This window comes from Pseudarthrobacter enclensis, assembly GCF_001457025.1.
Classification (GTDB): Bacteria; Actinomycetota; Actinomycetes; order Actinomycetales; family Micrococcaceae; genus Arthrobacter; species Arthrobacter enclensis.
This window is the reverse complement of sequence record NZ_KQ758599.1, coordinates 1-227388: the sequence shown is the minus strand read 5'-3', so window position 1 is coordinate 227388 and position 227388 is coordinate 1. Positions and strand designations below refer to the sequence as shown.

Sequence of the window (227388 nt, the reverse complement as noted above, 5' to 3'; positions counted from 1 at the left end):
TCTTGGACCCAGGCGCGGCTCGATCCAGTGCGAACCAGTCGGCTGCGATCGTCAGCCATGGAGCGCCACAAGTCAGCCAGGACTTTCGGATTGTTGGGGACGATGTCTCCCCCGTCCGCCTCGGTAATCAGGCGGGCAGCCTCCCCCAGCACCACAGCCGTTGCATGACGCCCTAAAGCCAGAACCTCGTAGGTCTTGGATGGGATGGTTGTCTCAAAGGACTTCCAGTCATCCCGGAGGGACACCAGGCACGTATCGGCCGAGGAATAACGGTCAAGTACATCCTGGCCGTGCAGGGAGGGGTGGAAAGTCACCGGAGCCTTCAGCTCGCGGGCGAGCTTCTGCAGCCCGGCTTTCCGGGAACCGGAGCCCACCATGTGCAGGTGCATCCGGTCACCTACCATCGCACTGGCCCGGATGGCGGTTTCTAGATTCTGGCTTTCACCGTGATTTCCGAGGTACAGAACCTCAAGGACATCGCGCTCCAATGGCGGAGTGGGCAGCACTGGCAGGGAGTCGACGTGAAGGCCGTTGGAGATCGTGGCAACGTTCTTCACACCGCGGGCCCTGAGAACATCAGCAAAACCGTCAGTGACCGTAACCACCAGATCGGCGCGGCGCTGCACGAAGTCCGCGAACACTTCGAAGAGACTTTTGACGCTTCCCTGCACCAGGCGCGCATCGCGTGCCAGGTCGGGCCAGGCGTCCCGCATCTCCAAAACGAGCGGCAAGCGGCGCAGACGTGACAGAACATAGCCGGAAGCCATCATGGGAAGACTGGGCACCGTGACCACGACAACATCGGACGGGCGGGTGAACAAGCCAATGGGCACTGTCCACATGGCGGAGAAACACTGGTCGATGAGCCGCCACAAGTGCCTGCGCCCGTGGGGCAGGAACGGCACCCGGTGTACCTTCTCGCCGTGGGGTCCGCTCTGGCGGCGGAGTACCCTTCCACCCGATGCGGAAAAGTCCTTGCGTCTGCCTGCAGGCGAGTGGGCTACAGGCGTCACTACATCAATGTCCCACTCGTGCCTGCTGAACTCCTTAACCAGGGCGCTCCAGCGACGTTGCGGCGGGCTGTTTTCCGGCCAGTAGGAGTGCGTCAACAGCGTGAGCCGTATTTTTTGGCGCGGCTCAGCTGGCCGATCATCGTTCCTCAATTGGGCCCGGCGTTTACTTGACGGACCTGGATGGTGTCCGGAGGTTCCTCGACCCAAGCAATCGGAAGTAGAGGAATCCGGCTCCAAGGAGCAAAGCGATGGTAAGCAACTGTACGACCAAAGGACTGCCGGCAGCTGCCGAAACCACTTGCTCTACCGGGCTGGAGGTACTCTCCTGCCGGGTACTGTTGGTGGGACTCGCTGATGGGGAGGAAGCAGAAGGCACAGCCGCGGCCGAAGATTCCGGTGCCGAGGTAGGCTCCGGGGAAGCTACATCAACAGTGGGCTCCGGCACTAATTCCTTGGGCGATTCGACTTCCTCCGGGACCGCAGGTGCAGCCGTAACAGCAGGAGCAGGCGGCGGAACATCGGTAACAACAGGACCAGGTGGAGGGATTACCGGTGCGGGCGCCACGTCACTGGGCGCTGCCGGCGGCACCACCACTTCACCGATTGGCGGCACCTCCGGAACGGGAACTGGAACGACGGGATCAACCGTCGGCAAGGGCAGCTCAGGAGTGGGCTCCTCGCTCGGCGGTGCAGTAACCGCAGGGTCCGGCGACGGAGTGGCCTCATCCGCAATCGCTGGGATAACGGGGCTTAGAGACATGGAAAGGACCAAGAAAGTGGTCGCCGCACCGCCGACGAGCCACCGTGCCGTCGGCTTTCTCATCCACCCGTATGCGCGCCCCATGGCCTACTGTTCCCCCGTATGACATGTCTTAGATCGTTAGATCGCTTGGCATGGGCGTCATAGAGCGGGCACCCGAGTCAAGTCAAAGTTCACGCCCTAGCATACTCGACGATTGCATTCTTCGATCTTCAACTAATGTCCCCAAGCTGATCGCGAGTTGCACATCACAAATTCGCATTTGGTCTTTGTCCACACTCTGGATTGAATTTGTTCGTATCCGTGGTTCGCTAAGCTGAGTCCACGCCCGCCTAGATCCTGGAGTCATTTCGCATGCGAATCCCCCGACCGGACTTTCCGCTACGTCAGCCGGAGAGCCGGCCAAGATCCAAGAGCATGCAAGACCAAGGCCGTAGCACCTCGGGACGTAACTTGGCTGTTTGTGGACTGCTCGGCCTACTGTTGCTCACCGGCTGCACGCCTCCTGCACCGAGTGCGTCGCCGACGCCAACGGCAACACCAAGCCGGTCTCTTCCCCCCGCTCCTGCCGTCGCTTTCTATGAGCAACCCGGTCCGCCAGCAGGCTCCCCGCTGCAAAAGGTGGAACCGATGGATGTCCAGGTCTCAGACCAGGAAACCGGAAGCTCCCTTCCCCAGGGGATGGCGGGCATCAGCCTTGAGGCTACTGACCTCGCCGATCCGGATCTCAGCCGCGACAACACTTCAATGGTGAAGCTCCTGAGTGAAGTCGACGGCCCCGTTCTTCGATTCGGCGGCAACGCCGTGGACCGCCGGTTCTTCTGGACATCAAGCGGCGAAAAGGCCCCAAGCTCGTATAAGGGCGACAAAGCACATCCTGTTCGTGCCGTCGGACCAGACGACTTAAACCGACTGAATGGTCTCCTGCAGGCAACCGATGCCAGGGTTGCTCTGACAGTTGACTTGGGACACTATGATCCCGTACGCGCGGCTGACATGGCTAAGCATGCACAGTCAATCCTGGGGGACCGACTGCTCAGCATTACGATCGGCAACGAGCCAAACGGCTACGGAACGAACGGGCTGCGCCCGGGCGGCTACACTCCGGAAGATTACGTGAAGGAGTTGCAGGCCTACGCCGAAGAAATTCATGCTGTTGCCCCCAACGTGGCAATTGCTGGCCCCGGGGCGTACAGCCAAGCCTGGTGGGGTCCGTTTATCGAAGCGGACATACCGCAGAAAAAGATCTTCACGTTCCACAACTATCCGCTTTACAGCTGCGACGGTAAGACGGATCCCACCGCTTCCCCTACCATTGCAAATCTGATGTCTCCGCTCATGCATCAGAGGGCAGAGGATTACCAAAAGGCCGCCCTCAACGCCGCCAAGGAAGCCGGACTCGAAACATGGCTTCCCGAAACTGGCATCGCTGCCTGCCCGGGCTCCAACGAGACATCCCGCACCCACGCTTCGGCTCTCTGGACGGCGGACTACGTACTCAACGCCGCCCGGCTTGGAATCACCCGCATCGGCTTCCACAGCTCACTGCTGACCTGTATGGGGGGCCCACCCATGTCGATGCTCTGCAGCGGCGGTGCCTACTTGCAGCCCAACGGCGAGTTCAAGGCCCGCGCCAACTTCTTTGGACTGGCAATCGTCTCAGACCTTGAGGGTGGCAAGTTCGTCGACACCCAGAGTTCGGGGGGTGGCTTGGCATTCAGTTACGGACTCAAGAACAGTGATGGCAGCACCAGCTTGGTTATCGTCAACCAGAACGATCCTGCAGTTGCTGCGCAGACGGACATTAAAATCACGTTGCCGGGTCAGCCCCTGACCGGGACGATGACTCAGCTCAGCGGCCCCAGCTTCGACGCCGAAGACAAAACTGTCATTGATGGAGGAGACTCCGGTCCGGTGCCAGTATCAGAACGTCTGACCGTTCCCGGATTTCAATACGGATCCTCTGAGCAATCAATAAAGCTCACGGCAGGTACCGTTACGGTTCTGAATTTCACATACTGACTAGCCATAGTCGGCCACGCCGACATCTGGTGACCGACCACGTACCAGACAAAACTGCTCCCCGCAGGTCCAACAAAGCTCTGAGCGGACCTGCGGGGAGCAGCTTGGTTTTTGACGAATCCTTAACAGTGCATCGGCGGCGGATGGATACGGACCAGCACCGTGTCCCCTGCAACGCCGGGAAACCTAGAGCTGCTCGTTCATCGTGCACCGGTGACGCGTGGGCGCAGGTCATCCAGCTTGAACGCGATCTTGTACATCTCCTGCGACTCGTCCACCGCCACAGAACGGCCCGCACAGGAACCACTCGTCCAGGGCGTCCATGTAGATGGCCAGCGCCAGCGGTTGAGCCTTAGCGTTCCTGCGCGACCCGCGCCTCGAGAACAAAAGCTGTTTCCCCGGCCAGCACGGAAATCTCCCCGAGCACCTGCTCAAGGCCCGGTATTTCGCACAAGCCCCCGTCCGGGCCAACCAGGAGAGATTGCTGCAGCTGCAGTGCCATGGCCGCAAGCCGTTCCGCGCCCACCATCTGGCAGGAAATCTTGAGGCTGAGGACCGCGTCCATTGAAACCTCGTAGTCGGCCCCTGCCAGTCCGCGGCGCAGCTTATCGATCCTGCGGGGAAGGTGATTGAGGAAATTGCGCAGGAACAGGAACCAGCCCTCGTCGTCATCGAGTTCAAGGCGCAGGCGGGACAGGACAGCCGGGTCCACGCCCACGGGGTCTGCATTCATCGGTTCGCTCCTTCCTACGTTGATGTTGATGAACGGGCAAAAATGTTCCAAATCTGGGCTGGCAACAGGACATTTCGCAGTATTCGTCGAGTTTTCCCGCAGTATTTGCTCAATTCCAGATCAACGGAAGCTCAAGCCTTCTACGCTCATTCGTGTGCCGCCCGGCGCGATGACCGGCAGCCACCGGCTGCAACGACGATTCTGGGGATCGATCGCCATGTTCAAAACTTTCAAAAAACTCCTCTCGGCAGTGGCAGCGGCCCTGGGCCTGGCCCTCGCACTGGCGGCGGTCCAACCCGCCGCCGCTCAGGCAGCCGCGGGTCAGATTTCGCTGAGCCCCGCCACCGGTCCCGCCGGGTCCTCCATCACGGTGACGGGCAGCGGCTTCAAAGCCTCCACCACGGGAACGGTGATCATCGGATCCACCACCTTCCCGCTGAAGACCACCGCCACGGGCACGTTCAGTACCCCCGCGACCATTCCGGCGGCAGCCACTGGCAAGGTCACGGTGACAGCCAAAACCTCCTCCGTGCAGGCCTCCGCCGTCTTCACCGTGGCGGTACCCACCACGACGACGCCGGCCCCGGCGCCTACCGTCAGCACCGCTCGACTCCGGTTCGGTGCAGCCACCAACGGGGGGCCCTTGGCCAGCGCCGAACTCGACGAAGTGGCGGCCCTGGCCGGTGAAGCACCGTCCAGCGTGCTGTTCTACAAGGACTTCCTCCAGCCCGCCCCCATCACCGAGATGAACGCCGTGCGCTCCCGCGGCGCCGTACCCCTGGTGACGTGGGAACCCTGGGCCTGGGGCGGCGGCGTCAGCCAGCCCGCCTACAGCCTGGACCGGATCGCTGCCGGCGACTTTGACGCATACATCGCCCAGTGGGGACAAGCCCTGGCCGCGTGGGGCTACCCCGTGCAGCTGCGGTTCGCCCACGAAATGAACGGCGACTGGTACCCGTGGGCGGAGAGCGTCAACGGCAACCAGCCCGGCGACTACGTCCAGGCCTGGCGGCACGTCCACGACGTCGTCGAAGCCCAGGGCGCCACCAACGTGTCCTGGGTCTGGAGCCCGAACGTCCCCTACTGGGGTTCTACCGACCTTGCCGGCCTCTACCCGGGCGCCGGTTACGTGGACATCGTGGCGCTGGACGGCTACAACTGGGGCACGTCCGCCTCCTGGAGCGGCTGGGTCTCGCCGCAGGACCTCTTCGCACCGGGCATCGCCCAGCTGCGGGAACTGGCCCCGGGCACGCCCATCCTGATTGCCGAGACGGCGTCCAGCGAAGCCGGCGGCGACAAAGCTGCCTGGAACACGCAACTGATCTCCTACCTCGCCGCGCAGCCGGACGTCATGGGGTTCGTGTGGTTCCACCTTCAGAAAGAAGCCGACTGGCGGATCAACAGCAGCGCCGCTTCGGCAACCGCGTTCAAGGACGCGCTGCTCGCCCGCCGCACCTCCTGACCGGTTGCCCGGTCCCACCGCCGCCGGCCCGGCCGGTCTTCCCGGCCGGGCCGGCGGCGTGTCCATCAGGGCCTGGCTTTGCTGTTCTTGCGCAGCAGCGACAGCACGGCAACACCGATGAGCATGATGCCCAGGGCGGTGAGCAGCGACGAGCCGACGTTCAAGCCGGTGTAGGCCAGGGCGGCTGCTCCGGTGGCGGGGACTGCGGTGGTCATTCCATACATGGTTACTGAATATCCTCTGCTGTGTATTGGGCTTCCCAACGGTCGATCCGCCGCCGGGTGATCTTGGTTTTCAGGACCGCGCACCAGGAGGCAAGGAACCAGCCCGAGCGCAGCCACATGAACAGTTCCTGGGGGAAGAAGGTGGCAGCCAGCACGATGTCCTTCCAGTCCCGGTGCGGGATCCGCAGCGCACGCTTGATGTCCAGCGACACGAAGAGCACGGGCACCAGCCACCAGAAGAGGATGAACTTGAAGACGCCCAGGGCAAACGAGAGCACCATGACGGCGATCCACAGTGCCTTCAGGAAAACGCCCAGCAGCCCCATAGCCTGCTGGCCCCAGTCGCGCAGCGTCAGCCTGTTGACGCCCAGGTCCAGCAGGTCCTCCACGGTGCCCACCTGCCACTTCATCCGCTGGCCCCAGAGCGCCTTGATGGTCTTCATGGAGTCGGTGTAGGCGCGCACGTCCGGGGAGACCTGGCAGATATAGCCCAGTTCCCGGATGCGGTAAGTCAGCTCGAAGTCCTCCACCTGCGAGGTGTAGACCCAGGGGCCTTCGCGGTCAGGGCGCGCGGCGATCTCCCGCAGGACCGCGTTGTTGATGGCGCACCCGGTGCCTGCCAGGACACTGGTCTGCTTCCGGCGGAGGGCGGTGTCCGTCCAGGTGGCAAATTCAGCCTTCTGCAGCCGGCTCAGGAAGCCGGGGTCCTGCATGGTGAATTTCGACGACGACCCGCCCAGCCGTGCCGAGCGTCGCCCGGCGAACTCCCGCTCCCACGCTTCGAGGGCGTTGGGCGGCAGCACAGTGTCGGCGTCCAGGCAGACCACGACGTCGGCGTCGTACGCATACTGCGCCCAGGCCCGGTTCAGTGCCTCGGACTTGCGGTGCTCCAGCCGCGGCAGCTCCATCACGGTGACCGGGTACTTCCGGGCCTCCTCAGCCGTTCCGTCCGTGCAGCCGTTGGGCACCACCACCACGAGGTCCGCCGGGCGGGACTGGTGCATGAGTCCGTCCAGGGTGGCGCCGATGGAGCCGGCCTCGTTGTACGCGGGCACCAGGACCACTACCCGCAGCACGCCCTGCCGGGAGGTACGCGCAGGCATGGTTCCCGCAGTCAGGGTTGCGGCTGGGTAGCTGGCAGATCCAGGGCTGCCGGACGGGCCGGCGGGGTGTGGGAGCAGGGTGGACTGCATGGAGGTCTCCTCGGGTGAATGTGAGGCCCCCCATTGGGCCGCGAAGAACATTCTTCAAACGGCCCCTCAACTTTCCCCCGGGCATTCACTCAAGGCTCAGTTAAGTTTTCCTCACGTTCTTGAGCTTTCAACCAACGCCCTGACCTGCGGAAACGTTGCCTGCACCACATTCTGCGGCCAGCACCACCCGTCGACCATCCCTTCACGCGGGCACAGAAATGGCCCCGCGGTTAATCCCGCGGGGCCGATCATTTTTCTGCTGTGGGGCTCCGGTCACCGTCCGGCGAATTTGGGCTCCCGCTTCTCCTGGAACGCGCGAAAGCCCTCGGCGTAGTCGTCTGTCTTGCAGAGGCGCGCCTGCTCCTCGTTCTCTTCCTGCATGGCCTGCCACAGGCCCAGGCGCTGGTCCCGGATGTGCGCCACCAGCTCCTTGGACGCCACGAACGCTCCCGTAGCCCCGGTGGCCACGCGCCCCACGATGACCCGGGTGGACTCCAGCAGCTCATCCGCCGGTATGGCCCGGCTGAACATGCCCTGCGCCACCGCCTCGGCCCCGGAGATCAGGTCCGCCGTGTAGATCAGGTCCAGGGTCCGGTGCATGCCCAGCCGCTCCGTGAAGTACCAGTGCCCGCCCGAATCCAGCGTGGCGCCCAGCTTGGCGAACGGAGAGCCGAACTTGGCGTTCTCCGCCACGTACACCACGTCCGTGGCCAGCAGCAGCCCCAGCCCCACGCCCAGGCAGGCACCCTGCGCGGCGGCAAACGTGGGCGCCGGGAACGCGGCCATCTGCTTCAGCAGCGGCTCCACCAGCCCGCCCAGGTACGCGGCGGTGTCGTCGCTCTCAGGGGTGACCCCGGCGATGTCGCGGCCCGCGCAGAAGGCCCGGCCCTCTCCCCGCAGCAGCAGCGCCCGAACCTCACCGCGTGAGGCGGCGGCAGCAGCGTCGTCGTACGCCTGTGCCAGATCCCGCAGCGCCTGCTCGTCCAGCGAGTTCAGCTTCTGTGGCGCGTCCAGCACTACCTCGGCGATGCCGTTGCTGATGGAAAGGGAAATCATGGGACTCCTTGTTGTGGAACGGGTTAGACGTCGAAGTCGACCGTGACTTCCTTGCTGGTGGGGTGGCTCTGGCATGTCAGGACGTAGCCCTTGTCCAGCTCATCCTGCTCCAGGGCGTAGTTCTCGTCCATGGTCACGGTGCCGGACACCACCTTGGCCCGGCAGGTGCCGCACACGCCCCCGGCGCACGCGAACGGCACGTCCGGCCGGACCCGCAGCGCCGCGTTCAGGATCGACTCGCGGGCGTGGGTGGGGCTGGCGACGTCGCCCTGCAGGCCGTCCAGCTTGAACGTGATCTTGTACGTCTCCTGGCTCTCGTCCACCACCACGGGACGGCCGGCGTGGCCCTCCGGGCGGTCCGGCTTGCCGGAGGTGAACAGCTCGAACCGGACGTTCTCCGGCTTCACGCCGCGCTCGGCCAGGGTGTCCCGGCACAGCTGCACCAGCTCGAACGGCCCGCACAGGAACCATTCGTCCACATCGTCCGCGTGGATGGCGGTGCCCAGCAGCTGCTGCAGCTTCTCCGCGTCGATCCTGCCGCTCAATAGCGGCGCGATCCGCTGCTCCCGGGAGAGGACGTGGTGGATGGCCAGCCGCTGCGGGTACTTGTCCTTCAGGTCCGCCAGCTCCTCCAGGAACATCACGTCCATGGCGGCCTTGTTGGCGTAGATCAGGTCGAACCGGGTGTCCGGGTTGGCGGCCAGCAGCGTGCGGGCGATCGCGATCACCGGCGTAATGCCGGAGCCGGCCGCGATGGCCACGAAGCTCCCGGCCTCCCCCGCCAATTCTTCGGGGTGGTTCATGGAGTTCATGACGTTCTGCTCCACGGCCTGTCCGTCGCGGCCGTGCTTGGACACGAACGCGCCCATGGGGCTCATGACGTCCAGGGTGTCCCCTGCCTTCAGCTCGGCATTGGCCCAGGTGGAGAACAGACCGCCCAGGTCCTTCTTGATGGCCACCCGGATCTCGCTGGACCCGTCCTCGAAGCTGCGCGGTTCGGCGCAGATGGAGTAGCTGCGGCGGATTTCCTTCGGCTCGCCGGACTCGTCCGGCAGCGTGGTGCGCAGGGCCACGTACTGGCCGGGCAGGTAGTCGAACTGGCCGGCGAGCTCCGCGGGCACGTGGAAACTGACCTCGATGGCGTCATCGGTCAGCCGGCGCACCTCCTTGACCTCAAGGGTGTGGAAGGACGGACGACGGCGGCCGGTGGCCTGCGCCTCCTCGGCGGCGGTCTGGCGGACAACAGTCATGGCGGTTCCTTAGAGGACTTTGAAGTAGTCGAACGGTTCCTTGCAGTCCTGGCACACATACAGCGCCTTGCAGGACGTGGAACCGAAGCGGGTGAGTTCCTTGGTGTGCAGGCTGGAGCACTGCGGGCACTTCACGGCCATCTGCAGCCGGATGGGACCGGCGTGCCGGGCGGCGTCGCTCCTGCCGGTGGGCGGGGCGATCCCGTACTCCTGCAGCTTGGCCTTGCCGGCCTCCGTCATCCAGTCCGTGGTCCAGGCCGGGGCGAGGACCAGGTCCACCGTGACGTCGGCGTAGCCTTCCTTGGCAAACGCCGTCAGGACGTCGTCCCGGATGGCGTCCATGGCCGGGCAGCCCGAGTACGTGGGGGTGATGGTGACCCGCACCCTGGGCACCGTGCCCGCGGGGGCCGTGCCGCCGTCGTCGTTCTTCTCAATCTGCACGTCCCGCAGAATGCCCAGGTCCTCGATGGTGAGCACCGGGATCTCGGGATCGCACACCGTGGCCGCAATGTCCCACGCCTTTTGCCGCGGGGTCGTGGTCCGGGTTTCGAAGTCCGAAATGTACACGGCAGTCACCAGCTTGCCCCGGGATGTTCGCGGGCCAGGACCTGCATTTCCGCCAGGAGGTAGCCCAGGTGCTCGGAGTGCTTGCCCCCGCGGCCGCCGCCCGGTGCTGCCGGGACGTCCGGGACCTCCAGCTCCGCTTCGGCCAGGACTTCGCCGGTGAGCCGGTCAAAGTCCTCCTTCAGGCTGGAGGGCGCGACGGCGGCACCCGCCTGGGCGAGCCTTTCGGTCAGTTCGTCGTCGCGGAACAGTTCGGCAACGTACGGCCACATGGTGCGCAGGCCATGGATCATCCTCTTGCGGGATTCCTCGGTGCCGCCGGCGAGGCGCAGGACCCACTGTGTGCTGTGGTCCCGGTGGTAGTCCACTTCCTTCACGGCCTTGGCGGCGATGGCTGCCAGGGTGGCGTCCGTGGATTCGGTGAGGCGGCGGTAGAGCTCGTATTGGTAGTAGCTCACCACGAACTGCCGGGCGATGGTGGCCGCGAAGTCGCCGTTGGGCTGCTCGAACAGCTGGACGCTGCGGAACTCGTGTTCGCGGCGGAAGTAGGCCAGGTCATCCTCGGACTGCGGCGTGCCGTCCTCCTTGGGCATCCCGGCGCCGGCGTAGGTGAGGAAGCTGCGGGCGTGGCCCAGCTGGTCCAGGGCGATGTTGCCCAGGGCGATGTCCTCCTCCAGCTCCGGGGCGCGGGAGATCCAGTGGCCCAGGCGCTGGGCGAGAATCAGGGCGTCGTCGCCCAGGCGCAGGGCGTACTCTGCCGCGTCCGCCGAGGGCTTGGCCAGGCCGGTCCTGACTTCGAGGGCGATGTCCTCCGGTCGGAGCGCGTTGCCCGGGGTGATCCGTGTTGCGGAAGCGTTCGAGTCGCCGCCGGCCACACCGGTGGAGATGTCGCCGTGGCCCGTGGTGGGAGGGGTGCTCACAGGTGCTTCACTCCTTCGCTCTTGGTGTAGTAGGTGGCGTGCCGGTAGTCCTTGCCCTGGGGGCTTTCGAAGAAGGAGCCCTTGGAGTCGGGGTCGCTGGCGGCGATGGCCTCGGCCGGGACAACCCAGATGGAGACGCCCTCGTTGCGGCGGGTGTAGAGGTCCCGGGCGTTGCGGAGGGCCATGGCGGCGTCCGGGGCGTGCAGGGATCCGGCGTGCACGTGGCTCAGGCCGCGGCTGGACCGGACGAAGACCTCCCAGAGGCCCCAGGCACTTCTGTCATGGTGCTCCTCCGGTGCGGGGCTGACTTTCGGGGCTTCGCGGTTGATCTCGACTGCGCCGCTGGCGGGGGTTTCCGGGTTGCCGTGTGGAGCCATGGCGACCGGGGTCCCCGGCCGAGCTTGCGAGGTTGGGGTGTCGACATGGAGGCTCATGCTGCGTATTCCTTCTGCTTGTTAAGCTGCTTGGCTGCGTAGGCGGCGGCTGCCTCGCGGACCCAGGCGCCGTCGTCGTGCGCTTCCCTGCGGCGCTCAAGGCGCTGGGCGTTGCAGGGACCGCGGCCGGCCAGGACTTCCTGGAACTCGTGCCAGTCCAGCGGACCGTGCTCCCACTTCTTGGTGTCCTCGTTGTAGCGGACCTGGTCATCGGGGAGGGTGAGGCCCAGGACCTTGACCTGCTCCACCATCATGCCTACGAAGCGGCTGCGGAGCTCGTCATTGCTGAACCGCTTGATGTTCCAGGCCATGGACTGCTTGGAGTTGGGGGAATCATCATCCGGCGGGCCGAACATCATCAGGGCCGGGGCGTACCAGCGGTTCACGGCGTCCTGCGCCATCTGCTTCTGCGCCTCGGTTCCGTTGGAGAGCTCGAGGAGGATCTCGAAGCCCTGGCGCTGGTGGAAGGACTCTTCCTTGCAGATGCGGACCATGGCGCGGCCGTACGGGCCGTAGGAGGCGCGGCACAGCGGGACCTGGTTGCAGATGGCTGCGCCGTCCACCAGCCAGCCGATGGCGCCCATGTCCGCCCAGCTCAGGGCCGGGTAGTTGAAGATGCTGGAGTAGCGTGCCTTGCCGGCGATGAGGTCGTCCATCATCTTGTCCCTTGTTTGTCCAAGGGTTTCAGCGGCGGAGTAGAGGTAGAGCCCGTGGCCAGCTTCATCCTGGACCTTGGCCATGAGGATGGACTTGCGCTTCAGGCTGGGGGCGCGGGTGATCCAGTTGGCTTCGGGCTGCATGCCGATGATCTCCGAGTGTGCGTGCTGGGAGATCTGGCGCAGCAGGGTCTTGCGGTAGGCGGCCGGCATCCAGTCCTTGGGTTCGATGCGGGAGTCCTCGGCGATGACCCGGTCGAAGTGGGCCTGGCCTGCCGCATCCGCTTCTGTTGTAGCCGCACTGGCGGGGGCCTGGCCTGTTGGCTCAGCGGGCACTGACTGCAGGTTCTGCGCTGCCATGGTTGCTCCTATGCAATGACCTTCCGGGACGGCGCGGAATTATTTACCGACCGTTCGTTCAGGATATGCGGGCGCGCGGGAAATCGTCAAGCGTGCCGCCGCCTTCCGCGCGCCAATCCCGTCCTCCCCCACCCCGCGCGGCGCGCGCCCACCCGGTCAGCCCCACTCCCCCCTCCTTGCAACGCGCCCCCACCCGCATCCTCGACGCGGATACCGGATTTCGACGCGCATATTCGCTGGCGCGGCTCAGATACCCGGGGCGTCACCGAATGTGGGCGTCGGAAGTGAGGATGCGCGTCGCCGGCGCTTCTCCACATAGCCCCGCAAGCGGCTTCTCCCGGCATTACGCAGCTGGCAGCCTCGAGCCATGCCGGATTTGCCACTCCTCCTCTTGGCCCGTGACCGCGACTTCCACGGGCTGACGCCGGACGAGCTTTCCCGCCGGGTCCGGTCGGGCATGCTAGCCCGCATCCGGCAGGGCGTGTACACGGACGGGCAGGCGTGGCGGAACTTGAAAGCGTGGGAGCAGTACCGTCTCCGCGTCCAAGCGGCGGCGGAAACGTTCCAGAAGCCCACCGTGTTCTGCCGCCACTCCTCGGCCAGCGTTTGGGGCATCCCGTCGATCGGCGCCAGCCATCCGGTCCAGGCCCTGACGTTCAAGAACGACGGCGGGAGGTCCCGCGCCGGCGTCAGCCGTCACTTCGCGGCGCTGGCAGGCCTGAACATCGTCAGCCGCGAGGGGCTCCTCGTCACGGACCGCATCCGCACGGTGTTGGACCTGGCGGCGTCCATTCCCTTCACGGACGCCGTGGCACCAATGGACCATGTGCTTCGGCCGGACCGGTCGCACCACCTTCCGGCCCTGACCACGGCGGAACTGGAAGCCGGGATCGGATCGAACTACTCGGCTGCGGCTGGCAGGAGGATTCAGGCAGTGATCGGCTTCGCTGATCCCGCATCCGGTTCAGCGGGGGAATCGCTGAGCCGGGCGCTGATCCACGTGGCTGGCTTCGAGGCGCCAGTCCTTCAACAGCCGGTCCATGACGCGGCCGGCAACCTGATTGGCTACGCGGACTTCTACTGGAAAGACGCCAAGGTGGTGGGAGAGTTCGACGGCGAGGAGAAGTACGTCAAACCCGAGTACCTCAAGGGCCGGAGCGCCTCACAGGCCGTAGTACTCGAGAAGAACCGCGAGAACCGGATCCGTGCCACCGGGCTGAACGTGGTGCGCTGGGACTGGGCCGACCTCATGGCGCCGGGCACGCTGGAAGGCAAGCTGGCGGCGGCTGGCGTGCGCCGCCGTCGTACGCGTTCCGGAGCCCTGGAACAGATGGTGCGGCCATGACCCGCAACCCTGTTTTCGACGCACCCCTGCAAAATCGACGCGCATCCTCGAAGGCGAACGCCATATGGCCGGTGCGGCAACGAAACTGCGCGTCGAAAACGAAGCTGCGCGGCGGGGGGTGGGCTATTTAGCTGGCGGGGTCGTACATGAACTCGCGCAGCTCCTGGGGGCACCGGCAGGCAGCGGCGATCTTCCGGGCCCACTCCTCGGCTTCAGCCCGGGTGGGCACCTCCAGCACGGTGAAGCCGCCGGTTATGTCCACGCCCGGATAGGTGTCCGTGCCCACCGCGCCGTCGGCCTGCACCAGCACGGGATCCACGTCCTCGGCAATCCCCCCGCCGAACACGTAGACGCCGGCAGCCTTGGCTTCCTCAATGACGGCGTGGGACTCCTCGACGACGACGGGGAACTCCTCGTCAGTGAGGTTCATGGCCTGGCCCCGGCCGGGGAAGGAAATCAGGTATTTGGTCATGCGGTTGATAGTGCCACGACGGGTCCAACCATGGGAGGGCTTGGGTGAAACTTCCCTCAGCAGCCATGGGCCGTGCGTTCCAGCCCACTTGCCGACAGGCGCTCGCCAGGTGGGCGCCGCCAGCACGGCCGTGTGCATGCTCCGGGAACTCCTCGCACGGAAGTAACCGGGCGGGAATGTACCATTGGGCCGCGCGGGGCCCGGCAAGCTTTCAGCCTTTCTCCGCACTGGCCGGCCGGACCCCCAGGAGGTAGTTGAGCCCCCACCCCAGGACAGTGGTGAGGATGATGGCGGCAGCCATCGCCAGGAGCGCCGTTGGCTCATGCAGGATGCCCAGGCTGACGATCAGCGTGGTGGCCCCGGCCGGAGGGTGCGGCATCTGCAGCCACGTGAGCACCAGCGTGGTCAGCGCCACGGACAGTGCACCCGCCACCAGATGTCCCGGGGTCAGGCCGCCGGCCGCCGCCGACGGCATGGACTGCAGCCCGAAGGCATACAGCAGCGCAGCTCCAGCCACGAGTCCCACGCCGTGCCCCACGAGCGCGTTCGCTGGCCGGGAGGCTGGCTGCTCCGGGGATTCGAAGAACAGCATCACGGTGGGGCCGAGGCTGGGGAAGAGCCACGGCTGGTGCAGCATCAGCCCCAGGGCGCCGCAGGCCGCGAGAACCACCAGCGACAGGACCCCGGCATACACGCCGGAACCCCACCGTCCACTGCGCAGATCAGCAATGCCAGGCATGGAGCACCACCCCAGGCCTAAGCGCCGCGGCCTAGGGTAACCAGCAGCTCGTTGCAGGCAGCCTCGCAGCGGCGGCACGCCTCGGCGCACACCCGGCAATGCTCGTGCATCCCGGCATGCTGCCCGCACTCATCGGCGCATGCCTTGCAGGCAGCGGCACATGCCTCGAGGATGGCCCTGGTGATGGTGGCGTCGTAGCCGGTGTGCCGGGAGATGACCTTCCCGGCAGCGGAGCAGATGTCCGCGCAGTCCAGGTTGGTGCGGATGCATTTGGTCAGCTCCGGCACCATGTCCTCGCTGAGGCACGCATCAGCGCAGGCGGTGCAGGTCTGGGCGCACTCAAAGCAGGCGGCAATGCATTCGGCCAGCTTCCCGCGGTCAACACCGCCCAAGTCTTTGGGGTAGGTGTCCAGCATCGAGGTTATATGGCTCATTGGTGTCTCTCCTGTCCATCCGTCGGCTGCGGGAGTCTGGTTCCGACCCCAAATAAACAGTAGCCTTACTATTTCGGGTGGACCACCCTTCTCAGCCCAAAACCGTGGCCCCGGGGCCACACAAGGAGTCACATCATGAAAGCTCTCGTATGGCACGGCGAAGGCGATATCCGGCTGGACACCGTGGACGATCCCGCCATCCTGGACCCCAACGACGCCATTGTCCGGATCACCCGCAGCGCCATCTGCGGCACGGACCTGCACTTCATCCGCGGCACCATGTCCGGGATGAAGGAGGGCACCATCCTGGGGCACGAGGCGGTGGGTGAGGTGACCGCCGTCGGCAAGGCTGTGCGCCGGTTCGCCCCCGGCGACCGCGTGATCGTCTCCTCCACCATGTCCTGCGGGGTCTGCTGGCAGTGCCGCGCCGGGCATACGGCGCAGTGCGACACCGCCAACCCGAACGGACCGCAGGCCGGGACCTGCTTCTTCGGAGGCCCCGAAACCACCGGGCCTGTCAACGGGCTGCAGGCCGAGTACGCCCGGATCCCGTGGGCGTCCAACACCCTGACGTCCATACCGGACAACGTCAGCGACGAACAGGCCATCCTGCTCTCCGACATTTTCCCCACCTCCTGGTTCGGCGCGCAGCTGGCCGGCATCCAGCGAGGCGACACCGTGGCCGTGTACGGGGCGGGCATCGTGGGGCAGCTGGCCATCGCGTCCGCCTTCCGGCAAGGCGCGTCCCGGGTGTTCGCCATCGACGGGATCGAAACCCGGCTGGTGCAGGCACTCGACCAGAACGCCGACGTGGTCAACTTCAACAGCGAGGACCCGGTGGAGGCCCTCATGGAGGCGACCGCGGGGATCGGCGTGGATGCGGTGATCGATGCCGTGGGCGTGGATGCCCAGCGGCCCTCCTCCGGCCCCGCGGCCGCGAAGGCCGAGGAACAGGCGGAGCAGTTCGAGCAGGAAGTATCCGAGGTGGCACCGGAAACCAACGTGCAGGGCGAAAACTGGGTGCCGGGCAACGCCCCGTCCCAGGTCTCGCAGTGGAGCGTGGAGACGGTGCGGAAGTACGGGCGGATCGGCATCATCGGAGTCTATGGCCCCACCATGACGTCCTACCCGATCGGCCAGGCCATGAACAAGAACCTGACCATCCGGATGGGCAACTGCGACCACCGCTCGGTCACGCCGCCGCTGGTGGACCTGGTGGCCTCCGGCGTATTCGACCCCACGCGCTTCATCACCCAGCACGAACCCATCAGCGACGTGGTGGACGCGTACCTGAACTTCGACCGGCGCGAGGAAGGCTGGCTGAAGACCGTGCTGACCACGGACTAAGACACGCCGGCACGTCTCGATCCGGCATCAATGCCGGCGGACATGCACGCCCGGAGGCGGCAGCGGCGGGCCGCCTCCGTAGACTGCAGGCTGCACGTACGACATACAGCACCAGACGACCGTTAGCAGCAGAAACCAACCAGCAGTCTGAGCGCCCTACGGCGCATGAGGGGAACCCGAGCATGTCCGCCACACCCGGCACCAGAAGTACCAGCAAACGCAACGGGGAGGCGCCGCCCGGCCCCGCAGCCAACCGCCTCGGCAAGCCCGCCGCGGATACCCACAAAGTGGCGCCCTGGGTCTTCTGGCCCGCAGCGGCGGTCATCGTGGTTTTCGTCTTCTTCGCCACCACCTTCCCGGGCACCGCCACGGAGCTGTTCGGCTCAGTCCAGACCAACGTCATCAAGTGGTTCGGCTGGTACTACGTGGCCGCCGTCGCGCTCTTTGTGGTGTTTGCCCTGTGGATCGGGCTGAGCCGGTACGGCGACATCAAGCTCGGCAAGGACGAGGACGAGCCGGAATTCACCATGATGTCCTGGTTCGCGCTGCTGTTCGCTGCCGGGATGGGGATCGGCCTGGTCTTCTTCGGCGTGGCCGAACCGCTGAGCCATTTCGCCTCGCCACGGCCCGGCGTCGAGGGCTCACCGGTGGAACTTGCCCAGGAGGCCCTGACACAGACCTACCTGCACTGGGGGCTGCACGCCTGGGCCATCTACGTGGTGGTGGGCGTTTCCATCGCGTACGCCGTGCACCGCAGGAACCGACCCATCTCCATCCGCTGGACCCTGGAGCCGCTGCTGGGACGCAAGCGCGTTGCCGGCGCCTGGGGCAACCTGATCGACGTCGTGGCCCTGGTGGGAACGCTCTTCGGCGTGGCCACCTCCCTGGGACTGGGCGTCCTGCAGATCTCGGCCGGCCTGGAACACGCCAACATTGCCCAGGCCACCACCATGACGCAGATCGGCCTGATCCTCTGCATCATCACCCTGACCATCCTGTCCGTAGTGTCCGGTGTGGGGAAGGGCATGAAATGGCTCTCCAACACCAACCTGGTCCTGGCCGGGGTGCTGATGCTGTTTGTCCTGTTCACCGGCCCCACCCTGTTCCTGCTGCGCGAATTCGTGCAGTCCATTGGCAACTACCTGCAGAACGTCATCGGCCTGACCTTCAACACCCTGGCCTTCTCCGGCGCCGACGGCGAAGCCTGGCAGGCCGCCTGGACCACGTTCTACTGGGGCTGGTGGATCTCGTGGGCGCCGTTCGTGGGCATCTTCATCGCGCGGATCTCCAAGGGCCGCACGGTCCGGCAGTTCGTGGCCGGCGTCCTGCTGGTCCCCACCGCCATGGGCTTCCTCTGGTTCGCCGTGCTGGGTGGCGCGGGCATCCACCAGCAGCTTTTCGGCGACGGCGGCCTGGTGGACGGGGACGGGACCGTGGACACGGAAGGTGCCCTGTTCACCCTGCTCAGCAGCCTCCCGGGGAGCACCATCCTCACCATCGGGGCACTGCTCCTGATCGCCATCTTCTTCATCACGTCCGCGGACTCCGGCGCCCTGGTCATGGGCATGATTGCCACCGGCGGGGACGTGGAACCGCGCAACTGGCTCCGCATTTTCTGGGCCCTGGCAGCGGCCGCCGTCGCGATTGCGCTGCTGCTGGCCAACGGGCTTGAGGCCATCCAGACGGCGGCCATCCTCACGGCCGTACCGTTCAGCGTGGTGATCATCCTGATGTGCGTGGCCACCGCCAAGGCCTTCCACGTGGAACACCGCGCCCTGGTACGGGCCCAGCGGAAACTCGCCCGGGACGAGATGGCGGCGCACGTTACGGAGCATGTCACCGAGCACGTGCAGGACACCATGGCCGACTCCTTCCAGGAGCATTACCAGGAGCACCTGGCCGGGCAGGTCAACGAGGCCGTGGAGGCGCAGCTCAGCGAACGGTTCACGGCGGACGCGGACGACGCCGGCACGGACAACGCGGGTCCGGGAACCACTGCAGGCCAAAAGGGTTTCTATCGCCGCCCCGGCGTCCGGCGCGGCACCCGGCCCGGCCGCTGACCGCGCAGGCCGGTCAGGCTGGCCGCTGACCGAGCAGGCCGGTCAGCGCATCCCGTGGCGGCCGGAGAAGAACTGGGCCACCAGCTTCTTCGGCGCCCGGGCCGCCCAGGCTTCCACCAGGATCTCGGCAAGCTCGTCGTGGCCCATCTCGCCCAGCCTGGACTCCTGCACCAGGACAGCGTTGTACCCGTCAAAGTGCGGGACGGTGAAGAACGGCACGGAGGGGTCTTCCACCAGCGCAGACTTGGCGGCATCGTCCGGGACCACGATCACCAGCAGGTCCCGGTAGGGCTCCCCCGTTTCCGGGTCCACGGCCGTCTTGTGCGGAGCACGGTACAGCACAAAGCCCCGCCCCTTGGGCCCGCGCGGCACCTTGTAGGTGGGGCGGTCACCCCAGGATGTCCCGAGCTCCACTTCGGGCAGGCCGCGGCAGATCGCGTCGACGTCGGCGGGCGTGGCCTTTCGCTCCATCGCCACAACGTAGCCCCGCCCGGCGAAAACGGGCAAGGCCTCACGGGCACACGGCGTCGGGTAGGCTCGGGGGACCAACGCCTGAGGGGGCAGACGCATGGAACCGGAACGCACTGACGCCAGCACGTCCACAACAACACTGAGCGCGCCGGAGGCCAAGGCCCGCACGCTGAAGGGGCCGGTGATCATTGTCCTGGCGATCGTCGTGTTCCTGGCGCTCGGGGTGCTGCTGAACCCGCTGCCCAAACCGGCGGAGCTGGCCATCCTGGACCGTCCCGCAACCGCTGCCGACAACCTCCCGGATGGTGTTTCCCAGCTCCAGGACGAGGGCTACACCGTCCGGCTCGCCGCGCACGACGACGGCATCCGCTACTTCATCAGCGGAAATCCGGACCGGGAGAACCTGTGCATCACCGTATTCCCGGACAACCACCCCACCCGGTGGAGCACCGGCTGCGGAGAAGGCGCCAGGAGCGACCAGGAGATTGTGCGGACCGGGTCCAACGGCATCGTCACCGCAGTCCTGGTCCCGGACGGCTACGACGCCGCCGAGCTCGAGCGGGGCGGGTTCAAAAGGGTCCACGGGAACATTTACGCCGTCAGCACGGAGCGCGTCCCCGGCTCACGCTGACGCACGACGGCGGCACGCGGCTTCCCCGGCCCGTCACCTCGGGAAGCCACCCGCCTGCCGGACGGCCCAGTACCTCGCCGAATCGACCGCCTCGAACCCGAGGACCCAGCTGACCGCGAACAGCCCCAGGGCCAGCACGGCGACCAGCCCGCCTGCGATGATCCGCACCGGACGTCGCGGCAGGGCGAACATCGACAGTCCGGCCGCCAAGGCGCAGAGCCCGGGAACGGCAAGCCCGGCGGCGAGGGTCCACTGGCGCTTAGGAATCTCGGCCTGCCAGTAGGCCGCCGAATAGTCGTCCGGGTCCCAGTCGAACCCGGAGACGAACACAAAGAACGTGGAGATCACCGACAGGAACAGCAGCGTCCCGCCGATGACCAGCAACGATGCGCCGTCCAGCCGTTTCCCCATGCCCACCATCCAACCACGGGCAACCACACGCCCCGAGCACTGCCGAACCCGGACTCATTTGAACCCGGACTCAGCCGGGCCGTGGCGGACCGCACCGGACCGCGGAACCGCCGTCGTACTCCACCCATGCTGGCGACACGCACCTGCGCTGGCGACACGCAAAATCGCCGGCGCTAAGGCTATTACGGGTGCGGGAACGAATTTACGCGTCGAAAACGAAGAAGCGGTGCGGGGAGTCAGCCCAAGGTGCGTCGCTGCCCGTGGGGCCTCCAGCTGCTGGACCCCGCACGAGCGGGACGCAGCTCCGCCATGGCCGGCGGCTGCGGAGGAGCGGGGGGTTCAATTCCCCCCCCATCCCCGCAGCGCGGCCATGGCGGATGGTGTTGCTAATGCGAGACGCGGTAGGTGTGGCGGACATCGGTGCTCGGCTTAATGGCCGCTGCTGTAACCACCAGCGCCACGCCGCCTGCAATCCACGATGTCAACGCCGCTCCCGTGGCGCCCGTGTAGGTCCCCAGCCAAGGCGAGAGGACCAGCCCTGCGGCCAGGACCGCCTGGACGTACTCCATGGCCGGAGTTCCCGGCATGGCCAGGTTGATCAGGCCGCTGACCACCAACAGCCCGCCGAACGCGAGCATCAGGGTCATGGACATGTTTTCCTGCCGGGTCCACAGGACCGCAACCGCAGTGAAGAGTCCGGCGGCCACTGTCACCCAGTCCTGCCACCGATACCACTTAGTCACCGATTTTCCTTTCTGTCCGGAACGGTCCGGCCCACTGCCATTCCGCCCCGCGGGCACCGTGGCCCGCATTAAAAGTCAACGCCTCCGCAGGCCGCTCTTCAAGGGCTGAAAGACCCACCGACCGCGCCGGCTGCCGGGCCTGGCGGCACCGGTCCGGCCGGATGAACCCTTACCAGCCGGACGACGTCTTAAGGGTGTGGTTTTGCGAATCCTCACGGCCGTTGCCCTGTTCATCGACGCTGGGGTGCACCTCCTCCTTGCCCCGGGCCACCAGGACGCGCCGCCCGGGGTGATCAGCCAGGGCACCCTGTTCCTGTTGGAGGCTGCTGCCGCGCTCATAGTGGGCGTGTGGGTGCTGGTCCGGGGCAGCCGGGCCTCCTACGCCGCCGCCCTGGTGGTTGCCTTCACCGCGTTCGCCGCCGTGATGCTCTACCGGTATGTTGATATTCCGGCGTTCGGACCATTCCCGGCCATGTACGACCCCGTGTGGTTCTTCTCCAAGTCACTGAGTGCCGTGGCCGAAGCGGCCGGAAGCCTCCTGGCCCTTGCCGGCCTGGTCCGCAACAGCCAGAGCCGCCGCGCCCCCGGCCGGGACACGTGAAAGGTGGACACCATCGCACCCAGGCGCCCCACCCCTGCAGACCGGGTCACCCTTTTCCGCGCGGCCCTGGCCGCCTGTTGCGCCGTGCCGGCAGTGGCCTCGCTGTTCACCGGCCGGCATCCCGGCCCGGTCCTGGTGCTCCTCGGCGCATTGGCCTTCCTCCTCGACGCGGTGGACGGTGCGGTGGCCCGGCGCACGGGAACGGCCTCGGAGGCGGGTGCCCGGTTCGACGCCGCCACGGACGCCGCGCTGGTGCTGGTCCTGTCCGTGGCCACCATGACGGTGGTGGGCCCGTGGACCCTGGCCATCGGCGCCCTGTACTACGTGGTGGCCGCCGCGGCCATCGCCCGCCCGCACCTGCGCCGGCCGCTGCCGCCCAGCATCTCCCGGAAGCTGATCGGTGCCCTGCAACCGGTGGCGCTGCTGATTGCCCTGCTGCCGGGCCTGCCCCAGGCAGCCGCGGCAGCAGCTCCGGCCGTGGCACTCCCGCTGCTGGTCTTCTCCTTCGGCCGCGACGTCGTCGTGCTCGAACGGCGGCACCGCAGTGCTGCCGGTGCAGGTCGACGCGGTTCATCGTTTTCGACCCGCACATTCGTTGTCACACCCAGTATCTCCGGGTCGCCGGCGAATTCCCGCGTCAGGAACGAATATGCGCCTCGCCCACGGGAAACCGATCATGACGGCGGGACGTAGCGTCGCACTGTCCGCCTTCGTCCCCGTGGCCAGTCAGCCCGCGTCGAGGAACTCCCGGATGGCGCCGGCCATCAGCGGCGCCTGCGTCCAGTGCAGGTAATGCCCGCCCTGCACCGTCAGCACCTGGTGCCGGGCCACGTTCCGCAGCAGGTTCTCCGCCGCCGCCACCTTCCCGGCTGTCCTGTCGTTGCCCTCGTCGGCCACGAAGGCCAGGACGGGCAGGTCCGCAGGGTAAGCCACCCCGCGCAGCACTTGGGCGTTGGTGGCAATCCGCGCCGTTTCGTCGGCCACGGCAGGGTTGCCGAAATTCCACAGGGACATCATCCGAATGCGCCGGAACTCGTCCTCGGTGAAGGCTGTGCTCTGCGGATCGACGACGGCGGGAACCACCGCTGCCACGGCCCGCACCAAGCCGGTGGCCGCCAGAATCCCGGTCCAGTTGATCCCGGGCTGCGGCTCGGCCACGGGTTCGTCCCCGGGCTTGGGGATGCTGGCGTCGATGCCCACCACGGCAGCAACTTCGGGCCGGTACCGGTTGGCGTAGTCCAGCAGGTAGAAGCCGGCAATGGAGTGCCCGGCCAGGACATAGGGCTGCGGTACCTGCAGCGTGGCCAGGACCTGGTGCAGTTCGGTACTGATGTTTTCGTTGGTGCGCGGACCGGCTGCCATGTCGCTGTAGCCGTAGCCGAACCCCTCCACCACGATGACGTCGAAGCCGCCCAGTTCCCGGGCCAGCGGGGCGAAGTCCAGGCCCGGCGCCGGCGTGCCGAGCCCGCTCAGCAGGACCACCGGTGTGCCCTGCCGGGTCCCGTAGCGCATCACGTTCAGGCTGCCGCCGTCCACGGCGATCCGTTCCCCGTACGGTGCGGTGGTTGCCTTTTCCCGGGCCTCGGCCAGCACGTTCACCGCCGCAGCCACGAGGACCAGGCCGAGGAAGGCGAGCAGGACGAACCGGGCGCGGCGGAGGCCGCGCCGGGGCTTAAGGCTTGCCCCGGCGTCGGCTTCTTCCTTCAGGCGGAACATGTATCCGTGTGGACGTGGGCTCCAGCGCGCCCTTCCGGCAGCCCGCCGGGTCAGGCGGGCTTGGCGAACGCGGCTGCGCTCATGATCTCGTAGCCCACGAAGGTTTCGTCACCCTCCACCCAGGCGTCGTGGCCGGGCGGGATGGCGTAGGCGTGGCCTGCGCTGACGGTGGTCCGGGAGCCGTCCTCCATTTGAACCGTCAGGGTACCTGCGGTGCAGATGCCGAGGTGGTTGACCTGGCAGGTGTCCGTGTGGACCACAGTTTTGACCGTCTCGGACCAGCGCCAGCCCGGCTCGAACGTCAGCCTGGCAAGGGTGGTGTCGCCGATGTTCACCACATCGACCACGGTGTTCGGCGGGCGGCGTTTCTCGTCGGGCTCGTCAAACGATTTCGTATCAAGCGCTGTGACAGTTACTCCGGCCATTTTTCGTGCTCCAGACTGGGTGGGTTTTCACTGGCCCCAGCGGTATCAGCGTGCTCCCGGGCGGTGCCGGTGTCAATCCCCCGGGGACCCCTTCCGGAGGCCCTCAAATTCGGACCCTACGGTGAGGTTGGCGGCGTCATCCACCACGTCCTCCAGGTGCCCGGTACGGTGCAGGACTTCCAGCTGCCGGACCGCCCCGGTCCCAATACGCAGGAGTTCGTCGGTCAGGTCCTCCACCCGCTGCAGGTCCCCCATATCCTCCAGCGCCTCACCGATGTGCTGCAGCAGGGCGTTGACGGCGGACAGCGCCGGGCCCGGGCGGGCGGTGACCGGGTCCAGCAGTTCCCCGCGCAGTCCCCACCGGCCGGCCTTCCAGGCAGCCAGTCGCAGCAGCGCGGTGGGCACCGGGGCGGGCGCCGTCCCGGACCGCCATTCGCGGGCGGCGGTTTCCACCAGCCCCCGCACCATGCCGGCCAGCAGCACGGTGTTCTCAGCGCGCAGGCAGACGTCCGCGATCCGGACCTCCACCGTGGGGTAGTGCCGTGAGAGCCGGGCGTCGAAGTAGATCATGCCTTCGTCGAGGGCGACGCCGGTGCTCACCATGTCATGCACCAGCCGGTGGTAGGCGTCCGGTGAGCCCAGGATGTCCAGCGGCCCGGCGGACGGCCACCGGTTCCACACCTGGGAGCGGTAGCTGGCATAGCCGGTATCCTCACCATGCCAGAACGGGGAGTTGGCGCTGAGGGCCACCAGCACCGGCAGCCAGTTCCGGATCCGGTCCATCACCGCCACCCCCTCCTCCGGGGACTCGACGGCGACGTGGACGTGAGTGCCGCAGGTGAGCTGTTCCCTGGCGGTCAGGCCGTACTCCTCCACCATGGCCGCGAACCGGCGCAGCCGTACCGGGTGCGGGTCGCTTGGCAAGGGCGACGTGCCCAGTGCCGCCACCCGGACCCCCACGTCCTCGGCCGCCTGCCCGGCGATGGCCCGCCCGGCAATGATGTCCGCCTGCAGGCCGGCAAGGGTGGAGTGCGGCGGGGTGACCACCTCGATCATTTCCTGCTGGAACTCGGCGGTCAGCACCGGCCCGGCACTGGCCTCCAGTGGCCGGACATACAGGTCCAGGAGCGCTCCGGCCATCGGCACGGCCTCGCCCTTGGCCGGGTCCACCAGGAGCAGTTCCTCCTCCACACCAAAGGTGCGGATTCCCTCCCGCCCGTTGCGTGGCTGCCCGCTGTCACCCTGGTAGATGTCCATCGCCGCCGTCCTTTGCCCGTTTCATCATTGCAAGTCCGTCCCAAAAGCATGCCAGTGTCACGGCCCCGTTGTGGAGGACCTCCAGGCTGACGCTTTCATCGCTGTCATGCCAGTGGTCCTCCACCAGTCCGGTGCCGAAGAACAGGATGGGGGCGTTGATGGTGCGGGCGAGGAGGTCGGCCGGGCCGCCGCCCGCATTGCCCATGCGCCCCACCGCACCGGCTGCGAACCCTTGCGCCATGGCATGTTCCAGGATGGCGACGGCGGGATGGTCCGGTGTGCGGTAGGCCTCCTGGGCGGTGGCCAGGTCCGGTTCGAGGCTGTACCCGAACGCTCCGCCGATGGTCGCCTCACACCATTGCTCCACCAGGTCAGCCACCGTTGCCACCTTCTGGCCGGGAACGGTGCGGAAGCTCAGGTCCGCGGACGCCACAGCCGGGACCGCGGCCCGCGGCACACCGAGGGGGTCGCCGGCGAGGAGGGCAGTGGCCTCGACGGCCGGGCGCAGCCACAGCCGTTCCAGCACCGTATAGCCTTCCTCCCCGGTGATGGCAGCGGACTCCGAGCGCCGCAGCCAGTCCTCGTCGCTGTAAGGGAGGTCCGCGAGGGCCTGCCGCAGGTCCGCCGGAAGCGGCTCGACCTCGTCGTAAAATCCCGGGACGGCGATCCTGCCCTCGGCGTCATGGAGCCCTGCCAGCAGCCGGCTCAGCTCGAACGCCGGGTTGGGCGCGTTCCCGGACACCGCCCCGCTGTGCACGTCCCGTTCCGGCCCGAAGACCTTGAGTTTAACGCTCAGCATGCCGCGCAGCCCCACGCACCGTGCCGGGGAATCCTGGCGCCACAGCAGGGTATCGCTGAAGAGTACGACGTCGGCAGCGAACCTGGGTGCCTGCTCCTCCAGCAGCTGGGCCAGATGCGGCGACCCGCCCTCCTCCTCGCCCTCCACCAGGAACTTCAGATTGACGGCCGGGGCGCCGGCAGCTGAACCGGCCAGGTGCGCACGCAGCCCCTCGAGGTGCGCCAGGACCTGGCCTTTGGCGTCGGAACTGCCCCGCCCGTACAGCCGGCCCTCCCTGACCACCGGTTCGAACGGGGCGGTCTGGTCCCATTCCCCCGGCTTGGCCGCCCGGACGTCGTGGTGGCTGTATACGAGGGCGGTGGGAGCGTTCGGAGCCCGGCACCACTCCGCATACACCGCATGCGATTCGCCGGTGGGCAAGACCTCCACCACCGGAAAGCCCGTTTCACGGAAGGCGGCGGCGAGCCAGTTGGCTGAGCGGAGCAGGTCCTGACGGTGCTCCGGCATGGCGAGAACCCCGGGCACGCGCACCCACTCAGCCAGCTGCCGCTCGATCAGGCCCCCGCGGGCGCGGACATGGGCACGCAGTTGCGCGACGGCGTCGTCAGTGTCCATGTCGGTTGCCCTTTGTGCCAGGAGCTTGTTCCGGGTTTGTTCCGGGTTTGTTCCGGATTTGCTCCGGGTTTGTTTTAGGAGCGCGGCTGGGCCGGGTTGGTGGGAACTCCCTGCGACGGCGGGTTGACCGGTGGTCCGGGTGTGCTGGCCGGTTGCGGTGCTGCCGGCGCCGAGGCTGTTTCCGGGGTGTCCGGGGACTTGGGTCCGCTGGGAACCGCCCCGCCCCGGAGGTCCTGCAGCCTCTTTTCCAGGATCTGCAGGACGGGCAGCCGGTTGCCGTGCGCTTTCTCGTAGGCGGCCAGCTGGGCCACGTCCGCTTCCTCCAGCCCGTTGATGCGGGTGGGCAGGGTCCCGATGGGCAAGTGGTCGTAGTCGGGAAGGGGAAGATCCTTATGGAGGGGTCCGTCAGCCATGATGGTGTGCTCCTTGAGAAATGGAGGTGCCTGAGCACCCTGGATTTACTAAGTACCCTTACCTCTTTCAGGGTAAACGGCAGGACCCGCCGGAGGCTACGGAACAAGCCCGGAAAAAATTGGCGCCGGGCAGCAATTAGGCAACGGAATTGGGTCTTTTTGATTGCCGCGGACGGGATTACGGTGGACGGACGGAGCCACCCGTCCGGGGTGGCCGGCCCAGGAGGACTTCTTATGACATCGCACGTCGCAGACTGCAGCGTAACGAACTGTTCCTTTAACGACCACACCAACTGCAACGCCGCCGCCATCACCGTGGGCGGCGCGGAAAACCACGCCCACTGCGCCACCTTCATCGAAGTGGGGGTGCACGGCGGCCTGCCCAAGGTCCTGGCCGACGTCGGGGCGTGCCAGCGCAGCGAATGCGTCCACAACGACCACCTGATGTGCAAGGCGCCCGAGGTCCATGTGGGCCCGGGCCGCGACAACGCGGACTGCCTCACTTACGCCCACGCCTAAAGGAGCACGGCCCCAAACCACCACGAAGCGCCCGGAGCATTACGCTCCGGGTGCTTCGCTGTACTTCCGGCCCCGCCGCAGGTAAATTCGAAACAGTGACGGGCATCACGGCCCGTCCTCCACGGCCCCTCTGCACAGGCCACCAGGAGTAGCTGCTGTAGTCCGACGGCAGCGCATGATGCAGGCGCGGAATGAGCCCCACCTTGGCAACTTCGCATTTTCAGATGTTCCTTCAGCAGGCCACCAGGTTTGACCCCACCGCGGAGTCGGTCATGACTCCCGACTGCCTTTACGGTCTCTACGTCAGCTGGTGCCGGATCAACGCTTACAAACCCAAGACGGACCAGGCCTTCCGGACCGGCATGCGCCGCTGCGGCGTGGACGTTGCCAACAGCCGGCTGCACATGACGGGATCAGCCGCCGCCGATTACATCCTCAGCAGCTACCCCGACGTCGCCTGACGTTGGCCGGAGCCGCCCGGCCGTGGCACCGTCTCCGGTGTCCGCACCGAGGCCGGAAGGCCGGCGTCGTTCACCGGGCACGAAGCCGTCCGACGGCGTCAGGCGTCAAAGTGGGTGCTGACCGGAGTGTCGCCCGCCACCGAGGCGACCACCTTGGCGGCGACGTCTCGCAGTTTGATGTTGCGGGTACTGGATGCGCTCTTCAGGATCTCCATGGCGGTTTCCTGGCTGCACCGGTTTTGGCTCATGATGGCGCCGGCGGCAAGGTCAATGACCGTCCGCGAGGCCATGGCGGTGGCGAGGTCGTCACGGGCGTCAGTGAGCTGGGCGATGCGCAGCGCCAGCCGGAGCGACGTGCTCGCGTCCCGGGCAAACCGTTCGGCGGCGGTGACGGCGCCGGCGTCAAAGGCTTCCTGACCATCCGAGTAGAGGTTTAAGGCGGCCCGGGAGTTACCGTCGAGGGGAATGGGTACGGCCAGGACGGACTTGAGTGTCCCCTCGTTGACGGCTGCCACATACTCGGGCCAGCGGTCCTCACGGCGGAGGTCCGGGACGTGGATTGTGGTGTCCTGGCGGAGGGCGGAGAGGCAGGGGCCGTCCTGGAAGGTGTACTGGAACTCATCCATGGCCCGTGCCCGGTTGTCGCTGCTGGCCACCGTGGCGGCCTTCTTGCGCCGCACCAGGGTGACCGAACAGGAGACCTGCTGCCCGGCCGACGAAAGTTCCTTGGCAGCTTCGACGGACAGGTCGTGCAGAAACTCCTCCACGTGGGAGCTGGTGAGGACCAGCTCGCCGAGGCGCTGGCCCACAGGTTCTTCAGTTGTATCTGTGTCTGTAGCCATGGCCGCTTCCTGGTTGCAGCCCGTCGCAGCCTCCCCACGGACCTGGCCGGGACCCGAAGCCGCCCGGGTCCGGACGGCTCTTTCAGCCTACTCCTTCCCTGCGCCTGCGTTTTGGCCGGGTAAGCGGGTACGTCTCCTGAGAAACCTGGAACCCCACAGGCAAAGGCAGGAACCGATGGCACTTCCACGCGCCGGCGTCCGCGATACAGCCGCTTTCATGCTGGACGTTTTCTTTCCGACGGCGGCGAAGGGCGCCACCATCCGGCGGCCCCGCATCGAGGCACTGGCTGAGCGGCTGGGCCTGGACCGGAGGGCGGTGCGCCGCATGCAGGAGTTGGACAGCAGGTACCCGGACGGTCCGCTGTTGCTGCGCCTGCCCTTAAGGAAGCAGGCCATCGTCCTGCGGCCCGGGCACCTGGACGCCGTGCTGCAGCAGTCCCCCGAGCCGTTTTCGCCCGCCAGCAGCGAAAAACGCGGCGCCCTGGCCCATTTCGAGCCCCGCAATGTCCTGGTATCGACCGGCCCCGAGCGGTCCGTGCGGCGCGCCCTGCAGGAGCAGGCACTGGACACGTCCAGCCCGGTCCACCGGTTTGCGGATTGGTTCCTGCCGGTCATCCACGAGGAAGCCGAGTCCATGCTGCGAAGCGCCGGGGCCCGTGGCGTCCTGGACTGGGAAGTATTCAACGAGTCCTGGCAACGGACCGTGCGGCGGGTGGTGTTCGGGGACGCGGCCCGGGAGGATACGGAACTGACAGAGCAGCTGGCCCGGCTGCGCAAGGACGCGAACTGGTCCGGCTTCAAGCCCCGGCGGAAGCACACCAGGGCCGCGTTCCTGCGACATGTCCAGGACCGGATTGACGCCGCGGAACCAGGCAGCCTGGCGTCCGTGATGCGGGGCCGCGCCGATGAGGCAGCCCCGGCGGATCAGGTTCCGCAGTGGCTGTTCGCCTTCGAACCTGCCGGTATGGCCGCCTTCCGCGCACTGGCGCTGCTGGCCACGCACCCCGGGCAGGCGCAACTGGCCCGCGAGGAAATGGCGCGTGATACCTCCGCCGGCCGGCAGCTGCCCTTCCTGCGTGCCACCGTCCTGGAATCGCTCCGCCTCTGGCCCACTACGCCCATGATCCTCCGGCAGACCACGCGCGAGGTGGAGTGGGACGCCGGAACCATGCCGGCCCGGTGCGGGGTCCTCATTTTCACACCCTATTTCCACCGGGACGGCAGGCGGCTCCCGGACGCCGACAGGTTCGAGCCGGCGCTGTGGCTCACCACGGACCGGCAGGAAGCCGGCCCACAGGTGGACGGGGACCACGGGGACTGGGGAGTGGTCCCGTTCAGTGCCGGGCCGGTGCGCTGCCCGGGCCGGCACCTGGTCCTGCTGCTCACCAGTGCCCTGCTGGCCAACCTGCTGAGGGACACGGATTTCACCGTCCATGACGGCCATCGACTCGACCCGCGGCGGCCGCTGCCCGGAACGCTGGACAACTTCTCGCTGCGGTTCACTGCCAAACCACGGACGGTCCCCGCCGGGGACGTCCCGCCGTCGTCTTAGTTGAACCCGTCCAGGGACACCTGGTCCGGCGCCGCCAGCAGACGCCGCCGGACCCGGCAGGCCTACTCCTTGTGCAGCTTGTCCTGGATCTTTCCGGCAACCTTTTCCATGGTGTTGGGCAGCTCGGTGGTGCCGTAGAACCGTGCATCGGGATGCGTGGGTGGGGGCATGGGAACTGTGGAATCCGGTGCGGCGACGTAGCTGAATTCACCCAGCCCGTCCGGGGTTGGGCCGCTGGCCCAGGAGCCCTCCGCAGCAGCCTGGCCGTCCGAGAAATTCCGGTATTGGTAGGCCACGTCCCTCATCTCTTTATCCAGCGGGAAGTTGCTGGGAACCGGGAAGTTCTCGCGGCCTTCCTCCTGCAGTTCCTTGGCCGCCGCCACCCATTGGTTCTGGTGCATGGTGTCGCGGGCCAGCAGGAAGGAAAGCATGTCCCTGATGCCGTGGTCATCGGTCATGTGGTAGAGCCGGGCCACCTGCAGCCTGCCCTGCATTTCGGCGTTGGCATTGGCCCAGAAGTCCGCCAGCAAATTTCCGCTGGCCGTGACATAGCTGCCCTGCCAGGGGTTGCCGTTGCTGTCCACGGGGCGGACGCCCGCACCGGCCACAATGGCGGACTGGACATCAGTGCCGCCCACGATGGCCGCCACTGTGGGGTCGGACTGGACTGCATCCTCGGTGATTCCCAGCGGCGCCTTCTCCAGCAGCTGGGCGATCATGGTGGCCAGCATTTCGACGTGGCCGAATTCCTCGGCCCCGATGCCGAACAGCATGTCCCGGTACTTGCCGGGCATGTGGGCGTTCCAGGCCTGGAAGGAGTACTGCATGGCGACGGTGATCTCGCCGTACTGGCCACCGAGCACCTCCTGCAGCTTGCGGGCGTAGACGGCGTCCGGCTTGTCCGGGGTGGCTTTGTACTGAAGTTCCTGCTTGTGAAAGAAAACCATGAGTATGACCTCTCGGGTTCACATTGGGATGGTGTGGAACCGGTCAGTTCCGGTGCTGCCGAATTTAATCAGCATGCTTACTATCTTGCGGGACCTCCCTCCGTTTTTCCAGTGTTCTGCCGTTCCGGTGCAGGAGGAACCCGGCTGCGGCCAGCGCTGCGCTCACCCCGAGGAAGCCCAGGTCCCAGGCCAGGGGGCCGCCCAGGTCGTCCCGCACGTGGTGGATACCCAGCAGCTGGTGGTTCACTAGCCCCTCCACGATGTTGAATATGCCCCAGCCAGCAAGGACCAGGCCGGCATGGAAGCGCCACCCGGCGGAAAGCCTGCGCTGCCTGCGGGCCCTTACGGCGAGAACTGCGGCAGCGACCACCAGCACCCACATGGCGCTGTGGAAGAGTCCGTCCGCCAGCGTGTTCAGCTCCAGGCCGGGCACCGTTGTGGTGTTCCCGGCCTCCGTATGGCTCAGCATGTGGTGCCATTGGAGCAACTGGTGGAGGACAATTCCGTCCACGAAGCCGCCTACCCCCAGGCCAAACACGAACGCCGGAGCTGCCGCCGGCCCGTGGTGGCCCTCACCTGCTTTCCGTGGCACTTCCGTACCCCCTTCGTTAGGTGCGCCGGCTGCTTAGCCCCTACCCGCCGTCGGACGCTTCAACCATCCGCGCCTACCCTGCCTGCGGGGCGTCAGCCCAGGAGACCGAGCAGCACTCCGCCGGCAGCTCCCACCAGCACCACGGCCAACGGCGGCGCCTTCCAGGCGGTCAGCAGCACGAAGCAGACCAGGCCCAGGCAGAACGGGCCGGGCCCGGTGATGGCCGTGGTGAACAACGGGTTGTAGAGGGCGGCAGCGAGAATGCCCACCACGGCCGCGTTGGCGCCGCGCATCAGGGCCTGCGCCCCCGGCCGGGAGCGCCACGAGTCCCAGAACGGCAGCACGCCGGTAAGCAGGAGGAAGCCGGGCAGGAAGATTCCGGCCAGCGCGACGGCGGCACCCGCCACGCCGCCCGGACCGAACGCGGACGCCGTGCCCAGGTAGGCCGCGAAGGTGAAGAGGGGGCCGGGGACCGCCTGCGTCGCACCGTACCCGGCCAGGAACTGCGGGTTGGTGACCCAGCCGGGCTCCACCACGCCGGACTGCAGCAGCGGCAGGACCACGTGGCCGCCGCCGAACACCAGCGCCCCGGCCCGGTAGAACGCCTCGAACAGGGTGAGTCCCGGCGAGCCGGCTGCGGGGGCCAGCAGCGGCAGGCCGAACAGGAGGAGGGCGAACAGGACCAGGCAGCCGATTCCCACGGCCCGGCTGACCGGGAAGCTCATCTGCCCCGGCAAGGCGGCTGTTGCTTGCCGGCAGAAGACCAGTCCCGCGAGCGCTCCGAGCAGGATGGCCGCAATCTGCCCCAGCGAGCCGGCCAGCAGGATGGCCAGCAGTGCTGCCGCAACGGCGATTCCGGCGCGGGAACGGTCCGGCGTCAATGTCCGGGCCATTCCCCACACCGCCTGCGCCACGATGGCCACTGCCACGATCTTCAGGCCGGTGAGGATGCCGGCGCCGATCACGCCCTGGAACACGGAGGCGCCCAGCGCGAAGGCCACCAGCAGGGCCGCGGACGGCAGCGTGAAAGCCGTGAAGGCGGCCAGGGCGCCGAGGGAGCCGGCGCGGTGCAGCCCCAGTCCGAATCCCACTTGGCTGGACGCGGGCCCGGGGAGGAACTGGCACAGCGCCACCAGGTCCGCGTACTCCCTGTCGTTGACCCAGGCACGCCGCCGGACCAGTTCGTCACGGAAGTAGCCCAGGTGCGCAACGGGGCCGCCGAACGAGGTGACCCCGAGCTTGAGGAACACCCGGAAGACTTCCCCGGCGGATCCGCGGGCCGTGTCCGGCGTCGGGCCTGTCATGGCGCCGTCCGGGCCGGTGCGGCGGCGGCGCAGGCAGGGGCCGGGCGGGTCTGCGGAGGGGTCATGGCCCCATTATGCAGTGCATTGACAGGGGCCAATGACCATTGCTCCACTGGTAGGGCGTACGCCCGCTGGCGGGTCACTCCTGCAGCGCCGACCCTTCGAGGAGAACCCATGAGCAACGAACAGCTGATCATCATCGGCTCCGGCCCCGCGGGCTACACGGCCGCCATCTATGCCGCCCGGGCCGGCCTGGCGCCGCTGGTCCTGGCCGGTTCCGTCACCGCCGGCGGAGCGCTGATGAACACCACCGAGGTGGAGAACTTCCCGGGCTTCCCGGAGGGCGTGCAGGGGCCGGAGCTGATGGACGGGCTGCAGCAGCAGGCGGAAAAGTTCGGCGCCAAGGTGGTGTTCGACGACGCCACGTCCGTGGACCTCAAGGGTTCCGCGAAGCGGGTGGTCACCGGAGCCGGCGAGACCCATTCCGCGCCGGCCGTCATCCTCGCCACGGGCTCGGCCTACAAGGAGCTGGGCCTGCCGGAGGAGAAGAAACTCAGCGGGCACGGCGTCTCCTGGTGCGCCACCTGCGACGGGTTTTTCTTCCGCGAGCAGGACATCATCGTGGTGGGCGGCGGCGACTCCGCCATGGAGGAAGCGACCTTCCTGACGCGGTTCGGGAAGTCCGTGACCGTCGTCGTCCGCAAGGGCGAACTGCGCGCCTCCCGCATCATGGCGCAGCGGGCCAAGGACAACCCCAAGATCCGGTTCGAATGGAACTCCGCCGTCACCGCCATCCACGGCGACACCAAGGTCACCGGCGTCACCCTGACGGACACCCGCTCGGGCGGGACCCGGGAGCTGGGGGCCACCGGCATCTTCGTGGCGATCGGCCACCTGCCGCGCACTGAGCTGGTGGCCGGCCAGGTGGACCTGGACGCGGAGGGCTACATCAAGGTGGACTCCCCCACGACGGTGACCAACCTCGCGGGCGTTTTCGCCTGCGGCGACGCCGTGGACCACCGCTACCGGCAGGCCATCACCGCCGCCGGCACGGGCTGCGCCGCGGCCCTTGACGCCGAACGCTATCTGGCGGCGCTGGACGACGCCGCCAGCATTGCCACCGCGCTGGTGGAAGAACCCACCCACGGCTGAACTATCGCGCCACCCGCTGTCATTTGGGGCTTGTCGGCGAAAAATATATAAGTAGACTTATTATATTCAGCCAGCGAGGAGAGGGAGAGGCAGCGCCCCTCCCCGGGGAACCCTCCGCACCCCGAGGAGGTTACCCATGTCCCGCAAGCCCAAGGCCCCCGTGTCCATCAGCGAGGAAGTGGCCCTCCTGGAGCTGCAGCTTCAGGCCCTGGAGATCATTGAAGACATCCTGCGTTCCAACGACCCTGCCGAAGCCGAGGCGCGGGAGTCCCTGCGGCAGCAGGTAGCCCGCAGTCCCGGCCAGCCGCAGCGGGCCTTACTGGTGCACATGCTCACCATCCGGCGCAGCAACCTCAGCTGACACAGAAAAAACACCCTGCCGAAACACTGCGGCAACCTCCTCCCGGCAAGCTGGTCCTGTACGGGGACACAACCAGCAGGAGGCATCGCATCATGGAGGCACAGGGAGTACACACGGACCAGCTCCACATTGGAGACACCATCGAGGCGTGGCACCGGGGGAGGCTGTTCCACCGCGGCCGCGTGACCGGCGTCGTGCCCCACCTTGACCTGTTCTGGATCCTGGACGCGCGGACCGGCACCCGCAAGCTGCTGGACCCGGAAGCGCTGGAGATCCGGCACATCGACGAGCCTGCAGAACCGCTCCTGGGGCTCTCCCCCGCGTAGCCGGCCCGGTCCTACCGGCGGTCCTGGTAGACGTCCGGGATGCCATCCTGGTCTGCATCCACCTTTTCCAGCTCCTCCGCCTGCCGGTACTGCCGGTTCCGGGTCCGGAGCACGGCGGTGGCCAGCAGCGCGGCGAGCAAGGACGCTGCGAGGATGCCCACCTTGGCATGGTCATCGTGCAGGCTCCCTTGGCCGAAGCTGAGCTCGGCCACCAGCAGTGACACGGTGAAGCCGATGCCGGCCAGCAGTGCCACGCCGAAAATATCGATCCATTTGAAGGAACTGTCCAGTGTCGCCCGGGTGGCCTTGGTCAGGATCCAGGTGGTGCCCAGGATGCCGATGGGCTTGCCCAGCACCAGGCCCGCGATGATGCCCAGCGCCACGGGATCGGCCAGCGCCGAGATGAGCCCGTCCCAGCCGCCCACGGCGACGCCGGCCGAGAAAAACGCGAAGATGGGCACGGCAATCCCCGCCGAGATGGGCCGGAACCGGTGTTCGAAGATTTCCGCGAGCCCCGGCCCGGCCTCCGGGCCGCCGCTGGCCTGGGAACGGATCACCGGCACGGCGAAGCCCAGCAGGACACCCGCCACCGTGGCGTGGATGCCGGAGGCATGCACCAGCGCCCAGGTGACGATGCCCAGCGGCAGCAGGATGAGCCAGGCACTGGCTGCGTGGCGGCCGAAGAACCGGCGGTATTTGTGCGCCAGGAATGCGTAGACAGCGAGGGGAACCAGCGCCAGCAGCAGCGGCCCGACCTGCAGATCGCTGGTGTAGAAAAACGCGATGATGCTGATGGCGATGAGATCATCCACCACCGCCAGCGTCAGCAGGAAGATCCGCAGCGCACTGGGCAGGTGGGATCCGATGATTGCCAGGACGGCCACGGCGAAGGCGATGTCCGTGGCGGTGGGAATGGCCCAGCCGCGGAGGGTTTCCGGGCTGGCAAAGTTCACGACGCCGTAAATCACCGCCGGGACAACCACGCCTCCCGCCGCGGCCGCCACCGGAACAATCGACTTTCGCAGGTCGCGCAGGTCCCCGGCGACGAACTCGCGTTTCAGTTCCAGTCCCACCAGGAAGAAGAAGATGGCCAGCAGGCCGTCGGCAGCCCAGGCGCCCAGGCTGAGTTCCAGGTGCCAGGGTTCGTAGCCGACCTTGAAGTCACGCAGGGCGAAGTAGCTGTCCGACGCCGGCGAGTTGGCCCAGATGAGGGCGATCACGGCGGCGGCCACCAGGAGGGCGCCGCCCACGGTTTCCTTGCGGAGGATCTCGCCGATGCGCAGGGCTTCGGCGTAGGAGCCGCGGCCCAAGATGGTCCGGCGGGGAGAAGATGGGGGTGGGGTGGTGCCGGACTGCGGCTGCTGCGGCTGCGGGGCGGAGGTCACTGAGGTGTCCTGCCTTTCGGGGTCGACGAATCTGTTGCCGACCAGACTTCCCGGCGCACCTTTGTCCATCCTACCGACCGCAGCTGCCGGGAACAGAATGCGGCCCCGCTCCCCCGGAACACGGGGCCGCCGGTTCAGCGCAGTTACCTGGCCAGGAAGTCGATGACGGCCCGGTTCCATTCGTCCGCGTGGCTCACGTTGCAGCCGTGCGGCCCGCCCCGGATGACGTGGACCTCGCTGTCAGCCAGGGCAGCGTGGGTCCGATCGCCGGAGCCTTCGTACGGGACGGTGGCATCGCCGTCGCCATGGATTACCAGGGCCGGGACGGTGACTTCCTCCAGGTCGCCGCGGAAGTCCGTTTCACCGAAGGCCGCCATGCACGCCAGCGCGGCTTTCCGGTCCGCCTGCCCGCACAGGGCCACGGCTTCCTTGCGCTGGACCTCACTGACCTTGAGGTCCCCGCCGACCGAAAAGAAGTCGCGGGTGAAGGCGTCGTAGAAGGCGGCCTCATCCTCGGCCAGGTCCCGCGCCATCCCGTCGGCCTGCTCGCGGGTCAGGGGCCCGTCCGGGTTGTCCACGGACTGCATCAGGTACGGCGGAACGGCGGAGGCGAACACAACGCTGCGGATGCGGCCGGCCCCGTAGATGCCGAGGTAGCGGGCCACTTCGCCGCCGCCCATGGAGAACCCCACCAGGGTGGCGTCGCTGAGTTCCAGCTGTTCCAGCACCTTCTGCAGGTCCTCGGCCAGGACATCGTAGTTGTAGCCGGCCGGGGGTTTGTCGCTGCGGCCGAAGCCGCGGCGGTCATAGGTGATGACGCGGTAGCCCGCCTCCTGCAGCGCCGGGACCTGGTTCCTGAAGGATTCGCCGGAGAGCGGCCAGCCATGGATCAGGACCACGGGCCTGCCGGTGCCGCCGGTATCGTCCACGTGCAGCTTGATGTTCCCGAACAGTCCGTGATGTGCAGTAACTGCGGTCATGGGCCCACCTTTCAGGGCGTTTGGCCGGGCTTCGGGTGAAGCCCGCACGTCCGGCATTCGTGGTCATGCCGTCCCTGGGATGGGTGCTAATTTTTCGGGAGTCGGGCGTCAGCCCGCCCTGCGGCCCGCGGTGGAGGCACGCACGGACGACGGCGTGGGCCGCTGTCCGGGGGCCGGCTTCACCTCGCGCGGGGCTGCTCCGGCCCCCGCTTTGCCCAGGCTTTCGGCCTGGATCGCCATGACGGCCCGGTCCAGGAACTGGCGTGCGTCCACCGAGTTGGCCAGCTGGACCAGCTCCGCCGCGACGGCCACGAGCTTGACGTTGCGGTGGCTGCTGGCGGTCACCAGCAGCTTGAACGCATCATCGGACCCCACCTTCAGCTGGGCCATGAGGATCCCGCGGGCTTGGTCGATGACGGTCCGCGTGGACGTGGCTCCGGCCACGGCGTCGCGGGCGGTCTGTTCGGTTTCGCGCTGCAGGGTTGAGGTGAGGTCCACCATGACGCCCTCAATGACGGACACCTTGCCGTCCGGGCCCAGGATCCCCTCGCCGGAGGACAGCACCCGTCTGGTCTTGCCCCGGGAATCGATGATCCGGTGGTACATGCAGAAGTAGCCGCCGGTCCGGGCCACCTGGGCCACGATCTCCTCGCACCGCGGCCGGTCCTCGGGGTGCTTGTGCGAGAAGAGCAGCTCCAGCGTGGGGACCACGTCGCCGCGGCGGTAGCCGTGCAGCTGGTACATCCCGTCGGACCAGGTGAGCTTCCATCCGTCCACTTCGGCCTTGTACGTCCCGGCGACGCAGTCATCGTCCCCCAGGGCGCTCGAGTACGTGTACGGACCGCGCAGGACAGTCACAGGGCCACCTCCATGTAGCATCCGGCCTGCAGCCGATGGATCCGTGGCTGCTGGTCTATATATAAGTATGGCCGGGGCGAGATTAAGTTGGTAGCCGGGCCGCTTCATCTTCGTACCCCCTTGACTCTCATACCCCCCAGGGGTATATTTTCCGTGTTGTCAGTGAAGTGGTATGTCCCGGCCGGCGCCTTTGGAGCACGGCCTTCACAGCCGTTCAACCCCAGCGCCCTGCTTGTCCGGAATCTTCCTGAGCCAAGAAAAGGAACTGACATGACCACCGGGAACCGCACCCCGCTCCCCCTCCTCTCCTCTGGCTGCTGCTGCGCTCCCGCCGGCAAACCGCCCGTGCCGCCCGCCGCCGTCGGCCCTTCCCCCGGCGCGCGCCCACTGGTGGTGCCCGTCCAGCCGACGCGCGCCCGCTTCCGGCGCTGACCAGGCGACGCCCGCCCACCTGTGGCGGCGTTCGCTCAACCCAAGCTCACCCATCAGGGCCCCGGGCCCGCCGTCCTCGAAGGAGGACCCCTTGCAGGACCACACCCAGCACCACCAGCACGGACACCATGACGACGCCGGCACCACGTCGCGCAGCGCCGTCACCGAAGCCCCTTCCGCGCACGCCAACGCACATCCCCACCCGACGGGCCATGACCATGGCGGTGACCACGCCGTCCACACGTCCGGCCAGCACGCCGGCCACAGCACCGCCATGTTCAGGAACCGGTTCTGGCTGACGCTGGCGCTGTCCGTCCCGGTGGTGTTTTTCAGCCCCATGATGGGGCACCTCCTCGGCTACATGCCGCCCGAATTTCCCGGCTCGGCCTGGATCCCGCCCGTCCTGGGGACCGTGATCTTCCTGTACGGCGGCCAGCCGTTCCTCCGGGGCGGCCTGCAGGAACTCAAGGACCGGCGGCCGGGCATGATGCTCCTGATCGCCATGGCCATCACGGTGGCATTCGCCGCCTCATGGGTCACCAGCCTGGGGCTCGGCGGCTTCGACCTGGATTTCTGGTGGGAACTGGCCCTGCTGGTGGCCATCATGCTGCTGGGCCACTGGATCGAGATGCGTGCCCTCGGTTCCGCGCAGGGAGCCCTCGATGCCCTGGCCGCGCTGCTTCCCGACGAAGCCGAACGCGTCACCGGCGCCGGCACCGAAACCGTGCCCGTCTCCGAACTCCGGCCCGGCGACCTGGTCCTGGTGCGGCCTGGCGCCCGGATGCCCGCCGACGGGACCGTGGCGGACGGCAGGGCGGAGTTCGACGAATCGATGATCACCGGCGAGTCCAGGACCGTGGCCCGAGGCCCCGGCGACGCCGTGGTGGCCGGGACGGTTGCCACGGATACCGGCGTCCGGGTCCGGGTGACGGCCGTGGGCGACGACACCGCCCTGGCGGGAATCCAGCGGCTCGTGGCGGAGGCGCAGGCGTCGTCGTCGCGTGCCCAGGCGCTGGCCGACCGGGCTGCGGCCTTCCTCTTCTACTTCGCAGCCGGCGCCGGCGTGCTCACGTTCATTGCCTGGACCCTGCTGGGCAGTGTTCCGGAGGCCGTCACCCGGACCGTCACGGTCCTGGTCATTGCCTGCCCCCACGCGCTGGGCCTGGCCATTCCGCTGGTGATCGCCATCTCCACCGAGCAGGCCGCCCGCGCCGGGGTGCTGATCAAGAACCGGATGGCCCTGGAACGGATGCGGACCGTGGACGTGGTGCTTTTCGACAAGACCGGAACCCTCACCAGGGGCGAGCCCGAACTCCGTGACCTCGCCGCCGTGGAGTCGGTGGACCCGGACGAGCTGCTGGCCCTGGCCGCCGCCGTCGAATCAGACAGCGAACACCCGGTGGCCCGCGCCATCGTCCGGGCCGCCCGGGAGCGCGGCCTTCCGGTCCCCGCAGCCTCCGGGTTCTCGTCCCTGGCGGGCCGCGGCGTCCGTGCCGGCGTGGACGGACGCACCCTGCACGTTGGCGGGCCGGCGCTCCTGCGCGAGCTTGGCGCCGTCGAACCTGCCGCCCTGGCCGCCACCACGCACGGCTGGCGGGAGCGCGGCGCGTCCGTCCTGCACGTGCTCGACGGCGGCCGCGTCCTGGGTGCCGTGAGCTTGGAGGATGCGGTGCGGCCCGAGTCGCGCCAGGCTGTCGAGGCGCTGCAGAACCGCGGCGTCAAGGTGGCCATGGTCACCGGCGACGCGTGGCAGGTGGCCCGGGCGGTGGCGGCGGACCTGAACATCGACGAGGTCTTCGCCGAGGTCCTGCCCGCGGACAAGGACAAGAAAGTGGCAGAGCTGCAGGGCCGCGGACTGAAGGTGGCCATGGTGGGCGACGGCGTCAACGACTCCCCCGCGCTGGCCCGGGCCGAGGTGGGCATTGCGATCGGCGCGGGGACGGACGTGGCCATGGAATCGGCCGGCGTGGTGCTGGCCGGCAACGATCCCCGCGCCGTGCTGTCCATGGTGGACCTCTCCCGGGCCAGCTACCGCAAGATGTGGCAGAACCTGGTGTGGGCCACCGGCTACAACATCCTCTCCGTGCCGTTGGCCGCCGGCGTCCTGGCGTTCGCCGGCGTGGTCCTCTCCCCCGCGGCCGGTGCCGTGCTGATGAGCGCTTCCACGATCGTGGTGGCCCTCAACGCGCAGCTGCTGCGGCGGCTCAAGCTCAACCCTGCGGAGGTGCGTTGATGCCGCGGACCCGCGGGTGGCACCCTGCCCTCCCGGCCACCTGGGCCGGTGTGTTCCGGCGTGCCGGGCTGGATGTTGCGGTGCTGGCCATCGTGGCCGGGATCCTCGGGATGCATGTCCTGACGGCCAGCCACTCGGGTCATGCCGGCCATGGCGGGCATGCCGTCGCCGGCGAACCTGTTGCACGGGCAACTTTGGGGTCAGCGCACTCCGGGCACGCGCACGCCGGGCACGCTGAGGCGGGGCACCCGGGCGGGCACGCCGCCGTCGTGCTTTCCACGGCCGAGATGTCCGGAATGTCCGGCATGTCCGGGGGCAGTGACACCTGCGCACCCTCCTGCCCCGACGCCCGGGAGGCCGGTCCGTCCTGCACCCCGTTGGCCGCGGCCGGCTCGCTGGCCGCGCTTCCGCCGGCGGCCATGCCGGGTGCCCGGCCTGAAACCCCATCCGTTTCCCGCGGGGACGGCGGCTACGCCTACATTGTTCCCAGCCCTTCACCCTGCGAGCTGTCCATCAGCCGGACGTAGGCCGGACTGCGCCGCGTGGCCGCCCACGCACATGGACAGTTCCCCCTACCTGAAGGACCAGCAATGACCACGAACATCAAGACCCTGACCGCCGCCGCCGTCCTGGCAGCCGCCCTTGGCCTGGCCGGGTGCGCAGCCGATTCCGGATCCTCCGGGATGCCTATGAACCACGGCAGCTCCGGCCCCATGTCCAGCGCCATGCCGGACGCCAGCTCGGACCACAACCAGCCGGACATCATGTTTTCCCAGATGATGATGCCGCACCATGCACAGGCCGTGGAGATGAGTGACATCATCCTCGCCAAGCCCGGTGTGCCCGCGCCCGTGGCGTCCCTGGCCACCCGCATCAAGGAGGCACAGGCCCCGGAAATCGAGCAGATGCGCGGCTGGCTGGAGGACTGGAAGGTGCCCACCATGATGGACGACCACTCCGGCCACGGCGGCGGAATGGGCGGCATGGTGGATGAGGACGGCATCTCCAGGCTCAAGGCAGCCGAGGGAACCGATGCCGCGCGGCTGTTCCTCGAGCAGATGATCGGCCACCACGAGGGCGCCATCGACATGGCCCAGCAGGAAATCGGTGCAGGAAAGTACCCGGCCACCGTCCAGCTGGCCCGGGACATCGTGAAGGCGCAGGAAGCGGAAATAACCGAAATGAAGCAGCTCTTGACCACCCTTTAGGGCACTCCCGCTGCGGGCCGCGCCCGCCGTCCGCTGGATGGTGGGCGCGCGCCGCGGTGAGCGCGGCGGAAGGTGGGCGGCCCCGCGGGGTGGGGCGGCCGCCGTCGGGCATGCGCGTGTTAAGTTGAGAGACACGGGCCACATGGTCCCGGTACCGGCTGGAAAGAGTAACTTCCCTTGGACATCCCCGCACCAGTAAGAATCCTCACCGTCTGCACCGGTAACATCTGCCGGTCCCCGGTGGCCGAGCGGCTGCTGCAAACAGGACTCAACCAGGTGGTTCCGGGCGGGTTCGAGGTGGCCAGCGCCGGCACCCGGGCCATGGTGGATGATCCCATGCAGCCCATTTCGGCGGACATCGTGCGGACCTTCGGCGGCACACCGGACGGGTTTGTAGCCCGGCAGCTCACCCCACGGATCCTCCGCGGCGTTGATCTGGTGCTCACCATGACCTCCGGCCACCGCGGCGAGGTCCTGCAGCAGGACGCCTCCATGCTGAAGCGGACCTTCACCATCCGCGAGTTCGCCCGGATGCTCGACGTCCTGGACGCCCGGGCCACGGAACATCCCGGCGCCGGGCCGGACGACGCCGACCCGCTGGCCGCGAACACCGCCTACTGGCGGAGCCTCCCCGCGCGGGCCGCCGGTGTACGGCACCTGGCCCTGCCGGCGGACCCGTCCGAGAACGACATCATCGACCCCTACCGCCGCTCCCCCGAGGTGTACCGGCAGATGGAGGACGAGCTGGCCCCCGCCATCATCTCCATCCTGCGGCACGCCCGCCTGAACGATCCGGTGAGCGGGAACGTTCCGCAGTAGCCGCCGCCGGCACGGACCCGGGACGCACCCCGGACTTCGGAAAGCGTTCGACGGCGGCGCCCGGCGTGGCAGGGCCGGCCGCCAAAACCTGACCTGCGCCGGCACCAGTACAGCCCCGGAATCCGGCAGGTGACAGTTTGGCCACGGCTGTAGCCAACCGGCGGCCCGGGGGCGGACACTGATCCCACCACAGTCACGGTGAGGTGAGGGGCACTATGAGCATGCCAGGCGGTACCGACCCATCAAGCTCCCACCCGCACGGCCGCTGGATGGTGGCGCACGGCCGCCGCCGCTGGATCGCCGCCCTGCTGGCGCTGGTCCTGCTGGCCGCCGCCGTCGTGGCCGTGGTGAGCCTCAACCGGGCGGGCAACCAGGCGCCACCCGCCGCCCAGCCAAGCGCCACGCCCAGCGAAACAGCAACACCGTCGGAAACCCCCTCCACCACCCCGCCGCCGGCACCGGCAGCCCCTCCCCCGCCGCCGCCCATCGCCGAACTGCCCCCAGGCGCCATGAACATCCTGGTGATCGGCAGCGACATCCGCGGCGGCACCCCGGCACGGGACGCCGCAGCCCACACCGCCGCCACCGGCGAAGCCCAGGACCATCGCGCGGACACCCTGATGGTGGTCCATGTCCCGGCGGACCGCAGCACGCTGTATTTCATCTCGATCAACCGCGACACGTGGGTGGACATCCCCGGTTACGGTGGCGCCAAGATCAATGCCGGCCTGGAGTACGGCGGCATCGACATGCAGACCGCGGCGGTCCAGCAGCTGCTGGGCATCACCATCAACCACACCCTGATGCTGGACTTTGGCGGGTTCAAGCTGCTGGTGGACGGGCTGGGCGGCATCGACGTGAACGTGCCCTTCCCGTTCCAGGCCTCCATTGAGACCCAGCACGTCTTCGCCGCCGGGATGAACCACCTGGACGGGCAGGCGGCGCTGGAGTTCGTCCGCGAGCGCTACGCCTTTTCCGACGGCGACTTCCAGCGGGTGCGCAACCAGCAGATCATGCTCCGCGCCGTCCTGGCCCGCCTCACTGCCGGCGGCGCCCTCAACGACGTCACGGCGGTACGGTCCCTGGTGGACTTTGCCTCCTGCTGCCTCACCGTGGACAAGGGCTTCGACCCCGTCCAGGCGGCCATCCTGGCGTACAGCCTGCGGAACCTGAACACCGGCGCGATCGGCACCATGACACTTCCGACCACGGGCTCCGGATTCGTTGCCGGGCAGTCCGTGCTCTTCCCGGATTACGGCGCCATCGCCGCCGTCGGGGCTGCACTGCGTGAGGGCCGGATCGGCGAGTTCGCCAAGCCGTAGTGGTTGCGGGTGCCCATCCCTGCGCAATGAACCCGGGGTTCACCGCGCAGGGACTGCCCCGGCGTAATGAGCTCCGGCATCGCTGCGTCGGCGCGCCCACGCTCCCGGGAACCGCCCCCGCTGTTCAGCCCCGGCTTACCCGCCGTTCACCCCGCCGCCAAAACCCGTGTGCCTGGCAGCGGAAAGCTGGCCGGCATGACTGATCTTTCCCGCCGCACCGTCGTCAAGGGGTCCGTGCTCGCAGCCGCCCTCGCCTCCGTCCCCGCCGCCGCGAACGCCGCAGCACCGGCCATCCGGCAGTCCCCCGGGACTGTGGCCCTGGTCCGCAACCGGCTTACCCTGCCCAGCGGGATCGCCACCGGGGACGTCACCTCGGACTCGGCGGTCCTGTGGTCCCGGGCCTCTGCGGCAGGCCGGATGCAGGCGGTCCTGCGGGCAGTGGACGACGCCGGGCAGGTCCTGCGCGGGCGCGGCGCCTTTGAGCGGGTCCTCCGCGGTCCCCGGGCCACCCAGGCGTCCGACTTCACCGCCAAGATCCATGCCGGCAACCTGCCCTCCAACACCAGGTTTGCGCTGGAAATCAGCTTCGAGGACGACGGCGGCGCGGCAGGTGAAACGGTCCGCGGCACCTTCCGCACGGCCCCGGACACCGGCGCGGTCAACGGCAAGGGCCGCACCGGCGGGACGGGCAACGGCGGCAACGTCCCGGCGTCGTACGCGCAAAGCTTCGTGTGGACCGGGGACACCGCCGGCCAGGGCTGGGGCATCAACGAGGAGATCGGCGGCATGCGCGGCTACCGGGCCATGCACCAGACCCGTCCCGACTTCTTCATCCACTCCGGCGACACCGTGTACGCGGACGGGCCCATCGCCGAGACCGTAGTGGAAAAGGACGGGCAGGTGTGGCGGAACCTGGTGACCGAGGAAGTGTCCAAGGTGGCCGAAACGCTCACCGAATTCCGCGGCCGGCACCGCTACAACTCCCTGGACGCCAACATGCGCGCCATGTTCGCCGACGTGCCGGTGATCGCCAACTGGGATGACCATGAGACCACCAACAACTGGTACCCGGGTGAGGTCCTGGACGATCCCCGCTACACCGTCCGGGACGTCAACACCCTCGCCGCCCGCGGCCGGCAGGCCTGGCAGGAGAACATGCCCATCGCGGACAGCAGCGCACTGTGGCGGCCCGGCACGTTCGACGACGCCGGCCAGTACCAGCCGGCCCGCATCTACCGGAAAATCTCCCGCGGCCCTCAGCTGGACATCTTCTGCCTCGACATGCGCACGTTCAAATCGCCGAACACGGACGGCAAGGAGGCCTATACCACCAACATCCTGGGCCAGGAGCAGGTGGACTGGCTGATCCGGGAGGTCTCGAAGTCCAAGGCCACGTGGAAGGTAATCGCGGCCGACCTGCCGCTGGGCATCGTCGTCCCGGACGGCGCGGTGAACCAGGAAAGCCTGGCCAACCGGGACAACGGCGCGCCCCTGGGCCGTGAGCTGGAGATCGCCGGGGTGCTCAGCGCGTTCAAGAGGAACCGCGTGAAGAACGTGGTGTGGCTGACCGCCGACGTCCACTACTGCGCCGCCCACCACTACTCCCCCGAGCGGGCAGCGTTCACCGACTTCGATCCGTTCTGGGAGTTCGTGGCCGGGCCCATCGCCGCCGGCTCCTTCGGCCCCAACGCGATGGACGGCACGTTCGGCCCCGAGGTGGTGTTCTCCAAGGCAGGCCGCTTCGCCGGGGAATCACCGCGCGACGGCGAAAACCAGTTCTTCGGGCACGTCCAGCTGGGCGAGGACAACAGCTTCACGGCCAGCCTCCGGAACGCGAACGGCGCCACCGTGTTCTCCAAGGTCCTCACCCCGGAGCGGTAGCCCGTCCGTTTAGCCTCCCCGCGCCCTGGGTACGCCGCTGGTAGTGTTCCTGGATTCTGGACGGAAACGGACGGGGTGATTGTGTGGACGGCCATGCAACGGACGACGACGGGCTGACCGAGGCGGTGCAGGAGTCCGGCGCGGTGGAGCTGCTGCTGATCCGTCACGGCGAGAGCGAAGGCAACGTCGCGGCCACGGAGGCGCACCTTGCCGGCGCGGAGGTGATCGACGTCCCGGCGCGGGACGCGGACGTCAACCTCTCCGGCGTCGGACGGGAGCAGGCCACGGCCTTGGGAAACGCCCTGGCCCGGATCGCCGAGGAGTTCCGGCCGGACGCCGTGGTGTCCTCGCCCTACGCCCGGGCGCTGCAGACCGCGCAGACCGCTGTGGATGCAGCCGGCTGGTCCGTGAAGGTCCAGGTGGACGAGCGGCTCCGCGACCGTGAACTGGGCATCCTCGACCGGCTGACACGGCTGGGCGTGGAGACGCGGTACCCGGAGGAAGCCGAGCGCCGGTCCTGGCTTGGCAAGCTCTACTACCGGCCGCCGGGCGGGGAATCGTGGGCGGACGTCGCCCTGCGGATTCGGTCTGTGCTGGATGAGCTGAACAACCTGGGCACCGGGCACCGCGTCATGCTGGTCTGCCACGATGCGGTGATCATGCTGTTCCGCTATGTGATCGAGGGGATGTCGGAGCAGGAGCTGCTGGACCTGGCTGCCGGCACCTCGATCCTGAACGCGTCCATCACCAAGTATGTGCGCCCCGCCAGCGAGGGTCCCTGGAAGCTGGAAAGCTTCAACGTGGCGGACCACCTGGCCGAGCAGGGCGTGGCCGTCACCGAGCACGGCGGGGATGCCAATGTCCGCCCCCGGTGACTCCGGCCCCACCCTGGTCACGCCGTCCCTGCTCCGGGATTGGCGCCTGCCGGCCCCGGGCGAGGACAAGTACTCACGCGGGGCGGTGCTGGTGGTGGGCGGCGCCCGGGCCACCCCGGGGGCTGCGGTCCTGGCCGGGACGGCGGCGCTGCGCGCAGGGGCGGGAAAACTGACCCTGGCCGTTGCCGCCTCGGTGGCGGGGCAGGTGGGAGTTGCGGTGCCGGAGTGCGGTGCCGTGGGGATGCCGGAGACTGACGGCGGGTCGGTCACCGCCGGGGGCGTTGACCGGATCGCCTCCTACCTGGACAAGGCGGACGCCGTCCTGGTGGGGCCCGGCCTTGACGACCAGGACCTTGCCGGAGAGCTGTTGCAGGCCCTGCTGGAACGGGAGGAATCCAAAGGTTCGGAAGGCTCCGGCGGAGGCGCCGCCGTCGTCCTCGATGCGTTCGCCCTGGGTGCGCTGGGACCCTTGGAGGACAGGCTGGGGCCCTGGCGCGGCCGGCTGATCCTGACGCCGAACCCCACGGAGGCCGGCATCCTGCTGGGCCGGGACCCGGAAGACCTGGAAGCGGACGTCCTGGACATCGCCAACCGCTACGGTGCGGTGGTGAGCTGCCAGGGACTGATTGCCGCGCCGGGCGGTGACGGGCAGGACGCGCAGCTGTGGAAGATCACCACCGGCTACGGCGGGCTGGGCACCTCGGGCAGCGGGGACGTCCTGGCCGGCACGATCGCCGGGTTGAGGGCGCGCGGCACCACTGCCGCGCAGGCCGCCTGCTGGGGAACGCACCTGCACGCGGCGGCGGCGGACCGGCTGGCGAGCCGGATGGGGCCGCTGGGGTTCCTGGCCCGCGAACTGTCCGATGAACTGCCGGCGCTGATGCTGGAACTGGGCACCTGAACCCTGCTGTCCCCGGATTAGGGGTGCTGTGCCGGGGCAAGCGGATGGCCCCCTGCATCAACGCGGAGGGCCATCGTCTCGGAGGGGATCACTCGCAACTGCCGATGCGCTACCGGCGCTGTGGCGTTCCGTAACGGCAATCGCCCAAAACTGGCAGATACAACGCGTTCGGATCCTCCCGGTACCTCTCGTTCTACACCGCAGGGTCCGCCACCACAAGGCATCCCCGCCGGTAACTTGGACGGCCCCCGGCCGGAGCCGGGAGCCGCCGTATCGGGGCGCGCGGCACAAGCTGCCGGTGCGCTGTTTGGCGCTGTGGCGTGCACAGAGTGGCGAATCGCCCAAGAAAGGCAGTCAACACTAAGGCCGGCGCCCCGATCCTGTGGGAATCTACGCTGCGATCTCCTGTTTTGCTCCCTTCGTCTCGATTTCGATCTTGCGCGGCTTGGCCTTCTCGGCGACCGGGATCCGGAGCGTCAGGACGCCGGCGTCGTAGCTGGCTTTGACGTTTTCCGTGTCCAGGGTGTCGCCGAGGATCAACTGGCGGCTGAACACACCGCGCGGCCGTTCGGAGGCGATCAGTTCCGTGTCCTTGCCGGCCGGGTCAGGACGTTCCGCCCGCACTGTGAGGACGTTCCGTTCCACATCCAGGTCCACCGATTCCGGCGTGACCCCGGGCAGGTCGAAGGCGACGACAAAGTCGTGATCCTCCCGCCAGGCGTCCATGGGCATCGCTGCCGGACGGGCCGTGGTGCCGAGGACCTGCTGGGCCAGCCTGTCCAGCTCGCGGAACGGATCGGTTCGCATCAACATGGCTTTCCTCCTCATAAGAGTGGTCCAACATTGTAGTTTTTGGTCTCAGCCGATCTGTGGTGGCTGATATAGATTTTTTAGCACTCAGGGCATAGGTCTGCAAGCCCTTCGGCAAGACTTTTTGACCACATTTTTTCGGCCCCCGGCAGGTCTTCCCGGCATGGGAAAGGGCCCTCAACACCGGAGTGCGGAGGGCCCTTGTTGGCGGATCTTGTCCGGGGTCAGTCCCGGGTGGGATCGGGCCGCAGCGGCGCCGGGCCGGGATCCGGCACGGGCAGCGGCCCCGGCGGTTCGGGGGTGGGGAACGGGCTGGGGGCAGGCGGGCCGGGATGGCCGGGCTGCGTCGGATCAGGCGAGGTGGGGTCGGGCCCGGGCTCGGGCGGGAACGGCGACGGTTCGTGCACTGGCGGGATGGTCATGGAACTTCCCTTCTCACGCTGGGCGGATGTGACTGGAACTGACCACGATACGCCTGCCGCCTCCCTCCCAACAGGCTTGCCCCTCGCTCCCACCCCTCCCCGGTTGCGCTATCACTTTTGGTCCCTAAACCCGAGTTTTAGGAGCCCAAAGTGATGGAGCATCACGACGGCGGGAGGTCGCCACCGTGCGCCGCGTCCAGTCCGTCCGCCCCGCCCCGGCGGCCCCGCCAGTCGTCCCAAGTGCCAGGCCGGGGCCTGCGGTCCGGGGCACCCCCCCCGCCAAGCACCGGCAACCCCGGATGCGCTATCACTTTTGGTCCCTAAACCCGGGTTTTAGGAGCCCAAAGTGATAGGGCAACCGGGGGGGGTTCTTCCCCATCAGCGAACGGCGGCCACAGTGAGGTGCCCGGTCTATATATTGAATCCATGACCTCCACTCCGCTGCAGGATTCCACCAGCACCCCCGCGTCCGCCGCCACTCCTCCCGTGGCCAAAAGGGTCCCCCTCGAACGGACGCACCACGGGGACACGTTCGTGGACAACTACGAATGGCTGCGGGACAAGGAGTCCGCCGAGGTGGTGGCACACCTGAAGGCGGAGAACGCCTACCAGGAAGCCGTCACCGCGCACCAGGAACCGCTGCGCGAGGCGATCTTCCAGGAGATCAAGGGCCGCACCCAGGAAACGGACCTCTCGGTTCCGCACCGCAAGGACGGCTGGTGGTACTTCAGCCGCTCCGTGGAAGGCAAGGAATACGGCATCCAGTGCCGCGTCCGCGCCGCGGATACCGGCGACAGGATCGCCGACTGGACGCCGCCCGCCGTCGAGCCCGGGGTGGATATCCCCGGCGAGGAAGTCCTGCTGGACGGCAACGTCGAAGCCGAAGGCAAGCCGTTCTTCTCCATCGGCGGTACCGCGGTGACGGTGGACGGCACCCTCTACGCCTACGCCGTGGACAACTCCGGCGACGAGCGCTTCACCCTGCGCATCAAGGACCTCCGCACCGGCGAACTGCTGCCGGACGTCCTGGAGAACATCTTCTATGGCGTCACCTTTTCCCCGGACGGCACCCGTATCTTCTACACGGTGGTGGACGAGTCCTGGCGCCCCTACCAGGTGAAGGCGCACGTCCTGGGCACGGACGTCAGCGAGGACACGGTGATCTACCAGGAGGACGACCCCGCCATGTGGCTGGGCTTCGAACTCTCGGCGGACCGGCGCCACCTGGTCCTGGGCATCGGCTGCTCCGAGTACAGCGAAACCAGGCTGCTCCGCTTCGACGACCCCGCCCAGCAGGTCACCACCGTCATCTCCAGGGACGAACGCGTCCTGTACGAGGCCGAGCCGTTCCTGCTCGACGGCGAAGAAAAGGTCCTGCTCACGCACAACCGCGGCGCCATCAACTCCATGGTCTCCCTGGCGGACCCGGCCGAGCTCGCCAAGCCGCTGGCAGACCAGGCATGGCAGACCGTCGTCGAGCATTCCGACGACGTCCGCGTCAACGGCGCCGGCGTCACCTCCACCCACCTCATCGTGTCCATCCGCAAGGACACCATCGAGCGCGTCCAGGTGTTGGGCCTGGCCGGACTGGGCACGCCGGTGCAGCAGGAACCGGTGGAGCCGGCGTTCGACGAGGAGCTGTACACCGCCGGGGTGGGCGGCTCGGACTACGAGGCGCCGGTGATCCGGCTGGGCTACACGTCCTACTTCACGCCGTCGCGCATCTACGACTTCGTCCTGCCCACTGCCGAACAGCCCGCCGGCGAACTGCTGCTGCGCAAGGAAAGCCCCGTCCTGGGCGGCTACGACGGCAGCGATTACATCGCCTCCAGGGAATGGGCGACGGCGGCGGACGGCACCCGCATTCCGCTCTCCGTCCTGCGGCACAAGAGCATCAAGCAGGATTCGACGGCGGCCGGCCTGGTGTACGGGTACGGCTCCTATGAGATGAGCATGGACCCGGGCTTCGGCATCGCCCGGCTGTCCCTGCTGGACCGCGGCGTGGTGTTCGTGATCGCGCACATCCGCGGCGGCGGCGAACTGGGCCGGCACTGGTACGAGGACGGCAAGAAGCTCACCAAGAAGAACACCTTCACGGACTTCATCGCCGCCACGGACTGGCTGGCCGGCTCGGGTTGGGTGGACCCGGCCCGGATTGCGGCCCTGGGCGGCTCGGCCGGCGGCCTGCTGATGGGCGCCATCGCCAACATGGCGCCGGAGAAGTACGCCGCCGTTGTGGCGCAGGTGCCGTTCGTGGACCCGCTCACCAGCATCCTGGACCCGGACCTGCCGCTGTCCGCCCTGGAGTGGGAGGAATGGGGCAACCCAATCACCGATCCAGAGGCCTACGCCTACATGAAGTCCTACTCCCCCTACGAGAACGTGCGGGAGGTGGCGTACCCCAGGATCGCCGCCGTCACGTCCTTCAACGACACCCGCGTCCTCTACGTGGAGCCCGCCAAGTGGGTGCAGGAACTGCGCAACAGGACCACGGGATCCGAGCCGATCCTCATGAAGATCGAGATGGACGGCGGCCACGGCGGCGCGTCCGGCCGGTACGTGCAATGGCGCGAACGGGCTTGGGATTACGCGTTCATCGCCGACTCCCTGGGCGCCACGGAGCTGCTCCCGGGGGCCGGGCTGAAGTAAAAGGCGCCGCCTCAGGCGCCCTCCGCGGGTATCCATAAATGATCACCATGCTTACGATTGTGGGGCACCTGTTTTCTGCCAGCGCATGCCGAAGGAGCAACGATGTCACTCAGCAAGGGAACAAAAGTGGAATGGAACACTTCCCAGGGCAAGACGCACGGCAAGATCGTGGAGAAGAAGACCAGCGATTTCGAGCTGGACGGCAACACCCACCGCGCCAGCGAGGACGAGCCGCAGTACGTGGTGGAGTCGGACAAGACCGGAGCCCGGGCAGCGCACAAGGCCTCGGCACTGACCGAAAAGAAGTAGCGCCGTGGCCGCTCAGCACGAGGTGGTCATCATCGGCGGCGGCAATGCGGGGGTGTCACTGGCGGCGCGCCTGGAACGGTACGGGGTCAAGGACATTGGGCTGATCGAGCCCAAGGAGCACCACCTTTACCAGCCCCTGTTCTCGCACATCGCCGGCGGCCGGGCGCAGGCAAAAGAGGCGGTCCGGACCCAGGAGTCGGTCACCCCGAAGGGCGTCTCCTGGATCCGGGACAGCGCCGTGGACGTGGACGGGAACAGCAACACGGTCACCCTGGCGTCCGGCGCCACCGTGGCCTACGGCCAGCTGGTGGTGTGCCCGGGACTGCAGTTCGACTGGGATGACGTGCCGGGCCTGGCCGCGGCGGTCCATTCACCGCACGGGGCAACGCACTACGAGTTCGACCTTGCCCCGAAGGCGTGGACCCTCCTTAGCGGCCTCACCGAAGGCACCGCGGTGTTCACCATGCCTGCCGGGCCCATCAAGTGCGGCGGCGCCAGCCAGAAACCGATGTACCTTGCCTGCGACTACTGGCGGCAGCAGGGGGTGCTGGACAAGATCAGGGTGGTGATGGTCCAGCCGTACCCCACGGTGTTCGGCGTCCCGGAAGTGGACCGGGAACTGGACCGCAAGATCGCCGAGTACGGCATCGAGCTGTGGACCGACAGCGAACTGGTGTCCGTGGACGCCGCCGGCCGGGAGGCCACGGTCCGGAACCTCAAGACCGGCAGCGAGGAAACCCTGCGGTACGACGTCCTCAACGCCGTCCCGCCGCAGTCAGCGCCGAACTGGCTGAAGGCCACGGACCTGCCGGCGGCGTCGGACAAGGGCGGGTTCGTGGAGGTGGACCGGCAGACGCTCCGCCACCTCCGCTACCCGAACATCTGGTCCCTGGGCGATGCCGCCGCCACCAGCAACTCCAAGGCCGGCGGCGCCCTGCGCAAGCAGACCAAGGTGCTGGCCAAGAACCTGGTGGCCGCCCGGAAGGGAAAGGCGCCCACCGAAAAGTACAACGGCTACTCGGTGTGCCCGTTCACCGTGTCCCGCGACACCGTGGTGTTCGCCGAGTTCGACGACCGGTACCGGCCCATGCCCACCATCCCCCGCGTCCCCACGTGGAACGAGAGCAGGCTGTCCTGGGTGGTGGACCGGGACATCTTCCCGCAGGTGTACTGGAACCTGATCCTCAAGGGCCGGGCATAGGGTTGCCGCCGGAGACCGGAACGTCCTCCGCGCGCCATTCCTCCGCCAGCACGGCGTAAATCAGTTCGGTGGCCCACTGGTCCTTGTAGAACCATTTTTCCACGTGCCTGGCCTCCAGGCGCATCCCCAGCCGGGTGCACAGGGCCGCGGAGGCCGTGTTGAGTTCATCCAGCCGCGCCTCGACGCGGTGCAGGCCGAGCTCCCCGAATCCGAGGTCCAGGACCGCTCCCGCTGCTTCGGCGGCGTACCCCTTGCCGCGCGCCTCCGGGGCCAGGGACCAGCCCACCTCTGCCTGCCCCTGCCCGGGAAGCCACTTGAGGACCACCTCGCCCAGCAGGCCCGGCCGGTCCCGGCCCTCAACGGCCAGGCACAGCCAGTCCCCCTCCTTCTGGAACACAAAGTTGGCGTACCGGCCCACGTACTCCATGGCCTTGGTGTACGTCTTGGGCGGGCCGGGCAGGAACCGTGCGGTTTCCGGCAGCGAGTGGTAGGCGTAGAACGCGTCGAGGTCGCCGGCTTCGAAGCGGCGCAGGACCAGCCGGTCGGTGAGGACGGGCAGCTCGATGTCCGGCATGGCCGTGGCTAGCGGGATTCGCTCACGACGCCGGCCGTTGCCTCGGCGATGGCCCGTTCCTCGTCCGTGGGCACCACCAGGACGGGGATGGCCGACTGGCTGGTGCTGATCACCCGCGGTTCCTTGGACCGCTCTTCGTTCAGGCCGGCGTCGACCTCGATGCCCAGCGCCCCCAGCCGGTCCGCCACCAGCGCACGGAACTGGTGGGAGTTCTCGCCGATGCCCGCGGTGAACACCAGCGCCTTGGCCCCGCCGACGGCCACGTGGTAGCCGCCGATGTACTTGGCCAGCCGGTAGGAGGCCACCGCGAGCGCCATGGCGGCCCTGGCGTTGCCGTCCTCCGCGGCTTCCACCACGGAGCGCATGTCATTGTTCCCGGCCAGGCTCTTGAGTCCGGATTCCCGGTTGAGCATGGAGTCGATGTCTTCCGGGGTCCAGCCGGCCCGGCCCAGGAACACCAGGATGGACGGGTCCAGGTCGCCGGACCGGGTGCCCATCACCAGTCCTTCGAGCGGGGTGAACCCCATGGAGGTGTCCACGGACCGTCCGCCCTGGATGGCCGTGACGGAGGCGCCGTTGCCCAGGTGGGCGATGACGCCGTCGAACTCCTCCAGCGGCAGGTCCAGCAGCGTGGCGGCGCGGCGCGCAACGTACTCGTGCGAGGTGCCGTGGAAGCCGTAGCGGCGGATGCCGTGGTTGGTGTACAGCTCGTCCGGGACGGCATAGCGCCAGGCGTGCTCGGGCAGGGTGCGGTGGAAGGCCGTATCGAACACCGCGACCTGCGGCATGTCCGGCCATTTCCTGGTGATGGCACGGATGCCCAGGACGTTGGCCGGGTTGTGCAGCGGCGCCAGCGGGTTGAGCCGTTCGATGGCGCGGGTGATCTCGTTGTCGATCAGCACCGGCTCGGCGAACCGTTCCCCGCCGTGCACCACGCGGTGTCCCACGGCTCCCAGTTCAAGGTCGCCCAGCTCCTCATGGATGGCCGACTCCACCTGCTCCAGCGCCTCCGCGTGGTCCCGGGGGCCGGTGACCTCGCCGTCGCCGTCACCGCCGTTCCCCTGGCCGATCTTCTCGATCAGCCCCTCCGTCAGGACCGACCCGGCGGCAACATCGCGCACCTGGTACTTGAGCGAGGACGAACCGGAGTTGATGACGAGCACGAGCATGCGGGGCCTCCTGAGCCTGGCGTCTGCAGTTCAAACCCCACTATAGGTGCCGCGGCATCCGGGAACCCTGCACCCAACTTGTATATGAGAATCATTCTCATTAGAGTCGTGGGCATGCAACTCACTTTGATCAGCTCCCTGGACGCCCTGTGCCGCCAGCAGGCCTGCGACGCCCTGGCCGAAGAGAACCCGGGCACGGTCATGGTCCTCCACGACCTGCTGGAAAACGGACTGGTCATCCGGAGGCTGGTCCGCGGCCGGGAAATCCTCGAACGGACGGAAACGCACCTTGAGCACGGCTGCCTCAGCTGCACGGTCCGACTGGATATTGTTCCCACCGTGGAACGGCTGATTGAACGCGGCGAGCGGACAGCCATCCTCGGCCTCCCGCCGGGAGTGTCCCTGGAAGCCGCCATCGGAGCCCTGCAGCGCGGGCTTCCCGGCGCCGAAGTCGCCAATGCCGTCCTGGCCTGCGCCCCGGATGCACTGGAGGACCACATCTGGGACCGCCACACGCTGTTCGAGTCCGGCTTCACCGCCGCCCCGGAGGACCACCGGACGCCGGGCGAGTTCCTGCTGGGTGAACTCTGCTTCAGCGACACCGTCCTGCTGGCCGAGCCCGACGTGGTCCCCGCCGACCCCGCGATGCGCCGCCGGGGCCTCCAGCTCATCCCGGAACTGGCACCGCACGCCCACATCGCGGCCGGACACGGCGACATCCGCCCGGGCAGCCATGACTGCCGGGAAGCGCTGGGACGCTCAAACCCCGGCGCGGTGCGCATCCCGGCGTCGTCCGCTACGCCACCCTTCACTACCGTGGTCCACCGGTCGGCACGGCCCCTCCACCCGCGCAGGTTCCAGGAAGCGCTGCCGTCCCTCGCCGAAGGGTGCACTTGGCTGCGCGGCAGGCTGTGGATCGCCTCCGCACCCAAGCGCCGGATCGCCATCCAGGGCATCGGCCCCCGCGTCTGGCTTGAAAACACGGGGCCCTGGCTGGCAGACCGGACCCCGGAGGCTGGTGCTCCACTGGAGGATGTGGACGGCCACCTGGACTGGCACCCCGTCCACGGAGACCGATGCACCGTCATCGCAGCAACCGGCGACGGGCTCGACGCCGCAGAGATCGCCGCCCTGCTGCGCCGCTGCGAACTGACGGACGCGGAGATGGAGGCAGGCTTCGGCAACCTCCCGGACCCGTTCCACCTCGAACCCGGCCCGGGCCTGAACCCGCCGGGCCAGCAGGAAGAAAACCCGTTGACCCCCACCCCAAGGAGCACACCATGAAAGTCAGAAATTCACTCCGGGCCCTGAAGAAGATCCCCGGCGCGCAGATCGTGCGGCGGGGCGGCAGAACCTTCGTGATCAACAAAAAGAACCCGCGGATGAAGGCCCGCCAAGGGTGAGGCTGCCCGGACAGCACCGGCTCCCATTGCCACCCGGGGCGGCAGGGGCCTAGAGTCGGCGGACAAGGCTGGACCACGTCGAGAGGACCTTCCCGTGACGAACGACCCCACTGCAGGCGAAGAGAACGACCCCACCAACACCGGCTCCAGCAGCACCGCCCCGCTTGGGCCCGGCGAAGGGACAGGCTCCGGCTCCGGCGCGAAGGACCCCACCGGCGTCGAAGGCGCCAACCCGGCGCTGGACGACACCGGTGGCCTGAAGGCGGCGGAGACCGGTGAGGCCCCCGAAGCTCCGGAGGACCGCGACGGCCTGGACCTGACACCGCAGGGGCTTTCCGATGAACCGGCCAAGGAAGAAGACCCGGAGAGCCCGGCCAAACCGGACAACAGCTAGCGGCACACAAAGAACGACGGCGGCACCCGGCTTGCGTGAAGAAGCCGGGTGCCGCCGTCGTACTTTTTGTCTAGCCAGGCTTCAGGCCTGGGCCTGGATGGCGGTGATGGCCACCGTGTTCACGATGTCCTCCACGGTGCAGCCGCGGGAGAGGTCGTTGACGGGCTTGCGGAGGCCCTGCAGGACCGGACCCACCGCCACGGCGCCGGAGCTCTGCTGCACGGCCTTGTAGGTGTTGTTGCCGGTGTTCAGGTCCGGGAAGATGAACACCGTCGCCTGGCCGGCCACGGACGAGCCCGGCATCTTGGACGCGGCAATCGAGGCGTCCACGGCGGCGTCGTACTGGATGGGGCCTTCGACGGCGAGGTCCGGGCGGCGCTCGCGGACCAGTTCGGTGGCCTGCCGTACCTCGTCCACGGCCTCCCCGGAGCCGGACCCGCCGGTGGAGTAGGACAGCATGGCCACCCGCGGCTCCACGCCGAACTGGGCAGCCGTCTCGGCCGAGGCCAGGGCGATGTCCGCCAGCTGCTCCACGTTGGGGTCCGGGTTGACGGCGCAGTCCCCGTAGACCAGCACCCGGTCCGGCATCAGCATCAGGAACACCGAGGAGACGATCTTCACGCCGTCACGGGTCTTCACGAACTCGAGCGCCGGGCGGATGGTGTGCGCTGTGGTGTGCGCTGCGCCGGACACCATGCCGTCCACCACGCCGAGCTGGACCATCATGGTGCCGAAGTAGCTCACGTCCTGCATGGTTTCCAGTGCCTTGCCCAGGTCAACGCCCTTGTGCGCCCGCAGTTCGGCGTACTTCTCGGCAAACTTTTGCCGCAGTTCCGAGGTGGCGGGGTCGATGATGGTGATCCCGGTGAGGTCGATGCCTCTGGATGCTGCCAGTTCCCGCACGTTCGATTCCGGGCCCAGGACGGTCAGGTCGCACACGTCGCGGCGGTGCAGGATCTCGGCGGCCCGGAGGATCCTTACGTCCGTGCCCTCCGGCAGGACCACGTGCCGGCGCTGCGCCCGCGCCCGTTCGATCAGGTCGTGCAGGAACCGCAGCGGGGTCATCCGCTCCGCCCGGGGCAGGTGCAGCCGCTCCACCAGTTCGGCTTCGTCCACGCGGCGGGACCACAGGCCCAGGGCGGAGGCCACCTTGCGGCGGTGCCCGGACCAGATCTCGCTGCGGACTTCGGACACCCGGCGGGCGGTGGTGTAGGTGTCCGCCGAGGCGGCGAACACCGGGAACGGGGCCTGCGCCAGGAGCGGATAGATGTTGGCGTCCGGCGCCAGCCCGCCGGTAAGGATGAGGGCCGAGGCCACCGGGAACTCCGGCGAGAAGGAGGACGCCAGGCAGGCCACCATCACGTCGGCCCGGTCCCCCGGGACGATCACCAGCGCCCCCTCGTCCAGGACGTTGAGGAAGTTGCCCACGTTCATGGCTGCCACCTTGATGTCCTTGACGTCGCGCTCCATGTCCGCCTGGCCGGCGATCTGCCGGATGCCCAGCGCGGCCGCCACTTCGCCGGTGGTGGGCCTGGCGATCTCCTCCAGCTCGGGCAGGACGTAGACGGGCCGGTTCGAGGCGCCGGGCTTGATGGCGGCGGCGATGTCCTCGACGTCTTCCGGGTCCGCCCGGTTGACCATGATGGCCAGCAGCGAGCACTTCTCGGCGGCGAGTTCCTTACGGGCCACCTCGACGGCGGCGGCAGCCTCGCTGACCGTCCGGCCCTTAGCACCCACCACGGCCACGACGGGCGCGGCGAGGTTGTTGGCCAGGCGGGCGTTCAGGTCGAATTCGACGGCGGCATCCTGGCCGGTCAGGTCCGTTCCCTCCACGATCACCACGTCGCAGTGCCGGGCGATGTCGGCGAAGATCTCGACGCAGCGCGAATCGATCTCCTCGCGGTTGCCCTCCGCCAGCAGGGCCCGCACTTCCTCGTAGGTGAGGCCGCCGCGACAGCGCTCATCCTCCAGCGCGAACCGGGACTTCATCAGGGTGACCATGGGATCCTCGCTGGCCACGGGCCCCTGGACCACCGGTTTGAAGAACCCGATCCGGTCCGCGTGCCGGTGCAGGGTGTCCGCCACCCCCAAGGCGACAAGTGACTTGCCCGATCCGGGTGTGGTTGCGCTGACGTAGATGCCCTTGGCCATGGTCCGCCCTTTGCTGTGTTCGCTGGTGCCGGCCCTCCCATCCTTGCACCTCAGGCGCCCCAAAGAACAAAGGTGCGTGCCGCCGTCGTGCGTTCCAGCCCGGTTGCTTTCCCTCCCACCAAGCGGCGCGCCGCGGACGACGGCGTGTCCCCCCGCTTTGGCGCCCGGAGCAGCCAAGTAACCGGGCAGGAATGCACGCACGGGACAGGCCCCTGCTCTTGACACCGGACCCCCTCATGGGATTACCTAATGAACATTCGGTAAATAAAGCTGGAGGCAATGACGCATGGCTGAAGCAACACTTTCCGGGGCCACCCACCCCATCCTGGACAACGACTACGCCTCCGAGTGGATGGGCATCGAAGTCCTGGGTCTCAGCGACGGCCACGCCACCATCCGGATGACCCTCCGGCAGGAAATGCTCAACGGCTTCGGCATGGCCCACGGCGGAATGATCTTCGCCTTCGGCGACACCGCCTTCGCCCTCGCGTGCAACCCCATCAGCCCCGCACCCGGCGAGGAAAACACCATCACCGTGGCCTCCGGCGTCGACATCAACTTCCTCAAGCCGGCCTTCCGCGGCCAGGTCCTCACCGCCGTCGCCGACCGCCGCTCCAGCGCCGGACGCAGCGGCCTCTACGACATCCAGATCTTCGCCGCCGATGCCGCCCCCGGGACGGAACCCGGCACCGGCACCCCGGGCGAGCTCATCGCCGAGTTCCGCGGACGCAGCCGCACCATCCCCAAGAAGTAGGAAAACCATGACCCTGCATGCCCCCGAAACCCCCGCCGCCGAGGCCCTCTCCGCGCAGGCGGCCCCCGCAGCCGCCGGCACCGACGCCGTCCTGGACCGCGAGGAGACCATCTCCCGCGATGAGCTCGAGGCCCTCCAGCTCAAGCGCCTGCAGCACACGGTGGCCTACGCCTACGAGCGCGTGCCGCTGTACAAGCGCAAGTTCGACGACGCAGGCATCCACCCGAACGACCTGCGCGAACTCAGCGACCTGGGCAACTTCCCCTTCACCACCAAGGAGGACCTGCGCCAGGAGTACCCGTTCGGCATGTTCGCGGTGCCACAGAACGAGGTGGCCCGGATCCACGCCAGCTCGGGCACCACCGGCCGGCCCACCGTCGTCGGGTACACCAAGCAGGACCTGGCCGACTGGGCCAAGCTCGTGGCCCGCAGCTTCCGCGCCTCCGGCATCCGCCCCGGCATGAAGGTCCACAACGCCTACGGCTACGGCCTGTTCACCGGCGGCCTGGGCGCGCACGCCGGCGCCGAGGCCCTGGGCTGCACGGTCATCCCCATGTCCGGCGGCCAGACCGAACGCCAGATCCAGCTGATCCAGGACTTCAAGCCGGACGCCATCCTGGCCACCCCCACCTACCTGCTCACCATCGCCGACGCCATGGCCCACATGGGCATCGACCCCGCCTCCACGTCCCTCAAGTTCGCCGTGCTCGGCGCGGAGCCGTGGACGCAGGAGATGCGGCACGAGCTCGAGGTCATGATGAACATCAAGGCCTGCGACATTTACGGCCTGTCCGAGGTCATGGGCCCGGGCGTCGCCGGCGAGGCCGTGGAAACCCAGGACGGCAGCCACATCTGGGAGGACCACTTCCGCCCGGAGATCATCGACCCCTTCAACCCGGCCCCCGGCAAGGAAAACGTCCTGGGCGACGGCGAACACGGCGAACTGGTCTTCACTTCCCTCACCAAGGAAGCCCTGCCGATCATCCGCTACCGCACCAAGGACCTCACCCGGCTGCTGCCCGGCACCGCCCGCCCCGCGCACCGCCGGATGGGCCGCATCACCGGCCGCAGCGACGACATGATCATCCTGCGCGGCGTGAACCTCTTCCCGTCCCAGATCGAGGAGATCGCGCTCCGCATCCCCGAGCTCAGCCCGCACTTCCAGCTTGAGCTCACCCGCCCCGAAGGCCAGCGGATGGACCAGCTGACGGTCAAGATCGAGCGCCGGGACAACGTCACCATCGAGCAGAGTTCGACGGCGGGACGCGCCTTGAAGGAGCAGATCAAGATCCACGTGGGTTCGTCGTGCATGGTGGACGTGGTGGAGCCCGGCTCGCTTGAGCGCTCCAACGGCAAGCTGCGCCGGATTTACGACATGAGGCCGAAGGGATAGACGGCCACGTCGGCCCGGACCTGCGCTGCTGCCTGTCCGGGCCGACCGACCGTTCGTGAGAAACTAGCCACTATGCCCAGCACCACCCAGACCACCAGCACCAACGGCACGGCCGGCAATGGGACCGCCAAGCGCGGCCGCCCCGGCTACGACCAGCAGTCGGTGCTGCGCATCGCCGTCGACGTGTTCAACCGCCACGGCTACGACGCCACGTCGATGGGGATTCTCGCGGACAACCTGGGCATCTCCAAGTCCGCCATCTACCACCACGTCCCCTCCAAGGGGGACCTGCTCAAGCTTGCCCTGGACCACGCCCTGGGTGGCCTGGAGTCCATCCTGGAGCAGCCCGAGGCCACCGCCGGGGCAGCGGACGCCCGGCTGGAGTTCGTGCTCCGCCAGACGGTGGCCGTACTGGTGGAGCGGCTTCCCTTCGTCACTCTCCTGCTGCGGCTGCGCGGCAACACGGAGATCGAGCGGGACGCGCTGGAACGCCGGCGCACCTTCGACCACAAGGTTGCCGCACTGATTTCGGCCGCCCGGGACGAGGGGTCGCTGCGCCAGGACATTGACCCCCGCACCGTCACCCGGCTGCTGTTCGGCATGATCAACTCCATTGTCGAGTGGTACAAGCCGGGCGGTTCGCTCTCGCCCCAGCGCCTCGCCGACGACGTCATCACCATGGCCTTCGACGGGCTGCACGGGAACACGGCGTCCACAGCTTCCTGATCCGGAACCCCTGATACTAAGGGTGCTTGGTATTTTTCCCGCTTCGCGGCTACGGTGGTAGAAAACCGTCCGCAGGAGGTTGGACATGAGCCACGCCACCGGCCCGGGCTGCCGCACCAGGCACCGGACCTCCGCCGCCGCAGCGATGCTGGGCGCCGCCGTCGTGCTGTCCGCGTGCACCGGCTCCCCCACGTCCCCGGCAGCCAGCGAAACCTCCGGCCCGGCAGCGACTGCAACGGCATCCTCCGCGCCCTCCGGCCAGGCTCCCGCCGGTGACAGCGATGCGGACAGCCGCCTTCCCCGGCTCGTCGAGGACCTCGCCCCGTCCGTGGTGACCATCTTTACCGACGGCGGCCTGGGCAGCGGCGTGGTGTACTCCGCCGAAGGGCTCATCATTACGAATGAACACGTGGTCAAAGGCGCCACCACCGTGGAGGTGGGATTCGCTGACGGGCAGCGGGTGAAGGGCACCGTCAAGGCCACCGACGCCGTCACGGACCTGGCCCTGGTCCAGGCGGACCGGACGGGCCTGCCCAAGCCCACGTACCAGACCGCGCTGCCGAAAGTCGGCGAAGGGGCACTGGTCCTCGGCTCGCCGCTGGGCTTCGAGAACACAGCCACCGCCGGGATCATTTCCGGCCTGCACCGGTCCATCCCGGGATCGGCGTCCAACAGCCTTTCCCTGGTGGACCTGATCCAGACCGACGCCCCCATCAGCCCGGGCAACTCCGGCGGCGCCGTCATCAACATGCGCGGCGAGATCATTGGCATCAGCGAGGCCTACATTCCGCCGTCGGCCGGCGCCGTCTCCCTGGGTTTCGCGATCCCCGCCGCCACCGCGGTGGAAGTGGCCGAGGAACTGCTGGCCACCGGAACGGCCAAGCACGCCTACATGGGCCTCACGCCCGGCGAGCTGACGGCACAGATCGCTGGCCGGCTGGGCATCGAACCCGGCAGCGGCGTCCTGGTCCTGGCGGTCGACGACGACGGGCCGGCAGGCAAGGCGGGCATCCGCCCCGGGGATGTGCTGGAGTCCCTGGAAGGCGTCGCGCTGACCGCTCCGGAGAAACTCCTCGCGGAACTCCGCGGCCGCAACCCCGGCGATACCGTCGGCGTCAAGGCCAAGCGGGGAGACCAAAGCCTGGACCTCAAGGTGGACCTCACCGACCGGCCCGCAACCACAGCCACCCGATAGGAAGGTATGGAAATGAGCACGCACAAGGAAGAACCCGACGCAGGTTTCATCGTCCCGGATCCGTCGAAGCTCCGGGAGGACATTCCCGGCGACGCCGCCGATGAAGCGAACGCCATCCGGTTCAGCGAGGAACAGGCGCTGATCGAGGAGCAGGCCCACGGCGTCCGGCCGGACACGTACAGCGTCCCGTCCGGCGGTCCCACCCTGGACGAGGCACGCGGCAACATGGACCTTTCCGACCGCAGCGAGTCCGGTCACGGCACCGGACGGGAGGATGACAGCAGCGACGACGGCCTGCACGGCGGCGCCGAGTCGTAGGTCCTCCCACAGCACCGCGGCTCCCGCCGCGGGACGGCATCACCACAGGCCCCGCGATGGGCAGCACTGCCCATCGCGGGGCCTGCTGCTGCCGCCTACGCTTGAAGCATTCAAGGGGGCAACCGGGGGAATTACTCAGCTCACTTAGCACCCAATAAATCCATACGTTATAGTTACCGTGTTCGCATCACTTATCAGGGGGAATAATGATCAACTACCGCACCTCTCTGCGCCCATTTACCGCTCTGGGCATGGCCGCCGTCCTGGGACTGGGACTCTCGGCCTGTGCATCGGAAGCCCCGGCAGCCTCGGAATCCCAGGCCGCGCCGGAGGCCTCTGAATCCGCCTCCGTATCACCGAGCGCCTCCGCCCGCGCCACAGCGTCCGAATCCGCTCCCGCGGCCGGTGCCGCTGGTACCGCCAAGGACCTCACGGCACCCGGCACCAAGCTCGGGCTCGGTGAGAAGGCCGTGACGCACTCCAACACCGGGAAGGACCCTGCGGACGCCAAGTACGTCGAAGCCACCTACACCACCAGCGTCACCAAAATCACGGCGGGCGCCGAGGCCGATCTCGCCGCTTTGAAGGACGCTGCAAAGTTCGCCGGCCAGACCCCGTACTACGTTTTCACCGAGCACACCCTGGACAGCCTCAGCAAGCCGTCCGCGGGCATCAGCGAACCGCGCCTGAGCGCGCAGCTGAAGGACGGCACGGACGCCCAGAAGCTGATCATCATTGGCTCCCTGGACCAGTGCCCCACCAAGCGGTTCGAAACCACGGGCTCGGGCGACAACCTGAGCTACAAGGTGGGAAGCAGCATGACCTCATGCCAGGTCTTTTTGGCGCCGGCAGGCGATGAGATTGTCTCGGCCGATTACGCGGACTCGGGCTTCAGCTACGCCAGCTCCAGCGACAACCCGTACCGCAAGAACCCCATCGTCTGGTCCAAATAGGAATCCGCAGACCTGCAGGCAGGGGCCGCCCCGATCCGACCGAGGCGGCCCCTGCTGCTTTGTGCGTTGGCCCTGGCGACGCCTAGACCTGGTACTCCGGCTGGCCGTTCCTGCTTTCATGGACGCACAGGATGTTGTGCTCGGTGTCCATGAACCACGCACACTTCTCCGAGTCGGTGGTGCAAATATGGTTCTCGGTCCGCAGATGGGGCAGGTCGTAGTCCTGGAACTGCACGCCCAGCGCTTCCATCTCACGGACGGTCCGCTCGATGTCCGTCACCTCGAAGCTCAGGGCCGTGTGTTCGGAGTGCCTGCCGTCAGAGACCGGCATCAACTGCAGCATCGGGCCGCCGTCGGTACCGAGCAGTTCGCTTCCATCGTCTGTCTTGCCGCGGTGCGGGAGTCCGAGCTTCTCGGTGTAGAAGCTGCGGGCGCGGGCTGCGTCATCGACCGGCAGGATGGTTGTGGCTGTGTTCATTTTCAGGGCCATGGGGCCACCTCCTACGGGCAGAATTTTACGCTTCCACCCCGAAAAAAGCCCCGCCAACCCCTCGATGCCCTATCACTTGGGGTCCCTAAAGCCGGGTTTTAGGGACCCCAAGTGATAGGGCACCAGGAGGGGGTTGGGTTGGGGGCTACTTTTCGACGAGGGTGAGGACGTCGTAGGTGGCCACGATCTCGTCGTCCTGGTTGGTGAGGACGGCGTCCCAGGCCACCTCACCGTATTCGTCCGTTTCGCGCGGGGTGATCTTCTTGGCGGTGAGGGTCACCCGGATGGAGTCGCCGGCGGCCACGGGGGTGATGAAGCGCAGGTTCTCCAGGCCGTAGTTGGCCAGGACGGGACCCGGGGCGGGCTCCACGAACAGTCCCGCGCCCCAGCTCAGCAGCAGGTAGCCGTGCGCCACGATGCCGGGGAAGAAGGGGTTGGCTTCCGCCGCTTCCTGGTTGGTGTGGGCGTAGAAGGTGTCCCCGGTGGAGTTGGCGAAGGCCGTGATGTCCTCCAGGGTGACCTGCCGGAGCTCGGAACGGACGGCGTCGCCGATCCGCAGGGTGGACAGGTGCTTCCGGAACGGGTGGGTCCCCTCCGTCTCCACCGTGAAGTTCCGGTCGGACCCGGCATGCCAGACGCCGGTGACGGCGGTGAGCATGTTCGGTGATCCCTGGATAGCCGTGCGCTGCATGTGGTGCATGACGGAGCGAATGCCGCCCAGTTCCTCGCCGCCGCCGGCGCGGCCGGGGCCGCCGTGGACCAGGTGCGGCACGGGCGAGCCGTGGCCCGTGGAGGTGCGGGCGTCTTCCCGGTTCAGCACGAGGACGCGGCCGTGGTGGGCGGCGATGCCGGTGACCAGTTCGCGGGCCACGTCTGGATCGTTGGTGCAGACAGAGGCCACCAGCGAACCGCCGCCGCGGGCAGCCAGCCGCACCGCGTCCGCCAGGTCCTTGTAGCCGATGACGGAGGACACCGGGCCGAAGGCTTCCAGCGAGTGGATCGCTTCCGCTTCCGGGTTGTCCCAGTTCAGGACGACAGGGGCCATAAACGCGCCACCGTCCACTACCCCGGTGGTTCCGTCGGCGGAGGTGACCGACGGCGAATCGAGGGTTCCGAACGCAAGCTCACCGCCGGCGTCGAGCATGGACTGGACGGCGGCACGGACGTCCTCAAGCTGCTCCACGGAGGCCAGCGCTCCCATGGTGACGCCCTCGCCGCGGGGGTCGCCCAGCACTACCCGCTCGGTGATGCGCTTTCCGACGGCGGCGGACACCGCCGGCACCAGCTCCTGCGGCACGATGGCCCTGCGGATGGCGGTGCACTTCTGGCCTGCCTTGACGGTCATCTCGGTGACCACGGACTTGACGAAGGCCTCGAATTCCGGGGTGCCCTCAACGCCGTCGGGACCCAGGATAGCAGCGTTCAGCGAGTCGGTTTCCGAGGTAAACCGGACGCCGCCCTCCACCACGTTGGGGTGGGCCTTCAGGGACTTTGCGGTGGACGCTGAGCCGGTGAAGGCCACCAGGTCCCGGTAGTCCAGCACGTCCAGCAGGCCGCGGACGGAGCCGGAGACCAGCTGCAGCGAGCCCTTGGGCAGGATGTTGGACTCGACAATGGCCTTGACCACGGCCGCGGCGACATAGCCGGTGGGGGTGGCGGGCTTGACGATGGTGGGGACGCCGGAGATGAAGGCGGGCGCGAACTTTTCCAGCATGCCCCACACCGGGAAGTTAAAGGCGTTGATCTGCACGGCGACGCCCGGGATGCGCGTGTAGATGTGCTCGCCGGCGAAAGAGCCGTCCTTGGACAGCACTTCCATGGGGCCGTCCACCACTACCTGGGAGTTGGGCAGCTCGCGCCGGCCCTTGGAGCCGAAAGTGAAGAGGACGCCGATGCCGCCGTCGATGTCCACCATGGAGTCGATCTTGGTGGCGCCGGTCTGGAAGGAGAAGTTGTAGAAGTGTTCGCGGCGGGCGTTCAGGTACTGGGCCAGTTCCTTGAGCTTCAGGGCGCGCTGGTGGAAGGTCAGCTTGCCCAGCTCATCCTGGCCGGTGGTGCGCCCGTAGTCCACCACGGCTGCCAGGTCCAGGCCTTCGGTGCTGACCTTGGCCAGGATTTCGCCGGTACTGGCGTCGCGCACCGGAGTTGCGCCGGCGGCACCGGCCTCCGGCGTCCACCAGGAGTCCATGACGAAGCTGGGCACCGTCTCCACGGTGTCGAGCGTGGCGTGGGGCGCTGTGGCAGTGGTGGTCATCGTTGACGGGTCCTTCCAACACAAGGGGCAGACAAACGGTCCATCTTTACTGACCGTCCGTTCGGTAATATAAGTACCATACAGGAATGTCCCTGCTGCACACTAGGAGAGCACATGAGCGCCCCCACCCCGGACCACTCCCCCACACAGCACGAACTCTGGAAGATCACCCTGGGTGAACTGGACGAGAAGATGGGCGTGAAGATCGTGGAGGAGTCCGTGGAACGCGTGGTGGCCACCATGCCCGTGGAAGGCAACCGGCAGTCGTTCGGGCTGCTGCACGGCGGTGCCTCGCTTGCGGTGGGCGAAGCCGTGGGATCCTGGGCGGCGGTCATCCACGCCAGCACCATGGGCAAGACCGCGGTGGGCGTTGACGTCTCTGCCACGCACCACCGCTCCGCCCGGGAGGGCCAAGTGACCATCACCGCCACCCCCATCCACCTCGGCGGGACGCTGGCCACCCACGAGGTGCTGATCACCAACGAGGCAAACCAGCGGCTGTGCACGCTGCGCATCACCAACCTGCTTATGAAACCCAAAAACTGACCCCCGCAATTTCGCCGGGCCTGCATCCACGGACCACCCTCCGGGAGTAATAAGCGCGTAAGCACAAACAGCCCGCAACCGGGCATCCCCCAAGGAGTTTGACATGCGCACAATGGGTTACGCCGCCGGAGCACTTTCACTCGCCGCTTCGCTGGCTTTTGCCGGTCCCGCCCAGGCCGGCGGATGGCACCACGGACACGACGACGACGACGCGCAACTGTCCGTCCTGCACGGCGTTCCGGGGCTGACCGTGGACGTCTGGGTCAACGGCACCCTCACCCTGGATGACTTCAAACCCGGCACCCTGGCAGGACCCCTGGAACTGCCGGGCGGCGATTACCGGATCGCTATCACGGCCGCCGATGCCACCAGCGCCGACAACCCCGTGATCGGGCCCGTGGACGTGGAACTCGACGACGGCGGCAACTACACCGCAGTGGCCCACCTCACCGCAGACGGCACCCCCACCGCCTCGCTCTTCGAAAACGACACCAAGGCACCCCGCAATGACAAGAAGGGCAAGCTGACCGTCCGGCACGTGGCAGCAGCTCCCGCCGTCGACGTCCTTGCCGGCGGGCAACCCGTCATCGAGGACCTCAGCAACCCGGATGAGGCAACGCTGAAGCTCAAGGCGGGCACCATTTCGGCGGCAGTGGCCGCGGCCGGCACCACCACGCCCGTGCTCGGCCCCACGGACGTCACTGTGGAGGCCGGCAAGAACACCATCGTCTACGCGTGGGGCAGCCTGGCAGACGGGACCCTGGCCGTGGCCACCCAGGTGGTCGAGGGCAAGGACAGGTGGCACGGCCGGCACTGACCCCGCGCCGGCAGTGACATAACTGGAGTGCGGGGCCGCCTTTGCAGCCCCGCACTCCAGCGCCACCGGGTGCTACCGGGACTGCCGGCGCCGCCGGCCCCACACCGCCAGCAGGATCCCTGCCAGGAGTGCCGCCACAGCGGCGCCGGACGCGGCAAGAAGGCCCGCGGCGCCGGTGTTGGCCAGGTCGGCCGGGACGGCGCCCGCATCGGCAGGTACGACGGCGGCACCGCCATCCACCGGCGGCTGCGGCGCCGCGGGGGCAGGCACAGGCGGCACGGGAGCCGGCTGCTCCGGGTCGGGACCACCGGGCGCCGGTGGCTGGGGTGCCGGTGGTTCGGGAGCCTCCCGCGCGAAGTCGAATTCTACGGCGCCGGACCTGCTGAAGCCGTTAACGGTTTCGGCGGTGAACCGCAGCGGTCCGGGACCATCGGGGGCGGTGAAGCTGAAGCTTCCGGCGGCGTCGAGGGGAACGTCCACCGGGTCCTTGCCCTGCACCGTGATCCTGACGCTGGAACCTGCGGCCACGGCGGAAGCCGGCGCAGCTGCAACGGTGCCGGTGAGGGTTTGGCCGGGCTCGTAGGTGGCACCGGGGGCCGGCGACGTGATGGCGGGCTTGTTGAGGAACAGTTCCAGCTGGTAGCCGGGCAGGACCGCCAGGCTTTCTGACAGGGTGGCACCCACGGCGAAGTTCACGGTTGCGGGCGGCGCATCGCCGGCGGCGTGCGTCCCTACGGCGTAGTTGCCGCTGACGTAGGGGCCGCCCGAGTCGCCGCCGCTGGACTGCACGCCGTAGGACAGGAAGCCGCGGAAGGCGCGGAGGTCCGTCTCATCGGCGGCGAAGTCCGGGCCGGGAACCACGAAGATGCCCACCGCGTCCACGGTGCCGCAGGACCAGGCGGAGGTCCGGCCGGACCGGCAGACGGGCATGCCCTGGACGGGGTCCGCGGTGCCAATGATTTTGACGTCCGGCCCGGGCTGCGAGGGGTCGCCCCAGGTGCTGGCCGCCGGTACGGGGTCGAGGTCGTCCCGAAGGTCCTTGATCACCGAGATGTCGGTGCCCACGTTGCCGGGGTTGTTGGGGTCGAGCGGGTCCTCGATGATGCGGGAGTTGCCGGGTCCACCGAACTGGCTGAAGCCGAAGCTGCCCAGCCGGCCGGCCGGCACGAACTGGAATTCCAGGGTGGCGGTGGTGGCCTGTCCGTCCGAGGCGCAGTGGCCGGCGGACAGGACGGCCGGCAGACCCGCCGGGTCGAAGGCGGAAAAGCCCGTGGAGCAGATCCAGCCGGTATCGGCGATGTATCCCACGCCGCCGGGGACGTCGGCTTCGGACGCGAGGGGCGCTGCGCCGTCGAGCTCCACGTTGGCGTAGCGTGCCACGAACTCAGCCGGCGACACCTTGCCGGGGCGGGCCGCCGTCGTGGTGTCCGCAGGGCTGCCGTCAACCGGTGCCTCCGGCCCGGGCCCGCTGGGCTGAACGGTAGTGGACTCCGGTGCGTTGACGGCGCCGGTGCGGATGATGAACTTCCCGTCAGCGGCCATGACCGCCTGCAGCCCGTGCGGTCCGACATCGCGGACGTAGGCCTGGAACAGCTGCTCGGTGCCGACGGCCAGCTGCGGCGCTGTTCCGGATTCCGGGGCAGCGTGCCCGGATTCGGGGACGGCCTGCGGCGCCTCCACAGCGATGTCCGGGATGCTGGAAGCCAGCGCGGCCACCCCGGCAAGGAGTTCGGCGCCCGAGCCGGTGACCACGATGTGCCCGCCGTCGAGCCGGATCCCTGTGTAGCCGGGGACATCCCGCAGCCGGGCGGCTGCCGCAGCCGCTGAGGCTCCGCGTTCGCCGGCGGCGGCGAATTGCTCCCGGGTGAGGCCGAGGTCCCTCAGCGCTGCGTCGGCGAGCCCGGCGTCGGACGGTCCCGATGTTGACTGGACCGGGGCTGACTGGACCGGGGCTGGCTGGGCGGGGGCTGATTGGATCGGGGCTGGTGCCGTGGAACTCCCGTCATCGGCCGTCGCGGGCGACGCGAGGGTTGCGGACAGCAGGATTCCTGTTGCCGCACCCAGCACCAGGTGCGCGCGGCGGGCTGCGGTCATCGGGCCGCGCCCGGGGCGCACAGGGAGAGGACGGCATCGAGCTCGGCAGGGCTGAGTCCGTTCTTGAGCAGGTAGGCCCGGGTGTCCAGGTTCCGCACGAATTCCACCACTGCTTTCCCGCGCTGCTCCAGCAGCGGCGCCAGTTCGTCGTCGTCGAGGTAGCGTTCCCGGTCATGCGGGGGTCCGTGGGTCCGGTAGCGTTCGTTGATGCCCCGGGCGGCCCGCCGGTAGCCCTCCGCGATCAGGTGGTCGGGATCGCCGGCGAGGTCCTGGACCATGGCGGCCACCAGGCCGCTCCTGTCCCGGCCGGCGGCGCAGTGCAGCACCACATTCCCCCGGTCGGCGGCGTCAGCGAAGGCGCGGAAGACGGCCACCAGCCTGTGCGGGAACAGCCGGGCGTTGTCCGGGTAGTAGGCGGGGTCGTTGAGGTAGGGGCCGGTGAGGGCGGCGAACTGCGCGTGGTGGGATTCCTCCGTGGGTGCCGATACCACCTCCATGCCGTGCAGGGCCGCTGCGGAGACCACGGGGTCGGTACCGCGGCGCCGCGCCTCCGCGGCGTTGCGCAGATCAACGACAGTGCGGATGCCGGCGTCGTAGGCCTGCCGCCAGCCCTCTTCGGTCAGCCATTCCCGCCGGCCCATCCGGTAGACGCCGCCGGCAACGTGCCAGGCATTCACCGCACCGTCCCAGTCCATGGCCCCGCCAGCATTCTCCATCCGCACAGCTAACCACACGCCCGGGAGCGGTGCATGTCACCAACAGGTACCGGCCAGGGAAAAGGCGGGTACGGGGCACCGGTGACCGTCCGGGCAGACCGGCGTACTGTTGCACCTGCCTGTCCTCGGGCCCCGGGCCACGTTCAAGGGAGAATTGCGATGGAAACAACAGCATTACGACGGCGGCACCCGGCATTCGCGGCCGGCCTCGCCGCACTGGCCGTGGCGCTGGGGTCCACGGCTGCGCCGGCAGCAGCCGCGCCGCCTGTACCGGATGTGGACCTGGTGGCGTTCGGCGACTCCTACACAGCCGGAATAGGCGCCGGCGCGTACACCACAGCAGCCCCCTGCCTGCAGACCAATGGCGGCTACGTCAGCCTGCTCCTGAAGCTGCCGGTGGTGGGCGGCAACAGTGCCAATGCAGCATGCGCCGGCGCGGTCCTCACTGACAGGCCGTCCGACGCCGTTCCCAGCGTGATGGAGCAGGTCGCGGCGGCGTCCGCCGCCGGGAAGCTCTCCGTCCGCACGGAGCTGGTGACCGTGACCGCCGGCCCCAATGACATCGACTTCACCACACCGTTGAAGATTTGCGCCACGATGCCGCTCGACGCCTGCGCGCAGGCAGTGCAACGGGTCAGGGACGCGTTGCCCGCTGTGCAGGCCAACCTGGTGGAAGCCTTGACCGCGGTCCGCAGGGCGGCGCCGCGCGCCACCATCGTGGTGTTCGGGTATCCGCTCCTTTTCGATCCCGACGGCTGGCCGACGTTGCTCACCCCGGAGGCACAGCGGCTGGTCAACGCAGGCACGCTGACCCTCAACGGAACGATCGAAAGGGCTGCGGTATCCCCGCGGGTCAAGGCCAAAGCTGTCTACGTCGACGTCACGCGGGCCTTCACAGGCCATGCCCTCAACTCCGCCGCACCCTGGATCAACTTCAACCCGGCGGACCCGTTTGCCCTGCAGAACTTCCACCCCAACGCGGCCGGCCATGAGGCTTACGCCGGCGCCCTTGAAGGAGCTGTGAACCTCGATTCCCTGGCCCGGCGCAACTGATCCGGGCGGAAAAGTTCCTACCCGCGGCGGTCCAGCCGGTACTCCAGCCCGGCCCGGACCATGGACCATTCGTGCTCCAGGATGGAGAACACGACGGTGTCCCGCAGGACGCCGTCGCGGGTCCGGGAGTGGTTGCGGAGCACGCCGTCCTGCTTGGCACCCAGCCGGGCAATCGCTTCGCGGGACTGGTGGTTGAGCCAGTGGGTGCGGAACTCCACGGCGGGGCAGCCGAGTGTTTCGAACGCGTGCCGCAGCAGCAGGAACTTCGAATCCGGGTTGGTGCCGCTGCCCTGTGCCGATGCCGCGTTCCAGGTGGAGCCGATCTCCACACGCGGCGTACCGGCGTCGATATTCATGTACGTGGTCATCCCGATGATCCGCCCGGGCCCGCCGGTGTCCCGGTCGATCAGCCGGGTGGTGAACGGCAGCATCGACCCGTCCTCCTGGAGCCGCAGGCGCCGCCGGATTTCATCCGCCATCTCCCCGGGAGACGGGACGGAGGTGTACCAGAGCTTCCACAGTTCACCGTCCTGCGCCGCCTCCACGAGCCCATCGTGGTGGTCGGGGTGCAGCGGTTCGAGGATTACGTGCCGGCCGGTGAGGGTAAGGGGTTCGAGGAAAGTCACGTCACCAGCCTAGGTCCACGCAGGCCGGCCGGTTACGCTGGGGACAGGCCCCGGCAGTGCGAGCAAGGGAGTTATCGTGTCAGGAACCAACCCGGACCCGGAAGACGACAAGATCACGGGCCTGGAACCCGGCGGCGGAGTCCCGCCGGGCGAAACGCCGCCCGGTGAAGGCTCGGTGGCGGGCACACAGGAGCCCCGGCAGCCAGGATCCGGAAGGGGCCAGCAGGTCTTCTGGATCGCGGCAATCGGCGCCGGCGTGCTGCTGTTCCTGCTCTACTTCATCGGCTACATCGTGGGGTTCTTCGACTAGTCCCGCCGGCGGACAGCGGCGGGCCGAAGCGCCCGGCCTAGCTCCAGTCGAAGAAGCCCTTGCCGGTCTTGCGGCCCAGTTCGCCGCGGGCCACCTTGTCCCGCAGGATCTGCGGAGGAGCAAACCGGTCACCCAGGGTGGACTGCAGGTACTCGGCGATGCCCAGCCGGACGTCCAGGCCCACGATGTCCGTGGTCCGCAGCGGCCCGGTGGGGTGCTTGTAGCCCAGGACCATGGCGTTGTCGATGTCCTCGGCTGACGCCACCCCTTCCTCGACCATCCGCATGGCCTCCAGGGCGATGGCCACGCCAAGCCGTGAGGATGCGAAGCCGGGAGCGTCATTGACGACGACGGCGGTCTTGCCCAGTGCCGCCACCCACTTTTTCGCCTCTTCGGCGAGTCCGGGCTTGGTCTGCTCGCCCAGCACCACTTCGATGAGGGTGGACGCCGGTACGGGGTTGAAGAAGTGCAAGCCGAGGAAATTGCCGGGCCGCTGGAGCTCCTTGGCCAGGCCGTTCACGGACAGCGACGAGGTGTTGGAGGCGAGGAAGGCATCCGCTTCCAGCCTTTCCTCGATGCCGCGCAGGGAAGCCACTTTCAGGTCCCAGTCCTCCGGCACGGCTTCGACCACCAGGCCGCGGTCCTTGAAGGCGTCATAGTCCACGCCCACGGTGAGCCGGGATGCCATTTCGTCCAGGTTGGCGTCGGTGGCGCCCCGCTCGATGCTTTTCGCGGCGGCGGACTCCACCCGTTCACGCGCTGCTTCGGCGGACTGTTCGTCGCGTTCCACCACCAGCACGTCGGCCCCCTTGATCAGGAAGGCGTGGGCGATGCCGGCGCCCATCCGTCCACCGCCCAGGACGCCAACGCGGGCAGGCAGGCCGGCAGGAAGTTCGGAGTTGCTCATGGTGTTCTACTTTCCGTCAGCGGTGTCGGAGGAGGAGGCCTTGCGTTCCGCGTTGCGGTCCAGGAACGCCTGCATCCGGTCGAATTTGGCCTGGGACTCGAAGAGGATGCCCTGGGCCAGCTGGTCGATCAGCGGGTGTGCTTCGGCAGGGGCGTGGAACACCGATTTGGTGATCCGGACCGCCAACGGGTCCTGCCGGGCGATCCGGTCGGCGAGGCTGTGGGCGGCGCCCAGGAGGTCGCCGGCCGCGTGGATCCCGGTAATGAGGTTGACGGCGAGGGCTTCCTCGGCGTTCAGGATCTTCCCGGCCAGGAGGATCTGCTTGGCCACGGGCTCTCCCACCAGTTCCTTCAGCCGCCAGCTGGCACCGGCGGCGGCCAGGATGCCCAGGCCGGTCTCCGGGTTCCCGATCTTGACGTCGGGCGTCCCGATCCGGAAGTCGGCGGCGTAGGCCAGTTCGGCGCCCCCGCCCAGGCAGTAGCCGTCGACGGCCGCGATGACGGGCAGCGGCAGTTTGGCGATCCGGGCGAACACCGTGGAGTTGATGCCCTGCAGGGCATCGTCCCGGCGCCGCTCCCTCAGCTGTCCGATGTCGGCACCGGAGGCAAAGACGCCGTCCACGCCGGCGATGATGAGGATCCTGGGGTTCTGTTCCAGGGCAGCGCACACAATGTGCAGCTCGTCCACCATCTGCTGGTCGATGGCGTTGCGCACCTCGGGCCGGTTCAGCAGCACCACTACACGGTCGCCCTGCTCCTCCACGCTGAGCGCGGCGAACTTCTCTGCTGCCAGGTCCACGGGGGCCGCCATCAGATTTTCTCCAGCAGCATGGCCGTCCCCTGGCCAACCCCGACGCACATGGTGGCCAGGCCTACCTTGGCGTCTTCGCGCTCCATCCGGCCCAGGAGCGTGATGGCAATCCTGGAGCCGCTGGAACCCAGCGGATGCCCCAAAGCGATGGCGCCGCCGTCGTTGTTCACTATGTCCGGGTCGAGTCCGAGGCGCCGGACGCAGGCCAGCGACTGGGTGGCAAACGCTTCATTGAGTTCGACGGCGGAGAGGTCGCCAACGCTCAGGCCGGTCCTTTTCAGGATCTTCTGGGTGGCCGGGACAGGGCCGATGCCCATGATCTCCGGCTCGCATCCTGCCGATGCGCCGTCGAGGATCCGTGCCCGCGGGGTCAGTCCGAGCCGCTCGATGGCGGCCTCGGAAGCAACGATGATGGCGGAGGCGCCGTCGTTCAGCGAGGAGGAGTTCCCGGCGGTGACCACCTGCCCGCCGTGCGCCACGGGCCGCAGTCCGGCGAGCACCTCGGCGGTGGTGCCGGCGCGGGGACCCTCATCGGTGTCCACGACTGTTTCCGCTTTGCGGGTCTTGACGGTGACGGGGACGATCTCGTCCTTGAACCGTCCCGCTTCGATGGCGGCGAGCGCGCGTTCGTGCGAGCGGACCGCGAAGGCGTCGGCATCCTCGCGGGTGATGCCGTCCACCCTGGCCACTTCCTCGGCGGTCTCGGGCATCGAGTAGGTCATCTTCCCGTCCCGTGACAGGCCGCCGTGCTGGAAGTGCGGGTTGGTGAACCGCCAGCCGATGGAGGTGTCGAAGATCTGGCCCGGCTTGGCGAACGCGGCGGCCGGCTTTTCCTGGACCCAGGGTGCCCGGCTCATCGATTCGACGCCGCCGGCGATCACGATGTCAGCGGCGCCGGCCTTGATCATGTGGCTGGCCTGGATGATGGCGCTGAGGCCGGAGGCGCACAGCCTGTTGACGGTGATGCCGGGGATATGCAGGGGCAGGCCGGCCAGCAGGGTGGCCATCCTGGCCACGTTGCGGTTCTCCTCGCCGGCACCGTTGGCGTTGCCCAGAATGACCTCATCGATGCTGTCCGGGTCAAGGCCAGCCCGCTGTACGGCTTCCCGGACCACCAGGGCAGCCAGGTCGTCGGGGCGGACCGGGGAGAGTGCCCCACCGTACCTGCCCACCGGAGTCCGGACACCACCAACCAGGAAAGCCTGCGGTCCTGCGGTTGCAGCCATGGAAACACCCTTCACGCGATTAACAGCATTGTCATCGGCGGCCGGCAGGGCGGACCCCGCCACTTACCGACCGTTCGTTCTGTAAATAGTACACGGCGGTACCGCAGCGCGCAGCCCCGGATCAGAGGACGGTGACTCCCAGCTGGGCTGCAAGCAGCGGCGCCAGCAGGCCGAGCTGGTAGTCATCAATGACCAGGCCTGCGATGTTGCCCAGGCCGCTGATGCCGCGGAAGTCTGCCCCGCGGAGGTCGAAGTCCTTGAGTCGGGCACCCGTCACGTCCAGCGTTCCGATGGTGCAGCCCCTCAGCGACACCCGGGTGGCGGTGGCCGAGCCGAGGTCCAGTTCGTTGATGATGCAGTCCGTGATGAGCACGTCCGTCAGCTTGGCGCCCCGCAGGTTGAGGAAGTCCAGCTTGCCGCCCTCAATGCGGACTGACTGCCATCCGCTGTCGTGTAGTTCAGCCGAGCCCAGCCGCGGATTCCGCAGCTCCACATCGCGCCAGGTGCTGCGGGCAGCCCGGAACACCGGCGAATACAGTTCGCTGAGCACGGAATCACGGAACCCCGCCCCGCGAAGTTGGGTCTCATGGAAGGAGACCCCCAGGAATTCGCATTCGGAAAAGTCGGCGCCGGAGAGTTCCAGCCCGTCGGCGTCCACGCGCCGGTACCGGCCGCCGTCGTGACGGGCGGCGCGGCGGAAATCCATGGCGCGGTCCTCCAGTTCCGCGGGCCGTACCGGCGAAAGCCGCGGCGGGGTGGCGGCCGGCTTGCCCCGGCGGCTTCCGGACCCGGTCACCGGAGGGACTCCGCTTTTGCCGCGATCTCCGCCAGGTCCCGGGCGAGGGCCTTCCGGCTGGCGGCCATGCCCACGCGGCCCAGGAGGGCGGCCATCAGGCGGCCGGCAGCCGTAGGGCTGGACATCCGGGCACCGAAAGTCAGCGTCAGGTCCGTCCCGCCATCGCGCGGAACCAGGCTGAACCGCGTACTGTAATCCGCGCCGCCCTGGTTTGCCCTGACCACGGTGGACCGTGGCGGTTCTGCCTGGTCCACCCACATCTCCACGGTCTCGGACCTGCCAAACATCTTCCGGGTTTCCCGCCAGCGCGTCCCTGCGCCATACGGGCCGTCGGTGAGGAGTTGGACGGATTCCACGCCGGACAGCGTTGCCGGAGCACCTTCGATGTCCGTGATCACGGACCACACTGTCTGCGGAGATGCCTGGATGTGCTGGGTGAGGCTAAGGCTTTGGTCCATACGGTCGAGCCTATCGCCGCGCGCCGACAGCGGCGGCGGGAACCGGCCCGCGACTTGAATTAGTAAGCATACTTCGTGTTACGGTGGGAGGGCATTGATGGGCGGAAACGAAAGGAGCCTCACCATGGGCCTCGGAGACAAGATCAGCAACGCAGCCGAAGACTTGGGCGGCAAGGCCAAGGAAGCGGCGGGCAACGCTACCAACAATGACCGCCTGAAGGCAGAAGGCCAGACCGACCAGGTCAAGGCCGACGCGAAGAAGGTGGGCGAAAACATCAAGGACGACTTCAAGCGCGATTAGTCCTTGCTGTTGCGGCCGCAGCGAACGGCGGTTGCACCATGGCGGCGGATCCACCGGATCCGCCGCCATTTCGCTGTCCCCTCACCATCGATTGCTCCCCACCGGCCCCCTAGCCTCGCAAGCTCGGCCAGGGAACCCTGCCGGCGTGGGCCCATTTGTCGTTTTGAGGGCCTAAACCGACAAATAGTCAGCAATGGATGGGGTCACCAGCCGCTTCGGGTGGGTGTGTGCCCCTGCCGCGAACCCTCCGGCATGGTCATTTCCGCCCGCAGGCCCAGGAGCCGGACGGGACGTCCCGGCTCAATCCTGGCCCGAAGGTCAAGCGCACTGGACAGCACTTCCCCGGGATCGGCAGTCTGCGGAATCTTCCGCGCGAAGGTCTTGGTGGTGAACGGGGCGTAGCGGACCTTCAGGGTCAGCCCCACCACCGGACGGTCCTCGGCCGCCACATCCTCCATCACCGCCGCCGCCAGTTCGCGGACGGCCGCGTCCACCTGCTCCGGTTCGGTGAGGTCGCGCTGGAACGTGGTTTCCCGGCTGTGGCCCCGCGCCACCCACGGGGTGTCATCCACCTCCCGGGCGCCGTCGCCCCGGCCCAGCTGCGCATACCAGGGACCCATCTTCGGCCCGAATTCGGGGATCAGTCCGGCCGGGTCCGCCGCCGCCAGCTCGGCCACAGTGCCAATGCCAAGCGTCGCCAGGCGGCGTGACACCTTGGTCCCGACGCCCCACAGCTCAATGGTGGGCCGGCTTCCCATGACGTCGAGCCAGTTGTCCCGGGTGAGCCGGAAGACGCCGGCCGGCTTGCCGAACGTCGTGGCCACCTTGGCCCGGACCAGGGTGTCGCCGATGCCCACGCTGCACCACAGCCGGGTGGCCTCGAGCACCGCGTGCTGCAGTTGCCGGGCATAGGCCTCCGGGTCCGGTGTTTCCACGCCGACGAACGCCTCGTCCCAGCCCAGCACCTGGACGGTGGCGCCAGGTCGCGAGCGCAGCACCTCCATCACCTCGCCCGAGGCCTGCAGGTACGCATCATGGTCCACTGGCAGGATCACGGCGTCGGGGACTTTCCGCGCGGCGATCCGCAGGGGCATGCCGGACCCTACGCCGTAGGCCCTGGCCTCGTAGGAAGCGGTGGACACTACGGCCCGTTCGGTGGGATCACCGCGGCCGCCCACAATAACGGGCCTGCCGGCCAGCTCAGGCCTGCGGAGGACTTCCACGGCAGCGATGAACTGGTCCAGATCCACATGCAGCACCCACGGTTCGCCCACAGGCCCAGTCTGCACCGGCCCGGCGCCGGGCGGCTACCCTTGGGCCATGACGTACGTTGACCTCAGCGCCGGAAGTGCCGCAGCGGGCGGTTCGCACTCATTGGGCGGCTACCTGGCTGTGCCCCAGGGCCAGGGCCCGTTTCCGGGCGTCGTGATGATCCACGAAGCGTTCGGCCTGGACGACCAGACGCGCCGGCAGGCGGACCGGCTCGCCCGGGCGGGGTACCTGTCCCTGGCGCTGGACCTGTTCAGCGACGGCGGCCCCCGCCGCTGCCTGGTGGGAACCATGCGTGCCATGGCCGCGCGCACGGGCAAGCCCTTCGTCGACATCGCCACGGCACGGACCTGGCTCGAGCAGTCGGAACTGTGCACGGGGAAGACAGGGGTGATCGGCTTCTGCATGGGCGGCGGCTTCGCCCTGCTGGTGGCCCGGGACGGCTTCGATGCCGCCTCGGTCAACTACGGCCGCCTGCCGGGCAAGCACCAGGAGGACCTGGTGGACGCCCTGCGCGGCTCCTGCCCGCTGGTGGGCAACTACGGCGGGGCAGACAGGTCCCTGAAGGGGGCGGTTGCACGGCTGGACTCGGCCCTGGACCAGCTGGGCATCGAGCACAGCGTGAAGGAATTCCCGGGGGCGGGCCATTCCTTCCTCAATGACGAAATGCCCGGCCCGGCGCTCCTGCGGCCGTTGATGCGCGTCATGGGCGTCGGCCCGGACCCGGCGTCGGCACCCGAAGCCTGGCGGCGGATCGAGGACTACTTCGGCCGGCACCTGAAGGACTGACTGCCCGGAACCGCTGTTAAACACGCGACGGCGGGATGCCCGCGCAAGGGGCGTCCCGCCGTCGACCGTTGGTCCGGTCAGCTCGCCGGGGTCAGCTGTACAGCTCGCTCTTGGGCGCGTTGTTCTTGACCTTCTGCCAGCCCAGCCACAGGACCACGGCGAAGAACGGGATGGTGCCCAGGGTCCACAGGCCAAGGTAGAACACCTCGCCGTCCTTGCTGGTCATGGTGTCGAAGCCGATGAGCACCGTGATGGCGAGCAGGGCCACCAGGCCTGCCCAGCTGGTCCACGGCGAGCCGGGCATGGGCAGGGTGGAGACATTGCCCTTCTTCTTCCGCAGCGCGATCTGGCTGGCGAAAATGGATCCCCAGGTGAAGATCACGCCGATGGAGGCAGTGTTCAGCGCGAGGTCGAAAGCGTGCGATCCGCCCAGCCAGATGTTGAGCAGGATGCCCACTAGGTAGACGGCACCGATGGCGAGGATGGCGGCGTACGGGACCCGGCGGGTGGACATGCGGGTCAGCCACTGCGGGGCGTGCCCATTGTTGGCCATGGTGCGGAAAATGCGGCCGATCGAGTACAGCCCCGAATTGCAGGAGGACAGGGCGGCGGTGATGACGATCATGTTCATGACGTCTCCCATCCAGCCAAGGCCCATCTGGCCGAAGACGGTGACGAACGGCGAGGTCCCGGCCTTGTACTGGTCCGAGGGCAGCAGCATGGCCAGCAGGGACACGGAGCCGACGTAGAACACCACGATGCGGACCACGACGGCGCGGATCGCCTTGGGCACTTCGCGTTCCGGGTTCTGCATCTCGCCGGCCGTAATGCCCACCAGCTCGATGGCGTTGTAGGCGAAGATGACGGCGTTCAACACTAGGATCATGACCAGGGCGCCCTTGGGGAACATGCCGCCCTCGTCATGGAAGAGGTTGGCCACGGACGCGTGCCCGTCGCCAACCTTGGCGTTGGTGACCACCATGAAGGTGCCCACGGCGAGGAAGATGACGATAGCGGCGACCTTGAGGCAGGAGGCCCAGAATTCGAACTCACCGAACGCTTTGACGCTGAACAGGTTCACGGCCACCAGCAGCACCAGTGCGGCGATGGCTGAGAGTTCCACGGGGACGTTCGGGAAGAAGAACTGGAAGTACAGGCCGATGGCGATGAGTTCGGCGATGCCGGTCATGGCCCAGTTGATGAAGTACATCCAGCCGGACAGGTAGGCGCCCTTGCGGCCGAACATTTCACCGGCGTAGCTGACGAACGAGCCGGAGGTCTGGCGGTACATGATGAGTTCGCCCAGGGCCCGCATGAGCAGGTAGGCGATGACGCCGGCGATGGCGTAGGAGAAGATGAGGGCCGGGCCGGTGGAAGCAAGGCGTCCGCCGGCTCCCATGAACAGGCCCACGCCGATGGCGCCGCCCATCGCGATCATGGTGACGTGGCGCCTGCCCAGCGTTTTGCTGTAGCCCTCGGCGCTGAGGGACGTGTCGACGGCGCTGGATGGTGCCGTGCTGTTCTTGATTTCGGGCGGGGTACTTTGAGGCACAACGGTTCCTTGTGGGTTGGGGGTTGGCCGCATCCGGGGGACGCATGATCCAGCTCACATATTCGGCCTTTTGGGGTTCGGGCGGCCGTTTGTGAGCGCAATTCCTGCTCCTGCCGAAGCTTCGCGCGGCCTATCCATCGTACAAGACACAGCCGGGTGCTACGTGACGCGCACTACACCCGCATATTGCGGGGACCCACAAACATACTTTTCGGTGTGCCTAAATTTGCGGTATTCTCAGACTGTTACCGCAACGGCGAGGAGATGACCATGGCTGCACCCACCCTGGAAGGACGCCCTGCCGCAGGCCGGCTGTGGTCGCGCCTGCTGCTGCTGGGCCCGGCGTTCGTGGCCGCCATCGCCTACGTGGACCCGGGGAACGTCGCAGCCAACCTGACCGCCGGCGCCAGCTACGGCTACCTGCTGGTCTGGGTCCTGGTGATGGCCAACGCCATGGCAGTGCTGGTCCAGTACCAGTCCGCCAAGCTGGGGCTTGCCACCGGGCTGAGCCTCCCCGAGATCCTGGGTAAACGGCTGGGCAACCGCTCCCGGCGCCTGTACTGGGTCCAGGCCGAAGTCGTTGCCGGCGCCACGGACATGGCCGAGGTCATTGGCGGCGCCGTGGCCCTGAACCTGCTGTTCGGACTTCCACTGCTCCTGGGCGGGGTCATCATCGGCGTGGCGTCCATGCTGCTGCTGGCGCTCCAGTCTGCGCGGGGGCAGAAATCCTTCGAATACGCCGTCCTGGTCCTGCTGGGCGTCATCGCCGTGGGCTTCATGTCCGGCCTGTTCGTTAACCCGCCCGACGCCGGCAGCGCCCTGGGCGGCCTGGTTCCCCGTTTCGAGGGCACGGACACCGTCCTGCTCGCCGCCAGCATGCTCGGTGCCACCGTGATGCCGCACGCCATCTACCTGCACTCCGCCCTGGCCCGGGACCGGCACGGATTCTCCCCCGACCCGGCCGTGCGGACCCGCCTGATCCGAGCCACCAAGTTCGACGTGCTGGGCGCCCTGCTGCTGGCCGGAGTGGTGAACATTTCGATGCTGCTGCTGGCAGCTTCCAGCCTGCGCGGCATCGAAGGTACGGACACCATCGACGGCGCCCATGCCGCAGTCACCGCAGCGTTGGGTCCGGCCGTGGGCGTGGTGTTCGCCATCGGCCTGCTGGCCTCCGGGCTGGCCTCCACCTCGGTGGGCTGCTACGCCGGGGCCACCATCATGGGCGGACTGCTGAAGGTCCGGATCCCGCTGCTGCTCCGGCGGGTCATCACCCTGGTCCCCGCCCTGGCCATCCTCGGCGCGGGAATCGAACCCACCCTCGCCCTGGTGCTGAGCCAGGTGCTGCTCAGCTTCGGCATCCCCTTCGCGCTGATCCCGCTGATCCGGCTGACCGGCAAGCGCGAGGTCATGGGCATCCATGTGGACTCCAACGCCGTGAAAGTCGCCGGCTGGACCAGCGCCACCCTGATCGTGGGCCTCAACTGTGTCCTGATCGCCCTGACCGTCACCGGCCAGTCCTGACCGGCCCGTTCCCGACCGGCACCGGTCCTGGCGCAGGCCGGCCCACACGCCGCCCCCGGAAGCTAGGCTGAAGCCATGGCCACCTTGCACCGCCGACCTCCCGCCCCCCAGCCGCACCTGTACCGGTTCACGCCGCTGGACTTCGCAGCACTGGCCACCTACGTGGTCATCGCCGGCGCGTTCACCCTGGCCGGTGAACTGCTGGCGCCGCTGATCCAGCAGTTCTCGCCCTCCCCCGCGGCGGCGTCCTACGTGGTCAACCTGTTCTTCTATGCTTCCGTGGGCATACTCGCGTTCCTGGCCGCCCGGCAGGTGGTGGTCCGGGACCTGCGGGTGCTCGCCACGCGCCCGTGGTTCACCGTGCTGATGGTCCCCGCGGCCGTGATCGTGATGATGATCCTCACGGCGCTGGTGGTGGCCGCGGGAGGGGAGGCTCAGACGTCTGCGAACCAGGCCGGCCTGCAGGCACTGATGCAGCAGGTCCCCGCCTGGCTGATCGTCCCGGTCCTGGTTATCCTGGGCCCGTTCGTGGAGGAATACATCTTCCGGCACCTGCTGATCGGCAAGCTCAGCCGGCGGCTGAACATCTGGCTGTGCTGCGCCCTGTCCGTCGTCGTCTTCGCCGGCATCCACATCGCCGGCCAGCAGGCCATCACGTTGACCGCCCTGCTCCCCTACCTGGCCATGGGCGCAACCCTGGTGTTCGTGTACGTGTGGACGGGCAGGAACGTGATGTTCTCCTACTTTGTCCACGCCGCCAAGAACCTGCTGGCGGTTATCTTCATCTACGCCATCCCGCCGGAACTGTTCGAACAGCTGCAGCAGGTCCAGGCCTGAGCCCTACCGCCGCGGCACCCCGTCCCCGTACCGTGGTGGGATGGGACTGAATATCCAGATTGTCATCGACAGCCGGCAGCCGCACCAGCTCGCCGACTGGTGGGCCGAAACCCTGCAATGGGAAGTGGAGCCGCAGGACGCCGGGTTCATCCGGTCCATGATCGATCAGGGCTTCGCCACCGAGGACCAGACCATGCTGCACCGCGGCAACCTGGTGTGGAAGGACGGCGCCGCCATCCGCCCGCCGGAGGAGATCGACGCCAAGGCCCCCAGCCGGCGCCTCCTGTTCCAGTCCGGGGAAGAGGAGAAGGTGGTCAAGAACCGGGTGCACTGGGACGTGAACCTGGCCGGCCGGGACAAGGACCAGGTCCGCGCCGAGCTTGAGGCCCGGGGTGCCACTTTCCTCTGGACCGCGCGGCAGGGACCCCATTCCTGGCACACCATGGCGGACCCCGAAGGGAACGAGTTCTGCATCAGCTGAGGCCGATTACTAGACTTGGACGGTGAGCAACCAAATTCCCGCCCCGGTGTCCGACGTCTTCGATCCCACCCGCTGGCGGGTGGTCTCAGGCTTCGAGGACTTCCAGGACATGACGTACCACCGGCAGGTGGAGCGGGACGCCGGCGGCTCGTGGGTCCGTGACCTGCCCACCGTACGGATCGCGTTCAACCGCCCCGAGGTCCGCAACGCGTTCCGCCCCGGCACCGTGGACGAGCTCTACCGCGCCATGGACCACGCCCGCATGACCCCCGACGTGGCCACCGTGCTGCTCACCGGCAACGGACCGTCACCCAAGGACGGCGGCCACTCTTTCTGTTCCGGCGGGGACCAGCGCATCCGTGGCCGGGACGGGTACAAGTACGCCGACGGCGAGACCCAGGAAACCATCAATCCCGCCCGTGCCGGCCGCCTGCACATCCTGGAGGTCCAGAGGCTGATGCGCACCATGCCCAAGGTGGTCATCGCCGTCGTCAACGGCTGGGCCGCAGGCGGCGGGCATTCGCTGCACGTGGTGGCGGACCTCACCATCGCTTCCCGCCAGCACGGCAAGTTCAAGCAGACCGACGCCACCGTGGGTAGCTTCGACGCCGGTTACGGGTCCGCCCTGCTGGCCCGGCAGATCGGCCAGAAGGCCGCCCGGGAAATCTTCTTCCTGGCCCGTGAATATTCCGCCGAGGACATGGTCCGGATGGGCGCCGTGAACGAGGCCGTGGACCATGAACGGCTGGAGGAGGTGGCCCTGGAGTACGCCGCGGACATTGCCCGCCAGTCCCCGCAGGCCATCCGGATGCTGAAGTTCGCGTTCAACCTGGCCGACGACGGCCTGGCCGGCCAGCAGGTCTTCGCCGGCGAAGCGACCCGGCTGGCGTACATGACGGACGAGGCGGTGGAGGGCAAGGAGGCCTTCCTGCAAAAACGGGACCCCGACTGGTCCTCGTTCCCGTACTACTTCTAAGGCAGGAGCGGCAGATGAACAGCACCTCCCCCAATACCGGCCACCTCAACATCGAGCCCGTCCTGAAGGCCCTGGCCGCCGCCCTCCACGGCGAGGGACCCGCCGTCGAGCTTTCCGTGGGACCCGACGGCGCCCTGGTGGTGGGACACACCGAAACCCCGGGCTGCGACGACGCCGTGGCAGTGGTCCGCACCTCCGGCTCCACCGGAGTGCCCAAGGCCACGGTCCTGACCGTGGAGTCCCTCGCGGCGTCCTCGATGGCCACCGCGCTTGCGCTCAAGGGCGAGGGGCAGTGGCTGCTCGCCCTGCCGGTCCAGTACGTCGCCGGCATCCAGGTGCTGGTGCGGTCACTGTTCGCCGGGACCCGGCCCTGGGTCATGGACATGTCCGGCGGCTTCACGCCGGAGGCCTTCACGGCTGCCGCGCTGGAGCTCACGGACAGGATCCGGTACACCTCGCTGGTTCCCACCCAGCTCCAGCGGCTGCTGGACGACCCGTCCCCGGAGACCCTTGCCGTGCTGCGGCGCTTCAACGCCATCCTGCTGGGCGGCGCCCCCACCCCGCCGGCCCTTCTGGAGGCCGCGCGTGACGCCGGCGTCCGGGTGGTTACCACGTACGGGTCCGCCGAAACATCCGGGGGCTGCGTCTACGACGGATATCCGCTGGAAGGAGTCTCCGTCCGCGTGGCCGGGGACGGCCGGATCCACCTGGGCGGCGACACCATCGCCGCCGGCTACCTCGACGCCCCGGACGAGGAGAACGGCACCTTCTTCGAAGAGGACGGCGTGCGCTGGTACCGCACCAGCGACCTTGGCAGCATCGACGACGACGGCCGGCTCACCGTCCTGGGCCGGGCGGACGACGTGATCATCACCGGCGGCATGAAGGTTTCCGCCGCAGAGGTCCAGGAAACGCTGGAAAAGCACGACGCCGTCGCCGCGGCCTTCGTGGCGGGCGTCCCGTCCGCGGAGTGGGGCCAGGCCGTGGCCGCCTACGTGGCACTCGCACCGGACGCCGACGCGGCGGACGGTTCCACTGTCGCCGCGCTCCGCGGCGACTGGCACCGGGACCTGGGCTTCGCCGCCCCCAAGACGGTCCTCACCGCCGCCGCCCTGAAAATGCTGCCGAACGGCAAACCCGACCGGATGGCCATGACCGCCGAACTCAGCGCCCTGCACCAGGGAAAGTAGAGTGGACCTGCACCACCGTGGCGCCTGCCTGAAGGGCATCCTGCCGCCCAAACGAAACAACATGAGGTACTGAACGTGGCAACAGCCGCCCAATGGATCCAAGGCGCCCGACTGAGGACGCTGCCCGCCGCGATTGCGCCGGTGCTCATCGGCTCCGCCGCCGCCTACGAGATGGATTCATTCCTTCTGCCCAACGCCATCCTGGCAGCGCTGGTGGCCCTCCTCCTGCAGGTGGGCGTGAATTTCGCCAACGACTACTCGGACGGGATCCGCGGGACCGACGATGACCGCGTCGGCCCGCTGCGGCTGGTGGGTTCCGGAGCCGCGAAGCCCGAGCACGTCAAACGGGCGGCGTTCGGAACGTTCGCCGCGGCCATGGTGTTCGGGCTGGCGCTGGTCATCATTACCCAAAGCTGGTGGCTGATCCTGGTGGGCCTGGGCTGCGTCATGGCGGCGTGGGGCTACACCGGGGGCAAGAACCCCTACGGCTACATGGGCCTGGGCGATGTGTTCGTGTTTGTCTTCTTCGGGCTGGTGGCAACCTTGGGAACCACCTACACCCAGGCCGGGCAGGTCAACCTGCCGGCCGTCATCGGCGCCATCGGCACCGGCCTGATCGCCACCGCGCTGCTGATGGCCAACAATGTGCGTGACATCCCTACGGATACGCAGGCTGGCAAGAAGACCCTGGCTGTGCGGCTGGGTGACAAGCACGCCCGGGAAAGCTACGTGCTGATGCTCGCGGTGGCCATCCTGCTGGTGGTGATCCTGGCCCCGGGCCGGCCGTGGATGCTCATTGTGCTGCTGCTGATCCCCGCCTGCCTCATGCCGGCGTGGCTGATGATCAACGGCCGCAAGCGCAAGAGCCTCATCCCCGTGCTCAAGCAGACCGGCCTGATCAACCTCGGCTACAGCCTGCTGTTCTCACTGGGCCTGGTGCTCAGCCACGGTTTCTGAGCCGCTGCTGGACTAGCCGCGCGGCTTCGGGTTCCGGTCGTTGTTGATGGTGACGTCCGGGTTGGCGTCCAGGAGGGCGTCCTCGGCGTTGGCGTCCTGCACTTCGCCGGCGGACCGGATCGGCTTGGCCTTGCCGGAGAAACGGTGGTGCAGGGCCGCTGTAGCCTCATCCCGCTGCTTCTGGAAAAAGAGGTAGCTCACGGCGAACGCGATCACGGCCGCGCAGACCACGGACAGCAGCGCACCCAGCTGCAGCAGCAGGAAAACCACAAACAGGGGAACGAAAAGAGCCAGGCGGATCAGGGAGTATTTCAAAAAGGCCACATTCAAGTTTAGCCGCCTCCTGCCCACGGCCCCCTGCGCCCGCGGACGATAGACTTGATGCCATGCTCCTCCGTGTGGCTTTGGCCGTGGCAGTCCTCGTCATCTTCGTGTATGGCCTCGTGGACGTGATCCGTACCGATGGCCGCCTGACGCGGGGAATTTCGAAACCCGCCTGGATCGTGGTCATGATCATCCTGCCGGTGCTGGGAGCCATCCTGTGGCTGCTGATCGGCCGCCCGCGTCCTGCCGCGCCACAGCAGGCCTACCGCCACCCCACCGCCCCGGATGACGACCCGGAGTTCCTCCGCAACCTCGAAGTCCGCCGCCGGAACGAGGCCGAGGCCGCGCGCCTGAAGAAGCTCAAGGACGAGCTCGATGCCAAGGCGAAGGACGTTGACGGCGGCAAGGGCAAGCACGAAAACGACCACGACACCGACGGACTGAAGTAGGGCCCATGGCGTACGAACCTGACGGGGAAGACCGGCTGCACACCGCGGCGTCCGGAGAAACTCCGTCAGGGCCGCCGCGGCCGCACCCTTCGGCTCCCCAGGCTTCGCCGCCGCCCCGCCCCGGGCTGTCCTACGCACCAGCGGCACCCATCGCCGTCGTGCCTCCCGCCCCCGGTAGCGCGCGACTCGCCCGGACACTGTGGGTGCTGGGATTCGTGGCCGGCCTGGCGGTCCTCGTGGGGACCTTCCTCTCCCGTGACGGGCACCTGGAAAGGCTGCGCGGGGTGGTGGACCGGATGTCGCCCGGAGGGGACGCCGAGGCCATCGGCACGGCAGCGGGCATCGTCTTCTGGGGCAGTCTGGCGGCGCTGCTGCTGGTCATCGGCGTCGAAGCCGTCCTGCTGGGCGCGGTTATGGGCCGGCGCGGCTGGGCCCGCTGGGTCCTGGTTCCGCTGCTGGCAGCCCACGCACTGGTAACGCTGCTGGCGGCAGCATTCCTGATCCCGGAGGGAGACAGCGCCAACTACGTCCTGTTGCTGTGGGGCGCCCAGCTGCTGCTGTCCCTGGCAGGACTCATCCTGTTGTTCCTGCCGGCCTCGAACGCCTGGCTGAAGAGCCGCCGGGCCAGGTAAGGTCAGGCGGACCGCTGCCGCTGCAGCGCCGACGCCTCCGCCAGCACCCCCTCGCAGCTGCGGATCACCACGCGGCAGGCCTCCAGGGCCCCGCGTTCGGTGAGCGGGTTCTCCGCCACGGCCCGCCACCGCACCAGGCAGCGGCGGGCGGCGTCGGCGACGTCGTCCGCCGGGGCATCGGCCTTCAGTCCCAGCCTGACATGCGCTGCCGGACCCCACCCGCCGATGAGGCGCTCAGCGTCCGCGGCCAGTTCCGGGTTCAACGGCAGGCCGCTGGTACGCAGCGTGGCCAGGAGCCGCAGTTCACGGAACTCGTGCGCGTTGGCCTGCAGCCGCTCCAGCGCCGCGGCCAGGTGCGCGGTCCCCTCCCTGGGATGAGCCTGCAGGACCGCTCCGACGCCCACCAGCGCGGTGCGGGCCTTGAGCGCCTCAGCCCTTGCCTGGAACTGCCGGCCCAGCAGTTCCAGCAGCGGGTCCAGGCCGCTGCGGCGGGCCAGTTCATGGGCCAGCGGGGTGGGCTCCGTGAAACCGTTGCGGATGAGCACCACGGCGAGGCGGATTCCAAACAGCCCAAACCTGGCCAGCAGGGACTCCCTGGCCCCGGGCGTCAGTTCCGGCGGTTCGGTGCCGCGGAGGAACCGGTCGGCGGACAGCATCATCTTTTCCCGGGCGGCCCGGTCCAGGCCCGCCAGCAACTGGAGTGCCGCGAAGTCCTGCTGCCGGAGGCTACGGGCCGTCTGTGCCAGGAGCCCGGCCACCGGCACCACCCCCAGCGCCAGCTTCCGGAGGTTGTGGTCACGCCGGTACCGTTCGGCGATGTCTCCGGCCGAGAGCAGGGAATCGATCCGCCCGGCCCCCACTTCGTCGGCGCGGGACAGGACGGCAAGGGCATTCACGGTCCCCGACCTGCCGGCCCCGGTGTCCCGGAACGACTCGAGGAACCGCAGGTCCGAGGCATGCATGTGCCGCATCAGGTAGACGATGGCGTCCGCTTCCGACGGCGTGTCACCGGGGGTGAGGAAGTCCGTGGAGCGGGCCGAAACATCACCGGAGAGGGAGGCGATGCCGGGGGTATCGATCAGTGTCATGGTGCGCAGCGTCGGTGACGGCCATTCAACGTCCAGGCGTTCGGCGTCCTCGGCGTGGACATCGCCCAGGACGAACACCAGGCGCCCTTCCACGCGTTTGAGCGGCAGGATCCGGGGTTCCCCGTCCTTCGGGTGCAGGGTGATGCGCGGCGTCCGGCCATACCGGTACCAGGTGACGATGCGGGTGCACTCCCCCGTGTCCGTTGGAGCTATTTCCTCTCCGATGATGGCGTTCAGGAGGGTCGATTTCCCTGCCTTGACCATCCCCGCGATGGCGATCCGCAGCGGTTCCTCGAGCCTGCGCGCGTACCCCCGCAGCAGCGCGGAAACTGCCGGGTCGCCGTCGTAGGCCTCCAGGGCACCGCGCACCAGCTCCCCGGCGCCGGCAAGGGTGGCCGCGGTCATCCGGCGGCCGCCATGGCCGGGGTTCCCGGTGTCCTGCCGCCCGCCGCGCCGGCGGCCACCGCAGCGGCGGCGGCGTGCAGGGCGTCCACCCGCTTGAGCTCGGCCCGGATGTCCTTGATCCGCACATCCTTTTGCAGCGTGTACGTGGTGGCCGCCTTTTGGGCCACGGCCACGGAATCGGCCAGCGACCGGTGGTGCTCCTCCGCGATGCCGGTGAAGTGGTCGCGGATGGACCGCTGCACCAGCCGCAGCCGGTCCTTGAGCTGCTTGCCCACCTGGAACGTGACGTCGTCCACCTGGCGGCGGACCAGGGCCTTGGCTTCTCCCTGCCGCCGCTTGAGCCGGGCCTCCTTGTCCTCGCGGTACGCCTTGCGGCCCAGCAGCAGGCCGGCGCCCACCGACAGGGGGTTGATCAGGGCCATCCCGAAGATCCCCGTAATTAGGCCGAACATCAGCACGCCGCCGTAGGAGCCGCGCATGCCGATCAGGACCTTCTGGACCGCGTTCACGCGGCCGGGGTCCAGGGCCGGCATCTCGTCCACGGGGTCCAGCACGTCGCCGGTGTCCGAGACGCGCAGGGCCGGGAGCCTGACCTCATCCTCGGCGAAATGTTCCGCCACCTGCGTGGCCAGCCATTGCGCACGTTCGCTGGTCCACACGAAAGTATCGGAGATGGCGGCGGCCGAGCATTCCTCGAGCCACGTGGAGAACTCGTTCCAGGTGGGCCCGGGGTCGCCCTGGTCGATGGCTGCCTCGGCCTCGCGCTGGATGCGGCGGAGCCGGTCCCGCAGGTCGTATTCCATGTCCGCAATCAGGTCGCTGATGCCGTCGTTGAGGGTGATCTGCCAGCGGGCCGAGCGTTTCCGGAGATCGTCCGCCTCGGCTTTCGCCAGTTCCAGGCCGGCGATCATCCGGGGGGTGCCCTCGGGGTTTTCCAGGGCATCAAGTTCGGACTGCAGGGAGAGCCGGAGGTTTTCGGTGACGGAGAGCAGGTCCTGGCTGACCGACCGGCGCTGCAGGCGCTCCGAATTCCCCACTACCTCGGTGCGCAGGTGCCGGACCAGGGCAGGGAAGCCCGATTCTGCGTTCAGTTCCGCGTCCTGGAGCCGGCCGGCCTCGATCCGGAGGTCCGAGGAAACCGGGAAAAGCGGGATGCCCGGTGCGACGTTGTCCAGGTGCCCGCGGTCGATGTCCGCCACCCGCCGCCACTCAGGGTAGAGGTCCGTTTTGGACAGCACCCCGGCAACGCTGGGCGTGATCCGCATGGCTTGCCGGAGGAACCGAAGTTCGGGCTCGGTGTACTCCTGGGATGCGTCGGACACCAGGAGCATCGCATCGGCTGTCGGCAGCGCCGTCAACGTGGTGAGGGTGTGCGAGGACCCCATGCCGCCCACGCCGGGCGAGTCGATGACGGTCAGCCCGCCTGTCAGGATCTTCCTGGGCAGGTACACCTCGGCGGCCACCAGCTTCTTGCTGTTGCCCGGGTTCCCCTGTTCGGAGACGTAGGCTGCGAGGTCTTCGATGGGGATCGGCTGGCGTTCGACTTTCGCGTCGTCGCCGCCGTCGGACTCGGCCGTGGGCACGAGGATGGCGGCCGAGGCAGGTTCACCGTGGCGGACCACGGTGGGCACGGAGGTGGCAACGTCGTCGTCCACCGGGCAGACCGGGGCGTTCACCAGGGCGTTGATGAGTTTGCTCTTGCCCTGCTTGAACTCCCCCACCACGATGACGCGCACGCTCGGGTCCCGGAGCCGGCCGAGTGCATGGTTCAACCGCTGTCGGAGGTCCGCGCGGTCGCCGTCGCCGACGAGCTGGAGGCCGCTTTCCACGAGCTTGATCAGTTGCTCCGGGGTGGCCGGTGCTGCCTTGGCCGGTCCTGCTTCTGCCACAGTCTGTCCTTCGGGTCGGGCTCCGGAGCGTGGCGCTGCGGAGTGGAACGCGGGATAAGCCGGAGAGCCCGGCAGGAGGGACGGACCCTCCTGCCGGGCCTGGTGCCCGGTCAGGTGCTACAGGACCAGGGTGTTGTCCTCCACCTCGATTTCGGTGTTGGTCTCGGTTTCGGAGTTGTTCTGGAACGAATCCTCAACCTGGAGCGAGTTGTCCTGGAAGGAGTCCTCGACCTCGACCGAGTTGTCCTGGAAGGAATCCTCGATCTCGACGTCGGTGTTGATGGAGTTGTCCGAGTTGTCGGTGGTGCTGCTCGAGTTGTCGGAGTTGTCCGTGGTGTTGGCGACGTTGTCCAGGGCGACGTCGATATCCGTGTTGGTGGAGTTGTCCGAGTTGTCCTGGAAGGAGTCCTCGATGTCCACGTCCGTGTTGATGGAGTTGTCCGAGTTGTCGGTGGTGTTGCCCACGTTGTCGAGGTCGACGTCGATGTCCGTGGAGTTGTCCGAATTGTCCGAGTTGTCGTTGTAGGACCCGTTGGTCGAGTTGTCCGAGTTGTCGGAATTGTCCGAGTTGTCGTTGAACGAGTCGTCGACGTCCAGGTCCACATCGGTGTTGAAGGAGTCGTCGATGTCCGTTTCCTCGTTGCCGATGTTGACGTCGCCGCCGGCGCGGATGGAGTTGTCGGTGGAATTGTCCGTCGAGTGGTCCGAGTTGTCGTTGTAGGAGTCCTCGATGTTGTTGGAGTCGTCCACATCCGCGTCGTCGCCGGCGGCGATGGAACGGTCTCCGGAGGCGATGACGGAGTCGTTGTCGAACCACTGCTTGACGTCACCGTCAGCCCAGATGTTCTGGTTGACGGACTGGTCCACGATGTTGTCGCGGTCATCGACCGTGGAGGTGTAGGAGTAGTTGTTCACCACGTGGTGGAGCTGCTGGACGGCGTGGGCGTGGTCATCGTGATCGTGGTGGTCGTGATCGTGGTGCCCGCCGTTTCCGCCGCCGCCCGGAGGCGGGGTCACAGCGCCTCCGCCGCCGCCGTTGTGCCCGGTGTCTGCGCTGTTGCCGCCAGTGGTGTACTCGCGGTCAAAGCGGTAGGCGTTGACGGTGATGGGTGCGTAGTCCAGGACAACCGGCATGGCTGCGTCCACATCGGCCGAGCACACGCCGCCCAGGCCGTGCTCCTCCAGGACGCGCTCCGGGTCGTCCAGGAAGTCCTGCGCCGCCTGGCGGTCACCGAAGAGGCTCATCAGGAACTGGACGAGGTCGTTTGCGAGTGTCATTTTCGTGGTCCTCAATCTTCTCGGTATTGCGGATCACCGGGCATCGTTGCCGGGTTGAAACCAACGTACGGGCCCCCTCCCGGACCGGGCATCGGGCCGGTTCCCCCTGCCGGCAGGCGCCCCGCCGGGGAACGGGGCGGCCGCCGGTTAGGGGCATTAGGGGTTTACTCCTGAGGGGGATTTTCGGCGGCCAGGGCAAGCCGCAGCCGTGCCAGCAGGTCCGAGCGGTTCTCCGCCCCCAGCCGGCGCCGCATCCGCGCGATGTGGTGCTCGGCCGTCCGCGGCGAGATGTAGATGGTTTCCCCGATTTCCCGGTAGGTCTTGCCTTCCAGGACCAGCCGCGCCACTTCCTTTTCGCGTTCGCTCAGGCCCGAGCCGTCCGGGTGCAGGCCGTTGCCCGAATCCGTGGCGGCCGCACGTGGCTCCCCGGGGGTGCTGCCGTTTCCACCCTGCGCTGACTGCGGGTGCAGGTCCCTGGCGCAGGAGAGCAGGCGCACCATGTCCTTGCGTTCCTCGGTCCGCGCCGCCGCGTGGCCTGCCAGCCTGGCCCCTTCCCAAGGCATGCCCATCCGGTTCAGGGCGCGGGCGGCGGCTTCGACGTCGGCCGGTTGGAAGGACCCTGCCAGGACTGACACCCAGGCCTTGCCGGCGGAGGCGAGCACCGCTGCCAGGTGGCTGGTCCGGGCGGCCCGGGCCAGCGCGGCCGCGTGCGGGGCAAGCTCCGCCGGGCTCTCGCTGAGCAGGGCAGCCTGCACCGCAGCCCAGTGGAAGGGGACGCCCCACAGGGGCGGGTCGCCCAGCCGGCTGAGCAGCCGGTTTGCCTCGTCAACGTAATGGGATATCCGCCGCGTTTCGCGGAGCCGGGCCGCCGTGATGACCAGTTCGCCCCACGGAAGCAGGCTGTACAGGTCAACCGAGGTGTGCAGCATCGCGTCCCGCGCCCGTTCCCATGCCATGACCAGCTCGGCGATGTCGCCGGTGCGCCGGGCAAGCCCGACGTCCAGGGCAGCGCGGAGGAATTGGTCCCTCGGGACCAAGGGCCAGTGGTTGGCCTTGGAAGCCTCGTTCATGGCAAGCCGGGCATCGTCCACTCTGTCCAGCTGCATGGCGGACCACGCCTGGAGCAGGAAGAGGCGGGGCTTGGCGGCATTCCCGCCCTGGCCTGCTGCCGTGGCGGCTTTGCACACGGCTTCCGCCAGCTGCGGTTCCCCGCTGTGCAGCGCCATAGTGGCGGCGATGGCGGCGGGTGTGTCCGGCAGGGGCAACGCGGAGCCGGACGAGTTAAGCATGTCCGAGGCATGGATCAGGATGGGCAGGGCCTGTTCGGGGTCGCCGGAGAGCGACTGCAGGATGCCTTTGCCCGTCCCGGCCATGGCGGCCGCCAGCAGCGTCGGCGACGCCGGCGGCGCATCGGCGCTGAACAGCGCGTCGGCACCGGCACGGTTGCCGCAGCCCACCAGGGAAACCACTGCCAGGGCCGCCGACGGCCCGAGCCTGGCAGCACCCAGCCAGCTGTAGGCGTCCGCGCTGCGCGCCAGCATGCCGCGTTGCGCCCAGACGGCCGCGGCCACGTCCACGCCGCGCCGGATGTCCGGCGGGTCGGCGCTGACCAGCAGGGTGTCGATGATGCGGGTGGCGGCGTCAAGGTCGCCGTCGGCTGCCGCGGCCTGGGCGCGCCGCGCCGCGGTGGCGGTTTCATCCGCCCCGGCGAGGAGCGCTTCGTCGTAGAGCCGGTATGCCAGGCCGGGGTCGTGTTCGAGGGCCTTGTCCGCCGCGTGCTCAAGCTCCGCCGCCACACGCAGGTCAGCCAGGCCGCCGCGCGCCAGCTCCCGGGCAAAGTCACCCAGCGGCTGGCCGTCCTCGACATAGCAGGTCACCAGTTCCCTTTGCAGGGCATGCACCTTGGCGGTGGGTGCCACCGTCAGCAGCGCGTGCCGGGCCGGGCCGATGACTGTTCCGTCCAGCAGCAGACCTGCCTGTTCCGCCCGTGCCACGAGGGCGTGGAGGCTTTCCACCTCGCCGCCGTCAATGCGGCGCTGCAGGTCTGCCGGGAGCGGACCGGGCAGCATGAAGCCTACTGACAGGGCCAACAGGAGTTCCCGGACGGCGGCGTTCTCGCCCTTGAGCTGCCGGGCCATGAGCTCGGCGGCGTGCGGCGACGGATCCAGATGGTTCAGGCCCGGCTGATTCACGGTGGCCATCCTAGGCCGCCGGTCCGGTGGGCGCGGCCGGAGGTTCCGGTGCCGGCTCGGTGGTCGGGTCCGGCTCCGGCGCGGGTGCGCTGCTGGGGGCGGGTGGTTCAGGCGTCGGCTCGGGCGCCGGCGGGTTGGTGGTGGGGTCCGGTGCCGGCGGAACGGTGGTCGGATCCGGTGCCGGCGGAACGGTGGTTGGATCCGGCAGCGGAGGGTTTGTGGCCGGATCCGGCGCGGGCGGCACGGTGGTCGGGTCCGGAGCCGGTGTGGTAGGGACGGGCTCACCCGTCCCGGCTCCCGTGGTGGGGGTGGGCCCGGGCACGGTGCCGCCGCCGGCACTGCCGGTGGGCGTTCCGCTGCCGGCCGTACCGGACGTAGCGCCGGGAGCGGGCGCCCCGGGGGCTGCCCCCGCCCCGGCCCCGGTCCCTGCGCCCGCAGTCGGGGTGGTCGCCGCGGGGCTGCCGTCCGGCCCCTTGCCGGCCTGGGCGCCGGCGGAAGGCTTGCTGGTGGGTGAGGCCTCCACGTCGAGGCCGGGCCCGGAGTCGGACCTCTTCTTCTGCACGCCGGCTTCGATTCCGGCCAGCGGTTGGGCATCGCCGGCCGTTCCTGACGCAGCGGCACCGCCGGCGCCCGTGACCGAGCCCCCGCCTCCGGCCTGGCCGCCGCCGGCCCCGGCATCCGCTCCTGCCTGCGGAACAAACACGGAAGCCAGGTCCTTGAGCCCGCCCGGGCTCTGGGCGGCTGTGGCTGACAGGACCGTGAAGAGAGCTGCCGCGGCGGCGATGGCCGTCAGCCGGACCGTTGGCTTGGGCGCGTGCGCGCCCCCGTGGCCATGTGCGGGACCGTGGCCCGCGGCCGCAAAGGCTGCGGCCGCCGTCGTGCCTTTCCTGGACCAGCTTGGACGGACCGGACCGTGCGCGCCGGATTCCGGCGCCGCTCCAGCGCCCTCCGTACCGGCGGCGGAAACGGCAGCAGCGGCAGCAGCCTCCCGCGCCGCCACCGCACGTGCCAGGATGGCCGACACCGCCGCCCCGAGGCAGATGGAGGACTTGGGGTCGGCGTCCACGGCGATGGGCCGGTCCAGCTGTTCGGAGATCAGCTCCGCGACCAGGGGGATCCGCGACGACCCGCCGATCAGGAGCACTGCGGTCAGGTCCGCCGGTTCCAGCTCCAGCTGGGCCAGCGATTCTTCCAGCGCGTCCACGGTTTCCCTGACCGGTTCCTCGATCAGTGCTTCGAACTCGGACCGTACCAGGCGTACCTGCTGCTGGAAGCCCGGCAGCAGCACGGGGATGGTGGTCTCGCTGTCCGAGGACAGGGCCTCCTTGGCTTCGACGCATTCGCGCCGCAGCCTCGAGAGGGCGGCGAGGACGCCCGGCGCGGCAGGGTCGAGGCCCGCCAGCACGCCGCCGGTGTGCTCCGCGACGTAGCGGAAGACGGCGGCGTCGAAATCGGCACCGCCGAGGTCCTCGATGCCTTCCGGGCGGCCCACGGGGTCAAACCGGTCACCGGCCGTTTTCCGCAGGACGGCGGTGTCGAAGGTTCCGCCACCGAGGTCATAGACGGCGATGGTGCTGCCCTGGTCCACCCGCACCTGGGAGGCGTAGTGCAGGGCCGCGGCCTCCGGCTCGGTCAGCAGGGTGACGTTCTCCAGGCCCCTCGCGGCCAGGGCGGCCGTCACCACGGCGGTGCGGTGGCTTCCCCACGCGGCGGGGTGGGTGAGGATGATGCCCGACGGCGGTTCCCCCTCCCGTTCGGCAGCCCGGTCCGCCACCCAGCGGGCCATGGTGGCGAACACCTCTTCAGCAGGCAGGGACAGGGTGCCTGCGGAGATGGGCACGGCATCGCCCACCCGGCGCTTGAACTCACGGACAACCCTGTCCGGGGAGTCGAGGCCCCGGCGCTCCGCGGCCTCGCCCACCAGGACGGGGCCTTCCTCCGGGTAGTACAGAACGGAGGGCACGGAGGTTCCGCGGAGCCCCAGCGGCAGGCACTCCGGAACGGGTAAAGCTCCTTGGGTGAAACGGGCGACGGCTGCTGCAGTGAAACTGGTCCCGACGTCTACGGCGAGAACGTAGGTCATTGCTACCTCGGAAAACTGTTGTAACGCCAGCAAGCTTCATCACAGGCGAACGTCACCAAAGTAGCATCACCGGCAGGACCGGGAACAGTCCTGCCGGTGCGTCGGATGGCCAGGCGCCGGGGCCTATCCCGGCGCCGGAGCGGGGCTTGCGGTATCAGCCCTGTTCAGGGCGTTGTGACGGGTTTTCCGCGGCGCGGCGGTATCAGAGGCCGGAGTAGGAGTGCAGGCCGTTGAAGAACTGGTTCACGATGGTGAAGTTGAACACCACGCAGAGGTAGCCCACGATGGACAGCCACGCGGCGCGGGTTCCGGTCCAGCCCCTGGTGGCGCGGGCGTGCAGGTAGCCGGCGTAGACCACCCAGATCACGAAGGTCCACACTTCCTTGGTGTCCCAGCCCCAGAACCGGCCCCACGCCTTTTCCGCCCAGATGGCGCCGAACATGAGGGTGAAGGTCCAGCCAATGAAGGCGATCGCGTTGATGCGGTAGGAGAGGTTTTCCAGGCTCAGCGCGGACGGGACCAGGCGCATGAACCGCAGCTTGTCTTCGCCGCCGGCGGCGACGGTCTTCTGCCGGTGGGACTGGACCAGCTGCAGCGCGGACATGGCGAAGGTCAGGGTGAACAGGGCTGAGGACAGCACGGCGATGGAGACGTGGATGATCAGCCAGTAGCTCTGGAGGGCGGGAACCAGATGGCCTACGGGCGTCCAGTAGGCCACCGAGGCGGCGACGAGCATGATGATGGCCAAGCCCACCACGAAGGTGCCCAGGAAGCGGAGGTCCCGGCGGATCAGCACCAGCAGGAACACGGCGATGGCCACGAAGGCACCGGTGGTCAGGAACTCGTACATGTTGCCCCACGGCACGCGGCCGGCTCCCAGGGCACGGGTCACCACGCCGGCGCCGTGGATCACGGCGCCCAGGATGGTGAGCGCCACGGCCACGCGGGCGGGAGCACGGCGTTCGGCGGCGTACTTCATGTCCGCCCCCGCGGTGACCACTCCCCCGCCGGCCGCGGGTCCCGAAGCGGACGACGACGGGCGCTCGGCACGGTCCGCCGGCCCGTCGACGCCGGATGCGGCACGGCTGCCCACCCCGGCAGCGGCGGGCACCTTGGCAGGTTCGCCGGCCTGCGCGGCCTTCAGGTCGATGGCATGCAGGGCCTTGCTGCTCTTGGCCAGGTCCCAGGCGAACGCAATGAAGGCGACGGTGTACGTGCCTGCGGCCAGCAGCATGAAGAGCTCACTGTACTGGCCCATGGTTTCGTTGATTCCAAACGGCATTACTGGTCCTTATCGGGCCCTGCGGGGCCGGCTGGGGTGGGGGTGCCTGCGCCATTATCGTCGAGGCTGCTGGGAGTTTGCTGGGACTGGTGGCCACTGCCCTGCTGCCCGCCGCCGTCGAGGTTCCATTCGTCGGCGAGCAGCTTCCGGACCGCCGCGGCCTCGCCGGCCAGGCGGTGGTCCTCGCCGCGGGCCAGAAGGCCGTATTCGACCATGGTCCGGCCGTCCTCGTGCATTCCGGTGCGCACCCAGGCGCGGCGCCGGTTGACGTAGAGGGACAGGATCAGGCCGGCGACGGCCAGGAGGGCGAAAATCAGGGCGTAGAGCTGGCCCGGGTTGTGGTGGATGTCCACGCCCACGTACCTCTTCACGCCGTCAAAGCTGATGGAGCCTTTGCCGTCCGGGAGCGTGTAGGTGCTGCCCGGTGCCAAGGTGATGCCGCCGGCGTCGAGGTTGCGGGCGTTCAGCGGGGTGAGGTCCTTGACGTCGATCTCGAAGACGTTCTGCGGGGCACCGCTGTCCAGTCCGAGGTCGCCGTAGTAGGAGTTCAGGGACAGCTGCGGGTTGAACAGCTCCGGGTCCCCACTGAAGGACACGCCCTGGTCCGTGACGAAGGCGGTGGGAAGGAAGAACCCCTGGAATCCCAGCTGCTCGGGTTTGGCGTCGGGGACCTTGATGACCACGGAGGAGTAGTAGTTGTCGCCCTGCAGCTTGGCCACCACCGGCCCCTGCATGGCCACGTTGCCGTCGCCGTCGCGGATGGTCACCACGGGTGCGTAGCCGTTGCCAGTCAGGTAGATGCTGGTGCCGCCCAGGGTGATGGGGTCGTTGACCTTCAGCGTCTCCTTCTTGGCGGGCGCGTCCGGGTTTTCCTTGGTGGTCACGGCGGCAGAGAAGTCGATGGGCTGGCCGAACTTGCCCTGCGATTCGCGGTCGAAGGTGATGTCGAACTTGTCCAGCTGGACGGAGTAGGGCTGCAGCTGGCTGGACTGGAAGTTGGTGCCCGGCGTGAACTGGTCGTAGCCCACCAAGGTGTTCACGAAGGTGTCGCCCTCCACCAGGATCCGCTGGCCGCTGTAGCCGAACAGGCCGCCGATGGCCACGGACACCAGCACACCGATCAGCGACGTGTGGAAGACGAGGTTGCCCACTTCCTTCATGAAGCCGCGCTCGGCGCCCAGGGACGGCCGCGCGCCGTCGTCGTCCCTTACCTCAACGCGGTAGCCGCGCTTCTTCAGCACCCCCGCGGCGCTGCGGATGGCGTCCGACGCCGGGATCCCGGCGTCGGCCGGAATGATCAGCGTGCCGTACTCGGGGAGGCGGGACAGCCGCTTGGGCGTGCGGGGCGGCTGGGAGCGCATGGCCTTGTAGTGGGCGATGGCACGCGGCACCACGCAGCCGATCAGCGAGATGAAGAGCAGCAGGTAGATGGCGGAGAACCATACCGAGGAATAGACGTCGTACAGCTGCAGGGTGTCCAGCAGCTTGCCGTAGTCCGGGTGGTCCTTGATGTACTGGGTCACCACCGACGGGTTGGCCGGCCGCTGCGGGAACAGTGATCCTGGAACGGCGGCCACAGCCAGGAGCAGCAGCAGGAACAGCGCGGTGCGCATGCTGGTCAGCTGGGTCCAGGCCCAGCGCAGCATTTCCTTGGGACCCAGGGAGGGCAGCGCGGCATCGGCCTTGGCGCTGGAGACCGTGGACGCCTCAGCGGGGGCGGAGGTCTTCTTCTTCACGTTCACACGCTCGCTCATCAGATCGGCAACTTCACGTCGGTTTGGAACCAGTACTGCAGCTCGGTCACCCAGGCGCCCCAGACCCCGGAGGCCATCAGGACGCCCAGCACCACCAGGATGCCGCCGCCGATCCGCTGGATGGCCAGCCGGTGCTTGCGGAAGAACGCCATGACGCCAAGTCCGCGGCGCAGGGCCAGTGCGATGAGCAGGAAGGGGATGCCGAGGCCGAGGCTGTAGACAAAGGCCAGGAAAGCGCCCTTGGCGGCTGAGGATCCCCCGGAAAGGCTGAGCAGCTGGACGGCCGAGTAGGTGGGCCCGATGCACGGCGCCCACCCCAGGCCGAAGGTGAGGCCCAGCAGCGGGGCACCCCACAGGCCGGCGGGCGGCTTGGCGTGGATCTTGGCGTCACGCTGGAGCCAGCTGAGGCCGCCCATGAAGACGATGCCCATGATGATCACCACGACGCCCAGCAGCTGGGTGATCCAGGCGTTCTGCGAGCCGGTAATGAGGGTGCCCAGCTGCCCGAAAGCCCCGCCCAGCAGGACGAAGATGACGGAGAAGCCCAGCACGAACAGACCGATCCCGGCGAACATCCGGCCGCGGCGCTGTTTCTGCAGGTCCACGCCGCTCAGCCCGGTGACGTAGCCCAGGTAGCCGGGCACCAGGGGCAGCACGCAGGGAGAGAGGAAGGACACCAGTCCGGCCAGCAGCGCCACGGGAATGGCAAGAAGCAGCGAACCGTTCAGGATGGCTTCGGCGAAGGGGCTGTTCACGGTACCGCGCCGCCGCTACTCAGCCACGGCGGCAGTGATCAGGGCCTTCAGTGTGCCCTTCTGGATTTCGCCCAGGACCCGGGAGGCCACCCGGCCCTGCTTGTCCAGGACCAGGGTGGTGGGGACGGCGCCTGGCGGGACCAGTCCGGAGACGGACAGCAGGACTCCGCCGTCCTTGTCATCGAAGCTGGGGTACGTGAGGTTGAACGTCTTGTCGAACGCCTCGGCGGTGGCTTTCTCGTCGCGGAGGTTCACGCCGAAGAACTGCACGCCCTGGTCCTTGAACTCCTGGTGGAGTTCCTCGAGGATGGGCGCTTCCACCCGGCACGGGGCGCAGGCGGCGAACCAGAAGTTCAGGACCGTCACCTTGCCCTGGAAATCTGCGGGCGACACCGTGGTGCCGTTGAACAGGGTGCCGTTGACCTGGACGGCGTCCTTGCGGTCCGCGGCCGCGAACTCGGTGACTGAGCCGTCGCCGGCCACGTAGTTCTTGTTGTCTCCGGCCTTGGCCTGCTGCGCGAGGGCATCTTCCTGCGCGCACCCGGTGAGGCCCACGGTCAGGGCGGTCAGGGCGAGGCCGCCGGCAGCCAGCACGCTGCGGCGGGAGGTGAGGTTTTTGTGGGTCACTGCTTAGGCTCCAGGGGTGCTGGCGGCACCGGGAAGAAGGGACGCCGCCGGCTCGCTGTAGTGGACGCGCAGGAGGCTGCCGTCGTCGTCGAACACCAGGGACGTGATGGACGTGAGGGTGCATTCGCGTTTCCGCGGGTCATGCCAAAGGGGCTTGCCTTCCGCGCTGAGGCGGGTGGCCCAGATGGGGAGCTGGTGGCTGACCATGATGGCTTCGGGGCCAGCGGCGCCAAAGTCACCGTCGGCGGATTCGATGGCGCGCAGCCGGGCTTCCTGGACCGCTTCCATGACGCGGGCTGCCTGCTGCTTGTAGGGCTCGCCCCAGGACGGGCGCAGCGGGTTCACCAGCCGGGGCCAGTGCCTGGGCCGGCGGAGTTCGGCCTTGGTGACCTTCATGCCCTCGAAGTAGTTCTCGGCCTCGATGATGCGCGCGTCCGTGTGGATCTGCAGGCGCAGGGCCTCGGCGGTGGGGGCTGCGGTCTCCTGGGCACGGTCCAGGGGCGAGGCCGCCAGGTACGTGATGCGGGCGCCGTTTTCCACCCTCTGGCGGAAGTGCTCCGCGAGCATGCGTGCCATCTCCCGACCCAGCTCGGAGAGGTGGAATTCGGGCAGCCGTCCATACAGGACGCCGTCCGGATTATGGACCTCGCCATGGCGGAGCAGATGGACAGTGGCTTGGGGCATGTTTACCAGTTTCTCAAAGATGGCGTTCGATCCGAAATCTTCTACACAGAGTAGAACTGAAGTTTTTGAAGAAATGTTCCACCGCCGGGAACAAAACATGCAAATGCATGTTTATACTGGATGCAGCAAGTTAGTTGAGACTTCAACCGATGAAGCTTCAACGGCACGATCAACCTGACAGACCCGATCAGTCATCCAGACACAAGGAGCAGCACCATGGCACTTCCCGCAGACGTCACCACCGGCACCTGGACCCTCGACAACTCGCACAGCGAAATCGGCTTCACCGTCCGCCACGCGGGCATCAGCAAGGTGCGCGGCCAGTTCACCGAGGCCGCCGCCACGCTTGAACTCGCCGAGGACGTGGCCGCTTCGAAGATCAACGCCACCATCAATACCGCCAGCTTCGACTCCGGCGACGCCAACCGCGACGGCCACGTCAAGGGTGAGGACTTCTTCGACGTGGAGAAGTTCCCGGAGATCTCCTTCGTCTCCAACGGCCTGGTGGCCAAGGGCAACAGCTACGAACTCACCGGCGACCTGACCATCAAGGGCGTCACCCGCCCCGTCACGCTGGAGACCGAGTTCAACGGCGTGGCCGTGGATCCGTTCGGCAACACCCGCGCCGGCGTCTCCGCCGAGACCACCATCAGCCGCAAGGACTTCGGCCTGACCTGGAACGCCGTCCTGGAGACCGGCGGCGTGCTGGTCAGCGACAAGGTTGCCATCAACCTCGAACTGGCCTTCATCGCTCCCGCAGCCTAGCCGCTGCTCCGCACGGGACCAGCCCCGGCACCGGCCTTCCACGGCCAGGTGCCGGGGCTTCCTGCATTTCCGGGGCGTTAGGGAACGACGGCGGCGCTACAGTGAACGCCATGACCAACTTCTCCAGGGCTCCCCGCAGCGGTGCGGCAGGACTGTTCTCCCTCGCCGGCCTGCCCGTGGAGCTGAAGGTCTCGTTCTGGATCTGGTTCGCGGGCGGCGTCCTGTCCGTCCTGGGCGGCCTGCTGGGGATGCTCGGGTCCCTGGTCCTGTTCGCCGCGGCACCGGCTGCCGCCACGGCAGTGCTGATCCTGATGCTGCTGGCCGCATCGGTGGGGGTTGCCCAGGTGGTGTTTGCCTTCCGGCTGAAGGCCGGCAGGGCGTGGGCCAGGGTGGCGTTGACGGTGCTGGCGGCCATCACCTTGGTCCTCGCCGTGGTCAACGGAGCCTCCGGCGCCGGCCAGGCAGGCAACTGGATAGCGTTCCTCGTTGCCCTGGCGGCCACCGTCCTCATGTGGCTGCCCCGGCCGCAGGCCTGGTTCCGCGGGGCACCCGGCCGGAATACCTCTGCCGAATGATCCCCAACCGCGCCGGCCGGGGGTACGGTGGACTTTAAGTCATGCTGGGGGTAGGGGCACTGGACCGATCCTCGGCAACCCGCCAGTAAGCCCAACCCGCAGAAGGACCGCTCATGAGCACTCCCCCTGTCCCGCCTCCCTCATCCAACGATCCCCAGTCCGGCAACGGAGAGCCCGGTAACCAGCCGCCCCGCTACGGGTCCAACGCACCGCAGTACGGCCAGGATTCCCGGCAGGACCAGAACCCGCCGCAGTACGGGCAGAACGCTCCGCAGTACGGCCAGCAGAGCCAGGGCACTCCCCAGTATGGCCAGAACGCGCCGCAGTTTGGACAGAACGCAGGCCCGGGTTACGGCCAGGACGCCGGGCAGCAGTTCGGGCAGAACGCCCCCCAGTATGGCCAGAACGCAGGCCAGGGTTACGGCCAGCAGGGCCAGCAGTTCGGCCAGTCGCCGTACACGCCGTATCCCTCCGAGCAGCCCCAGGCCGCCGGCAGCAACGGCGTGCCGCAGTTGGTCAATATCTCGTTCTGGCTCCTGATCGCCTCCGGCGCGATCTTCGTCATCTCGATGCTGCTGGGTCTCACCCAGCTGGACGATCCCCTGTTCCGCCAGACGTTCGAGGACCAGATGGCCGCCGGCGGCGCCAGCGGCGTGACCTATGATGACATCCAGGGCGTCATTGCGGGGACCCTGGTGGTCTTCGCGATCATTGGAGCCGGGCTCTACCTGCTGGTGGCCTTCTTTGTCCGCAAGGGCAAGAACTGGGCGCGCATCCTGGGCACGGTCTTCGCGGCCCTGTCCGTGTTCAGCCTCTTCAGTGTCCCCTCGATCGGCACGCTGGGCACGCTGATGGGCATTGCGGCCATTGTGCTGCTGTACCTGCCGGCAGCGGCCCCGTACTTCCGCAAGCAGCAGCCCTTCGCCAACCCGTACGGCGGCGGCTTCGGCAGCCCCTACGGCCGCTAACCCACTACAGAAAAGCGGCCCGGGATGCGCAGGCATCCCGGGCCGCTTTTTGTCGTCCGGGAGCGGACGCGTGGCGTCGTGCGGGTCCCTCAGGCTGTCTGCTCCGGCGCCTGCGCCCGCTGGGCGTGGTAGGCGAGGATCTGCAGTTCGGTGGCCATGTCCACTTTGCGCAGGTTGACCCCTTCCGGAACCTGCAGCATCACGGGCGCGAAGCTCAGGACGCTCCGCACCCCGGCGGCCACCACGCGGTCACAGACCCCTTGGGCCACGGCGGCCGGGAGGGCAAGGACCACCATATTGGCTCCGGTCCGGTGCAGCACTGCCTCCAGGTCCGCCACATCGCTGACCCGCAGCCAGCCCACCTCGTTGCCCACCACCATCTGGTCGGCGTCGAAGATGGCCACCACGTCGAAACCGCGCGATTCGAATCCACCGTACCTGGCCAGGGCCTTCCCCAGGTTGCCGGCCCCCACAATGGCGACCTTCCAGTCATGGGTTAGTCCCAGCGCCGCTGCAATATGCCGGCTCAGGTACTGGACTTCGTAGCCCACGCCGCGGGTGCCGTAGGACCCGACGTAGGAAAGGTCCTTGCGGAGGGTCGACGAGCTGACGCCGGAGGCTTCGGCGAGAGATTCGGAGGAAACCCGTTCAACGCCGTCGGCCAGCAGTGAATTAAGGGCGCGCAGGTACAGCGTCAGCCTCGCCACCGCTGCGGGCGGAATCTGCTTGGCCGGGGTACCCGTGGCGCCCGGGAGGTCCGGGACAGCATGGGGAGTTGAGTCCAGCGACGTCACCAGCTCCTCCCTTGCATTGCGTTGTGCATCCACTCTAAATGCCCGCGCCCGGCGCCAACAAAGCGGGCTCCGTCCCTGCGGGCCGTCCGCTATTGGGCCATGGCGCGCTGGAGAACGCGCTCCAGCCGGGCTTCGTCGATCTTCCAGAAGTCGCGCTGGACACCATCCACCAGGACCACGGGGATCTCCTCGGCGTAGCGTTCGCGCAGGTCAGGCTGGTTGTCCACCAGCTCCTCGCTCCAGCCAAGGCCCAGGGCGGCAGTGACACGTCCGACGGCGGCGCGCGCCTCTTCGCACAGGTGGCAGTTCGCTTTGGTGAGCAGGACGACGCGGGGTGTGGCCATGCTTTAACGGTAGCGCCGTTCTGCACGCCCCGGCACGCCGACGGCGTCAACCCGGCGGATTGACTAGACTCAAGTCCATGCCCGAGGAGAAATACGTCGCCGTTGTGACCCGGCCGGTTGCTCCGCTGCAGCCGGGCGAGGCGGCGTTCTTCGACGTGGACAACACCCTGATGCGCGGTGCCAGCCTGTTCCATGTTGCCCGGAAGATGCACCAGCGCGGCGCGTTCACCCTGCCCCAGGCGGCCGGATTTGCCTGGAAGCAGTTCAAGTTCATGGCCCGCGGCGAGAACATCGACGACGTCCATGCCGTCCGTGACTCCGCACTCACCCTCGCGGCCGGCATTACCGTTGATGACATCAAGGCGCTGGGCGAGGAAGTCTACGACGAGATGATCGCCTCGCGGATCTGGCCCGGGGCGAAGGCCCTCGCCGAGCAGCACCTCAGGGTGGGACGCCGCGTGTGGCTGGTCACCGCCACCCCCATTGAGGTGGCCACGGTGATTTCCACCAGGCTGGGCCTGACCGGGGCACTGGGCACCGTGGGCGAGGTATCGGACGGCATGTACACCGGACGCCTGGTGGGAGACATCCTGCACGGCTCGGCCAAGGCGGTCGCGGTGCAGGGCATCGCGGACCAGGAAGGCCTGGACCTCAAGCGCTGCTGGGCCTACAGCGATTCCTACAACGACATTCCGCTGCTGTCCCTGGTGGGCCATCCCGTGGCCATCAACCCGGACGCAAGGCTGCGACGCCACGCCCGCGACCACAACTGGCCGGTCTACGACTTCCGGGCCGGGCGCCGGGCGGCGACCTTCGGCCTCAAGGCAGCCACCATGGGCGGCGCCGTCTACGGGCTCTGGAAAGGCTTCGCCCGCATCCGCGGCCCCCGGGCATAGGTTCCGGGCGGCTCCCCCCAGGACACAGAAATGCCCGCCGCCTCGGAAGGCGGCGGGCATTTTCACGCTGTTGGAAGTATTTCTACTTCTTGTTGCGGCGCTGGTGACGGGTCTTGCGAAGCAGCTTGCGGTGCTTCTTCTTGGCCATACGCTTGCGACGCTTCTTAATAACTGAACCCACGAAAGTTCCTTACAAACTAGATGCAGTACCTGTCTGATGGAAAAGGTCCGCGGACAAAGCTACGAACTGAACAACTGACAGATTCTTACAATGACGTAAAACGTTCCTTAACAGGGTACCGCCTCCGGGGAGTGGCCTTTGACAGGCTTCCCTAGGCGGTGCCGGTGTGGCCGTCCACCACAGCACCCTTGAGGTACTGGTCCACGGCGCTTTCAGGCACCCGGTAGGAGCGGCCGAACCGGACTGCAGGCATTTCGCCTGAGTGGACCAGCCTGTAGACGGTCATTTTGGAGACGCGCATGACCTCGGCAACTTCAGCCACGGTCAGGAACTTCGCGTTCGAGAAGTTCTGTTCTGCGGACATTTCCCTATTTTCCTTTGCTGACGGATGGACAACAGTGACCCCAGGTTCGTGCCAATGCGGTGTTCCGATGCTGAGCCATCCACCAACCACCTATCCAGATACTCTAGATGTTCCTGTGGCAGAAGTGAAAGTAGCTGCGTCCCCCTATTTCGTCGGCCAGTACCCCCCTGGATCAGCCCCGCCGCTTGCGGGCGGAAGCCGCCAGCTGCTCCAGGACCGACACCGTGACATCCCATTCCATGCACGCATCGGTGACGCTCTGCCCGTAGACCAGCGCGGTACGCCCGGCCGCGTGCTCCGCGACATCCAGGTTCTGGGCGCCGCCCACCAGGAAGCTCTCCAGCATCACGCCGGCAACGGCCTGCGCCGCCGGCCCGCCGTCCTCGAGCTGGGCGCCGATTTCCAGGGCCACCTCGGCCTGCCGGTGGTGGCTCTTGCCGCTGTTGGCATGGCTGGCGTCGACAATCAGGCGGGGGTTCAGGCCCTTGCCCGCCATGGTGCCGGAGGCAGCTTCAACGTCAGCGGCGGAGTAGTTGGGTCCCTTCCGCCCGCCGCGGAGGATCACATGGGTGTCCGGGTTGCCGGCGGTTGACACCAGCGCGGCGCGGCCGTCGCCGTCGATCCCCAGGAAAGCCTGGGCTGCCGCGGCCGCACCGCAGGCGTCGATGGCAACCTGCAGGCCGCCGTCGGTGCCGTTCTTGAACCCGATGGGCATGGACAGCCCGGAGGCGAGCTGGCGGTGGATCTGGCTTTCGGTGGTGCGCGCGCCGATGGCGCCCCAGGAGATCAGGTCGGCCATGTATTGCGGGCTGATCGGTTCCAGGAATTCGGTGGCGGTGGGCAGGCCCAGGGCGGTGACCTGCTGCAGGAAGTGCCGGGCGGTCCGCAGTCCGGCCACCATGTCGTGGCTGCCGTCCAGGCGGGGATCGTTGATCAGGCCCTTCCAGCCCACGGTGGTGCGCGGCTTTTCGAAGTACGTCCGCATGACGATGAGGAGGTCTTCCTTGTGCTTCTCGGCCTGGCTGACCAGCCGGCGGGCGTATTCCAGCCCGGCCTTGGGGTCATGGATGGAGCACGGGCCCACAATCACCAGCAGGCGGTCGTCCACGCCGTCCATGATGGCGCGGACTTCACCGCGTCCGCGTTCGACGACGGCGGCCGCCTGGGCGTCCAGGGGCAGTTCCGCGATCAGGTCGGAAGGCGTGGGCAGCGGGGTGAATTCGCTGACGCGCAGGTTCGAGGTGGATGTGGCGGCTGCTGTTGCGGTGCTCATGTTCGGGTCCTGTTCCAGATGGGAAGCGGGCCCGGATATCAGAACCCGCCGGAGAAACGGCGAAGGGCAGAGAATGGTCTCTGCCCTGTTGGCTCTGAAGGAATGCTGGATGCGTGTCAGTTAGACGCGGGCCCCTCCAGAGCCAACGAAAAATACGCATACCAACGGTTAGTCATGGGAAGACCATAGCCCCGGGCGGTCGAACGGCAAAATCGGCCGTGTCACATGGCGTCAACGGGACTGCAGGGCGGCCACCAGTTCGGCGTGCCGGCTGTCGGTGAGCCGGTACCAGGACATGACGACGACGGCGGCCAGCGCCAGGATGCCGGGCAGCAGTCCCGCGGCGGCACGGATGGCCAGGACTGCGTCACCGGCCTGTTCGTGGAGGGCGGCGTCGTAGGCGCCCCAGGCGAGTGCGTAGGCCACGAGCCCTCCGCCGAAGCCCATGCCGAGCTTCCTGGTGGCAGCAAGCAGGGCGTAGTTGATGCCCTGTACCCGGACGCCGGTTTTCCATTCGCCGTATTCCACGGTGTCCGCGATCAGCGCCCAGGTGAGGATGCCCACCGTGGCGGAGGAGAGCTGGGCAAGCACAATGCCCGCCACCGCCAGCCAGGGCAGCCCCGCGGGGGCCACGAAGACGGCGACGCCGCCGGCCACGCCCAGAAGGCATCCGGCGGTGAAGACTGCCTTTTTGCCCCATTTCGCCACGGGCCGCGGCATGGCGACGGCGAGCGTCAGGGTGATGAGCACCTGGGTGGCGGCCATGACGGGGAACAGGTCGACCCGGGAGAGCACATCGCGCAGGTAGAAGAACTGGGCGGCGCCGGTTGCCGAGTTCCCCGTAACGAACAGGACCGAGCTGACGCACAGGACCAGGAGCGGCGAGTTGGTCCGGAGGGCATTGATGCTTTGCCGCAGCGTGATCCTGGGGATGGCCCCGCCCACCTGTTCACGGCAGGCCAGGCCGGTGAACAGGTACAGCAGCGACCCGATGCCGGCGAAGGCGATGGTGAGCACGGTGAAGATCTGCTGCATGTCTCCGCCGGCACCGAGAAGCGGAGCGACGACGAACCCCAGGACCGCCCCGGTGGCTAGGCCGCCGATGGTCCTGGCGCCCGCCAGCCGCGCCCGTTCGCGGGGATCCTGCGTCATGGCCCCCACCAGGCAGCCATACGGGACGTTGACCAGGCTGTAGGCCAGGCACACCAGCCCGTAGGTGCAGTAGGCATAGAGCAGCTTGGCGTCCGGAGCGGCGTCCGGCACGTGGAACACGGCGGCGCCCAACACCAGCGGAACGAACCCGAACATCAGGAACGGCCTGAACTTGCCCCACCGGGTCCATTGCACCCGGTCCACGATGCGGCCGGCGGCAATGTCCGTGAAGGCATTGAACACCCGGGCCACCACCAGGAGGGTCCCTGCCGCAGCGGCCGCGATTCCGGCAACGTCCGTGTAGTACACCAGCAGGAACATGTTGGCCGTGCTGATGACCATGCTGTTGGCGGCGTCGCCGGCGCCGTACCCCACCACGCTGAGCCTGCTGAGCTTCTTCATGTCTCCCTCGCCGTCGCCTGGAAACCGCTTTCTCAGGCCACGGTCAGGAAGTTACCCCAAAATCCCGCGGAGAAACAGCAGCTGCCTGATCCACTGGTGCTCCTGGCCGCCCTCATGGTTGTTGAACCGGTAGACCTCGATCTCCTTGGCGGCGCCCGGCCCGCCGGATCCATACGCGTTGAAGCTGGCGAAAACGGTGGAGGGCGGGCAGACGTCATCCATCTGCGCCACCGAGTACAGCGCCGGGGCCGTGGCCCAGCGGGCCAGGTTGACCCCGTCGAAGTACCTGAGGACGTCCAGGACGGCCGGATACCGGTCCCGGTGGCGCGCCAGGAACTGGGCGACTTCGGGGTATGGGCCGCGCGGGGCGATATCGATGGCGCGCGGAAAGTCCTGCAGGAAGGGGACGTCGGGCAGCGCGGCGATGACGCCGTCGAGCCGTCCCGCCGCAAGGCCCGCCGTGGCCACCACGATTCCGCCGCCCTGGCTGACGCCGGCCAGGACCACGCGTCCGGGGTCGACGGCGGGATGCGACTGGGCCGCTTCCACCGCCCGGAACGCGTCCACGTAGACGCGCCGGTAGTAGTAGTCCTCCCTGCTGCCGATACCCCTGGTCATGAGGCCCGCATGCGCCACGCCGCCGGCCGAGGGGTGCGGGTCCGGCGTATCGCCCACCACTCCCCCATACCCCTGGCCGCGCGTGTCCATGATGAAGTGCGCATACCCGGCCTGCGCCCACCGGGTGTCCTGATTCACCAGCCCCCGGCCGCCTGAGTAGCCGATGTACTGGACCACCACGGGCAACCGGGCGCCGGGCTCCCGGGTTGCCGGCAGGTGCAGCCAACCCTTGACGGGCGCCCCTCCGTAGCCGGCAAAAGTGACGTCGAACGTGTCGATGAGCGTGAGGTAGTTCTCGACCGGCCCGAAGGTGGCGTCCAGCGAAAAAGCCCGCGCCTCACCGATGGTGGCGTCCCAGAACTCTGACAGGTCAGGAGGAGGTGTGACGTCGGAGGTATAGCGGCGAAGCTGGTCCAGTGGAAAGTCGAAGAGGGGCATGGCTGAATCCTACGGTGCAGGAAGCTTCTCGGCAGGCAGCCGTACGGAGGATCCGTAACGTTCGCTTTCGATCTGCTCGAGGCTCTTGCCGCGGGTGTCCGGCGCCCAGATCACGCCGATGAGCAACGCCGCCACCAGGGCGCCGATCATGATCATGCCCACGAACGGCACGCCCTGCTCGGCCAGGAGCGTGGGGAACCAGTAGCTGAGGAGGCCGACGACGATGCGGGCCACGAAGAACAGCACACCCTGGGCGCTGGCCCGGTAGCGGGTGGCAAACATTTCGGCGGCCCACAGGGCGTAGAACGCCTGGGCGCCGATGCCCGCGGAGATGCCCCACAGGGCAGCGAACAGGATCAGGACCGGGGTGGTGACATTGACGAACACCAGCAGCACCCAGGCGGCGATGCCCAGGACGGCGCCGATGCCATAGAGGAGGCGGCGGTCCACCCGGTCGCCGTACTTCATGAAGCCGAAGTAGGTGGCCAGTACCGTCAGCGCCCAGAGAAGCACCTGGAGGAGGTTCTGTTCGGAGGCGGATTCCACGCCGGAGGTTTCGTAGACGCGCGGCATGAAAATGCCCATCTGCCCGGCGACCAGGTTCCAGAGGGCGTAAACGCCCACCAGGAAGAGGATGGCCTTGAGGTTGGTGGCGTTGGTGAGCAGTTCGCGGTAGTTGCGGCGCTTGACGCCGGCAGCCTCTTCCAGTCGGCGCTCCTCGTTGGCCTTCTTCCAGGTCTGGGATTCGGAGAGGCGGCGGCGTATCCACCAGGTGATGAAGGCGACGACGAAGAGGTGGGCGAACACCAGGCGGCTCCCCAGCAGCCCCAGCGGAACGACGAGCGTGGCCAGCAGAAACACCAGCGCCGGGGCCAGGGACCAGGCGAACTGAGCGGTGCCCACGTGCTTCGCGCGGTGTTCGGAAGGGGCTTCTTCGGCAATGTAGGTCCAGGCCACCGGAACTCCGGCGCCCACCGCGATGCCGGTGAGGATCACGCCGAGGATGAGCATCCAGGGGGCGACGGCGAAGATCACCAGGGCCGTCCCGGCCATGTAGAGGATGAGGTCGTAGGTGTAGATGAATTTGCGGCCGTACCGGTCACCGAGCGGCCCGCCGATCATCGCGCCGATCGCGGCACCGAACGCGTTGGCGCTCAGGGCCGCGACCAGCCCCACCACCAGGTTACTGAAGCCGAAGTACTCCTGCCACAGCGTCAGGCTGGTGGCGAGGGCAATGATGGAGCCCGCCTCGATGTAGTTGGACATGGACACGGCGACGGTGGCTTTCCAGCCGCCGATGGTGGTTGTGGTCATGATGCTTCCTTCTCTGCGGCGCCATTGGTGCGGAGCAGTACTGCCGAATATTGATACGTTTCAAAGATTCCCCGGCGGACGGGCAAACCGCGCCGGGACCAGAGGCTGTCAGGTGGTGATGATGACGTCGAGGCGGCGGGGGCCGTGGACGCCTTCGACGCGTTCGAGTTCGATGTCGGAGGTGGCGCTGGGGCCGCTGATCATGGTCAGCGGGCGGGTGCCGTCCAGCCTGCGCAGGGCCTCGGGCAGGATCTGCGCGATGTCGCTGCTGTGCACCACGCAGATGTGGTGGTCCGGGATCAGGGAGATGGCGCGGCGGCCTTGGTCGGGGCTGCCGTCCAGGATGATGGTTCCGGACTCGGCGACGGTCACGGCGCTGCCGGTGACGACGGCGTCCGTCGCGTCGAGTGCGGTGACGGACAGCGTGCCGTGGCTGCCGCCGTCGTACTTCACCCGCGCAAGGTCCGTTTCCCACCCGAACCAGGCCGGGTTTAGTCCGGCGGGCACCACGTAGGTTCCGGCGTCGGCGAGGAGGCCCTGGATGGTGTCAGGGACCTGTGCCTCGGCCACCACGGTGACGCCGGCCTTGTAGTCTTCCAGCCGGTCCACCAGGACCTCGATCACGGCGCCTTGCGCCAAGTCGCCGTCACGGCGATAGTCCCGGGGGACTTCGGGGACGGCGGGCGCATCCTTGAGCGCGGTGCGGACGGCGGCGAGGATGTGGTCGCGGGTGCTCATGATTCCTTGTGCTCCTTGGCCCACCAGTCGCGGAAGGACTGGGATGGCGGCGCGGGGATGTCGCGGCTTTGGGTCCAGCCGGCGGCGATGCCGGGTAGTTTCTTGATTTTCTTGTCCTTGCCGGCTGCGGCGCGGCCCAGCGGGAGGAGCTTTTCGACGGCGCCCAGGCGGCGCCCGTCGGACAGCGCCCAGGAGGCTGCCTTGAGCCCGACGTCCATTTGCGTGGGCATTCCGCCGCGGTGGGCGTCCACGTCCTTGCCGCGCAGGTGGACCAGGATGTCCGGGATGTTGATCTTCACCGGGCAGGCGTCGTAGCAGGCACCGCAGAGCGAGGAAGCGTACGGCAGGGAACCATTCTCCTCCGCTTCGACGCCGGTCATCAGCGGCGAGAGGATGGCGCCGATCGGTCCCGGGTAGGTGGAGCCGTAGGCGTGGCCGCCGGCGCGTTCGTAGACCGGGCAGACGTTGATGCAGGCGCTGCAGCGGATGCAGTGCAGGGCCGAGCGTCCCATCTCGTCGGCCAGGGCGTTGGTGCGCCCGTTGTCCAGCAGGACCACGTGGAAGTTGGACGGGCCGTCCCCCTCGGTGACGCCGGTCCACAGCGAGGTGTACGGGTTCATCCGCTCGCCCGTGGAGGAGCGTGGCAGCAGCTGCAGGAACACCTCGAGGTCGGCGAAAGTGGGCAGCAGCTTCTCGATGCCCATCACGGTGATGAGCGTTTCAGGCAGGGTCAGGCACATGCGGCCGTTGCCTTCGGATTCCACCACTCCCAGCGTCCCGGAGTCGGCGATGCCGAAGTTCGCCCCGGAGATCGCCACCTTGGCGGTGAGGAACTTGGCCCGCAGGTGGGCGCGGGCGGCCATGGCCAGTCGGCGCGGTTCGTCCGTGAGGTCCGGGTCGACGTCGGGCATTTCCTTGAGGAAGATGTCCCGGACTTCGGTGCGGTTCTTGTGGATCGCGGGGACCAGGATGTGGCTGGGTTTGTCATGGTCCAACTGGACAATGAGTTCGGCGAGGTCTGTCTCGTAGGCGGCGGTGCCGTGCTCTTCGAGGTATTCGTTCATGCCGATTTCCTGTGTGGCCATGGACTTGACCTTGACTACCTCGTCCACGCCCTCGGCCTTGACCAGCCCGTGGATGATGCTGTTGGCTTCCTCGGCGTCGCGGGCCCAGTGGACCGTGCCGCCGCGGGCGGTGACGTTGGCTTCGAAGGCTTCCAGCAGCTCGGGAAGCCGGGCCATGACTGAGGTTTTCAGGGCGCTGCCGGCCTCGCGCAGTTCCTCCCAGTCCGGGAGTTCACCGGTGACGTTGAGCCGTTTGGTGCGGATGGTGGAGGTGGCGTGCTTGAGGTTGCGGCGGAGCTGGGCGTTGCCCAGTTCGCGGCGGGCGGCGGAGGGGAACTTCTCTTCGGCGAAGAGGTTCCCCGATCCGGGGCGCAGGCCGGGCATGCCTAGCGGGGTACGGGACATTATTTGACCACCACTTTCACGGTTTGTCCGGCAGGTCCTGGCACGGCGGCTGGTTCGGTTTCGGTGCTGGCAAGGATTTCCGCCAGATGCAGCGTGGCTACGCCTGAGTCCTGCCGGGAAAGGCCGCCGCCGATGTGCATCAGGCAGGAGTAGTCCCCGCCCGCGCAGACGGACGCGCCGGTGCTGCGGATGTTGGCCGTCTTGTCCGCCAGCATCGCGGAGGACACGTCGGCGTTCTTGACGGAGAACGTGCCGCCGAAGCCGCAGCATTGGTCGGCTTCGGGAAGGTCCACCAGTTCCAGGCCCTTGACGCCGCGGAGCAGGCCGGCTTGCCGGTCGCCGAGCTTGAGCAGCCGCATGCCGTGGCAGGACGGGTGGTAGGTGACGGTGTGCGGGAAGTAGGAGCCCAGCTGTATGGCAGGGTCGGTGACGCCCAGGACGTCCACCAGCAGCTCGGAGAGCTCGTAGGTTTTCTTCCCGACGGCGGTTGCCCGCTCCTCGAGCCCGGCGTGACCTGCGCGCCGGGCCACCATGGGGTGCTGGTGCTTGACCGAGGCCACGCAGGATCCGGACGGTGCGACGGCGACGTCGTAGTCCTCCGATTCGAAGGCCCGGACGTGGTTGGCCACCACGGGCACTGCTTCCTTGAAGTAGCCGCTGTTGACGTGCATCTGGCCGCAGCAGGCCTGCCCCTTGGGAAAGACCACCTCGTGGCCCAGCCGTTCAAGGAGCGCCACCGTGGCCTGGGCGGCACGCGGGTACATGCCGTCCACGATGCAGGTGGCGAAGAGTGCGATTTTCATGGGTTCATTTCCGGGAGGTGGTGACGGGAAGGTCGGCGGGCTCGTAGCGCGTCAGGCTGCTGCCGGCGGCGACGATGGCGCGCAGGTCCGCAAGGCCGCCCGCCACGGCTCCCGCGGCGCGGGCCTGCACCAGCACGTTGCCCAGGGCCGTGGCCTCGACAGGGCCGGCGATGACCGGGCGCCGCGTGGCGTTTGCCGTCAGTTGGCAGAGCAGGGCGTTCTGCGATCCGCCGCCTACGACGTGCACCACGTCCACGGACCGGTCCGCCAGGCGTTCGGCGTCGGCCAGCGTCCGGGCGTACCCGGCGGCCAGGCTGTCCATGATGCAGCGGGTGATGGCGGCGGGATCGTCCGTCAGCACTCCGCCGGCGCTGCGGACCGCCGCCCTGATGCGTTCGGGCATGTTGTCCGGGGCGATGAAGGAGGGATCATCAGCATTAATTTGTGGTCCGCCGCCGGGCAGCGCTGCGGCCGCGGCGAGCAGGGTGGACAGCTCCGGGCGGAACCCTTCGGCGGCCCAGGTGCGCTGGCACTCGCTGAGCAGCCACAGCCCGCCCATGTTGCGCAGGTAGCGGATGGTGCCGTCCACGCCGCGTTCGTTGGTAAAGTTCGCTTCCCGGCTGGCCGCGGTGAGGACAGGATGCTTCAGCTCCAGGCCCACCAGCGACCAGGTGCCGGAGGAGATGTAGGCGAAGCCGCCGTCGTCGTCCGCTGCCGCAGGCACGGCGGCGACGGCGGACGCGGTGTCATGCGAGCCCACCGCCACCACGGGGGTGGCGGAGGGCAGGCCCAGCCGGCCGGCGATGGCCGGCAGCAGGGTGCCGTAGGCCTCACCCGGCTGGATGAGCGGCGGGAACAGGCCGTCCGGCAGGCCGAGTGCGGTGAAGAATTCGGTGGCCCACTCCCCCGCCACCGCGTCGAACAAGCCGGTGGTGGAGGCGTTGGTGGCTTCCGTCCGCCGGGCACCGGTGAGCAGGAAGGCGATCAGGTCCGGGATCAGCAGGGCCTGCACGCCGTCCAGGCCTTCTTCGGTGGCCAGCTGGTAGATGGTGTTGAACTGCAGGAACTGCAGGCCGGTGGTGGCGTAGAGCCGCTCCGGGTCCAGGGTACGGTGGACGGGCTCCACGGCGTCGCTGCTGCGCCCGTCCCGGTAGCTGAACGGTTGGGCCGCCAGGTTCCCGGAGGCGTCCACCAGCCCGTAATCGACGGCCCAGGTGTCGATGCCGATGCCGGCAACGGTCTCGCCCTGCCCGGCGGCGACCGTGGCGGCCGTGCGGAGCCCCTCAAGCACCTCGGCGAAGAGCGCGTCGAAGTTCCAGCGGAGGCCGCCGTCGATCTCCACCACCCCGTTGGGGAAGCGGTGCACCGTTTCCAGCTGCACGCCGCCCTGCAGGGTGATGCGGCCGAGCATGACGCGGCCGGAGGAGGCGCCGATGTCGACGGCGGCGAACACTGCAGGAGCAGCATCCGCGCCGTCGGCATGGTGTTGCAACCTGCTCACCGGAGGAAGGCTGCTGCGACGCCGGCGTCCACGGGGATGTGTAGGCCGGTGGTGTGGGACAGTTCGTTGCTGGTGAGGACGGCGGCGGCGTTGGCCACGTGCTCGGGAAGGACCTCGCGCTTGAGCAGGGTGCGCTGGGCGTAGTACTCGCCCAGTTTCTCCTCGTCCACGCCGTAGACCGCGGCGCGCTTGGCGCCCCAGCCGCCGGCGAAGATCCCGGAGCCGCGGACCACGCCGTCGGGGTTGATGCCGTTGACGCGGATGCCGTGCTCGCCCAGTTCGGCGGCGAGCAGCCGGACCTGATGGGCCTGGTCTGCCTTGGTGGCGGAGTAGGCGATGTTGTTCGGTCCGGCGAACACGGAGTTCTTGGAGGAGATGTAGATGATGTCCCCGCCCATGCCCTGGGCGATCATGACCTTCGCGGCGGCCTTGGCCACCAGGAACGAGCCCTTGGCCATGACGTTGTGCTGCAGGTCCCAGTCCTTTTCGGTGGTTTCCAGCAGCGGCTTGGAGATGGACAGGCCCGCGTTGTTGACCACCAGGTCCACGCCGCCGAACGCCAGGACGGCGGCGTCGATCGCGGCCGAGACCTGGGCCTCGTCCGTGACGTCGGCCTGGACGCCAACGGCGACGTCCGAGCCGCCCAGTTCCTCGGCGACCTTCTGCGCGTTCTCGAGGTTCAGGTCAGCGATGACCACGCAGGCGCCTTCGGCGGCCAGGCGGGTGGCGATGGCCTTGCCGATGCCGGACGCGGCACCGGTGACCAGGGCAACCCGGGTGGCGTGCGACTTGGGCTTGGGCATCCGGGCCAGCTTGGCTTCCTCCAGCGCCCAGTACTCGATCCGGAACTTCTCGGATTCCTCGATCGGGGCGTACGTGGAAATCGCCTCGGCGCCGCGCATCACGTTGATGGCGTTGATGTAGAACTCGCCGGCCACCCGGGCGGTCTGCTTGTTCGCGCCGAAGGAGAACATGCCCACGCCGGGGACCAGCACAATCGCCGGGTCCGCGCCGCGCAGCGCCGGGCTGTCCGCGTCCTTGTGCCGGTCGTAGTACGCCTGGTAGTCCTCGCGGTAGGCAGTGTGGAGTTCTGTCAGCCGTGAGATCGAGTCCTCGATGGAGGCGTCGGCCGGCAGGTCCAGGATCAGCGGCTTGACCTTGGTGCGCAGGAAGTGGTCCGGGCAGGACGTGCCCAGGGCGCCCAGGCGAGGGTGCTCGGCGGCTTCGAGGAAGTCCAGGACGACGGCGTCATCGCTGAAGTGCCCCAGCTGCGGCTTGTCCGTGGAGGCCAGGCCGCGGATCACCGGTGCCAGCGCGGCGGCCTTGGCACGGCGCTCCGCTTCGGGCAGGGCTCCGTAGCCGGGGAGCTTGGCGCCAAAAGGTTCGGCCTTGCCGTTCTCGGCGATGTACTGTTCGGCCTGGTCGATGATCCACAGCGAGTTCTGCTCTGCTTCCTCGCTGGTGGCGCCCCAGGCGGTGATGCCGTGCCCGCCCAGGATGGTGCCGACGGCCTGCGGGTTGGCGTCCTTGATCGCAGCGATGTCCATGCCCAGCTGGAAGCCGGGACGGCGCCACGGAACCCACACCACCTTGTCACCGAAGATCTTGGTGGTCAGCGCCTCGCCGTCAACCGCCGTCGCGATCGCGATGCCGGAGTCCGGGTGCAGGTGGTCCACGTGCGCTGCGTCCACCAGGCCATGCATGGCCGTGTCGATCGACGGTGCTGCGCCGCCCTTGCCGTGCAGGCAGTAATCGAAGGCGGCCACCATCTCGTCCTCACGCTCGACGCCGGGGTAGACGTTCTTCAGCGCGTTCAGCCGGTCCAGGCGCAGCACCGCAAGGTTCTGCTCCTTCAGGGTGCCCAGGTCCCCGCCCGAGCCCTTGACCCAGAGCAGCTGGACGTCCTCGCCGGTAACGGGATCCTTTTCGGTGCCCTTGGCGGAGGTGTTGCCGCCGGCGTAATTGGTGTTCCGCTTGTCCGCGCCCAGGCGGTTGGAACGGGCAATCAGGTCTTCAACGGTCTTGTTCATGCTCTTTATGCGCCCCATCCGGCTTGCTGGCCGCCCACGCGGTCCTCGTTGATCTGTTTCTGGTAGCCGCTGGCCTTGTAGGCAGCGATCGGGTCGGCGGGCAGGCCGCGGGATTCGCGCCAGTCGGCCAGGGCCGGCCGCACGTCCGTGTAGAAGGCGTCGTTGAAGATGGCGTTGGCGGCCAGGACGTCACCTGCGCGCTGGGCCTCGTTCAGCGCTGCGGTATCCACCAGCAGGGCGCGGGCCGTCATTTCCTGGACGTTCAGCACCGAACGGATCTGGCCGGGGATCTTCTCTTCCAGGTTGTGGCACTGGTCCAGCATGAGCGCCACGCCGGAGTCCTTGCCGAAGCCGCCGCCGCGGATCACTTCGTGCATGATGCGGAAGAGCTGGAACGGATCGGCGGCACCCACAATGAGGTCGTCGTCGGCGTAGAAGCGGGAGTTGAAGTCGAAGGATCCCAGCTTGCCCAGGCGCAGCAGCTGCATCACGATGAACTCGATGTTGGTACCGGGCGCGTGGTGGCCGGTGTCCAGGCAGACGAATGCCTTCTCGCCGAGGGCGAGGGTCTGGGCGTAGGAGGTGCCCCAGTCCGGAACATCGGTGTGGTAGAACGCCGGTTCGAAGAACTTGTACTCCAGCACCAGGCGCTGCTCATCGCCCAGGGCGGCGTAAATTTCCTGCAGGGACTCGGCCAGCCGGTCCTGCCGTCCGCGCAGATCGTCCTGTCCGGGGTAGTTCGTGCCGTCCGCCAGCCAGATCTTCAGGTCACGCGAGCCGGTGGCGTGCATGATGTCGATGCAGTCCAGGTGGTGGTCGATGGCGCGGCGGCGGACCGCCTCGTTGGAGGAGGTCAGTGAGCCGAACTTGTACTCGTCATCCTGGAAGGTGTTGGAGTTGATGGTGCCCAGGCCAACACCGAGTCCGGCCGCATACTCCTTGAGCGCGGCGTAGTCATCCACCTTGTCCCACGGGATGTGCAGCGCCACGGTGGGCGCCAGCCCGGTCAGTTCGTGGACCTTCGCGGCGTCGGCCAGCTTTTCCTGGACCGTGCGCGGCGTGCCGGGCGTGCCGAACACCTTGAACCGCGTGCCTGAATTGCCATAGGCCCATGAGGGGACCTCGATGGCAAGCTCTCCGAGCCTGCCCAGCGCCGTTGCTACGTCATTCATGATGGTTCTTTCCGGTGTTGTTGTGCTGTTGGTCTGTGGTGGGCCCCGCTGCAGGAGCCGGTACTGCAGTGGTCAGTGGGAGCCTGCGGCTGCCAGCTGCCCGTCAAGGTTGAAGACTTCCTCGAGGACCTGGAACCCCTCGTCGGGTGCCTGGCCGGTGTTTTCAAAGAGCGTGGCCATTTCGGCCTGCCAGCGCGCGTTGACGTCGGTCAGCGCCATGCGGGCACGCACCGCGTCAAAGTCGTCGCACTCGACGTAGCCCACCAGGAGCCCGTCGCCGGCAAGGAAAAGGGAGTAGTTGTTCCAGCCCGCGTCCTTGAGTGCGCGGAGCATCTCCGGCCAGACGGCGGCATGGCGCCGCTTGTATTCGTCGATCAGCGCCGGCTGGATCGAGGAGCGGAAGCACACCCTCATCTGGAACTCTCCTGAACTCGCGAATATTTGAATCGTTTCATTGGTACGATTCAAAGTACTCTTGAACCTGAGTGGGTGTCAAGCATTTCCAGTCCCTCCGGGCAATCGGTAGGCTGGACCGCCGGCACCAGGACCAGCAGCTCGGAGAATCATGAACCGCACAGCCAGTATCAAGGATGTTGCCAACCACGCCAGCGTTGCCGTAGGCACCGTCTCCAACGTGCTGAACTACCCGGACCGGGTGTCCCAGCGCACCAAGGAACGCGTCCTGAAGGCCATCGATGAACTGGGGTTTGTCCGCAATGACGCGGCCCGCCAGCTCCGCGCCGGCCACAGCCGCACCGTTGGACTGATCGTCCTGGACGTGGGGAACCCGTTCTTCACCTCCGTGGTCCGGGCAGCCGAGGACGCCGCCGGCCTCCACGGCAGTGCCGTCCTCCTGGGCGACAGCGGACACGACGCCGGCCGCGAGGCCAACTACATCGACCTGTTCCAGGAACAGCGGGTGCAGGGCCTCCTGATCTCCCCCGTTGGAGACGTCACCGAACGCCTGGATCTCCTCCGCGAGCGCGGCGTGCCCACCGTCCTGGTGGACCGGCTGGCCGACGAGTCGAAATTCAGTTCCGTTTCCGTGGATGACGACGCCGGCGGGTACCTTGCCGCCCGGCACCTGCTGGACACCGGCCGCCGCCGCCTCGCCTTCGTTGGCGGCCCGACGTCGATCCGCCAGGTTTCGGACCGCCTGCAGGGTGCGCAGCGTGCGGTCAAGGAGGAGGCCGGCGCCACGCTGGAGGTGCTGGCCTCGGAGGGAATGACCGTGCTGGCGGGCCGCAGCGTGGGCAACATGCTGGTGGAACGCGGCCGGGATGAACTGCCGGACGGCATCTTCTGCGCCAACGACCTCCTGGCCCTCGGCGTCATGCAGTCCCTGACCATGACCCATACGTTCCGCATCCCGGAGGACGTGGCACTGATCGGCTATGACGACATCGACTTCGCCGTGTCCGCCGTGGTGCCGCTCTCCTCCATCCGGCAGCCCACCGAGGCCCTGGGCCGGACCGCCATCGAACTCCTCACCGAAGAGGTGGAGTCGCAGAACCCGGTCCACCGCGCCGTGGTGTTCACGCCGGAGCTGGTGGTCCGGCAGAGCACCGGCAAGGCCTAGGACCGCCTCAGGGCAGCTTCTCCACCACGAGGTTCCGGTAGGCCGCCCGGAGCGGCGCCATCTGCCGGAATCCGATCCGGCCGCCGCCCAGGACCTTGTCCGAGGAGTCTGTCCACTCGAACAGGGTCAGGCCGTTGATGGCAAAGGACACCCTCGGGCCGTCCTTGTCCACCACCAGGCGGTAGAAGTCCACCGCGTCTTCCGTGGGCGGCAGCGGGTCAGCACCCTGCGCCACCAGCTCGAAGCCGGCGCTCTTGCGCAGGTTGCAGGTCCGGAAGGCCCGCTCGGACTCGTACTTGTGCCGGAAGTAGGAGACGTGCAGGGCGTCGATGTCCCCCGAGTGGTACTGCGGGTAGTAGCCGGTCCGCGGGGCAAGGTCCGGGCTGAACAGGTCCAGGCCATGGTGGCCGCCCGCAGCAAAGAACAGCATGGCCAGGCCTGGTTCCGCCAGCGGCCGGAACTCCCAGCTGATGCGGATCCCGTCGGGCAGTTCAACGGGACACCAGAACGTCCAGTGCGCGTGGTCGCCGTGCTCGGCGTCGTCCAGCGCGCCGGACAGTTCCAGCGCTCCTTCATGGGTCCCCAGCGCCAGGGGACCTTCCGCCACCCAGTCCGCCACATCCGCGGGTCCGCCCAGCGGGTTGCTGTACAGCACTGCCGTGCCCTCTGTTGTGGTTTCCAAGCCGGCGTTCCCCACTTAGGCGCGTCCCGCCGTCGTACCTGTAAGGGCGGCACCTTCCGGCGCAGGTCCCGGCAGGCCGAGGCCGGACAACTGCCCGGCCACGAACGCAGCCACCGTGGCGGCGCCGTCCTGCGAGAAGTGGGTGTTGTCCGCCAGCCCGTCCGGCCAGTAGGCGTGCTCCCCCGGCGCGAAGTGGCAGAACAGGGCCTCCGACCCGTCACGGCCGCGGCGGAGGTACAGCTCCCGGGTCCACGCGTTGAGGTCGATGAGCGGGACCGCCAGTTCCAGCGCAATTTCCCGCACCACCTCGGGATAGTCCTCCAGGCTGTCCTCAAGCCGCCCGCCGCGGACGGACGACGGCGGCCCGGCCACGAAGTGCCGCCGCTCCACCGGGGTGCAGAGCACCGGAGCCGCGCCCCGGTCCCGGACCTCCCCCACCATGGTGCGCAGGTTGGCGGCGTAGCCGGTCCGCGCCGCCAGGTGCTGCTTCTTCTGGTCGTTGTGGCCGAACTGGATCAGGACCGTGTCATTTTCAGAAGCCTCCGCAAGCAGCGCCGCCCACAGCCCCTCGTCGCGGAAGGACTCCGTGCTGGCCCCGCCCTTGGCGAAGTTGTGGACCGATGCCCGGGAGTAGACGAGCGGCGGCAACTGCGCCCCCCACCCGCTCATGGGGTATTCATGGGTGGGGCAGGTGGCGACCGTGGAGTCGCCGGCGAGCAGGATTTTCATGGTCTTCTTTCTGTAAGTAATCCCGTTGCCCTATCACTTTTGGTCCCTAAAACCCGGTTTTAGGGACCAAAAGTGATAGAGCAACTGGGGTGGTCAGCCCTTGACGGAGCCGATGAGCATGCCTTTGGCGAAGTGCTTCTGCAGGAACGGGTAGAACACCAGGATGGGCAGCGTAGCGACCACGATCACGGCGAACTTGATGCCCTGTTCCGGCGGGATGTAGTTGGGGTCCACGTTGCCGGTTCCCAGCAGGTCCGAGGCCGCAGTGACCTGCCGCAGGTACATCTGCAGCGTCCACCTGGAGTTGTCGCTGAGGTAGAGCAGGGGTGACATGAAGTCGTTCCAGATGCCCACGGCGTAGAACAGGGCGAACGTGGCCAGGACGGGCTTGGACAGCGGCAGCAGGATCCGCCAGAGGATCCCGATCTCCGTGGCGCCGTCCATCTTGGCCGATTCCTCCAGTTCCGCCGGGAGTTCCTGGAAGAAGTTCTTGATGATGATCAGGCTGAACGGGTTGATGGCCGCCGGCAGGATCAGCGCCCAGTAGGAGTTGAGCAGGCCCAGGTCCTTGACCAGCAGGAAGGTGGGGATCATGCCGCCGGAGAACACCATGGCAAAGACCACCAGGGACAGGATGAGCTTGCGTCCGCGCAGCATTTTCTTGGCCAGCGGGTAGGCCATGGTCACGGTGAACGCCAGCTGGACCAGGGTGCCGACCGCCGTCACCAGGATGGTGGTGATAAGTGCCCGGGTGAACGCCGGCGTGGAGAAGATGTACTCGTAGGAGCCCAGGGTGAACTGTTCGGGCCAGACGAAGAACGCGCGCCGGGTGATTTCCGCTTCGGTGGCGAAGGACCCGGCGAAGACGTAGACGAACGGCAGCAGCGTGACGATGCCGATCAGGGCCAGGAACACGTAGTTGGCGGCGTCGAAGATCCGGCCGCCGGTGGTGTTGTGGATCTTCATTAGAACAGTCCGCTCTGGTTGAACCGCTTGGCCAGCCAGTTGGTGCCGAAGATCAGCACCAGGCCCACCAGGGATTTGAACAGGCCCACCGCGGTGGAGTAGGAGTAGGCGCCCTGGGTGATGCCCACGAAGTAGACGTAGGTGTCGAAGACGTCGGCCACGTCCCGGTTGAGGGCGTTGGTCATCAGGTAGATCTGCTCGAACCCGGTGTTGAGCATCTGGCCGATGGCCAGGATCAGCATCACGATGATCGTGGACCGGATCCCGGGGAGGGTGATGTGCCAGACCCTGCGGAACCGGCCGGCGCCGTCGATGATGGCGGCTTCGTACTGGTCCTGGTCCACCGTGGCCAGTGCGGCCAGGAAGATGATGGTCCCCCAGCCGGTGTTCTTCCAGATTTCCTGCAGCACGATCAGCGGACGGAACCAGGCGGGATCGGACAGGAAGTCGATGTTGGTGCCCATCACGCCGTTCAGGAACTGGAACAGCGGCCCGATGTCCAGGGCGAACAGCAGGAAGCTGAGCGAGGCCACGATGGTCCAGGACAGGAAGTGGGGAATGTACACCAGTGTCTGGACGGTGCGCTTGAGGATGGAGAGCCGCACCTCGTTCAGCAGCAGGGCCAGCACGATGGTCAGCGGAAAGGCGATCCCCAGGTTCAGGAACGCCAGGATCAGCGTGTTGCCCAGCAGCCTGGGGAAATCCGGGTTGGAGAAGAAGTCCTCGAAGTGTTGGGTGCCTACCCACTGGCTGCCGTTGACGCCCAGGAAGGGGACGTAGTCCTTGAAGGCGATGCTGACCCCGTACATGGGACCGTAACGGAACACCGCGAAGTACAGCACACCCGGCAGCAGGAGCAGGTAGAGCCACTTGTAGTGCGCAAAGTGGACGGAGAACCTGCCGTTCTTCCGTTCCCGGGCGGGCGGCCGGGTGGCCGCCCGCCCCGAGGCCTCAGCCTCGACGACAGGGGCTGCCATTTACTTGTTGTCCTGCCACAGCTTGTTGATCTCTTCCTTGACCTTGTTGCCGCCGCTGGTGTCCCACAGCTTGATGGCGTCCTTCAGGCCCTGCTCGTCGATCTGGCCCGCGAGGTACTTGATCCGGGCGTCGGCCACGATGTTGTCCAGCTGGGCGCCCTTGGCCACGTAGGTGGCGGACACGTAGGGTGCGGCCGGGTTGTACACGGCGCTCTTGAGGTCCTCTGCCATGACTTCGGTGCGCTTGTCGAAGACCTGCTGTTCGTAGTCGCTGGCCTGCTTGACCGGGTAGAAGTTGTTGCCGGCCACATTCATGCCGAGCTGCGCGTAGCTCTTGATGTCGGTGCTGACCGCCTTGCCCTCCGGGGTTTCGGGCTTGATGGTGGCGGCCTTGCCGTCCTCCACGGTGAAGTTGACCCCTTCGATGCCGTTGTTCAGGAGGGTGGCCACGTCCTTGCCGTTCATGGTGTTGAGGAACTCGAGCACCTTGTCCAGCTCGGCCTCAGTGCGGACCTTGGCCTTGGGGATGGCCAGGAAGCCGGAGTAGCCGTCAGTGGGGTGGGCGTGGAGTTCACCGTCCGGACCCACGAGGTTGCCGACGAATCCCACCTTGTTTTCGAAGTTGGCGGGGTCGGCCTGCTTGAAGAGGTTGATCAGGACGCTCACGCGGGAGTCGACGTCCACGATGATGCCGCCCTTGCCATTGAAGAAGGGCTCGTTCCACTTGGTGCCGTCGAACGTGGCAAAGTCCGGGTTGATGAGCTTCTCGTCCACCATCTTCTTGACGAACCGGTTGGCTTCGAGGAACTCCTCGGTTTCGAAGCTGGGGATCAGCTTGCCGTCCTTCTCGGTCCACCGGTTGCCGGCTCCGTACCATTCCTCGATCAGGTCATAGGGGCTGTTGGTGCCCAGGGCGCCCCACTTGGGGATGGTGATGCCCCAGGTGTCGTCCTGGCCATTGCCGTCCGGGTCCTGCTCGGTAAAGGCCTTGGCCACCTTGTACAGGTCCTCGGTGGTCTTGGGCGGCTGCAGGCCCAGCTTGTCCAGCCAGTCCTGGCGGAACATGACGGCGGCGCGCATGGGGGCGCGGCCACGGTAGACGCCGTAGACCTTGCCGTTGATGCTGGCGTTCTCCTGGATTTCCGGGAAGGTGGTCTTGAGGTTGGGGTACTTGTCGAGCTTGTCGGTCAGGTCCCAGAAGGCGCCTGCTTCGGCGTTCTTCACGAAGCCCGGGGTCTTGCCCTGGATGACCATGATCTGGGGAATGTCGGACCCGGCCAGGGTGATGTTGGTCTTGTCCTCGTAGGAGGAGTTGGGCGTCCACGTGATGTTGACGTCCTTGCCGGTGAGCTCCTCCAGCTTTTTCTGCACCGCGCCGTCCGCACTGGGCGGTTGCGCCTCGAGGAACGGGGCCATGATGGACACGCTGGTGAGGTCCGCCGCTGGTTCCTCGCTGCCGCTGCAGGCGGTGAGCGTCAAGGCTGAGACGGTGACGACGGCGGCCGCCAGGGACAGTTTCCTACGGATCATGGCTTTTCCTTTTCCACTTCTTCGGGGTTGCGATTGCAGGCTGAAGTTTGGTTGATACGTTTCATTATTGGGAGGGAGCGGGGCACGCGCATGCGTGCGGGACGCCCGGGCAGCGGGGCGGCGGTTCAGGCGGTGGAGACGGCAGGCACGGGTTGGCCCTCCGCCGCCGCGACGGACTCGTCATTGGCGGTGAAGAACCGGTCGCAGAGCCATCCGGTGACATACAGCCAGGCGCCGGCGCTGAAGAACGGAACCAGCCCGGGGACGGCACCGCTGGCATAGGCCACGGCCGCGGTCACGAACAGCAGGATCACCGTTCCGGCCAGGTGGCGCATGGCAAACCGGGAGGAGAGCATCAGGTACTGCCGCAGCGGCAGCTCGTACCGGGCATACATGGGAAACACGTAGCAGGCGGCGCCGGCCAGGAAGATGGCCGCCACAAAGATGCCGCCGGCCATCAGTTGGGAAAAGAGGTCCCGGCCGCCGGCAAAGTAGTTCCAGTTGACGGCCAGCGCCACTGACACCGCCAGGATGGGCAGGGCCAGGAGGTTGGCCCGCCCGAAGTTCCGGGCGTATTCCCGGGCGAATCCGCGAAGCGGGGCGGCTTCTCCGCGCGCCCGGCGCCGGACCAGGATATGCGCCGCCGCGGTGGCGGGCCCCACCCCGGCAACTCCCAGCCCGAGCAGCGTGAAGGCCACCCACAGCATGTTCAGGCACGCGATCCACAGGAGGGTGTCAAAGAACGAGTAGGCCCGAGCACTAAAGGTTCCGGACAGCATGGCACATCCCTTCCCTTCTCCATCGTTGCAGAGGCGAAGGCGGAAGTGGTCCGCGTCACGCCGGTAATCGGTTTCTCGAAAATCTAGACCCAAGGCAACGGCCGGGTCAAGCCATTTTTTGAATCGTTACACAGCTGGACTCTGCGGCTCCGGATGGCGCACACTGATTGGTGGAAAGCGCTTGCTGCCCAGCGGTGGCGCCAGTTATCGCATGCCCTGAAGGGCGGAAACGGAGAGCCATGGGAACGCCGGCGGGCATTGACAGTATTGCTGCGTCCAGCGGGGAGGCAGCTCCGGGCACGGCGGCACAGCCGGAGTCAACGGCGGCGTGTCCCTCGGCCGCCGCCACCGGCGCCCCGGCGCGGATCGCCCTGGCAGGAGTCCACGGGTTCGGCACCCACCACCTCCGCAACCTTGGGCGGCTGCAGGCTGCAGGCGCCGTTGACCTGGTGGCCGTTGCGGACCCGCAGCCGCCGGCACCCGGGTCCGTGCCGCCGTCGGCCGCTGTGCACACCGGCCTGGAAGACCTGCTGGCCGCCACCGCGGACCTGGACGTGGTCATTGTGGCCACGCCCATCCAGACGCACGCGCCACTGGCCCTGGCGGCCCTGGCCACCGACGCCGCGTTGTACCTGGAGAAGCCTCCGGTGGCTTCGCTGGCCGACTACAACCGGCTGCTCGATGTCTCGGCAGCATCCGGGCACGGTGTCCAGATCGGGTTCCAAAGCCTCGGCTCGCACGCACTGGCCGCCATCAGGGAACAGCTGGCCGCGGGAACCCTCGGAACACTGGAGGGCATTTCCGCCACCGGCCGCTGGGTCCGCGACAGGGCCTACTACAAGCGCTCACGCTGGGCCGGCAAACGCAGCATCAACGGCGTGGACGTGGTGGACGGCGTGGCCACCAACCCGCTGGCGCACGCCGTGGCCACCGCCCTGCGGATTGCCGGCGCCCGCACCACAGCGGACGTTGCCTCGGTGGAAACCGAGCTCTACCGCGCCAATGACATCGAGTCGGACGACACCTCGGTCATCCGCATCCGCACCACTGCCGGACTGCCGATCACCTGCGCCCTGACCATCTGCGCCGCCGAATCCGTTGAACCGTACGTGACCCTCCATGGGTCCTCCGGAACCGCCGTGTTCCACTACACCGAAGACCGGCTGGTGGTGGAAACCGCAGCCGGCCGCACGGAGGAAACCTACGGCCGGGACGACCTGGCGGAGAACCTCCTGGCCCACCGGACGGCCGGTGTTCCGCTGCTGAGTTCCCTCCGTGACAGCGGCGCCTTCATGCTGGTCCTGGAAGCTGTCCGCACGGCACCGCTGCCCACTCCGATCGGTGCCGGACATGTCCGCTGGGAGGGCGAAGGCGAGGCCGCCCATGCCGTGGTGGCCGGCATCGAGGAAGCCCTGGAACGCGCCGGCCGGGAACACCTGACCTTCAGCGAACTGGGACTTCCCTGGGCCGTGTCCGCCCCGACGTCCTTCCCTGTCCCCGCCGCCTGATGGACGCCACTGCGGCAGCGCACGGCGCCCTGCGCGCCGGCGGACTGATGACGGACGGCCTCACGGAATGCCTCACCGCCACCGTCCGGCCCGCCTTCAGCTGGCAGCTCTGCCTGGAGGGGGACGCCGTCCCGGCCGCGTCCCGGCAGTCGGGCTACGAGCTCGCGGTGCGGGACGCCGGGCACCGGCAGTTATGGACTTCCGGTGACGTCCCGTCCACATCACTTTCGGAGGTCACGTTCGGCGGCCCGGCGCTCGACGGCGACGCGGACTACGCCTGGCGGGTCCGGGTCCGCGATGGCGCCGGAGTCCAGGGCAGCTGGTCGCGCTGGCAACCGTTCAGCACCGGGCCGACGGACACCGGCTGGGAGGCGGACTGGATCAGGCGGGCCCCGGGCGGACGCGCTCCCTTGGAGATCCTGGACAATGCGCTTCGCGTCGCCGGGTCCCCCGCCCTGCCGCTCCCCTGCCCTCCCGTCCGCAGTTTTCGGCTCGAGGCGCGCGTCCGGCCTGCCATGGGACGGGCCGGGCTGCTCCTGCGCGGCAGCGGCCCCGGCACCGGGCTGCTGCTGGAGCTGGACTCCTCCGGCAGCGTGCTCCTGCGCCGGGCACCTGCCTGGGACCTTCCCGCCCCCTCGGTTCCTGAGACTGCCGTGCTGGCCAGGGCCCAGGCAGACCACACGCGGGCCGTCCATCAGGAACGCCTGCCCGGCAAGGACCTCTTTCCCGGTTCCTGGCAGGACCTGCTGGTCACCGACGACGGGCAGGTTATCCGCGTTTCGCTGGACGGCGTCGAACTGCTGGCCGTGGAGGAACCGCTCCCGGCGGGTGCGTCAGGCAGGACGGCCCTCCACCAGGGCCCGCGCAGCCAGGCCGAATACGCCTGCCTGCGGGTTGAGGACGGAGAGACCGGGTCTGTCCTGCTGGACCACCGTTTCGATGCCGGCGAAGACCTGGCACACGCCGCCCTGGCGCACTGGCCCGGCACCACCGCGCACCGGCAGCCGGACGAGTGGACGCTGTTCCGCACCACCGTCCGCCTCGCCGGGCCGGTCCGCCGCGCCCGCCTCTACGCCGCCGCCAACCATCACGCGCAGCTTTGGATCGCCAACGCCCCCTGCCTCGGCACCACGTCCTTCGGCTACCCCGGCGAAGGGTATTACGATGCCGCGGACGTCACCGGGATCCTCGCCGCCCAGCCTGCAGGCAAGGACATACCGCTGGCAGCCCTGTTGCACTGGTACGGCCCGGGACAGGGCCGGGCCGCGGGCCTGCCCGGGCTCCTGGTCCGGTTGTCCGTGGACTACGCCGATGGACGGCGGGACGTGTTCGGCTCACACGCATGCTGGCGTGCCGCCGAAGGCCCCTACCGCCAGTCCGGCTACCGTAACGACGAAGGTGATCCCGTGGAGCACCTTGACGGGCCTGCGGCGGCGGTCCTTGCTGCCACTCCGCTGCAGGAGCTGCCGCCGGCCATCAGCTGCGGCAGCCACCCCACACCGGAGGTCCCCCGGGTCCGCCCGCGCCGGACCCGGATGGCGGAGAGGTTCGTGGCACCGCGGCACTTCCTCACCGCCGATGACGGAACCCTGGTGGCCGATTTCGGGCAGGTGATTCCAGGCCGGCCCGCGGTGGATTTCCTGGCCGGCGTGCCCGGCCGGACGGTCATGATCCGCGCCGGCTACACCCTGGGAGGGGACGGCCGGGTGGACACCGGGAAGACGCCCACCCAGAACACGGACATGTCCTTCCCGTACACCCAGTCGGCAGGGCCGCAGCAGTACCGGGCCAGCGTCCACCTTGGCTTCCGCTACCTGGAGCTGCCCGGCGTTGACGCGGCGGACGTTTCCCGGCTCGGCGCCGTGGTGGTGCACGGGGAGCACCCTGCGGAGGGCAGCTTCAGCAGCTCGGACCCCACACTGGACGCGGTATTCGGCCTGCTGCGGGACTCGGCCCTGTACGGCGTGCAGGAACAGTTCGTGGACACCCCCACCCGCGAAAAGGGACAGTTCCTGGCGGACGCCGTCAACATCTCCTACGCCACCATGGCCCTGTTCGGCGAGCACGCCTACACGGCGCAGGCGCTGCGGGAGTTTGCCTGGTCCGCGGCCCGGTACTGGACCGGGGCTGCAGACCGGGGCCGTTACAACGCCGTCTACCCCAACGGGGACGGCAAGCGGGACATCCCGGACTTCTCCCTGATGCTGCCCGAGTGGGCCGAGGAATACTTCCTGCGCACGGGGGACCTCGCCCTGGTCCGTGAACTGCTCCCGCACCTGTGCGACACGGCGGACTACGCGCGGCGGTACATTCCGGCGGAAGGCCCGACGGCGGGACTGGTCACCAGGCTGGGCGGCGGCTCAGGGCCCTACCTGCACGGCATCGTGGACTGGCCGGCCCCGGGACGGTTCGGCTACGACATGGACTGCGCCGCGAAAACCACCGTCAACGTCCAGGCCTGCTCTGCGCTGCTGGCCACCGCCAGGCTTTGCGCCGCCGCGGGGCAGGAGGACGACGCCGCCCGGTACGCCGGCGCCGCCCGGACCCTGGCCGGCACCATCCGCACGCGGCTGCGGGTGGGCGGGGTGATGGTGGACGGCCTCCACGAGGACGGCTCCCCCAGCACCCATGCCTCCCAGCACGCGACGTCGTTCCCCCTGTCCATCGGCATCACGGACCCGCAGGACGTCGCGCCTGACGCGGCCCGGCTCGCGCGAATGGGCATGCGGCAGGGGCCCCTGACCGTGCACCGGCTGGTCCGGGCGCTGCTGGCAGGGGGCTTGACGGACGCGGTCCTGGACCTTTTCACGTCCAGGGACCAGCCCGGCTGGGCGCGGCTCCTGGACCGGGGTGCCACCTTCACGTGGGAGGCCTGGGACTTGGTGGACGGCACCGATTACAGCCAGTCCCACGCCTGGTCCGCGTCCGTCATCAAGGAAATCCTCGACCACCTGCTCGGTGTCCGGTTCCTGGCCCCGGACGGCGGGAACGTGCTCATCCAGCCACCGCTGTGCCGCCTGGAACACGCCCGGGGCGCGGTCCCGGCGGGCTCCGGCGCAGTGTCTGTGGACTGGCGCCGGCGCAACCGGTCGCTGGAGCTGGAGTGCACGGTCCCGGCGGGTGTCACAGCCACGGTCCGGCTGCCCGCCGGCACCTACCGGGTCAAGGGCCCGGTGCCGGGTGCCGCCGTCGTGCCTGGCCCTTCGGACGCCGGCACGGCAGCAGCAGGCGGGGACGGCTCAACGGCCGGCAGCCCCACCCGAGACTTCCGCGTGCATCCCGGCTCGTGGAGCTTCGCCCTGGAATCTGATTGAGGGCCGTGGGGAGGCTTAGGGACGCCTACTGGATGGCGCTCCTGGCCTCCTCCACTGCCTTCCTGGCAGCCTCCTGCGGAGAGAGCCGGTTGAAGTGGACCTCCAGTGAATAGCGGGTCAGGGCCTGGACGGCGGCGCTGCCGCCGGCAGGGGGCACCGGAACGGCGTCGCCCAGTTCGCTGGAAATCTCGTCGATGAACTTGGCGGTCTTGGCGTCGGCGGGCGTCAGTTTGGGCGTGACCGCAGCGCGGATGTCGGAGTTGGCGGGGATGCCCCGGTCTGCCAGGCCGATCTCGCCGGCCTTGGCGTTGTTGGTAACGAAGTCGATGAACTTCTGCGCCTCCGCGGGGTGCTTGGTCCGTGAGCTGGCGGACCAGAACATCGAGGACTTGTAGAACTGCCTGGCCTCTGAAGCCTTGCCCTCGATGCTCGGCGGCCGCCGGATCTCCAGGTCCTGCCCGGAAGCCTTGCTGAGGGCACCCAGCTGGTTGGACCAGTACATGTTCATCGCGAACCGGCTGGTGGACAGGCCCTGCTGGTCAATGGAGGCGGTGGCGTCCTCGGTGATGACGGACGCCGGCGGGACGGCTTTGGAGTCGCGCATCTTCGCCTGGTATTCATACCACCCGGCGAGGTCCGACTCGTCGAACCCGAGTTTGCCGTCGCTGGTGAAGAGTGACTTGCCGTGTTGCCGGAACCACAGGTTGGCGGCCGCGTCGCTGTTGACTTCGCCGGACCCGTAAACTCCTTCCGGGCTGGCCTTGGTGATGGCGGCGGCGGTGCTGTCCAGGTCGTCCCAGGTCCACGTCTTGTCATCCGGGAGGGCTACGCCGCTGGCAGATACCAGCGCGGGGTTGGCCAGGACCACCATGGCGTTGACGCCGCTGGTCACGGCATACTGCTTGCCGTCCACCGTCCCGGAATCAGCCACGGGCTGGTCGAACTTGGACAGGTCCACGTCCTTCAGTTCCAACAGCGCACCCCGTCCGGCGTACTCGCCCAGGTAGGCGGCGTCCATCTGGATGATGTCCGGAGCATCCTGTGACGCCACCTGGGTTGCCAGCTTGTCCCAGTAGCCGCTCCAGTCGCCGTACTCCCCCTTTATCTTGATGTCCGGGTTCTCCGCTTCAAAGGCTTCGATGAGCTTTTCCGTCATCTTGTGGCGGGTATCGGAACCCCACCAGCTGAAGCGGAGCGTCACCGGCCCGTCAGCTTCCTGCGGCGAAGCACCGCAGCCGGACAGCACGAGGGAGAGGGCTGCCGCGGCGGCAGCAGCGTGGGGCAGCAGTGACTTTCGGGCGCGGAACGTCATCGTTTGTCCTTTGACGGCGGGATGCGGAGACCTGATAGAAACCGGTTTCCCACAGCGTAGGTGTGAGCTAGCACACACGTCAAGGAAGGCTCACGCAGGCGGCTGCACCGTCCGGGCCCGGTCCGGCCTGCCGTGCAGCCACAGCAGCAGGCCAATCACGGCGGCGGAGAGCATGCCCAGCCCGCCGGTCACCACCAGCCCGGTCCGCACACCGAACTGCTCTGTCAGCCAGCCGGCCAGCAGCCCGCCCAGCGCATGTCCGCCCAGCAGCAGCGGCAGGTACAGCGCCATCACCCGGCCCCGGATGGCAGGTCCCGCTTCCAGCTGCACGGCAGTGGCGGCGCTGGTGAGGAACAGGAGCGTCATAAGCCCCACCACGGCCAGCATCGCAACAAACAGCGCAAGCGTGGGCATGAGGGCCGCCACCAGCTGGGACAAGCCAAACAGGCCTGCCGCCGTGACGATTCCGCGCCGTCCCATGCTGCGCAGCCTCGCCGCCAGCAGCGCCCCGGCCAGGGCGCCCACCGCGCTGACGGTATTGAACAGGCCGAAGCCCTCCACCCCGTTGTGCCACACGCGTTCCGCGAAGGCGGCAAGCACCACGGGGCCGTTCATGCCGAAGGCTCCCAGCAGGCCTGCCAAAAGGATGAGGAGCAGCAGCCGGGGCCGTTCCCGGACGTAGGCGAACCCCGCCAGCAGCTGGCCGCGTCCCCGTTCCGCGGGCGTGCCGGGATGGAGCTCGGCGGTCCGGATGGCGGCGATCATGCCAAGGACCGCCATGCCAATCAGGGCGTTAGCGGCAAAAGCTGCCGCCGGGCCGGCCTGTGCGATCAGCACGCCGCTGAGCGCGGGGCCGGCCATGGCGCCCAGCTGCGCCAGGGCGTTGTTCAATCCGATGGCGGGCCGCAGGTAGGCATCCCCCACCACCTCATTGACGAACACCTGGCGGGCGGGCCCGTCGATGGCAGAGGTGATGCCCAGTGCCACGCAGCTGGCGTAGACGGCCCAGACGGTGATGGACCCGCTGGCCACCCATGCTGCCAGGCCCAGCGCAAGGACGATGATCACTGACTGGCACACCAGCATGATCCGGCGCTTGGGGAACAGGTCCACCACCAGGCCGGCCAGCGGACCCACCACCAGCATGGGCAGGAACTGCAATGCCACCGCCACGCCCACGGCAGCCGGGCTGCCGGTCAGTTGCAGGACCAGCCAGTCCTGGGCGAGCCGCTGCATCCACACACCCACGCTGCCGGCCACCTGCATGCCCAGGAAGAGCCTGTAGTTATGCCGCGCCAGCGGGTGGTACCAGCGCGGCTGGTGGTCGGGGGAAAGATGGACGGACTGCTCGGAATTCGGGCGGTCGGAAGGCACGTAGCGGCTCAACTCGGCTGTAGGCGGGGCAGGAAAGGATGCGTGCTGGCGCGCCGGCGGCGCCGCCCGCTCAGGGTCGGTGGGAGGAGCGGAGCTTCACCGCTGCGGCGGCAAGGATGAGCATGCCCGGGACCACCACGAACAGCGCCGCGAGCATCCAGACGAACACCACGGCGCCAAAGAGGGCCGCAGCAAGCAGGAGCGATCCGGTCCAGTCCTTGAGGGACAGCGCCTTGCCGGTCTCCAGCGCGGAGGTCCAGCGTTCCCGGGCGGTGGCGTGGTGGGGCTGGTCGGCCCAGGCGGAAGCGGTGCGCAGCAGGAGAATGGCGCCGCAGCCGGCCAGGACGAGCGTGGCGGGCAGGACAACTTCGCGGCCGGGCAGCTGGCCCACCCAGGCCAGCAGCAGGTTCAGGACAATCACGACGGCGGCAGCCGCGGTGAGTGCGCCGGTCTTCCAGCTGCCGGGCAGGGCAGCCTTGAACGTGGCCCAGAGGCCGCGGACGGAATCGTCCCGGCCATCGAGGTGGCGCTGCAGGTGTGCGGTCCCCGCCGCATAGGCGGCGGGGACAGTCACCAGGGGCAGGGACAGCAGCAGCACCAGCACCCCTGCCAGCAGGGTTTCGGAGAACAGGGCGAACCGGTTCACCCGGATGGGCTGCCGGTTGGAGGCGGGTGTGGTGCGGTCCATGACGCTCATTGTCCCTTCCTAGCCCTTCAGGCCCTGGGTGGAGACGCCTTCAACGATGTAGCGCTGGAAGACCAGGAAGAAGATCAGCACCGGCAGCAGGGCCAGGACAGACATGGCGATCATGGCACCGTAGTCCGAGGACTGGGTCTGGTCCTGGAAGAGGCGCAGGGCGAGCGGGAGCGGGTACTTCTCCGGGGTGTTCAAGTACAGCAGCGGGCCCAGGAAGTCGTTCCAGCTCCAAATAAAGGAGAAGATCGACGTGGAGATCAGCGCCGGCTTCATCAGCGGGAGCATGATGGACCCGAAGATCCGTACGTGCCCGGCGCCGTCGATCCTTGCTGCCTCGTCCAGCTCGGCGGGCAGGCCCCGCATGAACTGGACCATGAGGAAGACGAAGAACGCGTCGGCGGCGAGGAACTTCCCGATCAGCAGCGGGATGTAGGTGTCCACCAGGCCCAGCTGCTGGAAGATGATGTACTGCGGGATGATCACCACGTGGAACGGCAGGAGCAGGGTGGCGATCATCATGCCGAAGAACAGCCCGCGGCCGGGGAACTTGATCCGCGCGAACGCGTAGGCGGACACGCTGGCCGAGAGGATGGTGCCTACCACGGCGCCGATGGCCAGGACCAGCGAGTTCGTGAAGAACTGCAGGGTGGACACGCCGCCGATGCCGTCCATGGCCGTGACGAAGTTGTCGAGGCTGAAGTTCTCGGACCACAGCGACGTATTGCCGCCGCCGATCTCGGAGTTCGGCTTGAAGGCCGAGGCGATCATCCACAGTCCGGGGTACAGCACGATCGCCGTGAGGATCAGGGCAGCGACATGGAAGGCGATGCTCTTGGCACGCTTGGCGCCGGCCGACTCGGACTTGGGGTTGTACACCGGCGCCGTGGCGTCCGGCGCGGACTGGGTGGGGGTTGCCATGGTTGTCATTTCGAATCACCGCTGTAGTGGACCCAGGACTTGGACGTGCGGAAGAAGATCAGGGTGATGATGCCCACCACGATCACCAGCAGCCAGGCCATCGCCGAGGCGTAGCCCATCCGGAAGTCACTGAAGCCGCGCAGGTACAGGTAGAGGGTGTAGAAGAGGGTGGATCCGGCGGGTCCGCCTTCACCGTTGGAGATGATGAACGCCGACGCGAAGATCTGGAACGCGTGGATGGTTTCCATCAGCAGGTTGAAGAAGATCACCGGCGAGAGCATGGGCCAGGTGATGTTGAAGAACTTGCGCACGGGCCCGGCACCGTCCATGGACGCGGCCTCGTAGAGTTCGTTGGGGATCTGCTTAAGCCCGGCCAGGAAGATGACCATGGGTGCGCCGAACTGCCATACGGTCAGGAGGATGAACATCGGCATGGTCATGGCGGGGTTGCCCACCCACCCGCCGAGGTTGATCCCGAAGATGGACAGGCCCTGGTCCACGGGACCGTTGTCGCCGAACATCGCCTTCCACACGATGGCGATCGAGACCGATGCGCCGATCAGGGACGGAGCGTAGAACGCGGACCGGTAGAACCCCTGGCCGCGGCGCTTGCTGTTCAGCAGCATGGCCACCGCCAGCGCTGCAGCGAGCTTGAGCGGGGTACCGAAGACCACGTAGCCCACCGTCACACCCACGGACTGCAGGAACCGTTCGTCCTGGAACAGGGTGGTGTAGTTGTCCAGGCCGATCCACTTGGGCGGCTCGAACAGGTTGTAGTTGGTGAACGACAGGTACAGCGAGGAAATCATCGGCCCGACAGTGAGGGCGATGAATCCCAGCAGCCAAGGCAGCAGGAAGGTATAGCCGGCGCGGGCGTCTGCCCCGCCCTGCCTCGACTTGCGAAGCGGAGCGGGGCCGGACGTCGTCGAACGCCTGCTCAGTGTTGGGCTTGAAGTCACAGGTCCAGTCCGTCAGTTGTGAAGCCTGTATCAGGCGTTCTGCTTGATAAGGTCTTCGGCTTCCTTGAACCAGGCATCCGTGGCGCCGTTGATGTCCAGCTTGCCGTAGTTCAGGTCCGAGGCGATGCGCTTGAAGGAGGATTCCAGCGTGCCAAAGCCGACGATAGGCGGCTCCGGGGCGTCCTTGAGGTACTGCGAGATGGAGGTTTCGTAGTCCACCACGATCTTGTCGGTTCCCTCGAACGTGGTTCCGTCGCGCTGGGTCTTGGAGGCGGGGACACCGCGGGAGGTCTTGAAGATCTGGCCCACCTCGGGGTCGTTGACCATGAAGTCGATGAACCGGGCGGCGGCGTCCTTGAACTTGGTCTTGGCGCTGGCCACCATGAGCATGGAGGGCTTGAGGAACAGGCCCAGGTTGTCCGGGTCGTCGGAGGGAACGGGCACCAGCTTGAGCTCCTTGGCGCCGCTGTCGCCGAGGTAGCCGGCCATGAAGTTGTCCCAGGTGACCTCGGTGGCGGTGACGTTGGAGCCGAAGGGCGACTTGGGGGCGAGCTGGGTGACCCGCTCCTCGGAGACGATGGCCGGGGTGCCGCGCAGCCCTGCGGTGAGGTTCCACCACTTCTTCAGGTCATCCTTGGTGAAGCCGAGCTTGCCCTCGGAGGTGAAGGCTTCGATGTTGTTCTGCCGCAGCCAGACGTTAAACATCCACCAGACGCCGGTGTAGTCGGTGCCGCCGAAGAGCGCACCGTTGCTCTTGCTGCCCACTTCGGTGAGGAAGTCGTTGAATTCCTTGTAGGTCCAGGTGCCGTCCGGCTCGGCGATGCCCAGGGAGGCCAGCTTGGCGGGGTCGTAGTAGACGGCGAAGGCGTTGGTGCTGGTGGGGATGCCGTAGGTCTTGCCCTTGATCTGGCCCGAGGGCAGCAGGGACTTCTCGAAGGCGTCCGTGTTGATCTTGACGGTGCTGAGGTCCAGCAGCTGGTTGCGCTGGCCGTAGTCGCGCAGGTAGGACAGGTCCCACTGCATGACGTCGGGCAGGCCTCCACCGGCGGCTTCGGTGGCGCGCTTCTGCCAGTAGCCGGCGAAGTCGGTGAAGTTGCCGTTCACCTTGATGTCCGGGTTCTTCGATTCAAAGAGGGCAATGGCCTTGCGGGTGCGCTCGGCGCGGTCGTCGTTGCCCCACCAGGTGTAGTTGATGGTGACGGGGTTCTCGGCGGAGCCGGTCTGTCCTGAGGTGCTGGATCCGGTTCCGCACGCCGCCAGGACGCCGGCAGATGCGGTGCCGACGGCGACGGTTGTGAGGAAATGCCTTCTGTTGATCACGGGAGCCTCCTTGCTCAATGTGTGCAATCCCTGATCTCATCTACAACGTGAGTAGTGAGCTGGCTTACACGGCTTCTGAAACGATACAATAGCGGCATTCCGAACTTTGGGCAAGCGTTTTCCAATCGCCCTGCCTTCCCACCCCCTTCCACTCGTTCAGCAGACATAGGAGTCCCATGGCAATGCAGGAAAACAACGGTCCGGCCAGCGTCTGGAGCAGCATCGACGGCCTGGGCTTCGGCGGGGACTACAACCCGGAACAATGGCCGGTCAGCGTCCGGCTTGAGGACCTGCAGCTGATGCAGGAGGCGGGCGTGAACTTCCTGAGCGTGGGCATCTTCTCGTGGGCGCTGCTGGAACCGTCCGAAGGGCACTACGATTTCGGCTGGCTCGATGAGGTGCTGGACAACCTTGCGGACATCGGCGTCAAGGTGGCCCTGGCCACCGCCACCGCCGCTCCCCCGGCCTGGCTGGTGCGCAGGCACCCGGAGATCCTGCCCGTCACGGCGGACGGTACCGTGCTGGGACCGGGCTCACGGCGGCACTACACGCCGTCGTCGGCCGTGTACCGGCGCTACGCAACGGGCATCACCCGGGTCCTGGCCGAGCGCTACAAGGACCATCCGGCGCTGGCGCTTTGGCATGTGGACAATGAGCTTGGTTGTCATGTGTCCGAGTTCTACGGTGAGGAGGACGCCGCGGCGTTCCGGGGCTGGCTGGAGCGCCGCTACGGCAGCATCGAGGCCCTGAACGCGTCCTGGGGCACGGCATTCTGGAGCCAGAACTACGCCTCGTTCGACGAAATCCTGCCGCCCGCCGTCGCCCCTTCCACCCTGAACCCGGGCCAGCAGCTAGACTTCCAGCGCTTCAACTCCTGGGCGCTGATGGACTACTACCGGGAGCTGGTGGCGGTCCTGCGGGAGGTGACCCCCGGCATTCCGTGCACCACCAACCTGATGGCCTCCAGCGCCACCAAGTCCATGGACTACTTTGACTGGGCCAAGGACCTGGACGTCATCGCCAACGACCACTACCTCGTGGCCGCCGACCCCGAGCGGCATCTGGAACTCGCGTTCAGCGCGGACCTCACCCGCGGCATCGCGGGAGGTGAGCCGTGGATCCTGATGGAACATTCGACGTCGGCCGTGAACTGGCAGCCGCGCAACCAGCCGAAGATGCCCGGCGAAATGCTCCGCAACTCCCTGTCTCACGTGGCCCGCGGCGCGGATGCGGTGATGTTCTTCCAGTGGCGGCAGAGCTTCGCCGGGTCGGAAAAGTTCCACTCGGCCATGGTGCCGCACGCGGGGACTGATTCGAGGGTGTGGCGCGAGGTGGTGGACCTGGGGGCGGCGCTGAAGCTGCTCGAGCCCGTGCGCGGTTCCCGGGTGGAGTCCCGGGTGGCCATCGTGTTCGATTACGAAGCCTGGTGGGCCGCCGAGATCGATTCCAAGCCCAGCGTCGACGTGAAGTACCTGGACCTGCTGCGGGCGTTCCACCGGTCGCTGGTCCTGAAGGGCATCTCCGTGGACCTCGTCCATCCGTCCGGGCCGCTGGGGAACTACGACCTGGTGCTCGTCTGCACGCTGTATGCCGTGTCCGATGACTCCGCCGCCAACATCGCCGCTGCCGCATCCGCCGGCGCCACCGTCCTGGTCAGCTACTTCAGTGGCATCGTGGACCCGCAGGACCACGTGCGCCTGGGCGGCTATCCGGGCGCGTTCCGCGACCTCCTGGGCGTTCGGGTGGAGGAGTTCCACCCGCTGCTCGCGGGGTCGCAGCTAAAACTGGACGACGGTACCGTGTCCACCATCTGGAGCGAACACGTCCAGCTGGCGGGCGCCGATGCGGTACAGAAGCTCACGGAGTACCCCTTGGACGGCGTGCCCGCCCTGACCCGGCGGGCCGTGGGCGACGGTGCTGCCTGGTACCTGTCCACCTTCCCGGACCGCGACGGCATCGACGCGCTGGTGGACCGGCTGCTCGCCGAGTCCGGTGTCTCCCCTGTCACCTCCGCCGATCCCGGCGTGGAAGTGGTACGACGCCGCCTGCCCGACGGCAGGAGCTTCCTGTTCGCCATCAACCACACCCGCGCGTCCGCGTCCGTCGCCGCCACCGGGACGGACCTTCTGACTGGCGAGCCGTTTGCCGGGTCCGTGCCCGCGGGCAGCGTGGCGGTGATTGCGGAGGGTTAAGCCGCTTCAGTTCCAGGAGTTGCACGACGCCGGCGCCTCCTTCCCGGGGGCGCCGGTCGTCGGAGCGGGTCTTGGCAGCCCATTTCCGGCGTCGTATCGGGGCCGCATGTCGGTCTTCCTGGAAGCACTTGGGGCTGTGATTCAGGCCGTCGTGGAGGCCGCCGCTGAGGTCTTCGGCTGGAGCAGGGAAGAACCGCTGAAGCACGATGACGCCCCGGACGCGTAGCTGTTTCCAGCGGTGAACTGAAGCGCTTCCTGAGATCGTCCTGCTCTTCTGGCATGGCCGCGCCTTCCGTTCCCAACGTTTTCCACATACGGGTTTTAGGCCGACGGGAATGTCAGTGGGTGGTGGAAGACTTTGGTCATGGAAGCGGTGTTGGGGCTGGCTGAGGACACGGTGACGGGGTTTGAGCCCCTTGCCCGCATCGTCGGGCTGCTCGACAACGCGCCGGTCGCTGCCGATGCGGCCGGGATGATCGATCAACTCCGGTTGCTGGAGGACCTGAAATCCCTGGCCGCCGCCGGAGTGCCCGCCGATCAGGTCGGGGCAGGGGTGGCGGCGCAGGTAGCGTTGGCGCGGCGGGAGTCCCCGGCCCGCGGCGGAAAGCTGCTGGGTTTGGCTAGAACCCTCACCGGGATGCCCCACACCCTCGCCGCGTTCCGCGCCGGGCAGTTGAACGAATGGCGCACCACCCTCATCGTGCGGGAAACGATCTGCCTGTCCCCGGAAGACCGGGCGGCGGTCGATGAGGAACTCGCCGCCGACACCGGGACGTTCCAGGGCTCCGGGGACCGGGCCATCACCTCTGCTGTTAAGGCCGCCGCGTACCGGTGCGATCCGGCGTCGGTGGCGCGGCGGGCGGCCAAGGCGGTGAACGAACGGACCGTGAGCCTGCGCCCGGCACCGGACACCATGACCTATCTGACCGCACTGCTCCCCGTGGCCGACGGCGTCGCCGCGTATGCCGCACTCAATAAGGAAGCGGACACCCGCCGCGCCACCGGCGACGCGCGTTCGAGGGGGCAGGTCATGGCGGACACCCTCGTCGAGCGGCTCACCGGAACCCCGGGCGGGATCACGGGTATCGAACTCCAGCTCATCATGACCGACCGCACCCTCCTCCAAGGTGACGGCGAACCCGCACGGCTCCCGGGCTACGGCATCATCCCCGCAGAAACAGCCCGGACCCTCATCACTGGAACGGCCCGGGGCGGCAACACGGGGCAGCCGCCTCGCCCGGCACCCACCGGAAACCCTTCGCCTGACCCGGCGTACCCGCCCCACCCCGCCAGTGGCCCCGCCCCGGCCCTGGATCTCTGGGTCCGGCGGCTGTACACCGCGCCCGGCACCGGGGACCTGATCGCGATGGACTCCAAAGCCCGGCTCTTCCCGCCAAGGCTCAGTCGCTTACTCCACATTCGCGACGACACCTGCCGCACCCCGTACTGCGACGCGCCCATCCGCCACCACGACCACATCACCGCCTGGCACCACGGCGGCAGGACCACCACCGAAAACGGCCAAGGACTCTGCGAAGCCTGCAACCACACCAAAAAACCCCCGGCTGGACAACCAAACCACTCCCCACCAGCTCAGGCACAGGCACCACCGGCCGCCATACCGTCCAACTCCGCACCCCCACCGGCCACACCTATCAGTCCACAGCCCCACCACTCCCTGGAACACTGCCCACCAAAAACCTGCCCTCCGAAACACAGCCAGCACAGACAGCACAGACACAACCGGCCGAAACGGTGCTGGCCGGCAATGACAAGAAAGCGGCTGCAGGCAGGCGGAACCGTCATGTTCCAGCACGGGCCAGGCCATCGGTGGCTCCGGCGTTGACGGCCAGCAGGCTCCAGCGGCCATCGGTCCAAGTGTTGGGACGGGCCGTCCGCGCGGGGGCACCTTGACGGCGCGCACCCCGTTGGCGCCGGGACCGTGGGCGGATACTGGACTGATGATCCGACCTGCCACCACAGCAGACCTACGGCACCTCCAGGAGATTGAGAGGGCTGCCGGGGAACTCTTCCGCGGCATAGGAATGGACGCCATCGCTGATGACCCACAGCTGAACAACTGCAAAGCTATATGGCGGGCGGGACTGCTTGGGTGGCAGCCGGACCGGAGGGCGACGCCGTCGGCTACATCCTGGTCGAGGTGCACGGCGGTTGGGCCCACATCGAACAGGTCACCGTGCATCCGGACCACGGCCGCCGCGGTATCGGTGCAGCCCTGATCGGGCACGTGGACCACTGGGCGGCGGAACAGGGACTTGAGCGCCTGTCCCTGACGACGTTCAGGGATGTTCCATGGAACGCGCCCTATTACGAGCGGCTCGACTTCAGGCATCTTCCCGCCACGGAGGTCCCCTCCTGGCTGCAGGATGTCATGGAGCGCGAGGAACGGCACGGCCTGGCAGACTGGCCACGAGCTGCGATGACCCGCACCAGAGCCGCGCACCCTCCTGCTTAAACAGCTCCGCCCCGGGAGGAACCCAAGGTTCCTGCCGGGGCGGAGCTGCCACCCGCCGTCGGACGCCTGGCCGGAGGAGGCTTCCTGCCGGGCTGTCCGGAGCCGTGTTGGCGGTGTGAGATCTGGAATCAGCTGCTGATTGCGGACTTCATTTCGTCCACTGCCTTCTTGCCCGCCTCATCGGTGGACAGCCGTTCGAAGAGCACCTCGGAGGTGTACCGCTTGATGATCTCCTGGATGGCGCCTGCTCCCTTCGGCGGCGGGGCCGGGGCTTCGCCGAGTTCGTCCTTGATCTGGTCGATGAACTTGACCACCTTGACGTCTGCCGGGGTGAGCTTGGGTTCGATCGCTGCGCGGACGTCGGAGTTGGGGTAGACGCCGCGGTCTGCCAGGAGGGTCTCGCCGGCCTTGACGTTGTTGGTCAGGAAGTTGATGAACTTGGCGGTCTCTTCGGGGTGCTTGGTCCTGGACGAAGCGGACCAGAACTGGGACGCTTTGTACCAGAGCCCGGCGTCTTCAGCCTTGCCCGTCTTGGTGGGGAAACGCAGGATCTTCAGGTCAGCACCGGAGGCTTTTTCGAGGGCCGGGGCCTGGTTTGACCACCAGAACGCCATGCCGTTCTTGCCCGTGGCGAGGCCGCTCTGGTCCAGTGGCGCGGCCTCAGCCTCGACCACCTCGGAGGCAGTGGGAACAGCCTTGTTCTTGCTCAAGTCCTTCAGGAAAGCCCACCACTCCGCGATGTCGCCGGGCTCGAAGCCGAGCTTGCCGTCGGAGGTGTAGAGGGATTTGCCGTTCTGCCGGAGCCAGACCCCGAGCGAGGCTTCGTCGGTTCCGTAGGCGGCCGCGCCGTAAGTGCCCTTGGGCGACTTTTCCGTCACCTCGGCAGCAATCCGGCCGAAGTCCTCCCAGGTCCACGTGGAGTCATCCGGCAACGGCACGCCGGCCGCTTCGAAGACCTTCGGGTTGGCCAGGATGGTGGCCGCGTTGATGCCTGCGGGGATACCGGTCAGGCCGTCTTCGCCCTTGCCGGCGTTCAGGGCCGCCTCATCCAGCTTGGACGTGTCGATGTCGTATTTGGACAGGTCCAGCAGGGCGCCGCGCGTCGAGTATTCGGTGATGTACTTTTCGTCCATCTGGATGATGTCCGGGGCGTCGTTGGCAGCGACCTGCGTGGCCAGCTTGTCCCAGTAGCCGCTCCAGTCGCCGAACTCGGGCTTGATCTTGATCTTGGGGTTTTCGGCTTCGAACTGCTTGATGGCTTCCTGGGTCAGCTGGGCGCGCTTGTCGCCGCCCCACCAGGAGAACCGCAGTTCGACGGTTCCGTCAGCGCTCTGCGGCGAGGAACCTCCGCCACAGGCACTCAGGGCCATGACGGCGGCGGCCGCGGCGGCAACGACGCCGGCCTTGCGGAAGCGCCGGGTTGGGCCGGAGGGGGAAGACCCTGCGGACTGGCTGCCAGTCGCAGGTCGCGGGAAAAGCGGCACGGGGAACTCCGATCTTCGTTGATCTGATGCGGGGATGATGTTTGCGGGAAAGCGCTTTCTAAGTCCAATGCTACAAGTGCACAACTTGTAGAACAAGATGTCTGCGGAAGAAGTTTGTCTCGATTCGATTGCGCCGAAACGGCGAACGGCCCGCCGCAGGGGCGGGCCGTTCCAAAGTACCGCAGGCCTGGCGCAGCCGTTCCTGGACGAGATGCCGAGGGAGCTGCCGGAGGCGGTTATTTGATGCCGGTGGTGGCGATGCCCTTGATAAGGAACCGCTGGCCGAAGAGGAACACCAGGAACACCGGGAGCAGGGACACGATGGACATGGCGAACAGTGAGCCCCAGCTGGTGGCGGACTGGGAGTCCACGAAGGCGCGCAGGGCCACGGGGACGGTGAACATGTCGGGGTCCGTGAGGTAGATCAGGGCGCCGAAGAAGTCGTTCCAGGTCCAGATGAACGTGAAGATGGTGGTGGTGGCCAGGGCCGGGACCATCAGCGGAAGGATAACGCGCAGGAAGATGCGCGGGTGGCCGGCGCCGTCGATGCGGGCTGCCTCGTCGAGTTCCTTCGGGATGCCGCGGATGAACTGCACCATCAGGAAGACGAAGAACGCGTCCGTGGCCAGCAGCTTGGGCACGATCAGCGGCCAGAACGTGTTGACCCAGCCGATCTGCGAGAACAGGATGTACTGCGGCACGATGATGACATGGAACGGCAGCATGATGGTCAGCAGCATGATGCCGAAGAACAGCTTCTTGCCGGTGAACTGCAGGCGTGCGAAGGCGTAGGCGGCCATGGAGCAGGAGATCAGGTTTCCCAGGATGGATCCGATCACCACCACAGCGGAGTTGATCATATAGTGGCCGAACGGGTGGGTCAGCGCGGACCAGCCGGAGGTGTAGTTGCTCATCTCCAGGCTTTCCAGCCACAGGCCCGGTTCGCGGAAGATCAGCTCGTTGGGCCGCAGGGATGAGACAACCATCCACAGCAGCGGGTAGATCATCAGCCCGCCGGCCAGGATCAGGATGGCATGCTTCACCAGCGATTTGGTCCGCTGCGCGCGGCTGAAGGCCAGGGTGCCGCGGGATTCGCGGGGCTTGCGGTGGTTCGTAGGCTTGCCGGCTCCTGCGGACTTCTTGTCCGCGGCGGGCAGCGTCTCCAGGTTAGTCGTCATAGAAAACCCAATACTTAGAAGCGATGAAGTTGATGGCGGTGAAGACACCGATGATGAGCAGCAGCACCCACGCCATGGCGGACGCGTATCCCATGTCGAACTGGCCGAAGCCCTTCTGGTACAGGTACAGGGTGAAGAACATGGTGGAGTCCGAGGGACCGCCGTTGCCGCCCGAGACAATGAACGCCTGCGTGAACGACTGGAACGAACCGATGATCTGAAGCACCAGGTTGAAGAAGATGATCGGGCTCAGCATCGGCATCGTGATCCGCCAGAACTGCTGGATCGTGGTGGCACCGTCAACCTTGGCAGCCTCGTAGTACATGGTGGGGATCTGCCGCAGGCCGGCCAGGAAGATGATCATCGGAGCCCCGAACGTCCAGACGTGCAGCAGGATGATCGATCCCAGCGCCGTGCCCGGATCCGAGATCCAGCCCGGACCCTGGATCCCGAACATCGCCAGGACCTGGTTCACCAGGCCGGTGGTGCCGAAGATCTGCTTCCAGAGGATGGCAACAGCCACGGAACCGCCCAGCAGGGATGGCAAGTAGAACACCGAACGATAGAACGGCAGGCCGCGCAGGCCCTTATCCAGCACCAAGGCAATCAGGAGCGCCACCGCAAGCTGAAGAGGAACACCGATGAACACATAGGTGAACGTCACCCGCAGGGAGTTGTGCAGCCGGGCATCGCTGAGCATCCGGATGAAGTTGTCCGCGCCGGTCCATTCCGGCGGCTGCAGCAGGTTGTAGTCAGTAAAGGACAGATACAGGGACATCAGCATCGGGCCGATGGTGATGGCCACCAGGCCAACCAGCCACGGCAACAGGAAGATGTAGGCGGCCTTGTTGTCCCGGCCGTTGGCCTTCTTCTCCTCAGCGGTGGCCTTGCCCTTTTTCCGGCTAAGGGAGCTCAGCTCACTGATGGCGCTCACTGCAGCTGCCCCGTCCCGTGCAGCAGGCCCGCGGCGGCCGGCGTTCCTGCCGGGCGCGGCGTCCTGGGTATGTGCTTTGCGGCCATGTGGTCTCCTTTGGTCATCGTGGCCTCCACGTTGTGGTCATCGACTCTGCGATGAGGTCAGGCACCGCGCGCCGTCCCCGGAACGTCTCAGTTATGAGCTGGGACCGGCCGCGTGCGGTCTGGATGAAAAGCGGCTCCGTACCAAAGTAAACGTTTTCTTGACTCGTGTATAGCCCTTTGTTAGTTTTTGAGAAAGCGTTTTCTGTAACCAGCATCACTCAACCTTAGAACACCATGTGAGGGGCAGGACAATGAGGTTTCGTCTCAAGAAGTCAGTCATGGGGGCAGCGGCCGCAACTGCTGCCCTTGCCATGGCCCTGACCGGCTGCGGCAGCAGCCCGCAGGCCGGCAAGACAGGTACCGTGGAGGACCCCGTCACTATCCGTTTCGCCTGGTGGGGCAATGATTCCCGGGCCAAAACCACCCTTGAGGTCATCAAGGACTTCGAAGCCGCCAATCCCACCATCAAGGTCCAGGGCGAGAACACGGAGTTCAGCTCTTATTGGGACAAGATGGCCACCCAGATTGCCGGCGGCACCACACCCGACGTCTTCGCCATGAGCGGCTCCTACCCCAGCGAGTACGCGTCCCGCGGCGTTCTGCTGGACCTGGACAAAGTCAAGGACCAGATCGACACCTCGAAGTTCGCCGAGGGAACCGTGGAGCTTGGCCAGATCGACGGGAAGCAGTACACCCTTACTGCCGGTGTTAACGCGATGTCGATGGTGGTCGACCCCAACGTCTTCGAAGCAGCCGGCGTGCCGCTGCCGGACGATGAAACCTGGACCTGGGATGACTACGTCAGCATCGCAGCCGAGATCACCAAAAAGTCGCCCGCGGGCACCTTCGGCACCACCCCGATGTCCAACGACTCCTTCGTCGCCGTCTGGGCCCGCCAGAACGGCGAGGAGCTCTATACGGATGACGGCAAGAAAATGGGCATCAGCGAGGGCACACTGGCCAAGTGGTTCGAGTTCAACAAGAAGCTCATGGACACCGGCGGCGCCCCGTCGGCGTCACAGACCGTTGAAGACGGGTCGGCCCAGCCTGAAATGACCCTCATGGGCCAGGGCAAGCAGGCCATGAAGGTCTCCTGGAGCAACCAGATGACGTCCTACTCCGGCGCCCCGCTGATGATGATGAAGCTCCCCGGCGAGAGCAAGGAACCCGGAACCTGGCTCCGCTCCTCCATGGAATACGCCATCTCGGCCAAGTCCGCCCAGTCCAAGGAAGCTGCCCTGTTCATCAACTACCTGGTGAACAACATGGACGCCGCCAGCAAGATCAAGAGCGACCGCGGCATGCCTGCCAACACCGAATTGAAGGCCGGCATCACTCCCCTGCTGAAGGAAACCCAGCAGAAGGAAGCCAAGTACCTTGACCGCATCGCCGACATGAACATCACCCCGCCCAAGCCCTTCCCGGCAGGTTCTTCATCCACCATGGAAGTTTTGAACCGATACAACACCGATGTACTCTTCGGGAAGATTTCCCCGCAGGACGCGGCCAAGGGCGTCATCAACGAGGTCAATTCGAACCTCGGCTGACAGTACCCACCCAAGAACAGCAGACAGGAGGCAGGCCAGTGGACAGCAATCCGCGCACCGGACGCCCCAGCGCCATCGCCGGCTATGAAGACTGGCCCGCCTATGTCCGCAGTAACCCCCGGCACGTCACCGGCGCCCCTGCATCCCAGGAGCTTTCGGACGCGCTGGGGGTTCCCGGCGCGTCCGGGCCGCCTGCGGTCACCGTCCACTGGGAAACAACGCACGACGGCGTCACCACCTCCCAGCTCAGCTGGCAGTTGGGCTTCGGCCCGCGGACCACGGGCTGGCTGGCGCGTCCGGCCGGAGCCACCGGCGCCCTGCCAGGCATACTCGCGCTGCACTGCCACGGCGGCAACAAGTTCGGCGGGGCAGACCGGCTGGTGGACCTACCGGACAACCACCCCTCTGCCGCCACCGCGCGCGCCGGCCTCTATGACGGGCGCGCCCTGGCCTCCGAATTGGCCAGGCAGGGCTTCGCCGTCTTGGCGCACGATACCTTCGCCTGGGGCAGCCGCCGGTTCGACCTTTCAACCCCGCCCTGGCGGACCGCCTCCGCGCTCGAGGCCCGCCGGGCACAATGGCGGCAGGACGGCGTCGTACCTTCAGCGGCCGAGGACTACAACGCGGCGGCCGGCTTCCACGAAGACACCGCGGCCAAGGCCGCCGGCCTGCTCGGAACCAGCCTGGCCGGCATGGTGGCGCACGATGACCTCGCAGCGCTGGAGGTCTTGGCGCACCTGCCGGGGGTGGACGCGGACAGCCTGGGCTGCATCGGTTTCTCCGGCGGTGGCGGCCGGTCCCTCACACTGGCCGCCCTCAGCCCCCGCATCCGCGCATCCGTGGTGACCTGCATGATGACCACGTTCGAGTCCCTGCTGCCCGCCTACCTGGACGCACACTCGTGGCTGCTGCAGACGCCCGGCCTGTGGAGGCTCGGCGACTGGCCTGAGCTCACGGCACGGTCCGCGGCGGCCCGTTTCCTGGTGCAGTACGCACTGGCTGACGAGCTCTTCCCCGAGGACGGAATGCGCCAGGCGCACCGGATCCTTGAAAGCTTGCACAGCCCCGGCCGCTACACCGGCAGCTTCTGGCCTGGCGGCCACGTATTCACGGCGGAGATGCAGGACGAAGCCATTGGCTTCCTCGCCGCGTCGCTTGCCCTGGCAGCCCCCGCTTCTGCCTCCTGACCGACGCTCCCGGCTACCCGATTTCCCGGCCACCTACCCTCAAGGACCAACACATGATCTCGCACCCCGCCACCGCGGAACCGGGCAACCTCCCCGAGGACCAGCACCAGGCGGCTACTGCCATCCCGCGCATCGCCCTGGTGGGCGTCCACGGCTTCGGCGAACGGCACCTTGCCAACCTGGCCCGCCTGGAGGAGGCCGGCGCCCTCGAACTGGTGGCCGTCGCCGACCCCAACCCGCCCGCCCCCGGCCGGCTCAAGGACACCGTGGCGGTCTTTCCGGACCTCACCAGCCTCCTCGCGGCGCGAAGCAACGCGGAACGTGCGGCCGACGTCGTCATCCTGGCGACGCCCATCCAGACGCACGCCCCGCTGGCCGGCGCGGCCCTGGCTGCCGGCATGGACGTCTACGTGGAGAAGCCGCCCACCGCCTCGCTGGCGCAGTTCAACGATGTCCTCGACGCCGCCGCATCGTCCGGCCGGCTGGTGCAGGTGGGCTTCCAGAGCCTGGGGTCGCACGCCCTGCCCGCCATCCGGGAACTGGTGGAGTCCGGCGCCATCGGCGACGTCCTGGGCCTGAGTGCAAAGGGACAGTGGCTGCGGACCAAGGGCTACTTCAAACGCTCACGCTGGGCCGGCAAACGCAGCATTGACGGCGTGGATGTGGTGGACGGCGTGGCCACGAACGCCCTGGCCCACGCCGTGGCCACCGGCCTCCACATGGCCGGCGCCCGCACGCTGGCCGACGTGGCGTCCGTGGAAACGGACCTGTACCGGGCCCACGACACCGAAAGCGATGACACCTCGGTCATCCGCGTCAGGACAGCCCACGGCACCACCCTGCTGTGCACCCTGACCCTGTGCGCACCGGAACAGCAGAACCCGTCGGTCACCGTCCACGGAACCGGGGGAACCATCACCTTCTTCTACACGGAGGACGAAGTGGTGGTCAGCACTCCGAACGGCGAGCGCCGCAGGAAGTACGGACGCACCGACCTGCTGGAAAACCTCCTGGACGCCCGCGCCACGGGCGCCGCCCTGCTGTCCGCGGTGGCGGACACCGGCGCTTTCACCGCCGTGCTGGAAGCCATCCGGACGGCTCCGGCGCCCCTCGCCATCGACCCGGCGCACGTCACCTGGGCCGGCGACGGCGACGACGCCCACCCCGTGGTGCGCGGCATCGCGGACCTGTTCGAGCGGGCCGCAAAGGCAGAGGCAACGTTCGCCGAACTCGGTGTCCCCTGGGCCCGGCAGCTGGCTCCGGTCCGCACCCTGTCCATCGGCGGGCGTCCGGTCGCCGATTACCAGGACGGCAGCCGCATCCGTGCCGTTTCCTCGCCGCGCCCGTTCCTGCATCCGGTCCGGACGCTTGCCGGGGCTGTGGTGACGGACCAGCAGCCGCTGGACCATGTGTGGCACCTCGGGGCCGGGGTGGCCCTGCAGGACGTGGACGGCGTCAACTTCTGGGGCGGCCGCACGTACACCCGGGAAGCAGGCGAATACATCTGGCGGGCGGACCACGGCCGCATCACCGCATCCGGGACACCGGAGGCGGAGCTCGATGCCCTCCCCGGGCGCCCCGGCCACCTGCGCGAGCACCTGGCCTGGAACGGGCCCGACGGCGGTCCGGTCCTGGTCGAGGAACGGCACTGGAGCTGGTCCGGACTTGGCAGCAGCGCCTGGAGGTTGTCCCTGGACTTCGCCCTCTCCCCCGCCGGGGACCGGCCCGTCAGCCTGGGCAGCCCTGGTTCCAACGGCCGGTTCGAAGGCGGCTACGGCGGATTCTTCTGGCGCCTGCCGGAGTGCGCCGGGGCTGCGGTGTGGTCCCCCGCCGGGACAGGGGAAGCAGGAGTGCACGGCACGGTGTCCCGGTGGCTCGCCTGGAGCGGGACTTTTGGAACGGAAACCGGCGGAACCGGTGAGGCGACGCTGGTGTTCGTTGCCCCGCCGGCGTCCACCGACCCCTGGTTCGTCCGGGCGGACGGCTACCCGGGCGTTGGCCAGTCACTCGCCTGGGACTCCCCCGTCATCGCAGAACCCGGCCGCCCCGTGCGGCGCAGCATTACCATCCTGGTGGCCGACGGCCTCCTGGACACTGCAGGCATCGAAGCATTGATCAACCAACAGGGGGACCCCTCATGACCCAGACAACAGCTGCACCGGTGCAGGCTGTCCGCACCGCTCCGGCATCCGCCGCCGACCGTGCAGTGAAGCGCCGCCGCGTGCTGGACATCCTGGACGCGGCGGGCAGGGACGCCCTGCTGCTCACCAGCAACACATCGCTGACCTGGTACCTGGACGGAAGCCGGGTCCACATCAGCCTGGCCGGCGACCCCATTGCCGCCATGCTGGTGGACCGCGACGGCGACCACCTGGTGACGTTCAACAACGAAGCCGGGCGGATCGCTGCAGAGGAACTCCCCGAGGGCGTGGCGCTGCATTCCGTGCCCTGGTACGGGAATCTGCACCACGCCGCGGCCGCCGTCGGCAGCAATCCCGGCGGGTCCCTGCTGGCGGAGACTGAGGCAGCGAACGGGCTCCGTGCCGCACGCCAGCAGCTCCTCCCTGCCGAGAGTGCCCGCTACGCCGCGCTCAGTGCAGAGGCCGCGGCCATCATGACCGACGTCCTGTCCGCAGCGCGGCCGGAAACAACCGAATTCGAACTGGTGTCCGCCCTGGCCGCCCGGGTGGTGGCCGCAGGTGCGGAGCCCCTGGTCCTGCTGTGCAACGGCAGCGGCCGCAGCGGCTTCCGCCACCCGCTGGCCACGCATGCGCCGCTGGGACGGCGGGCCATGGCCGTCATCTGCGCCCGCCGCGACGGCATGGTTGCCAACATCACCCGCTGGGTGAGATTCGACGCCGGCACCCACCAAGAGCGCGACGCCGAGGCCCGGATCGCAGCGGTGGAGGCAGATATCTTCGACGCCACCGTCCCCGGTGCCAGGCTGGACCGGATCTTCACGGAGATCCAGGCAGCCTATACGCGCCACGGGTTCGGCGCCGACCAGTGGGAGCAGCACCACCAGGGCGGCCCGGCAGGCTATGCCGGCCGCGATCCCCGCGTCACGTCCCAGGCCACCGATGTGGTGGTGCAGGACCAGGCCTTCACATGGAACCCGTCAGGTCCCGGCGTCAAGATCGAGGACACCGTGCAGCTCACGGAGCATGGCCTGCAGGTCCTCACCGTTGATCCCCGCTGGCCGGTGACCACGGTTAATGGGCTGGACCGGCCCGCGACGCTCCAGCTGTAAGGAAGCACGAAAAATCCCCCGGGGCCGAAAGGCTCCGGGGGATTTTCTATCTGCGGCTACGGAAGCTGCAGTTCTCCGTCCACGCGGCGCGGGATGCCCAGCGGATTGCTGTCGTGCAGGGCCGGGTGCAGTGCTGTTTCCGGGGCGTCCTGGTAGGCCACCGGACGCTGGAACCGGCGGACCGCCGTCGCGCCCACCGAGGTGAACAGGGACGTGGTGGCCGGGTACGGGCCGCCGTGCTGCTGGGCCCAGTTCACGGCCACCCCGGTGGGCCAGCCGGCGAACAGGACGCGCCCGGCGAGCCCGGAGAGCTGCTCCACCAGCTGCGCGGTGTCCTCGCCCGGCTCAGCGTGCAGGGTGGCCGTCAGGCTGCCTGGCACCTTGGCCAGCACGGCGGAAAGCTCATCCTGGTCCGTGTATTCGATGAGCATCGTGGTGGGACCGAAGCACTCCTCCAGGAGCTGTTCCGGGCGTTCCAGCACCTTGGCGGCGGTGGTGGAAAACACCACGGGTGCCGCGCCGTTGGCCGCGGCGTCCTGGTCCACGGTGCCGCCCACCACGTCCACGCCTTCCACGGCGGCGAAGCTGCGCAGCCCCTCCGGGTAAGCGTCGGCAATGCGGCTGGTCAGCATTCCGTGGGCGGGCTTGTCCTTGCTGGCCTCCACTACCTGTGCAGCGAAAGATGTGCCGGCAGGGACGAAGACGAGTCCGGGCTTGGTGCAGAACTGGCCTGCGCCCAGGGTAAAGGAACCGGCCAGGCCCGCCGCCAGTTCAGCGCCGCGTTCAGCAAGTGCCGCGGCGGTGATGACCACCGGGTTGAGGCTGCCCAGCTCGCCGTAGAAGGGAATGGGGTCCGGGCGGGAGGTGGCGAGGTCGAACAGTGCCCGGCCGCCGGGGATGGAACCGGTGAAGCCCACGGCCTTGATGGCCGGGTCCTGCACCAGGGCAGTGCCCGCTTCCCGTCCGCTGACCAATGCGAAGAGCCCGTCCGGGGCGCCGGCAGCGCGCAACGCGTCAGCAACAATCTCCGCGGTCCGTTCGGACAGCCGCACGTGCCCGGAGTGCGCCTTGACGATGACGGAGCAACCCACGGCCAGGGCCGAGGCGGTGTCCCCGCCGGCAACGGAGAAGGCGAACGGGAAGTTCGACGCCGAGAAGACCGCCACCGGGCCGATGGGCTTCAGGATCCGGCGCAGGTCCGGCTTGGGCGGCGTGGAACCTGGGTCGGCGTGGTCAATGATCGCCTCAAGGTAGGAGCCTTCGGTGATCACGCGGGCAAAGAGCCGCAGCTGGCCGGTGGTCCTGGCCACCTCACCGGTGAGCCGGACGGATCCCAGGCTGGTTTCCGCATCGGCGATTTCCACCAGTTCGGCTGCGTTGGCATCCAGCGCGTCCGCCACCGCCGTGAGCCACGCGGCGCGCTCGGCATCGGTGGCGGCTGCGGAGAGGCGTGCCGCCTCCGTGGCCGCCGAGGTGAGTTCGGACAGGGAAAGCGTTGCAGTTGTCACGTCAGGTACCTGTTCATCGTTGGAAGAGAGATGGTCAAAGCCCGTCCCGGAACCGGAAGCCAAGTCCCGGCTGGTCCGCCAGGGCCACCCGGCTGTCCGTGAACCGCACCGGCGACGGCCCGTCCAGGATGCCCAGCTGCTCGAAGGACGCCTCTTCGACGTCCTCCACCAGCGTGGGCTCGGCCAGGGTCAGCGCCAGCTGTCCGGACAGCTCCGGAAGCAGGTGCGGCATCACTTTGATGCTGTGGGTCCGGGCCAGCTCAACGATCCGCCGGAACGGGGTGATCCCGCCAACCCGGATGATGTTGGGCTGGATGATGTCCACCGCCTCCGCCTCTATGAAATCGCGGAACCGGTAGATGGTGTGCAGGTTTTCGCCAAGGGCGATGGGCACCGGTGAGTGCTTCCGCAACCTCCGGTATGCCCAGAGGTCGTCCGCGCGGAGGGGCTCCTCCAGCCAGTCCAGGCCGTATTCGGAGAGTACCTCCAGTGCCCGGAAGGTGGTGGGCAGGTCCCACCGCTGGTTCGCGTCAATCATGAGCCGGCGGTCCGGGCCAAGGACGGAACGGACGGCGGCCACGCGTTCGGCGTCTTCGCGGAGGTCCGGCTTGCCCACCTTGATCTTCACCGCCTGGTGCCCGGCCGAAACCCACCGGCGGGCCTGTTCCACGAGTTCGTCCAGTGTGTAGTGCAGGTTGACCCCGGACCCGTAGACCTCGGCAGATTCCTGCCGCTGCCCGATGAGCCCGGTGACTGACGTTCCGGCGCGGCGCGCCTGCAGGTCCCACAGGGCGAGGTCGACGCCGGCCATCGCGATGGTGGTCAGCCCGCCTCCCCCGGCCTCGTGCAGGCGCTTCCACAGCACGTCCCACACCGCTTCCGGCGCCGCGGGCAGCCCGGCAATGAACGGGGCGATGTCGTGGTCCAGCAGTGCCTTGACTGCCTGTGGCCCGATGGTGGGCGTCCAGGAAAAACCGTGCCCCGCGCCGCCGTCGTCCGTCTGGAGCCGGGTGACGATCACGTGGTTTTCCGGTGCCTCCGCTCCCCAGTGCCGGCGCAGCGGGACAGTGATCAGGCGGGTGGTTAGACCGGTGATGCGGGGGGCGGTGCGGACGGACTCCGGCGCGGGGGCAGTCATCAGCGGCCGGCCAGCTCGTAGCCCTTGGCGAGGATGGCCTTGAGCTCAACCAGCTGTTCGTCGGTGGGATCCACCAGCGGGGCCCGGACGGAACCGACGGGCAGGCCGCCCAGGCGTAGGCCGGCCTTGATCAGGGATACGCCGAAACCCGGGGTCTGGTCACGGAGCCGCACCAGGGGTGCGTAGAAGCCTTCCAGCAGGGCGTTCCGGCGGTCCTCGTCACCGGAGACGTAGGCGTCGTAGTAGGCCTTGGCGATCTCCGGCGCCATGGCGAACGCTGCGGAGGAGTACAGCGGGATGCCCAGGCCCCGGTAGGCGCCCTGCGTCAGTTCGGCGGTCAGCAGGCCGTTGAAGAACGCGAAGTCGTCGCGGCCGGTGGCCTTCACGGCGGACACGATCTCCTGGGCGAGGCCGACGTCGCCCAGTCCATCCTTGAAGCCCACCACCTTGGGGTTGGCGGCCAGCCGGGCCATGGACGCTGCGGTGAATTTGGCGTTTCCTCGGTGGTAGACGATCACCGGCAGGCTGCTGGCGGCCGCCACGGCCTCGATGTAGGCGACCAGCCCGTCGGTGGGTCCGGTGACCAGGTACGGGGGCAGCACCAGGAGGGCGTCGGCGCCGGCTTCCTCGGCAGCCTTGGCGGCGGCCAGGGCGTGCCCCAGGGGACCGCCGGCTCCGGCCACCACGGGCACCTTCCCGTCCACCACTTCGACGGCGGCGCGCACCACGGTGCGCACCTCCTCGATGCTCAGGGCGTGGAATTCGCCCGTGCCGCAGGCGGGAAACACGCCGCCCGGGCCGAACGGCAGCCGGGAGGCGATGTGTTCCTTGAGCAGTTCCACGTCCACGGCGCCTTCGGCCGTGAACGGGGTGACGGGGAAGAAGAGTACGCCGTCGAATTTCATGATGTCTCCTTGGCTCCGCTGCCGGCGGTCACCAGCGTGGAGGTCTCGTCGTTGAGGGTGGATTTGAGTTCGGTGCGCCAGCTGCGCCGGGGCTGCCAGCCCAGCAGTTCCTGTGCCTTGTGGATGGAAAACGCGGGGCTGGTGCCGGTGAGCGCTGCGCTGATGGCGTCGCTGCCCGGCAGGAAGCGGGGCATCAGCTCTGACAGCGGCGCGGTGGCCAGGGCGTCTGCGGCGCCGACGAAGAACGTCTCGCCATTGGGGATGGAGTCCATCTTGTCCAGCAGCAGGTCCAGGAATTCCGCCACGTCGCGGGCATCCACGTAGTTGAACAGCGCGGGCGCGGAAAGGGCGGGGTCGGCGAGCCGCTCTGCCAGCGTATGGCCCTGCTGCGTGGGGGCGCCTTCCCACTCCTCCGGCGAGATGACGAAGCACGGCCGGAAGGCGGCGTAGCGGAGCTTCTCCCCCTGCGCGGCGGCGAACATCTGCACGGTCTGTTCCGCGATCAGCTTGGACAGCGCGTACGCGTTCCACGGCCTGGGCGGGGTCAGCTCGTTCAGCGGGAACGACGGCGGCAGCCAGCCTGCGGGTGAACCGTAGCCCAGGACGGTGGGGCTGCTGGCGGTGACGATCTTCGGCACTGCCAGTTCGGTGGCTGCGCTGATGACGGCAAAGGCGAGCCTGGTGTTCGTGGCGAAGATGACGTCCTCTGGCGCGCTGAACGGTACCGCGATCGCCGCCAGGTGGATGACGGCGTCGGGCCTGGCGTTCCGGATGAGGCGCAGGGCCTCGCCGGGCGCCAGCAGGTCAGCGGTTTCCTGCTCGACGCCGGCCGGCAGCAGTTCTGCAGGCAGGGCGTCACGGTCTACGGAGATGACCTGGTGGCCGGCTTCGGCGAGCCCTGCCACCACACTGCGTCCCAGCCGGCCGGAGCCGCCGGTGACAAAGATCCTGCTCATGGTTGTTCCTTAGGGTCTCGTGGCGGCGGTCAGTTGCCGCGGCGAAGGTCGACGCCGAGGTCAAGGTCCTCGACGCGCACGGGCAGGGAGCTTTCCAGGGAGCGGTTGCCCGCGATGCCCACGGAGACGGAGCGGAGGCCGTCCAGGTAGCCTGACGGGCGGCCCAGCGGGTCTTCGCCGGGGCCGTTGAAGAGATCCGACAGCAGCAGGGCGTCGCCGCCGCCGTGGCCGCCTTCACCGTTGACGATCGGCACCTCGTAGGCGGGCTCCCAATGGCGCTGGACCACCAGCCGTTCACCGTTGCGGCGGACGGCGTCCTCTTCCTCCACCGGGGTGGCGGAAGGGTCCACCACCGTCTTCTTGTCGGTGCTGTGGACGACGGCGGCCCGTTCCACCACTTCCAGTTCGGCGCGGCCTTCGGTGCCGTTGACGGCCACCCGGTAGCCCTCCCACGGGCTGTGGGCGTTCAGCGAGTAGCTGAGCCGCGGGCCGCCCTGGTACTCCACCACGAGGGCAAGGTTGTCCTCGATGGTGATGCCGCCGGTGAAGACGTCCTGGTCGCGGCGGTAACCGTCGTAGTGTTCGTTGTCGAGGAACAGTGCCTTGAGCCGTTCGTCCTCGCGCAGGTCCAGGGCGAAGGGGTCGCGGCCGGCGGCGGGGGAATCGTCCGCGGGGGTGCCGCGTTCCGGCCGGGCGCCCAGCCCGCGTTCGGCGGCGTTCTTGTCGCCGTAGAACTTCAGTCCGCCCGAGGCGAAGACCCGCTCGGGAACGTCGTCGATCCACCAGTTGACCAGGTCGAAGTGGTGCGAGGCCTTGTGGATCAGCAGCCCGCCGGAGTTCTTCTTTTCCCGGTGCCAGCGGCGGAAGTAGTCGGCGCCGTGGACGGTGTCCAGGACCCAGCTGAAGTCGATGGAGGTGACCTTGCCGATCACGCCGCTCTGGATGATTTCCTTGAGGGCGCTGTTGCGGGGCGAGTAGCGGTAGTTGAAGGTGACCACCACGTTGCGGCCTGTCTCCTCCACCGCCCGGGTGATGCGCCGGCAGCCCTCGGCGTCGATGGTGAGGGGCTTTTCGACGACGACGTCGGCGCCGGCGCGCAGGCCCTCCACGATGTAGTCGGCATGGGTGTAGTCCGGCGTGGTGACCACCAGCCGGTCGATGTTGTTGGCCTGGACAAACGCGGTCAGGTCCTTGGGGTCGAACGAGGCGATGGGGCCAGGGGCGCCCAGTTCCTGGATGAGGTTCTGGTAGAACTCCACCCGGCCCGGGTTGACGTCCGAGAACGCCACGAGTTCGGCGGTGTCGGCGTGCTTGCCGAAGATGGCGCGGATGTACATCTCGGAGCGGCCGCCCGTGCCGATGAGGGCGAAGCGGGCCTTCCCGCCGTGACTCACCGTGGGTGCAGCGGCGGCGGACTCGGCTGTGTTGACCATGGGGGTCCCTTTCGAAGACATGGGCCCGGTCCTGCGGGCGGTCCGGGGATAGCGGCTCCGGCGTTGTGCTGCACCGGCGAGAAAGCGTTTTCTCGATTAGCTATATGATTTGTATCAACTGCGGCAGCATGCCGTCAACCATTCTGCCAACTGGAAGAAAGCGTTTTCTACCTCACAACGGTGAGGGATGGCCGGAAAACCGGGAAAAAGCGTGGGAAAACACGGGAAAACAATAGAAATCGTTTTCCCAGAGCGTTATATGCTGGCACTCAATGCACCGCCACCCAGGCGGCCGGATGCTGCTGCAGCGTTGGCAAAACCGGCCGGGGCCCATGGTCCGTGGCGCTAGGAAAGGTTCCCTATGGTCAGGAAATCGGCAACCGGCCGTATCGGCATCGCAGATGTCGCAGTGAAGGCCGGCGTCTCCCATGCCACCGTTTCCCGCGTGATGAACGGCAACTACACGGTGGACCCGGACATCGCAGCCCGCGTCCGGGCGGCAGCGGCCGAGCTGAAGTACCAGCCCAACCCCGTAGGCCGCAGCCTTGCCCTGGGCAAGACGGACACCATCGGCATCGTGGTCCCGGACCTGGCCAACCCCACATTCCAGGCCATCCTGCGCGGGCTGAGCCGGGCGGCGGCCCAGGACGGGTACCGGGTCCTGATCGCCGATTCCTTCGAAGTGTCCAGCGAGGAGGCAATCCTGGCCGGGGAGGCCCGCCGCCGGTGCGACGGATTGGTCCTGTGCGCGCCGCGCATGACCGACGCCGAACTGGAAGAGATCGCCCCGTCCCTGCACCCGCTGGTGCTGATCAACCGCATCACGGCCGCCGCGGGCATACCCAGCCTGGTGGTGGACTACGGGCAGGGCGTGCAGGACATCGCAGAGCACCTCGTGGAGCTTGGCCACACCCGGCTCGCTTTCCTGGCTGGTCCGCCGCGCAGCGCATCCAACGGTCTGCGCCTGCAGGGTCTGGAATCATTCAAGGCCGCGCACCCCCACGTGGAGGTCACCATGTTGGAAGGCGGATCGGACTTCGATACCGGGCATGAGGCCGTGGACGCTGTACTGGAGTGCGGCGCCACCGGCATACTTGCCTTCAACGACCTCGTGGCCATGGGGCTGATGAGCGGCCTGCATGAACGCGGCATCGATGTCCCCGGCGACATCTCCGTCACCGGCTTCGATGACATCCCCTTCGCCAAGTACACGACGCCGGCCCTCACCACGGCGGCGGTCCCCATCACCGAACTTGGAGAGCAGGCCTGGCAGCAGCTGCGGGCGCTGATCCGGAAGGAAGCGAGCGACGCCCCGGGCAGCCGGTACCAGCCACGCCTCGAAGTCCGCTCCAGCAGCGGCCCGGCCAGGGCGGCACGCACCGCCGTTCACGGCTGACCCGCCCGGGATGCCGGAGGAGACCATGACGCACACCGTCCAGCCCAACAACCCGGAGGCAACGCCCGCGGCGGACGCCACGGACATCCCCGCAGCCCAGGCACCCGCGCCCGCGCCGCCGTCGGCCTCTGCCCTGCCGCCGGTCCGTGCCCTGCCGCCAGCACTCAGGCGCCGCGTGCCGAAGTATTCGGACCTCGCCCCGCTCCTGCAGTTCAAGAAGCCGGACTTCAGCAGGGAAGCACGGCTGGCGCGGGCCAGCACCATCTGGGACCTCCGGGACATGGCAAAACGCCGGACGCCGAAGGCACCGTTCGACTACACGGACGGAGCAGCGGAAGGGGAAATCACCCTCCGCCGCGCCCGCCAGGCCTTCCTGGACATCGAATTCCGGCCCGGCATCCTGCGGAACGTCTCCAGCATCGACCTGGGCACGGACATCCTGGGCAGGCCCTCCCGGCTGCCCGTGGGCATCGCCCCCACAGGCTTCACCCGGATGATGCAGTCCGAAGGCGAGTACGCGGGCTCCCAGGCAGCCGAGGCCGCCGGCATCCCCTACACGCTGTCCACCATGGGCACCGCGTCCATCGAGGACGTTGCGGCCGCGGCGCCGAACGGGCGGAACTGGTTCCAGCTGTACCTGTGGACAGACCGCGACCGGTCGCTGGAGCTCATCGAGCGCGCCGCCCGGGCAGGCAACGACACCCTCATGGTCACGGTGGACACGTCCGTGGCCGGCGCCCGCCTCCGCGATGTGCGCAACGGCATGACCATACCGCCGGCGCTGACCCTGAAGACCGTGGTGGACGCCTCCTACCGGCCCGCGTGGTGGTTCAATTTCCTCACCCACGAGCCGCTGACGTTCGCGTCGCTGTCGCGGTACACCGGCACCGTGGCGGACCTGATCAACTCCATGTTCGATCCCACCCTGTCGTTTGAGGACCTGGACTGGCTGCGCGAAACCTGGAAGGGCAACCTGGTGGTCAAGGGCATCCAGACTGTGGAGGACGCCCGGCGGGTGGCGGACCACGGCGCGGACGGCGTGGTCCTGTCCAACCACGGCGGGCGCCAGCTGGACCGGGCGCCCATTCCTTTCCACCTGCTCCCGGACGTGAAGCAGGCGTTCGCGGCGGACAACGCGGACACCGCCATCATGCTCGACACGGGGATCATGAGCGGCGCGGACATCGTGGCGGCGCTGGCTTTGGGGGCGGACTTCACCCTGATCGGCAGGGCCTACCTGTACGGGCTGATGGCCGGCGGCCGGGCCGGCGTGGACCGGGCGCTGCAGATCCTGGAAAAGGACATGGCCCGGACCATGGCGCTGCTGGGCGTCAGCCGGGTTTCCGAGCTCACGCCGGAGCACGTCCGGCTGCTGGGAAAGTAGGTCCTACTTCTTCCGCCCGAATTTGGGCAGGTTGGGCAGGTTGGCCAACAGGTCCGCGGCGCGGGTGGCGGCCCGTCCCACAGTCCGGCCGATCTGCTGGGGAACACTGTCATCGCTCAGCGGCGCCGAGGTGCCACCGGGGATGACGACGGCGGGGCTCAGCTCCGCACCGTCCCGCACCAGGACGTCGGCCGGGACGGACGGCAGTGGTTCCTGCGCTTCCGTTTCAGCGGCAGCGGGCACGGTTTCCCTGGCGGCGGGGGCTGCAGGGGCGTCGTGCTTGTCCGGGGCTGCGGCGGTGGCCGGTCCGGCAACCGCCGCCGGAACAACGTCGAACATCCCCAGCCAGTTGGCCACACCCTCGAGGGGCTTGCGGTTCAGCGCGTAGTAGCGCTTCTGGCCCTGGGCGCGCATGCTGACCAGTTGGGCCTCCCGCAGGACTTTCAGGTGCTTGGAAATGGTGGGCTGGCTCGCGGCCAATTCCTCCACCAGTTCGCCCACGGCCTTGTCCCCGGCGCACAGGGAAACCAGGATGTCGCGCCGGGTCGATTCCGCAATGACGGCAAATACGTCGTCTGTCACCATGCCTCCCACCCTAACGACATATACGCCGGAAGGCATCAACTATTTCGGGGCGGGAGCGGAATGGGACGGAGGCCACGTCAATCGAACCAGGGGTCCAGTCCATGCAGCGGAAAGACTTCCTTGCGGGTGGCCATGACGGTGCGGTCCACGGCGTCGTTGGGATCGAATCCCACCTCCCAGGACCGCCACCACAGCTCGACGTCGTCGCCCATGAAATCAGGCGCGTGCGTGCCGTACTTCTCCTCGACATATTCCCGCCAGTCCTGCGGGACGGCAGTGCGCAGGGGGACGGGACGTCCGGCTGCAATGGCCACCAGGTGGCTCCAGGACCGGGGAACGACGTCCAGGACGTTGTAGCCCCCTCCCCCGGTGGCGATCCACCTGCCGCCGCAGAACCGGCCTGCGAGGTTCGCGACGGCGGACGCGGCCTCCCGCTGGCCGTCCACGCTGAGCTTGAGGTGCGTCAGGGGGTCCGTCCGGTGCGAGTCGCAGCCGTGCTGGCTCACAATGACCTCCGGTTCGAAGGCAGCCACCAACTGGGGAACCACCGCGTAGAAGGCGCGCAGCCAGCCCGCGTCTCCGGTACCGGCCGGCAGGGCGACGTTCACGGCCGTCCCCTCGGCGCCCGGGCCGCCGATCTCGTTGGCAAAGCCGGTGCCGGGGAAGAGGGTCATGCCCGTCTCGTGCAGGGAGAGAGTCAGGACGCGGGGGTCGTCCCAGAAGATGCTCTCCGTTCCGTCGCCGTGATGGGCGTCGACGTCGATGTAGGCAACCTTCCCTACCCCGCCGTCCAGCAGCCTCTGGACCGCCAGCGCGGCATCATTGTAAATACAGAAGCCGCTTGCACGGCTGCGCGCCGCGTGGTGCATGCCCCCGCCGAAGTTGACGGCGTGCAGCGCCGAGCCGTCGAGGATCCTGGTGGCCGCCAGCAGTGATCCACCGGCCAGCCGGGCCGCAGCTTCATGCATGCCGGCGAAGGCGGGGTCGTCCTCGGTACCCAGTCCCCGGGCTTCGTCGGGCGTGGAGGGATCAGCGCTGACCCTGCGCACCGCCGCCACGTAGTCCGGCGCGTGCACGGCCGCGAGTTCGCTGTCTGTGGCGACCTCCGGTGCTTCCACGGAGACGTGGTCCAGCGTGAACAGCCCCAGGCTCCGGGCGAGGCGTGCGGTGAGTTCCATCCGTTCAGGCGCCATGGGGTGCCCGTGGCCGAAGTTGTAGGCTGTCATGTCAGCGCTCCACGCCACCACCGTTGGCGGCGCGGGCTGGCTCAGGCCGGGCAGGTATGTCATCAATCACAGGCTACCCGAGCACGGGCCCGTCCCTGCCCGGCCATGACGCGGCCTTTAGTGGTTTACTACTGGGGAAAGCAGATTCAACCGAGGATAAGCCACCCATGACGCAAAGCCAGTCAAGGCCCCGCACCCCGGCCAGCTGGCACCCGCCGGAGGAGCGGGCGGGCCTCTGGATCTTTACCCGGCTGCGCGACTTCATCGACGACATTGCCAACACCTCCCCGGCCCGGCTGGCCCTGAGCGCGTTCGCCGCCGTCTGCCTGGTGTTCACGTTCCTGCTGTCACTGCCGGTTTCCTCCGCGGACGGCACGGCCACCCCGTTGCACCAGGCCCTGTTCACCGCCGTCTCGGCGGTGTGCGTGACGGGACTGACCGTGGTGTCCACCGCCGTCCACTGGTCGTTCTTCGGCCAGCTCGTGATCCTGGTGGGCATCTTCATCGGCGGCCTGGGCACCCTGACGCTGGCGTCATTGCTGGCCCTCATGGTCAGCAAGCGGCTCGGCGTCCGCGGGAAGATCATCGCCGCCGAATCCATGAACAACGCCGGGCGGCTGGGCGAAGTGGGCACCCTGCTGCGGATCGTCATCACCACGTCCGTGGTCATCGAAGGCATCCTGGCGCTCACCCTGATTCCCCGGTTCCTGACCCTCGGCGAACCCTTCTGGCAGTCCGTGTGGCACGGTATTTTCTACGCGATTTCCGCGTTCAACAACGCCGGCTTCACACCACACTCGGACGGCATCGTCCCCTATGAGACGGACCTGTGGATCCTGGTCCCGCTGATGGTGGGCGTGTTCCTGGGCAGCCTCGGCTTCCCGGTGGTGATGGTGCTGCAGCAGAACGGCCTGAACTGGAAGAAGTGGAACCTGCACACCAAGCTGACCATCCAGGTTTCCTTCATCCTGCTGGTGGCCGGAACGTTCCTGTGGGCGCTGATGGAGTGGGACAACGCCCGCACCATCGGGCCCATGGGGTTCGGGGACAAGGTCACCCATTCCCTGTTCGCCTCCGTCATGACCCGTTCCGGCGGGTTCAACCTGGTGGACCAGAACCACATGGAGTCCACCACCAAGCTGTTGACCGATGCGCTGATGTTCGCCGGCGGCGGTTCAGCCTCGACAGCCGGCGGCATCAAGGTCACCACCATCGCCGTGATGTTCCTGGCCATCATCGCCGAGGCCCGCGGCGACGCCGACGTGAAGGTGTATGGGCGCACCATTCCGCAGGGCACCATGCGGGTTGCCATTTCCGTGATCGTCGCCGGCGCCACGCTGGTCTCCGTGTCGGCGTTCCTGCTGCTCCACTTCAGCGGCGCGTCCCTGGACCGGGTACTGTTTGAGACGATTTCGGCGTTCGCCACCGTGGGCCTGAGCACCGGCCTGAGCGCCGAGGTGGGCCCCGAGGGCGTCTACGTGCTCACCGCGCTCATGTTCGCCGGCCGTGTGGGTACGGTAACCCTCGCAGCCGCGCTGGCCCTGCGGCAGCGCAGCCAGCTGTTCCACTATCCCGAAGAGAGGCCCATCATTGGCTAGTTCGTCAGAAGCACCCCGGCGTCCCGCCCACAATGCTCCGGTGCTGGTGATCGGCCTGGGCCGGTTTGGATCCTCCACCGCCGAGCAGCTGGTAAAGCAGGGCCGTGAGGTCCTCGCGATCGAACGGGACCGGAGCCTGGTGCAGAAGTGGGCGCCGCTGCTCACGCACGTGGTGGAAGCGGACGCCACCAACATCGACGCGCTGCGCCAGCTCGGCGCGCAGGAGTTCAGCTCCGCCGTCGTGGGCGTTGGAACCTCCATCGAATCATCGGTGCTGATCACCGTAAACCTGGTGGACCTGGGCATCGAGCACCTGTGGGTCAAGGCGATCACCCCGTCCCACGGCAAGATCCTCACGCGGATCGGCGCCAACCACGTCATTTATCCCGAGGCCGACGCCGGCGTCCGGGCCGCGCACCTGGTCTCCGGCCGCATGCTGGACTTCATCGAGTTCGACGACGACTTCGCCATCGTCAAGATGTACCCGCCGCGCGAGACGGTGGGCTTCACCCTGGACGAGTCGAAGGTCCGGTCCAAGTACGGCGTCACGATCGTCGGGGTGAAGTCCCCCGGGGAGGACTTCACCTACGCCCGTCCGGAAACCAAGGTCTCCTCCCGGGACATGCTGATCGTGTCAGGCCACGTGGACCTGCTCGAACGCTTCGCGGCCCGGCCCTAGCCGAGCTGCCGGGTAATCTCCGCTGCACGGTCCGCCGCGGCGCGGGCCCCGGCTGCGATGATGGACGGAATGCCCTGTTCGTCGAACGTGGCGATGGCCCGCTCGGTGGTGCCGTTGGGGCTGGTGACCGATTTGCGCAGGGCTGAGGGGTCGGCGCCGGGTTCGGCGAGCATGAACCCTGCCCCGGCCACCGTTTCCCTGGCCAGCAGCACGGCCAATTCGCGGTCCAGGCCCAGTTCCTCCCCGGCCGAGGCCATCGCTTCGGCAAGGTAGAAGGCGTAGGCGGGGCCGGAGCCGCTGATGGCGGACAGGGCATCAACCTGTTCTTCGGGGACCTCCACCACGGTGCCGGCGCCCTGCATCAGGTCCTTGACCGCCTGCAGCTGTTCCGGTGTGCAGTGGGTGCCGGGCGAGACGGAGATGACGCCGCGGCCCAGCCTGGACGGGGTGTTGGGCATGGTCCGGATGACGGGCTGGCCCGGCGGCAGGGCAGCTTCGAGCTGCGCAATCGAGACGGCGGCCGCCACGCTGACCACCACCGTGCCGGGTGAGAGGGCCGGGCTGATCTCGCGGGCCATGTCCGCGATGCCTACCGGCTTCACACCCAGGATCACGACGTCGGACCCCTTGGCTGCCTGCCGGTTGTTGTCCGGTTCCTCCTCGCCGGCGATCGCGGTGATGCCGTGGTAGCGCTCGGCCAGCTCAGCCGCGCGTTCGGCCCGCCGGACGGTTGCCACGATGTCCGCCGGATTGGTACCGGCTTCCACCAGGCCGCCGAGGATGGCTTCGTTCATGGACCCACAGCCAAGGAATGCGATTCGGTTGCTCATGGGTCCATCATTGCAGGACGCCCCCATTCACAGGCAACTCCCATCTTCAGTGCAGGGAGCGCACAACTTGTGGTCCTAACGTAGTAAGTACCTCATTGAGGGTGCGAGTGATGCGGCAGGCATGGGGATGCCTGCCAGGGCACCGGCGGCGGCAACAGGTTTTCCCCCATTTTCCTGTTGACGCCCCGGTGCTTCCGCGTTTAACGGTGTCGTTTGGCCACGCGCGGCGCCTACCGGCGGCCGCGGGAAGCCGTCAGAAGGTGGGTTGTACGGCCGGCGGGGCTGCAATGTGCGGGGCGGGCTCCAACGGCCCGTCGAAGACCAGCTGGTCCAGCCGGCGCAGGATGAGGCCTTCGCGCAGCGCCCAGGGGCAGATGCGCAGTTTCTTGAACTTGAAGAGCTCCAGCGCTGCCTCCGCCACCAGGGCTCCCGCCAGGAGCTGGTGGGCCCGGGCTTCGGAAACCCCGGGAAGGTGCAGCCGGTCCTCGGCTTTCATGGCGGAGATCCGCTGGGCCCAGACGCCCAGGTCCGTGGCGTTCAGTTCGCGCTTGACGTACGGGCCGGCGGCGCTGGGGGCTGCCCCGGCAATGCGGGCCAGTGACCGGAAGGTCTTGGACGTACCGGCCACCAGGTTGGCCCGGCCCAGTCCGTCGAATTCGCGGACCGCCGGTTTGAGGGTTGCCCGGATGTAGCGCCTCAGCTCCTTGACGCTCTTGGCCGATGGCGGGTCCTCGGCCAGCCAGTCGCGGGTCAGACGGCTGGCTCCCAGGGGCACTGAGGTAGCGACCTCGGGGAGCTCGTCCTGGCCGAAGGCCATTTCGAAGGAACCGCCGCCGATGTCCAGGTTGAGGATCGGTCCGGCGCCCCAGCCGTGCCAGCGGCGGACGGCGAAGAAGGTCATGGACGCTTCTTCGCTACCTGTGAGTTCCTGCAGGGTCACCGTGGTTTCGTGTTTGACCCGCGCCAGGACGTCGGGACCGTTCGTGGCCTCGCGGATGGCGGACGTGCAGAAGGCCAACAGGTCCTCGGCCTTGTGCCGGGCGGCGAACTCCCACGCCTCCAGGACGAACTCGGTGAGCTCATGCTGGCCTTCGTCGCTGATGCTGCCGTCAGGTTCCAGGTACTGCACCAGGGACAGCGGCCGCTTGTGCGACGCGAAGGGCACGGGCCGCGCCCCGGGGTGGGCGTCCACCAACAGGAGGTGGACGGTGTTGGACCCGATATCGAGGACGCCTAGACGCATGGTGACATTATTGCTCGTCAGCGCGCTTGAAGTCGCGCTTGATGTTGGCCACGCCCTCCGGGTTGATCTCGAACCCGTAGGCTGCGCCGGGGTTGATCACCAGGCCCAGCTCGTCACCGATGTTGGCGATGATGGCTGCGCCCTGGGTGCCCAGGACGTTGGGCGCCGCTTCCAGGTACTGCTGGTCCACCCGGTTGGGGTGCGAGAACACGGCCAGGACGGGGTCGCCGTCGGAGTTGGACAGGACCAGCGGCTCCACCTGCGAGTCCTCACCCTCAACGGTGTCGGAGCTGACGAGGTAAACCTCGCTGTTGAGGAAGGACAGGATGACGTCCACGGGGTTGGCGTCGGGCTGCCCGCCGGTGGCGAGCTTCTCCTCAAGGTCGTTCAGCGGACTCGGATCGATGTGCGCGGGCTGTTCAGTCATTCCCCTAGCCGATCACGATCCGGTGGCCGGCGCAAACGCGCCGGCCCCGCTCCTATTTCTTGGCCGCAGCCTTCTTGCGGGCCGGCGCCTTGCGCGTGGCGGTCCGCTTGACCGGCCCCTTGGCCCGCTTTTCGGCCAGCAGTTCCACCGCCTGTTCCCGGGTGAGTTCCTCCAGAGACGTGGCGCGCGGAACCGTGATGTTGGTGATGCCGTCGGTGATGTAGGGCCCGAACCGGCCTTCCTTGACCACGATGTTCTTTTCCGAGACCGGGTCGGGGCCGAACTCGGCCAGCGGCGGCACCGCTGCACGGGCGCCACGCTGCTTGGGCTGGGAGTAGATTTCCAGCGCCTGTTCCAGCGTGATGGTGAAGATCTCCTCTTCCGTGCCGATGGAGCGGGAATCGGTGCCCTTCTTCAGGTAGGGCCCGAACCGGCCATTCTGCACGGTGATGAGGTTTCCTTCGGCATCCTCGCCCAGGGCCCGCGGCAGGCTCATGAGCTGCAGCGCCTCATCCAGCGTGACGGACTCGACGGTCATGGATTTAAAGAGGGACCCGGTGCGGGGCTTTGCCTTCACCGGCTTCTTGGGCGGCTTGGGCTTGCCGTTCTTGTAGTACTCCACCGGCTGGTTGGCCAGCTCTTCGGCGGTGATCTCCGGAATGATCTCGGTGACGTAGGCACCGTAGCGGCCGTTCTTGGCAACGACGGTGTGCCCGGTGTGGGGATCGGTGCCCAGCACCCGTTCCTCGGGTGCCGCCGTCTCCATCAGTTCAACGGCCTTGGCGGCAGTCAGCTCGTCCGGAGCCAGGTCCTCGGGGACGTTGGCCCGGGCCGACTCGACAACCTCGCCGGTTTTCGGGTCCACCGTGGCGGCGGAGCTTTCCAGGTACGGGCCGAACTTGCCCACCCGCAGCGTGATCTCGTCCGTGATCGGAATGGAGTTGATTTCCCGTGCATCGATCTCGCCGAGGTTGTTGACGATGCTCAGCAGGCCGGGATCGGAGTCTTCACCGAAGTAGAAGTGCCGCAGCCAGGAGGCGCCCGCCGCCTGCCCGTTGGCGATCTTGTCCAGGTCGCCTTCCATGTCCGCGGTGAACTCGTAGTCCACGTAGTCCGAGAAATGCTGCTCCAGCAACCGGATCACGGAGAACGCGATCCAGCTGGGCACCAGCGCCGAGCCCTGTTTCCGGACGTAGCCGCGGTCCTGGATGGTGGAGATGGTGGAGGCGTAGGTGGACGGGCGGCCGATGCCGCGCTTTTCCAGTTCAGCCGTCAGGGACGCTTCCGTGTAGCGCGGCGGCGGGGAGGTTTCGTGCCCCACGGCCACAATGTCGGAGGCCGTCAGGGAATCACCCTTGGCGACGTTGGGCAGCCGGCGGGCTTCGTCGGAATCGTCGTCGCCGCGGCCCTCGTCCTTGCCTTCCTCGTAGGCGGCCAGGAAGCCGGGGAAGGTGATCACCGTGCCGGAGGCGCTGAACTCGGCGTCCCGGCCGTCGGTGGACACCGCACCCAGGCGGATGGTCGCCGTCGAACCCTTGGCGTCAGCCATCTGCGAGGCGACGGTGCGCTTCCAGATCAGCTCGTAGAGGCGGAATTCGTCCCCGGAGAGCTGGGAGGCCACCTGCGCGGGGGTCCGGAAGGAGTCACCGGCGGGGCGGATGGCCTCGTGGGCCTCCTGCGCGTTGGCGGCCTTGTTGGAGTAGACCCGCGGGGAGCCCGGGATGTATTCGGGACCGTACAGCTCGGAGGCCTGCCGGCGTGCAGCCGTGATGGCTTCGTCGCTCAGCGCCGAGGAGTCGGTACGCATATAGGTGATGTAGCCGTTTTCGTACAGCCGCTGGGCGATCTGCATGGTGCTCTTGGAGGAGAAGCGCAGCTTGCGGCCTGCATCCTGCTGCAGCGTCGAGGTGGTGAACGGCGCGGCCGGGCGGCGGGTGTAGGGCTTGGTCTCAACGGAGCGGACGGCGAAGGCGGCGTCCTGCAGTCCGGTGGCCAGGGACGCGGCGAGTTCCTCGTTGAGGTGGACGACGTTCGTGGAGGTGAGCACGCCGTCGTCGTTGAAGTCGCGGCCGGTGGCCACCTTGGCGCCGTCCACGGCGGCGAGCTTTGCCTTAAAGGAGGACGCGGAGCCGGAGTCCGTGCCGAACTGGCCGGTCAGGTCCCAGTAGGACGCGGCCTTGAAAGCCATGCGTTCGCGTTCACGGTCCACCACCATGCGGGTGACCACTGACTGCACCCGTCCGGCGGAGAGGCCGCGGGCCACCTTGCGCCACAGCACGGGGGAAATCTCATAGCCGTAGAGCCGGTCCAGGATGCGCCGGGTTTCCTGGGCGTCCACCAGGGCGGAGTCGACGTCGCGCAGGTTGCCCATGGCGCGCTGGATGGCTTCCTTGGTGATTTCACCGAAGGTCATCCGGTAGACGGGGACCTTGGGCTTGAGCACTTCGAGCAGGTGCCACGCGATGGCTTCGCCTTCGCGGTCCCCATCGGTTGCGAGGTAGAGTTCGTCGGCGTCCTTGAGCGCGGCCTTGAGCTCGGTCACCTTTTTCTTCTTGTCCGGGGACACCACGTAGTAGGGCTTGAAGTCGTGGTCGATGTCCACAGCGAACTTCCCCACCGAGGTTTTCTTCAGTTCGGCGGGGAGCTCGGACGGCTGCGGCAGGTCGCGGATGTGACCGATGGAGGCCTCAACGATGAAGCCCTCGCCGAGGTACTTGGCGATGGTCTTGCTCTTGGCCGGAGACTCCACAATCACGAGTTTCTTGCCGGTTTTGGCCTTGCTTGGCACGGTGCTCCTACAGAAAAAGGTTGCTGGGGCAGATGAGCCCATATTGGCCTAGTTCACCATATTTTGGACAATCCTGCGCATTCGGTGTGGAAAACAGGGGGCCCGGAACCGGCCGCGGGGAGCCGTCCGAAAGGGTCAGGTGCCGGCCGGCAGGAGGAAGCCGTCGCGCACCAGGTTTCCGACGTCGGCGAGCAGCCGTTCGCGGAAGGACGGCGCGCCGCCGGCGGGGCCCCCGGCACCCAGCAGCGCTTCGAGGGCACCGGCGATCTGCCCTGCCGTCAGGTCGCCGTCGCACGCCGAAACGAAGCCCGCGAGCTCCGTGCTGAGCAGGTTGGTGCGGCGCAGGCCGGCTCCCTGCCGCAGCAGGATCACGCCCGGGTGTTCGGCGCCGGGACGCTGGTGCCGTTCCTCAGTGACGTCACCGGCCACGAGCAGGTGCGTGTCCTCCAGGGTGTTCGCCGCCAGCCAGTCGCAGCGTTCGACGGCGGCACCAAGGTGCGGCCCCACGGGCTGTTCGATCGGGTAGGTGATTTCCTCGAAGCGGCGCAGCACAGGTTCGGGGCCGCCTGCAGAAACTGCAGCGGGCCTGCGCAGCCACACCATGCCGAAGCCGATGCCCTCGACGTCCCGGGACGCGAAATCGGCGAGGTACGCGGCATAGGCGTCGCGGTAGTGCTGCCGGTCGCGGCCCTCGGAGGCGTCCTGCAGCCAGGTTTCGGCGTATTGTTCGGGGCTGACCTGCTCCCGCTGGATGAACCAGGCGTCCGTCCCGGGCTTAACCCAGGATTGCGGACGCTCCTGCCATTCGGTCCCTGCGGCAACCTCCCAGTTGCCCAGCATCTGCGCGGTGCCGCCCGGCGCCAGCACCGCGGGCAGCCCCGCCACGAGGGACGCCACGATGTCGTCGCCCGGCAGGCCGCCGTCCCGGTAGGTGAACTGGTCCGCGGCGTCCTCTCCGGCGCGGCGCGGGGTGATGACGAACGGCGGGTTGGAGACCACCAGGTCAAACTCCTCGCCGGCCACGGGCTCCAGGAGGGAGCCCAGGCGCAGGCTCACCCGCCCGGCCAGCCGGTCCGGGTCCACGGACAGGGCTTCGGCGTTGAGCAGGATGTTGAAGCGGGTGAACGCCAGGGCCCGTTCGGAGATGTCAGTGGCCGTGACGTGTTCGCAGTGGTGCAGCAGGTGGAAGGACTGGATGCCGCAGCCGGTGCCTAGGTCCAGCGCCCGGGCGGTGTGGCGCCGGATGGTGGTCTGCACCAGGGTGGTGGAGGCCTGTCCGATGCCCAGGACATGGTCGTGGCGCAGGACGCCCTCCTGCTGGTGCGCGGCGAGGTCGCTGGCCACCCACAGTTCGGCGCCGCCGCTGCCGTCGTCGTTCTTGTCCCACCCGTACGGACGCAGGTCGGCCCTGGCGGCGAGCAGGCCCGAGCCGGGTACGGGCCGCACCAGGCCAAGCTCCACCAGGCCTTCCGTCCGGATCTCCGGCAGGGCGGCGTCGAGCGTTGCCTTCTCCTGCGGCTCAGCCAGCAGCCACAGGCGTACGACGGCGGCCAGCGGACCTGCTGCCGCGTCTTCCCCTACAGCCCGGTCCACGGCCAGCGCCGCGGGGATCACCTGGTCCCGGTTCAGCGCCGCGGAGGCCGACGGGCCGAGCAGGCGGACGACGCCGTCGAGGGTGTAGTCCAGGCGCCGCAGGTCCGCCGCGAGGGCGTGCAGCAGGTCCGGGCGGTCGCTGCGCGGAGCGTCGGGGGTGTTGCCGGCGGTGAACTCAAAGCGGGATTCAGGCATCGGACAAGTTTAGTCCGCCCGCGGGCAGGCGGTAGCGTGGAAGCATGCCTTCCAGCCTTTCCTTCCTTCCGCGCGCCCGTGGCCGGTCCGCTGCCGCCCTGGCCGTCGTGGCTGCTGCCGCGCTGGCAGGATGTTCCCCACTCGTCTCGGTGGAAAACGCCGATGTGCCGCAGTGGCGCGCCACCGCGCTGCCCACGGCCGGGGGTGCCGTGCTCGACGACGCCGGCAAGATCCTGAACCGGGACCGGATCATCCGTGAAGCGGCCGACGTGCCGGCGGGCACCTACACGCTGACGTCCACCTGCGACGGCGGCGGCAAGGCCTTCTTCGCCGTGTCGTTGAACGGCGCTGCCCTGACCGAGGCCGGGGCGGCCTGCAACGGCAGCAAGGAAACGGCGAGGATCACGCTGCCGGAATCCGGCCGCCTCGAGATCAGTGCGTCCAGCGTCGACGCCCCGCTCCTCTACGCCTACCGGCTGGCCCCCGAACAAGGACGCTGAACCGGGGGTCCTGCTCTGGCAGGCGGGGCGCCGCGGGCATAAAGTCGGAATATGCCCAGCGTGCGGAAATCCGCCGCGCCCCCATCGGTGGGGGTTCCTCCCGTGCGGACATCACGGGCAACACCGGCGCGGCCGCCGGTTGCCGCCGTCGTGCTTGGCAGTGTGCTGGCGGCCATGGTGCTGGGCGGATGCGAGTACACGTACGACGACGGCCGGAACTGGTCCGCGGCCGCGGAACAGGGCAGCACCGGAACGCCGGGACCGCTGTTCACCCGTGACCCGCTCACGCGCGACCCCGTCGCAGAGTCGGAGGTTGAGGGCTGGGCGGCCCGGACACTGCCGGAAACGCCGCAACCGGCTGTCCATGCCGGGGCCGGGCTGCTCCGACCCGGGGAGGTGCGGACGGACGAGTCGCCGGTGCTGGACACGGGAACCTACGCGCTGGCCCTGGCCTGCCGAAGCCAGCGGCGGGTGGCCTTCACCGTCCGCAGCGACACCCTGACCCTGGTGGACCTGGGCCTCCGGTGCGGCATTACGCGGGAAAACGTCATCTACCTGTCGGCCCGTTCCAGGCTGGTCATCACCGCGGAGGCGAGGACCGGCGCAAACTACGCGTTCAAGCTGCGCAGGCTGTGACGGTGGAGAGTGTGGCTGCGCAGGCTGTGGCCGTGTTCAGGCTGCGCATCCGCCGGGGCAGCGGAGGGTCTCCGGGCTGGCGGCGCAGTCGGCACAATACAGGGTGAGGGTGCGGCAGCTGGGGTTGGAGCAGTTCTCGAACTTGCTGGTCGGAGCCTTGCAGCGGGTGCACTCCCCGATGGTCTTGGCTTCGTCGCTGAACTCGAGGTGCATGCGCTTGTCGAAGACGTACAGGGAGCCCTCCCACAGGCCCTGGTCCTTAAACGCTTCGCCGTAGCGGACAATGCCGCCGTCCAGCTGGTACACCTCTTTGAAGCCGCGGTTGACCATCAGGCTGGAGAGCACTTCGCAGCGGATGCCGCCGGTGCAGTAGGTCACCACCGGTTTGTCCTTGAGGGCGTCATACTTGCCGGAGTCCAGTTCGCGGATGAAGTCGTGGGTGGTGGCCACATCCGGAACCACGGCATCCTTGAACCGGCCGATCTGGGCTTCGAACGCGTTGCGTCCGTCGAAGAAGACCACGTCCTCCCCGGCCTGTTTCCGCGCGTCGACCAGTTCGTGGAGTTCCTCGGGCTTGAGGTGCTTTCCGCCGCCCACCACGCCGTTGGCGTCCACGGTCAGCTCGGCGGGGGCGCCGAAGGAGACGATCTCATCCCTGACCTTGACGCTGAGCCGCGGGAAATCGTCCGCGCCGCCGTCGGACCACTTCACGTCGATGCCGCGGAAGCCCTGGTATTCGCGGGTGGTTTTGACGTACTGCTTGACGGCGCCGATCTCCCCGCCCACGGTGGCGTTGATGCCGTCCTTGGAAATGAGGATCCTGCCCGTCAGGCCCAGCTTCTCGCAGAGGGCACGCTGCCACAGCCGCACAGCGTCGGGATCGGGGATGGGGGTAAAGCCGTAAAAGAGGACGATTCGGTTCAAAGCCACGTATTTAAGGGTATCCGGCTTTCGGCGCCGGCCGGTCTGTGGCCCGGCTCATCACAATTGCATAAGCTCCCTGTTGCTTATGTTCGGGCTGGCATAGTGTTCATGCCATGAGTCCCGAAACCATGATTGAAGACATTACCGGCCTTCTTGAAGTGTGGGTGGCAGGCTGGGCGGGCTGCCGCGGGTACCAGACAGCGACAGAGGGCCGTTTCCCCGCTGCGCTCCGGGCAGACACCAGCGGGGAATGGGAATACTTCGCCGCCGATCCCACGGACCAAGAGTTCGCGGCCCTCGCCGCCAAAACGGCCGAGGCGGGCCCCCGGGTCCTGACCATTTTGACGAACGATGTTCCCCGCTACACCGAGCTGGCCGCCCGGCACGGGCTGAACGTCACTTCCGATTCCCAGACCATGATGATCGTGGACATGGAGACACAGGACGCCGAGGACCCGTGGCTGTCCGACGACGACCTGTCGCTCTCGACGTCCACCCACCGCGGCGTGCACTATGCCGAGGTGCGCTCGGGTGAGGCGCTGGCCGCCAGCGGGCGTGTCTTCGTGGTGGGCGACACCGCCATCTTCGACAAGATCATCACCGAGCCCGCCTTCCAGCGCCGTGGCCTGGGCAGCTTCATCATGCGCGCCCTGGCGGCACAGGCGTTCGAGCACGACGTCCAGAACGGGCTGCTGCTGGCCTCCCTCGACGGCCAGAAGCTGTACTCCCACCTGGGCTGGAGCACCGTTTCCCGCGTGCTGATGCTCTCCTCCTCGCATGACGGATCCGATCTGTCCCTGAGCTAGGCTGCCACCGGCGGGCGCTGCACCGTTTCCCGCGTGCTGATGCTCTCCTCCTCGCATGACGGATCCGATCTGTCCCTGAGCTAGGCTGCCACCGGCGGGCGCTGCACCGTTTACCCCGACGGCGAACCGGGACGGCGCCGCCCGTCCCGGGTGAAACAATATTGGGGTGAACCCCCATGACTCCCTGCTCCCCCTGCTGGGCCGTGGCCCGGACCCGGAGCAGCTGCGTCATGTCCGCACCATCCCCGCCCGCGCGGCGGTCCATGAGCCGTGGCCGCAGTGGGTGCACCCGGACGTGGTGGCCGCGTATGGCCGCCTGGGGATCCACGAGCCCTACCGGCACCAGGTGGAAGCGGCGGACATCGCCCACGCGGGCGGGCACGTGGTGGTGGCCACCGGGACGGCGTCCGGAAAATCGCTGGCCTATCAGCTGCCGGCGCTGGACGCCATCCACCGTTCGGAGCTGCGGGTCCTGGCGGACCCGGGAAAAATCCACGACGACGGCGCAGTCACCCTCTACCTCTCCCCCACCAAGGCGCTGGCCGCCGACCAGCTCAACGCCATCCGGGCCCTTGGCCTGGATACCGTCCGGGCTGAAACCTACGACGGCGACACCGACCCGGCATCCCGGCGCTGGATCCGGGACCATGCCAACTTCATCCTCGCCAACCCGGACATGCTGCACTTCGGAATCCTGCCCAACCATGCGTGGTGGGCCGGCTTCTTCCGCCGGCTGCGCTATGTCATCGTGGATGAGGCGCACAGCTACCGGGGCGTCTTCGGCTCCCACGTGGCGAACCTGATGCGGCGGCTCCGCCGGATCTGCGCCTACTACGGGGCCGGCTCCTCCTTTCCGGAGCCGGTGTTCATCGCCGCGTCCGCTACCGCGTCGGACCCCGACACGTCGTTCGGCCGGCTGATCGGGGCCCCGGTGACCGCTGTTTCCCGGGACGCCTCACCCCACGGATCCACCACTGTGGCGTTCTGGGAGCCGGCCCTGATGGAACTGCGGGGCGAGAACGGAGCCAAGGAGCGGCGGACCGCGGTGGCGGAGACGGCCGACCTGCTGGCCAACCTGGTGTCGGCGCAGGTCCGGACCATCGCGTTCATCAAGTCCCGGCGCGGTGCCGAATCGATCTCGACCATCACCAAGCGGCTGCTGGACGAGGTGGACCCGAGCCTGCCGCAGCGGGTGGCCGCGTACCGGTCCGGGTACCTGCCGGAGGAACGCCGGGCAGTGGAGAAAGCCCTGCGCTCCGGTCGGCTGCTGGGGGTTTCCAGCACATCGGCGCTGGAGCTTGGCATCGACATATCCGGGCTGGACGCCGTCCTGGTGGCGGGTTGGCCGGGCACCAGGGCTTCGCTTTTCCAGCAAATCGGGCGTGCCGGCCGATCCGGACAGGAGGCGCTGGCAGCGTTCGTGGCCAGCGACGACCCCCTGGACACGTTCCTGGTGAACCATCCGGAGGCGATCTTCGACGTCTCGGTTGAAGCCACGGTCTTTGACCCCTCCAATCCCTATGTGCTGGGTCCGCACCTGTGCGCCGCCGCCGCGGAGCTGCCGCTGGGGCGCGGCGAGCTGGGCCTCTTCGGTGACAGCGCACAGGGGCTGCTGGACAAGCTGGTGGCGCAGGGGTACCTGCGGCGCCGTCCGGCGGGCTGGTTCTGGACCCATGCCCAAAGTGCCGCGGCCATGGTTAATCTGAGGGCCGACGGCGGTGGTCCGGTGAGCATCGTTGATGCGGAGACAGGCTCGCTGCTGGGCACGATGGACTCGCCGCAAACCCACTACCAGGCGCACACCGGTGCCGTGTATATCCACCAGGGGGACAGCTATGTGGTGGAGGACCTGAATGAGGAGGACCACTGCGTGGTGGTCCGCCGCGCCAACCCGGACTACTACACGACCGCCCGCGACGTGACGCAGATCGAGGTGCTGGAAACCCATCGGACCATGCAGTGGGGTGACGTGACCGTGCACTTTGGCGATGTTAAGGTCACCACCCAGGTGGTGTCCTTCCAGCGCAAGGCACTGATTTCCAACGAGATCCTCGGCGAGGAGCCGCTGGACCTGGGAGCGCGGGACCTGTTCACCAAGGCGGTCTGGTTCGTGGTGGACAACCGTTCCCTCACCGCGGCAGGGCTGATCGAGGCCCAGTTCCCCGGTGCGCTGCATGCCGCCGAGCACGCAGCGATCGGACTGCTGCCGCTGGTGGCGTCCAGCGACCGTTGGGACATCGGCGGCGTTTCGACAGCCCTGCACGCCGATACCGGGGTGCCCACCATCTTCGTCTACGACGGGCATCCCGGCGGAGCCGGGTTCGCCGAACGCGGTTTCGAGAAGGCCAGGGTATGGCTTTCAGCCACCCGGGACGCCATCGAGGCCTGCGAGTGCGAGTCCGGGTGTCCGTCCTGTGTCCAGTCGCCCAAGTGCGGCAACAAGAACAACCCGCTGGACAAGTCCGCCGCCGTGACCCTGCTCGGCGTCCTCTTGAAGGATGCCACCGAGCCGGCGGCGACGGACCTGCCACCACGTGCCCAGGCGCGCTAGAAGCAATCATTCAGCAGCAACACGACGTGCCGGCACGCGTACACGTCCGGGCGTCCGGGCTGCACGGCACTGCCTGAGAACCTGCCGGCGGCCGCCGGATCCGCGGGAGGTCCGGCACTCAAGGCGGCGGACCGGCCCGGGACCGCCCGGTTGCGGCGCCGAGCACCGTCCTGTCCAGCAGCTCCGTCCGGACTTCCAGCGTGTTGCCGGCGCCTTCGACACAGCTGAGGACCGTGGCGGCATGGCGCAGCGCCACCTCCCGGGCCACCGCACAGGGTTGGCCTGCCGTGATGCCACGCAACGCGTCGGCCCCCGCCAGTGCGGCAAGGTCCGCAGCCGATGCCGCCCGGCTTGCGTGGACCGCGGATTGGGCCAGCAGCATCACAACAGTGGCGGCCACCAGGACCACCATGGCCAGGCCGGCTGCCAGGACGGTTCCGGATCCCCTTTCCCGGTGATCCGTCACCGGTTGCCCTTGCCGTCCGTCAGCCCGCTACCAACTGCCGGTGCGGCTGTCCGCTCTGAACGGGTGGAGGCCTGCGCGGAGAGCGTCCACGGTATGGACGTGCCCAGCGGGCCGCCGACGCGGTCCGTGACGGTGATGCTGAACCACTCCCCCTCCGCGGCCACCGTGGCGGTCGCGGTGCCTCCTGCCAGGGACCTGACCGTCTGTTCCACGGCCGCGGGGTCCTCACCGCGTGCCAGTGCCCTTGCGCCGGACCGCGCCCCTTCTTCAATGCGCAGCTGCGTGGCACCTGCGGCGGCACCGGCCAGGAGCAGGGCCAGCAGCGCCACGACCACCGGCAGGGTGACCGCGAATTCGGCCGTGACGGCGCCCCGGGACCGCAGTGCCGCCTCCCCGTTTGCCGTCCCGGGCGCGTCCGGCGCGGGTGTCACGGCAGTGCCAGTGCCGTGCGGATCAGGTTCAACAGGAATCCCCTGACTTCCTCACTGCGGAGGATGAACACCAGGAGTCCTGCGAATCCGACGGCTGCCAGGGTGGCAATGGCGTACTCGGCGGTGGCCATTCCCGCTTCCGACCCCATCAGGCGGAGGGACCGCCGCTGCCGGCGGGAGCCGCCCCATTCGGGATGCAGCTGGATGACGTTGTCCGGCAGGGTTCCCGCCGCCTTCCCGGCAGGCCAGGATTCCTTACTCCCGCTCCGTTTGGCCCCGGCGCGGGCCGCGAGCGCGGCCGTCCCGTCAACGGCGGCTGGTCCGCCGAAGCGGCGATGGTGGTTCATGGTCATGGTGACTTCCTTCCGTCATGCCGGTGGCTTTCCGGCTGGTGTCGACTCTTCCGGTGCGGGCAGCTGCCGGTAAGGTGCCTGTTCGGCTAAGTGGATAAGCGGTGGCGCACCGGGGTTGTGGAGGACTGGACGGTGCAGCACGTTCCACGCCGGGAAAGCCGGCACGGCATGCAGGAAGTCGGCACAAGCGCAGGCACAACCGCAGGATCGGCAGCAGAACCCGCAGCAGCGCCAGCGGGCTTGGAGGCCGGCTCCGGCCGGAAAGGCGAGTGACCCGGGACGTGCAGGCGCTCAAGAGCCCGACGGGACCAGGGCCAGCAGCACCGGAACCACACCCAGGCAGATGAAGGCCGGCAGCGAGCACAGCCCCAGCGGCACCACCAGCTTGACGCCCAGCGAGGCGGCACGCTTCTCGGCCGTCCGGAAACGTTCCCGCCGGAGCCGGGCAGCCTGGGCATAAAGGATCGCCGAAGACGGGGCTCCGGTCAGTGCCGCGAAGCCCAAGGCATCCCGCAGCTCCAGGATTTCCGGCAACCGGACCGCTGAACTGCGCCACGCCGTATCCCAGTCCGCTCCGATGGCCAGTGCCGCCACCACCGGGCGTAGGGCATCGCTGTAGCGGGCCGAGGCCGAGGCCGCCACCAGTTCCAGCGCGCGGCCGATCCCTGCCCCGGCGTCGAGCATTGCCGCCACCAGTTCCAGCATCATGGCCGTGTCGGCAAGGCCGGGGCCGCCCCTGCTGTCCGGTCGACGGGCGCGCGGGCCTTCGCGGGAGCCCGGGCCCGCGGCGGCTCCGCGGAGCAGCGGCGGCAGGTTCCGGAGCCGGTTCCGTGAACTGCCGCGTCCCGAACAGGCCAGCCAGGATGCGGCAGCGAGAACCAGGAAGACGGCGGCAGCCGCCGGCGCCTGGCCGGTCACAGGGCGCCTGTTCCTGCGGCGGCCGCAACCAGGCGGGCGGACCAGAGCCGGCCGGCGATGGTCAGCACCACGCCGCCCACCAGCGCTGCCAGCCCCAACGGCGTACCGAGGAGCATGGCAAGCGGGTCCACGCCCAGTGCCGCTCCCAGGCCCAGCCCGATCAGCGGCAGCCAGCTCAGCAGTGTGACCGTCGCTTTGGGGCCTGCCAGTGCCGTTTGCCGTGCCGCATCCGCATCGTCCTCCACTTCAAGCTGGGCTGCGAAGCGGGTCAGGACATCGGCGAGCGGGCAACCACTGGCCTCCGCGATGTCAAAGCACGCCGCCAGTTCCGACCAGATCCTGGCCTCGCGGCCCCTGCCGGGAAGGGCCACCGGGAGTGCCGCGCGGATACCCGCCGACACCGGGGTCCCCCGGGCGGCAGCGGCCCGGGCGGCCAGCATGACGTTCAGGGAACCCTCCTGAAGGTGTCCACCCGCCGATCCGGGTGCGGCGGATCCGGCGGCAGACGCTGCTGGTCCGTAGACCGTCCACAGTTCGTCCCAGAGCCGGGCCGGCGCCCGGCCTCCTTTGAGCAGCGCAGCGAGCTGCTGGACCACCAGGGTCATGGGGGAAGTCCCTGCAGCCGCGGCCTTGCCCTGGCGCCGCCTCCCCTTGCGGGAATTCCGGCCCGTTCCGCCAACGCCGCCCGGGCCGGTGAAGCCTCCCGCCTGCCCGGGCGGCAGGCTGACAGCCTTACGCAGCCGGGCCGACGTTCCCTGTGGTGGCCCGAGCAACAGCAGCGCTGCCAGGCCAAGGGCGGCTGCCAGCAGGAACGTCACTCCGCCTCCTCCGGATCCATTCCGAGCCGGGCAGCCAGACGGGGCCAGGCCGGTCCGGGGATTCCGGCTGCGGTTTCCAGCGCCGGAACCACGGCCAGCCCCTCCCGGCCGTCAACGAACAGGCCGATGCATGTGACTTCCCTGCCCCTGGGAGTGCGTTCGACATGGATGGCGACGTCCAGTGCACTCGCGGCCTGGAGCCGCACACCGTCAGGCCCCATGCCGGCGAGCGCGCCCAGGGCGGTCAACCTCGCGGGTACTGCCGCTGCCGTGTTCGCGTGGATGGTGCCTCCCCCGCCGCTGTGCCCGGTGTTCATCGCGGTGAGGAGTTCGCGGACCTCCGCCCCGCGGCACTCCCCCACCACCAGCCGGTCGGGACGCATGCGCAGGGCCTGGCGCACCAGCTCACCGAGGTCCACCTCGCCGCCGCCTTCCAGGTTCCCGTGCCGGGACTCAAGGGCAACGATGTGCGGATGGACCGGGTTCAGTTCGGACGCGTCCTCGATGAGGACCAGCCGCTCGGCCGGGGCGCACAGCCCCAGCAGGGTTGACAGGAGGGTGGTTTTTCCGGACCCGGTGGCACCGCTGACCAGGAAGGAAAGCCGGCGTTCCACGACCCTCTCCAGCACGGTCTTCACGATGTTGCTGAACATTCCCCCGCGACGGAGTTCCTCCATGCCGAAGACCCGTTCCCGCCGGATGCGGATGCTCAGGAGTGTTCCTGCCGTGGAGACCGGCGGCAGCACGGCGTGGACGCGGTACCCGCCGGCAAGGCGGACATCGACGCAGGGCGAGCCGTCGTCGAGCCGCCTGCCGCCCGCGGCAACGAGCCTGCACGCCAAGGCCCTGAGCTGGGCTTCGCTGTCGAAGGACACCGGCACCTGCTCCATGCCCCGGCCCCTGTCCACCCAGATGGAGTCCGGTGCGTTGGCGAAAATATCCGTTACGCCGGGGTCCCGGGTCAGTTCCTGCAATGGTCCCAGTCCGTTCAGTTCGGCGCTGATCCGCTCCACCGCGGCCAGTGCCCCCGCGGTGCCCAGCAGTTTTCCCGAGGCCTGTACGGCGGCAGCCACCCGGGAGGGAGTCACGGCCCCGGCCTCGGCCATCATCGATTCCCGGACAGCTTCGAGCAGGCCCGCGTCCACGGGACGGCGCAGCGGCGGCGTTCCGGAACCGGGATCATCCCTGCGGCCAGCCGGGATCCGCAGGCTTCGTCGGGACACGGCCGGGCCGGCCGGTGCAAAACCCTTAGCCTGGGCAAAACCGTCAGCCGGCGCGGGGCCGGCAGCCCGCATGCTGTGTTTCATGCCGGCGCACCCACGGGCAGGCCCTCGCCGAGGGCGTCCAGCACAGCCCCTGCGAACTGCCGGACTTTACGCCGCCGTCCCAGGTCCAGGAGCCGTCCTGACTCCGTGGCGGCCGCCACGCCCCGCAGCTCCGGCAGGCGGCCCAGCACGGGAAGGCCGATGGCGTCTTCGAGGAGGGGCCCGTCCAGGGCTGCCCCGGGATTGCCGCGCAGCAGCACAGTGGCTTCCACTGGCGGAAAATCCTGCAGCATCCGGACGGCCGCCACCGCAGCCCGCAGCTGGGACGGCACCACCATCATGATGCGGTCGCAGTCCCACGCGAAGGACTGGAGCGGTTCCTCCCGCCGGCCAATGTCCACGACCACCAGTTCGTACCCCCGCCTGGCTGCATCAAGGACACCAAGGACGGTGGCAGCCCCCACCGGGACGGGCTGCTCACGGCTCGCCGGCCAGGACAGGAACGAGAAACCGCCGGCCACCGGGAGGGACTCGGCCAGCTGGGCGGGGTCGACGCTGCCCCGGGCCTCGGCCAGGTCCGGCCAGCGGAGTCCGGGACATTCCTCCGCGGCCAGGGCGAGTTCCAGGCCGCCCGCCCATGGGTCGCCGTCCACCAGCAGGACCCTGGCACCCATGCCGGCGGCAGCTTGCGCTATCCAGATGGCGGCAGTGGTGGCACCGGCACCGCCGCAGCCCCCGGTGACACCAAGGACGAGGCCACCCGGCCCCGGCGCCCGTGAACGGCTCAGATGGTCGGCCAGCCAGGCGGCGGCGTCCGGCAGCACAGCCACCCGTTCGGCCCCCAGCGCGGCAGCCAGATGCCAGAGGCTGTCGCCTTCGCCGTCTGTCCCTACCAGGACCGCGGGTGCACGGCGGCGGGGAGGCAGTTCCCGGATATCGCTCCCGACCAGGACGGCGGCTGCCCCGTCCCAGTGGCGTCCGCCCTCTGCCGGATCCGCCACGACGCGGAGGTGACCGCCTGCCGCGGCAACGATCCGCTCCACCTCGGCCCGCAGCACCGCTGACCCGGTGGCGAGCAGGATTTCGGCGGAAACTTCCGGCAGCCACGCAGTGTCCGGTCCGCCCGCTGCGTTGCGGGCCCGGGAACGTGCGCCCCCTGCCGGAGCATCTCCCGGGGGTACGGGCAGGAGGTTGTCAGGGCCGGTTGCCGGAGGGTGTAGCTGGTGCCTGCTCATGGAGCCACTCTCCATGCTGCCGCGGGTCCGGATAAGGGCTGCCCGGGGCTATGTGGAAAACACGGAGCGCCAACCGGGCACAATGGGAGCATGTATGTCCTGCTCGCCGCCCACCCCGCCGGCGCTGCAGTGCAGGAACTCACCCCAGCGGGTGACCCCGCCCCGGGCAACCCCGAGGCCCGGACCGTCACCCAGGGTGACCTCCCCGCCGTAGTGCGCGCCCTTGAGGACCGGCGGCCGCGGTGGATCTGGCACCGCACCCAGGACTGGTATCCCGGCCTCCTGCAGGCAGGGGTGGAACTTGAGCGCTGCTACGACCTCAGCCTCTGCGGAAACATTCTGGCCTTCTCCGAGTTCGCCGCCCACACCGACTATGCCCGCACCGCCGAGCGGACGGCGGTGGATGACCCGGCCATGCCGCCCAAAACGCTGCTGCCGCCCGCTCCCCCGGCAGACCAGGGGGCCCTCTTCGACGCGGTCGGCGCCGGGCCGGCGCCGCGCCACACCCTCGAGGAACTGAGGCTCGAGTACGCGGCCCAGCAGGCCGCGCTTGCCGGGGTAAGCACCGACGCCAACATGCGCGGCAGGCTGCAGCTGCTGCTGGCCGCGGAATCAGCCGCCGCAATGACCGCCGCGGAGATGCAGCACACCGGGGTGCCGTGGCGAGAGGACCTGCACGGGGACATCCTGGCCGGCCACCTCGGCCCCCGCCCGGCCCCGGGACACCGCCCGGCGCGGCTCGAACAACTGGCCGCCGAACTCCGCGGTCTCCTGGGCGTGCCCGCACTGAACCCGGACTCCCCGCAGGAACTGATGCGCGCCCTGCACCGCAACGGCATCGAGGTCAAGAGCACCCGGAAATGGGAGCTGCGCGAGTCCAGCCACCCGGCCATCGGCCCGCTCCTGGAGTACAAGCAGCTCTCGAGGCTGCATACCGCCAACGGCTGGTCATGGCTCGATGCATGGGTGGACGGCGGCCGGTTCCGGCCTGAATACGTGGTGGGCGGGGTGGTCTCCGGCCGCTGGGCGTCCCGCGGCGGTGGCGCCCTCCAGATCCCGCGCCAGGTGCGCGGTGCCGTCCACGCCGACCCCGGCCACAAACTGATTGTTGCCGATGCCTCCCAGCTGGAGCCCCGGGTGCTGGTGGCGCTGGCCCGGGATGCAGTGATGGCGGAGGCGGCCCGGGACCAGGACCTCTACGCAGGCATCGCGGAGAAGGGCTTCGGAGGCGACCGTGCCAAGGCGAAGGTGGCCCTGCTGGGTGCCATGTACGGCGCGACGTCCGGCGAGTCCGGCCGCCTGATGCCGCAGTTGGCACGCACCTATCCGCGGGCCGTGGACTTCGTCGAACGGGCCGCCCGCACCGGCGAATCCGGCGGCACCGTAACCACCCGGCTGGGCCGCAGCAGCCCGCCGCCGTCTGACCGCTGGTACCAGAGCCAGCGCTCCGCCACCGCGGAGGAGCAGCGCCGGGCCGAGGCGATCGCCCGGTCGCGGGGCCGCTTCACGCGCAACTTCGTGGTCCAGGGCTCCGCGGCGGACTGGGCCGCGTGCTGGCTGGCGGAATTACGACGGCGGCTCCGCACCCTGCGTGCCGACGGCGCCGGGGCACGGGCCGGCGGGGGCCCGGAGCTGGTGTTCTTCCTGCACGACGAGGTGATGGTGCACGCACCCGCGGATGCCGTGGACGCTTGCACCAGGGCCATCGAGGAGGCCGCCGCCGCTGCCAAGGAACTGCTGTTCGGCCGCATCCCGGTGGAATTCCCGGTCAGCATCGCCGTGGTGGACTCCTACGACCGGGCCAAATAACGGCCCCGAACCAGGCATTCATACCCATATGACGGCAAAAGTAACCTACCGGGCAGTAGCTCGACGGGGTGCGTGACGCGGATTACAGTCGATAACGGCGACTGATGCAGACCGGTCGGGCTGATGCAACGAAGCACACCAGGGGAGGTCCGGCATGGCGGGCAGATTTGAGATTCATCGTGCAGGGGACGATTCGTTCCGGTTGAGGCTGACGGACGCTGAAGGCAACATCGTTGCCGTGTCGCCGAGCTTCAAGTCATTGAGCAAGCTGCGGGACGGCGTGAACGCAATGCGGGAGGCCGCGGCGACCGGAATAGTCGTCGACCGCCGCCAGCAGCAGGCCTGAGCCTGCTCCACATACCGGGTGGCCGCGCTCAACGGCGCGCGCGGCCACCCTATGACTTTGTTTGTCAGACGCCGATGGGATGCAGCCGGGTGCTGTCCCACGGCACGGACCAGCCCAGCTGGTCGAAAAGACCGCTGAGCACTATCCCGGTGAACCCCCAGACCACCACGCCGTTCACGGTGAAGGCCGGGCTGTCGAAGGTTCGCCCGGCCCGGTGGACGGTGGCCATGACCCTGTTGTCCGGGTCCAGGAGATCGCGGACGGGAACCCGGAACACCTGGGCGGATTCGGCGTAGTCAACCACCCGGACCGGGGTGGGCGAGCGCCACCATCCCAGCACGGGTGTCACCAGGAAGTTGCTGTGGGCCAGGCCCAGCTCCTGCAGGGTGCCCAGGACTTCCACGCCATCGGCATCAAGCCCGGTTTCTTCTTCAGCTTCCCGCAGCGCGGCGTCCACCGCGGATTCGCCGGGATCAACGCTACCGCCCGGAAAGGCCACCTGGCCGGGATGCGAACCCAGCGTGTGGGCCCGTTCCAGGAGGAGCACGTCCAGGTCTGCCGGGGCCAACGGCTTCCCGGAAACGGCCGGCACGTCATCCAACGTGCCGAACAGCATCAGCACCGCAGCGCGCCGCGCCAGTTCCGCATCGACGGTCAGCGCTGCCCAGCGTGGATCCGGCGTGGTGTTCGTCCCGGAGGCTGCCCGGCGCGCAAGGCCCAGGAGGTCCTCCCTCGCGCTCACACAGGCCTCCGCTGCGAAGCCATCCGGATTTCCGCCGCCCGGTGTGTTTCGGCCAGCAGTTGTTCCAGGAGTGCCTCGTTGCCAGGGGCGAGCTCATACTTCAGGAGCTTGGCGGCCTTCGCCGAGTCCGTCTCCCCAAGCCCGTAACTGGGGCACCAGTTGGCCACCGGGCAGGCGCCGCAGGCAGGTTTCCGCGAGTGGCAGACCCGGCGGCCGTGGAACACCACGCGGTGGGACAGCATGGTCCAGTCCCGCGGTTCGAAGAGTTCGGCGACATCGGATTCGATCTGCACGGGATCATCGGACAGGGTCCAGTTGAAGCGCCGCGCCAGCCGGCCGAAGTGCGTGTCCACCGTGATGCCGGGGATGCCGAAGGCGTTTCCCAGGACTACATTGGCAGTTTTGCGCCCCACCCCGGGAAGCGTGACCAGGTCCTCGATCCTGCCGGGCACCACCCCGTCGTATTCGTCCACCAGGCGGGTGGCAAGGGCCAAAAGGTTCCGGGACTTGGCCCTGAAGAACCCGGTGGGCTTGATGATTTCCTCCAGCACCGCCGGGTCCGCCTCAGCCATGGCCCGGGCATCCGGATAGCGTCCGAAAAGCACGGGCGTGACCAGATTGACGGTGACGTCCGTTGTCTGGGCGGACAGGACGGTGGCCACCAGCAGCTCAAAGGGGTTGGTGAAATCCAGTTCCGCGTGGGCGTAGGGATATTTCTCCGCCAGCGCCTTGTTGATGCGCCGTGCGCGCCGCTTGAGGGCCAGCGCCGACTCGGAGGAGACCACCGGCATCCCGGGCGACTGGCCGGGCACGGCGCCCGGTGTGCCCGGTGCAGTCCCGGCCGCCCGTCCCTTGCCTCCGGCCCTCGGCGCAGCCATGTCGGCTAGCCGCGCTCGATGTTGCTGAGATCCCGCAGGACCCCCAGCCGCCCGTCGGTGTGCTGCACCAGGAACTCGTGCCCCCGGTCTTCCAGCGCCAGAACCCAGCCGCCTGGTTCGATGACGAAGGCCGGCGAGCCGGTGCCGGGATCGAAGGCAGTGCGGTGCTGTGCCACAGCGAACCAGAAGGCTTCATGGACGGGGTGCTCGTCGTCGTGGTGGGTGGACGGATCGACGGTGGCGCCGATCGGTTCCTCGGTACGGATCTGCTGGTGCACGGCGGTGGCCGCCGGCGGTTCCCACGTACGCTGCGGCGCCGGGGCAGCCGCGGCATTGCCGGCGTCGTGCGTGGATTCCTGGCGCCCGGCGGACGCTGCAGCCAGGTCCGCGTACCGGGTTTCCTCGGCGGCGGAAGCCGCGGGGGCGGCGTCCGCAGGGCGTACGACGTCGGCGGCCTGGGTGGGCGGTCCGGCATCCACCTCGGGTGCGTGGTCGGCCGCCTCCGGGGCGGTGGAGACGGGGGCAGCTGCCGGAGCAGCCGCGGCGGGAACTGCGGCGGTGGCCGGCACGGACACCTGGTGCCCCGCCGGCTGGTAGCCTGCGTGCTGGCCGGCGCCGGCCTGGTCCTGGCCGGTATGGTCCTGGCCCGTGTGGGTGTTGCCTGCCTGGCCCTGGCCCGTGTGGTTCTGTCCCGCCGGCACGGCGGAGGATCCTGCACCGGCTCCGCCGAACAGCTTGCCGCCCAGGCGCGGCTTGTGGCTGGCCTCGTGCTTGTGGTGCGAGCCCGGCGTGCCGTTGGCCCCTGGCTGGGCGGCGGGCTCAGGCTTGGGCTGCTTCGGTGTTCGCGGCGCCGGAGCAGGGGCAGCTGCGTCCCTGGCCATCACGTGGGCCGGAGCCTCGCTTCGGCCCTGGAAGTCACTGGAAAGGTAGGGAATGAACCGTCCCAGGACGGTGGCCGCGAAGAGGATCACCGAACCGATCAGGCCCACCAGCAGGCTGGGGACGTAGGCCCCTGCCACCGAGATGAAGAAGAAGGCAAGGGCAAAGGACGCCGCTACGGAGGCGAACTGGTCCACCGAGAGGGATCCGACGCGCAGCCTGGTGGCGGGCGCCAGCCGGCGGGCGGCAAAGAGTGCGCTCACGATCAGCGGCAGGAGGATCCCGAGCCCCAGGAAGAAGAGGTTGTTCAGGTTCCACAGGTTGAAGCGGCCACCGAAAATGGGCAGCAGCGAGGCGATGAACAGGATGAGGGTGGCCGCAAAGACCGTCAAGTCCCTGACGGTGAACGGACCCAGCACTGCCTGGTTGGCGTCCTTCGCGAGGCGGAACGGTGTCCCTGCCTTCGCCGGCGCCGCCTGCTGGCCTGGTCCTGCCGCGGCGGACGGGCCGGTGCCTGCCTGCGTCTCGGGGCCGGTTTTCTGGCCGAAGCTCGGCTGGTTCATTCTGCTCTCCTTAGCGTGGCGGCACGGGCCCGGCCGAGGCCGGACCGGGTTGTGCCGTCGTAACACCGTTCCCTGGGAACAGGGCGCCGGGGCGCCCGGCCCCGGGGGCACGAAGTAAAGTCACAATTCCATATCAGCCTAGTCAACAGCCCGGCTGATCACTAGCTGGGGTGGCACTGCGGCGCCGTGTGGGAACAGTCCGGGAAACCATTCACCGCACAATGAATGCCGCTGGCGGGCACAACTGTGACAAGGCGCACATGGCCGTGCCGGCAGGCGTTAGGGTGTATTCCGGAACAGCTCTTGACGAATGAATGATGAGGTTCAGATGTCCCAGGACACCCCCAGCTCCACGGCCACCGTTCCCGCTGCCGCCACGGCAGGAGAGGGTGCCCGGCAGGGCGACGCCTTCGAAAACCTGCTGCATGAGACCAGGACGTTTCCCCCGACCCCGGAGTTCGCGGCCAACGCCGTGGTGACGGCAGAGGTGTACGCCGAGGCCGACGCCGACCGGCCGGCTTTCTGGGCGAAGCAGGCGCGGGAGCTGCTCACCTGGAGCAAGGACTTTGACCAGGCGCTGGACTGGTCCAATCCGCCGTTCGCCAAGTGGTTCGTGGGCGGCGAGGTCAACGCGGCCTACAACGCCCTGGACCGGCATGTGGAGAACGGCCTGGGCGACCGCGTTGCGATTTATTTCGAGGGCGAACCCGGCGATACCCGCGCCTACACGTATGCGGAGCTGACCGAGGAGGTCAAGAAGGCCGCCAACGCGTTCGAATCCCTGGGCGTGGCCAAGGGCGACCGGGTGGCCGTGTACCTGCCCATGATCCCTGAGGCGGTCATTACGCTGCTGGCGTGCGCCCGGATCGGTGCGGTCCATTCGGTGGTGTTCGGCGGCTTCTCCGCCGACGCCCTGCGCTCCCGCATCGACGACGCCGAGGCCAAGCTCGTGGTCACCGCGGACGGCACCTACCGCCGCGGCAAGCCCAGCGCCCTGAAGCCAGCGGTGGATGAGGCATTGTCCCGCGAGGGAGATGCAGGCGGCCACACTGTTCAGAACGTGGTGGTGGTCAAGCGCAACGGCCAGGATGTGGACTGGACCGAGGGCCGGGACCACTGGTGGGATGAGACGGTGGGCGCCGCCTCCGCGGAGCACACCGCCGTGGGTCACGACTCCGAGCACCCTTTGTTCATCCTTTACACGTCCGGCACCACCGGCAAGCCCAAGGGCATCCTGCACACCACCGGCGGCTACCTCACCCAGACCGCGTACACGCACAAGGCGGTGTTCGACCTGCACCCGGAGACGGACGTCTATTGGTGCACGGCCGACGTCGGCTGGGTCACCGGGCACTCCTACGTCACCTACGCCCCGTTCATCAACGGCGCCACGCAGGTGATGTACGAGGGCACCCCGGACTCCCCGCACCAGGGCCGCTGGTGGGAAATCGTGGAGAAGTACAAGGTTTCCATCCTGTACACCGCCCCCACCGCCATCCGGACCTTCATGAAGTGGGGCCGGGACATCCCGGACAAGTACGACCTCACCTCCCTCCGTGTGCTCGGGTCCGTGGGCGAACCCATCAACCCGGAAGCCTGGATGTGGTACAAAACGGTGATCGGTGGCGGCGATGCCCCGATCGTTGACACCTGGTGGCAGACCGAGACCGGCGCCCAGATGATCGCCCCGCTCCCCGGTGTCACCGCCGCCAAGCCGGGCTCCGCGCAGGTGCCGCTGCCGGGCATCGCCGTGGACGTGGTGGACGAAATGGGTGAATCGGTGCCGGACGGCCACGGCGGGTTCCTGGTGATCCGCGAGCCGTGGCCGGCCATGCTCCGCGGCATTTGGGGCGATCCGGAACGGTTCAAGGACACGTACTGGTCCCGGTTCGAGAACATGTATTTTGCCGGGGACGGCGCCAAGAAGGACGAGGACGGCGACATCTGGCTCCTCGGCCGCGTGGATGATGTCATGAACGTCTCCGGGCACCGCCTCTCCACCACCGAAATCGAGTCCGCCCTGGTGTCCCATCCTGCGGTGGCGGAGGCCGCCGTCGTGGGCGCCACGGATGAGACCACCGGCCAGGCCGTGGTGGCGTTCGTGATCCTGCGCGGCGACGCCGCGAACAACGGCGACGAAACGGTCCAGGAACTGCGCAACCACGTGGGCAAGGAAATCGGTCCCATCGCCAAGCCTAAGAACATCCTGGTGGTTCCGGAGCTGCCCAAGACCCGCTCGGGCAAGATCATGCGCCGCCTCCTGAAGGACGTCGCCGAGGGCCGCGACCCGGGTGACGCCACCACCCTGTCCGATCCCACGATCATGCAGCAGATCGCCCAGTCGCTCAGAAAGTAACAGCGGCTTAGTATCTTCCCCGCGCTGCCGAATGGCCCCGTAAACCCCTGAACCGCAGGGGAAACGGGGCCATTCTGCGTTTGTGACGATTCAAAAGCACGCGCGGCCCAGAATGTTATTTCACGTTCTTCCATGTTCTCTTTTGCGAGGTTATAGTCAGAACTGATGTGAGGTGCCTCACATGCGGTAAGCACTCAAGGGAGAGAACATGGCTTCACAGTTTGATGCGTCTGCAACTGCCTTCCCGAGCAGGCGGACCATCCTCAAGACCGTCGGCGTCGGCGCTGCAGGCCTGGCCGGCATCCCGTTCCTCGCAGCCTGCACGGGCGGCAGCGCCCCGTCCGCCACGGGCACCGAATCCGGAAGCCTCACTTTCGGTTCCGGTTCCTCCGATGACGTCCCCAAGCGGGCCTACCAGGCGGTCACCGACGCGTTCACGGCCAAAACCGGCAAGAAGGTCACCACCAACACGGTCCCCCACAACGACTTCCAGAACAAGATCAACTCCTACCTGCAGGGCTCCCCTGACGATGCCTTCACGTGGTTCGCCGGCTACCGGATGCAGTACTACGCCGGCAAGGGCCTGCTGGCGCCCATCGACGACGTCTGGGAAACCATCGGCGGAAACTACTCCGACGCCCTCAAGAAGGCCTCCACCGGCCCCGACGGCAAGATGTACTTCGTGCCCAACTACAACTACCCGTGGGGATTCTTCTACCGGAAGAGCCTGTGGCAGGAGAAGGGGTACGAAGTACCGGAAACCTTCGACGCCCTCAAAACCCTGGCGGCCAAAATGCAGGGGGACGGCATCATTCCCATCGGCTTCGCCGACAAGGACGGCTGGCCGGCCATGGGCACGTTCGACTACATCAACATGCGGCTGAACGGCTACCAGTTCCACGTGGACCTCTGCGCGCACAAGGAATCCTGGGACCAGCAGAAAGTCAGTGCCGTCTTTGACACCTGGTCCGCCCTGCTCCCCTACCAGGACCCGGGAGCCCTCGGCCAGACCTGGCAGGACGCCGCCAAGGCGCTGGAGGCGAAGAAGACCGGCATGTACCTGCTGGGGTCGTTCGTCACCCAGCAGTTCACCGACCCCGCGGTGCTGGCAGACATCGATTTCTTCGCTTTCCCCGAGATCGCCATGGAAGGCCGCGACGCGGTCGAGGCACCCATCGACGGCCTGCTGCTGTCCAAGAAGGGCGGTGAGAACAAGACCGCCCGGGACTTCCTGGCCTACCTGGGCACCCCGGAAGCGCAGGACGCCTATGCAGCCGTGGATGCATCGAACATCGCCACGGCCAAGGGAACGGACACGTCCAAGTTCAGCCCGCTCAACAAGAAGTGCGCCGAAACCATCGCGGACGCAAAGTACATCAGCCAGTTCTTTGACCGCGACGCCCTGCCCGCCATGGCCAACAACGTGATGATTCCGGCCCTCCAGAGCTTCATCAAGGACGGAAAGATGGACGTCAAGAACCTCGAGGCGCAGGCCAAGACGCTGTACGCAGCCCAATAGCCGCCGCTGGCTGCGCTGCAGCACCGGCATCCGCAAGCGGACGACGGCGGCCCACGCCCCGCCGTCGTCCGTTCCTTTTCGGCGTACCCGCCACAGCGTCCCCACCCCGGCGTCCCAAGCACCAAAGGGAAGATTTCCATGAGCAGCACCACACAAGAACTGATCCCGCCGGAGGCGCGGGAACCCGGCGGCGGGAGGCCCGGCCGCAGGACAGGCGGGCGGGTCCGCCGGCTGACCGGACGGGACAAGCTGGTCCTGTCCCTGATGGTGGGGATTCCCACCCTGATTGAACTGGCCCTTGTCTGGCTGCCCACGTTGATGTCCGTGGGGCTGAGCTTCACCCGGTGGAACGGCCTGGACCTGGCCGACATCCGCCCGGCGGGTACCGAAAATTACCAGTACATCACCCAGGACTACCCGCCGTTCTGGCCGGCCGTGCAGCACAACCTGCTGTGGCTGCTCTTCCTTGCCCTGATCGCCACGCCCCTGGGCCTGCTGCTCGCGGTGCTGCTGGACCAGAACATCCGCGGCAGCAAGATCTACCAGAGCATCTTCTTTGCCCCGGTGATGCTGTCGCTCGCCCTGATCGGCATCATCTGGCAGCTGTTCTACCAGCGCGACAACGGCCTGCTGAACTTCCTCCTGGGCACCGCCGGAACACCGCAGGCGGTGGACTGGTTCGGGGACTCCTCGGTCAATATCTGGGCGGCCATGATCGCAGCCACCTGGCGGCATGCCGGGTACGTCATGCTCCTATACCTGGCCGGCCTGAAGGGCGTGGACCCCAGCCTGCGCGAGGCAGCCGCCATCGACGGCGCCAATGCCGTGCAGACATTCTTCCGCGTGGTCTTTCCCGCCATGCGGCCCATCAACATCGTCATCGTGGTGATCACCATCATCGAATCGCTCCGCGCCTTCGACGTCGTGTACGTCATCAACCGCGGCACCAACGGCCTGGAAATGCTCAGCGCCCTGGTGATCCAGAACCTCGTGGGCGAAGGCCAGGTCATCGGCGTCGGCTCCGCGCTGGCGGTGGTGCTGCTGGTGATCTCCCTCGTCCCCATCGTCTTCTACCTCAGCCGCACCTTCGGCAAGGAGAACAGAGCATGAGCACCACAGCATCGACCCCCGCCCGCACCGGACGGACCCACGCGCCGGCCGCCGCCCGCGCCGGCAGCAAACCCAAGCGCCACTACGGCACGCACGCCTTCCTGCTGGTGATGGCGGTGATGTGGCTGGTTCCGCTGGGATGGTCCCTCTACACGGCGCTCCGGCCGGTTGCCTCCACGAACGAACACGGCTATTTCAGCTTCGCCGGCGACTTCAACTTCGACAACTTCGCCCAGGCCTGGACGCAGGGCGGGTTTTCCACCTACTTCTGGAACTCGGTCATCATCACCGTTCCGGCCGTGCTGCTGACCCTGTTCCTGGCCTCGCTGATGGCCTTCGCCGTCAGCCGGGTGAACTGGAAATTCAACATCACGCTGCTGATCATGTTCACGGCCGGGAACCTGCTTCCCCCGCAGGTCCTTGCCGCACCGCTGTTCGAGATGGCCAAGCACTTCGAGGTGCCCTACTCCTTCAGCGATTCGGGCAACATGCTCAACACGTACATCATCGTCATCGCCGTGAACACGGCCTTCCAGATGGGGTTCTGCACCTTCGTGCTGTCCAACTACATGAAGGCACTGTCGGCGGACCTGACCGAAGCGGCGCTGGTGGACGGCGCCGGCATCTGGCGGCAGTACCGCGAGATCATCATGCCGCTGTGCCGCCCCGCGTTCGCCGCGCTCGGTACGCTCCAGGTCATCTTCATCTACAACGACTACTTCTGGCCGCTGATCTTCATCCAGAGCGGAAACCGGCTGCCGATCACCACGGCCATCAACAACCTGCAGGGTGAGTTCCTGAGCAACTACAACCTGCTCGCGGCCGGCGCCGTGATCACCGTCATCCCCACGCTGGTGATCTACCTGCTCCTGCAGCGGCAGTTTGTTGCGGGCCTGACTCTTGGTTCCAGCAAGGGGTAGACCATCATGGAAGGTGAGGGGGACGCCGTTCCCCCGCCTCAGCACGAAAGGATCTCCATGCTCCCCGCAGCACGACACCAGGCCATCGTGGACGTCGTCCAGCGCGAACGGGTTGTCCGCGTCTCGGACCTCGCCCAGCAACTGGGTGTGTCGCTGATGACCGTCCGCCGGGACATCGAGCTACTGGAGGAAGGCGGCAAGCTGGAGCGGATCCACGGCGGGGCGAAGCTCCCCGGCGATGCCAGCACGCACGAGCCCGGCTTCGAGCAGAAGTCAACGCAGCTGACGGCGGAGAAGCGGGCCATCGCCGTGGAAGCCGCGGCAATGGTCCAGGAGGGGATGGCGGTGGGCCTGAGCGCCGGGACCACCACCTGGGCCCTGGCCAAGGAACTGGTGGACGGCCCGCCCATCACGGTGGTCACCAACTCGGTGCGCATCGCCGACCTGTTCCACCATGCCGCGTCCACCTCCCCGGCCCGCTTCAGTTCCACGGTGATCCTGATTGGCGGCCAGCGCACCCCCTCGGATGCGCTGGTGGGTCCCATCGCCACCAGCGCGCTGAAGCAGCTGCACTTGGACGTGCTGTTCCTGGGCGTGCACGGCATGGATGCGCAGGCCGGCTTCACCACCCCGAACCTCCTCGAAGCCGAGACGGACCGGGCCTTCGTGGCAGCTGCCCGGAAGACCGTGGTCCTGGCCGACCACACCAAATGGGGTGTGCTGGGCATCAGTTCCATCGCGTCCCTGGACGAAGTGGATGAAGTCATCAGCGACCCCGGGCTGGGCTCCGATGCCCAGCGCGTCCTGCAGGACAGGGTGGGCAGGCTGCGCCTGGCTTCCGCCCTGGGGCAGCCGGCCTAGGGCCGGTGCCTCACGGGCAGCCGCACGACTGCCGCACCTGCAGTTCGGCAGGGAAGATGAGGTGTTCGGCGTCCTGCCCGCGATGGGCGCCGATCAGGGCGCTCACCGCTGCGTCCGCCATGGCCTTCGCCGGCTGCTTCACCGTGGTGAGCGGCGGCCAGCTGTACTCGGCCTCAGCCGAACCGTCGAAGGACGCCAGGGCCATGTCCCGCGGGATGGACAGGCCCGCCTCGTGCAGGGCACGCAGGATCCCCACCGCCTGCAGATCGGACGTGGCAAAGATGGCCGTGGGACGGTCGGCAACCGCCAGGAGCCGCTTGCCGGCCGCGTATCCGCCCTCACGCGTGAAGGGCGTCCGCACAATGGGGCCCTCCGGCAGGCCGGCAGCGGCCAACGCCTGCAGCCACCCCTCCTCACGGCCGTCGTAGTAATTGCCGGTGTTCGTGCCCATGGCCAGGGCGATGCTGGTGTGCCCGTGGCCGATCAGGTGCTCCACGGCCGACCTCGCACCCGCAACCAGGTCTACCCCCACGCTGTTGAAGCCTGGCGCCTCACCGCTGTGGTTCAGGAGCACCACGGGAACTTCCGCCGATTCGAAGTCGGCCATGCCGGGCTCCATCAGGACGCTGGAGACAATCACGCCGTCCACCTGGCGGGCCGCAAGGTTCCGGACGTTCCGGCGTTCCTTGGCCAGGTTTCCGTCCGAATTGGTCAGCACCAGGGCGTAGCCGAGCTCTGCCGCCGCCTCCTCCACACTGTGGGCCAGCAGCGAGAAGAAGGGGTTGCTGTTGTCCGGGATCACCAGGCCGATGGTCTCGTTGGAGCCCAGCTTCAAGGCCCTGGCCGCTGCGTTGGGCCGGTACCCCAGCCGCCGGATGGCATCCTGCACTTTCGCTTCGGTGGCCGGCGCCACCTTCTTGGGTCCGCCGTTGACCACATAACTCACGACGGCGGTGCTGACGCCCGCGAAGCGGGCAACGTCTTTGCGCGTCACCGGTCCGCGGGGCGCCGGCACAGCCGAAGTGGTCATGGAGTACATGCTAGCTACGAGCCGGCCGGGGCGTCGCCGAAGTCGCGGATGGGCAGCCGCGCGCCGTTCTGCCGTGCCGATTCGTGGGCCACGATGCCGGGCAGGGTGTAGCGGGCCGCCACCCAGGCGTTGACCGGCGGCAGGCTGCCTTCGTTGACGGCGGTGACAAAGTCGTCCACCAGGAAGTGGTGGCTGCCTTCGTGCCCGTTGGGGGCACCGCGGAATTCCTCCGGCAGGCGGCCCGCATCGTGCACCGGCGCCAGTCCGGAGACGAAGGCATCACGCAGTTCCGGTGCCACGTTGGCCAGGGACGGGTCGTCCAGCGGGATGCTGGGCCGCGTTTCCATCTTTTCCGAGATGTCGTGGACGTTCTGCTTGTCCTGCCACACGGTGACCTTGGCGAGCTGTTCAAAGCTTGCCTCGGTGCCAAAGAACCGGAACCGGGATTCCCGGATGTGCGACGGGTACCCCACGCGCCGCATCTCGTTGGTGCGCATCGCACCGCCGTCGTTGAGTTCAAACAATGCCGTGGCATTGGAGAAGTCGTTGCCGAACATGCTGACGTCCTTGTCGAAGACGCCGTCGTTGCGGTCATCGCGCACACCCACGCAGCTGACGCTGACCGCGTGTGCCGGGATGGCGCCGAGGACGCCGCCGATGGCGTGGGTGGGGTACAGCATGGGCGGGTAGCTGGCGGTTTCCTTCCAGCGGTCGCCGCCGCTGTACTGGTACGCGTCGTAGAAGCCCAGGTCCATGTCATGGACGTAGTCGCCCTCGGCGTAGAAGATCCGGCCAAATTTGCCTGCAGCGTGCTGCTCACGGGCATGTACCGTGGCGGGGTTGTAGTAGCTGGTCTCCCCCATCATGTACACCAGGCCGGTGTCGCGGACGGCGTCGATGATGCCGGCGATCTCTTCTTCGCTGACTGCCATGGGGACGGCGGAGTAGACATGCTTGCCGGCACGGAGGGCCTGCTGCACCAGCGGGCCGTGGGTCCAGCGCTGGGTGAAGATGGCCACAGCGTCCACGTTCGAGGCAAGCAGGGCTTCGAAGTCCGGCATGGTGCCGGCCAGGTGGTAACGCTCTGCTGCCTCAGCGGCGCGCTCGGGGCGCTCGTCCACCACATACACCTCCTTGACTCCTGGGTGGAGGTTGAACAGGTGGGCAAACTGGCCGCCGAACTGGCCCGCGCCGACGATGCCGATCGAGAACGTCATTGTTTTCCTTCCGTGGAGGTGGGGAGTGCGCCTGGCGGCGCGCCGGGCCCTGCCCGGTAAGCGGTTCCTGCCGCATCCCGGCGGCATTTACCGGCTTTCTACTCGAGTCAACAACTGATCTTTCGCAATTGCAAGCCCCGAAACAGGGGAAAATTAAACCTTGCGGCAATCCAATCTACTCGTGTAGATTCTTCGGCAGGTTGTTAGGCACATCACAATCAGGAAGGGTCGACGATGACCACCCTTACCAGGAACCCAGGCACGCGGACGCCCCGCCTGCCCCGCACCATCCTCAACCGGACAGGCCCAGGCCGGACCGGACGCGGCGATGCCAGGATTGCCCTGTTCTTCATCGCCCCGGCCATGATCGGATTCGTCCTCTTCTACCTGGTGCCCACCGTCCGCGGCATCTACCTCAGCTTCACCGAATACAACATCCTTGGAGATCCGGAATGGATCGGCCTGGAGAACTACGAGGCGATCGCCAAGGATCCCCTGTTCTGGAATTCCCTGGCCGTCACCGGACAGTACGTGCTCCTGAACATCGGGCTGCAGACGGCCTTGGCGCTCGGCCTGGCCCTGCTGATGCATAACGTGGCCAAGTCCACCATCATCCGCGGCGCCCTGCTCCTGCCCTACCTGATGTCCAACGTCATCGCGGCGCTGCTGTGGTTCTGGATGCTGGACTACCAGATCGGCGTGGTGAACCAGTTCATCGAGTGGGCCGGGCTGCCGCGGGCGGCGTTCTTCGGCAGCGAGGAATGGGCCATCCCCACCCAGGCGCTGATCAACACCTGGCGGCACATGGGTTACACCGCGCTGCTGATCTTCGCCGGCCTGCAGTCCATCCCCGGGCACGTCTACGAGGTAGCCAAGCTTGATGGCGCCTCCGCATGGCAGACCTTCCGGAAGATCACCATCCCGCTGCTCCGCCCGGTCCTGGTGCTGGTCCTGGTGGTCACCGTCATCGGGTCCTTCCAGGTCTTTGACACCGTCGCCGTGACCACCGGCGGCGGCCCGGTCAACGCCACCCGCGTCATCCAGTACTACATCTACCAGCGCGCCTTCACGGAGTCGGACTTCGGCTACGGATCCGCCATCGCCGTCATCCTCTTCCTCATCCTCGCCCTGGTGGCCTTCATCCAGATGAAGTTCCTCAAGGGCAACGAGTCGGACCTGGACTAAGGAGTCCTCCATGACCACCACCGCAAGCCGCACCCCGCTGGCCAACCCGGCCAAGCCAACCACCCGCCGTCGTCCGTTCAATCCCCGCCGTGCAGGCGCCTGGGCGCTGCTGGTCCTGGCCATCGCGGTCTCTGTCCTGCCCTTCCTGTGGGTGCTGCGGACCGCACTGTCCACCAACAATGCGCTGGCCACCAACGCCACCAGCCTGCTCCCGGCGGACTTCACCTTCGGCGCCTTCAAACGCGTCTTCGGCCTGCAGACACCCGCAGAGGCCGTGGCCGAGGGCGGGTCCGGCGCCGCCATCGATTTCTGGATCTACCTGCGCAACTCGGTGGTGTTCTCCTCCATCACCACCGCCGGCGCCGTGTTCTTCAGCGCGATGGCCGCCTACGCCTTCGCCAGGCTCCGCTGGAAGGGCCGCAACGCCGTCTTCAGCCTCTTCCTCGGCACCATGCTGGTCCCACCGATCTTCACGGCACTGCCCAACTTCCTGCTCATCAAGAACCTGGATCTGCTCAACACCATGCTCGGCATGGTCCTCCCCTACGTCTTCATGACGCCCTTCGCCATCTTCTTCCTCCGCCAGTTCTTCCTGAACATGTCCCGCGAGGTGGAGGAAGCGGCCATGCTCGACGGCGCCAAGCACCTCCGGATCTTCTTCCAGATCGTGCTGCCCAACGCCGCAGCCCCCATCGCCACCCTGGCGCTGCTCACCTTCATTGGCCAGTGGAACGAATACTTCTGGCCGCTGCTGGTCGGTTCCCAGGACGATGTGCGTGTCCTCCAGGTGGGGCTGGGCGTCTTCAAGTCCCAGTCACCGCAGGGCGCACCGGACTGGTCCGGCCTGATGGCCGCCACCCTCATCTCCGCCCTGCCCGTCCTGATCCTCTTTGCCGCCTTCGGCAAGAAGATCGTCAACTCCATCGGTTTCTCCGGCATCAAGTAACCCCCTTCGCACCAAAACAGCAACAGCCCCACACCAGCCAACCGTGCGCCGGCCATGGCGGCCTGCCCGAAAACATCCCCGAAAGGACCCCTGATGAAGAAGATGAAAGCAACCGGCGCCCTCGCCGCGGCTGCCGCAGCAGTCCTGGCACTCTCCGCCTGCGGCGGCGGCAGCCAGGCTGAGGCCGGCAAGGGCGAGATCAGCTACTGGCTCTGGGACGCCAACCAGCTTCCCGCGTACCAGCAGTGCGCCGACGACTTCACCAAGGCCAACCCGGACATCACCGTCAAGATCACCCAGCGCGGCTGGGACGACTACTGGAGCACGCTCACCAACGGCTTCGTGGGCGGCACCGCCCCGGACGTCTTCACCAACCACCTGGGCCGCTACGGCGAACTCGCCGAGAACAAGCAGCTGCTGGCCATCGACGACGCCGTGGAGAAGGACAAGGTGGACCTCTCCGCCTACAACGAGGGCCTCGCCGACCTGTGGGTGGGCCAGGACGGCAAGCGGTACGGCCTGCCCAAGGACTGGGACACCATCGGCCTTTTCTACAACAAGGCCATGCTCGCCTCCGCCGGGATCTCCGAGGACCAGATGAAGGACCTCACCTGGAACCCTGAGGACGGCGGCAGCTACGAAAAGGTCATCGCCCACCTGACCGTGGACAAGAACGGCAAACGCGGCGACGAGCCCGGCTTCGACAAGAACAACGTCCAGGTCTACGGCCTGGGCCTGAACGGCGGCGGCGATTCCTCCGGCCAGACCGAGTGGAGCTACCTCACCAACACCACCGGCTGGCAGCACACGGACAAGAACCCCTGGGGCACCCACTACAACTACGACGACCCCAAGTTCCAGGACTCCATGAAGTGGTTCGCGGGGCTCGCGGACAAGGGCTACATGCCCAAGCTGGAGACCACCGTCGGGGCCAGCATGGCCGATACCTTCGCTGCCGGAAAGTCCGCCATCAACGCCCACGGCTCGTGGATGATCGGCCAGTACACCGGCTACAAGGGCATCGACGTCGGCATCGCGCCCACCCCGGTGGGCCCGGAAGGCAAGCGCGCCTCCATGTTCAACGGACTGGCCGACTCCATCTGGGCCGGCACCAAGAAGAAGGACGCCTCCATCAAGTGGGTCGAATACCTGGCCTCCTCAGCCTGCCAGGACGTGGTGGCCTCCAAGGCTGTGGTGTTCCCCGCGCTGAAGGCATCCTCGGACAAGGCCGCAGCGGCGTTCCAGGCCAAGGGCGTTGACGTCACCGCCTTCACCGAACACGTGAAGAACAAGACCACGTTCCTCTACCCGATCACGGACAACACCGCCAAGGTCAAGGGCATCATGGAGCCGGCCATGGACGCCGTGGTGTCCGGCAAGGCCCCCGTCAGCTCGCTGACGGCCGCCAACGAGCAGGTCAACGCCCTGTTCAAGTAGCCCCCAATATGTGGCTGCGTATGTGGTCGCAGCCGCACGGCCGGGTGCCGCCGTCCTCCTCCTCGCGACGGCGGCACCCGGCCACCCCTTCCCGTTAATTTGCACTTGTGCGTAACTTAAGGCGCACGCCCGAACACCGAAAGAGACCACCATGGATCCCCTGCATCTCCGTTCCGCCGGCACCAGCCTGCTGATCAGCTTCGACAGCGGGGAGGCCGAGGTCATCCATTGGGGCGCCGACCTGGGAACCGAACTCCCGGACCTGGACATCCTGGCCGGCCCGGTGGGAAACTCATCGGTCGACGCGCGCGTTCCGGCGACCCTCCTGCCGCAGGCTTCATCGTCCTGGCGCGGCCGCCCGGCGCTTCGGGGGCACCGGATCGGCGAGGGCACTGCCGGCAATGACTTCTCCTCCCGGCTGCGCGTCACCTCCGCCGCCGGCGGGGACACCTCGGCCACCATTGAACAGGCCGACGCCGACACCGGGATCAGCGTCTCGACGTCCCTTCAGCTGCACCCCGGCGGCCTCCTCGAACTGCGCCACACCGTCACCAACAACGGCACCACCCCGTTCCAGGTGGACGAACTGGCCACCGTCCTGCCCGTGGCGCCGGACGCCGTCGAGCTTCTCGACCTGACCGGGCGCTGGTGCCGGGAACGCCACCCGCAGCGCCGGCCCATCCAACAGGGCACCTGGGTCCGTACCGGCCGGCACGGCCGCACCGGACACGATTCCTCCCTCCTGTTCGCCGCCGGCAGCAAGGGCTTCGGCAACCGGCACGGCAAGGTCTGGGCCACGCACCTCGCCTGGAGCGGCAACCACGAACAGTTCGCTGACACCCTCGGCGACGGGCGCACCATGATCGGCGGCTCGGAACTGCTGGGACCTGCCGAGGTCATCCTGGAACCGGGCAGCAGCTACACCACCCCGGCCCTGTTCGCCGCCTACTCCGGGCGCGGCCTGGACGGCATCACCGAGGCGTTCTACAGCTGGTTCCGGTCCCGCCCGCACCACGTGCTGCCGCCGCTGTCCACCGGCGGCACCGCCCGGAAGCACCGCCCGGTGGTGCTGAACACCTGGGAGGCCGTCTACTTCGACCACAACCTGGAGACGCTCATTGAGCTCGCAGACTCCGCCGCGGATTTGGGCGTGGAACGTTTCGTGCTCGATGACGGCTGGTTCCGCGGCCGCCGGGACGACCACGCCGGCCTGGGCGACTGGTACGTGGACGAAACCCTCTGGCCCAACGGCCTCACGCCGCTGATCGATGCGGTCACGTCCCGGGGGATGGAGTTCGGGCTGTGGGTGGAGCCGGAAATGGTGAACCTCGACTCGGACGTCGCCCGCGCCCACCCCGACTGGATTGCCAGCCCCTCCGCGTTGCCGCACAAGGACGGCGGCCGGCTGCCCCTGGAATGGCGCAACCAGCACGTCATGGACCTGGTGAACCCGGAAGCCTGGCAGTACGTCTTCGACCGGATCTCCACGCTGCTGTCCGAAAACGCCATCAGCTACCTCAAATGGGACCAGAACCGGGACCTGGTGGAGCACGGCCACGCCGGCCGCCCGTCCGTCCACGAACAGACCCTCGCCGCCTACCGGCTCTTCGACGAGCTCCGGAAAGCGCACCCCGACGTCGAGATCGAGAGCTGCTCCTCCGGCGGCGGCCGCGTTGACCTGGGCATCCTGGAGCGGACCAACCGTGTCTGGGCGTCGGACTGCAACGACGCCCTCGAGCGGCAGACCATCCAGCGATGGACCGGCGCGGTCGTGCCGCCGGAGCTGGTGGGCAGCCACATCGGTCCCACCACTTCCCACACCACCGCCCGCACGCACGACCTGTCGTTCCGCGCCATCACGGCACTGTTCGGCCACTTCGGCATGGAGTGGGACGTCCGGTCAGTGCAGGGCAAGGAGCGGGAGGAGCTGCGGCGCGTGGTGGGCCTGTACAAGGAACACCGCGACCTGATCCACAGCGGCCGTCCTGTCCATGCGGATGTGCCGGACGACGCGTTCCAGCTGCACGGCGTGCTCGCCGCCGAACCGGCAGCTGAAGGCACGACGGCGGCGCTGCTCGCCTTCGTCAGCATGCACACCTCGGCTGCCGAAGCCCCGGGGCGGTTCGTCCTTCCGGGGCTCGACGCGGGCCGGACCTACCGGGTGGAAGCGATCTTCCCGGCCCCGGGCGACAGCGACTACGCCCACACCTTCACCCAGGTGCAGCCGCCGGCGTGGCTGGCGGACGGCGCAACCGCCGGAGGAAAGTTCCTCGGCGAAGTCGGCCTGCCGATGCCCATGCTCAACCCGGAACACGCGCTGCTCCTCAAAGTCACCGCGGCCTAGCCGGACGCCTGCACAACCCCTGCGTGCCGCGCCTTCAGGAACGTAAGAATGCGCGGCACGGGGGGCCAGCGGATAGATTGTCCTCCATGACTGAAGCCTCCACCCCGGACACCGCCCGCGGCACCATCCTGGTGATCAACGGCCCCAACCTGAACCTCCTGGGCACGCGGGAGCCGGAAAAATACGGCACCTCCACGCTCGCCGACGTGGAGCAGCTGGCGCGGTCGGCGGCCCAGGCGCACGGCTTCGCGGTGGAATGCGTCCAGTCCAACCATGAGGGCGTCCTGCTGGACACCATCCACGCGGCCCGCGGAAATGCAGCGGGCATTGTCATCAACGCCGGCGCCTTCACCCACACGTCCGTGGCGCTCCGTGACGCCCTGGCCGCCGTGCAGCTTCCCGCCGTCGAGGTGCACATCACCAACGTGCACCAGCGGGAGGAGTTCCGGCACCACTCTTACCTGTCCCCGGTCTGCTCGGCCGTGATTGTGGGCGCGGGCGTCACGGGGTACCGGCTGGCGATCGACTACCTCGCCGACGCGCTCTGACTACTTCTGGATGCACTGCCCCGAGGAAACAGGTGCGCTCAACGATGGCGCCTGGAGGGCCACCGGGTCCAGTTCGTCCATGGTGATCGCGTAGCCCACACCGGTGTCCGTGGTGGCCTTGGCGAAGATCACGCCCGCCACCTGGCCGTCGGTGGTCAGCAGCGGCCCGCCCGAGTTGCCCGGCTGCACGTCGCCGGCGAGCCGGTAGATGTCCTCCGGGGACGGGCTGTTCCCGTAAATGTCAGGCACCAGGACCGTGGCGATGTCCTGCACCGTGGCCGGCTTGGACTGGAACGGTCCGCCGTGCGGGTAGCCGGCGAAGGCCGCGGAACTGCCGCCGGGCAGGTCGCCGGCCAGGGCCAGCGGCCGGGCAGGCAGCCCATCCACGGCGAGCACGGCGAGGTCGTGCCTGCTGTCAAAGTAGACCACGCGCCCGGGCAACGCATCGCCGTCGGGCAGCTCCACCACCGGCTGCGAGACACCTGCCACCACGTGCGCGTTGGTGACCACGCGGTCCTCGGACACCACGAACCCGGTGCCGGTCTGGTTCTGGCCGCACTCGTAGGCGGTGCCGGCGATCCGCAGCACGGATTCGGCGGCCGCGTTCAGCGCAGGCGTGTTCGTGTCCGCGTTGGGTACGGCGAGGGCCTGCCCCTGCCCCAGGCCCTCGATCAGCGTGGGAATGCCGTTGCCGATCACCGTGGAGCGCAGCTGCGCCATGGTGGCCTTGACCGGCGTGGGCGTGAGGCCGTCAATGAACCGGATGACCTTGGATTCAGCCAGCTGCTGGGACACGAACGGCACACCGAGGGACCCGACGCTGAACGCCAGCATGGACATCACCAGGGCGGATACCACCACGTTCAGGGCGCCGCCCACCAGCCGGTCCACGGCGCGCAGCGGCCGGATCCGCATGGCTCCGCGGATTTGCCGGCCCACCATGGTGCCCAGGCCGTGGCCCAGGACCACCAGCACGACGGCGGCCGCCACGATGGCGGTCAGCCTCCAACCGGAGTCCTCAACGAGGCCGCTGACCAGGGGGACGGCGAAGAAGGCGGCGACGGCGCCGGCTGCGAAACCGGCCAGGCCGCCCACAGTGACGAGGAAGCCGTTCCGCAGCCCGTAGACCAGGTAGGACAGCAACGCCAGGATCAGGATCAGGTCCAGGACAGTCAAGCCGACCACGAAGGCTCCTTATAAGCAGTTGAACCCTTATTCTACGGGCGGTGGCTGGCAATCCCCTGTGACGTCGTTCCCGTCACACCGCGGTCCGCTGCGGCCTGTTGCCGTCCGGTTCACGGGCCGTCTCATAGGTGTTTCGCATGCCAAGTTCGTCACAGAACCTTGAAAATTCTGAAACAATGGCAAAAGCGCCCACAGCCGATACTTTTACTCAGGAGATTTCATGGACATCGAGGTACTGCGCCGAGCACCACTTTTCGCCACGCTCGACGACGACGCATTCCGTCTGCTGACGGACGAGCTCACCGAGGTGGACCTCTCCCGCGGCGCGTCGGTGTTCCGCGAGGGCGACCAGGGTGACCAGCTCTACTTCATCGTCTCCGGCAAGGTAAAGCTTGGCCGCACTTCCCCGGACGGCCGCGAGTCGCTGCTGGCCATCCTCGGCCCGGGAGAACTGTTCGGCGAGATGGCCCTGTTCGATCCCAGCCCCCGCACCGCAACGGCCACCGCCGTCTCCGAGACGCGCCTTGCCGGCCTCAAGAACGAGAGCCTGAACAACCTGCTCCGCACCCGGCCCGAGGTTTCCGCGCAGCTGCTGCAGGCACTGGCCCGCCGGCTCCGCCGCACCAACGACTCCCTGTCCGACCTCGTCTTCTCGGACGTTCCGGGCCGTGTGGCCAAGGCACTCCTGGACCTGGCCGACCGCTTCGGCCGTCCCGCCACCGACGGCGTCCTGGTGGCCCACGAGCTGACCCAGGAAGAACTCGCCCAGCTGGTGGGCGCCTCGCGCGAAACCGTCAACAAGGCCCTCGCCGAGTTCGTCCAGCGCGGCTGGCTCCGGCTCGAAGCCCGCGCCGTCGTCATCCTGGACATGCAGCGCCTCCGCCAGCGTTCCCGCTAGGCACCAGGCACAGGAAAAGGCCGCCCCACGGGGCGGCCTTTTGCTTTTCCGGTGGTTCAGCGTTCGCGCTGCGGGTCGCCGGGGGTGGTCTTGGCGGCTTCCACTTCCAGCATCAGCCTGCCGTCTTCTTCCACGAGGGTCGGCTGGTAGACGTGGGCCTTGCGCTTGTAGCTCAGGTAGGCGATGCAGCCGTTGGCGCCCGCCATCTTTTCGAGCATGATCTCCGAGCCGGGAACCAGCAGCTTGCCGAGGCTCCGGCCGGTGGTGTTCTCCTGCCCCACCTCGTCGCCCAGGGCGCTGCTGTTCCGCCCGGCCACCACCTCGCCGGCGTTGACCCAGCGGCCCCACACGCCCTTTCCTTCCAGCAGCGTGGGCTCCTGGCCCATCGGGACGGTCGCGGCGAAGTACCTGGTATCGAACCTGCGGTGCGCAAAATCCGGTGTCCGCCAGTTGACCAGGGACTTCAGCAGGTCCGTGCGCAACGACAGGCCGCGCTTGTCCAGGACCTGGGCAAGGGTCTTCTCCTGCTCGGCGACGGCCACGCGGGCGCGCATCCACTCGGAGGTCGAGGTTGCCTCGACGGTGCTGGACATGTCCGGCCCGGCCAGCAGCACCCCGGTTTCCTCGAAGAGTTCGCGGATAGCCCCCACCACGTGCCGGCGCGCCAGCCCGACGTCGTCCGTTCCCATCTGCTCAGCCCACTGCTGGGGTGAGGGTCCGAGCCAGCCCATGGGCTCGTCGTCGGCCGCATCCAGCGATCCGCCGGGGAAGGCGAGGACCCCCAGCGGCGAGGAACCCGGCCGGTAGGCCAGCCAGGTTTCCAGGCCGGTGGGGGAATCCCGCAAGAGGACCACCGATGAGGCAAGGCGTGCGGCCCGGGGCGTCCGGTCGCCGTGTTCAAGCCAGCTCTGCGCTGCCCCTTCAAGATCCTCGGGCAGTGCAAACAGACGACGGGCGAGCTGTGGCAAGGAAAAGACCGGTCCTAGCTGAATTCGGCGATCAGTTCGACTTCCACCGGGGCGTCAAGGGGAAGCACGGCAACGCCGACGGCGGAACGGGCGTGCTGGCCGGCGTCACCGAGGACACGGCCCAGCAGTTCGGACGCACCGTTGATCACAGCGGGCTGTCCGGTGAAGGTGGGATCGGAAGAGACGAATCCCACAACCTTGACGATCCGGGTGATCCGGTCCAGGTCCCCGATCACGCTCTTGACGGCCGCCAGCGCGTTGACGGCGCAGACTGCGGCGTACTTCTTGGCGTCCTCCGGGGACACGGTGGGCTCGTCGGCGGTGGCTTCGGCGCCGGCGGCGACCTTGCCCGTAGCTTCGAGTTTGCCGTTAATAAAAGGCAGCTGGCCGGAGGTGTACACGTGATTGCCGGAGATTACGGCGGGCACGTACGCGGCCACCGGCGCGGCGACCTCAGGAAGGCTCAGGCCAAGCTCGGCAAGGCGCTGCTCAACGGCTGAAACGGGGGCGGAATCCGCGGCGGTGCGGGCTTCTGCGGGGGTGCTCATGCTACTGCTTCTCCCTCTTAAGGTAGGCAACCAGGCCGGTTCCGTCCGGTCCGGGGACCACTTGGACGAGCTCCCAGCCGTCCTCTCCCCACTGGTCCAGGATCTGTTTCGTGGCGTGGATAATGAGCGGAATCGTCGCGTACTCCCATTTGGTCATGAGAGAAAGACTAGTCCTTGCCGGTAAAGTGGAAAACATGGCATCTCGTAAGAACCCCTTATTCGATACTGCCACCACCCTCGGAAAGATCCTCATTTTCCTTGGCGTGAGTGCTGTCTGCGGTGTCCTGGTGGCCGGCCTGCTGGTGCCGGCGGCCGCTGTCTCGGGCAGCGCAGCAAGCGGTTCCATCGAGTTCTTTGACACCCTCCCGGCGGAACTGAAGGTCGATCCCCCGAACCAGACCACCAGGATCCTGGCGGCGGACGGCAGCGAGATCGCCAGCGTCTACACGGAGAACCGCACCAAGGTTGCCCTGGACCAGATTTCCCCGTACATGAAGGAAGCTGTCATCGCCGTTGAGGACAGCCGCTTCTACGAGCACGGCGGTGTTGACACCACCGGCATCCTCCGCGCCCTCGCGGCTACCGCCCGCGGCAACAAGCAGGGCGCCTCCACCATCACGCAGCAGTACGTGAACAACGTGCTCAACGCCAACCTCGCCGCCGAAGGCAACGAGGACCAGATCAAGCTCAACGGCGTGAACAAGGGCGTGGGCGACAAGCTCCGCGAAATGAAGCTCGCCATCGCCCTGGAGAAGGAGTTCAGCAAGGACCAGATCCTTGAGGGCTACCTGAACATTGTCTTCTTCAACCGCGACGCCTACGGCATCGAGGCTGCGTCACGCTACTTCTTCAGCACCTCCGCCAAGGACCTCACGCTGCCCCAGGCGGCACTCCTGGCCGGCCTGGTGAACAGCCCCTCAGCCTTCGACCCGATCACCAACCCGGAGAGCTCCAAGCAGCGTCGCGACCTGGTCCTGGGCCTGATGCTGAACCAGGGCAAGATCACCAAGGAAGAGCACGACGCCGCCGTGGCCACCCCGGTGGAACCGAAGGTCACCCAGCCCAAGCAGGGCTGCGCGTACGCCTCCTCGGCCCCCTACTTCTGCGACTACGTCCTGCACCTGCTGGAGAACAACCCCGCCTACGGTGCCGAGCGCGAAGAGCGCCAGCGCCTCATCTACGGCGGCGGCCTGACCATCACCACCACGCTTGACCCGAAGGCCCAGGCCGTTGCCCAGGAACAGGTCAACGCGTCAGCCGGCGCCAACCCGGACAAGTGGGGCGCCTCCATGGTGTCCGTCCAGCCGAACTCCGGCAAGATCATCTCGATGGCCCAGAACACCACGTTCCTGCCGAACCAGGGCTTCGATTCGCAGCTGAACTTCAACGTGGACCAGATGGACAAGGACGGCAACGACCTCAACGGCATCGGCGGTTTCCAGCCCGGCTCCACCATGAAGCCGTTCACGTTCGCCGAGTGGCTCAATGAGGGCAAGTCGATGAACACCGTGGTGAACTCCGCCCAGCGTGTGTACCCGCTGAGCTTCCCGTGGCGCCACTCCTGCGGCAAGGTGACCGGCGGCTACAGCACGGCGCAGAAGAACGCCGGACTTGGCACCGCCGATGACCTGCAGAACGCCGAACCGCAGTGGTACCGGCCGCTGTCGGTCCTTGAGGGCCTCTACAACTCAATCAACACGGTCACGTTCGCCTCGGCCGCCCAGCTCGACTTCTGCGGCATCCAGAAGGTGGTGGACGCCGTCGGGCTTCACAGCGGCCTGCCTTCCGCGGACGGCTCCGAGCCGAACCCGAAGATCAACATGTCCCTGCTGGGCAACCTGCTCGGCTCCACCCAGACCTCCCCGCTGACCATGGCCAGCGCGTTCGCCACGTTCGCGAATGACGGCAAGTACTGCGAGGCGATCGCCATCACGTCCGTCACGGACGCCACGGGCAAGCAGCTCCCGGCGCAGTCCACCAATTGCCGGGACGCCATCAAACCGGAAGTGGCCCGCGGCGTGAACTACGCGCTGCAGGAAGTCCTGAACCGCGGCTCGGGCTCCCTGATCCAGCCCCGGATCTCCACCCGGACCAGCTTCCCCATCGGCGCCAAGACCGGTACGTCCAACAACAACGGCTCCACCTGGGTTGTGGGCCACACCACCGGACTTGCCACCGCTGCCTGGTTCGGTGATGCACTCGGCGCCCAGGGGCGTCCGGGCCAGAACATCACCGTGAACGGGAAGTTCTACCAGGGCATCGACGGTTACATGATCGCCGGACCCATGTTCTCCAACTACATGTCAGCGATCGCTCCGGGCTACGGCACGGATCCGTTCCCGGCGCCGCCGAGCAACATGCTCAACGGCGGCGGCACCACCCGGAACACCACACCGTCCGCTCCGCAAGCCACCCAGGCCCCGCAGCCTTCCCAGGCGCCGGCAGCCACCCAGCCCGCTCCCCAGCCGAGCAACAACGGCAACGGGAACGGCAACGGCGGAAAAGACTGACCGGCCATGACCATGGACACCCTGCTGAGCCGCGCCCGGGCAATCGGGCGCGGCTTTGCCGTCACCGCAGGAGCAGGCACGGCGGCCGGCCTGGCCGCGTTCGGCTACGGACTGTGGGAGAAGAACCAGTTCGTCCTCCGCGAAGAGACGCTGGCCATCCTCCCGCCGGGCAGGGCGCCGTTCCGCATCCTGCACCTCAGCGACATCCACTTTGTTCCGGGCCAGGACCGGAAGGCCGCCTGGCTCCGGTCCCTGGCCGGCCTCGAGCCGGACCTGGTGGTGAACACCGGCGACAACCTCAGCCACATCAAGGCCGTGGACCCGCTGCTCGCCGCCCTGGAACCGCTGATGGAATTTCCCGGCGTCTTCGTTCCGGGCTCCAACGACTACTTCGCCCCCACGCTGAAGAATCCGGCGTCCTATTTGCTGGGCCCGTCCAAGGCGGCACCCAAACCGGTCGCCCTGGACTGGCCCCGGCTGCGGTCCGGATTCGGCATGGGCGGATGGGTGGACCTGACCAACCGGAGCCAGTCCCTGGTACTGAACGGCATGCGCTTCGACTTCTCCGGCGTGGATGATCCGCACCTGAAGCGGGAGCGCTACGCCGGCTGGCCCCGCGGAACCCGGAACCAGGACGCCAAGGACCACCTCAGGATCGCCGTCATCCATGCGCCCTACCAGCGGGTGCTGGACCACTTCACCGACGAGGGGGCGGACCTGCTGCTGGCGGGCCACACGCACGGCGGGCAGCTCTGCATCCCCGGGTACGGCGCGCTGGTCTCCAACTGCGACCTTCCCACCTGGCGCGCCAAGGGCCTGAACGACTGGCACAGCAACGGACGCACGACGCCGGTCAACGTCTCCGCCGGCATCGGCACCTCACGCTTCGCCCCGGTGAGGATCGCCTGCAGGCCGGAGGCCGTGCTCCTGACCCTCACCGCTCCCTCCTGACCCGTTGCGCCATCAGATCGGGCACCCAAAACAGGGTTTTGGCGACCCGATCTGATAGGGCAGCAGTGCATTACGCAATGCAATAAGTCAGCAAGCTTGCGAAGCGGACCGTTTCCCTGTGAATCGCCTCACGCGATGGCATAGGGTAGTTGCTACGGGAAACTACATTCGTTTTAGAGCTTTAGAAGCGGGCATGGCGAAGCAAACTCTATTTTTCAGGTCAATCAGCCGTCTCTACCCCCATGTCCGGCCCATCATCCCCAGGCTCCTGCTGGGCCTGCTGTGCGCCCTGCTGGCCAGCATCGTGGCCCTCGCCATCCCCCAGGTGCTGCGGGTCCTGGTCAACGAATCCCTGAAGCCCGGCGGCGCCACCGAAGCGGTGTGGGTCGCGGCCGGGGTCATCCTGGTCCTCGGCGTCGCCGAAGCCGTCCTGGTGGCGCTGCGCCGGCAGTTCGTCATCAACCCGGCCACCACGGTGGAAACCCGGATGCGCGTCTCCCTCTACGGCCACCTGCAGGAACTGGCCGTCTCCTTCCACGACCGCTGGGGTTCCGGGCAGCTGCTCTCCCGTGCCATGACGGACCTGAACTTCCTGCGGCGCTGGATGGCATTCGGCGCCATCATGCTGGTGGTGACCACCCTGACCGTGATCATCGGCCTCGCGGCCATGTTCTGGATGAGCTGGCAGCTGGCCCTGATCTTCCTTGCCGCGGCCGTGCCCATCACCATCAACAGCTTCCGTTTCCGGACCCGCTTCAGCAAGGTGGCCCGGCGCAGCCAGGACCAGGCCGGCGACCTCGCCACCACCGTGGAGGAATCGGTCCACGGCATCCGCGTCCTGAAGGCTTTCGGGCGCAGCCGCGAGGCCCTGGAGAACTTCAACGAACAGGCCGAGGAACTCCGCCAGACCGAAATCGAGAAGGCACGCCACCAGGCAACCTTCACGATGGTGGTCACCCTGCTCCCCGAACTTGCCCTCGGCGCCGGGCTGGTGGTCGGCATCATCCTGTGCGCCGGCGGGCAGCTCAGCATCGGCGCGCTGGTGGCCTTTTTCGCAACGGCAGCGGTCATCGCCTCCCCCGTGGAGTTCTCCGGCATGCTGCTCGCCATGGCACTGACGGCCAAGACCGCCGTCGACCGCCACTACGAAGTCATGGACACCGAAAACACCATCACCGGCCCGTCCCAGCCCAGCCGCCCCCGGCACCTGGCCGGAGCGCTGCGCTTCAACGACGCATCCTTCGCCTTTGAGGACGCCCCGGACAAACCGATCCTGGCCAACGTCAACCTTGAGGTGCGGCCCGGCGAAACGATGGCGCTGGTGGGCATCACCGGCAGCGGCAAGAGTGCCCTGATCCAGCTGGTTCCACGCCTGTTCGACGTCACGGACGGCGCCATCACCATCGATGGGGTCGACCTGAGGGACTTCGACGTCCAGGAACTGCGGCGCATGGTCAGCGTCGCCTTCGAGGACACCACGCTGTTTTCGAGTTCCGTCCGCGACAACGTGCTCCTGGGCGCCAGTGAACGCTCGGACGCAGTGCTGGGCGAGGCGCTGGACGTTGCCCAGGCACATTTCGCCTACTCCCTCCCGGACGGCGTGGACACCCTGATCGGCGAGGAAGGGCTGAGCCTCTCCGGCGGCCAGCGGCAACGGATCGCCCTGGCGCGTGCCATCGCCGCCCGCCCGCGGGTGCTGGTGCTCGACGACCCGTTGTCAGCCCTGGACGTCCACACCGAAGAGCTCGTGGAGGCCCGGCTCCGGGAGGTCCTGCGGGACACCACCACCCTGATCGTTGCCCACCGCCCGTCCACGGTGGCGCTGGCGGACCGGGTGGCCCTGCTGGAGGACGGACGGATCACGGCCGTGGGAACGCACACGGAGCTGCTGGCAGGCAACGCCCACTACCGGTACGTCATCGCCAGCCTGGACCAGGAGCCGCGTGACCTCGACACAGAACTGTCGGAGCTGGAAGACCAGGCCGAGGAAGTGACCCGATGAGTACCGCAACGTTCGGCACCGCCAACGAGGACAACGCCCACCTCAGCAAGAGCGACAGCCGGGCAGTCCGGCGCCGCTCACTGGCCCTGCTCGGCTCGCTGATCCGCCCCGTCCGGCTGAGGTTCTGGCTGACCATCGCCATGGTGGTCCTCTCCCAGGCAACCAGGGTGGCTGGACCGGCACTGATCGCCTTCGGGATCGACCACGCCCTCCCGGCGCTGCAGGCCGGCGATAACCTGCCGCTGGTCTTCACCGGCGCCGCGTACCTCCTCGCGGCGGTGGCGACGGCGGGACTCACCGCCCTCTACGTCACCTCCACCGCGCGGCTCAGCCAGGCCATGCTCCTGGACCTGCGGGTGCGGGTCTTCCGGCACACCCAGCGGCTCAGCCTGGAGTTCCACGAGAAATACACTTCCGGCAGGATTATTGCCCGGCAGACCTCGGACCTGGAGGCCCTCCGCGAACTCCTCGACTCCGGCGTAAGCTCGCTCGCGTCCGGGCTGCTGTTCATGGTGTTCACCGCCATTACGGTCTTCGCCCTGGACTGGCGCAGCGGCCTGCTGGTGCTGGCCGCCGGCGTCCCCATGTTCTTCCTGGCGCGCTGGTACCAAAAGCACTCGCAGATCGCATTCCGGGAATCCCGGGTAGTGTCCGCCCGGCTGATCGTGCACTTCGTGGAGACCATGACCGGCATCCGCGCCGTGAAGGCCTTCCGCAAGGAACCCGAAAACGCCGAAACCTACGGACAGCTCGCCGAGGACTACCGCAAGGTGACGGTCCGGTCGATCAACCTCAACGGCATCTTCCAGCCGGGACTGGTGCTGATCGGCAACGTCTGCGTGGCGGTGGTCCTGCTGGTCGGCGGGTTCCGCGTGCTCACCGGCGACCTGGCCGTGGGCGTGCTTCTTGCACTGATCCTGTCCACCAAGCGTTTCTTCCAGCCGGTGGACCAGATGGCAATGTTCTACAACTCTTTCCAGAGCGCCCAGGCGGCCCTCGAAAAGGTCTCGGGCCTGCTGGAAGAGGTTCCCACCGTGCGGCCGCCCAAAAACCCGGTGCCCCTGCCCGGCGCCAGGGGCGCCATCGACTTCAAGGAAGTGGAATTCCGCTACGGCCACGGGCCGGTGGTGGTGCCGCGGCTGAACCTGCAGATCCCGGCCGGGCAGACGGTGGCCCTGGTGGGGCAGACGGGTGCCGGAAAGTCCACCCTGGCCAAACTGATTGCCCGCTTCTACGACGTCACGTCCGGTTCGCTGACCCTGGACGGCGTGGACCTGCGGGACCTCAGCACCACGGACCTGCGCCGCAACATCGTCATGGTCACCCAGGAGGCGTTCCTCTTCAGCGGCACGGTCGCGGACAACATCGCCCTGGGCCGGCCGGAGGCGTCCCGCGAGGAAATCGAGGAGGCAGCGAAGGCGGTGGGCGCGCACGAATTCATCCTGCAGCTGCCGGACGGGTACGACACCGACGTCAACAAGCGTGGCGGCAGGGTGTCCTCCGGCCAGCGCCAGCTGATCAGCTTCGCCCGCGCCTTCCTCGCCCGCCCGGCCGTGCTGATCCTGGACGAGGCCACCTCGTCCCTGGACATCCCCTCGGAACGGCTGGTGCAGCATGGACTGGCGCAGCTCCTCGCCGGCACCGACTCGGCCGGCAGGACCGCCCTGATCATCGCCCACCGGCTCTCCACCGTTGAGACCGCGGACCGCGTGCTGGTGGTCCACGATGGCCGCATCGTCGAGGACGGCAGCCCTGCCGAACTCATTGGCGGCGGCGGCCGCTTCGCCGACTTGCATGGGGCATGGAAGGACTCCCTGGTCTGATCCTGCAAGGCGCGCCCGGCGGTCCGGATGCCCGATTTCGCATCGGGCCCCGGAATCGGCTATTCTTGTAAAGTTGCTTTTGGGCAACGGATCGGGATGTAGCGCAGCTTGGTAGCGCGCTTCGTTCGGGACGAAGAGGTCGCAGGTTCAAATCCTGTCATCCCGACCACAAGTGAAGAGGGTCTCATTGCGGAGGCCCTCTTCGCGTTTAACCGGCCTGCGCCGACGGGGCTGCAGCGGGAGGCCGCAAGGCGCAGCCAACAAAAAAGGCAGCCCCGGAGCGGATGCTCCGGGGCTGCCTGCGCCTCCTGGGTGAGGAAGCTATTACATCGGATCCGGCCAGTTACCCACGTAGGTGGTGTAGCTGGTGCTGGAGGTGTCCTTCTTGGTGTCCTTGGTCTTCTTGGACATCGGGTCAGGCCAGTTACCGACGGCTACCGAAGTACCGTTGGAATCAGCGGTGGAACCGGCAGAAAGGACGGCCGGGGCCGCAGCAGAAAAAGCAAGGGCACCGGCCAGGACGGCCGCGGTTGCAATCTTCTTCAACATAAATAGGTTCCTCAATACGAGTCGGATTCGTTACAAAGCCAGCACAGTCCTTGTTGACATACATTGTAAAATGTTTTCCACAGGGACTGTCAAGCATTTGGTGAAAAGACTGTCCTGGAAGAGGAGGAAACGCCGTGGGCAACGGATTCGGGGAGAAGCTCCGCGCGGAGCGTCTCGAACGGGGGCTGACGCAGGCCGAACTGGGCAAGGACCTGTATTCTCCCAGCTACATCTCGCTGCTTGAGACCGGCCGGCGGGAACCGACCGCCGAGGTCATCGAGGAGTTGGCGCGCAGGCTGGAACTGGCACCGAAGGCCCTGGAGGCCTGGAGCCAGCCCATTTCGGTCAGTGATGCCGAGTACGTCCTGGCAGGCCTGTACGCCCGCCAGGCCTGGGACCTGCGGGACTACCCGCTGGCTGCCAGCCACGCCGCCACGGCTGCGCAGATCGCGCTGGACGGACGCAACACCAGTGCCTGGTGGAACATGACGTACATGCAGGCGGAGTGCCTCATCAAGCAGGGCAACTGGCAGGAATGCCAGCGCATCATGCAGCACCTGCTGGAACACCCCATGGCCACCGAGTCGGCCGGCCTGGCCGTCCGTGCCCGCCAGATGCTCGCGGGCATCTGCCAGGGACAGGGGCAGCTGAGCGCAGCGGTGGACCATGCCATGGAAGCCGTTAAGCTCTGCTCGCAGCTGCCCAAGGGCTCGACCCTCATCATCGGTGCGCACCGGGCATTGATCGGGGCGCTGGCTGAAAGCGGGCGGCTGGACGAGGCCTGGAAATACTGCCAGGCGATGAACGACCATGTGGACGAGCACTCGATGTCCCAGCTGGCCGGCGAGGTCGCCTGGGTGATCGGCAACGTGGCCTTCATGCGCCACGACTACCAGGAGGGGATCAAGCACCACGAGCGCGCAGCCCGGCTCCTCTCCCCCGCCAACGACATCGAACTGTGGGCCCGGTTCAACAAGGCCTCGGCGGCGGTGCGGCTGTCCTCGGGGATCGTGGAACCGGAGACGCTGTCCTCGATTGAACGGGCCGAGCTGGCGCTGTCCATCGTGGGCGGCAACAAGTCGGACCAGCTGGAGGTGGCTTTCATCCGTGCCAGGTGGCTGTACCTGACCGGGGACATCGTGGCCGCCGTCGAAAAGCTCCGCGAAATCCACGCAGAACGCGCCTCGCTTGCCAAGCACACGGCCGGTGAAGTCTCACTGCTGCTGGGCAAGTCGCTCAAGGCCGCCGGTGAGTCCGAAGAAGCCCTGATGCACCTTGAGGAAGCGCAGAAGGCCTTCAGTGCAGCCGGAGCCGCGGACCGCGTCCAGCAGGCACTGGACGCGGTCCTGGAAATCAGGCTGGCCCAGAAGCGGGCCGCCAACGCCGCAAAGGCCAGCTGACCGCAGCGGCCATCCGCCGGCCGGGAGCAGCTGGGGCTCCCGTCAGGCGAACGTCTTGCCCGTGATCTTCTCGTAGGCCTCAACGTAGCGGCTGCGGGTCCGCTCCACCACCTCGGCCGGAAGCGCCGGAGGCGGCGAATCAGAGGCCCGGTCCCACCCGGATTCCGGAGATGTCAGCCAGTCCCGGACATACTGCTTGTCATAGGACGGCTGGGCCTGGCCAGGCTGGTAGGTGGCGGCATCCCAGAACCGGGAAGAATCCGGGGTCAGCACCTCGTCGCCCAACGTGATGGACCCCGAGACGGCGTCGTAGCCGAACTCCACCTTGGTGTCCGCCAGGATGATGCCGCGTTCGCGGGCAATCTTCTCCGCCGTCGTGTAGATCTTCAGCGTCAGTTCGCTGAGCCGGGCCGCGATGTCATCGCCCACCAGTGCCACCACGGCGTCGTACGTGATGTTTTCGTCGTGCTCGCCGACCTCGGCCTTGGCGGACGGCGTGAAGATGGCGTGCTCCAGCCGGGAACCGTCCACCAGCCCCTCCGGCAGCGGGATGTTGCAGACCGTGCCGGAGGCACGGTATTCGAGCAGCCCGGACCCGGTGAGGTAGCCGCGGGCGATGCATTCCACCGGGAACATGTCCAGCTTCTTGCAGATCATGGCCCGGCCCTCCACGGCCGCAGGAACGCCGTCCTCCACCGAGGAGGCCAGGACGTGGTGCTCCACGCCCAGCTGGTCGAACCACCAGAGGCTGAGCTGGGTCAGGATGCGGCCCTTGTCCGGGATTTCGCTGGATAGGACATGGTCGTAGGCGCTGATCCGGTCGCTGGCCACCACCAGCACGCAGTCCTGGCCCAGCTGCTCCTTGATGGAGTCGTCGGCCGGCTCGTACAGGTCGCGGACCTTGCCGGAGTAGACGTGCGTCCATCCGGGAAGGTCGAGGGTGCGTGCGTTGAAGCCGCGCTGTGCAGGGGTTTCGCTCATGCTAGGCCTTCGCTTTCGTGATGGGCAGCTGGCCCGTGGCGCCGTACGGCACCTTGATCTCCCCGCGGGCCGCCTTGCGGGCAATGTCGGTGCGGAACTGGGCACCGTCCAGCTGGATCAGCTCCACGCCGTCGTAGGCGCGTTCGCGCGCCTCCACCAGATCGCTGCCCAGGGCCACGACAGCCAGGACGCGGCCGCCGGCGGAGACCACTTTGCCGTCCTCGTCCAGGGCGGTTCCGGCGTGGATGACGTGCACGCCTTCGAGCGCTTCGGCCTTCTTCAGTCCGCGGATCCGGTCCCCGGTGCGCGGGGTGTCCGGGTAGTTCTCGGAGGCGACGACGACGGCGACAGCGGTCTCCTTCGCCCAGCGCAGCTCTTCCGCGGTGTCCAGTTCGCCCTTGGCGGCGGAGAGCAGCAGGGAGCCAAGCGGTGTCTTCAGCCGTGCCAGGACGGCCTGGGTTTCGGGGTCGCCGAAGCGGACGTTGAATTCGATGACGCGGGTGCCCCGCGAGGTCAGGGCCAGGCCGACGAACAGCACGCCGACGAACGGGGTGCCGCGGCGGGCCATCTCGTTGACGGTGGGCTGGGCCACCCGGTCGATGACCTCCTGGACGAGTCCTTCGGGCGCCCATTCCAGCGGGGTGTAGGCGCCCATGCCGCCGGTGTTGGGGCCTTCGTCGTTGTCGAAGATGCGCTTGAAGTCCTGGGCCGGCGAGAGCGCCACCGTGTTGTGTCCGTCGCAGAGGACAAAGAGGGAGACCTCGGGCCCGTCCAGGTATTCCTCGATGACCACGGATCCGCCAGCGTCGAAGCAGGACTGCGCGTGCGCCAGGGCTTCGTCGCGGTTGCGGGTGACCACCACGCCCTTGCCGGCGGCCAGGCCGTCGTCCTTGACCACGTAGGGCGCGCCGAAGGTGTCCAGAGCGGAGGCTGCTTCCTCAGCGTTGGCTGCCACCATGGCCATGGCTGTGGGGACGCCGGCCTCGGCCATGATTTCCTTGGCGAACGCCTTGGAGGCTTCCAGCTGCGCGGCGGCTTTGCTGGGCCCGAAAACGGGAATGCCTGCCTCACGCACGGCATCGGAGACTCCGGCGGCGAGCGGAGCCTCGGGGCCCACCACCACCAGGTCCACCTCCAGCCTGGTGGCCAGCTTCGCGACGGCGTCGGGATCGTTGCCGTTGATCTTGTAGGTGGGGACCAGCTTGCTGATGCCGGCGTTGCCGGGTGCAGCGTGGACCTCGGATACGTTGGGATCGGCGAGCAGGGAGCGGACAATGGCGTGTTCGCGGCCTCCGGGGCCGATGACGAGTACCTTCACAGTCTCCAAGCGTACTTTGTGGACCCAGCCCACTCCTAAGCTGTGTCCTGCCCGGCAGCTGCCATCCGCGGCACCGTCCCGCTCCGAACCCCTGCCATGACGACGCTTCGGAACCGACTCACTGGACCGGCTGCCCTGGCCGCGCTTGCAGGGATGGTGGCTGCCGCCGTCGTTCTTGCCGTGGCGGAACTGCTTGGGGCCTTTTTCACCCCGCGGGCCGCTCCCCTGGTGGCGCTGGGGTCCACGTTCATCGACTTCACCCCGCCGTGGTTGAAGGACTTCGCCATCGCCACCTTCGGCACGAATGACAAGGCCGCCCTGTTTGCGGGCATGGGCCTGACCATCGCGGTGCTGGCCTGCATCCTGGGCGTGGTGGCTTACCGGAAGTGGGCGCTGGGCGTGCTCGGGGTCCTGTTCATGGGCGCAGTGATCGTGGCCTGCGTGGTGACCCGTGCAGGCGTCGGGCCGGCGGATGCCATTCCCGCCGTGCTGGGGACGCTGGCCGGGCTGGTGGTCCTGCGCCGCCTGCTGGTGCGCCTGTGGGGGCTGAAGAAGTGGCCGGAAGCTCCGGCAGACACAGCGTCCGACGGCGGAACGGGCCAGGGTGCCCCTGGCGCCAGCCGCCGTGGTTTCTTCGCCGCCGCCGGCATCACCGCAGTGGCCGCCGGGATCGCTGCCACGGGCGGCCGGCTGCTGGGTGCCGCGCGCAGCAACATAGCCCAGGCGCGGGATGCCCTGCAGCTGCCTGCACCGGCCGTTCCGGCGCCGGCGGTTCCCGCGGGCGTCCAGTCGCCCGTACCGGGCGTTACCCCGTGGCTCACACCCAGCAATGAGTTCTACCGCATCGATACGGCCCTGAGCGTTCCGGAAATCAACGTCGATGACTGGGAACTGCGCGTGCACGGCCTGGTGGAGCAAGAAGTGACGCTTACCTTCCAGGACCTGCTGGATGCGCAGCTGGTCGAATCACATGTCACCCTCACCTGCGTGTCCAATCCGGTGGGCGGGAACCTGGCCGGCAACGCCAAATGGCTTGGCCTTCCCCTCCGCGAGGTCCTGGCCCGGGCCAGGCCCAAGGACGGCGCGGACATGGTGCTGTCCACCTCCATCGACGGCTTCAGCGCCTCCACGCCCCTGGAGGTCCTGCAGGACGACCGCGACGCCATGCTGGCCATCGGCATGAACGGAGAACCCCTGCCGCTGGAGCACGGCTACCCGGTGCGGATGGTGGTTCCGGGGCTGTACGGGTTCGTCTCCGCCACCAAGTGGGTGGTGGACCTGGAAGTGACCCGCTTTGCCGACAACAAGGCGTACTGGACCAACCGCGGCTGGTCGGAGCGCGGTCCCATCAAGACCATGGCGCGCGTGGAGGTGCCCAAGTCCTTCGCCAAGGTACCGGCAGGAAAAGTTGCCGTGGGTGGCACCGCGTGGGCGCAGACACGCGGCATCACCAAGGTGGAGATCCAGATCGACAACGGCGACTGGGTGGAGACCACCCTGTCCACGGAGGCGTCGACGGTCACCTGGCGCCAGTGGTCCTACGAGTGGGAAGCTGCGCCGGGTCCGCACTACATCAAGGTCCGTGCCACCGACGGCACCGGGGAGGTCCAGACGGACCAGCGCGCCGACCCCGTTCCCGACGGCGCCTCCGGCTGGCAGTCCGTCATGGTCACCGTGGAGTAAGGGCCGCGTCCGGCAGCGCCCGCCGCGGACGGCCCCCTAGACTGGCAGGATGCCGCACAATCCGCATGCCACCTTCACCGTGGACTCCGCCGTCGAACTGGCCGTGATCGAGCGCAGCGGCTTTGTCGAGTCGCGGCACATCGGATCCGCAGTCCTCCTCTCCGCCGACGGGTCCGTGGTCACGGAACTGGGTGACATCCACACGCCCATCTACGCCAGGAGTGCGCTCAAGCCATTCCAGGCCCTGGCCGCCATGCAGTCCGGAGTCCCGCTGCGGGGAGCCCAGGTTGCCGTGGCCTGCGGCAGCCACACCGGCTCCCTGGACCACATGGATGTGGTGGCCGGCATGCTCAAGGCTGCCGGGGTGCGGGAGGACCAGCTGCAGTGCCCCGAAGCGTGGCCGCAGGATGAGACCGCCCGCAATTGGCTGGTCCGGTCCGAGAAGGGAAAGTCCCGGCTGGCGTTCAACTGCTCAGGGAAGCACGCCGCGTTCCTGTGGGCCTGCACCGAGAACGGCTGGGATACCCACAGCTACCTGGAACCGAACCATCCCCTCCAGCAGCGGGTGCGCACCGCCATCGAGGAATACACCGGCGAGAAGATCGCGCACCTGGGCATCGACGGCTGCGGCGCTCCTGTGGCAGCCGTCTCGCTGAAAGGCCTGGCCCAGGGCTATTCCCTGCTGGCCAAGGCGCCCGGTGACCAGAGCTTCAACGCCCGCGCCGCCACGATCGCCACGTCCATGCTGGACTATCCGTGGGCGGTGCAGGGCAAGGGTGAAGCCAACACCCTGGTCATGGATGAGCTGGAGATCATCGCCAAGATCGGCGCAGAAGGCGTGCTGGCCATGGCGACACCGCAGGGTGTTTCGGTGGCCGTCAAGATCCTCGACGGAAACCTCCGTGCCACCTCCCTGGTGGCGCTGACCCTGCTGGCCGCCGCGGGCGCGGTCGACATTCCGGGTGTGGCCAGCGTCCTGGAGAAAGTCGTGGAACCGGTGATGGGCGGAGGCCGCCCGGTGGGCCGGATCCGGCTGGGTCCCGCGGTTTCAGCCCTGCTGGACTGAACCATCATCCCCGCCGCCGCCGCACTGCAGTAAGAGGAAACCCATGGCAACCGCCCGCCGCCGCATTGATATCGAAGAAGGCAAAGCCGCACTGAAGGCCTGGCTGGAAGGTGCCCGGCCGGCGTCGGACGCTCCGGTCCCGCGGGCCGTGCTGGCTACCGCCGTGCGCTACACGCTGGAGGAAGTCACGGCGCGGGCGCCGGGGAACTCCGTGGAAGTCCGCGTGCCGCCCTTCGGCGTCACCCAGTGCGTCGAAGGCCCCCGGCACACGCGCGGGACGCCGCCCAACGTCATCGAGACCGACGCCGCCACCTGGCTTGCCATGGCAACGGGCCAGGTGGACTGGGCAGACGCCGTCGCGGCGGGCAAGGTTGCCGCTTCCGGGCTGCGCGCCGACCTGTCGGCGCTGCTCCCCCTCTAGGTGCTCCTGCGCCTGCTGCCCGGCTTCCGCCCGTCAGGGCATCCGGTCAGCCGCGGCCTACGAACGGCATGCCGGCGGCCGTGACCACCACTGACCCCACGCTTGCCGAGGCGGGCATGTTGGCCATCGTGAGCACCGCCCGGGCGGCGTCCGCCACCGGGAACGTCGGCTCGACCCGGCGGCTGCCGTCAGCCTGGAGCGCGCCGGAACCAACCCCGATGGTGTCCATGATGTCTGTGGCGGTATTGCCGATGTCAATCTGTCCGCAGGTGATGCCGTAGCCACGGCCGTCCAGTTCGATGCTTTTGGTCAGGCCGGTCATCGCATGCTTGGTCACCGTGTAGGCGACCGTCCGCGGCCTCGGGGAGTGCGCCGAGATGGAGCCGTTGTTGATGATGCGCCCGCCCTGTGGTTGCTGGAGCTTCATGGCACGGACGGCAGCGGCGGCGCAGAGCATGGACCCGGTGAGGTTTACGGCAACGGTGGCATTCCACTCGTCCAGGCTGATCTCATCCACGCCCGCGGCCGGACCGAAGACCCCGGCGTTGTTGAAGAGCAGGTCTACCCGCCCCCAGTGCTGCAGGGCCTCTTCGAAGAGGCGCTCGACGTCGTCGGGCCGGGTGACGTCGCACGCCACCACCAGGGCGTTCGGGTGGTCCGCCGCGGTTTCCTTCAATGGTGCCTCCCGCCGGCCTGCCAGCGCCACCGAGTACCCGTCTGCCAGCAGTTGGCGGGCCACCTCCCGCCCGATGCCGGATCCGGCGCCGGTGACCACCGCGGTGCGTGCCGCCGGCCGGCTCTCTGGGTGGGTATTGCTCACGTTCTCTCCTGGTTGTGCACGTACCGGTATTGCTGTCGCGGCCTACAGTTGCGCTGCCACGCCGGCGCTGTTCAAGGGCCAGCCTATGACGGTCTTGGGCCGGGGTGCAGCGTAGGTCCGGATCTTGGAGGTGGAAAGCCGCATCCGCACCAGAGACTCGGCAATGGTCACAGCGGAGGCCACCCCGTCCACTACCGGCACGCCGGCGCGCTGCCTGATCTGTTCATCAAGCCCGGCCATGCCGCCGCAGCCCAGCACGATCACCTCGGCCTTGTCCCGGGTGACGGCCAGCATCGCTTCGCTGACGATGGCCTCCACTGCCCGTTCGGGTTCCTCCTCAAGCTCCAGCACGGCCATCCCGCTGGCCCGGACCGAGGCGCAGCGGGCGTCCAGGCCGGCCAGTTTGAGCCGGTCCTCGATCAGCGGGACGGCGCGGTCAAGGGTGGTCACCACGGAGTATTTGTGGCCCAGGAACATGGCGGTGCTGGCGGCGGCTTCGGTGATGTCCACCACCGGGACGTCCAGGAGCTCCTGCAGCCCTTCGCGGCCGTGTTCGCCGTACCCGGCCTGGACCACGGCGTCGAACGGCTCCGGGTAGCTGGTCACCGCGTCCATGACGGCGATCGCGGCAAGGTAGCTCTCGAAGTTTCCCTCGCAGGAGTCGGCGCCGAACCGCGGCGTGATGCCGACGATTTCGGTGCCGGGAGCTGCTGCAGCCCGGGCCGAGGCGGCGATGGAGTCGGTCATGGACGTGGTGGTGTTGACGTTGGCAACGAGGATGCGCATGGTGTTCCTTTGAAAAGCCGGGGTACGGGGCGTCGGTGCGGGCGTGCCGCGTCAGTGGGTGCTGGCAACGGCGATGGACTCGCCGTCGTGGTCTTCCAGCGCCTGGTTCCTGTCGGCGACGAACCAGTACACCCCCGCCGCAATGCTTGCCGCGAAGAACCAGGCGAACGGTGCCACGGCGGCCAGCGCCGGGATAAAGGCGATGCCCAGGGCCACGACGGCGGCGGGCACCATGGCGGTGATGGCCCGGGGGTTGACGCCGTTCCGGTAGAAGTACGTGCCGGCGGGAGAGGCGGTGTACAGCTCGGGAACGTTGACCTTGCCCTTGCGGATCAGCCAGTAGTCGGCCATGACGACGCCGAACAGCGGGCCGAGCAGGGCACCGAGGCCGCCCAGGAAGTACACGATCACCAGCGGATTGTTGTAGAGGTTCCACGGCAGGATGACGAGGCCGATGACGGCGCTGACGATGGCGGCCCGGCGGAAGTTGAGCCGCTTGGGGAACAGGTTGGTCAGCGCGTAGACCGGGGCAACGAAGTTGGCCATGAGGTTCACTGCGATGGTGAGGATCAGCAGGGCCAGGCAGGCCAGGACCAGGAACAGCGTGTTGGGGATGGTCTGGACGATGTCGGAGGGGCTCTGGATGATGGTGCCGTTGATCTTGAACTGGCCGCCGGCCATAACCACCACAATGGCGCCGAAGAGCAGCATGTTGATGGGGATGCCCCAGAAGTTTCCGCGCACCACCGCATTCTTTGATACCGCCGACCGGGTAAAGTCGCAGAAGTTCAGGACGAACGTGCCGTAGATGGATACCCAGAGGGCGCCGCCGGCAAAGATGGTCCGCCACATGTCCATCCCTTCCAGGGCATTGTTCGAGGACCAGGCGATGGAGCCGCCCGCTTCGACTAAGATCCAGATGGCCATGGCAGCCATGGTGGCCAGGATGACCGGGCCGGCGAAGGCCTCGTACTTGCGGATCATCTCCATGCCAAAGCTGACAATCACCAACTGCACCACCCAGAGGATGAGGAATGCCGCCCAGCCGAGGGTGGACAGGCCCAGGATGGAATCCTTGTCCAGGTCGGCGAGCCCGGGGAACATGGCCACGAGCATGACCCGGAACACGACAGAGGCCAGGTAGGTCTGGATGCCGAACCATGCGACGGCCACGGCGCCGCGAAGGAGGCTGGCGATCTGGGCTCCCCTGATGCCGAAGCTGATGCGGCTCATCACGGGGAAGGGAACGCCGGTCTTGACGCCCATGAATCCGGACAGGGTCAGGAGCCCAAACAGCAGCGCCGCACCGATGCCCAGGGCCAGCAGGATCTGCCAACCGCCCAGGCCCAGGGCGAAGAGGCCGATGGCAAAGGCGTAGTTGCCCAGGCTGTGCACGTCGTTGGCCCAGAGCGTGAAGATGCTGTAGCTGGTCCAGCTGCGCCCGGCACGCTTGGTGGGGGCAAGGTCCACGTTGTAGAGGGTGGGGCTGATGTCCTTGCCGGAAGCCGAGCTGGCAGCTTCACAGAGGGCTTCGACGCTGACGGACGGATGGGTGGGAACCGCTGACGGCGCTGTCAGGTCCTGGGCCTCAACGCCCGCCGGAGGAGGGGTGGTCATGGGGAGTCTCAATTCACTGGGGATTCCGGAAATGGTGAGGCCGAAGGCCGGCATCGCGTTGATGCCCACATCGTTTCTGTTATTCCATATTGCGGAATCAAGATATTGAATAGTGAAAGAAGCCTATGACCTGGATCACGTGCCGTCAAGATCCTGCGCGGTGGGACGGCGGTCACAATTGGTCGAAAACCCGCCCCGTCCGGGTTGCTGCGGCAGGCGGCACCTCCGGCGTTGACCCGTGGGCGCAGTGGCGGATAATCTCAACATGCAAGAATGTTTTCTCACAATACGAAAACATGGGCCATTCGATGATGAAAAGAGGCTCCCGTGGCTGCAGGAGAAGATACCTCCCATATCCTCAGCGGGTTGACTGACCAGCTGCCTGATCGTGATCCGGAAGAGACTGCGGAGTGGGTTGAGTCCCTGGATGCGTTGATCCGGGAACAGGGCACCGAGCGTGCCCGGTACATCATGCGGAGCCTGCTGCAGCGCGCGGGCGCGCAGAGCGTGGGCGTGCCGATGGTGACGACCACTGATTATGTGAACACGATCCCGGTGGACCAGGAAGCGCAGTTCCCGGGCAACGAGGAGTACGAGCGCCGGTACCGGGCGTACATGCGCTGGAACGCCGCGGTGATGGTGCACCGGGCGCAGCGGCCCGAGATCGGGGTCGGCGGGCACATCTCCACCTACGC

212 protein-coding genes, 1 tRNA gene and 2 pseudogenes (1 of these 215 only partly in view) are annotated in these 227388 nt (G+C 67.8%); 94 read left to right on the top strand and 121 right to left on the bottom strand.

Going from position 1 to position 227388, the window contains the following annotated elements:
- Positions 1-1109, bottom strand: the 5' portion of a protein-coding gene (locus AS031_RS01050; protein WP_228379531.1) for a glycosyltransferase family 4 protein. The gene continues 82 nt to the left of window position 1, outside the view; 1109 of the gene's 1191 nt are visible here — the first part of the coding sequence; it begins with the start codon at positions 1107-1109; its stop codon lies off the left edge, out of view.
- 1294 nt (positions 1110-2403) lie between these two features.
- Between AS031_RS01050 and AS031_RS01045 the strand changes: the two genes are divergently transcribed.
- Positions 2404-3795 carry a hypothetical protein gene (locus AS031_RS01045; RefSeq protein WP_141688721.1) on the top strand — a complete coding sequence of 464 codons (1392 nt, stop codon included), beginning with the start codon at positions 2404-2406 and terminating at the stop codon, positions 3793-3795.
- A 352-nt stretch (positions 3796-4147) separates the two neighbouring features.
- Here AS031_RS01045 and AS031_RS01040 read toward each other — a convergent pair whose 3' ends face one another.
- Positions 4148-4528, bottom strand: coding sequence for an Hpt domain-containing protein (locus AS031_RS01040; RefSeq protein WP_058266297.1), 381 nt, complete (start codon positions 4526-4528; stop codon positions 4148-4150).
- A 217-nt stretch (positions 4529-4745) separates the two neighbouring features.
- On the opposite strand from AS031_RS01040, the gene AS031_RS01035 reads away from it, so the two are divergent.
- Entirely contained in the window at positions 4746-5990 is a 1245-nt protein-coding gene (locus AS031_RS01035) for a glycosyl hydrolase (protein ID WP_058266296.1), read from the top strand.
- Positions 5991-6055: 65 nt separating this feature from the next.
- Here the strand turns inward: AS031_RS01035 and AS031_RS19710 are convergent, their stop codons facing one another.
- The 8 genes from AS031_RS19710 to paaA all read right to left on the bottom strand — a co-directional run bounded on the left by AS031_RS19710 (position 6056) and on the right by paaA (position 12647).
- A complete protein-coding gene (locus AS031_RS19710; protein WP_141688720.1) occupies positions 6056-6205 on the bottom strand; it encodes an LPXTG cell wall anchor domain-containing protein in 150 nt (49 codons plus the stop codon).
- Positions 6206-6216: 11 nt separating this feature from the next.
- Positions 6217-7407 carry a glycosyltransferase family 2 protein gene (locus AS031_RS01030; protein ID WP_058266295.1) on the bottom strand — a complete coding sequence of 397 codons (1191 nt, stop codon included), beginning with the start codon at positions 7405-7407 and terminating at the stop codon, positions 6217-6219.
- A 273-nt stretch (positions 7408-7680) separates the two neighbouring features.
- Positions 7681-8463, bottom strand: a complete 783-nt coding sequence (locus tag AS031_RS01025) for an enoyl-CoA hydratase/isomerase family protein (protein WP_058266294.1) — start codon at positions 8461-8463, stop codon at positions 7681-7683.
- A gap of 23 nt (positions 8464-8486) precedes the next feature.
- A complete protein-coding gene (gene paaE / locus AS031_RS01020; RefSeq protein ID WP_058266293.1) occupies positions 8487-9713 on the bottom strand; it encodes a 1,2-phenylacetyl-CoA epoxidase subunit PaaE in 1227 nt (408 codons plus the stop codon).
- A 9-nt stretch (positions 9714-9722) separates the two neighbouring features.
- Positions 9723-10280 carry a 1,2-phenylacetyl-CoA epoxidase subunit PaaD gene (gene paaD / locus AS031_RS01015; RefSeq protein WP_169793861.1) on the bottom strand — a complete coding sequence of 186 codons (558 nt, stop codon included), beginning with the start codon at positions 10278-10280 and terminating at the stop codon, positions 9723-9725.
- Positions 10281-10285: 5 nt separating this feature from the next.
- Entirely contained in the window at positions 10286-11197 is a 912-nt protein-coding gene (gene paaC, locus AS031_RS01010) for a 1,2-phenylacetyl-CoA epoxidase subunit PaaC (RefSeq protein ID WP_058266291.1), read from the bottom strand.
- Positions 11194-11574: a 1,2-phenylacetyl-CoA epoxidase subunit PaaB gene (gene paaB, locus AS031_RS01005; protein WP_058266930.1), complete on the bottom strand. Its 381-nt coding sequence runs from the start codon at positions 11572-11574 to the stop codon at positions 11194-11196. The genes paaC and paaB overlap by 4 nt, the downstream gene beginning before the upstream one ends.
- Positions 11575-11627: 53 nt before the next feature.
- Positions 11628-12647 (bottom strand): 1,2-phenylacetyl-CoA epoxidase subunit PaaA, encoded by a 1020-nt coding sequence (gene paaA, locus AS031_RS01000; RefSeq protein WP_058266290.1) that lies wholly within the window; start codon positions 12645-12647, stop codon positions 11628-11630.
- A gap of 367 nt (positions 12648-13014) precedes the next feature.
- Here paaA and AS031_RS00995 point away from each other — a divergent pair, with 367 nt between their 5' ends.
- Complete coding sequence (locus tag AS031_RS00995; protein ID WP_058266289.1) at positions 13015-13992, top strand: hypothetical protein; 978 nt, start codon at positions 13015-13017, stop codon at positions 13990-13992.
- A gap of 127 nt (positions 13993-14119) precedes the next feature.
- Here AS031_RS00995 and AS031_RS00990 read toward each other — a convergent pair whose 3' ends face one another.
- From AS031_RS00990 to AS031_RS00980, 3 genes are all read right to left on the bottom strand, one after another.
- A complete protein-coding gene (locus AS031_RS00990; RefSeq protein ID WP_058266288.1) occupies positions 14120-14464 on the bottom strand; it encodes a YciI family protein in 345 nt (114 codons plus the stop codon).
- A 211-nt stretch (positions 14465-14675) separates the two neighbouring features.
- Complete coding sequence (locus AS031_RS00985) at positions 14676-15203, bottom strand: HPP family protein (protein WP_058266287.1); 528 nt, start codon at positions 15201-15203, stop codon at positions 14676-14678.
- A gap of 17 nt (positions 15204-15220) precedes the next feature.
- A complete protein-coding gene (locus tag AS031_RS00980) occupies positions 15221-15637 on the bottom strand; it encodes a four-helix bundle copper-binding protein (RefSeq protein WP_058266286.1) in 417 nt (138 codons plus the stop codon).
- 135 nt (positions 15638-15772) lie between these two features.
- Here AS031_RS00980 and AS031_RS00975 point away from each other — a divergent pair, with 135 nt between their 5' ends.
- Positions 15773-16984 (top strand): alcohol dehydrogenase catalytic domain-containing protein, encoded by a 1212-nt coding sequence (locus AS031_RS00975; protein ID WP_058266285.1) that lies wholly within the window; start codon positions 15773-15775, stop codon positions 16982-16984.
- Between the two features lie 182 nt (positions 16985-17166).
- Positions 17167-19044, top strand: coding sequence for a BCCT family transporter (locus AS031_RS00970; RefSeq protein ID WP_082641914.1), 1878 nt, complete (start codon positions 17167-17169; stop codon positions 19042-19044).
- 42 nt (positions 19045-19086) lie between these two features.
- Here the strand turns inward: AS031_RS00970 and AS031_RS00965 are convergent, their stop codons facing one another.
- The gene (locus AS031_RS00965; protein ID WP_058266284.1) at positions 19087-19515 is read right to left on the bottom strand and encodes an MmcQ/YjbR family DNA-binding protein; all 429 of its coding nucleotides are present in this window, start codon (positions 19513-19515) and stop codon (positions 19087-19089) included.
- Positions 19516-19612: 97 nt separating this feature from the next.
- Here AS031_RS00965 and AS031_RS00960 point away from each other — a divergent pair, with 97 nt between their 5' ends.
- Positions 19613-20146 (top strand): hypothetical protein, encoded by a 534-nt coding sequence (locus AS031_RS00960; RefSeq protein WP_058266283.1) that lies wholly within the window; start codon positions 19613-19615, stop codon positions 20144-20146.
- Positions 20147-20179: 33 nt separating this feature from the next.
- Here the strand turns inward: AS031_RS00960 and AS031_RS00955 are convergent, their stop codons facing one another.
- Both AS031_RS00955 and AS031_RS00950 read right to left on the bottom strand, forming a co-directional pair.
- Positions 20180-20557: a hypothetical protein gene (locus AS031_RS00955; protein WP_058266282.1), complete on the bottom strand. Its 378-nt coding sequence runs from the start codon at positions 20555-20557 to the stop codon at positions 20180-20182.
- 386 nt (positions 20558-20943) lie between these two features.
- Positions 20944-21300, bottom strand: a complete 357-nt coding sequence (locus AS031_RS00950) for an SPW repeat domain-containing protein (RefSeq protein WP_058266281.1) — start codon at positions 21298-21300, stop codon at positions 20944-20946.
- Positions 21301-21496: 196 nt separating this feature from the next.
- Here AS031_RS00950 and AS031_RS00945 point away from each other — a divergent pair, with 196 nt between their 5' ends.
- Together AS031_RS00945 and AS031_RS00940 are read left to right on the top strand one after the other, a co-directional pair.
- Positions 21497-21901, top strand: a complete 405-nt coding sequence (locus tag AS031_RS00945; RefSeq protein ID WP_058266280.1) for a hypothetical protein — start codon at positions 21497-21499, stop codon at positions 21899-21901.
- Positions 21902-21904: 3 nt separating this feature from the next.
- On the top strand, positions 21905-22594 hold the full coding sequence (locus AS031_RS00940) for a CDP-alcohol phosphatidyltransferase family protein (protein WP_082641912.1): 690 nt from the start codon (positions 21905-21907) through the stop codon (positions 22592-22594).
- 33 nt (positions 22595-22627) lie between these two features.
- On the opposite strand, the gene AS031_RS00935 is transcribed toward AS031_RS00940, so the two are convergent.
- The 5 genes from AS031_RS00935 to AS031_RS00915 form a co-directional block, all read right to left on the bottom strand.
- Positions 22628-23617 carry an alpha/beta fold hydrolase gene (locus AS031_RS00935; protein WP_058266279.1) on the bottom strand — a complete coding sequence of 330 codons (990 nt, stop codon included), beginning with the start codon at positions 23615-23617 and terminating at the stop codon, positions 22628-22630.
- Positions 23618-23667: 50 nt separating this feature from the next.
- Positions 23668-24042 carry a cupin domain-containing protein gene (locus AS031_RS00930; protein ID WP_058266278.1) on the bottom strand — a complete coding sequence of 125 codons (375 nt, stop codon included), beginning with the start codon at positions 24040-24042 and terminating at the stop codon, positions 23668-23670.
- A 72-nt stretch (positions 24043-24114) separates the two neighbouring features.
- On the bottom strand, positions 24115-25299 hold the full coding sequence (locus AS031_RS00925) for a carboxylate-amine ligase (protein WP_058266277.1): 1185 nt from the start codon (positions 25297-25299) through the stop codon (positions 24115-24117).
- The gene (locus tag AS031_RS00920) at positions 25280-26713 is read right to left on the bottom strand and encodes a M20/M25/M40 family metallo-hydrolase (RefSeq protein ID WP_074446894.1); all 1434 of its coding nucleotides are present in this window, start codon (positions 26711-26713) and stop codon (positions 25280-25282) included. The genes AS031_RS00925 and AS031_RS00920 overlap by 20 nt, the downstream gene beginning before the upstream one ends.
- Positions 26714-26787: 74 nt before the next feature.
- Complete coding sequence (locus AS031_RS00915) at positions 26788-27126, bottom strand: DUF8129 domain-containing protein (protein WP_058266276.1); 339 nt, start codon at positions 27124-27126, stop codon at positions 26788-26790.
- Positions 27127-27360: 234 nt separating this feature from the next.
- Here AS031_RS00915 and AS031_RS00910 point away from each other — a divergent pair, with 234 nt between their 5' ends.
- A complete protein-coding gene (locus AS031_RS00910; protein ID WP_058266275.1) occupies positions 27361-27645 on the top strand; it encodes a DUF1540 domain-containing protein in 285 nt (94 codons plus the stop codon).
- Between the two features lie 224 nt (positions 27646-27869).
- Positions 27870-28106 (top strand): hypothetical protein, encoded by a 237-nt coding sequence (locus AS031_RS00905; RefSeq protein ID WP_228379530.1) that lies wholly within the window; start codon positions 27870-27872, stop codon positions 28104-28106.
- A 98-nt stretch (positions 28107-28204) separates the two neighbouring features.
- On the opposite strand, the gene AS031_RS00900 is transcribed toward AS031_RS00905, so the two are convergent.
- Positions 28205-28948 (bottom strand): GAF and ANTAR domain-containing protein, encoded by a 744-nt coding sequence (locus tag AS031_RS00900; protein WP_058266274.1) that lies wholly within the window; start codon positions 28946-28948, stop codon positions 28205-28207.
- 175 nt (positions 28949-29123) lie between these two features.
- Between AS031_RS00900 and AS031_RS00895 the strand changes: the two genes are divergently transcribed.
- Entirely contained in the window at positions 29124-30500 is a 1377-nt protein-coding gene (locus tag AS031_RS00895; RefSeq protein WP_058266273.1) for a cytochrome P450, read from the top strand.
- Positions 30501-30562: 62 nt separating this feature from the next.
- On the opposite strand, the gene AS031_RS00890 is transcribed toward AS031_RS00895, so the two are convergent.
- From AS031_RS00890 to chrA, 3 genes are all read right to left on the bottom strand, one after another.
- A complete protein-coding gene (locus AS031_RS00890; RefSeq protein ID WP_058266272.1) occupies positions 30563-31447 on the bottom strand; it encodes a manganese catalase in 885 nt (294 codons plus the stop codon).
- Between the two features lie 64 nt (positions 31448-31511).
- Complete coding sequence (locus AS031_RS00885; RefSeq protein WP_058266271.1) at positions 31512-32039, bottom strand: DUF2243 domain-containing protein; 528 nt, start codon at positions 32037-32039, stop codon at positions 31512-31514.
- A gap of 92 nt (positions 32040-32131) precedes the next feature.
- Complete coding sequence (chrA, locus tag AS031_RS00880; RefSeq protein ID WP_058266270.1) at positions 32132-33343, bottom strand: chromate efflux transporter; 1212 nt, start codon at positions 33341-33343, stop codon at positions 32132-32134.
- A 174-nt stretch (positions 33344-33517) separates the two neighbouring features.
- Here chrA and trxB point away from each other — a divergent pair, with 174 nt between their 5' ends.
- The 3 genes from trxB (at position 33518) to AS031_RS00865 (ending at position 35182) form a co-directional block, all read left to right on the top strand.
- The gene (gene trxB / locus AS031_RS00875; RefSeq protein ID WP_058266269.1) at positions 33518-34495 is read left to right on the top strand and encodes a thioredoxin-disulfide reductase; all 978 of its coding nucleotides are present in this window, start codon (positions 33518-33520) and stop codon (positions 34493-34495) included.
- A gap of 136 nt (positions 34496-34631) precedes the next feature.
- Positions 34632-34856, top strand: coding sequence for a hypothetical protein (locus AS031_RS00870; RefSeq protein WP_058266268.1), 225 nt, complete (start codon positions 34632-34634; stop codon positions 34854-34856).
- A 92-nt stretch (positions 34857-34948) separates the two neighbouring features.
- Positions 34949-35182, top strand: a complete 234-nt coding sequence (locus AS031_RS00865; protein WP_058266267.1) for a hypothetical protein — start codon at positions 34949-34951, stop codon at positions 35180-35182.
- An 11-nt stretch (positions 35183-35193) separates the two neighbouring features.
- Here the strand turns inward: AS031_RS00865 and nhaA are convergent, their stop codons facing one another.
- The 3 genes from nhaA to AS031_RS00850 all read right to left on the bottom strand — a co-directional run bounded on the left by nhaA (position 35194) and on the right by AS031_RS00850 (position 38405).
- Positions 35194-36495, bottom strand: a complete 1302-nt coding sequence (gene nhaA / locus AS031_RS00860; protein ID WP_218918342.1) for a Na+/H+ antiporter NhaA — start codon at positions 36493-36495, stop codon at positions 35194-35196.
- Positions 36496-36710: 215 nt separating this feature from the next.
- The gene (locus AS031_RS00855; protein WP_058266265.1) at positions 36711-37547 is read right to left on the bottom strand and encodes an alpha/beta fold hydrolase; all 837 of its coding nucleotides are present in this window, start codon (positions 37545-37547) and stop codon (positions 36711-36713) included.
- 108 nt (positions 37548-37655) lie between these two features.
- The gene (locus tag AS031_RS00850) at positions 37656-38405 is read right to left on the bottom strand and encodes a PAS and ANTAR domain-containing protein (RefSeq protein ID WP_228379529.1); all 750 of its coding nucleotides are present in this window, start codon (positions 38403-38405) and stop codon (positions 37656-37658) included.
- Between the two features lie 523 nt (positions 38406-38928).
- Between AS031_RS00850 and AS031_RS00845 the strand changes: the two genes are divergently transcribed.
- The 8 genes from AS031_RS00845 to AS031_RS00810 all read left to right on the top strand — a co-directional run bounded on the left by AS031_RS00845 (position 38929) and on the right by AS031_RS00810 (position 48076).
- Positions 38929-41070, top strand: a complete 2142-nt coding sequence (locus tag AS031_RS00845; RefSeq protein WP_058266263.1) for a copper-translocating P-type ATPase — start codon at positions 38929-38931, stop codon at positions 41068-41070.
- Positions 41070-41597 (top strand): hypothetical protein, encoded by a 528-nt coding sequence (locus AS031_RS00840; protein ID WP_058266262.1) that lies wholly within the window; start codon positions 41070-41072, stop codon positions 41595-41597. Before AS031_RS00845 ends, AS031_RS00840 begins: the two co-directional genes overlap by 1 nt.
- A 63-nt stretch (positions 41598-41660) precedes the next feature.
- On the top strand, positions 41661-42278 hold the full coding sequence (locus AS031_RS00835; RefSeq protein WP_058266261.1) for a DUF305 domain-containing protein: 618 nt from the start codon (positions 41661-41663) through the stop codon (positions 42276-42278).
- Between the two features lie 177 nt (positions 42279-42455).
- Positions 42456-43097: an arsenate reductase/protein-tyrosine-phosphatase family protein gene (locus AS031_RS00830; RefSeq protein ID WP_058266260.1), complete on the top strand. Its 642-nt coding sequence runs from the start codon at positions 42456-42458 to the stop codon at positions 43095-43097.
- 215 nt (positions 43098-43312) lie between these two features.
- On the top strand, positions 43313-44419 hold the full coding sequence (locus AS031_RS00825) for an LCP family protein (RefSeq protein WP_058266259.1): 1107 nt from the start codon (positions 43313-43315) through the stop codon (positions 44417-44419).
- Between the two features lie 195 nt (positions 44420-44614).
- Positions 44615-46300 (top strand): alkaline phosphatase D family protein, encoded by a 1686-nt coding sequence (locus tag AS031_RS00820; RefSeq protein ID WP_058266258.1) that lies wholly within the window; start codon positions 44615-44617, stop codon positions 46298-46300.
- Positions 46301-46383: 83 nt separating this feature from the next.
- Complete coding sequence (locus AS031_RS00815) at positions 46384-47175, top strand: histidine phosphatase family protein (protein WP_058266257.1); 792 nt, start codon at positions 46384-46386, stop codon at positions 47173-47175.
- On the top strand, positions 47159-48076 hold the full coding sequence (locus AS031_RS00810) for an NAD(P)H-hydrate dehydratase (protein WP_058266256.1): 918 nt from the start codon (positions 47159-47161) through the stop codon (positions 48074-48076). The genes AS031_RS00815 and AS031_RS00810 overlap by 17 nt, the downstream gene beginning before the upstream one ends.
- Before the next feature lie 390 nt (positions 48077-48466).
- Here AS031_RS00810 and AS031_RS00805 read toward each other — a convergent pair whose 3' ends face one another.
- Complete coding sequence (locus AS031_RS00805; RefSeq protein WP_058266255.1) at positions 48467-48889, bottom strand: Hsp20/alpha crystallin family protein; 423 nt, start codon at positions 48887-48889, stop codon at positions 48467-48469.
- Positions 48890-49110: 221 nt separating this feature from the next.
- Positions 49111-49308 (bottom strand): hypothetical protein, encoded by a 198-nt coding sequence (locus AS031_RS19705; RefSeq protein WP_015938196.1) that lies wholly within the window; start codon positions 49306-49308, stop codon positions 49111-49113.
- A gap of 426 nt (positions 49309-49734) precedes the next feature.
- On the opposite strand from AS031_RS19705, the gene AS031_RS00800 reads away from it, so the two are divergent.
- From AS031_RS00800 to AS031_RS00790, 3 genes are all read left to right on the top strand, one after another.
- The gene (locus AS031_RS00800; protein WP_058266254.1) at positions 49735-51957 is read left to right on the top strand and encodes a S9 family peptidase; all 2223 of its coding nucleotides are present in this window, start codon (positions 49735-49737) and stop codon (positions 51955-51957) included.
- A 102-nt stretch (positions 51958-52059) separates the two neighbouring features.
- Complete coding sequence (locus tag AS031_RS00795; RefSeq protein WP_058266253.1) at positions 52060-52266, top strand: hypervirulence associated TUDOR domain-containing protein; 207 nt, start codon at positions 52060-52062, stop codon at positions 52264-52266.
- A 4-nt stretch (positions 52267-52270) separates the two neighbouring features.
- Entirely contained in the window at positions 52271-53467 is a 1197-nt protein-coding gene (locus AS031_RS00790) for an NAD(P)/FAD-dependent oxidoreductase (RefSeq protein WP_058266252.1), read from the top strand.
- Here AS031_RS00790 and AS031_RS00785 read toward each other — a convergent pair.
- Together AS031_RS00785 and AS031_RS00780 are read right to left on the bottom strand one after the other, a co-directional pair.
- Complete coding sequence (locus AS031_RS00785) at positions 53451-54041, bottom strand: GNAT family N-acetyltransferase (RefSeq protein ID WP_058266251.1); 591 nt, start codon at positions 54039-54041, stop codon at positions 53451-53453. The two genes, AS031_RS00790 and AS031_RS00785, sit on opposite strands and share 17 nt — an antisense overlap.
- 8 nt (positions 54042-54049) lie before the next feature.
- Positions 54050-55210, bottom strand: a complete 1161-nt coding sequence (locus AS031_RS00780; RefSeq protein WP_058266250.1) for an acetate kinase — start codon at positions 55208-55210, stop codon at positions 54050-54052.
- A gap of 114 nt (positions 55211-55324) precedes the next feature.
- Here AS031_RS00780 and AS031_RS00775 point away from each other — a divergent pair, with 114 nt between their 5' ends.
- The 3 genes from AS031_RS00775 to AS031_RS00765 all read left to right on the top strand — a co-directional run bounded on the left by AS031_RS00775 (position 55325) and on the right by AS031_RS00765 (position 57007).
- Positions 55325-56494, top strand: a complete 1170-nt coding sequence (locus AS031_RS00775; protein WP_082641911.1) for a GTP-binding protein — start codon at positions 55325-55327, stop codon at positions 56492-56494.
- Positions 56491-56613 (top strand): type B 50S ribosomal protein L36, encoded by a 123-nt coding sequence (ykgO, locus tag AS031_RS00770; protein ID WP_058266249.1) that lies wholly within the window; start codon positions 56491-56493, stop codon positions 56611-56613. Before AS031_RS00775 ends, ykgO begins: the two co-directional genes overlap by 4 nt.
- Positions 56614-56707: 94 nt before the next feature.
- Entirely contained in the window at positions 56708-57007 is a 300-nt protein-coding gene (locus tag AS031_RS00765; protein WP_058266248.1) for a hypothetical protein, read from the top strand.
- Positions 57008-57088: 81 nt separating this feature from the next.
- On the opposite strand, the gene pta is transcribed toward AS031_RS00765, so the two are convergent.
- On the bottom strand, positions 57089-59158 hold the full coding sequence (gene pta, locus AS031_RS00760) for a phosphate acetyltransferase (RefSeq protein ID WP_058266247.1): 2070 nt from the start codon (positions 59156-59158) through the stop codon (positions 57089-57091).
- 286 nt (positions 59159-59444) lie between these two features.
- Here pta and AS031_RS00755 point away from each other — a divergent pair, with 286 nt between their 5' ends.
- From AS031_RS00755 to AS031_RS00730, 6 genes are all read left to right on the top strand, one after another.
- Entirely contained in the window at positions 59445-59912 is a 468-nt protein-coding gene (locus AS031_RS00755; RefSeq protein WP_058266246.1) for a hotdog fold thioesterase, read from the top strand.
- Positions 59913-59919: 7 nt separating this feature from the next.
- Complete coding sequence (gene paaK, locus AS031_RS00750; RefSeq protein WP_058266245.1) at positions 59920-61305, top strand: phenylacetate--CoA ligase PaaK; 1386 nt, start codon at positions 59920-59922, stop codon at positions 61303-61305.
- 72 nt (positions 61306-61377) lie between these two features.
- A complete protein-coding gene (locus AS031_RS00745) occupies positions 61378-62031 on the top strand; it encodes a TetR/AcrR family transcriptional regulator (RefSeq protein ID WP_058266244.1) in 654 nt (217 codons plus the stop codon).
- Positions 62032-62116: 85 nt separating this feature from the next.
- Positions 62117-63226: a S1C family serine protease gene (locus tag AS031_RS00740; RefSeq protein ID WP_058266243.1), complete on the top strand. Its 1110-nt coding sequence runs from the start codon at positions 62117-62119 to the stop codon at positions 63224-63226.
- Between the two features lie 12 nt (positions 63227-63238).
- Positions 63239-63544, top strand: coding sequence for a hypothetical protein (locus AS031_RS00735; protein ID WP_058266927.1), 306 nt, complete (start codon positions 63239-63241; stop codon positions 63542-63544).
- Between the two features lie 206 nt (positions 63545-63750).
- On the top strand, positions 63751-64497 hold the full coding sequence (locus AS031_RS00730; RefSeq protein WP_058266242.1) for a hypothetical protein: 747 nt from the start codon (positions 63751-63753) through the stop codon (positions 64495-64497).
- A gap of 82 nt (positions 64498-64579) precedes the next feature.
- Here AS031_RS00730 and AS031_RS00725 read toward each other — a convergent pair whose 3' ends face one another.
- Positions 64580-64975 (bottom strand): VOC family protein, encoded by a 396-nt coding sequence (locus AS031_RS00725; protein WP_228379528.1) that lies wholly within the window; start codon positions 64973-64975, stop codon positions 64580-64582.
- 157 nt (positions 64976-65132) lie between these two features.
- Positions 65133-67241 (bottom strand): phenylacetic acid degradation bifunctional protein PaaZ, encoded by a 2109-nt coding sequence (gene paaZ / locus AS031_RS00720; RefSeq protein ID WP_058266240.1) that lies wholly within the window; start codon positions 67239-67241, stop codon positions 65133-65135.
- 114 nt (positions 67242-67355) lie between these two features.
- On the opposite strand from paaZ, the gene AS031_RS00715 reads away from it, so the two are divergent.
- Positions 67356-67787, top strand: coding sequence for a PaaI family thioesterase (locus tag AS031_RS00715; protein WP_058266239.1), 432 nt, complete (start codon positions 67356-67358; stop codon positions 67785-67787).
- A gap of 103 nt (positions 67788-67890) precedes the next feature.
- On the top strand, positions 67891-68604 hold the full coding sequence (locus tag AS031_RS00710) for a DUF4397 domain-containing protein (RefSeq protein ID WP_058266238.1): 714 nt from the start codon (positions 67891-67893) through the stop codon (positions 68602-68604).
- Between the two features lie 72 nt (positions 68605-68676).
- On the opposite strand, the gene AS031_RS00705 is transcribed toward AS031_RS00710, so the two are convergent.
- Both AS031_RS00705 and AS031_RS00700 read right to left on the bottom strand, forming a co-directional pair.
- On the bottom strand, positions 68677-70698 hold the full coding sequence (locus AS031_RS00705; protein ID WP_058266926.1) for a S1 family peptidase: 2022 nt from the start codon (positions 70696-70698) through the stop codon (positions 68677-68679).
- Positions 70695-71414: a tyrosine-protein phosphatase gene (locus AS031_RS00700; protein ID WP_058266237.1), complete on the bottom strand. Its 720-nt coding sequence runs from the start codon at positions 71412-71414 to the stop codon at positions 70695-70697. The genes AS031_RS00705 and AS031_RS00700 overlap by 4 nt, the downstream gene beginning before the upstream one ends.
- Positions 71415-71573: 159 nt before the next feature.
- On the opposite strand from AS031_RS00700, the gene AS031_RS00695 reads away from it, so the two are divergent.
- Positions 71574-72467: an SGNH/GDSL hydrolase family protein gene (locus AS031_RS00695; protein ID WP_058266236.1), complete on the top strand. Its 894-nt coding sequence runs from the start codon at positions 71574-71576 to the stop codon at positions 72465-72467.
- Between the two features lie 17 nt (positions 72468-72484).
- Here AS031_RS00695 and AS031_RS00690 read toward each other — a convergent pair whose 3' ends face one another.
- Entirely contained in the window at positions 72485-73093 is a 609-nt protein-coding gene (locus AS031_RS00690; protein WP_058266235.1) for a GNAT family N-acetyltransferase, read from the bottom strand.
- A gap of 76 nt (positions 73094-73169) precedes the next feature.
- Between AS031_RS00690 and AS031_RS00685 the strand changes: the two genes are divergently transcribed.
- Positions 73170-73403, top strand: coding sequence for a DUF6480 family protein (locus tag AS031_RS00685; RefSeq protein ID WP_058266234.1), 234 nt, complete (start codon positions 73170-73172; stop codon positions 73401-73403).
- Positions 73404-73440: 37 nt separating this feature from the next.
- Here AS031_RS00685 and AS031_RS00680 read toward each other — a convergent pair whose 3' ends face one another.
- The 5 genes from AS031_RS00680 to AS031_RS00660 all read right to left on the bottom strand — a co-directional run bounded on the left by AS031_RS00680 (position 73441) and on the right by AS031_RS00660 (position 77600).
- Positions 73441-74310, bottom strand: coding sequence for a 3-hydroxyacyl-CoA dehydrogenase family protein (locus AS031_RS00680; RefSeq protein WP_058266233.1), 870 nt, complete (start codon positions 74308-74310; stop codon positions 73441-73443).
- 6 nt (positions 74311-74316) lie between these two features.
- A complete protein-coding gene (locus tag AS031_RS00675) occupies positions 74317-75120 on the bottom strand; it encodes an enoyl-CoA hydratase/isomerase family protein (protein ID WP_141688719.1) in 804 nt (267 codons plus the stop codon).
- On the bottom strand, positions 75120-76346 hold the full coding sequence (locus tag AS031_RS00670; RefSeq protein WP_058266232.1) for a thiolase family protein: 1227 nt from the start codon (positions 76344-76346) through the stop codon (positions 75120-75122). Before AS031_RS00670 ends, AS031_RS00675 begins: the two co-directional genes overlap by 1 nt.
- Positions 76347-76467: 121 nt before the next feature.
- Positions 76468-77142, bottom strand: a complete 675-nt coding sequence (locus tag AS031_RS00665; protein ID WP_058266231.1) for a pentapeptide repeat-containing protein — start codon at positions 77140-77142, stop codon at positions 76468-76470.
- Complete coding sequence (locus tag AS031_RS00660; protein WP_058266230.1) at positions 77139-77600, bottom strand: SRPBCC family protein; 462 nt, start codon at positions 77598-77600, stop codon at positions 77139-77141. Before AS031_RS00660 ends, AS031_RS00665 begins: the two co-directional genes overlap by 4 nt.
- A 124-nt stretch (positions 77601-77724) precedes the next feature.
- On the opposite strand from AS031_RS00660, the gene AS031_RS00655 reads away from it, so the two are divergent.
- Positions 77725-77901, top strand: a complete 177-nt coding sequence (locus AS031_RS00655) for a CsbD family protein (RefSeq protein ID WP_058266229.1) — start codon at positions 77725-77727, stop codon at positions 77899-77901.
- Between the two features lie 203 nt (positions 77902-78104).
- On the opposite strand, the gene AS031_RS00650 is transcribed toward AS031_RS00655, so the two are convergent.
- Positions 78105-79175: a DNA polymerase IV gene (locus AS031_RS00650; protein ID WP_442757215.1), complete on the bottom strand. Its 1071-nt coding sequence runs from the start codon at positions 79173-79175 to the stop codon at positions 78105-78107.
- 46 nt (positions 79176-79221) lie between these two features.
- Here AS031_RS00650 and AS031_RS00645 point away from each other — a divergent pair, with 46 nt between their 5' ends.
- Entirely contained in the window at positions 79222-79959 is a 738-nt protein-coding gene (locus AS031_RS00645) for a dienelactone hydrolase family protein (protein ID WP_058266228.1), read from the top strand.
- A 91-nt stretch (positions 79960-80050) separates the two neighbouring features.
- Here the strand turns inward: AS031_RS00645 and AS031_RS00640 are convergent, their stop codons facing one another.
- The gene (locus AS031_RS00640) at positions 80051-81511 is read right to left on the bottom strand and encodes an amino acid permease (RefSeq protein WP_058266227.1); all 1461 of its coding nucleotides are present in this window, start codon (positions 81509-81511) and stop codon (positions 80051-80053) included.
- A gap of 270 nt (positions 81512-81781) precedes the next feature.
- On the opposite strand from AS031_RS00640, the gene AS031_RS00635 reads away from it, so the two are divergent.
- The 6 genes from AS031_RS00635 (at position 81782) to AS031_RS00610 (ending at position 87473) form a co-directional block, all read left to right on the top strand.
- A complete protein-coding gene (locus AS031_RS00635; RefSeq protein ID WP_058266226.1) occupies positions 81782-83032 on the top strand; it encodes an Nramp family divalent metal transporter in 1251 nt (416 codons plus the stop codon).
- Between the two features lie 75 nt (positions 83033-83107).
- Complete coding sequence (locus AS031_RS00630) at positions 83108-83869, top strand: CPBP family intramembrane glutamic endopeptidase (RefSeq protein WP_058266225.1); 762 nt, start codon at positions 83108-83110, stop codon at positions 83867-83869.
- Positions 83870-83909: 40 nt separating this feature from the next.
- Positions 83910-84350, top strand: coding sequence for a VOC family protein (locus AS031_RS00625; RefSeq protein ID WP_058266224.1), 441 nt, complete (start codon positions 83910-83912; stop codon positions 84348-84350).
- 22 nt (positions 84351-84372) lie between these two features.
- Positions 84373-85326 (top strand): 1,4-dihydroxy-2-naphthoyl-CoA synthase, encoded by a 954-nt coding sequence (locus AS031_RS00620; protein ID WP_058266223.1) that lies wholly within the window; start codon positions 84373-84375, stop codon positions 85324-85326.
- 14 nt (positions 85327-85340) lie between these two features.
- On the top strand, positions 85341-86516 hold the full coding sequence (locus AS031_RS00615) for an AMP-binding protein (protein WP_058266222.1): 1176 nt from the start codon (positions 85341-85343) through the stop codon (positions 86514-86516).
- Positions 86517-86591: 75 nt separating this feature from the next.
- A complete protein-coding gene (locus AS031_RS00610; RefSeq protein ID WP_058266221.1) occupies positions 86592-87473 on the top strand; it encodes a 1,4-dihydroxy-2-naphthoate polyprenyltransferase in 882 nt (293 codons plus the stop codon).
- 12 nt (positions 87474-87485) lie between these two features.
- Here the strand turns inward: AS031_RS00610 and AS031_RS00605 are convergent, their stop codons facing one another.
- On the bottom strand, positions 87486-87797 hold the full coding sequence (locus tag AS031_RS00605) for a DUF4229 domain-containing protein (protein WP_058266923.1): 312 nt from the start codon (positions 87795-87797) through the stop codon (positions 87486-87488).
- A 62-nt stretch (positions 87798-87859) separates the two neighbouring features.
- On the opposite strand from AS031_RS00605, the gene AS031_RS00600 reads away from it, so the two are divergent.
- Both AS031_RS00600 and AS031_RS00595 read left to right on the top strand, forming a co-directional pair.
- Positions 87860-88246, top strand: coding sequence for a PLD nuclease N-terminal domain-containing protein (locus AS031_RS00600; protein WP_058266220.1), 387 nt, complete (start codon positions 87860-87862; stop codon positions 88244-88246).
- Positions 88247-88251: 5 nt separating this feature from the next.
- On the top strand, positions 88252-88878 hold the full coding sequence (locus tag AS031_RS00595) for a hypothetical protein (RefSeq protein ID WP_074446892.1): 627 nt from the start codon (positions 88252-88254) through the stop codon (positions 88876-88878).
- A gap of 2 nt (positions 88879-88880) precedes the next feature.
- Here AS031_RS00595 and AS031_RS00590 read toward each other — a convergent pair whose 3' ends face one another.
- The 10 genes from AS031_RS00590 to AS031_RS00545 all read right to left on the bottom strand — a co-directional run bounded on the left by AS031_RS00590 (position 88881) and on the right by AS031_RS00545 (position 102915).
- Positions 88881-90371, bottom strand: a complete 1491-nt coding sequence (locus AS031_RS00590) for a dynamin family protein (RefSeq protein ID WP_058266219.1) — start codon at positions 90369-90371, stop codon at positions 88881-88883.
- Positions 90368-92260: a dynamin family protein gene (locus tag AS031_RS00585; RefSeq protein WP_058266218.1), complete on the bottom strand. Its 1893-nt coding sequence runs from the start codon at positions 92258-92260 to the stop codon at positions 90368-90370. The genes AS031_RS00590 and AS031_RS00585 overlap by 4 nt, the downstream gene beginning before the upstream one ends.
- A gap of 117 nt (positions 92261-92377) precedes the next feature.
- Positions 92378-93538 carry an IniB N-terminal domain-containing protein gene (locus AS031_RS00580; protein ID WP_058266217.1) on the bottom strand — a complete coding sequence of 387 codons (1161 nt, stop codon included), beginning with the start codon at positions 93536-93538 and terminating at the stop codon, positions 92378-92380.
- Between the two features lie 164 nt (positions 93539-93702).
- Complete coding sequence (locus AS031_RS00575) at positions 93703-95739, bottom strand: LuxR C-terminal-related transcriptional regulator (RefSeq protein WP_058266216.1); 2037 nt, start codon at positions 95737-95739, stop codon at positions 93703-93705.
- A 1-nt stretch (position 95740) separates the two neighbouring features.
- Positions 95741-97813, bottom strand: a complete 2073-nt coding sequence (locus tag AS031_RS00570) for an Hsp70 family protein (RefSeq protein WP_058266215.1) — start codon at positions 97811-97813, stop codon at positions 95741-95743.
- Positions 97814-98015: 202 nt separating this feature from the next.
- Positions 98016-99095, bottom strand: a complete 1080-nt coding sequence (ccsB, locus tag AS031_RS00565; RefSeq protein WP_058266214.1) for a c-type cytochrome biogenesis protein CcsB — start codon at positions 99093-99095, stop codon at positions 98016-98018.
- Positions 99095-100849, bottom strand: a complete 1755-nt coding sequence (resB, locus tag AS031_RS00560) for a cytochrome c biogenesis protein ResB (protein ID WP_058266213.1) — start codon at positions 100847-100849, stop codon at positions 99095-99097. The genes ccsB and resB overlap by 1 nt, the downstream gene beginning before the upstream one ends.
- Positions 100849-101604 (bottom strand): cytochrome c biogenesis CcdA family protein, encoded by a 756-nt coding sequence (locus AS031_RS00555; RefSeq protein WP_058266212.1) that lies wholly within the window; start codon positions 101602-101604, stop codon positions 100849-100851. The genes resB and AS031_RS00555 overlap by 1 nt, the downstream gene beginning before the upstream one ends.
- 15 nt (positions 101605-101619) lie before the next feature.
- A complete protein-coding gene (locus AS031_RS00550) occupies positions 101620-102231 on the bottom strand; it encodes a TlpA family protein disulfide reductase (protein ID WP_176716487.1) in 612 nt (203 codons plus the stop codon).
- A gap of 3 nt (positions 102232-102234) precedes the next feature.
- The gene (locus AS031_RS00545) at positions 102235-102915 is read right to left on the bottom strand and encodes a histidine phosphatase family protein (protein ID WP_058266211.1); all 681 of its coding nucleotides are present in this window, start codon (positions 102913-102915) and stop codon (positions 102235-102237) included.
- Between the two features lie 216 nt (positions 102916-103131).
- Here AS031_RS00545 and AS031_RS00540 point away from each other — a divergent pair, with 216 nt between their 5' ends.
- The 3 genes from AS031_RS00540 to AS031_RS00530 all read left to right on the top strand — a co-directional run bounded on the left by AS031_RS00540 (position 103132) and on the right by AS031_RS00530 (position 105223).
- Positions 103132-103680: a YceI family protein gene (locus AS031_RS00540; RefSeq protein WP_058266210.1), complete on the top strand. Its 549-nt coding sequence runs from the start codon at positions 103132-103134 to the stop codon at positions 103678-103680.
- 110 nt (positions 103681-103790) lie between these two features.
- A complete protein-coding gene (locus AS031_RS00535) occupies positions 103791-104255 on the top strand; it encodes a hypothetical protein (RefSeq protein ID WP_058266920.1) in 465 nt (154 codons plus the stop codon).
- 113 nt (positions 104256-104368) lie between these two features.
- Complete coding sequence (locus AS031_RS00530) at positions 104369-105223, top strand: Yip1 family protein (RefSeq protein ID WP_058266209.1); 855 nt, start codon at positions 104369-104371, stop codon at positions 105221-105223.
- Between the two features lie 89 nt (positions 105224-105312).
- Here the strand turns inward: AS031_RS00530 and AS031_RS00525 are convergent, their stop codons facing one another.
- Together AS031_RS00525 and AS031_RS00520 are read right to left on the bottom strand one after the other, a co-directional pair.
- Complete coding sequence (locus AS031_RS00525; RefSeq protein WP_058266208.1) at positions 105313-106017, bottom strand: redox-sensing transcriptional repressor Rex; 705 nt, start codon at positions 106015-106017, stop codon at positions 105313-105315.
- 89 nt (positions 106018-106106) lie between these two features.
- The gene (locus AS031_RS00520) at positions 106107-106361 is read right to left on the bottom strand and encodes a glutaredoxin family protein (RefSeq protein WP_058266207.1); all 255 of its coding nucleotides are present in this window, start codon (positions 106359-106361) and stop codon (positions 106107-106109) included.
- Between the two features lie 77 nt (positions 106362-106438).
- On the opposite strand from AS031_RS00520, the gene AS031_RS00515 reads away from it, so the two are divergent.
- Complete coding sequence (locus AS031_RS00515; protein WP_058266206.1) at positions 106439-107257, top strand: HAD family hydrolase; 819 nt, start codon at positions 106439-106441, stop codon at positions 107255-107257.
- Positions 107258-107339: 82 nt separating this feature from the next.
- Here the strand turns inward: AS031_RS00515 and AS031_RS19355 are convergent, their stop codons facing one another.
- The 13 genes from AS031_RS19355 to AS031_RS00455 all read right to left on the bottom strand — a co-directional run bounded on the left by AS031_RS19355 (position 107340) and on the right by AS031_RS00455 (position 121126).
- Complete coding sequence (locus tag AS031_RS19355; RefSeq protein WP_003792170.1) at positions 107340-107438, bottom strand: 30S ribosomal protein bS22; 99 nt, start codon at positions 107436-107438, stop codon at positions 107340-107342.
- 151 nt (positions 107439-107589) lie between these two features.
- Positions 107590-107802: a helix-turn-helix domain-containing protein gene (locus tag AS031_RS00510; RefSeq protein ID WP_058266205.1), complete on the bottom strand. Its 213-nt coding sequence runs from the start codon at positions 107800-107802 to the stop codon at positions 107590-107592.
- 172 nt (positions 107803-107974) lie between these two features.
- Entirely contained in the window at positions 107975-109075 is a 1101-nt protein-coding gene (locus tag AS031_RS00505) for a 3-deoxy-7-phosphoheptulonate synthase (protein ID WP_058266204.1), read from the bottom strand.
- A 231-nt stretch (positions 109076-109306) separates the two neighbouring features.
- Complete coding sequence (locus AS031_RS00500) at positions 109307-110629, bottom strand: glycoside-pentoside-hexuronide (GPH):cation symporter (RefSeq protein ID WP_058266203.1); 1323 nt, start codon at positions 110627-110629, stop codon at positions 109307-109309.
- Positions 110630-110680: 51 nt separating this feature from the next.
- Entirely contained in the window at positions 110681-111685 is a 1005-nt protein-coding gene (locus AS031_RS00495) for an acetylxylan esterase (RefSeq protein ID WP_058266202.1), read from the bottom strand.
- A 9-nt stretch (positions 111686-111694) separates the two neighbouring features.
- Positions 111695-112999 carry an MFS transporter gene (locus AS031_RS00490; protein WP_058266201.1) on the bottom strand — a complete coding sequence of 435 codons (1305 nt, stop codon included), beginning with the start codon at positions 112997-112999 and terminating at the stop codon, positions 111695-111697.
- A gap of 108 nt (positions 113000-113107) precedes the next feature.
- Positions 113108-113737: a LutC/YkgG family protein gene (locus AS031_RS00485; protein WP_176716486.1), complete on the bottom strand. Its 630-nt coding sequence runs from the start codon at positions 113735-113737 to the stop codon at positions 113108-113110.
- A complete protein-coding gene (locus tag AS031_RS00480; protein WP_058266200.1) occupies positions 113734-115206 on the bottom strand; it encodes a LutB/LldF family L-lactate oxidation iron-sulfur protein in 1473 nt (490 codons plus the stop codon). Before AS031_RS00480 ends, AS031_RS00485 begins: the two co-directional genes overlap by 4 nt.
- Complete coding sequence (locus tag AS031_RS00475; RefSeq protein ID WP_058266199.1) at positions 115206-116009, bottom strand: (Fe-S)-binding protein; 804 nt, start codon at positions 116007-116009, stop codon at positions 115206-115208. Before AS031_RS00475 ends, AS031_RS00480 begins: the two co-directional genes overlap by 1 nt.
- Before the next feature lie 4 nt (positions 116010-116013).
- On the bottom strand, positions 116014-117510 hold the full coding sequence (locus AS031_RS00470; protein WP_058266198.1) for a rhamnulokinase: 1497 nt from the start codon (positions 117508-117510) through the stop codon (positions 116014-116016).
- A complete protein-coding gene (locus AS031_RS00465; protein WP_169793856.1) occupies positions 117507-119540 on the bottom strand; it encodes a bifunctional aldolase/short-chain dehydrogenase in 2034 nt (677 codons plus the stop codon). The genes AS031_RS00470 and AS031_RS00465 overlap by 4 nt, the downstream gene beginning before the upstream one ends.
- A 5-nt stretch (positions 119541-119545) precedes the next feature.
- A complete protein-coding gene (rhaI, locus tag AS031_RS00460) occupies positions 119546-120712 on the bottom strand; it encodes an L-rhamnose isomerase (RefSeq protein WP_058266196.1) in 1167 nt (388 codons plus the stop codon).
- 72 nt (positions 120713-120784) lie between these two features.
- Positions 120785-121126, bottom strand: a complete 342-nt coding sequence (locus tag AS031_RS00455; RefSeq protein WP_058266195.1) for an L-rhamnose mutarotase — start codon at positions 121124-121126, stop codon at positions 120785-120787.
- Between the two features lie 151 nt (positions 121127-121277).
- Here AS031_RS00455 and AS031_RS00450 point away from each other — a divergent pair, with 151 nt between their 5' ends.
- A complete protein-coding gene (locus AS031_RS00450; protein WP_058266194.1) occupies positions 121278-122291 on the top strand; it encodes a LacI family DNA-binding transcriptional regulator in 1014 nt (337 codons plus the stop codon).
- Between the two features lie 7 nt (positions 122292-122298).
- Here AS031_RS00450 and AS031_RS00445 read toward each other — a convergent pair whose 3' ends face one another.
- The 6 genes from AS031_RS00445 to AS031_RS00420 form a co-directional block, all read right to left on the bottom strand.
- Positions 122299-122973, bottom strand: coding sequence for a DUF1961 family protein (locus AS031_RS00445; RefSeq protein ID WP_141688718.1), 675 nt, complete (start codon positions 122971-122973; stop codon positions 122299-122301).
- A gap of 15 nt (positions 122974-122988) precedes the next feature.
- The gene (locus AS031_RS00440) at positions 122989-123702 is read right to left on the bottom strand and encodes a rhamnogalacturonan acetylesterase (protein ID WP_058266192.1); all 714 of its coding nucleotides are present in this window, start codon (positions 123700-123702) and stop codon (positions 122989-122991) included.
- 93 nt (positions 123703-123795) lie between these two features.
- On the bottom strand, positions 123796-124668 hold the full coding sequence (locus tag AS031_RS00435; RefSeq protein ID WP_058266191.1) for a carbohydrate ABC transporter permease: 873 nt from the start codon (positions 124666-124668) through the stop codon (positions 123796-123798).
- Complete coding sequence (locus tag AS031_RS00430) at positions 124668-125645, bottom strand: ABC transporter permease (RefSeq protein WP_058266190.1); 978 nt, start codon at positions 125643-125645, stop codon at positions 124668-124670. The genes AS031_RS00435 and AS031_RS00430 overlap by 1 nt, the downstream gene beginning before the upstream one ends.
- Positions 125646-127175 carry an extracellular solute-binding protein gene (locus tag AS031_RS00425; protein ID WP_058266189.1) on the bottom strand — a complete coding sequence of 510 codons (1530 nt, stop codon included), beginning with the start codon at positions 127173-127175 and terminating at the stop codon, positions 125646-125648.
- Positions 127176-127300: 125 nt separating this feature from the next.
- Positions 127301-127954, bottom strand: a complete 654-nt coding sequence (locus AS031_RS00420; RefSeq protein WP_058266188.1) for a YesL family protein — start codon at positions 127952-127954, stop codon at positions 127301-127303.
- Between the two features lie 239 nt (positions 127955-128193).
- Between AS031_RS00420 and AS031_RS00415 the strand changes: the two genes are divergently transcribed.
- Together AS031_RS00415 and AS031_RS00410 are read left to right on the top strand one after the other, a co-directional pair.
- Complete coding sequence (locus AS031_RS00415) at positions 128194-129462, top strand: Gfo/Idh/MocA family protein (RefSeq protein ID WP_058266187.1); 1269 nt, start codon at positions 128194-128196, stop codon at positions 129460-129462.
- On the top strand, positions 129462-132776 hold the full coding sequence (locus tag AS031_RS00410) for a family 78 glycoside hydrolase catalytic domain (protein ID WP_058266186.1): 3315 nt from the start codon (positions 129462-129464) through the stop codon (positions 132774-132776). Before AS031_RS00415 ends, AS031_RS00410 begins: the two co-directional genes overlap by 1 nt.
- A gap of 25 nt (positions 132777-132801) precedes the next feature.
- Here the strand turns inward: AS031_RS00410 and AS031_RS00405 are convergent, their stop codons facing one another.
- From AS031_RS00405 to AS031_RS00380, 6 genes are all read right to left on the bottom strand, one after another.
- Positions 132802-134088, bottom strand: coding sequence for an ABC transporter substrate-binding protein (locus AS031_RS00405; RefSeq protein WP_058266185.1), 1287 nt, complete (start codon positions 134086-134088; stop codon positions 132802-132804).
- Between the two features lie 90 nt (positions 134089-134178).
- Positions 134179-135462, bottom strand: a complete 1284-nt coding sequence (locus AS031_RS00400) for an MFS transporter (protein ID WP_058266184.1) — start codon at positions 135460-135462, stop codon at positions 134179-134181.
- A gap of 70 nt (positions 135463-135532) precedes the next feature.
- Positions 135533-136159, bottom strand: a complete 627-nt coding sequence (locus AS031_RS00395) for a hypothetical protein (protein ID WP_058266183.1) — start codon at positions 136157-136159, stop codon at positions 135533-135535.
- A 9-nt stretch (positions 136160-136168) separates the two neighbouring features.
- Positions 136169-137086, bottom strand: coding sequence for a carbohydrate ABC transporter permease (locus AS031_RS00390; RefSeq protein ID WP_058266182.1), 918 nt, complete (start codon positions 137084-137086; stop codon positions 136169-136171).
- Positions 137083-138036 carry a carbohydrate ABC transporter permease gene (locus AS031_RS00385; protein WP_058266181.1) on the bottom strand — a complete coding sequence of 318 codons (954 nt, stop codon included), beginning with the start codon at positions 138034-138036 and terminating at the stop codon, positions 137083-137085. Before AS031_RS00385 ends, AS031_RS00390 begins: the two co-directional genes overlap by 4 nt.
- 30 nt (positions 138037-138066) lie before the next feature.
- Entirely contained in the window at positions 138067-139356 is a 1290-nt protein-coding gene (locus AS031_RS00380) for an ABC transporter substrate-binding protein (RefSeq protein WP_058266180.1), read from the bottom strand.
- 176 nt (positions 139357-139532) lie between these two features.
- On the opposite strand from AS031_RS00380, the gene AS031_RS00375 reads away from it, so the two are divergent.
- The 4 genes and pseudogenes from AS031_RS00375 (at position 139533) to AS031_RS00365 (ending at position 144024) form a co-directional block, all read left to right on the top strand.
- Positions 139533-141548, top strand: coding sequence for a beta-galactosidase (locus AS031_RS00375; RefSeq protein WP_058266179.1), 2016 nt, complete (start codon positions 139533-139535; stop codon positions 141546-141548).
- Between the two features lie 106 nt (positions 141549-141654).
- The gene (locus tag AS031_RS20090; protein ID WP_218918341.1) at positions 141655-141774 is read left to right on the top strand and encodes a glycerol-3-phosphate dehydrogenase/oxidase; all 120 of its coding nucleotides are present in this window, start codon (positions 141655-141657) and stop codon (positions 141772-141774) included.
- Between the two features lie 246 nt (positions 141775-142020).
- Positions 142021-143462, top strand: a pseudogene (locus AS031_RS00370) (HNH endonuclease).
- A 199-nt stretch (positions 143463-143661) separates the two neighbouring features.
- Entirely contained in the window at positions 143662-144024 is a 363-nt protein-coding gene (locus AS031_RS00365) for a GNAT family N-acetyltransferase (RefSeq protein WP_371325966.1), read from the top strand.
- Positions 144025-144152: 128 nt separating this feature from the next.
- On the opposite strand, the gene AS031_RS00360 is transcribed toward AS031_RS00365, so the two are convergent.
- The 3 genes from AS031_RS00360 to AS031_RS00350 form a co-directional block, all read right to left on the bottom strand.
- Positions 144153-145508, bottom strand: coding sequence for an ABC transporter substrate-binding protein (locus tag AS031_RS00360; RefSeq protein ID WP_058266178.1), 1356 nt, complete (start codon positions 145506-145508; stop codon positions 144153-144155).
- A gap of 236 nt (positions 145509-145744) precedes the next feature.
- Complete coding sequence (locus tag AS031_RS00355; protein WP_058266177.1) at positions 145745-146686, bottom strand: carbohydrate ABC transporter permease; 942 nt, start codon at positions 146684-146686, stop codon at positions 145745-145747.
- A complete protein-coding gene (locus AS031_RS00350; protein ID WP_058266176.1) occupies positions 146676-147620 on the bottom strand; it encodes a carbohydrate ABC transporter permease in 945 nt (314 codons plus the stop codon). Before AS031_RS00350 ends, AS031_RS00355 begins: the two co-directional genes overlap by 11 nt.
- 364 nt (positions 147621-147984) lie before the next feature.
- Here AS031_RS00350 and AS031_RS00345 point away from each other — a divergent pair, with 364 nt between their 5' ends.
- From AS031_RS00345 to AS031_RS00330, 4 genes are read left to right on the top strand one after another with little or no spacing between them, the layout of a single operon-like run.
- Positions 147985-149253: an ABC transporter substrate-binding protein gene (locus tag AS031_RS00345; RefSeq protein WP_058266175.1), complete on the top strand. Its 1269-nt coding sequence runs from the start codon at positions 147985-147987 to the stop codon at positions 149251-149253.
- A gap of 38 nt (positions 149254-149291) precedes the next feature.
- On the top strand, positions 149292-150440 hold the full coding sequence (locus AS031_RS00340) for a dienelactone hydrolase family protein (protein ID WP_058266174.1): 1149 nt from the start codon (positions 149292-149294) through the stop codon (positions 150438-150440).
- Between the two features lie 53 nt (positions 150441-150493).
- Positions 150494-152581 carry a DUF6807 family protein gene (locus tag AS031_RS00335; protein ID WP_082641910.1) on the top strand — a complete coding sequence of 696 codons (2088 nt, stop codon included), beginning with the start codon at positions 150494-150496 and terminating at the stop codon, positions 152579-152581.
- On the top strand, positions 152578-153690 hold the full coding sequence (locus AS031_RS00330) for a M24 family metallopeptidase (protein WP_058266173.1): 1113 nt from the start codon (positions 152578-152580) through the stop codon (positions 153688-153690). The genes AS031_RS00335 and AS031_RS00330 overlap by 4 nt, the downstream gene beginning before the upstream one ends.
- A 56-nt stretch (positions 153691-153746) precedes the next feature.
- Here the strand turns inward: AS031_RS00330 and AS031_RS00325 are convergent, their stop codons facing one another.
- Genes AS031_RS00325 through AS031_RS00305 form a run of 5 tightly spaced genes read right to left on the bottom strand, consistent with a single transcriptional unit; the run spans position 153747 to position 159630 of the window.
- The gene (locus AS031_RS00325; protein ID WP_058266172.1) at positions 153747-155198 is read right to left on the bottom strand and encodes an aldehyde dehydrogenase (NADP(+)); all 1452 of its coding nucleotides are present in this window, start codon (positions 155196-155198) and stop codon (positions 153747-153749) included.
- Between the two features lie 34 nt (positions 155199-155232).
- Positions 155233-156336, bottom strand: coding sequence for a mandelate racemase/muconate lactonizing enzyme family protein (locus tag AS031_RS00320; RefSeq protein WP_058266171.1), 1104 nt, complete (start codon positions 156334-156336; stop codon positions 155233-155235).
- Positions 156336-157241, bottom strand: a complete 906-nt coding sequence (locus AS031_RS00315; RefSeq protein WP_058266170.1) for a 5-dehydro-4-deoxyglucarate dehydratase — start codon at positions 157239-157241, stop codon at positions 156336-156338. Before AS031_RS00315 ends, AS031_RS00320 begins: the two co-directional genes overlap by 1 nt.
- Positions 157238-158197, bottom strand: a complete 960-nt coding sequence (locus tag AS031_RS00310) for an NAD-dependent epimerase/dehydratase family protein (protein WP_058266169.1) — start codon at positions 158195-158197, stop codon at positions 157238-157240. The genes AS031_RS00315 and AS031_RS00310 overlap by 4 nt, the downstream gene beginning before the upstream one ends.
- Positions 158198-158226: 29 nt before the next feature.
- Entirely contained in the window at positions 158227-159630 is a 1404-nt protein-coding gene (locus AS031_RS00305) for a Gfo/Idh/MocA family protein (protein ID WP_058266168.1), read from the bottom strand.
- Between the two features lie 361 nt (positions 159631-159991).
- Between AS031_RS00305 and AS031_RS00300 the strand changes: the two genes are divergently transcribed.
- Positions 159992-161026, top strand: a complete 1035-nt coding sequence (locus AS031_RS00300; protein ID WP_058266167.1) for a LacI family DNA-binding transcriptional regulator — start codon at positions 159992-159994, stop codon at positions 161024-161026.
- Positions 161027-161051: 25 nt separating this feature from the next.
- Positions 161052-162410, top strand: coding sequence for an alpha-hydroxy acid oxidase (locus AS031_RS00295; RefSeq protein ID WP_058266166.1), 1359 nt, complete (start codon positions 161052-161054; stop codon positions 162408-162410).
- A 3-nt stretch (positions 162411-162413) separates the two neighbouring features.
- On the opposite strand, the gene AS031_RS00290 is transcribed toward AS031_RS00295, so the two are convergent.
- Complete coding sequence (locus AS031_RS00290) at positions 162414-162995, bottom strand: ArsR/SmtB family transcription factor (RefSeq protein WP_058266165.1); 582 nt, start codon at positions 162993-162995, stop codon at positions 162414-162416.
- A gap of 77 nt (positions 162996-163072) precedes the next feature.
- Positions 163073-164284 carry an acetoin utilization protein AcuC gene (locus tag AS031_RS00285; RefSeq protein ID WP_058266164.1) on the bottom strand — a complete coding sequence of 404 codons (1212 nt, stop codon included), beginning with the start codon at positions 164282-164284 and terminating at the stop codon, positions 163073-163075.
- Positions 164285-164388: 104 nt separating this feature from the next.
- On the opposite strand from AS031_RS00285, the gene AS031_RS00280 reads away from it, so the two are divergent.
- A complete protein-coding gene (locus tag AS031_RS00280) occupies positions 164389-165819 on the top strand; it encodes a TrkH family potassium uptake protein (RefSeq protein ID WP_058266163.1) in 1431 nt (476 codons plus the stop codon).
- 40 nt (positions 165820-165859) lie between these two features.
- A complete protein-coding gene (locus AS031_RS00275) occupies positions 165860-166498 on the top strand; it encodes a potassium channel family protein (RefSeq protein ID WP_171059109.1) in 639 nt (212 codons plus the stop codon).
- Here AS031_RS00275 and proC read toward each other — a convergent pair.
- From proC to AS031_RS00250, 5 genes are all read right to left on the bottom strand, one after another.
- Complete coding sequence (proC, locus tag AS031_RS00270) at positions 166495-167328, bottom strand: pyrroline-5-carboxylate reductase (RefSeq protein ID WP_058266161.1); 834 nt, start codon at positions 167326-167328, stop codon at positions 166495-166497. The genes AS031_RS00275 and proC overlap by 4 nt on opposite strands.
- A 253-nt stretch (positions 167329-167581) precedes the next feature.
- On the bottom strand, positions 167582-168571 hold the full coding sequence (locus AS031_RS00265; RefSeq protein WP_058266160.1) for a Ppx/GppA phosphatase family protein: 990 nt from the start codon (positions 168569-168571) through the stop codon (positions 167582-167584).
- 7 nt (positions 168572-168578) lie between these two features.
- Positions 168579-168998 carry an SseB family protein gene (locus AS031_RS00260; RefSeq protein ID WP_058266159.1) on the bottom strand — a complete coding sequence of 140 codons (420 nt, stop codon included), beginning with the start codon at positions 168996-168998 and terminating at the stop codon, positions 168579-168581.
- Between the two features lie 52 nt (positions 168999-169050).
- Entirely contained in the window at positions 169051-171786 is a 2736-nt protein-coding gene (gene topA / locus AS031_RS00255) for a type I DNA topoisomerase (RefSeq protein WP_058266158.1), read from the bottom strand.
- A 135-nt stretch (positions 171787-171921) separates the two neighbouring features.
- Positions 171922-173574 (bottom strand): N5-glutamine methyltransferase family protein, encoded by a 1653-nt coding sequence (locus AS031_RS00250; protein WP_058266157.1) that lies wholly within the window; start codon positions 173572-173574, stop codon positions 171922-171924.
- Positions 173575-173618: 44 nt separating this feature from the next.
- Between AS031_RS00250 and AS031_RS00245 the strand changes: the two genes are divergently transcribed.
- Both AS031_RS00245 and AS031_RS00240 read left to right on the top strand, forming a co-directional pair.
- On the top strand, positions 173619-174074 hold the full coding sequence (locus AS031_RS00245; RefSeq protein WP_058266156.1) for a hypothetical protein: 456 nt from the start codon (positions 173619-173621) through the stop codon (positions 174072-174074).
- 51 nt (positions 174075-174125) lie between these two features.
- On the top strand, positions 174126-174710 hold the full coding sequence (locus AS031_RS00240; protein WP_058266155.1) for a hypothetical protein: 585 nt from the start codon (positions 174126-174128) through the stop codon (positions 174708-174710).
- Between the two features lie 36 nt (positions 174711-174746).
- On the opposite strand, the gene trhO is transcribed toward AS031_RS00240, so the two are convergent.
- On the bottom strand, positions 174747-175640 hold the full coding sequence (trhO, locus tag AS031_RS00235) for an oxygen-dependent tRNA uridine(34) hydroxylase TrhO (RefSeq protein WP_058266154.1): 894 nt from the start codon (positions 175638-175640) through the stop codon (positions 174747-174749).
- Positions 175641-175747: 107 nt separating this feature from the next.
- Between trhO and AS031_RS00230 the strand changes: the two genes are divergently transcribed.
- Together AS031_RS00230 and AS031_RS00225 are read left to right on the top strand one after the other, a co-directional pair.
- Positions 175748-176440, top strand: coding sequence for a GNAT family N-acetyltransferase (locus tag AS031_RS00230; RefSeq protein ID WP_058266153.1), 693 nt, complete (start codon positions 175748-175750; stop codon positions 176438-176440).
- A gap of 166 nt (positions 176441-176606) precedes the next feature.
- A complete protein-coding gene (locus AS031_RS00225) occupies positions 176607-178991 on the top strand; it encodes a DEAD/DEAH box helicase (RefSeq protein WP_058266152.1) in 2385 nt (794 codons plus the stop codon).
- Positions 178992-179109: 118 nt separating this feature from the next.
- Here the strand turns inward: AS031_RS00225 and AS031_RS00220 are convergent, their stop codons facing one another.
- From AS031_RS00220 to ssd, 7 genes are all read right to left on the bottom strand, one after another.
- A complete protein-coding gene (locus tag AS031_RS00220) occupies positions 179110-179457 on the bottom strand; it encodes an Rv3654c family TadE-like protein (protein ID WP_074446890.1) in 348 nt (115 codons plus the stop codon).
- Positions 179454-179888 (bottom strand): TadE family type IV pilus minor pilin, encoded by a 435-nt coding sequence (locus AS031_RS00215; RefSeq protein WP_058266151.1) that lies wholly within the window; start codon positions 179886-179888, stop codon positions 179454-179456. Before AS031_RS00215 ends, AS031_RS00220 begins: the two co-directional genes overlap by 4 nt.
- Positions 179885-180241, bottom strand: a complete 357-nt coding sequence (locus tag AS031_RS00210) for a DUF4244 domain-containing protein (protein WP_058266150.1) — start codon at positions 180239-180241, stop codon at positions 179885-179887. The genes AS031_RS00215 and AS031_RS00210 overlap by 4 nt, the downstream gene beginning before the upstream one ends.
- Positions 180242-180532: 291 nt before the next feature.
- Positions 180533-181159 carry a type II secretion system F family protein gene (locus tag AS031_RS00205; RefSeq protein ID WP_058266149.1) on the bottom strand — a complete coding sequence of 209 codons (627 nt, stop codon included), beginning with the start codon at positions 181157-181159 and terminating at the stop codon, positions 180533-180535.
- Positions 181156-181977: a type II secretion system F family protein gene (locus tag AS031_RS00200; protein ID WP_058266148.1), complete on the bottom strand. Its 822-nt coding sequence runs from the start codon at positions 181975-181977 to the stop codon at positions 181156-181158. Before AS031_RS00200 ends, AS031_RS00205 begins: the two co-directional genes overlap by 4 nt.
- Positions 181974-183284, bottom strand: coding sequence for a TadA family conjugal transfer-associated ATPase (locus AS031_RS00195; protein WP_228379527.1), 1311 nt, complete (start codon positions 183282-183284; stop codon positions 181974-181976). The genes AS031_RS00200 and AS031_RS00195 overlap by 4 nt, the downstream gene beginning before the upstream one ends.
- Positions 183281-184477 carry a septum site-determining protein Ssd gene (ssd, locus tag AS031_RS00190; RefSeq protein WP_082641908.1) on the bottom strand — a complete coding sequence of 399 codons (1197 nt, stop codon included), beginning with the start codon at positions 184475-184477 and terminating at the stop codon, positions 183281-183283. Before ssd ends, AS031_RS00195 begins: the two co-directional genes overlap by 4 nt.
- 90 nt (positions 184478-184567) lie before the next feature.
- On the opposite strand from ssd, the gene AS031_RS00185 reads away from it, so the two are divergent.
- Positions 184568-186286, top strand: coding sequence for a bifunctional 3'-5' exonuclease/DNA polymerase (locus AS031_RS00185; RefSeq protein ID WP_058266147.1), 1719 nt, complete (start codon positions 184568-184570; stop codon positions 186284-186286).
- Positions 186287-186440: 154 nt separating this feature from the next.
- The gene (locus AS031_RS00180; RefSeq protein WP_058266146.1) at positions 186441-186632 is read left to right on the top strand and encodes a YegP family protein; all 192 of its coding nucleotides are present in this window, start codon (positions 186441-186443) and stop codon (positions 186630-186632) included.
- 64 nt (positions 186633-186696) lie between these two features.
- Here AS031_RS00180 and AS031_RS00175 read toward each other — a convergent pair whose 3' ends face one another.
- The 3 genes from AS031_RS00175 to AS031_RS00165 form a co-directional block, all read right to left on the bottom strand.
- The gene (locus AS031_RS00175) at positions 186697-187374 is read right to left on the bottom strand and encodes an NUDIX hydrolase (protein ID WP_058266145.1); all 678 of its coding nucleotides are present in this window, start codon (positions 187372-187374) and stop codon (positions 186697-186699) included.
- The gene (gene nth, locus AS031_RS00170) at positions 187371-188165 is read right to left on the bottom strand and encodes an endonuclease III (RefSeq protein WP_058266144.1); all 795 of its coding nucleotides are present in this window, start codon (positions 188163-188165) and stop codon (positions 187371-187373) included. The genes AS031_RS00175 and nth overlap by 4 nt, the downstream gene beginning before the upstream one ends.
- A 92-nt stretch (positions 188166-188257) precedes the next feature.
- A complete protein-coding gene (locus AS031_RS00165; RefSeq protein WP_058266143.1) occupies positions 188258-189694 on the bottom strand; it encodes a hypothetical protein in 1437 nt (478 codons plus the stop codon).
- A gap of 328 nt (positions 189695-190022) precedes the next feature.
- Between AS031_RS00165 and acs the strand changes: the two genes are divergently transcribed.
- The 5 genes from acs to AS031_RS00140 all read left to right on the top strand — a co-directional run bounded on the left by acs (position 190023) and on the right by AS031_RS00140 (position 196460).
- Positions 190023-192050 carry an acetate--CoA ligase gene (gene acs / locus AS031_RS00160; protein WP_058266142.1) on the top strand — a complete coding sequence of 676 codons (2028 nt, stop codon included), beginning with the start codon at positions 190023-190025 and terminating at the stop codon, positions 192048-192050.
- Positions 192051-192258: 208 nt separating this feature from the next.
- Positions 192259-193569, top strand: a complete 1311-nt coding sequence (locus tag AS031_RS00155) for an ABC transporter substrate-binding protein (protein WP_058266141.1) — start codon at positions 192259-192261, stop codon at positions 193567-193569.
- A gap of 138 nt (positions 193570-193707) precedes the next feature.
- On the top strand, positions 193708-194679 hold the full coding sequence (locus tag AS031_RS00150; protein WP_058266140.1) for a carbohydrate ABC transporter permease: 972 nt from the start codon (positions 193708-193710) through the stop codon (positions 194677-194679).
- Positions 194676-195599 (top strand): carbohydrate ABC transporter permease, encoded by a 924-nt coding sequence (locus tag AS031_RS00145; protein WP_058266139.1) that lies wholly within the window; start codon positions 194676-194678, stop codon positions 195597-195599. The genes AS031_RS00150 and AS031_RS00145 overlap by 4 nt, the downstream gene beginning before the upstream one ends.
- 57 nt (positions 195600-195656) lie before the next feature.
- Entirely contained in the window at positions 195657-196460 is an 804-nt protein-coding gene (locus AS031_RS00140; protein WP_058266138.1) for a DeoR/GlpR family DNA-binding transcription regulator, read from the top strand.
- Between the two features lie 10 nt (positions 196461-196470).
- On the opposite strand, the gene AS031_RS00135 is transcribed toward AS031_RS00140, so the two are convergent.
- Together AS031_RS00135 and AS031_RS00130 are read right to left on the bottom strand one after the other, a co-directional pair.
- Complete coding sequence (locus AS031_RS00135; RefSeq protein WP_371325965.1) at positions 196471-197499, bottom strand: LacI family DNA-binding transcriptional regulator; 1029 nt, start codon at positions 197497-197499, stop codon at positions 196471-196473.
- 5 nt (positions 197500-197504) lie between these two features.
- The gene (locus AS031_RS00130) at positions 197505-198707 is read right to left on the bottom strand and encodes a Gfo/Idh/MocA family protein (RefSeq protein WP_058266137.1); all 1203 of its coding nucleotides are present in this window, start codon (positions 198705-198707) and stop codon (positions 197505-197507) included.
- A 234-nt stretch (positions 198708-198941) separates the two neighbouring features.
- On the opposite strand from AS031_RS00130, the gene AS031_RS00125 reads away from it, so the two are divergent.
- The 5 genes from AS031_RS00125 (at position 198942) to aroQ (ending at position 205167) form a co-directional block, all read left to right on the top strand.
- Entirely contained in the window at positions 198942-199892 is a 951-nt protein-coding gene (locus tag AS031_RS00125) for a carbohydrate ABC transporter permease (protein ID WP_058266136.1), read from the top strand.
- A 10-nt stretch (positions 199893-199902) separates the two neighbouring features.
- A complete protein-coding gene (locus tag AS031_RS00120; protein WP_058266135.1) occupies positions 199903-200838 on the top strand; it encodes a carbohydrate ABC transporter permease in 936 nt (311 codons plus the stop codon).
- A gap of 93 nt (positions 200839-200931) precedes the next feature.
- Positions 200932-202275 carry an ABC transporter substrate-binding protein gene (locus AS031_RS00115; protein ID WP_058266134.1) on the top strand — a complete coding sequence of 448 codons (1344 nt, stop codon included), beginning with the start codon at positions 200932-200934 and terminating at the stop codon, positions 202273-202275.
- Between the two features lie 151 nt (positions 202276-202426).
- Positions 202427-204619: an alpha-galactosidase gene (locus tag AS031_RS00110; protein WP_058266133.1), complete on the top strand. Its 2193-nt coding sequence runs from the start codon at positions 202427-202429 to the stop codon at positions 204617-204619.
- An 86-nt stretch (positions 204620-204705) separates the two neighbouring features.
- Positions 204706-205167 (top strand): type II 3-dehydroquinate dehydratase, encoded by a 462-nt coding sequence (gene aroQ / locus AS031_RS00105; RefSeq protein WP_058266913.1) that lies wholly within the window; start codon positions 204706-204708, stop codon positions 205165-205167.
- On the opposite strand, the gene AS031_RS00100 is transcribed toward aroQ, so the two are convergent.
- Positions 205168-206352: a MarP family serine protease gene (locus tag AS031_RS00100; protein ID WP_058266132.1), complete on the bottom strand. Its 1185-nt coding sequence runs from the start codon at positions 206350-206352 to the stop codon at positions 205168-205170.
- A 220-nt stretch (positions 206353-206572) separates the two neighbouring features.
- On the opposite strand from AS031_RS00100, the gene AS031_RS00095 reads away from it, so the two are divergent.
- Positions 206573-207250: a Crp/Fnr family transcriptional regulator gene (locus tag AS031_RS00095; protein WP_009359192.1), complete on the top strand. Its 678-nt coding sequence runs from the start codon at positions 206573-206575 to the stop codon at positions 207248-207250.
- 56 nt (positions 207251-207306) lie between these two features.
- Here the strand turns inward: AS031_RS00095 and AS031_RS00090 are convergent, their stop codons facing one another.
- The 3 genes from AS031_RS00090 to AS031_RS19700 are packed head-to-tail and all read right to left on the bottom strand — an operon-like array spanning position 207307 to position 208923.
- Positions 207307-208218: an NUDIX hydrolase gene (locus AS031_RS00090; RefSeq protein WP_058266131.1), complete on the bottom strand. Its 912-nt coding sequence runs from the start codon at positions 208216-208218 to the stop codon at positions 207307-207309.
- Positions 208219-208232: 14 nt separating this feature from the next.
- Positions 208233-208766, bottom strand: coding sequence for a RidA family protein (locus AS031_RS00085; protein ID WP_058266130.1), 534 nt, complete (start codon positions 208764-208766; stop codon positions 208233-208235).
- A 1-nt stretch (position 208767) separates the two neighbouring features.
- On the bottom strand, positions 208768-208923 hold the full coding sequence (locus AS031_RS19700) for a Sp36 family protein (RefSeq protein ID WP_141688716.1): 156 nt from the start codon (positions 208921-208923) through the stop codon (positions 208768-208770).
- A gap of 37 nt (positions 208924-208960) precedes the next feature.
- Here AS031_RS19700 and AS031_RS00080 point away from each other — a divergent pair, with 37 nt between their 5' ends.
- The 5 genes from AS031_RS00080 to AS031_RS00060 all read left to right on the top strand — a co-directional run bounded on the left by AS031_RS00080 (position 208961) and on the right by AS031_RS00060 (position 216221).
- Positions 208961-211276, top strand: a complete 2316-nt coding sequence (locus AS031_RS00080) for a transglycosylase domain-containing protein (protein WP_058266912.1) — start codon at positions 208961-208963, stop codon at positions 211274-211276.
- A gap of 6 nt (positions 211277-211282) precedes the next feature.
- Positions 211283-212227, top strand: a complete 945-nt coding sequence (locus tag AS031_RS00075; RefSeq protein ID WP_058266129.1) for a metallophosphoesterase — start codon at positions 211283-211285, stop codon at positions 212225-212227.
- A gap of 193 nt (positions 212228-212420) precedes the next feature.
- Positions 212421-214229 (top strand): ABC transporter ATP-binding protein, encoded by a 1809-nt coding sequence (locus tag AS031_RS00070; RefSeq protein WP_058266128.1) that lies wholly within the window; start codon positions 212421-212423, stop codon positions 214227-214229.
- Positions 214226-216052 (top strand): ABC transporter ATP-binding protein, encoded by a 1827-nt coding sequence (locus tag AS031_RS00065; protein WP_058266127.1) that lies wholly within the window; start codon positions 214226-214228, stop codon positions 216050-216052. The genes AS031_RS00070 and AS031_RS00065 overlap by 4 nt, the downstream gene beginning before the upstream one ends.
- Positions 216053-216144: 92 nt before the next feature.
- Positions 216145-216221: transfer RNA gene (locus AS031_RS00060), tRNA-Pro, on the top strand.
- A 155-nt stretch (positions 216222-216376) separates the two neighbouring features.
- Here AS031_RS00060 and AS031_RS00055 read toward each other — a convergent pair.
- Positions 216377-216601, bottom strand: coding sequence for a hypothetical protein (locus AS031_RS00055; RefSeq protein ID WP_058266126.1), 225 nt, complete (start codon positions 216599-216601; stop codon positions 216377-216379).
- A gap of 134 nt (positions 216602-216735) precedes the next feature.
- Between AS031_RS00055 and AS031_RS00050 the strand changes: the two genes are divergently transcribed.
- Positions 216736-218001 carry a helix-turn-helix domain-containing protein gene (locus AS031_RS00050; protein WP_058266125.1) on the top strand — a complete coding sequence of 422 codons (1266 nt, stop codon included), beginning with the start codon at positions 216736-216738 and terminating at the stop codon, positions 217999-218001.
- A 42-nt stretch (positions 218002-218043) separates the two neighbouring features.
- Here the strand turns inward: AS031_RS00050 and AS031_RS00045 are convergent, their stop codons facing one another.
- A complete protein-coding gene (locus AS031_RS00045; protein WP_058266124.1) occupies positions 218044-218982 on the bottom strand; it encodes a phosphoribosylaminoimidazolesuccinocarboxamide synthase in 939 nt (312 codons plus the stop codon).
- Position 218983: 1 nt separating this feature from the next.
- Entirely contained in the window at positions 218984-220300 is a 1317-nt protein-coding gene (gene purD, locus AS031_RS00040; protein WP_058266123.1) for a phosphoribosylamine--glycine ligase, read from the bottom strand.
- A gap of 96 nt (positions 220301-220396) precedes the next feature.
- Between purD and AS031_RS00035 the strand changes: the two genes are divergently transcribed.
- Genes AS031_RS00035 through AS031_RS00025 form a run of 3 tightly spaced genes read left to right on the top strand, consistent with a single transcriptional unit; the run spans position 220397 to position 223470 of the window.
- Positions 220397-221983 carry a molybdopterin-dependent oxidoreductase gene (locus tag AS031_RS00035; protein ID WP_058266911.1) on the top strand — a complete coding sequence of 529 codons (1587 nt, stop codon included), beginning with the start codon at positions 220397-220399 and terminating at the stop codon, positions 221981-221983.
- Positions 221984-222032: 49 nt separating this feature from the next.
- Positions 222033-223049, top strand: a complete 1017-nt coding sequence (locus AS031_RS00030; protein ID WP_058266122.1) for an asparaginase — start codon at positions 222033-222035, stop codon at positions 223047-223049.
- Between the two features lie 43 nt (positions 223050-223092).
- Positions 223093-223470, top strand: coding sequence for a sterol carrier family protein (locus AS031_RS00025; RefSeq protein ID WP_058266121.1), 378 nt, complete (start codon positions 223093-223095; stop codon positions 223468-223470).
- Between the two features lie 46 nt (positions 223471-223516).
- Here the strand turns inward: AS031_RS00025 and AS031_RS00020 are convergent, their stop codons facing one another.
- The 3 genes from AS031_RS00020 to AS031_RS00010 are packed head-to-tail and all read right to left on the bottom strand — an operon-like array spanning position 223517 to position 226693.
- Positions 223517-224290, bottom strand: a complete 774-nt coding sequence (locus tag AS031_RS00020; RefSeq protein WP_058266120.1) for an SDR family oxidoreductase — start codon at positions 224288-224290, stop codon at positions 223517-223519.
- Positions 224291-224332: 42 nt separating this feature from the next.
- Positions 224333-225076, bottom strand: coding sequence for an aspartate/glutamate racemase family protein (locus AS031_RS00015; protein ID WP_058266119.1), 744 nt, complete (start codon positions 225074-225076; stop codon positions 224333-224335).
- A 51-nt stretch (positions 225077-225127) separates the two neighbouring features.
- Positions 225128-226693 (bottom strand): NCS1 family nucleobase:cation symporter-1, encoded by a 1566-nt coding sequence (locus AS031_RS00010; RefSeq protein ID WP_058266910.1) that lies wholly within the window; start codon positions 226691-226693, stop codon positions 225128-225130.
- A 327-nt stretch (positions 226694-227020) separates the two neighbouring features.
- Here AS031_RS00010 and AS031_RS00005 point away from each other — a divergent pair.
- Positions 227021-227388, top strand: a pseudogene (locus tag AS031_RS00005) (pyruvate dehydrogenase (acetyl-transferring), homodimeric type); the annotation flags it as partial.

Excerpts from the sequence above, each read along its gene's own strand:
- AS031_RS00725 (WP_228379528.1), bottom strand. The coding sequence starts at position 64,975 with ATGAACACAGCCACAACCATCCTGCCGGTCGATGACGCAGCCCGCGCC.
- AS031_RS00990 (WP_058266288.1), bottom strand. The coding sequence starts at position 14,464 with ATGACCAAATACCTGATTTCCTTCCCCGGCCGGGGCCAGGCCATGAAC.
- AS031_RS00195 (WP_228379527.1), bottom strand. The coding sequence starts at position 183,284 with ATGAAACACAGCATGCGGGCTGCCGGCCCCGCGCCGGCTGACGGTTTT.
- AS031_RS00900 (WP_058266274.1), bottom strand. The coding sequence starts at position 28,948 with ATGGCTACAGACACAGATACAACTGAAGAACCTGTGGGCCAGCGCCTC.
- AS031_RS00805 (WP_058266255.1), bottom strand. The coding sequence starts at position 48,889 with ATGTTGATGCGAACCGATCCGTTCCGCGAGCTGGACAGGCTGGCCCAG.
- AS031_RS00355 (WP_058266177.1), bottom strand. The coding sequence starts at position 146,686 with ATGACGACTAACCTGGAGACGCTGCCCGCCGCGGACAAGAAGTCCGCA.
- AS031_RS00495 (WP_058266202.1), bottom strand. The coding sequence starts at position 111,685 with ATGCCCCTCTTCGACTTTCCACTGGACCAGCTTCGCCGCTATACCTCC.
- AS031_RS00675 (WP_141688719.1), bottom strand. The coding sequence starts at position 75,120 with ATGGCGGCCCCCGTGGACCTGGCAGCAGAGAAGTTCGCCGCGCTCAGC.
- AS031_RS00595 (WP_074446892.1), top strand. The coding sequence starts at position 88,252 with ATGGCGTACGAACCTGACGGGGAAGACCGGCTGCACACCGCGGCGTCC.
- AS031_RS00865 (WP_058266267.1), top strand. The coding sequence starts at position 34,949 with ATGGAGGCACAGGGAGTACACACGGACCAGCTCCACATTGGAGACACC.
- AS031_RS00985 (WP_058266287.1), bottom strand. The coding sequence starts at position 15,203 with ATGCCTGGCATTGCTGATCTGCGCAGTGGACGGTGGGGTTCCGGCGTG.
- AS031_RS00635 (WP_058266226.1), top strand. The coding sequence starts at position 81,782 with ATGGCTGCACCCACCCTGGAAGGACGCCCTGCCGCAGGCCGGCTGTGG.
- AS031_RS00015 (WP_058266119.1), bottom strand. The coding sequence starts at position 225,076 with ATGCGCATCCTCGTTGCCAACGTCAACACCACCACGTCCATGACCGAC.
- AS031_RS00980 (WP_058266286.1), bottom strand. The coding sequence starts at position 15,637 with ATGAGCCATATAACCTCGATGCTGGACACCTACCCCAAAGACTTGGGC.
- AS031_RS00250 (WP_058266157.1), bottom strand. The coding sequence starts at position 173,574 with ATGCCTGAATCCCGCTTTGAGTTCACCGCCGGCAACACCCCCGACGCT.
- AS031_RS19710 (WP_141688720.1), bottom strand. The coding sequence starts at position 6,205 with ATGACCACCGCAGTCCCCGCCACCGGAGCAGCCGCCCTGGCCTACACC.
- AS031_RS00065 (WP_058266127.1), top strand. The coding sequence starts at position 214,226 with ATGAGTACCGCAACGTTCGGCACCGCCAACGAGGACAACGCCCACCTC.
- AS031_RS00295 (WP_058266166.1), top strand. The coding sequence starts at position 161,052 with ATGACGCACACCGTCCAGCCCAACAACCCGGAGGCAACGCCCGCGGCG.
- AS031_RS00120 (WP_058266135.1), top strand. The coding sequence starts at position 199,903 with ATGACCACCACCGCAAGCCGCACCCCGCTGGCCAACCCGGCCAAGCCA.
- AS031_RS00570 (WP_058266215.1), bottom strand. The coding sequence starts at position 97,813 with ATGACCTACGTTCTCGCCGTAGACGTCGGGACCAGTTTCACTGCAGCA.
- AS031_RS00425 (WP_058266189.1), bottom strand. The coding sequence starts at position 127,175 with ATGATCCGTAGGAAACTGTCCCTGGCGGCCGCCGTCGTCACCGTCTCA.
- AS031_RS00145 (WP_058266139.1), top strand. The coding sequence starts at position 194,676 with ATGAGCACCACAGCATCGACCCCCGCCCGCACCGGACGGACCCACGCG.
- AS031_RS00855 (WP_058266265.1), bottom strand. The coding sequence starts at position 37,547 with ATGACCGCAGTTACTGCACATCACGGACTGTTCGGGAACATCAAGCTG.
- AS031_RS00155 (WP_058266141.1), top strand. The coding sequence starts at position 192,259 with ATGGCTTCACAGTTTGATGCGTCTGCAACTGCCTTCCCGAGCAGGCGG.
- trxB (WP_058266269.1), top strand. The coding sequence starts at position 33,518 with ATGAGCAACGAACAGCTGATCATCATCGGCTCCGGCCCCGCGGGCTAC.
- ccsB (WP_058266214.1), bottom strand. The coding sequence starts at position 99,095 with ATGCCGTTTGGAATCAACGAAACCATGGGCCAGTACAGTGAGCTCTTC.
- AS031_RS00430 (WP_058266190.1), bottom strand. The coding sequence starts at position 125,645 with ATGGCAGCCCCTGTCGTCGAGGCTGAGGCCTCGGGGCGGGCGGCCACC.
- AS031_RS00415 (WP_058266187.1), top strand. The coding sequence starts at position 128,194 with ATGGGAACGCCGGCGGGCATTGACAGTATTGCTGCGTCCAGCGGGGAG.
- AS031_RS00745 (WP_058266244.1), top strand. The coding sequence starts at position 61,378 with ATGCCCAGCACCACCCAGACCACCAGCACCAACGGCACGGCCGGCAAT.
- AS031_RS00345 (WP_058266175.1), top strand. The coding sequence starts at position 147,985 with ATGGGGGCAGCGGCCGCAACTGCTGCCCTTGCCATGGCCCTGACCGGC.
- AS031_RS00045 (WP_058266124.1), bottom strand. The coding sequence starts at position 218,982 with ATGAGCGAAACCCCTGCACAGCGCGGCTTCAACGCACGCACCCTCGAC.
- AS031_RS00330 (WP_058266173.1), top strand. The coding sequence starts at position 152,578 with ATGACCCAGACAACAGCTGCACCGGTGCAGGCTGTCCGCACCGCTCCG.
- AS031_RS00730 (WP_058266242.1), top strand. The coding sequence starts at position 63,751 with ATGATCAACTACCGCACCTCTCTGCGCCCATTTACCGCTCTGGGCATG.
- AS031_RS00895 (WP_058266273.1), top strand. The coding sequence starts at position 29,124 with ATGGCACTTCCACGCGCCGGCGTCCGCGATACAGCCGCTTTCATGCTG.
- AS031_RS00435 (WP_058266191.1), bottom strand. The coding sequence starts at position 124,668 with ATGAAGATCCACAACACCACCGGCGGCCGGATCTTCGACGCCGCCAAC.
- AS031_RS00645 (WP_058266228.1), top strand. The coding sequence starts at position 79,222 with ATGACGTACGTTGACCTCAGCGCCGGAAGTGCCGCAGCGGGCGGTTCG.
- AS031_RS00705 (WP_058266926.1), bottom strand. The coding sequence starts at position 70,698 with ATGACCGCAGCCCGCCGCGCGCACCTGGTGCTGGGTGCGGCAACAGGA.
- AS031_RS00390 (WP_058266182.1), bottom strand. The coding sequence starts at position 137,086 with ATGACAACCATGGCAACCCCCACCCAGTCCGCGCCGGACGCCACGGCG.
- acs (WP_058266142.1), top strand. The coding sequence starts at position 190,023 with ATGTCCCAGGACACCCCCAGCTCCACGGCCACCGTTCCCGCTGCCGCC.
- AS031_RS00655 (WP_058266229.1), top strand. The coding sequence starts at position 77,725 with ATGGGCCTCGGAGACAAGATCAGCAACGCAGCCGAAGACTTGGGCGGC.
- AS031_RS00500 (WP_058266203.1), bottom strand. The coding sequence starts at position 110,629 with ATGAAGAAGCTCAGCAGGCTCAGCGTGGTGGGGTACGGCGCCGGCGAC.
- AS031_RS00080 (WP_058266912.1), top strand. The coding sequence starts at position 208,961 with ATGGCATCTCGTAAGAACCCCTTATTCGATACTGCCACCACCCTCGGA.
- AS031_RS00670 (WP_058266232.1), bottom strand. The coding sequence starts at position 76,346 with ATGGCTGCAACCGCAGGACCGCAGGCTTTCCTGGTTGGTGGTGTCCGG.
- AS031_RS00735 (WP_058266927.1), top strand. The coding sequence starts at position 63,239 with ATGAGCACGCACAAGGAAGAACCCGACGCAGGTTTCATCGTCCCGGAT.
- AS031_RS00315 (WP_058266170.1), bottom strand. The coding sequence starts at position 157,241 with ATGAAATTCGACGGCGTACTCTTCTTCCCCGTCACCCCGTTCACGGCC.
- AS031_RS00505 (WP_058266204.1), bottom strand. The coding sequence starts at position 109,075 with ATGAGCACCGCAACAGCAGCCGCCACATCCACCTCGAACCTGCGCGTC.
- AS031_RS00925 (WP_058266277.1), bottom strand. The coding sequence starts at position 25,299 with ATGGACATCTACCAGGGTGACAGCGGGCAGCCACGCAACGGGCGGGAG.
- AS031_RS00820 (WP_058266258.1), top strand. The coding sequence starts at position 44,615 with ATGACTGATCTTTCCCGCCGCACCGTCGTCAAGGGGTCCGTGCTCGCA.
- AS031_RS00210 (WP_058266150.1), bottom strand. The coding sequence starts at position 180,241 with ATGACCATGAACCACCATCGCCGCTTCGGCGGACCAGCCGCCGTTGAC.
- AS031_RS00915 (WP_058266276.1), bottom strand. The coding sequence starts at position 27,126 with ATGGCTGACGGACCCCTCCATAAGGATCTTCCCCTTCCCGACTACGAC.
- AS031_RS00825 (WP_058266259.1), top strand. The coding sequence starts at position 43,313 with ATGAGCATGCCAGGCGGTACCGACCCATCAAGCTCCCACCCGCACGGC.
- AS031_RS19700 (WP_141688716.1), bottom strand. The coding sequence starts at position 208,923 with ATGACCAAATGGGAGTACGCGACGATTCCGCTCATTATCCACGCCACG.
- AS031_RS00140 (WP_058266138.1), top strand. The coding sequence starts at position 195,657 with ATGCTCCCCGCAGCACGACACCAGGCCATCGTGGACGTCGTCCAGCGC.
- AS031_RS00150 (WP_058266140.1), top strand. The coding sequence starts at position 193,708 with ATGAGCAGCACCACACAAGAACTGATCCCGCCGGAGGCGCGGGAACCC.
- proC (WP_058266161.1), bottom strand. The coding sequence starts at position 167,328 with ATGAGCAACCGAATCGCATTCCTTGGCTGTGGGTCCATGAACGAAGCC.
- AS031_RS01025 (WP_058266294.1), bottom strand. The coding sequence starts at position 8,463 with ATGATTTCCCTTTCCATCAGCAACGGCATCGCCGAGGTAGTGCTGGAC.
- AS031_RS00600 (WP_058266220.1), top strand. The coding sequence starts at position 87,860 with ATGCTCCTCCGTGTGGCTTTGGCCGTGGCAGTCCTCGTCATCTTCGTG.
- AS031_RS00590 (WP_058266219.1), bottom strand. The coding sequence starts at position 90,371 with ATGACCGCGGCCACCCTTGCCGGCGCCGGGGAGCTGGTGCGCGGTGCC.
- AS031_RS00775 (WP_082641911.1), top strand. The coding sequence starts at position 55,325 with ATGCAACTCACTTTGATCAGCTCCCTGGACGCCCTGTGCCGCCAGCAG.
- AS031_RS00490 (WP_058266201.1), bottom strand. The coding sequence starts at position 112,999 with ATGACCACAACCACCATCGGCGGCTGGAAAGCCACCGTCGCCGTGTCC.
- aroQ (WP_058266913.1), top strand. The coding sequence starts at position 204,706 with ATGACTGAAGCCTCCACCCCGGACACCGCCCGCGGCACCATCCTGGTG.
- AS031_RS00265 (WP_058266160.1), bottom strand. The coding sequence starts at position 168,571 with ATGCGTCTAGGCGTCCTCGATATCGGGTCCAACACCGTCCACCTCCTG.
- AS031_RS00285 (WP_058266164.1), bottom strand. The coding sequence starts at position 164,284 with ATGACATACCTGCCCGGCCTGAGCCAGCCCGCGCCGCCAACGGTGGTG.
- AS031_RS00955 (WP_058266282.1), bottom strand. The coding sequence starts at position 20,557 with ATGGGGAAACGGCTGGACGGCGCATCGTTGCTGGTCATCGGCGGGACG.
- AS031_RS00660 (WP_058266230.1), bottom strand. The coding sequence starts at position 77,600 with ATGGACCAAAGCCTTAGCCTCACCCAGCACATCCAGGCATCTCCGCAG.
- AS031_RS01040 (WP_058266297.1), bottom strand. The coding sequence starts at position 4,528 with ATGAATGCAGACCCCGTGGGCGTGGACCCGGCTGTCCTGTCCCGCCTG.
- AS031_RS00375 (WP_058266179.1), top strand. The coding sequence starts at position 139,533 with ATGGCAATGCAGGAAAACAACGGTCCGGCCAGCGTCTGGAGCAGCATC.
- AS031_RS00475 (WP_058266199.1), bottom strand. The coding sequence starts at position 116,009 with ATGAAAATCGCACTCTTCGCCACCTGCATCGTGGACGGCATGTACCCG.
- AS031_RS00135 (WP_371325965.1), bottom strand. The coding sequence starts at position 197,499 with ATGTACTCCATGACCACTTCGGCTGTGCCGGCGCCCCGCGGACCGGTG.
- AS031_RS00035 (WP_058266911.1), top strand. The coding sequence starts at position 220,397 with ATGACGACGCTTCGGAACCGACTCACTGGACCGGCTGCCCTGGCCGCG.
- paaA (WP_058266290.1), bottom strand. The coding sequence starts at position 12,647 with ATGGCAGCGCAGAACCTGCAGTCAGTGCCCGCTGAGCCAACAGGCCAG.
- AS031_RS00890 (WP_058266272.1), bottom strand. The coding sequence starts at position 31,447 with ATGGTTTTCTTTCACAAGCAGGAACTTCAGTACAAAGCCACCCCGGAC.
- resB (WP_058266213.1), bottom strand. The coding sequence starts at position 100,849 with ATGAGCGAGCGTGTGAACGTGAAGAAGAAGACCTCCGCCCCCGCTGAG.
- AS031_RS00230 (WP_058266153.1), top strand. The coding sequence starts at position 175,748 with ATGAGTCCCGAAACCATGATTGAAGACATTACCGGCCTTCTTGAAGTG.
- AS031_RS00440 (WP_058266192.1), bottom strand. The coding sequence starts at position 123,702 with ATGAAAATCCTGCTCGCCGGCGACTCCACGGTCGCCACCTGCCCCACC.
- AS031_RS00030 (WP_058266122.1), top strand. The coding sequence starts at position 222,033 with ATGCCGCACAATCCGCATGCCACCTTCACCGTGGACTCCGCCGTCGAA.
- AS031_RS00580 (WP_058266217.1), bottom strand. The coding sequence starts at position 93,538 with ATGACACTCGCAAACGACCTCGTCCAGTTCCTGATGAGCCTCTTCGGT.
- AS031_RS00965 (WP_058266284.1), bottom strand. The coding sequence starts at position 19,515 with ATGGAGCGAAAGGCCACGCCCGCCGACGTCGACGCGATCTGCCGCGGC.
- AS031_RS00110 (WP_058266133.1), top strand. The coding sequence starts at position 202,427 with ATGGATCCCCTGCATCTCCGTTCCGCCGGCACCAGCCTGCTGATCAGC.
- AS031_RS00540 (WP_058266210.1), top strand. The coding sequence starts at position 103,132 with ATGGCACTTCCCGCAGACGTCACCACCGGCACCTGGACCCTCGACAAC.
- AS031_RS00410 (WP_058266186.1), top strand. The coding sequence starts at position 129,462 with ATGGACGCCACTGCGGCAGCGCACGGCGCCCTGCGCGCCGGCGGACTG.
- AS031_RS00920 (WP_074446894.1), bottom strand. The coding sequence starts at position 26,713 with ATGGACACTGACGACGCCGTCGCGCAACTGCGTGCCCATGTCCGCGCC.
- AS031_RS00680 (WP_058266233.1), bottom strand. The coding sequence starts at position 74,310 with ATGAGCAACTCCGAACTTCCTGCCGGCCTGCCTGCCCGCGTTGGCGTC.
- AS031_RS00510 (WP_058266205.1), bottom strand. The coding sequence starts at position 107,802 with ATGTCCGCAGAACAGAACTTCTCGAACGCGAAGTTCCTGACCGTGGCT.
- AS031_RS00785 (WP_058266251.1), bottom strand. The coding sequence starts at position 54,041 with ATGCCGGACATCGAGCTGCCCGTCCTCACCGACCGGCTGGTCCTGCGC.
- rhaI (WP_058266196.1), bottom strand. The coding sequence starts at position 120,712 with ATGAATGACGTAGCAACGGCGCTGGGCAGGCTCGGAGAGCTTGCCATC.
- AS031_RS00125 (WP_058266136.1), top strand. The coding sequence starts at position 198,942 with ATGACCACCCTTACCAGGAACCCAGGCACGCGGACGCCCCGCCTGCCC.
- AS031_RS00485 (WP_176716486.1), bottom strand. The coding sequence starts at position 113,737 with ATGAGCACCCGCGACCACATCCTCGCCGCCGTCCGCACCGCGCTCAAG.
- AS031_RS00075 (WP_058266129.1), top strand. The coding sequence starts at position 211,283 with ATGACCATGGACACCCTGCTGAGCCGCGCCCGGGCAATCGGGCGCGGC.
- AS031_RS00870 (WP_058266268.1), top strand. The coding sequence starts at position 34,632 with ATGTCCCGCAAGCCCAAGGCCCCCGTGTCCATCAGCGAGGAAGTGGCC.
- AS031_RS00515 (WP_058266206.1), top strand. The coding sequence starts at position 106,439 with ATGCCCGAGGAGAAATACGTCGCCGTTGTGACCCGGCCGGTTGCTCCG.
- AS031_RS00545 (WP_058266211.1), bottom strand. The coding sequence starts at position 102,915 with ATGCCCCAAGCCACTGTCCATCTGCTCCGCCATGGCGAGGTCCATAAT.
- AS031_RS00530 (WP_058266209.1), top strand. The coding sequence starts at position 104,369 with ATGAGCACTCCCCCTGTCCCGCCTCCCTCATCCAACGATCCCCAGTCC.
- AS031_RS00755 (WP_058266246.1), top strand. The coding sequence starts at position 59,445 with ATGGCTGAAGCAACACTTTCCGGGGCCACCCACCCCATCCTGGACAAC.
- AS031_RS00395 (WP_058266183.1), bottom strand. The coding sequence starts at position 136,159 with ATGAGCGTCATGGACCGCACCACACCCGCCTCCAACCGGCAGCCCATC.
- AS031_RS00840 (WP_058266262.1), top strand. The coding sequence starts at position 41,070 with ATGCCGCGGACCCGCGGGTGGCACCCTGCCCTCCCGGCCACCTGGGCC.
- AS031_RS00800 (WP_058266254.1), top strand. The coding sequence starts at position 49,735 with ATGACCTCCACTCCGCTGCAGGATTCCACCAGCACCCCCGCGTCCGCC.
- paaZ (WP_058266240.1), bottom strand. The coding sequence starts at position 67,241 with ATGACCACCACTGCCACAGCGCCCCACGCCACGCTCGACACCGTGGAG.
- AS031_RS00795 (WP_058266253.1), top strand. The coding sequence starts at position 52,060 with ATGTCACTCAGCAAGGGAACAAAAGTGGAATGGAACACTTCCCAGGGC.
- AS031_RS00185 (WP_058266147.1), top strand. The coding sequence starts at position 184,568 with ATGTATGTCCTGCTCGCCGCCCACCCCGCCGGCGCTGCAGTGCAGGAA.
- AS031_RS01045 (WP_141688721.1), top strand. The coding sequence starts at position 2,404 with ATGGATGTCCAGGTCTCAGACCAGGAAACCGGAAGCTCCCTTCCCCAG.
- AS031_RS00305 (WP_058266168.1), bottom strand. The coding sequence starts at position 159,630 with ATGGTCAACACAGCCGAGTCCGCCGCCGCTGCACCCACGGTGAGTCAC.
- AS031_RS00960 (WP_058266283.1), top strand. The coding sequence starts at position 19,613 with ATGGAACCGGAACGCACTGACGCCAGCACGTCCACAACAACACTGAGC.
- AS031_RS00975 (WP_058266285.1), top strand. The coding sequence starts at position 15,773 with ATGAAAGCTCTCGTATGGCACGGCGAAGGCGATATCCGGCTGGACACC.
- AS031_RS00835 (WP_058266261.1), top strand. The coding sequence starts at position 41,661 with ATGACCACGAACATCAAGACCCTGACCGCCGCCGCCGTCCTGGCAGCC.
- AS031_RS00180 (WP_058266146.1), top strand. The coding sequence starts at position 186,441 with ATGGCGGGCAGATTTGAGATTCATCGTGCAGGGGACGATTCGTTCCGG.
- AS031_RS00165 (WP_058266143.1), bottom strand. The coding sequence starts at position 189,694 with ATGAACCAGCCGAGCTTCGGCCAGAAAACCGGCCCCGAGACGCAGGCA.
- AS031_RS00130 (WP_058266137.1), bottom strand. The coding sequence starts at position 198,707 with ATGACGTTCTCGATCGGCATCGTCGGCGCGGGCCAGTTCGGCGGCCAG.
- AS031_RS00280 (WP_058266163.1), top strand. The coding sequence starts at position 164,389 with ATGACGCAAAGCCAGTCAAGGCCCCGCACCCCGGCCAGCTGGCACCCG.
- AS031_RS00245 (WP_058266156.1), top strand. The coding sequence starts at position 173,619 with ATGCCTTCCAGCCTTTCCTTCCTTCCGCGCGCCCGTGGCCGGTCCGCT.
- AS031_RS00010 (WP_058266910.1), bottom strand. The coding sequence starts at position 226,693 with ATGACCACCCCTCCTCCGGCGGGCGTTGAGGCCCAGGACCTGACAGCG.
- AS031_RS00465 (WP_169793856.1), bottom strand. The coding sequence starts at position 119,540 with ATGAACAAGACCGTTGAAGACCTGATTGCCCGTTCCAACCGCCTGGGC.
- AS031_RS00290 (WP_058266165.1), bottom strand. The coding sequence starts at position 162,995 with ATGGTGACAGACGACGTATTTGCCGTCATTGCGGAATCGACCCGGCGC.
- AS031_RS00240 (WP_058266155.1), top strand. The coding sequence starts at position 174,126 with ATGCCCAGCGTGCGGAAATCCGCCGCGCCCCCATCGGTGGGGGTTCCT.
- pta (WP_058266247.1), bottom strand. The coding sequence starts at position 59,158 with ATGGCCAAGGGCATCTACGTCAGCGCAACCACACCCGGATCGGGCAAG.
- paaE (WP_058266293.1), bottom strand. The coding sequence starts at position 9,713 with ATGACTGTTGTCCGCCAGACCGCCGCCGAGGAGGCGCAGGCCACCGGC.
- AS031_RS00320 (WP_058266171.1), bottom strand. The coding sequence starts at position 156,336 with ATGACTGCCCCCGCGCCGGAGTCCGTCCGCACCGCCCCCCGCATCACC.
- AS031_RS00095 (WP_009359192.1), top strand. The coding sequence starts at position 206,573 with ATGGACATCGAGGTACTGCGCCGAGCACCACTTTTCGCCACGCTCGAC.
- AS031_RS00700 (WP_058266237.1), bottom strand. The coding sequence starts at position 71,414 with ATGGAGAATGCTGGCGGGGCCATGGACTGGGACGGTGCGGTGAATGCC.
- AS031_RS00535 (WP_058266920.1), top strand. The coding sequence starts at position 103,791 with ATGACCAACTTCTCCAGGGCTCCCCGCAGCGGTGCGGCAGGACTGTTC.
- AS031_RS00335 (WP_082641910.1), top strand. The coding sequence starts at position 150,494 with ATGATCTCGCACCCCGCCACCGCGGAACCGGGCAACCTCCCCGAGGAC.
- AS031_RS00970 (WP_082641914.1), top strand. The coding sequence starts at position 17,167 with ATGTCCGCCACACCCGGCACCAGAAGTACCAGCAAACGCAACGGGGAG.
- AS031_RS00450 (WP_058266194.1), top strand. The coding sequence starts at position 121,278 with ATGAACCGCACAGCCAGTATCAAGGATGTTGCCAACCACGCCAGCGTT.
- paaB (WP_058266930.1), bottom strand. The coding sequence starts at position 11,574 with ATGGCTCCACACGGCAACCCGGAAACCCCCGCCAGCGGCGCAGTCGAG.
- AS031_RS20090 (WP_218918341.1), top strand. The coding sequence starts at position 141,655 with ATGTCGGTCTTCCTGGAAGCACTTGGGGCTGTGATTCAGGCCGTCGTG.
- AS031_RS01030 (WP_058266295.1), bottom strand. The coding sequence starts at position 7,407 with ATGCAGTCCACCCTGCTCCCACACCCCGCCGGCCCGTCCGGCAGCCCT.
- AS031_RS00085 (WP_058266130.1), bottom strand. The coding sequence starts at position 208,766 with ATGAGCACCCCCGCAGAAGCCCGCACCGCCGCGGATTCCGCCCCCGTT.
- AS031_RS00310 (WP_058266169.1), bottom strand. The coding sequence starts at position 158,197 with ATGAGCAGGATCTTTGTCACCGGCGGCTCCGGCCGGCTGGGACGCAGT.
- AS031_RS00930 (WP_058266278.1), bottom strand. The coding sequence starts at position 24,042 with ATGGCCGGAGTAACTGTCACAGCGCTTGATACGAAATCGTTTGACGAG.
- AS031_RS00260 (WP_058266159.1), bottom strand. The coding sequence starts at position 168,998 with ATGACTGAACAGCCCGCGCACATCGATCCGAGTCCGCTGAACGACCTT.
- AS031_RS00575 (WP_058266216.1), bottom strand. The coding sequence starts at position 95,739 with ATGGCCACCGTGAATCAGCCGGGCCTGAACCATCTGGATCCGTCGCCG.
- AS031_RS00905 (WP_228379530.1), top strand. The coding sequence starts at position 27,870 with ATGTTCCTTCAGCAGGCCACCAGGTTTGACCCCACCGCGGAGTCGGTC.
- AS031_RS19705 (WP_015938196.1), bottom strand. The coding sequence starts at position 49,308 with ATGACCATCCCGCCAGTGCACGAACCGTCGCCGTTCCCGCCCGAGCCC.
- AS031_RS00070 (WP_058266128.1), top strand. The coding sequence starts at position 212,421 with ATGGCGAAGCAAACTCTATTTTTCAGGTCAATCAGCCGTCTCTACCCC.
- AS031_RS00715 (WP_058266239.1), top strand. The coding sequence starts at position 67,356 with ATGAGCGCCCCCACCCCGGACCACTCCCCCACACAGCACGAACTCTGG.
- AS031_RS00115 (WP_058266134.1), top strand. The coding sequence starts at position 200,932 with ATGAAGAAGATGAAAGCAACCGGCGCCCTCGCCGCGGCTGCCGCAGCA.
- AS031_RS00455 (WP_058266195.1), bottom strand. The coding sequence starts at position 121,126 with ATGAGGGTGTGCTTCCGCTCCTCGATCCAGCCGGCGCTGATCGACGAA.
- AS031_RS00780 (WP_058266250.1), bottom strand. The coding sequence starts at position 55,210 with ATGCTCGTGCTCGTCATCAACTCCGGTTCGTCCTCGCTCAAGTACCAG.
- nth (WP_058266144.1), bottom strand. The coding sequence starts at position 188,165 with ATGCCGGTGGTCTCCTCCGAGTCGGCGCTGGCCCTCAAGCGGCGCGCA.
- ykgO (WP_058266249.1), top strand. The coding sequence starts at position 56,491 with ATGAAAGTCAGAAATTCACTCCGGGCCCTGAAGAAGATCCCCGGCGCG.
- ssd (WP_082641908.1), bottom strand. The coding sequence starts at position 184,477 with ATGAGCAGGCACCAGCTACACCCTCCGGCAACCGGCCCTGACAACCTC.
- AS031_RS00615 (WP_058266222.1), top strand. The coding sequence starts at position 85,341 with ATGAACAGCACCTCCCCCAATACCGGCCACCTCAACATCGAGCCCGTC.
- AS031_RS00810 (WP_058266256.1), top strand. The coding sequence starts at position 47,159 with ATGTCCGCCCCCGGTGACTCCGGCCCCACCCTGGTCACGCCGTCCCTG.
- AS031_RS00055 (WP_058266126.1), bottom strand. The coding sequence starts at position 216,601 with ATGTTGAAGAAGATTGCAACCGCGGCCGTCCTGGCCGGTGCCCTTGCT.
- AS031_RS01035 (WP_058266296.1), top strand. The coding sequence starts at position 4,746 with ATGTTCAAAACTTTCAAAAAACTCCTCTCGGCAGTGGCAGCGGCCCTG.
- AS031_RS00405 (WP_058266185.1), bottom strand. The coding sequence starts at position 134,088 with ATGACGTTCCGCGCCCGAAAGTCACTGCTGCCCCACGCTGCTGCCGCC.
- AS031_RS00625 (WP_058266224.1), top strand. The coding sequence starts at position 83,910 with ATGGGACTGAATATCCAGATTGTCATCGACAGCCGGCAGCCGCACCAG.
- AS031_RS00480 (WP_058266200.1), bottom strand. The coding sequence starts at position 115,206 with ATGTCCCGTACCCCGCTAGGCATGCCCGGCCTGCGCCCCGGATCGGGG.
- paaK (WP_058266245.1), top strand. The coding sequence starts at position 59,920 with ATGACCCTGCATGCCCCCGAAACCCCCGCCGCCGAGGCCCTCTCCGCG.
- AS031_RS00995 (WP_058266289.1), top strand. The coding sequence starts at position 13,015 with ATGCCGGATTTGCCACTCCTCCTCTTGGCCCGTGACCGCGACTTCCAC.
- AS031_RS00025 (WP_058266121.1), top strand. The coding sequence starts at position 223,093 with ATGGCAACCGCCCGCCGCCGCATTGATATCGAAGAAGGCAAAGCCGCA.
- AS031_RS00520 (WP_058266207.1), bottom strand. The coding sequence starts at position 106,361 with ATGGCCACACCCCGCGTCGTCCTGCTCACCAAAGCGAACTGCCACCTG.
- AS031_RS00935 (WP_058266279.1), bottom strand. The coding sequence starts at position 23,617 with ATGTTCCGCCTGAAGGAAGAAGCCGACGCCGGGGCAAGCCTTAAGCCC.
- AS031_RS00420 (WP_058266188.1), bottom strand. The coding sequence starts at position 127,954 with ATGCTGTCCGGAACCTTTAGTGCTCGGGCCTACTCGTTCTTTGACACC.
- AS031_RS00910 (WP_058266275.1), top strand. The coding sequence starts at position 27,361 with ATGACATCGCACGTCGCAGACTGCAGCGTAACGAACTGTTCCTTTAAC.
- chrA (WP_058266270.1), bottom strand. The coding sequence starts at position 33,343 with ATGACAGGCCCGACGCCGGACACGGCCCGCGGATCCGCCGGGGAAGTC.
- AS031_RS00300 (WP_058266167.1), top strand. The coding sequence starts at position 159,992 with ATGGTCAGGAAATCGGCAACCGGCCGTATCGGCATCGCAGATGTCGCA.
- AS031_RS00695 (WP_058266236.1), top strand. The coding sequence starts at position 71,574 with ATGGAAACAACAGCATTACGACGGCGGCACCCGGCATTCGCGGCCGGC.
- AS031_RS00740 (WP_058266243.1), top strand. The coding sequence starts at position 62,117 with ATGAGCCACGCCACCGGCCCGGGCTGCCGCACCAGGCACCGGACCTCC.
- AS031_RS00630 (WP_058266225.1), top strand. The coding sequence starts at position 83,108 with ATGGCCACCTTGCACCGCCGACCTCCCGCCCCCCAGCCGCACCTGTAC.
- AS031_RS00710 (WP_058266238.1), top strand. The coding sequence starts at position 67,891 with ATGCGCACAATGGGTTACGCCGCCGGAGCACTTTCACTCGCCGCTTCG.